The sequence below is a fragment of the Halomonas sp. KG2 genome (assembly GCA_030440445.1).
Classification (GTDB): Bacteria; Pseudomonadota; Gammaproteobacteria; order Pseudomonadales; family Halomonadaceae; genus Vreelandella.
In genome coordinates this window covers 1838314-2068999 of the sequence record CP098528.1, presented here as the reverse complement: position 1 = coordinate 2068999, position 230686 = coordinate 1838314, and the positions used below count along the sequence as shown (strand labels likewise).

Here is a 230686-nt window from a genome sequence, read left to right as displayed (position 1 = left end):
TTCGGCGCTGGGGTGGTCTCGTTGGTCATGGTGGTGTTGATAACCTCATGGTGGATGGCGGGCTAGGCAACCAATGCCTAAGCTATTAGGGTTTGCGCTTCGCGGTGCCAAGCAAAACCGCTATTATAACGTGACGCCGATGCACAGCGCCAAGGCGAACGCCTTTATTGAACAGGAATTTATCTATGATCGTATTACAGACCAACCACGGTGACATCACTATTGCGCTTAATCATGAAAAAGCGCCGAAAACTGCCGCTAACTTTGAGCAATATGTCCGCGAAGGTTTTTATGATGGCACTTTGTTCCACCGTGTTATTGATGGCTTTATGGTTCAGGGCGGTGGCTTCGATCAAGATTTTAATCAAAAGCCAACGCGCGAGCCGATCGAAAACGAAGCCGACAATGGATTACAAAACACGGTTGGCACACTGGCGATGGCACGCACCCAAGACCCTCACTCTGCCACAGCGCAGTTCTTTATCAACGTTGGTAACAATAGTTTCTTGAATCATAGTGGTAAAAGTCTTCAAGGCTGGGGCTACGCCGTGTTTGGCGAGGTTGTCGACGGCATGGACGTGGTAGACGCCATCCGCGGTGTCAGCACCACACGCCGTGGCATGCATGCCGATGTGCCCGCAGACGATGTCATCATTGAGCGCGCCTATGTAAAAGAAGCCGACTAATTACGGGAGTTCTATGCGCACTCTGCTGATAGCTGATATGCATCTAAGCAGTGATACCCCTGAAATCAATCAGGGGTTTTATCGTTACTTAGAGCACACCGCTACTGGGGCTGACGCCCTGTATATTCTAGGCGACCTGTTTGACGCCTGGATCGGAGATGATCTCCTTGACACACCGCATCCTCTTAGCGACATCGCCTGGGAAGTGATTAGACGGTTACGCAAATTAAGCAGTAACGGAACCGCGATTTATTTCCTGCACGGCAATCGCGACTTTCTGATTGGCGAGCGCTTCATCAGTGAGTGCCAAGCCTCTCTGCTACCCGAAAGCCAAACGGTGGAACTCCAAGGAGTGCCTGTCGTTATTCTCCATGGCGATAGTCTTTGCACTAAAGATGATGCTTACATGGCGTTCCGCCAACAGTCGAGAGATCCTCAGTGGCAAACGCAAATCCTGTCCTTACCCCTTGATCAGCGGTTGGAGCTTGCCAAGAGTCTGCGTATGCAGTCGGGCGATGCCAACGCGAGTAAAGCGGAAGCGATCATGGACGTGACACACGAAGAAGTGGTGGCGCTGATGGCGCGCTCTGGTGTCACCACCATGATTCATGGTCACACCCATCGGCCAAAGGTACATGACCTGACGGTTGAGGACGTTCCTGCAAAACGTTTTGTTCTCGGTGATTGGGATACTCACCATGGCTGGGACATCATCGTTGAACGCACGGCAGAGCATGACGCCATGCCTATTCTACGCCAATTTACCTTAGCCAACCCACCCTAATACTTAACGCTGCACATCAGCAAAAAAGTCATCAAAAAAAGCCGACCAAATCAATTTTGGCCGGCTTTTTTGGGTTGATAAAAACGCGTTAATTAACGCTCAATCTTCGCGTCACTACGCAGGTCGTCTACCAAGCCTTGAATGATAGACTGTGCGCGAAGTTGCTCAGCCATTTGCACTACAAAAGAGGTAAGCTGCTCGTCAACTTCGCCTACGGATACGCTGTCCAGCGCAATGATGGCAACGCCTTCCGGCAGCGACACAGAGCGGTAAACGCTATCACCCTCCTGCGGACGCGGCATACGAAATACCTGCTGCACTACCGCCTGGGGAAGCGCACTGTCAGACTGACGCGAAATATTGCTAGCCTCAAGCCAATCAATGTCGCTGGCCTCGCCCGCTTCCACCGCCTCAATCATACGAGCCGCCTCTTGCTCAAGCGCTTCTTGGCGTTGTTGAGCAACAACAGCGTTAGCGACTTCGTCACGCACATCGTCTAGCGTGAGTTGAGTCGTTTCGCGATGCTCCGCAACACGCAGCACAAGGCGACGGTCATCATCAAGCTCAATCACTTCGCTGTTATAGCCTTCTTCTAGCACATCAGCACTAAAGGCCTCCTCTAGCACCCCGGGCTCTGAAAGCACGCCTTCACCTTCACCGCGTGCTAACCAGTCAGTCTGGTTTAGCGTTAGACCGAGGTCATCCGCTACGCTTTGAAGATCATCGGCAGCAAAACTCTCATCAATTAAGCGCTGAACTTGCTGATTGAACTCATCACTGACTTCACGCAGAGCAACATCTTGCTGAAGCGCTTCACGCTGCTCTTCAAAGGCGGGTGCTACCAGCTCGGTTACCTGAAGGATATGAAATGCACCATCCATTTCCACCAGTTGAGATGTTTCACCTTCATCTAGCGCAAAAGCAGCTTCATCAAAGGCATCACCAAAGAAACCACGACTAATAACCCCCAAGTCGCCGCCTTCCTCAGCACTCGCCGTATCATCTGAATAACGTAGTGCCGTATCGGCGAAAGTTTCACCACTGTTCAAGGCTTCTAAAGCCTCATTAGCGTGTGCTTGCGCTTCTTGACGACTGCGCTCTTCGCCAAACGTCACCATAATATGAGAGACCCGCCGATCGGCATTGCGGTTCTGCTCACGCCACGCATCGCGCAAGCTCTGCTCGTCAACCTCAACGTTTTCCGCCATGGCTTGACGGTCAACTAGCACATACTCAACGCGCACCTGCTCAGGACGTTCGAAACGTGCCTGGTTTGCATCGAAATATTCCTGCATTTGCGCTTCAGTAACATCCGCCTCTACGCTTACATCATCGGCATCTAATAAAATATAGCGAAAGCTGCGCTGCTGACGCTGCAGCTCAGCTAAACGCTCCTGCTCGTTTTCCAAGCTAAAGTCGCTAAACGCAAGGCCTTGCTGCAAGTGCTGGCGCTTAATATCAGCACGCAGCTCTTCACGAAACGCCACTGGCGTGTATCCTGCACCAGCAAGACGGTTGCGGAATATTTCAGCCGAGAACCGACCATCTTGGTCATGAAACTCTGGCAAACCAACAATCATTTGATCTAGTTGGGCATCAGAAACAAACACTCCACCGTCTTCAGCATACCCCGTTAGCAGTTGCTGAGTTATTAGCTGGTCAAGAACGTCATTACGCAGCGCCCGCTCTTGCTCTGGTGGCACCTGTCCAGAACGAAGTGCACGCTGCACCTCAAGCTCAACCTGCTGACGCATGATTGGCTCGCCGTTAACGCTCGCCACTTGATTAGGGTCATCGCCAAAGACACTAAACAGCGACTCCACGCCAAAAAGTGCCATGGCAGCCACCATGACACCGATAATTATTTTGGCACCCCAGCTTCTGGAGCCATCTCGAATACTTTGCAGCATGCTAGCCTCAGATCATCACAGCTATCTATCGCCCTAACTATCGGGCCAGAAAAAAACATGGGCGCATCGCGAATGCGATGCGCCCATTAGCTTACAGCAAACGCGAGCCAATTAGTTGACGGCGTCTTTCAGCGCTTTACCGGCTTTGAAGCTGGGGACTTTTGCAGCGCTAATTTCAATCGGCTGGCCAGTCTGCGGGTTACGGCCAGTACGAGCAGCACGCTCTTTAATTGCGAAAGTACCAAAACCTACCAGTGAAACACTTTCGCCTTTTTTGAGGCTATCGGTGACAGACTCCACCATGGCATCCAATGCGCGGGTTGCCGCTGCTTTAGGAATATCAGCAGACGCGGCAATAGCTTCAATCAGCTCGGACTTATTCACACTTCACCCCTTAACTGTTTCAAAAAAATGGCTCTGAACGGCACTGCCACCGTTAGATACAACTTCAAAGCGTAGCTGTGTTTTATAGCAATGCCTTGAAACCCCTGTCAAGCGACAGTGCCGAGAAATGCCCGCAACTCAAGGTCTTGGGCAAAACTATTAAGTAATGTTAAAACTCAATGGAGCATTAACGCTTAATGGGTACTCGTTACGACGGTTGAATTAAAAGCCGGATCAGAACCTTTCAACGAGACGCTCTCGTCGATTGGATCGTTATGTAGCGCTACGGCCAGTACTTCATCTATCCACTGTACGGGGCGGATATCAAGTGCCCCTTTGATATTTTCTGGCACTTCCTTGAGGTCTCGGCGATTTTCCTCAGGAATTAAGACCGTCTTTATACCACCGCGACGGGCTGCCAGCAATTTCTCCTTTAACCCCCCAATGGGCATCACTTCGCCACGGAGGTTCACTTCTCCTGTCATGGCCACATCACAACGCACAGGGCGTTGAGTATAGGCAGAGACAATAGCGGTTACCATGGCGATGCCTGCACTTGGGCCATCTTTAGGCGTAGCGCCCTCCGGAACGTGAATGTGTAAGTCTTCATTCTCAAACCGTTGCGGATCAATACCATACTCTTTTGCACGCGCCTTAACGACCGTTTGTGCCGCACTCACCGACTCTTTCATAACATCGCCTAGCGAGCCGGTTTTGTTAATACGCCCTTTGCCGGGTGTCACAACCGATTCGATATTCAGTAATTCGCCGCCAACCGATGTCCACGCTAGTCCCGTCACGCGACCAACTTGGTCTTCCTGCTCTGCCAACCCATAGCTATAACGGCGCACGCCTGCATAGGCTTCAATATCTTCAGCTGCCAGGACTTGTTGAGCCTGCAGATGGCTACCCTGCTTACCACTGGTTGCTTGTTCGGCTTCTAAACGCTCGCGCAACACCTTACGGCACACTTTGGCAATCTGACGCTCCAGCTCTCGCACCCCAGCTTCACGGGTGTAATAGCGCACTAGCTCTAGCAAGGCATCATCATTGAGCGCCAACTCTTCCGTTTTGAGGCCATTCGCTTCCTGCTGCTTCGGCAACAAATAACGCCTAGCGATCGCTAACTTTTCATCTTCGGTGTAACCCGGCAAACGAATGATTTCCATACGATCCAGCAGCGGACCAGGAATATTCATCGAGTTAGCAGTACAGATAAATAGCGTTTCTGATAGATCGTAGTCCAACTCAAGGTAGTGATCACTAAAGCTATTGTTCTGCTCAGGATCAAGCACCTCTAGCAGCGCTGATGCAGGGTCACCGCGGTGATCCATACCGAGTTTATCGACTTCATCCAATAAAAACAGTGGGTTCTTAACGCCAGCCCGGCTCATCCGCTGCATTAACTTACCCGGCAACGAGCCAATGTAGGTGCGGCGATGACCGCGAATTTCAGACTCGTCTCGTACGCCACCTAACGCAAGGCGAACATATTTACGATTCGTGGCCCGTGCGATAGATTGGCCAAGAGAGGTTTTACCCACGCCTGGCGGGCCCACCAAGCATAATACAGGTCCTTTCATCTTGCGCACGCGCTTTTGTACCGCAAGATACTCAAGGATGCGTGCCTTAACTTCTTCTAAGCCGTAATGATCCTGATCCAGCACTTCCTGCGCTTTCACTAAGTCGTGCTTGACGCGGGTACGCTTCTTCCAGGGGACGGCTATTAGCCAGTCTAGGTAAGAGCGAACCACGGTAGCTTCGGCCGAGTTAGCAGCCATCATTTTCAGCTTACTAAGCTCCTGAGTCGCTTTTTCAGCCGCTTCTTTAGGCATTCCAGATGAAGCAATGGCTTGCTCGTATTTTTCGGCCTCGTTCGGCACATTATCCAGCTCACCCATCTCTTTCTGGATGGCCTTCATCTGCTCATTGAGGTAATACTCGCGCTGGGTCTTTTCCATCTGCTCTTTCACGCGCGAGCGGATGCGCTTCTCAACCTGCAGCAAATCAATTTCGGATTCTATCAGCGCCATTAAGTGCTCGATGCGATCACGCACGCGATCCATTTCGAGCAACTCTTGCTTGTCGCCTATTTTTAATGACAAATGCGCACAGATGGTATCGACCAAGCGGCTCGGATCCTCAATTCCAGAAAGCGAATTGAGCACCTCGTTAGGCACTTTTTTGGACAGTTTGACGTATTGCTCAAATTGGTTGAGCAGCACACGTACCAGTGCTTCTTGTTCACGACTGGTTAGCGGCTCGCTCTCGCGAGGCACTAAGTAAGCTTGGGTGTAGCCCGTCTCATGCTCTTCAATATCAATAACATCAGCGCGGAAATTACCCTCAATTAGCACTTTTACAGTGCCATCAGGCAATTTTAGCAGTTGCATGATATCGGCCACGGTGCCCATGGCATAAAGATCAGCGTTATCGGGCTCATCCTGGGAGGCCTCACGCTGAGCCACCAGCAGCACACGTTTGTCGGCCTCCATCGCCGCTTCCAACGCTTGGATGGACTTCTCACGACCAACAAAAAGTGGAATAACCATTTGCGGATATACAACCACATCCCGCAAAGGCAACAGGGGTAGACATTGTGTCTGATCGGCGTTCTGCTGCATCGCAGACGTTCCTCAAAATCGGATGAGTACTTGAAAGGGTACTTAGCCAAGTACCTCACAGTATGAAAAGCATGGCGCTAGGGCGCTGAGCAGCTAGGCAAACATTTCATGAATAACTTATGAATAACAAGGGGCCGCCTAGGCGACCCCTTGGTTTGGCGCAAGCGGTAAAAGCTAGGCCGTGGTGTGCACGTCGGGACTAGCCGTCGGTGCCATCAACACGAGCGTCTTCCTGCTGCGAATAGATCAGTAGTGGCTCACTTTCGCCTGCAATCACTGAACTATCAATCACCACTTTGCTAACACCTTCAAGCGAAGGAATCTCGTACATGGTGTCTAGCAGCACAGACTCAAGGATAGATCGCAAACCTCGCGCGCCAGTCTTACGCTCCATTGCCTTGGTAGCGACAGCACGCAGCGCTTCGTCTCTAAACTCGAGCGTCACATCTTCCATTTCAAAGAGCTTGGCGTACTGCTTAACCAACGAGTTTTTAGGCTCGGTTAAGATCTGTACCAACGCATCTTCGTTTAGCTCAGTGAGCGTCGCAATCACGGGCAGACGTCCAACAAACTCAGGAATTAAACCAAATTTCACTAAATCATCTGGTTCTACGTCGGCCAGTAACTCACCTACACCACGTGAAGACTCTTTGCTCTTCACGCTGGCATTGAAACCAATGCCACCTTTCTCAGCACGGTCACGGATAACTTTATCAAGACCCGCAAAAGCACCACCCACAATAAACAGCATGTTGGCCGTATTGACCTGAACAAACTCTTGCTGGGGATGTTTACGACCACCCTGCGGCGGCACGGATGCCGTTGTGCCTTCAATCAACTTGAGTAGTGCCTGCTGGACACCCTCGCCCGACACATCACGTGTGATGGAAGGGTTATCAGACTTTCGCGAAATCTTATCGATTTCATCGATATAAACAATGCCTCGCTCAGCCTTTTCGACGTCGTAATCACACTTCTGCAGAAGCTTTTGGATGATGTTTTCAACATCCTCACCCACATAACCCGCTTCTGTCAGCGTAGTGGCATCGGCAATGGTAAAAGGTACATTCAATAACCGCGCCATGGTTTCCGCCAACAGTGTTTTACCACTACCGGTAGGACCAATAAGCAGAATATTTGATTTACCTAGTTCTACATCGCCTTCGCGCACTTCCGTCTTAAGACGCTTGTAGTGGTTATAAACCGCTACAGATAGCACCATTTTGGCGCGATCTTGTCCGATGACATAGTCGTCTAACGTATGACGTATTTCGCGAGGCGTAGGTAAACGCTCTTCATCGCTCTCGGCATCGGCTTCGAGAACTTCTTCGCGAATGATGTCATTACATAAGTCGACACACTCATCGCAGATATATACGGACGGGCCTGCAATTAGCTTACGTACTTCGTTTTGATTCTTACCACAAAACGAGCAGTATAAAAGCTTGCCACCTTCGTCCTTGCCTTTGCCGTCGGCCATTCGCGTACCTCTATCACTGCGGCGGCTTACGCCGCCGGAAAAGCTCGTTAGAAAAGCAGAATCCTACCACGCTATCAGGATGTAGGCCGCTTATCCAGCACTGCGTCAATCAAGCCATATTCTTGGGCTTTAGTGGCGCTCATAAAGTTGTCACGGTCAGTATCCCGAGCAACAGTATCAAGTTCTTGACCAGTATGATGGGCTAAAATCTGGTTCAGTTTTTCACGAATACCTAAAATCTCACGGGTGTGGATCTCGATATCAGACGCTTGGCCTTGATAGCCACCCAGCGGCTGGTGAATCATCACACGGGAATTAGGCAAACAATAACGCTTACCTGCTGCGCCTGCTGTCAGCAACAGTGCACCCATGCTGGCCGCTTGACCAATACATACGGTCGACACATCAGGCTTGATAAACTGCATGGTGTCGTAGATAGACATACCTGCCGTAACAGACCCACCAGGCGAATTGATGTAAAGGTGAATATCTTTATCAGGGTTCTCTGACTCAAGAAACAGCAGCTGCGCCACTACTAAGTTCGCCATGTAATCTTCAACTGGTCCAACCAGGAAAATAACACGCTCTTTTAGCAGGCGTGAGTAGATGTCATAGGCTCTTTCCCCTTTGGCGCTCTGCTCAACCACCATGGGCACTAAACCGCCGGCGTTTTGAATATCAAACTCACTCATTCGTGATTCCTTGCGTCCGGTAAGGGAAAGCGCACCCACATGGGATGCGCCACGCGATGAAGTTAAGCGCTAGCTTGTTCGCTTTCTTCAACACCTTCATCTTGCTCGGCCTGTTGCTGAGCCGCTGCCAATGCCTGCTGGTATGACATTTCAACGTCTTTAACGTTCGTCTGCTCCAGCAGCTTATCAACAGCTTTCTCTTCCAGGATGGCAGACTTCACTTGGGTTTTGAGCTGCTCATTACCCATGTAGTATTCAACCACTTCGGAAGGATCCTGATACTGCTCTGCCAGCTCTTCAACCTTAGCTTTAATTGCATCATCATCAGCGTCTAACTCATTCGCCTTGATAACCTCGGCCAGCAGCAATCCTACCTGGACGCGGCCTTTCGCTTGCGCTTCGAAGAGTTCATTCGGCAGTTGGCTGACATCAAAGTCCTCGCCCAGACCGAACTGCTGTGCTGCCTGACGCTTCATGCCATCAGTTTCTTGCTGAACAAGCGCACTTGGCACAGGAATATCGTTCGCTTTTTTCAGCGCATCCAACACCTGCTGCTTAACACGGTTATCCACCGCTTGGGCCGCTTCGCGGGTCATGTTCTTTTTGATTTCAGCGCGGAATTTCTCTTCATCGCCATCGTCAACACCAAAGCGCGCAATAAACTCAGCGTCTACGGCCGGCAGCGTTTGGCTACTGACTTTATGAACGGTGACTTTAAAGGTGGCTTCCTGACCTGCAAGATGCTCTGCTTGGTAATCTTCAGGGAAGGTAACAGTGATGGTTTTCTCATCACCCGCCTTCGCACCGATCAACTGCTCTTCAAAGCCTGGGATGAAGCTGTTAGAGCCAATAACTAAAGCATGGCCCTCAGCACTTCCACCTTCAAACGGCTCGTCACCCAGGAAGCCCTGGAAGTCGATGGTAACTTGATCGCCATCAGCAGCAGCGGCGTCTACCTCTTCCCACGCAGCATTTTGCTTACGCAGTGTATCGATCATTTCGTCGACATCAGCATCGTTAACCGCCACTACCGGACGCTCAACTTCAGTGCCTTCGATAGACGCAAGCTCAACCTGCGGATAGATTTCCATAACCGCCACAAACTCTAGGTCTTTGCCAGCTTGGTTTACTTTTGGCTCAATCTGGGGAAAACCGGCAGGATTAAGGCCTTCTTCCGTGATGGCACGCACATAGCGCTCACGCATCACTTCACCTACCACTTCATTGCGCACGCTGTCGCCATAGCGCTGACGAACTACAGCCATCGGCACTCGGCCTTGGCGAAAACCATTCAGGCGAACGTTTTTCGCGGTGTCTACTAAGCGAGCGCTGACGGCCTCGTCGATTTCGGCGGCCGGCACCTGAATAGTGATACGGCGTTCGATCTGGGAGGTCGTCTCGACGGAAACTTGCATGAATTGTCCTCTAGCGGCTGGGCGTTATGTTGATTGCGTAAAATAAGTACAAGGGGGCAATTTTAAGAACCCTAGCGCATCGTGGCAAGCGCCATGCTCGCAAGATGGGGGCATAACCCGCAAATACAAGGGTAATCACTAGCAAAACGACCATTTTAGGTCGTTTTTTGACCACAATGCAGTCAAAATTATTTTTAAACGTTAGATGAAGCCTTGTAGCCTGACTATCACATCTAAAATAGTGGCCTTTAGTCGCGCTTTGCCCACCACAAAGAAACAGCATGAAATAGCAAACCACAGGTTGCTGCGTGGGAAATAAACACTTGCCAGCTAATCCAGTCAGTGAACAGACCATGCCACGCCCCCATTACCAGGGAACCCAATAGCAGCATAAATAGCAAGCGTTGACATAATGCTGGCAGCGCTTTTCGTGCGCCAACCGGCAGCATTTTCCACTGAACAGCAGCAGCACCCACCACAATGGCTAGCGCAATAAGTAACAATGTTTGGCGTGTTTCATGCCCTTCTACCATGTAACGAGGTATCGCGGCCAACATAACAATGCAAAGTCCGAGGGCAACGCTAATACGTTCTGGAGAAAAAGGGACTCGCTGCATGGTTAAGCAACCTTCAGTTGCTGAGACTCAATCCACTCTTCTACCCACGGAATAGCGGCGTCATCTGCCATAAAGGTTTCCATAGCATCCACTTCCAGCCGCTCACCTAAACGCGTTGCACCATGATCCTCTAGTAACGCATCGAGCGCCCTTCCCGCCCCACAGAACGTGTCTCCGTATGAGCTATCGCCCAACGCAATCAACCCATAGCGCAACGAGGTAAGCGAGGGACTTTTTTCCTGCAGCCCGCGCACAAAAGAAACAAAATTCCCTGGGTAATCTCCACTGCCCGTGGTTGATACACAAAACAGCGTAAGATCTTGGCTATTGGTCAAATCGTCAATCGTTGGCTGCTCAGAAATATCAACATTGTAGCCAGCCTGCTCAAATAACGGCTTTACTTGCTCTGCGACATCTAGCGCGCCACCGTACATTGTACCGACTAGAATCGTTAGCGTTGGCATGGCCTACTCCTCTGCAATAATGTCGCACTGTGCTTTGTTCAGTCGACAAATACCCGATGAATTTGGTCAAATATTAACACGACTCGCAAAAACGACACACGCCTTCTCATGAGGCACTATCAATCATTTAGTAGGAAATCTTATGCAGCAGCTCTTTGAGGCATGGATAACACCGATCATGGTCGGTGGCTTAATCGTGTTTATGTGCTTTATTATTTGGGACTTAGCTAAGAAATCCAACGCAGGGAAGTTTGGCACGATCATGCTTTTTGTCGTTCTGGGTGCTGGCATGCTGGGTTATGTCATTAAGGTAGTGATCACTTGGCTCATTGAAGGACGTGGACTTTAGTCCGAAAATTAAAAAGGAGCACCCGAAGGTACTCCTTTTCATTTGCTACCACTCTGCGCATCAGCTCAGCACAACTGTTCGACACACACCCTCCGACCAGTGCGTTTAAACTTCCGCCACCCGCAAGTTAGCTGCTTGTATAGCGCTCTACCTGCTGCTTTAGTTTTTGACCGGGACGAAAAGTAACAACGCGCCGTGCAGAAATGGGAATCTCTTCACCTGTCTTGGGGTTACGCCCCGGTCTTTCGCGCTTATCACGCAAATCGAAATTGCCGAAACCCGATAGTTTAACCTGCTCGTTTTCGCGCAAGCAGGCGCGGATCTCTTCAAAAAAAGCCTCAACCATGGCTTTTGCTTCTCGCTTCGACAGCGCGAGCTCAGTGTGTAAATGTTCTGCTAGCTCTGCTTTGGTCAACGCACCCATAAGGCCCCCCTCCATGTAGCAAACGCATTGCCAAGAACGTGATAAGCGTCGTGTCATGGCATTATTTAATTATTCACGTAACTATCCACCAAACCTGCCAACAAATCCTATCCACGTAGCTCAGCATCCAATTCTGCTCGCACTTGCGATACGATGGAATCTACCAACAGGTTGATTTCATCGTCATTTAGCGTGCGTGATCCGTGCTGCCACGTCAAGCCCAATGCAATACTCTTGCAACCATCAGCTACGCCTTTACCAGCATAGACATCAAATAGCTTAATGTCTTTTAAGTAATCGCCAGCTTGTGCTTTTGCACAATCAAGTAGCGCCTGGACAGGTATCTCTGCCTTAACAGTGAAAGCCAAGTCACGGCGAACTTCTGGATAACGTGACAGCGGCTCAAAGGCTGGGATGAGCCCCTCGCTCAGCGCATCTAAGCGAACCTCAAACATAACGGCATCTACTTTCAGCCCTAGCTTGGCTCGTACCTGAGGATGCAAGGTGCCAATCCAACCGGCAGGCTGACCATTATGCAACAGCTTCGCTGTTTGCCCAGGATGTAGCGAAGGATGCTCACCCGGCTCAAAACGCCAAGCATCAAGCGCGCCACCAAGCGCCAACAGGCTTTCTAAATCGCCTTTTAGATCGTAAAAATCGACTTGGGCTTTAGCCCCGCACCAACCTTCAGCTTCACGCCCTCCGCATACCAGCGCTCCCATCATCGGGACTTGCGAAAGGTTGTCCAAATGGCCATTAAACACCAAGCCGGTTTCAAACAGCCTGACACGGGTTTGCTGACGGTTCAGATTATGCTCAAGCGCACGCACTAAGCCTGGGAACAAACTAGCCCGCATCACCGACAGATCTGACGAGATAGGGTTCGCCAGCACAGGCGACACAGCGTCAGGCAACATCGTCGCTTGCAGGTCAGGTGCAACAAAGCTGTAAGTTATCGCCTCCTGAAAACCACGAGCTACCATTTGGTTGCGCAGCTGGGCTTGGGTTAGCACCGCCTCGTTAGCCGGACGCAGCGCCAAACGCGCCGCAGGGCGCCGAACAGGCAGGTTGTTATAACCATGGACCCTAGCAATCTCTTCAATGAGATCTTCTTCGATCGCCACGTCAAAACGCCAGCTTGGCGCTGTGACTGACCAGCCATCTGCCTGCTTATCAACCGCAAGCCCTAAACGCTGCAGAATGTCAGTTACATCTTCAACGGGCAGTCGCTTCGAAAGCGCGCTCTCTAAACGCGCCTCGCGCAATACAATGTTACGCGGTGCTGGCAGGTGTTCGCCGCTGGACGACTCAGTAACAGGGCCAGCCTGACCACCACATATCTCCATTAGAAGCTGTGTGGCACGCTCAATCGCCACACTGGCAAGCGCTGGATCAACGCCACGTTCAAAACGGTGTGATGCATCCGTATGAAGACCATAAGAACGCGCCTGCCCTGCAATAGCCAGCGGCGTAAAATAGGCAGCTTCCAAGAAAATCGTATCGGTCTTCTCACTTACCCCTGAGTTCTCGCCCCCCATAACGCCTGCCATTGCCAGAGGACCTTCATCATCAGCAATAACCAGTGTTTCAGGTCTTAGCGCTACTTCCTGACCGTCCAACAAGGTCAAACGCTCTTCTTTACGCGCCAAGCGAACGGTAATACCGCCGTGGAGGTTGTTGCGATCAAACGCATGCAACGGCTGGCCTAGCTCTAGCATCACATAGTTAGTCACATCAACGGCAGGGTCAATGGAACGAACACCGCTACGCCGGAGACGCTCCACCATCCATAGCGGGGTTTCGACGCTAATATCGACACCCCTAATAATGCGACCCACGTAGCGCGGGCACTGCTCCGGCGCCTCAATACGCACTGAAAAAGTATCGTCAATACTGGCTTCAATAGCCGCAATCTCAGGGCCACTCACCGGTAGACGATTGAGCACACCCACTTCTCGAGCCAGCCCCTTGATACTTAGGCAATCGCCGCGATTCGGCGTGAGATCAACTTCAATGGTCATGTCATCGAGCTGCATATACTCTCGAAAACTTAGACCTACCGGCGCAGAGGCGGGCAGCACAAAAATCCCAGGAGACGTCTCTTCTTCCAGGCCTAGTTCTGAGGCCGAGCAAATCATTCCGCGTGACTCAACACCACGCAATTTAGCTTTTTTGATTTTGAAGTCGCCCGGCAGAATGCCACCCACCTGAGCAAACGGAATTTTTTGACCAACATCGACATTGGCAGCGCCACAAACAACCTGCACAGGCTCACCGGTACCATCATTAACAGTACATACGTTGAGCTTATCAGCGTCTGGGTGCTTCTCTTTAGTCAGCACCTCTGCAACCACTACGCCACTAAACGCGGACGCAACGGCCTCGATAGCATCGACCTCAAGGCCTGCCATGGTAATTTGATCGGCAATTGCCTGTGTATCAAGCTGCGGAGCCACCCAGTCACGCAGCCACTGTTCTGAAAATTTCATATTGATTCCCGTCGTTGGCAGCGGTCTTAGGTAAATTGGCGAAGAAAACGCAGATCGTTCTCAAAGAACAAACGTAGATCATTGACACCGTAGCGCAGCATCGCTAGCCGCTCGGCGCCCATACCAAACGCAAACCCGGTGTAACGCTCAGCATCAATGCCTGAATGCCTGAACACCTCGGGATGCACCATTCCACAGCCCATAACCTCCAACCAGCCGCTATGCGAGCAGACACGACAACCATCACCGCTACACATCACGCACTGAATATCGACCTCTGCGGAGGGCTCAGTGAATGGAAAGTAAGAGGGACGGAAGCGGACTGAAAGATCATCGCGTTCAAAAAACGCCTGGAGAAAATCTTCAATAGTTCCCTTAAGATCTGCAAAGCTCACCCCCTCATCAACCAACAGACCTTCCACTTGGTGGAACATTGGAGTGTGGGTGAGATCTGAATCACTACGGTAGACACGACCAGGGCAAACAATACGGATCGGCGGCTCACTACTTTTCATGGTACGTACTTGAACTGGCGATGTATGAGTACGTAACAAGCGTGTAGCATCGAAATAGAAGGTATCTGCCATACCACGCGCAGGGTGATGAGCGGGTATATTTAGCGCTTCGAAATTATGGTAGTCATCTTCAATTTCTGGCCCTACCGCCACATCGTAGCCAATCCTGGTAAACAAGCCTTCAATACGTTCAAGCGTGCGAGTAACGGGATGCAGGCCGCCATTCTCTTGACCGCGGCCAGGCAGTGTCACGTCAATTTTTTCAGCTGCCAAGCGAGCATTAAGCGCTTCGCTTTCAAGCTGCTGACGCTTTGTATCAATTTCAGCTGCCAGGGTCTGTTTCGCCTGATTAATTTGCTCACCGGCGGCAGGACGCTCTTCTGCTGAAAGCTTTCCTAAGCCTTTCAACAAGGCCGTCACTTCGCCTTTTTTACCCAAGTAACGTACGCGCAACTCATCTAGAGCAGGGACACTTTGCGCCGCATGAATAGCATCGCGAGCCTCTGACACCAGAGTAGGAAGATGGTCCATCCGATTCACTCCGAATTAAGCGATTTCCATCTCTAAAGATGGCTGGCATGTTGAAGGTGACAAAAAAACAGGGGAAGAGCGGCTGCTCTTCCCCTGCATGGGTCACACTGAAATGACCTCTGACACGTCACACTGATTTAACTCAGTGTAATGTGACTTATTGGGCAGCCTTGGCTTTTTCCACGATAGCCGCAAATGCAGCTTTCTCGTGTACTGCCAGGTCGGCCAATACTTTGCGGTCAATTTCAATACCGGCTTTCTTCAGACCGCCAACAAAGCGGCTGTAAGACATGCCATTGATGCGCGCACCAGCGTTAATACGCTGAATCCACAGAGCGCGGAATTGACGCTTGCGGTTGCGGCGGTCACGGTAAGCATACTGACCGGCTTTGATAACAGCCTGCTTGGCTACGCGGAAAACACGCGAACGTGCTCCGTAGTAACCTTTAGCCTGCTTCAATACTTTTTTATGGCGACGACGGGCAACTACGCCACGCTTAACACGAGTCATAACACACTCCTGACTTTATGACTGAGGCTAAATGCACTCAGATAAGAAAATTCGACCTTACAGATTCGGCAGCATGCGCTGAATCAGCGCTTTGTCAGAAGCATGGATCTGCTTCATACCACGCAGCTGACGCTTACGCTTGGTCGACTTCTTGGTCAAGATGTGGCTACGGAAAGACTGCTTGTGCTTGAAGCCATTAGCAGTCTTTTTAAAGCGCTTAGCAGCGCCGCTGTTGCTTTTGATTTTCGGCATGAGAAAACTCCGCTCGATATTTTTTAGAAAACCCAGGGCCGATCAGCGCTTTCACGCTGACCCGTTAGCTTCGCCGTTGGATCACTTCTTCTTCGGGGCAATAATCATGATCATCTGGCGTCCTTCCATTTTCGGGAAAGACTCTACCGCTCCGATCTCTTCCAGGTCTGCCGCGATCCGTTCCATTAGCTTACGACCAATGTCCTGGTGCGCCATTTCACGACCACGGAAGCGCAATGTGACTTTGCCCTTATCACCACCTTCAAGAAAGCGCGTCAGGTTTTTAAGCTTGACCTGATAATCGCCTTCGTCGGTGCCAGGACGGAATTTGACTTCCTTGACCTGAATTTGCTTCTGCTTTTTCTTTTGAGCCGCTTTCTGCTTCTTCGTCTCAAAAACAAATTTGCCATAATCCATAATCTTACAAACGATTGGATCGGCATTCGAAATTTGCACGAGGTCTAAACCGGCAGCTTCTGCACGCTCAAGCGCTTCGGTGGTGGGCACAACACCCAACTGCTCACCTTCAGCATCGATCAAACGTACTTCTTCTTCGGTAATTCTCTCGTTCATTGGTGGGCGCTTGTCTTGTGGACGCCCGCGCTGATTGCTTCGCTTGATTGCTCCGTCTCCTTAGGCAATTGACGATGTCGCCAGGGCTGCTCGCTCTGCACTGCAACGCTCGATGAATTCATCGACTGTCATTGTGCCGAGGTTTTCGCCGCTGCGAGTTCGCACGGCCACTGAGTCAGCTTCGACTTCCTTATCTCCCACCACAAGGAGATAGGGAACTTTCTGTAACGTATGCTCACGGATTTTAAAGCCGATCTTCTCGTTCCTCAAGTCCGCTTTAACTCGTAAGCCATTTTTTTGCAGCCGTTGCTCCAACTCAAGCGCATAATCACGCTGCGAGTCGGTGATAGTCATGACAACCGCCTGTTGCGGCGCAAGCCATAATGGCATAGCGCCAGCATAATGTTCAATCAAGATGCCAATGAAGCGCTCCATGGAACCAACAATAGCACGATGCAGCATTACCGGCGACTTGCGTTGTCCCTCTTCGGTCACATACTGAGCCCCAAGACGCTCTGGCATCATAAAATCGACCTGCATGGTACCGACCTGCCATTCACGCCCCAAGCAATCTTTCATATGATACTCGATCTTGGGGCCGTAGAACGCGCCTTCGCCAGGAAGTTCCTGCCATTCAACGCCGCAGCTTTTTAATGCACTACGTAACGCATCCTCTGCCCGATCCCAAACTTCATCACTTCCAATACGTTTTTCTGGGCGAAGGGCAATTTTAATAGCAATATCTTCAAAACCAAAATCGCTATATACCTTGAGCGCTTGGCGATGAAAATTAGTCACTTCAGGCTCAACTTGAGCTTCTGTACAAAAAACATGACCATCATCTTGCGTAAATGCCCGTACACGCATAATGCCGTGCAATGCCCCCGAAGGCTCGTTACGGTGGCATCCGCCAAACTCACCAAAACGTACGGGCAATTCACGATAGCTTCGCAAGCCTGAATTAAACACCTGAACGTGTCCAGGGCAGTTCATCGGTTTGAGAGCATACTCACGCTTTTCGGACTCGGTAAAGAACATGCCGTCCGCATAGTTATCCCAGTGCCCTGACTTCTTCCATAGTGAAACGTCCATAATCTGAGGACAGCGTATTTCTTGATAACCACCCTCTTTGTAGACGCCTCGCATATATTGTTCGATCTGCTGCCATAGCGCCCAGCCGTTTGGATGCCAGAAGATCATCCCCGGCGCCTCTTCCTGCATGTGGAAGAGATCCAACCGACGCGCCAACTTACGGTGATCGCGCTTCTCTGCCTCTTCAAGACGCTTAACATAAGCTTTAAGCTGTTTTTTATCACCCCATGCAGTGCCATAGATACGCGTTAGCATGGTATTGGCTGCATCACCACGCCAATAGGCGCCTGCCAACTTGGTAAGCTTGAAGGCTTTTAAGTGGCGAGTATTCGGTACGTGGGGCCCGCGGCACATATCGGTGTATTCTTCGTGATGATAAAGCCGAATGGTCGCGTCATCGGGGATATCGCGAACAATTTCCTGCTTGTAGGGTTCATCACGATGCAAAAAGGTCAGCATTGCCTGGTCACGATCAACATACTCGCGCACCACATCGTACTCACGCTCGATCAGTGACTGCATACGCGCTTCAATAGCTTCCAGGTCTTCCGGTGTAACGGATTGACCAAACTCAATATCGTAGTAGAAACCATCTTCAATAACTGGCCCAATGGCCATTTTGGCCTCGGGGTACATCTGCTTAACCGCATGACCAATGAGGTGAGCGCAGGAGTGGCGAATAATTTCCAGTCCTTCAGCGTCACGAGCAGTAATTATCGCCACCGTTGCGTCTTTCTCAATCAGGTCAGCGGCATCTACCAGCACACCATCGATCTTGCCAGCGATGCAGGCCTTAGCCAAACCAGGGCCAATGGATTCTGCGAGCTGCATAATGGTTAGTGGTGCTTCAAACGTCTTTTGACTGCCGTCGGGCAGAGTAACAATAGGCATTCGTGTTCCTTGAGCGCAGTGGTGATCCATACCAAGGATCACATTTCGCTATCAATGGTCGAGAGTATTAGGTGCTTTTTGAGGGTTGCCCAGCCTACCAGAATTTACCCAGCCGTAAAATAAAACGGGAGGCATAAGCCTCCCGTTTCGTGCTTAAAGGGCATTAATCACTGGCACAATGGCCTACCCCTTTAACGTAAAGCGATGCGTGGCTTAGTTCCACTCATCCATTTCTACACGACGGTTTTGTGCACGGCCCGCATCGGTATCATTGCTAGCAACCGGGCGCTCTTCGCCGTAGCCAACAGAACGCATACGGTTAGCACCTACGCCACGTTGGGCAAGGTAAGCAGCAACGGATTCCGCACGGCGCTGCGACAGATTTTTATTGTACTGAGCAGCACCGCGAGAGTCAGTGTGGCCTTCAATGCTCACACGCACATCAGGATTATTGACCAGGCGCTCTGCAACACCATCCAGAACACCTCGTGCTTGGGCAGTTAGCTGTGCAGAATCAAACTCAAAGTTTACGTCCTGCAACACAACGCTGTCAGGGCAACCTAGTGAGTTAACTGCAACACCTGCAGGAGTATTGGGGCACTGATCGCGATAATCCGGCACGCCGTCGTTATCAGAATCGAGTGGGCAGCCATTTGCGTTAACAGCTACACCAGCAGGCGTTCCCGGGCACTGATCACGGAAATCTGGCACGCCGTCACCATCGGAGTCCAGCGGGCAGCCTTCAGCATCCACTGCAACACCTGCGGGCACTTCACCAAAGCTTGGGCACTGCGGTGCTACTGGCTCAGGCGTACGGTCTGCACATAGCAGGCCACCGATCGCTGCACCAGCAGTTGCGCCAATAGCGGTATTTTCATCTTCGTCAGAATTGCCGCTCGTTGCGTAAGCAATACTGCCGCCGATAACACTGCCGGCCAATCCGCAAACGAAGGGATGTTGATACCAATCGCGATCGCTACTTGCGCTGGTTTGGCCAGATGATTGTGATGCTGAGCTGGCACAGCCTGATAAACCCACTACCAGTGCAGAACCGATTAGCAAGCCAGTCGTTGATTTTTTCATGCAAGACTCCTTCTTGATCCAATGCTGACATGGTCAAAAGACCAAATCTATCCCAATGCTTCTAATTCGCGAGAGCATCCATTTTTCGCTGCTCAGTACCATGGCAATATTGTACTTTCACCATATGCCTGAACGTTTGCCTATGATTAACGTTTAATCACCAGAAGGCAACAATGCCGAGATATCAACTTCTTGCCAATACCGACATTTTCAGCATAGCAAAATTGACGCCATAAGCGTCAAAAAACATAGGTTATCGTATTTATAGACCCCTATGCTCGTTAAACAGGGTTAATGAAGACCCATAGATCCTTTGGACCTCCAGTCAATTACCTTTTTTGCTGCCTCAAGTACGGCTGGACGCATGTCGTCCTCAACAGCAATACGCTCTTTATCTTCTTGCATTCGCTCTCGTGGCGTCAATTGCTTACGTGCGGAGTGAGTTTTTAAATGCCGAGTACGATTGTACACCTCTGCAAACGCTTGAAAGTCTGGACGCTCTGTTAGGCTAGAATCAATAATCTCAAGCAACACTTTGCATCGCCAAGCCCCTTCTGTAATGTCGACTTGCTCTTGCACCAGCGCGCTAACGACAAAATCAAGATTTTCCAGGCTGTTTTGATGAGCACGACGCTCTTCGTCTAGCCGAAACGCTTCTCGACGCTTAACCTCTTGGCGAAGTTTATAGGCATAAAAACCAAGGGCTGCAACGACAATAATTGCAACGATGAATAACAACAACGCTCCTGTAGAACTCATAACGCTCCTTTCACAACGGAGAGGCAGAAAGTTTGACGATAATTGTACACCCTATTTCCCCAACGAGACCAATTTCACAATTTTTTCATCTTTGTTACAGCACAACAACAAATAGCCTCTATTGTTTTTGACGAAGCAAAACCTCTAGTTACCACCGTACGTCAAGGGAACCTGAGATGACCTTAAATCACCCACCTCATTAAAGCACTGATTTAAATAACATTTCCAGCACCAAACAGCCCACCCCATACTCAAGGTCAAAGCTACTGCTCCAGCGGTATGCAACAGAGCCAGCCATAGCGGAAGCCACAGCAACACATTAGCAATGCCAAGCGCGGCTTGAGCAAAATAAGCAATTACCACCAATCTGAGCGCTCGCCCAACAGGCGCAACCGTACGATATCGCCACAATAGTGCTAACAAGACAATGCCGAGCACAAGCGCTCCAATACGATGCATAACGTGAATTGCCGTACGTGCATCGGCATGCAACTGTCCGTGTAAATAATTAGGGCCGACAGTTTGTGTCAGATGAAAGCCTTCGCTTATGTCCATTTCTGGCCACCACTGCGTATTGCAGGTCGGGAACCCTTGGCAGGCAATACCTGCATAGTTGCTGGTTACCCAGCCACCTAAAGCAAGCTGCAAAACTAATACCAACACGCCTATTACCCAGAGCGCATTAGCATTCTTAAATGAAGAGGTATAACGTGCGGGAAAAGAAGCATGCTCGGCACAGGCGGGCGCAGGTCTTGTCAAGCTGAGCCGAATTCGCAAATGCACCCAAAAAAACAGCATCAGCACACTTAGCCCACCCAACAAATGCAAAGTAACCACTTGTGGCCAAAGCTTTAGCGTCACTGTAAAAGCGCCAAACGCGCCTTGAAGCAAAATAACAACGAGCAAAGCAATACTTACTTTCCATGGAAACTCTGAACGCTTGCGCAATGAAAAACCTAGCGCCACTACGCTTAGAACGATAAGCCCTAAAAAACTTGCTACATACCGATGAGCCATCTCTACCCAGGCTTTAAAAGGCACAAGAGGTACATCCGGATGTTGTAGAGCAGCATGCTCGGCATCGGGGACTAACAGCCGCCCATAACAACCTGGCCAATCCGGGCACCCCAAACCAGCGTCAACTAAGCGCGTCCATGCGCCCACAAGAATCACTAACGCTGTCAGCGCAGTACCGATCAAGGTTAAACGTTTCAGCCATTGTAAGCGCCGCTCAGTAGAATATGGCACGTTGCTTCCTTACGACCTGCGAGGTCGAGCATGCAGAGTAACGATATATTTTCGCTATAGCGGATTAACCTTAAACAAATGACGTATATCATCGAGAATATCAGCTGCGGGCACTGCATTATTAAATGACAACGCTGGCCTGCCGAAAGGATCCATTAGCCAGACGCTATTTTCTTCTCGCCATGCAGGTTCTGCCAGCCAAAGACTAACCTTTTCACCTGGAAGCGCTTGTGCACTCCCGCCTATTCGCAGTCGCTCTAACCGAGGGGCTTCTCGACCCAACGCTCGATGCAGACGCCACAATTCATCCATGCGCTCATCACAGAGAGAAGTACAGTCAAATACGAGTGTCCATGCATCATTTTTTTCGGGTTGAGTGCTCAGAGGCCAATCATCTAGTACTGGTACGCTGACATGCACTTGACCATGGGCAGTATCTTCACTAGGTATGCCTATTTGCCATGTCAACATCATCCACGCAGTAACAATAGGCGCCGCGAATGCTGCAAATATCAGCAACAATTTAACTCGCGGATAACGAACTGGCTGGCGTTGCTCCATGCTTTTCCCCTCAGCAACCTGTAAGGCTATCTTTTGTAAGACTATCTTTGCGCAGGCGACGTCCCCCCAACACCATGACCACTGTCGCAGCAAGCGCCAACCCCCACCATTGAAAAGCATAGCCAAGATGGCGACTAGGCGGCATCACGTTAGCTTCCCACCAGGGCGCAAACACCCCCTCCCCCTGGTCAGCATGTAGCCAGCCGGTGTAAGTGAAGGCCGGCAATGTTGATTCCCACGGGGCTAAACTGATCTGCTGCAGTCTTAGCCCTTCCTTGTTTTTGCCATATAGAGGTCCACCGGATCGTGCAACCTGCCACTCGCCTGAAACGGTTACGCTGCCCTCTGGAGTATCCGCTTGTGGCGCCGCCCTACTTGGCCCTGTCTCAATAAACCCTCGCTGAATAAGCCACAACTGATCAGCACTGTCTCGGAAAGGCGTTAACACAGCCACGCCCAGACGCCCGTCTACAATGCGGTTATCCAGATAAAGCGTGTGACTAGCAAGATACTCTCCTTGCAAATGCAGCTCAGACCCGTCTTCTGGCATAGCAGTAGGCGATTTGACCAAAGGCGCTGCCTCCCGAGCGGCTAACAAAACTCGCTTGTCAGCGGCACGCTCCCACTGCCATAGTCCTAGGAAGATACCTAGCGAAACTAATACGCCCCAAAACACACACCAGACGTATAGACGTTGCGACCCAAAAGAGGTTTTCGTCATGTGGTTAAAGCTGCTCATTGGCCTAGTTTTTATTGGAATAGTCGCTAGCTTAGCGGCTGGCGCAGGTTTTTTATTAAAGGATGACAGCAGCTCGCGACGGCTACTAGCATCCCTTAAATGGCGCATTGGGTTAACATGCCTACTCATGGCCTTGTTAGTGTTTGGCTTCTGGTCGGGAGATTTAGGCTAATTGATTAGAAAACGTATACAAAAATAAATAAGCCAACCCATACAACATCTACAAAGTGCCAATACCAACAAGATGCTTCAAAACCAAAATGATGATCTTGGGCAAAGTGCCCTTTATGTATACGTATCAACATACTGGTTAAAATTAACGTACCTATAATGACATGAACGCCGTGAAAGCCCGTTAGAATAAAGAAAGTAGCGCCGAAGATCCCTGCCTCAAGCGTAATACCATAATGGTTATACGCTTCATAATATTCGACGCCCTGAATCATAATAAAACAGCAGCCCAGCAATACAGTACCTGCCAGCCAGTTTCTGCACGTTTTACGCTCGCCTAATTTCAAAGCTTCATGTGCAACCGTCAAAGTAATGCTCGACGTTACCAAAATGAGCGTATTGACGAGCGGCAATTGCCATGGACTTAAGACACTATCCGGGCCAGCCACCGACGAATCAGGAGGGTTTAACAACGGCCACTGAGCGACGAAATCAGGCCAAAGTAACGCAGAAACACCTTTTGCTCCTTCACCACCTAACCAGGGTATAGCGAACGTTCTAACGTAAAATAAGGCGCCAAAAAATGCGGCAAAAAACATCACTTCCGAAAAAATAAACCAGCCCATCCCCCATCGAAACGAGCGATCCATTTGGGCATCGTACAATCCGCTCATTGACTCGTGAATAACATCTCTGAACCAAAACCCCATGACGGTAATTACACAAGCCATACCGATTAGCATGAACGGGGTACCCGTGTCGTACACAAGCTTAATTCCTGTACCCACCATCATAGCCCCGAGCGCCAGCGAGCCTAGAATAGGCCATCGACTCTTTGCAGGAACATAGTAGCCGCCACTCATATCGAATCCCCTATCGTTTTGTTGTCATTCTTCGAGATGTCTTTTACTAAGTGATGAACCGGATACAAGGTATACACCAGCGTTATCGTATTAATATCCTCAGGAAGATCACGCGCTAGCTGGAATATCAGAGGAATCGTCAAACGCTCATCCCCTTGAAGCTGCTGCTCTTGGAAACAGAAACAGCTTATTTTTCTTAAATGCGTCGTAGCACTTGAAGGAGAAACGCTAGGTACAGCCCGCCCCCAACTTTCGACATGACTGTTGTTGGTAAACGTAAAATCAACTTCAGCTGTTTGACCTGGGTGCACACGCATTTGGCGGTTTTCGACGCTCATTCGCCATGGTAACCCCGCGCTACCTCGGGTAATGAACTGCACGGTGATATAGCGGGACTGATCAACTTCTTCATGAATAATGGCTTTAGCCGTTGTATCCACTTTGCCATTAAGGCCCGTCACACTACAAAACACGTCATAAAGAGGAACCAGTGCGAATGCAAAGGCAAACATCCCAATTAGCGCCGCCACTGTACGAATGACTGTCCGTTTAACCCCAAGTGATTGCACCGTATCGTTGACTGCCATATAGCCCCCTAGACCATTCACTGATGGACAGCTAATTAGTCATGATGATGGGTACGGTTAAATACTGGCGGTGTTTCAAAGGTGTGTAACGGTGCCGGACTGGGGACGCTCCATTCTAGGTCTTCTGCGCCTTCCCAAGCTTTTGCTGGTGCTTTTTTACCTCCTCTCACACACATCACCACAACCAATACAAACATCAGCTGTGACGCTCCAAAAAAGAAGGCACCAATGCTGGAGAGCAAATTGAAATCCGCAAATTGTAATGCATAGTCGGGAATACGCCTTGGCATGCCCGCCAAGCCTGCGAAATGCATAGGGAAAAACGTTAGATTAACGCCAACAATAGAGCACCAGAAATGGCATTGAGCAAGTCGCTCGTTAGGATAGTGGCCTGTCCATTTGGGTAGCCAATAGTAGACGCCAGCCATAATGGCAAAAATAGCCCCCGGCACCAGCACATAATGGAAATGCGCCACGACAAAGTAGGTATCGTGATATTGGAAATCCGCAGGTGCAATAGCCAACATTAGTCCTGAGAAACCGCCTATGGTGAATAGCACGACGAAAGCCAAAGCAAACAGCATGGGCGGTTCAAAACTGATCGAGCCACGAAACAGCGTGGTCACCCAATTAAACACTTTCACGCCAGTGGGCACAGCGATCAGCATGGTCGAATACATGAAAAATAGCTCCGCTGTTAGCGGAAGGCCGACGATAAACATATGGTGTGCCCACACTAAAAATGACAACAGCGCGATAGCTGCCGTGGCATACACCATTGATGCGTATCCAAACAAAGGCTTACGCGCGAAGGTAGGAATAATGGCTGAGACAATACCAAAAGCCGGCAAAATCATGATGTAAACTTCAGGATGGCCAAAGAACCAAAATAAGTGCTGGAAAAGCACTGGATCACCGCCACCCGCGGCGTCAAAGAAACTGGTACCGAAGTTAATATCCATCAGCATCATGGTAATAACGCCCGCTAGTACAGGCATTACCGCAATCAATAGAAAAGCCGTAATTAACCATGTCCATACGAACAGCGGCATATCCATCATGCGCATTCCAGGTGCGCGCATATTCAGAATGGTCGCAATAATATTTATAGCCCCAAGAATCGAGCTAATGCCTGCAATGTGCAGGGCTAAAATAAAGAATGTTGTGGAGGCAGGTGCGTAAGTCGTCGATAATGGCGCATAAAATGTCCAGCCAAAATTGGGCCCGCCGCCCGGCATAAATAGTGTAGAAAGTAGCAATGTAAACGCCACCGGAAGCAGCCAGAAACTAAAGTTATTAAGCCTGGGCAGCGCCATATCCGGCGCACCAATCTGAAGCGGAATCATCCAATTGGCTAGACCAGTAAACGCTGGCATTACCGCAGCAAACACCATGATTAATCCATGCATGGTGGTCATTTGGTTGAAAAATTCCGGTTCTATAAGCTGTAAACCAGGTTGAAATAGCTCGGCTCTCACTACTAGGGCAAATATGCCTCCAACAAAAAACATAGTGAGAGAAAAAATCAGGTACAGAGAACCAATTTCTTTATGGTTGGTTGTCAGAACCCATCGCAGTATCCCTTTGGGCTGAGCCGCATGGTCGTGATGAGAATGACCGCCAGCCGCTGCAGTGGAGCTATGTTGCAGCGAGTGTTGAGGAGGTAGTTTGGGCGCCATGAGCATCTCCGCCTGATTTATTGTTAGTACCTTAAATTATTGTGCAATACGTTCGGCCACCACAGCTGGCTGCACCACATCACCTGTCTCATTGCCCCAAGCATTGCGGGTATAAGTAACAACAGCAGCTATTTCGACAGGATTTAACGTACTGCGGAATGCTGGCATAGCAGCGCCAGAAACACCGTTAATAACCCGATCCATATGCCAATCCAAATCACTAATTAATTGATTATTATTGGCTAGTGCAGGAAATGCGGGTGGCGCCCCCTGACCTTCGCTTTGGTGACAAGCAGAACAGATAGTCTGATAAACGGTCTCTCCCCGCGCCATCAAATCCTCCATCCCCCACTCTCGGTCAACCCCCATAGCCTCTTGCTCTGCGGCTTCTTTACGTTCTGCCAACCATACTTCGAACTCTTCTTCTTCCATCGCATGCACAACCACTGGCATAAACCCGTGGTTAACGCCGCAAAGCTCAGCACACTGACCACGATAGATGCCCGGTTCATTTATTTTCACCCAATTCTCATTGATGAACCCAGGAATCGTATCCTGCTTAACGGCTAGTTCAGGCACCCACCAAGAGTGAATAACGTCATCCGACGTCATTAAAAAGCGCACTTTACGATTGATCGGCAGTACCAATGGCTCATCTACGTCTAACAAATAGTGTTCATCTCTCGATTCTTCTCCACGAATTTGTTCAGTTGGTGTGCTCATATTTGATGTAAACGCAACATCTTCACCAAGGTACTCGTAGCGCCAGCGCCATTGTTGGCCAGTAATCATCACATCTAGATCAGCTTCTGAAGCGTCGTACATACTCTTCAACGTCGCCGTCGCGGGCACGGCCATTCCAATCAAAACCAGAATAGGAATAGCGGTCCAAAGAATTTCAACGGAGGTATGCTCATGAAAATTCGCCGCTTTTTCCCCTTTTGAGTGTCTGTATTTAAATAGTGAGTAAAACATCACCCCAAATACAATCACTCCAATTACCACGCATACCCAAAAAATCGCCATATGCAGCCCAAAAATATCTTGGCTGATATCGGTGACCCCAACAGGCATATTCCAGCCATTAGCATGAGCTTGAGTGATACTGAAGGCACTGGTAATGGTTAGCAGCCATTGCCACGATAGATGCATAGAAACCTCCGTTATTATTGTTGTTCTCGCCAACCTTTTTATTAGGTCAGGATTAACTGATTAACGTCAGTATAGAAAACATGTGGCATTCGTCACGAACAACTATCGTGAGGTGTATCAACGCTTCATCGCGACGCAATCACTGCAATCCCGACCAAAATCAAAACAAATACGAGCGTGATTACAATCCCCGTCACAATAAAGGCCGCGGGGTTACCGCTAGAAAAATCCTGTTGCCGCTTGAGGTCATTTTGTACGCCTAGCAGTGCTGACAGTACTGATTTAACGACTGACCACATTGAGCCTCTCCTCGTTATCCCGTATTGCGTCGCCTGAATTAACAACTCTTCTGCAGAGCTTTAGCTATAGTTGAAGATAGGAGAACTTGTGAAGAATGCCTCACAAATTGAAAAACTCGATAGGAACCTAATATGGACCATACAAACAAAAAGCAGCCCTCATCCATCAACGACACGAACCAAGATATCGTAGCTTGGTGGCAGCATTACTGCCTATTGAGCACCATGCCAATGGTACGTTGTCAGATTGCATGGCTTGAGAGCGTGACAGAAGCCATGCAGCTGGAGGCTGAGCTTTTCCAAGCTATCGCTGAAAGTAGCGAAAAACTGACGCTATGCCTGACTGATGACAAAGAAAACTGCAGCGCTAAAGAACTCACTGAGCATTACCAAGAAATGGTCAAAACGCTTACCGATGCTAACCTTGAGCGTTTTGCTAAGGTATCTCAGCTTTCCCATGAGTTTCGACGTAGCCTTTGGGAAGAAATCTAACAATTTGGGATTAAGCTTGCGGCTTGCTGTCGTGCCATTCACACTACGCACGCTTTGCTAAGAGCAGCTTTTGACTGGTGATGGAGCCTAATATGCCCAAATGTCGTGGATTTATTTCGTTGTTCTCGTTAATAACCGTGGTCTTAGTATCGTTGACTGGCTGCACAACTTACACTTGGCCGGATGGATCGCAAGAGACTGTGCTGGGTGTGCCCCCAGAAGAAGAAAACCGGCGTTATGAAGAGCAGCGCGCCGACGGAGTACGCTATCGCATACCAGGTAAAATACCTGAAGAGCAAACGGAATGACCTTCTTCGATCTGGCTTCTCTTTAAACGGTGTTATTAACGTTACCTTCGTTTTGTAGATGCCGTTGCCTGAGCGGTAATTGGATCTTCTGGCCAGGGGTGTTTAGGGTAGCGGCCACGCATCTCTTTACGCACCTCTGGATAGCCATTCAACCAAAAACTGCGTAAATCCTGAGTAACTTGAAGCGGCCTTTTTGCCGGTGAAAGCAGATGAATGACAACAGGCACATGTCCGTCCGCTACGGCGGGAGTATCCTGCCAGCCAAACGCTTCCTGTAACTTCAAAGCAAGCACTGGCGGCCTTCCTGTTAAGCAGGGCTCATAATCAATTGCTGCTCGATTACCGCTAGGAGCCATTATTGTCGATGGTGTTAAACGCTCAAAATGGGTTTGCGCATCCCAACTGAGCGTTGCTATTAAGTAGGTATGGAATGGCATTTTTTCTAGCTGACTGAAGCGCGTTATACCCGTCATGTAGGGTGCCAGCCATACGTCCAAACTGTCCAATAGCGCGCTCTCTGACCAGTCAGGCCATACGTTAGAATAAATACTCGTCACTAGCGCCATTCGGCCCTGTAACTGCTTAACCTTGCCATTAAAAAGCGCCGTAGGGCGTTGTTTTAATGCGCGCAGCAGTGCCTGCTGGACAGCCTCTCCAGACAACTCCGCTAAGGGCCGACGTGCCAACACAAGCTCACCATGGCGCTGAACAGCTTCACCAAGAAGCTTTCCTTGGGCATCTGACCAAGTAACACGCTCCTCCCACTGTTGAGTTGCCGGGTAAAGTTCAATAAGCGCTGTCTGCGTAATCGGTTCTGCTAGGTAAATTGTTGCCTCACTACTGGCACTCTCTACGCTAACAGCGACGATAAATGCTTCATTCGCTAGGGGGTGGCTAACGGAGAGCGTGGCGGTTTTGCCATTGGACAGCTTGAACCGACCTGGACTGATGAATTGACCAACGCGATCCGGGTAAGCCATCGCCAGCAGATAGCTAAGCGGCTCAAGCGGTAGCTTATCTGACATCTGAAGGCTAGCCATGTCCATAAGGCGCTTGGTTTCTCGTTGCCATTGAGGAAATCGCCAGGGCTGGCTAAGCCGCTGAGCCAGCGCATCTCTTAGCGAGCCACTGACACGCTCTCTACCCTCTAGCAGAGCTGCTAAAGCACAGGCGAGCGGTACTGCATTCAATGACGCTGCTTTTGACAGCATGACCGCTAAACGAGGTTCAAGCGGCCAACGCGCACTTTGCTTACCTAATGGTGTTAATAAACCCGCTGTATCAAGAACACCAAGCTGACGAAGCAAAGCCTGACTACTTTGCCATGCGCCGATAGGCGGTGGTGTCATCCAAACTAACTCTTCTGGCGAACGCGCTCCCCATGTGGCAACTTCCAGCGCTAGCCTTGATAAATCAGCTTGGGCTATCTCAGGTTCACCGTAAGCAACCAGTGGCTGCTCTTGAGACCACAAGCGATAACATACACCCGGCTGTTGCCGCCCTGCACGACCACGGCGTTGATCAGCGCTGGCACGATTGACTCGCCGGGTAGTCAGTCGAGTGAGCCCAGTTCGCGGCTGAAACAGCGGTACACGCTCCAAGCCAGCGTCAATAACCACATTAACGCCATCAACTGTCACGCTGGATTCCACAATGGCCGTCGCTACAATCACCCGCTGGCGAGTTTCGTGTAACTTCAATGCAGCTTGCTGCGCCTCAATAGGCATGCCGCCATGTAATGCGCGCACCTCAATATCAAAGGTGCTATTTTCCAGCATTTGCACTAGCCGAGTTATCTCTGCCACCCCAGGTAAAATCACCAGTACGTCGCGGCTATTGGGATTCGCCAAGGCTTCGGTTACCACTCGGTAAGCGGCAGTGTCTAACGCTTCATCACTGCTAAAAGGGCGATAATACGTTTCAATTGGGAATTCACGCCCCGTACTTTCAATCACGGATGTATCGCTGCCCAGTACGCTTTTTAACGCAGCAACATCTAACGTCGCAGACATCACCATCAGTCGTAAGTCATCGCGAATGCTTTGCTGAATATCCAGCGATAGCGCCAGCCCAAGATCTGCTTCTATGCTGCGCTCATGGAACTCATCGAAGATGATACCGGCGACGCCTTCGAGCAGAGGATCATCTTGCAACATACGCGTTAGGACGCCCTGGGTGACCACCTCCAAGCGTGTGTGCGGGCCCACTTTGCTGTCCCCTCGCATACGATAGCCAACTGTCTTACCGACAGGCTCATCAAGCTGCGCGGCCATAAAGCTTGCCGCTAAACGAGCAGCTACCCGTCGAGGCTCTAACAACACTATCTTTTGGCCCTGCGCCCATTGGCTGTTCAGCAAGGTCAGCGGAACGCGGGTTGTCTTACCCGCCCCCGGCTGGGCGACTAAGATTAGGCGGTTATGCTCATCGAGAGCCGTCTGAATCGGCTTGAGGTGCTGTTCAATAGGAAGCGTAGACATCGCCAATATGGGCATAGCAGCTAAACTGATGAGTCGTTTGATAAATGCGACGCTGAAATACCGCATCCTTTCAAAATAACATGCTCAAGGAAACGGCAAATAGACTCGAAATCCGTTTCGCTGAGCACTTCAGTCCCTAATATCCCCGTTACCTGCGCGCTGTATTCCGTGTAATGTTGGGTGGCCGACCAAATCAAGAATATAAGCCAGCGTGGATCAATATCATCCATTTTCCCTAGCTGAGACCACTGGTGAATAATTTCTGCACGGGAAGCTACCCACTCTTTCAACTCACCAGAGAGGTAATTACTCAAGAAAGGCGCACCAGCCAAAATCTCGGCGGCAAATAGCTTTGAACCTTCGGGGTAACGCTGACCCAGCATCATTTTGGTACGAATAAAATCGCTTAATACCTTAGCTGGATCACTTTCAGGTGTTATGTCTTCAAGTACCGCATTCCACCGGTTCATCATTCGATTAAGCAGCCGTACATAAAGCAGCTGCTTACTGCCCATGTAATAGAGAATATTCGCCTTAGGAAGACCTGCTATATCGGCGATTGCCTGAAGGCTGGCACCACGATAACCATGTTGAGAAAACACCTGCTCCGCAGCGCTCAGGATGGTCTGTTCAATGCGATCTCTGCTGGCATTTTCATGGTTAGCGGTATCCGCTGTCATTGATTAAGCTCCTTTAATAAGCGCTTTTGATAAGCACCAATGGTCAGCCCATGGGACTTATTACATTAAATTGGTTTATCGACGCTTTCCGTGTAAGTGCACAGACAGCGGCGCTAGCAACAAATTCTTGCAAGGTGCGCTTTTTTGTCTCAAGCTAAACGATATTGACCGATCGGTCAGAACAATCATAACGGAGTTTGGCATGGCTACGATTGAGTTCCTGCTCAACGGCACCCCCAAGCAGTGTCATGTACCCCCTGACACCAGCATTCTAACGCTGTTGCGTGATCATTTGGGCATCACTGGTACAAAAGAGGGCTGCGCATCGGGTGATTGTGGCGCTTGTACAGTCGCAATCAATAATCCAAGCGACACACAAAGCCGCTTTTTAAGCGTCAACGCGTGTATTACCCCGGCTCATCAACTTCACGGTCAGCACGTCATTACCGTCGAAGGGCTTGCGACTGAAGGCAACTTGCACCCAGCTCAACGCGCAATGATCGAGTGCCATGGCAGCCAGTGCGGATTTTGCACACCAGGAATTGTCATGTCTTTGTTTACACTGCATGCCAATCAGCAACAGCGCCCCTCGCCTCTTACACCAGAAACACTTGAAGCCACATTAGGTGGAAATTTATGCCGCTGCACGGGATACCGACCTATTCGTGACGCCGCATTGAGTATGCAAGATTTCTCTTGGGAAGCACCTCTGTGGTTCGATGCGTCTCAGCCAGCCAGTCACCCGCTTCATGTGCCGGAGTCAATCGCAAAGAGTGAACCACTGTTCGTACAGCCAACCACCTTGGCTGAGTTGGCCGACGCAAGATATCGCTATCCTGATGCACGCCTTGTAGCTGGCGCAACAGATCTATGGCTGGAAAGCACTCAGCGCCTTACCGCATTGAACCAGCTTATTGATATCACTCGCGTGGCTGAATTGCGCCAAATTGAAGAGGCGACATTCCAAGCTCAACCAGGTTGGTGGATAGGCGCTGGGGTAACATACACGCAGCTTGAGCCGTTATTAAACAGTCACTTTCCTGCGTTTGCACACCTCCTTCACAGGCTTGGCTCCCAACAAGTTCGTAACCGGGGAACGCTCGGCGGCAACATCGCCAACGCTTCGCCAATTGGAGATACGCCACCTGTACTACTGGCGCTCAATGCCTGGGTAGAACTTACCAGCCATGTCGGTACTCGCCAGCTGTTGCTAAATGATTTTTTTATCGACTATAAAAAAACAGCGCTGGCTGCTGATGAAGTCATCAGTCGTATTTTTATACCTCAACTGGCTGAATCAGCCACACTAAGGGTTTGGAAGCTTTCTAAACGACGCGAGGATGACATAACGGCGGTATTAGGTGCGTTTTGCTACCGTGTTAATCAGGGTGTGATGGAGGATGTTCGCATTGCCTTTGGCGGTATGGCTGCCACTCCCAAGCGAGCGAGTCAAACAGAAGCTGCGCTAGAGGGCCAGCCCGTTTCCAAAGCTAGCTTTCAAGCAGCCCAGCAAGCCCTTGCTGAAGAGTTTCAGCCAATGAGCGATGTACGGGGCAGCCAATACTACCGAGAACAAGCCGCACTCAACCTATTAGAACGCCTCTACTTATCGCTTTCGTCACCCAACCAGGAGGTGATGCTCCATGCGTACGCTCACTAAACTTGATGGCGACAGCAGCCGAGCTCGTCGAGAATTACATGACCATATCCAAGGGTCAGGCCCGCTTGCCCGCCATACTGTCGATAGCCACGGTCAGCGCCAAGCAGGCACCGCTAGCTTCCATGAAAGCGCTGAAAAACACGTTACCGGCAAGGCCGCCTACATTGATGACCTCCAAGCACCGGCAGATGCCCTGCATGTAGCTCTGGGACTTTCTCCTGTTGCACACGGCACCCTGACCGCGCTTGATCTCGAAGCAGTTAAACAAGCCCCTGGGGTTGTCGATGTCATCACTTTTCACGATGTGCCCGGTCATACGGATATCGGCCCTGTCTTTCCAGGCGACCCCATTTTTGTTGATCAAGAAATTAGTTACGCAGGCCAGTGTATTTTCGCCGTTGCCGCTACCTCGCTTCAGGCTGCTCGCCGAGCGGTAAGGCTGGCCAAGTTAAGTATTGATGAACAACCAGCGAGCCTCGACCCTGTTGCTGCTGCCGAACGCAATGATGTGGTTCGCCCTACACATATTCAGGAGCGGGGCGATTGGCAAGCGGAACTGCGCCAAGCCGAGCAAACGGTTGAGGGCGAGCTTTTCATCGGCGGACAGGAACATTTTTACCTGGAGGGACAAGCGTGCCTGGTTCTGCCCACTGAAGATGAAGGGGTCATTGTCCATACCTCTAACCAGCACCCTAGTGAGACCCAAAAACTTGTCGCTGAAGTACTGGGCATTCCCTTTCACGCTGTCACCGTTGAAGTACGCCGAATGGGCGGCGGTTTTGGAGGCAAAGAAACTCAAGCATCTCCTTGGGCTTGCATGGCAGCCATTATTGCCCGCAGAACCGGAAAAGCCACACGTATACGTCTACCACGAAGTGATGATATGCGCGCGACCGGTAAGCGGCACCCTTTTCATAATCGTTACCGACTAGCCATTAATCGGCAAGGCATCATCCAGGGGGGAGACATAACAGTTATTGGTGACTGCGGATACTCACCTGACCTTTCGGACGCCATCGTTGACCGGGCAATGTTCCATGCCGACAACGCTTACTCATTAGGCAATGCTCGCGTCACCGGTCATCGAGCTAAGACCCATACCGCTTCTAACACGGCTTTTCGGGGTTTCGGCGGCCCTCAGGGCATGATGATTATCGAAGCTGCAATGGATGACATCGCGCGCCAAGTCGGTGAAGACCCTCTCACCATACGCAAACGAAACTTCTATCGCGATGGGCGAGACGTCACCCACTACGGACAGCCAGTGGATCAAAAGCAGTTACTCCATACGCTGATTGATACATTGGAAAGCAGTAGTGATTACTGGGCGCGCCGTGCGGCTATTAAGGCATTTAATAGCAACAGCCCCATTATTAAAAAAGGGCTCGCGCTGACGCCAGTGAAGTTTGGCATCTCATTTACCGCCCAGCACCTCAATCAGGCCGGTGCGCTGCTGCATGTGTATACCGATGGCAGCATCATGATCAATCACGGCGGCACCGAAATGGGCCAAGGACTGCACACCAAGATTTGCCAAGTAGTGGCTCGCGAGCTTGGCTTGGACTTAGATAGCGTGCGGATTAGTGCAACTCGCACGGATAAAGTACCCAATACATCCCCTACGGCGGCTTCAAGCGGTGCCGACCTCAATGGCATGGCGGCGCGAGATGCCGCCAGTAAATTGCGCGAAAGGTTGTTCGACTTTGCCGCGATGCATTTTGAAGGTGGCTTAGACCGAGAAGGCATGCGCCTGGAAGATGGCATGCTGATTGCGGGGATTAATGAGAGCGAGCGTCGCATCCCTTGGGGGGAGCTTGTTCAAACGGCCTACCTCAATCGCATCTCGCTTTCAGAAAAAGGCTTTTATGCGACACCATTGATTCATTACAACCGTGCAACGGGCCAAGGCCGCCCTTTTTATTATTACGCGTTTGGAGCAGCTGTTGCCGAAGTAAGTGTTGACACACTGAGCGGCGAATATCTAGTCAACCGCGTTGACGTGCTGCATGACGTTGGTAATTCGCTAAACCCTGCCATTGATATCGGCCAAGTAGAAGGTGGCTTTATCCAGGGAATGGGCTGGCTAACCAGTGAAGAGCTTAAATGGAGCGATAAAGGCGTGCTGGTTAGCGACGGGCCTGCGACCTATAAAATACCCACGTTTGGTGATCTTCCCGCTATTTTTAACGTTGAACTATTGGAAGGCCACCCAAACTCCATGGCAAGCCTATATCGTTCTAAAGCCGTTGGTGAGCCACCGTTTATGCTTGGTATCTGTGTTTGGTCTGCACTACGTGATGCGCTTTCGAGCTTAACCAATTACCAGCAGTCTCCCCATCTCGACACTCCCGCAACCCCTGAGCGAGTGATGCTGGCTGCAAACGCAATTAGAGAAAAAGCGCTATGACACAGCCCCCAGCAGAAACTTGGCACGCGGCACTCGATCGCTTGCAGCGTAGCGGTGTTCCCCACGTATTGGCCACTCAGGTAACCAGCGCGGGTTCAACCCCTCGTGAGCCCGGTGCGCGCATGGTGATCACCCAAGAGGCGGTCTATGACACGCTAGGTGGAGGCACTTTCGAGTGGCAAACTATCCACGCTGCTCGAGACTTTTTACAGCAAGGCCGCGCAGGCTTTCACTTAGAGGCATTCTCGCTAGGTGGCCGCAGCGGCCAGTGCTGTGGCGGTTATGTCAATGTGCTGCTGGAAGTGTTTCCTGGTGCCGCTACCAATATCGCTTTATTTGGTGCTGGCCATGTCGGACGAGAGATCGTAAAGCTTAGCGAACCGCTACCCTGGCAAGTACACTGGTTTGATAGCCGAGCAGATGTATTTAACGAACGCGATCAGCAGCAATCCCGACTCAGTTGCCATACGCTGAGTAGTCCACAGGAGGGAACTTCAGCCCTGCCACCCTACTGTCATGCATTGGTATTAACCCACAACCATGATGAAGATTACGCCCTTATCACCGCTTTACTACAGCGCCACGACATCGCCTCGATAGGACTAATCGGCTCTGATAGCAAATGGGCAAGTTTCCGAGGACGACTGCAGCGCGAAGGCTACACCGCTGAAGAAATAGAGCGTGTACGCAGCCCCATTGGCTGTATTCATAACACTAAACTTAGCAACAAAACCCCCTATGCGATTGCTTTGACGGTGGTAACCGAACTGCTTTGGCTAACGGACAAGCCAGCCTCACTAGAAATGCGCGGCCTTGAGCCGAACGCAATACGTGCAATTGTTGACGATACGAAAACGACTCAGAGTTAATATGAATTCTTCAATCGATACGCTCATCCGCGCTGAAATTGTCAGCTTTGCACGCGATCCAGGTAATGATGACCTACCTCAGCCAGGTAGCCTAGAGCATTATGGCGACGGGCTACTGTGGCTAAAAGGCAGCCATATTCAGGCTGTCGGCCACTATGGTGATCTCGCTGATCAACTGCCAAGTGACGCCCATGTTATTGATTATCGCGGCAAGTTGATTATGCCCGGTTTTATCGATACTCACGTTCACTATGTTCAGCTAGACATCATGGCTTCCTACGGCCGACAGCTACTTGATTGGCTAAATGATTATACGTTTCCTGAAGAGTGCCGTTTTGCCAATCATGCGCATGCAGAAGCGCTATCGAACGCTTTTCTAGATGAAATGCTTCGCGCGGGAACGACAACAGCCCAAGTATTCGGCTCAAGCCATCCTGGCTCAGTGGATGCGTTCTTCACCGCCTGCCAAAAACGTCAGCTACGTATGCTGGTCGGCAAAGTATTAATGGATCGCAACGCACCTGACGCCCTAATGGATGGCGTATCAGGGATTGCAGACACTGAGCGTCTTATTCAAGACTGGCATGGCAATGGCCGACTAGGTTATAGCGTCACACCACGCTTTGCGCCCACCTCTACCAAAATGCAAATGGATGCTGCCGGCGCCCTCTTGCGTAATGACTCTAGCCTTTGGCTGCAAACTCACTTGGCTGAAAACAGTGGGGAATTAGACTGGGTAGCCGAATTATTTCCTGGTAGCCGCGACTACTTAGCCGTTTACGAAGAAGCGGGGTTAGTCGGCCCTCGCAGTACCTTCGCGCACGGCATTCATCTGGATAACGATATGCGTAAACGCTTGGCGGATCGAGGCGCCAATATTGCCTTTTGTCCAAGCTCCAATCTTTTCCTAGGCAGCGGATTATTTGACCGAGAAGCAGCTAAACAGACCGGCATGGCATTTACCTATGCTAGCGATATCGGCGCAGGCACCGATTTATCAGGATTTGGAACGCTTAAGGCAGCCTACCAAGTGGGCCAATTAGGGGGACAGCCTCTCACCGCATGGCAAGGTTTTTACGGTTTAACCCATGGCAATGCAAAAGCGCTTTCACTAGATACCCATATCGGCCAGCTTGCCCCTTCGTACGAGGCTGATTTTGTAGTCATTGATCCTCATGCGACATCACTGTTGAAGCGCCGTATCCAACACAGCAAAACACTCGGCGAGCGTTTATTTGCGCTGATGATGCTCGCTGATGATCGCGCTATCTATGAAACTTGGTCAAATGGACAGTGCCAACACCAACGGGATTAATTTCGTCATTCCCGCATGCCCTTAGCGGGAATCCATGTTGAGCTGGGGGTTCGGGCCGCTGCAGGTCAAGGTGGATTCCCGATAACCCCACTCGGGAATGACGGTGCGGTGGCTCGGGAATGGCGGTGCGGTGCACGTGTCGGGAGGTGACCGCTTTGTGATAGGGGGTAGAGGGTGCTTTTTTCTTCCGCACAAACAAAAAACCCAGCCGGTTGGCTGGGTTCTTTGTTCAATAAGTGCCTGACGATGACCTACTCTCGCATGGGGAGACCCCACACTACCATCGGCGCTAAGCGGTTTCACTTCTGAGTTCGGCATGGGATCAGGTGGTTCACGCGTGCTATGGTCGTCAGGCGTAACTTGTAATGCATATCATGCTGACGTGTTTTGTGGCGTCTCTCGTCTCCTGTCACCGACAGGAAGCGCGTATCCGGTTTTCATTATCACTGCGACCAGACCCCTTGGGTGTTATAGGGTCAAGCCTCACGGGCCATTAGTACACGTTAGCTCAACGCCTTGCAGCGCTTCCACACCGTGCCTATCAACCAGCTGGTCTCGCTGGGCCCTTCAGGAGGCTCTAGGCCTCAGGGATGTCTCATCTTGAAGGGGGCTTCCCGCTTAGATGCTTTCAGCGGTTATCCCGTCCGCACATAGCTACCCGGCAATGCCACTGGCGTGACAACCGGAACACCAGAGGTGCGTCCACTCCGGTCCTCTCGTACTAGGAGCAGCCCTTCTCAAACATCCAACGCCCACGGCAGATAGGGACCGAACTGTCTCACGACGTTCTAAACCCAGCTCGCGTACCACTTTAAATGGCGAACAGCCATACCCTTGGGACCGACTTCAGCCCCAGGATGTGATGAGCCGACATCGAGGTGCCAAACACCGCCGTCGATGTGAACTCTTGGGCGGTATCAGCCTGTTATCCCCGGAGTACCTTTTATCCGTTGAGCGATGGCCCTTCCATACAGAACCACCGGATCACTAGAACCTGCTTTCGCACCTGCTCGACGTGTCTGTCTCGCAGTCAAGCACCCTTATGCTCTTGCACTCACTGCACGATGTCCGACCGTGCTGAGGGTACCTTCGTGCTCCTCCGTTACTCTTTGGGAGGAGACCGCCCCAGTCAAACTACCCACCACACACTGTCCTCGATCCGGATAACGGACCTGAGTGAGAACGCCAATGATGCCAGGCTGGTATTTCAAGGTTGGCTCCCCTCGAACTGGCGTCCGAGATTCAAAGCCTCCCAGCTATCCTACACAGGCAACATCAGCGTCCAGTGTGAAGCTATAGTAAAGGTTCACGGGGTCTTTCCGTCTAGCCGCGGGTACACCGCATCTTCACGGCGATTTCAATTTCACTGAGTCTCGGGTGGAGACAGCGTGGCCATCATTACGCCATTCGTGCAGGTCGGAACTTACCCGACAAGGAATTTCGCTACCTTAGGACCGTTATAGTTACGGCCGCCGTTTACCGGGGCTTCAATCAAGAGCTTCGGACGAATCCTAACACCATCATTTAACCTTCCGGCACCGGGCAGGCGTCACACCCTATACGTCCGCTTGCGCGTTAGCAGAGTGCTGTGTTTTTACTAAACAGTTGCAGCCACCTGGTATCTTCGACCGGTTCGGGCTTAGAGAGCAAGTCTCGTCACCCTACGCCGGCGTGCCTTCTCCCGAAGTTACGGCACCATTTTGCCTAGTTCCTTCACCCGAGTTCTCTCAAGCGCCTTGGGATTCTCACCCTGACCACCTGTGTCGGTTTGGGGTACGGTCGCACATGATCTGAAGCTTAGAGGCTTTTCCTGGAAGCGTGGCATCAATGACTTCCTGACCGTAGTCAGTTCGTTTCGTGTCTCGGCCTTAAAGGGTCCCGGATTTACCTAAGACCCAAGCCTACTCACTTTCACCAGGACAACCAACGCCTGGCTCACCTAGCCTTCTCCGTCCCCCCATCGCAATCATGTCCGGTACAGGAATATTGACCTGTTTCCCATCGACTACGCCTTTCGGCCTCGCCTTAGGGGCCGACTCACTCTGCTCCGATTAGCGTCGAACAGAAACCCTTGGTCTTCCGGCGAGGGAGTTTTTCACTCCCTTTATCGTTACTCATGTCAGCATTCGCACTCGTGATACCTCCAGCAGACTTCTCAATCCACCTTCATTGGCTTACACGACGCTCCTCTACCGCTCACACATAGTGTGAACCCGTAGCTTCGGTACCTGGTTTAGCCCCGTTACATCTTCCGCGCAGGCCGACTCGACTAGTGAGCTATTACGCTTTCTTTAAAGGATGGCTGCTTCTAAGCCAACCTCCTAGCTGTCTGAGCCTTCCCACATCGTTTCCCACTTAACCAGGATTTCGGGACCTTAGCTGACGGTCTGGGTTGTTTCCCTTTTCACGACGGACGTTAGCACCCGCCGTGTGTCTCCCACGCTTGCACTCACCGGTATTCGGAGTTTGCCTCGGGTTGGTAAGTCGGGATGACCCCCTAGCCGAAACAGTGCTCTACCCCCGGCGGTGATACGTGAGGCGCTACCTAAATAGCTTTCGAGGAGAACCAGCTATCTCCGAGCTTGATTAGCCTTTCACTCCGATCCACAAGTCATCCAAATCTTTTTCAACAGATCCTGGTTCGGTCCTCCAATTGATGTTACTCAATCTTCAACCTGCTCATGGATAGATCGCTCGGTTTCGGGTCTATATCCAGCGACTGTGTCGCCCAGTTAAGACTCGGTTTCCCTACGGCTCCCCTAAACGGTTAACCTCGCCACTGAATATAAGTCGCTGACCCATTATACAAAAGGTACGCAGTCACAGAACAAGTCTGCTCCTACTGCTTGTACGCACACGGTTTCAGGATCTATTTCACTCCCCTCTCCGGGGTTCTTTTCGCCTTTCCCTCACGGTACTGGTTCACTATCGGTCAGCCAGGAGTATTTAGCCTTGGAGGATGGTCCCCCCGTCTTCAGTCAAGGTTTCTCGTGCCCCGACCTACTCGATTTCACATGATCAGATTTTCGACTACGGGGCTATCACCCACTATGGCCGCGCTTCCCAGCGCATTCGCCTAATCAGTCACATGCTTAAGGGCTGGTCCCCGTTCGCTCGCCGCTACTAGGGGAATCTCGGTTGATTTCTTTTCCTCAGGGTACTTAGATGTTTCAGTTCCCCTGGTTCGCCTCTTACGCCTATATATTCAGCGCAAGATACTCATCTTATGATGAGTGGGTTTCCCCATTCAGAAATGCCCGGGTCACAGGTTGTTTGCCACCTCGCCGAGCCTTATCGCAGGCTTCCACGTCTTTCATCGCCTCTGGCTGCCTAGGCATCCACCGTGTGCGCTTCATTGCTTGACCCTATAACCCGAAGGAGTCTGGTGTCTCGCAATGATAACGATTGCCGGATACGCTTGAGACGTATCACAAAACAATTACGTATAAACGCTTTAAAACGTTTATGTCAGCATGATATACATTGTTAAAGAGCGACTGTTCGATGAACAGTGATAAGGCAACGCAATCTTAGCGTTTGACTTATCAGTGGTCACAAAACATCAACAAACGGTTGGTAACGTACAACTTAATGGTGGAGCCAAGCGGGATCGAACCGCTGACCTCCTGCGTGCAAGGCAGGCGCTCTCCCAGCTGAGCTATGGCCCCATCGTATTACTTTTTCCGGGTAATTTTATACAGGACAAGGCATTTTATGGCGACGCATAGCCTGCTATGCGAGTCATAAAATAACGCCGTACTGGATAAAATTGGTGGGTCTGGGCAGACTTGAACTGCCGACCTCACCCTTATCAGGGGTGCGCTCTAACCAACTGAGCTACAGACCCGGGCATTCAACTATCATCGGGCACCATGAACCTGTTAGCCGACCTCACCCTGCTTTCCATTTAAGGTCAGGGGGTGCGTTCTAACCAACTAAGCCACAGACCCTTGTGACAGCTAAACTAGCTACCGTTTGCTCTATTATCTGATCAGGTAATTCATTGTGAGCGCTTACCGCGAGGGATGATGCATCGTTTAAGGAGGTGATCCAGCCGCAGGTTCCCCTACGGCTACCTTGTTACGACTTCACCCCAGTCATGAACCACACCGTGGTGATCGCTTTCCCGAAGGTTAAGCTAACCACTTCTGGTGCAGTCCACTCCCATGGTGTGACGGGCGGTGTGTACAAGGCCCGGGAACGTATTCACCGTGACATTCTGATTCACGATTACTAGCGATTCCGACTTCACGGAGTCGAGTTGCAGACTCCGATCCGGACTGAGACCGGCTTTTCGGGATTAGCTGACTCTCGCGAGCTCGCAACCCTTTGTACCGGCCATTGTAGCACGTGTGTAGCCCTACTCGTAAGGGCCATGATGACTTGACGTCGTCCCCACCTTCCTCCGGTTTGTCACCGGCAGTCTCCTTAGAGTTCCCGGCATTACCCGCTGGCAAATAAGGACAAGGGTTGCGCTCGTTACGGGACTTAACCCAACATTTCACAACACGAGCTGACGACAGCCATGCAGCACCTGTCTCTGCGTTCCCGAAGGCACCAAGTGATCTCTCACAAGTTCGCAGGATGTCAAGAGTAGGTAAGGTTCTTCGCGTTGCATCGAATTAAACCACATGCTCCACCGCTTGTGCGGGCCCCCGTCAATTCATTTGAGTTTTAACCTTGCGGCCGTACTCCCCAGGCGGTCGACTTATCGCGTTAACTTCGCCACAAAGTGCGCTAGGCACCCAACGGCTGGTCGACATCGTTTACGGCGTGGACTACCAGGGTATCTAATCCTGTTTGCTACCCACGCTTTCGCACCTCAGTGTCAGTGTCAGTCCAGAAGGCCGCCTTCGCCACTGGTATTCCTCCCGATCTCTACGCATTTCACCGCTACACCGGGAATTCTACCTTCCTCTCCTGCACTCTAGCTTGACAGTTCCGGATGCCGTTCCCAGGTTGAGCCCGGGGCTTTCACAACCGGCTTATCAAGCCACCTACGCGCGCTTTACGCCCAGTAATTCCGATTAACGCTTGCACCCTCCGTATTACCGCGGCTGCTGGCACGGAGTTAGCCGGTGCTTCTTCTGCGAGTGATGTCTTTCCTAATGGGTATTAACCACTAGGCGTTCTTCCTCGCTGAAAGTGCTTTACAACCCGAGGGCCTTCTTCACACACGCGGCATGGCTGGATCAGGCTTTCGCCCATTGTCCAATATTCCCCACTGCTGCCTCCCGTAGGAGTTCGGGCCGTGTCTCAGTCCCGATGTGGCTGATCATCCTCTCAGACCAGCTACGGATCGTTGCCTTGGTGAGCCATTACCTCACCAACTAGCTAATCCGACATAGGCTCATCCAATAGCGAGAGCCGAAGCCCCCTTTCTCCCGTAGGACGTATGCGGTATTAGCCTGGGTTTCCCCAGGTTATCCCCCACTATCGGGCAGATTCCTATGCATTACTCACCCGTCCGCCGCTCGTCAGCGGGTAGCAAGCTACCCCTGTTACCGCTCGACTTGCATGTGTTAGGCCTGCCGCCAGCGTTCAATCTGAGCCATGATCAAACTCTTCAGTTTAAAATCATTGTGATGCTTACTCGCCACCCAAAGGCAACAAAAGCGCATCAAACTTGGCTCAAGGTTCAAACGAATTCATTCAACTATTGTTTAAAAACTTACGTTTAAAAACTGTCGTTCTCATGACCGCTTGCCTTGATATTTGGTGATTTATCACCCTCATCGGCAAGCGCCCACATGAATTACCTGATCAAATTATTAAAGAGCTATCGAATGGCGCTGCCGTTCGATGTGGGGCGTATTCTACTCATTTCTATTTATTCGTCAACACTTTTTTATCTTGTTTGATAGCCACCTAGAAAGAAGACAGGCGACTACTTAAGAAGACAGTTTGTCTAGTAGGAACTTCACTACGGGTAGCTACCAATCCTATGCTGGCCGACGGTGAAATAGGGAGCGATTTACATAAGCCATTATCAACACAAGGTCGGCGGTTCTTTCATACCAACTCAAGACGTTGCAAAAGCTCTTGGCGACGTGGCTCATCAACAAAAGCTTCTTCAATTGCATTACGGTTCAGCATGCGAAAGACCTCAGCATCCCAGCCAAATGCTTCAGCACAGGCAACATGATTTGTCAGCAACCCACCGCCAAAATAAGCCGGGTCGTCTGAGCTAATTGTCACCTTGAGGTTTTCTTTCAATAACTGGGGAAGAGGGTGATCTCGAAGATCATCAACCACTTTCAAACTGACATTAGACAGCGGGCAAACCGTTAGTACGATTTGACGCTCTCTCAGCCGTTTAACCACTGCGTCACTTTCGAGGCAGCGAACCCCATGGTCAATTCGCTGAACATCGAGAAGATCCAGTGCTTCAGCAATATATTCAGCAGGCCCTTCTTCTCCTGCATGGGCAACACGCACCAAGCCAAGTTCTTTGGCTCGCGCAAACAGTGCCTGGAACTTTACCGGGGGATTATCACGCTCTGCGCTGTCTAAACCAATCGCATCTAAAAACTTCCAGTATGGAGCAGCGTTTTCGAGCACGCTGAGCGCTTCTTCAGCCGGACGATCACGCAAAAAAGCCATAATCATACCAACAGACAGATCAAGCGTTGCCTCTGCTTCTTCTTTCGCACGAAGCAATCCCGCCATCACAACCTCAAGAGGGATGCCACGCTGGAGATGGGCCTGAGGGTCAAAATGCATATCAATGTGCACGACCCCTTCCCCACGAGCACGCTGGAAATAATCCATCGCCAAGTCATAAAAATCCTGCTCTGTGCGCAGCACATTCATGCCTTGATAATAAAGATTTAGGAACCCCTGTAGGTCATCGAACTCGTAAGCTGCTTTTGCCTCTTTAACCGTCGCATATGGAAGCTCAATACCATTTCGCTTGGCAAGTTCAAACATTAACTCAGGCTCTAGCGAGCCTTCGATATGCAAATGAAGCTCTACCTTAGGCAGCTGAAGAAGAAATTCATGCATACGAAACTCCTGTCATTAGGGTAAATTATTTCCAACATTATCAAGAGTATCCGTATTTAACTTTCCCCCAGCAAGTCGCCAGTGATAGTTAACGCCAGGCAGCAACGACGGGCATTCTACTTGGTGAATAAAATAGATCGCTGTTCGACCAGTGAGCCAATGGTCAAGGGACTTAGCAATATGCATTGCGGTGAACGCATCCACACCGGCAAAGGGTTCGTCTAAAAGCACTACGGCTGGATCACGCAAGAAAATACGAGCCAATGCCACTCTTCGTGCCTGCCCTCCTGAGAGCTGCTGCCCCATTTCGCCGACTTGAGTCATAAGCTGATTTGGTTGCTGCTTTGCCCAATCTTTTAGGGCAACTTGAGAGAGAGCTTCCCACAGTTGATCATCGCTTGCCTCAGGGTTCGCGATACGCAGATTCGCCGCTAACGATCCATCAAAAAGATCAACCTGCTGCGTGAGCAAAGCAAAATGCTTGGCACGGCTTTCCACAGTAACGTTAGAAGGCGCACAGCTGGCAACGTAAACCTGCCCCTCTGAAGGCGATATTCTACCCATAATAAGGTTAGCCAACGTTGACTTGCCTGCCCCTGAGACACCTGTCACTACTGCTCGCTCTCCGGCAGGCAAGGTAAATGTAGTGTCAAACAGCACCGAATAGGCTGTATCGGGATAACGAAAAGAAACATTATTAAACGCCACTGGATGCCCGCGAGAAGCATCAGGCAAAGCCAACCACGGCGCCTCAGTCATTATGCTACTTAGCGCATTTAGTCGCCGAGCAGCGCCATAGCTAGCACCGACTTTTAGAAAGGCGTTAGGCAGCGTAGTGAATACTTCATTTATACCCAGCACAGCGATAACCGCCATAACCATGATAGGCCCCGCCACGTGGCCGGCCTCTACAATGAAGCTGCCCAGCCATAATACGCCCACCAACAATACGCCGGTCACCGCCAATACTAACGCGTTGCCAATGGCCGACTTATAAGCAAGCTGACGCTGATTACTTAGCGCTTGGTCTTCGTGTTGATTAATCCGTGTACGGTACCAAGGGTTGGTTTGGTAACTCATTAGCTCAGCCGACGCTTGTACTTGATCAAGCACTAGACGACGCAACTCTTCTTGGTCGTTAACTTGCTGGTGGCTGTTACTAAACCCCAACCACGCATAACCAAGCGTCACTACAAGCCATAGCACGCTCAATACAGCGGCTATCAAACCACCCAACACTGGCACCCAAATAGCGATAAAGCCAGATACCACAAGGATGCTCAACAGCCCAACTAACGGAGGGATAAGCAATCGTAGATACAGGTTGTCAAGCGTATCAATATCCGACGTTAAGCGACTTAGCCATTCACTCGCGCGGCGGCGCTTAAGCGTTGCTTCATCCAACCTTGTTAAATCGCCAAATACGCGGTAGCGCAAATCAGCGAGCAATGTCAGTACGGTATTGTGGTTATAAAGACGCTCCGCGTAACGCGCCACCGTTCGCAGCAGTGCAAAAAAACGAATACCGCCACCGGGAACATAAATATCTAAAGTAACGGGCAACCCAGCTGCCAACGCGATGCCAGCCAATGCACAGACGGTAATAAACCAACCCGAAAGCCCTAACAGTGCAAGACCTGCCAGAAGCGTCACCAACGCTAATAATGCCCCCATAAAAAAGCGCTGACGACGACGCAGCATGATGAGCAGCCACGGTTTCATATCGCGATAAAACTGCTTCATACCGTCGCCTCAATAAGCTGACCGGCTTTACAGGTAAAATGACGATTAGCAACGGCTACCAGCGCAGGGTGGTGCGTTGCAATAACTAGCGTACGGCCTTCCTTTGCCCAATCTAACAGTGCCTGAATGACAGCCTTCTCAGTAATAGAATCAAGACTAGCCGTTGGCTCATCTAACAAAACCAGTTGCGCCTCGCTAAGGTAGACACGCGCCAGCGTAAGACGCTGTGCTTGCCCCCCGGAGAGCCCGACACCACGCTCGCCTACCAGGCTTTCCAGACCATTTGCTAGCTGGGATAACAACTCACCGAGCCCTGCCCGTTGCAGTGCTCGCACCATTGACGCTTGATCAGCCTCAGGAGCGGCTAAGCGCAAGTTATCGGCAAGACTGCCCTGAATAATGCAAGGCGTTTGATCCAGCCACGCGACCTGACCACTGTGACGATAGCGGCACTCACCGCTGCTAGGCATCATAAAACCAGCCATTAAGGCTAGGATGGATGATTTGCCGCTACCTGATTCACCAGTGATAGCAACCACGTCACCGCATCGGATGGTGGCGTTCAGGTTAGACAAGACCGTGGCACGCCCCTCATATCCAACACCAGCCCCGCAAAACTCAATAACTGTATTCTCTGAATGAGGCACTGACGTGGCTGAAGGGACCAGATCTGGCTCGTTAAGTATTGCCACGATACTTTCAGCCGCCCCTAATGCTGCTGCGCGGTCATGATAGTGCTGGGATAGCGTTCGTAGAGGCTGAAAAAACTCGGGTGCCAGCAATAAAACGGCTAGCCCAGTGAAGAGAGTTAGAGAGGAAGATGGTCCATAGTCGATATAACCAAGCAGACCAAAACCGACATACATGGCCACAACCGCAATCGCCACGGATGCAAAAAACTCAAGTACCGCTGATGATAGGAACGCTAGACGCAGCGTGCGCATACTTAGTCGTCGGTAGTCATCGGTGGCATACCAAACATCTTTTTGTGCTGACTTGGTATGGCCAAACAGCTGGAGCGTCGTCATCCCTCTGACTCGATCTACAAAGTGGGCCGACAAACGCGACACAGCCATGAATTGATCACGATTCAAACGCTCAGCGCCCATACCTACCAACGCCATAAAAAGCGGGATAAGCGGTGCAGAAAGCAACAAAAAGATGGCCACAAGGTAGTCCAGCCATCCAACAATGCAAAGGATAAGTAACGGTAAGGCGACGACAATCCTCATCTGAGGATAAAAACGCGCGAAATAACCGTCCAACGCGTCAATATGCTCTACCGCCTGAGTCGCTATCGCCCCACTCTGTTGGCGAGTAAGCCAAACGGGCCCAAGCGTCGCCACCTTATTTAGCAATGCCTCTCGCGCATGCTGGCGAATACGAAGACTTGCCTCTGCACTACTGGCTTCTTGCATTGCTTGAAGCAGTGAGCGAAGTAGTACCACTGACATCAATCCCAGAAAAAAAACGGTCAGTGATGCCGGTGAGCGACCATGAATGACAAGCTGATCAATAGCCCATGCCAGCCCCACCACTAATAAAACCGTAAGTCCCCCTGCAAGCACGCCACATATCGCTGCTAGCGTGAGCTTTTTGCGTTCACGCCGAGCAAGCGATTTCAACCACGAGCGTGAAGTTAAGGGTATTATCTGACCGGATTGAGAGGTGGCCATAAGATTAGTGGCACTCCTCACTTGATGGTCGCGCCTTGCCAATGGGTACATTCAAGCCAAAGACAACCGCAAACACCTTTGTCCAAAATAGCGAAAGACGATACTACGAAGGCAAGCTGAATCCACGACAGCACGAGGGGGTCAAGCTCCATCACACTCTCCTAAGACTTGGATTAGTATCCCACTGCTGGGTCACACAAGCTTAGTTAAGCCTCACTGGTGCTGCACTTTAGCAATAAGCGCATGCGCTCTAGGCACGATGCAGCAACACAGCAACCAAGCCTGATATTCGAATGTGTTGTAATTTGACGTTGTAACAAACGTTATACACTACTAATCCTGCTGCCAAACTGTGTCGCATTGACGCAGTTAGGACATCACTACAAGGCTAACCATATAGCCAGTGTAAGCAATGAACATAGAGAACAGCACGCCACCCTCGATACGGTTTATACGCCGCGGGCGCCCCCGCCAAGAGAAAGCAAAGAACACCATCATGAGGGTCATAAAGGTCATGACGCTCCAATCACGAATTAGCACCTCGCGCCCCACTTCAATTGGCGTAATGACGCCGGCAAGACCTACCACAGCCAAGCTGTTAAATAGGTTAGAGCCTACGACATTACCCAGCACCATATCATGCTCTTTGCGCCGCAAAGCGCTGATAGAGGAAGCAAGTTCTGGTAAGGACGTTCCTATTGCTACAACGGTTAGCCCAATAATTAAGTCGCTCACCCCAAAGGCTACCGCTATTTCAACCGCCCCCCACACTAAGATGCGCGAGCTAGCAATCAACAACACCAGACCAACTAACGTCCACATAAGCGCCTTGCCACGAGACATGGGCTTACTATCCAGCGCTTCTGACACTTCACCCACTAGCGGGTCGTCTTGCTGCCCTCGTGAACGAACAATACTAACCCCAATAAAGAGCGCCAATGCGCCTAGCAGTAAGACGGCTTCCGCCCGAGAAATCCAACCGTCATAAAGCATATAACCCGTCAGAAGCATGACACCGATCAACAGCGGCATCTCCTTACGGATCACACCAGAATGCACTGCTAAAGGAGCGAGCAACGCGACAAAACCTAAAACAAGGCCAATATTAGCGATATTGGAACCATAGGCGTTACCTACCGCTAAGCCAGGATTTCCTTGCATGGCCGCCAACACTGACACCATCATTTCTGGTGCAGAGGTGCCAAAACCAATAACCAGCATGCCAATTAATAGAGGCGATAGTCCTAACCACCTAGAGGTAGCTGCAGCACCATCGATAAATTTCTCGGCGCTCCATACAAGAAGCACCAATCCCAAAACTACCGCCAAAAAAGGGAGCAACATTATTTCATTTCCTTAATTTCGTAATGTTAGGCACTATCATTAGGCACCATTGCCGAGGCATCCTTGTCTAACTAGTTAGTTAGGTCAAGTGCTGTTTTGGCAGAGCGAAGATAAATCTCGATTTGACAGTAGTATCTGCCCGCCGTACTAATTTGGATTCCTCAACGTATTGAGAATTAGCAGTTGCCTCATTTTCAGTTTATCAAACGACCTTCTTTGCGGGTGAACTCACCACAGGTCGACTGCCACCCTCCTGAAGCACGTGCCCAGCGTAGACGCCTACGCGCCTGTCATGAGTGTGACTGGGTGTCTGCACTCCCTCCACTCGGCTCTGGAGAGAAAGCATCCTGCCCACGCTGTTCACATGTACTGGTAAAGCGGCATCGCTATCCTGCTCAGAGAAGCATGGCGCTAGCGCTTTCATCCTTGATAGCGCTACTTGCAGCAGTGTCATTTCCGTTTGTTAGCTTTAGCATCAGCGGCATTGGTAATCGTATAGAGCTTTCACAGACTGCCACTACGCTCATCGCGTTTCATCAGCCTGTTGTCGCTATCGCTGTCATTATGACCATTGTTGTGCTGCCCGCTATTTATCTAATTGGCGTGATCTGGCTTCAGTTTGGTTTACTTCGCGGTCATCCAATGCCATTTAGTCATGATATCGCTCGTTCACTAGCGAGGCTTACCCCATGGATGATGGCGGATGTCTTCATCGTTGGGGCACTGGTGAGTTTGATAAAAATAGCGGGCATGGCACACGTTGAATTAGGCATCTCCTTCTGGGCGTTCAGCGCGTTTGCCGTCCTTTTACTGTTAACAACACAATCCATTGATTCAGATTGGATGTGGTTCTCTTTAGAGAAAGAACCTCTCGCGCCAGAAGGCACTCTCACAGGAACGACTGCGGCAAGCCAAGGGGTAACCGGCTGCCCAACTTGCGGCCTAATTAATCGCCTTAATGAGCATGGCAAGGGGCGCTGTCTGCGCTGCCAAGAAAAGCTCCACCCACGATTACCCCACAGCTTACAACGCACCTGGGCACTGCTTTTTGCAGCAGCGGTGATGTATATCCCTGCCAATGTATACCCTATTATGATCACTACCAGCTTAGGGCACTCATCACCCTCAACGATCATCGGTGGGGTTGTTCAACTGATCCAAATGGGCTCCTGGCCCGTGGCCGTGGTTATCTTTGTGGCGAGTGTTATTGTTCCCGTTGGTAAGCTGGTCGCACTGGTTTGGCTGTGTATGGTCATAAAGCATAGCAACGAGCTCAACGCACAAAGCCGAACTCGACTTTATCGGCTAACTGAATTTATAGGCCGATGGTCCATGGTTGATGTATTTGTAGTTGCCATATTAGTTGCTCTAATTCGCGCTGGGTCGTTAATGTCAATTACACCAGGGCCGGCTGCGCTCGCGTTTGCTGCCGTCGTTGTGCTCACAATGTTAGCAGCCATGACGTTTGATCCGCGCTTAATTTGGGACACTCCGCCCCCTCGCTCTACACGCCGTAACACGGCCACCAAGGAAACTGTTGATGGCTAATGATTCAACACCAAAGAAAGCCGATACCAACGACAGCAACGATTTACATCGTGCGAAGTCATCACCGCAAACACGGCTCTCTCCGATTTGGATCGTGCCAATCGTTGCTGTTGTGATTGGACTGTGGCTCGCCTACGACAACTACGCCAGCCGAGGCACGCTCGTTACACTAACGATGGACAGCGCGGAAGGTATCGAAGCGGGCAGCACGCTTATTCGCAGCCGCAATGTTGAAATAGGCAGAGTCCAAAACGTTCGCTTATCTGATGACCTTTCCCACGCCGTCATGACCGCCCGCATCCAACCAGAAGCGGAAGCGATGCTTAGGGAAGATAGCCGATTCTGGGTGGTAAAGCCGCGCATTGGCCGTGAGGGTATTAGCGGGCTGGGCACGGTATTGTCGGGTGCCTATATTCAGCTAGAGGCAGGTCAGTCTGATGAACCTGAGCGCGAGTTTACGGTAAGTGATACACCACCGGTTGCGCCAGCTGGGCAGGCTGGTTTGCAAATCAGCTTAGTCAGTCAACTGGGCAACTCACTACGTATAGGCGACCCTGTTTCTTATCAGGGCTATACCGTAGGACGAGTTGAAGACACTCGGTTTGACGCGGAATCTCGCACCATGCACCACCAAGTATTTATTGAAGAACCCTACGGCCAGTTGGTAACGGATAGCACTCGATTTTGGACATCGAGCGGTGTTGATTTCCAACTAGATGCCGATGGTGTACGTGTCAACGTGGAGTCTCTTGAAGCATTACTGGGAGGCGGCGTTACATTTGGTGTACCAGAAGACTTGCCCATGGGGCAACCCGTAGAGCCCAATGCACGCTTTAATCTCTATGCGGATGAAAATACTGCCCGGGAAGGAACCTTCAATCAGTATTTAGAGTACGTGCTATTGGTTGATGATACCGTTCGCGGGTTATCGAAAGGTGCGCCCGTCGAATTTCGCGGCGTAAGAATCGGCACTGTTGCATCGGTGCCCTGGAATTTTACTGCTCCACAGCCCGACTCACGTTCTCAGTTTGCCATCCCGGTGCTGATTCGAATCGAGCCTCAGCGCTTGGGCATTGAGAATGCCGACATTGATATAGAGCAGTGGGACTCGCGCTTTAAGCGCCTCTTCGGCTTAGGGCTGCGTGCATCACTCAAAAATGGCAGCCTATTAACGGGTGCACTTTTCGTTGATCTTAATTTTCAACGCGACTTGGCTGATGAATATGTCGCCGAAACGTTCTCAGAGCGAACCGTATTCCCTACCGTCGCTGGTGGCTTTGCACAGATCCAAGCGCAGGTAACCAGCCTGCTTGAGAAATTAAACGCGCTTGAAGTTGAGCCATTACTTGCAGGTTTAGACCGAAACTTACAAGCATCTGAAAGTATGCTCAACGAAATACGCCAAGTAAGCACCTCCATCAACCAGTTGCTGAATGACCCCGACACTCAGGCAATCGGCGGAAACGTAAATGCAACTCTTGAAGAGCTACGTAGCACCTTGCAAGGTGTATCGCCATCATCGCCAGCCTATCAAGATTTAACAACGGCTATTCAACGGCTGGATCGATTAATGCGCGACTTACAACCACTTACTCGCACATTAAATGAAAACCCAAGAGCGCTCTTATTCGACAACCTGGATACTCAAGATCCCGTGCCTCGCGCACCACGCTAAGAAGGAGCTTACTATGCGCTATAAGGCAATCCGCTATTTATCACTATTTGGCCTTTGCATACTGCTAAGTGCTTGTGCCAGCAGTGTCACACCGCCCTCTCGTTACATGCTACCAAGCGAAAATGCAGTAAGTTCGCCAAACCAGCCGATTGGCACACTGCAGGTGCGATCACCACGTTTAGCACATTATCTGGATGTAGACGGTATCGTCATGCAGCTTGATGACATCACCCTAAATGAAGCCCGCGAACACCAATGGGCTGAAAGTATTGGACGCCAATTAGAACGTGCATTGCGTGCTCAGCTATCCCAAGAGCTCACGTCCATCCAGGTCGTTCATGCTGATGGCAATGCACCTGAAGCGCTCACATTACTACTTGAAGTTGATCAATTTCAGGGGCGGCACGACGGGCGAGCGGTCACCAGTGGTCAATGGCAGTTACGCGGTGAAGATAACAACCTACTTGCGCTAAAAAGTTTTTCTGCAGAGACCGAGCTCCAGCAGGACGGCTACCCTGCTCTCGTTCGCTCGCTTGGCGAAAGCTGGGACAAGGTGGCCCTGCAAATCGCCAACGAGATCCGCAAAGGAAATTATTTTCAGATGTGACATCAGTAAGGCATCCAACCTCTAGGTTAAACGCTGAAATGAAGTATCCATGATATACTAAAGGAGTCATCTTTCAGCATTACCACGTCACCCCCGATTCAAGCCAATGTCTATTTCACCGTCTTGATCGGCAAAAAAATGACCATCGCGGCAGCGTGCTTTATCTGGCAAACTTCGCTGCCGCGAAGGTGTACCATCCTCGCTTTTTGAACATTACGCTCAGTAACGACGGCGCCAAGCGACGTCACTTACTAAGCGATTGCGGAGAACGCATGAGCTTTTCTGAACTTGGTCTGCACGACGATTTACTACGCGCGGTTACCGCGCAGGGCTATACGCAGCCTACCCCTATTCAACAAAAAGCTATCCCCGTTGTACTTGAAGGTCGCGACATGCTCGCCAGTGCACAAACTGGCACAGGCAAAACCGCCGGCTTTACGTTGCCCATGTTACAGCGGTTAGCGAATGGCAAACGTCCTGGCAAACGCCAAGTACGCGCGTTAGTGCTCACGCCTACGCGCGAGCTTGCTGCCCAGGTAGGCGAAAGCGTAACCGCTTACGGCAAGCACCTCTCTTTACGCTCGCATATTATTTTCGGCGGTGTTGGCCAACAGCCACAAGTGGATGCACTCAAAGCGGGACTTGATGTGCTGGTGGCCACGCCAGGTCGGCTACTAGATTTGCATCAACAAGGCCATGTCGATCTATCGGCCGTCGAAATCCTGGTGCTCGACGAAGCTGATCGTATGCTCGACATGGGATTCATCCATGATATCAAGCGTCTATTGCGTTTAGTGCCGAAACAGCGTCAAAACCTGCTGTTCTCTGCAACATTCTCCAACGACATACAGTTATTGGCGCAACAGCTGCTCAACAACCCAGCATTAATAGAAGTCGCACCTCGCAACACGACTGCTGAAAAAATTGAGCAAACCATTTATCGAGTAGATCGTGATAAAAAACGCGAGCTGCTGGCCCATTTAATTCAGCAGCATGGCTGGTTTCAGGTACTCGTTTTCACACGCACCAAACATGGCGCGAACCGCTTAGCAGAGCAGCTTTCTAAGCAGGACATACCCGCCATGGCCATCCATGGCAATAAGAGCCAAGGGGCTAGAACACGTGCACTAGGTGCTTTCAAAAGCGGTGATTTGCAGGTACTTGTCGCCACTGATATTGCCGCTCGCGGGCTAGATATCAACGAACTTCCTCATGTCGTTAATTTCGACTTACCCAATGTGGCAGAGGATTATGTTCACCGCATTGGACGCACCGGCCGTGCGGGCAGCGATGGCGAAGCAGTTTCGCTCGTATGTGTCGACGAACACGGCTTGCTGAGTGGGATTGAGCGTCTTATCAAGCAGAACCTGCCTAAACGTATCGAACCTGGTTTTGAACCTGACCCCAACGCCAAGCCCGAGCCGATTGAAAATGGTCGCCGTGGTCAGAAACAGCCTCGCGCCAAGCGCAAACCGGAAGGACAAGCAGCCAATACAGGCGGTGAACGTCGTCGTCGCGCCCGTCGCTAGCCCTTAGCTTAGGAATATGCGAAGGTTAGCGCTTCGCATATTCCGCTGGCACAGCTTAACTTATTCATGGAGTGATTATGGCGTCGTCTCAACTTATTAACGATTACCGCCAGTGGCTTACCTTCCAACGTCAGGAGCAACTAAGCCGTGAGCACCAAGGTATTTCACAGCGGCTAGAAGATGCCCGAGCATCGGCTGGGCAAGTGCTGCAGGCGTATCGCAGCATGGCTGAAAAAGCCTCTACAGAGGGCGCTTGTTATCGCACACTTTTCTTACGTGAACGTAATAATAACGAATCGCTTCCCTGTGAGGGGTGGTTATTTGTGCGACGGGTACTTAGCGAAGAGAGCAGCACGCGAGTACGGGTAACGCTACTTGAAACCTTTACACTGGAAGACGGTGTTATTACGCCGGGCGAGAAACCTGCACGTAAATTAACCCTCGAAATCTACGACAAGCTGAATATTGATAAGGGGATGCGTACCGAGGTGCGCGTAGACTGCTTAGACACGCAGCAAGACTATCATTTCATTACCCTGCTTGATGCGGTACGCGGCGACTTACGCCCCCACCTCAAGTAAATGTCAGCATGGCTTCTCGTCGCACATACACCTTTATTGTTCTGATGTTCGTAGTAGGGCTTAATTTACGCCCTGCTATGTCATCAGTTGCGCCGCTGCTTTCCCGACTGCAAGAAACTGCGGGGCTAAGCCCTGCATCAGCGGGCATTTTAACCACGTTACCCGTGCTTTTTTTAGGCTTGTCAGCCCCACTTGCTCCTCTACTGGCTAAACAGTTGGGCAGTGAACGGGCCCTGAGCAGTGCACTGCTTTTATTAACCTGCGGCTTAATCTTAAGAGGCATGCCAGTGCCTGGGGCACTTTTTATTGGCTCAGCAATGGCAGGCAGCGCGATTGGCCTTAGCGGCACCCTTCTACCAGCGCTTGTTAAACGCGAGCTGCCCCATAGCGCCGATCTTCTGACTGGTTTATACACCATGGCGTTATGTTTCGGCGGTGCTTTAGGCGCTGGTCTTAGTGTTCCGCTGATGCAATGGCTAGGCAGCTGGCAGTTGAGTCTAATGAGCTGGTCACTATTAGCATTAGTAGCCCTGGCACTCTGGGTGATCAACATGCCAACGGCTCAACACACCCCACTCAAGCCAAGAAACTCTTCTTCGCTCGCCCAATTAATGCGTAAGCCACTTACGTGGCATGTCATGCTGTTCATGGGCATTCAGTCTTCCATGGCTTACATTGTGTTTGGCTGGCTGCCCACCTTATTGGTCTACAGAGGCTATGATGAAGCTGCGGCCGGCTGGACAATGGCCATCTCAATCATGTGTCAGCTAGTTTCAGCGCTGGGCGCACCTTGGCTAGCCCGCTTAACTCACGATCAACGCCCTGCCTTACTGCTAGTCCTTTTTAGCACCGCACTAGGGCTTTGGATGTTGCTTATTGCGCCACTAGCCTGGAAGTGGCCCGGCGCGATACTTCTTGGTATTGGCCAAGGCGGCAGCTTCAGCTTAGCACTCAGCCTATTGGTGTTACGAACGGCTAACTCGCGTCTCGCGGGGCAGCTTTCTGGCTTAGTACAGGGTGGCGGCTATACGTTGGCAGCGATAGGCCCTTTTGGGGTTGGCCTGATGCTGCAAGCCGGAGCAGAGTTAGCCCACATAGCATGGCTGCTTATACTGCTAATTATTATTTGTTGCGGATTCGCCTTATTGGCTGGGCGTAACCGCCAATTAGACGATCATAGTGGTGAGTTGTTAGTACATCGCGGCTAGCAGTCGTACATGGCAATACCTGCCTCAGTTTGCAGAGCCTGTTTCAATAGCATACTGAGCCACGGACACTTATTAGACACAAGCACTTAGACACACTTACTTAGATGCTACGATTGAGAAACACCCCTTTAGATTCGCCCAATTCAGGAAACGGCTATGAGCATCACTTCCCCCCTGGCAAACGCCGCCCCCACTCAAGAACGTGTACTGGTCATCTATACTGGCGGCACCATTGGCATGCAGCCAAATGTAAAGGGACTAGCCCCAGGGGGGAATTTTCAAGATCGCATGGCAGACGCACTAAGCCAGCTTCCGATACTGCACCAACATGCCCTTCCCGCTTATGACGTGCTTAGTTATGCATCATTGATCGACTCAAGTGCAGCGACACCGCTGACTTGGCAACAGATTGCCAATGATATTGCTGCCCACTTAGCCAACTACCGTGGATTTGTCGTTATCCATGGCACGGATACCCTAAGCTGGACCGCGTCGAGTCTTGCCTACCAACTACAGGGGATTGACCGCCCGGTTGTGTTAACAGGCTCTATGCATCCTCTTGAAATGATTGATAGCGATGCGATCGGCAACCTTTACGGAGCATTAAGGTTTGCTGCAAACGTTGAGTTACAAGAGGTGGCGATCTACTTTTCAAATCGCCTTCTGAGGGGCTCACGAGCGATTAAACAGCACACGGAATCCTTAGATGCATTTATCTCACCAAGCTATCCCTGTATCGGTGAACGCGTTGGCGAAGACTTCATTTATTACCCAAGTAGAGGTTTAGGGTTTCAGCAACGCGGCGCGCCCCGCTTTGAGCTTTCAGACTATCAAGCCGTCTCCGATGGCGCCGTTATCAGACTAGCATTGTGGCCCGGCATATCACCTTGGCAACTGGAAGCCCTGCTTGGTGATTCACGCGTTAAGGGGGCTCTACTGCAGCTTTGGGGAGCAGGTAATATACCCAACGACCCTGCAATTATTGATGTCATTGCTAACGCCAGTGGCGAAGGAAAACTGCTGGCCGCGATTAGCCAGTGCCCCCAGGGCAGCATTCATATGGGCGAGTACGCAGCGGGCCATGGCCTAGCTGAAGCGGGCTTACTGTCTGGAGATAACATGACGCCGGAAGCCGCTTTCACCAAACTTGTTCACCTATTGGCTCAACCCCTTTCCATGGACATTCGACGCCAGCGATTTTTAACGCCACTTGTCGGCGAGCGCTAAACACCGCACGTCGATCAATTCGCACTGGCGTAGTCACTTATACACGCTATGTTTAAACATACGCTAACAACCAAAAGGAAAGCAGCGTATGGAACAGCCTGTACACTATTTTAGCGAGCTATTTGAACAACTCGGGCTACGCTCGGATGCAGAGTCCATCGAGCACTTTATTCAACGCCACTCCCCCCTTCCCAAAGAAATGCCGCTCGCAGAGGCTCCCTGCTGGAACGAAGGTCAAGCTGATTTTCTTCGTGAGGCCGTAGAAGATGATGCCGACTGGGCCGAAGTTGTCGACCACCTTGATGCCTCGATGCATAAACGAGCTTGATTGCTGTTGAACACCTCTTTGCGCGCCGCTCACTAACGGCGCCAATGTAGCCATTAACTGTTGAGGCGAGCTTCAACGCGCTCAAGAATTTGCCTACTCACTTTTCCCACTAATGGCTTTGCAGCACGGTTCACCGCTTTTTCCATCAATCGATTACGGATTTCATAACTCAGCGTAAGCGATACCTCTGTCCCCTCCGGCACTTCACGCAATTGATAACGACCTTGGTTTTTAACGCCTTCCAATGATTCCCATGCCAGCACATAAGGTGGTTTGATCTCGGTTACTGCCACATCAAATGACCAATCCATACCCACCGCATGGACATGCCAGCGATAACGGTTATCGCCTAAGGTATCAATTGATCTAATGAGATCAGAATAATCAGCAAAATCTTCAACTCGACTCAGCAGTTCAAATACTCTTTCAGGCTGAGCATTAATAATTTCGCTATGTTCTATGGTGGCCATGGATTCATCCCTTACGACTAGAAGGATTAGCTTAGCATGTTGACCCATGCGCATACCGAACAGAAAATGGTACCAATTGCCGCTACCACTGGCCAGACAAGCCCGCATTGCGTAAACTGCCGTCCTTCCGGACCGGACCCCGGAATCTCATTTAGCGCGACGCTAAAGCACTCAATAAATTCTCCGGCCAATGAGTAATTATTATGTCGTTACCCCCTACCTCTGGCGCAGACGCGTCATCTACCGTTGTGATTTATTCCGGCGGCATGGACTCCTATACCGTTCTTCACCGCGCAATAAAAGAAGGGCTCGAGGTTCATGCGCTCTCATTTGATTATGGCCAACGCCACGCCAAAGAACTGGACATAGCGAAAGCCGTTTGTAAGCAGCACAATATTCCCCATCAAGTCGTTGATATACGTGCTATTCACGGTTTAATTGATAACTCAGCGCTGACCAACCCAGATATATCAATGCCTGAAGGTGACTACGCTGCTGATAACCTCTCTACCACCGTTGTCCCTAATCGCAATATGATTCTGCTTTCGTTAGCTATTGCTAAAGCGGTTAATGTCGGGGCGGGGCGTGTCGATTACGGCGCCCACGGCGGTGATCATATTCTCTACCCTGACTGCCGCCCTGAATTTGTTAACGCAATGAATCAGGTCGCTGGCATCGCTAATTTTGAACCGGTAACGCTGCATGCACCTTATCTAGCATCGAGCAAAGCCGATATCTTGCGTGATGGTTTAGCAATGGGCTTGAACTACCGTGATACCTGGACCTGCTATGAAGGACGTGCGCTGGCTTGCGGCAAGTGTGGCAGCTGCCGTGAACGTCTGGCGGCGTTTGCAGCTAATGATGTTGCAGACCCACTGGCGTATGAATCGACTCCTGCACAGGTTATCGACTGATGTATCACGTCAAAGAAGCTTTTTATACTTTGCAGGGCGAAGGTGCTCAGGCAGGCCGTGCCAGCGTATTTTGCCGCTTTAGCGGCTGCAATTTGTGGTCTGGGCGTGAAATCGATCGCGCCAGCGCAAAATGCTCCTTTTGCGACACCGATTTTATCGGTACGGATGGCATTAACGGTGGGCGCTTTAACACACCACGTGAACTCGCTGATCACATTAAAGCCCTTTGGCCAGTTCATGCGGGAAGAGCAACGCCCTACGTGGTATTCACTGGTGGCGAGCCATTACTCCAACTTGATACCCCGCTGATCGCACTACTGCACAACGCTGGATTTGAACTGGCCGTTGAAACGAATGGAACGCTCATGCCACCAGCAGGAATTGACTGGCTATGTGTTAGCCCTAAGGGCACTAATCCACTGGTGGTGACCCGTGGTGATGAGTTAAAGCTGGTTTTCCCACAATCTGTGGCGCCACCCGATCAATTCGCCAACCTGGACTTCAACCACTTTTTTTTGCAGCCGATGGACCACGGCATAGCGCAGAAGAATCACGCAACGGTTCAGGCAACCACCGCCTATTGCATGGCTAATCCCCAGTGGCGTCTATCGCTTCAAACGCACAAAATTGCAGGATTTGAGTAATGGCGTTATTTGTAAATCGTCTCAGCCATATTGATGTTTCACTGTGGTGCCCTACAAAAGGGTTGGTAGGCTGTAGCTGGCAAGTAGATGCTCAGTTGGATGGGGAGCTAGGCGAAGATGGTATGCTTTTTGACTTCGGGGAAGTTAAGCCTTGGATCAAACGCACACTCGATAGTGGCCTAGACCATACGCTGCTCGTACCTATCAACGCGCCCGGCATTAAGGTTACTGACTGCGCTGAAGGTATCTGCATTAGAACAGCGACTCCTTACGAAATGGAAGTTCGCGGGCCATCCCAAGCGTTTACCTTGCTCCCCTGGGATACCATCACTGTTGAACGTGTCACCCACTATTTAAGCTCACAGCTAACAAAGCAAGAGCAACGGCCAGCCAATGTCCATAGTGTCACCCTAACGCTGAGCGACGAGCCTATAGACGGCGCTGCCTATGGCTACACTCACGGACTGAAACGGCATCTCGGCAACTGCCAGCGGATTGCCCATGGCCACCGCTCGCGCCTGTTTATCTGGCAGCATCAAGCACGTCAACCAGCGCTTGAGCAGCGCTGGGCAGCATGGCTGGATAATCGATATCTGCTTGAACAGGCCGATATTGAAAGCCAGATTGATGACAAGCTGACTTGCCGTTACCAGTCTGCGCAAGGCACATTTTCGATCACGCTGCCTCAACAACGCTGCTGTGTACTGCCCAAGCCGACAACCGTCGAGAATATTGCTTTATGGCTTGCCAAGAGTATTGCAGAGCACAGCGGCCATAAAACACTGGTTCAAGCCTTTGAGGGGATTGATAAAGGCGCGACGGCAGAAGCGTCGCCATGAGTAGTCACGTATTCGCAACAACAGACACCGCCGCCTGTCGAGCAGGCTGCGGTGCTTGCTGTATTGCACCGTCGATTACCTCTTCTATACCCGGCATGCCAAATGGCAAACCGGCGGGCGTTCGATGCGTACAGTTAAGTGATGACAATCTATGCAGGTTATTTGGCGATCCTAGCCGTCCTGCCGTGTGTGAGCGGTTCGACTATGATGCTGATGTGTGTGGCGAACACCGAGAAGAGGCGCTCGCCACACTTAACTGGATGGAATCAACAACGCGTTAGTTGCCAACTCAGGTTTCGTTTTCAACACTTACCGCGTGGGGCAACCGTCTATCAAGCAGGCTAACCCAACGAACAAGCACTGGCGCATCACTATGGCTCACTTCACTCAATAAGCGTCTAAATGCTTCTTTGGCCTGCAGGTCGTTTGGTGCAATACGCGTCAACCAAAGTTCGAGCGCTGCAAGCTCCTGATGGCGGTTTCCATGCTCCCGAGCCTGGTTGATGGCCATTTCAGCCAGCGCCTTCACTTCATTAGCAGGGTGCCCGAGCAAATCGCGCACTTTAGCTAACTGCGTTGCCAACTCAGGTAAAAAGAGCGTTGTGCGTTCTTTAGCAATGACCAGACACTGATCCAGATAATCTTCAGCCGCTTTTAACTCTCCAAGCTCAATACACGCATCTGAGTACCATAGGACCGGACGCTGATAGCGATCACGTCCATTCAGCTCTGCCATCTGGTCTAGACTGTCCCGCACCTGCGCCAAGCCCCCTTGGTCGCCCGCAAGCGCTCGCTGCCAGCCAAGAATCCCCTGAGCAGAAATTTGCCATAGTTGCAAATCGGGCGTACCCGTCATTGCAGCAGCACGCTCAGCGTGTCGTGCAGCTAGATGCACATGGCCAAGCTGCCGATAAAGCGCGGCGGAAAACATCAACGCCATGGCAAGCGTACCTGGATGGCCAATTTTTTCAGCTAGCCGAATGGCGGAAGAGATATGCCGCTCTGCGCGCTGGTAGTCACCCCGCAAGCAGAGCGTCCAGCCTTGGAAAGAAGCAGCGGTTACTTGCGGATGATCAGAGAATGGCAGCCATTCAATCATCATTTGCGCATTGAGCGGGTCAATTTCGTCCAGGTGGTCATGCGCTTGCTGAATACGACCAGCCCAGTATTCGCAATGCGCCCGCGCATAATCTGCCAGCCTTTGGTAGCGCGGATCTTCTAAACGCCCAGCAATGTCTGCCAGCGTTGAGGCAAGAGCAAATGCATCGGCGTGGGCATAGCGCTGACTTCGGCCAACCCATAAGCCCCACTTAACCAAAAATATTTGCTCAAGATCTTCGGGATCTTCCGTGGCGGCGCCACCCGACTGGCGAAGCAACTCCCTCGCTCGCACGAAGCTCTCATGCGCAGTGGGCGAACCATGTCCCTCTAAGGCGAAGGCCGCTTGACCACGCACGGTCAGTAGGCTCACTTCGCGCTCAACTTCATGATCGACATGACGCAGGCTAGCAAGTCCGAAGTCTGCCATGCGCAGTGCCGTACGGTTAGCGCTTACCTTGAGGGCTTCCCGCGCGGCCAGTTCAAAGTAACGAGCGCCCCTGGCGTAGTGGCCACTGCGGCGTAGGTGGGTTGCAAAATCACCCGGGTGGCGGCTAATCCATACAGGGAAGCGTTCTTCAATTAGCGTGACTACCTGTTGATGAAGCTTAACCCGCACATCCCTAGGGCACGAAAGATAAGCGGCTTCTTGCAGCAGTTGGTGGCTAAACTGATGCTCCAGCTCCCCCCCGTCTTTATCCACTGGCTCGATAATTTCCAGTTGGCGCATGTGCTCAATCGCTTGGCACAGTCGCGGCTTTTCCCAACCACTGCACTCTTGCAGAAAATCAAGACGGAAACGCTTGCCTAATACCGCCGCTATGTGGGCAATTTCCCGATCACCTTCCAACTGGTCAATTCGGCTAGCTAGCAGTCCTAATAGCCCTTTGGGCAGCTCATCAAACTGCACACTGCGACCTTCGCGGCGATCCATATCTAAACGCCGACAAATCTCTTGCATATACAGTGGCACCCCGTCGCAACGCTCAATGATTTGATTGCGTAGCCGCGGGCTTAAATGAATGCGATACCGGCGGGATAACTGAGAAAGCAAGCGAGACGACTGCTGCGCATCCAGCCTTCCAAGGGTAATTTGCTGATCCCAGTGCAATTTGACCGGCAGTGACTCTCGGCCATGGTGACTGGCGACCAGCATAAAGGCAGTATTGATCGGCAACCGAGCTTGTAGCCCTGCCAACACCTTGAATGAAGGTTCATCAAGCCATTGCAGATCATCAATCATTAGTACCAATGTCCGTGAACTGGCCAGATGATCGATTAAGCGGTGTAACAGCTTTACAACTAGCTCAATAGCCTCACCATTCTGAGTTAACTGGGCCACTTCTTGAACATCACGCACACCGAGCGCTTCTTCAAGCAATTGCTGACGACCATCCTCCAAAGGCTCTAAGGAGAGCGTTTCTTGCAGTTGACGAACAGCTTCACAGGTTGGCGTTGCTTCAACATACCAAGCGAGCAGAGTACGTGCGACACCGTAGGGCTCTAGCACCGATAGCCGCGTCGTTGGCTGCCAACAAATGGCAGCATCACGACTCAGTTCTAACTGGCGAAAGCCCACCATTAGCGCAGATTTACCCATCCCGGATGCACCACGTACTAGTACGCTCTGGCGCAAGCCAATGCCGGCCCTCGCCAACGCATCTCTTAGCGTGCGTAGGGATGTTTCTCGACCCACTAAACTGGGAGGTAGCGCATCTCTACCGCCCTCATTCACTCCCAGCACTAACGCTCTCAGGCGAACGCGGCCATCGCTAGCCACTAAGCGAGATACCAACCGCGGTTGCAAATCAAGTGCAGGCGGCATGTGCTGACTGGCTTCTTGGGAGATCACCAACTCGCTACCCTCAGCGGCACTCATTAACTCCAGTGATACTTGGGTCACTTGGCCAAGCGGGTCAGCTAGCTGACGTTCAGGTAGATAAACCACTCTTCCGCTATTAAGACCTGCGGCGAGCTCAAATTTTGGAGGATCACCGTCACCGACCCAGTGACGTTGGGACTCTAAAGGCAACGCCAGACGGCAGTGCTCATAAAGCGCAACCAGCTCTGCCAACTGATGAGCCGGACCATGGGTACCAAAGCAGGCCAAGCCAAGCCCACCTGTTGCGCCCGGCAACCAGAAGCCACCTAAGTGATGACACTGCTGTTCTAACCAGCGCAGTAGCTCTAATTGAAGCGCCAAACAGTTTCGGGTAGCCGCGCGATCTTGCCAATCACCTTGTAACTTAAGCCGGATAGCCATCACAGATAACTGGCGCAGCTCAATTTCATCTTCGCGAAGAGGCTTACTATCCGCGGCCAACACGCGCGAAAAAGCGCCTTGCGGGCTCAATACACGCGGATCATGGTGACCATCTGACCAATAATTAGCTAATTGTAGAAAGCTCGGTTCGGGCTGCTGTCCAGAAAGCGCTAACAACTGTAAATAGCTGTTGTACTGCTCATGGGCAGCCGCCATCTGGTTTTTCTCGGCCAACTGACGTACCAGACGTTCATGAAATGGACCGTAGCCAGAAAAGCGACTGACTAAACCTTCCAATAGATTGTCAGGTACATCGGCATGAGCATCTAGCACCTGTTCAGCGAAACGAATAACACGCTGACGCCACTCATTGCGCACCTGAACTAACCAGCGTTGAAATTCGCTGCAGTTGGCAAGCTGGAGTTCTTCTATCAAATCCCCCTGATAACACGACATCACCTCTTCGAGGTTCGCCAAATCTCGAGGGCCTTCCAACAATTGCTGTAATTCATGCAAGTCAACCCGCCAGTGGGCGGGCAACTGAAAAGCGATGGTCTGGCGAGATACGTTCAACACTTGCTCGGCATTGTCCCCCATCGACTGACGCAGACAGTGAAGCGCATGACGTAGGTTGGTTCTGCCCGATGACAGCCCCTGGTCTGGCCAAAGCAACTCTGCGAGGGAAGCTCGGTTGACCGGCTGTCGGTGCAGCAACAAATAAACGAGCAGCGCTTTTACCTTGTCATAACTGAAGTGCGTCAGCACATCTTCTCCTTGTGATAAAGAGAAATGGCCAAACAGGGTCAGTTGGTCTGTCTCACGAGCATCGCGCATGATACATATCCTACCTAGACTAGCGGTGGCTTAAGCAGGCACACCGCTATGAAAACGAAAAGCCGTATCTGGCGAAGTAATCAACTCCGCTTCACGCGCCACAAAAAAGGCGATTCTGTCATCTATTGATGCCGATGTTTGCTGTCTTGCAAGTAGCAAATAGTCTTCAAAGTGACGGCCTTCAGACTTCACTAACGTGCGATAGAACTTGGCAAGCTCTTCATCTAAATAAGGAATTAAGCGCGCAAAGCGCTCGCAGCTACGTGCTTCAATGAGCGCACCAATAATTAACACATCAATTAAACGGTCAGGATCATTGCTACGCACATGCTTGCGCAAGCCTTCGGCATAGCGTGACGCAGTAAGATGACGATACGCCACGCCTCGCTTCTCCATTAAGCCAACTACCTGCTCGAAATGCAGCAGTTCTTCTCGAGCTAGTTGCGACATCTTGCTTAATAGTAACGGCTGATCAACGTAACGATAGAGCAAGCTCATTGCCGTTGAAGCGGCTTTTTTCTCACACTGAGCATGGTCAATAAGAAGTATCTCTGGGTTATCCAGCGCCCATTGCAGCCAAGCATCAGGCGTTGAGCAAGCAAGAAACTGATGGAGACATTCTGGCAGTAAATCATCCGCTTGAAGCGCATGACCTACAGGTTGCAACCTATTTAATTGTATCGACATAACACCATTACCAAGCGCTTATCTCACTATTGTACAACATATAAACGCCCTGGGCGTTTGTTCCCTGCCATTACGCTCGCTGTTGAAAGAGCCGTAACAGCACTTTTTATATAGCACATATCTAATATAAAATTACGCTTATATTGAAGCTCCACACCACAATATCCGCGATTCAGCTGTCGTAGTGATAATAATACGACGAAATGATCAAACAGTATGGTAACGCGGCATCACAATAATCACACGCGCCCTCACCCTCAATTACGCCTGTTCGGTAAAAAACTTCCACCCGCTGGATTAATTAAGAAAAAAACGCGCTATTAAGAAACCCTACACCATCTCCTCAACATAAAGTACAAGGTCCTCAGGAGCTTGCCGCCTTAACATTGTCGACAGTTTCCCGTAGAATCCACCTCATCCACCAGACGCTGTTTGTCAAGCGTATGTCACGTGTCCGGGCACATACTCAATACCGTGTGGGTATGCGCTCGTCACCATTAAGAAGATGAGAGGGCCCCAACGTGCTTGAAGCTTACCGCCAACATGTCGAGGAACGCGCTGCAGAGGGCGTACCGCCCAAGCCCCTGAACGCCGAACAAGTCGCTGCCTTAATTGAGCTACTTAAAAATCCGCCGGCAGGTGAAGAAGAATTTATTCTTGACCTAATCACCAACCGAGTCCCCCCAGGCGTTGATGAAGCTGCTTATGTAAAAGCAGGTTTCTTAACCGCGATTGCTAAAGGTGAAGCCACCTCTCCGCTGATCGATAAGATCCATGCCGTCAAACTTCTCGGCACCATGCAAGGCGGTTATAACATCGTCTCCATGGTCGAACTATTAGACAACGAAGAACTTGCCCGTGAAGCTGGCGAACAGCTCAAGCATACCCTTCTCATGTTTGATGCGTTCCATGACGTTGAAGAGCGCGCCAAAAATGGCAATGCGGTTGCTAAAGACGTTATTCAGTCTTGGGCTGCTGCAGAGTGGTTCCTCTCCAAGCCTGCACTGGAAGAGAAAATCACCTTAACCGTCTTTAAGGTTCCTGGCGAAACCAATACTGACGATCTCTCTCCTGCGCCTGACGCATGGTCGCGCCCAGACATTCCGCTGCATGCCAATGCCATGCTCAAAAACGAGCGCGAAGGTATTGAACCCGAAGTGCAAGGCACGACTGGCCCGCTGAAACAAATTGAAGAAGTTAAAGCGAAAGGCTTCCCCGTTGCCTATGTGGGCGACGTCGTTGGTACTGGCTCTTCACGCAAGTCCGCCACTAACTCTGTACTCTGGTTCTTCGGCGACGACATTCCTTACGTGCCCAACAAGCGCGCTGGCGGCTTCTGTTTTGGTGCCAAGATCGCTCCGATCTTCTTCAATACTATGGAAGATTCTGGTGCACTGCCGGTTGAAATGGATGTTGCCAAACTGGAAATGGGTGACATCATTGATGTCTATCCATACGAAGGTAAAGTGTGCAAACACGGTACCGACGAAGTACTGACAACCTTCGAACTTAAAACCCAGCTGATTCTTGACGAAGTGCGCGCAGGTGGACGCATTCCGCTGATTATCGGTCGCGGGTTAACCGGTAAAGCGCGTGAATCGCTAGGCCTTGAGCCTTCTGATGTTTTCCGCCTACCAGACCAGCCGGTTGATACTGGTAAGGGCTTCACCCTTGCTCAAAAAATGGTCGGTAAAGCGTGTGGCATGGACGGCGTACGCCCCGGCATGTACTGCGAGCCCAAGATGACCACCGTTGGCTCTCAGGACACAACAGGGCCGATGACCCGTGACGAGCTGAAAGACTTAGCGTGTCTTGGCTTCCAGGCCGACTTGGTCATGCAGTCATTCTGTCACACTGCGGCCTATCCAAAGCCTGTCGATGTGGATACACACCACACGCTGCCTGACTTCATCATGAACCGTGGTGGCGTCTCTCTTCGCCCCGGCGACGGCATCATCCACAGCTGGCTGAACCGTATGCTGCTGCCCGACACGGTGGGTACTGGCGGTGACTCTCACACCCGCTTCCCGCTGGGTATTTCGTTCCCAGCAGGTTCTGGTCTGGTAGCGTTTGCTGCAGCGACTGGCGTCATGCCGCTGGACATGCCGGAATCCGTACTGGTGCGCTTTAAAGGTGAGCGCCAGCCGGGCGTGACACTGCGCGACCTGGTTCACGCTATTCCCCTCTACGCCATCAAGCAGGGACTGCTAACCGTTGAGAAATCCGGTAAGAAGAACGCTTTCTCTGGCCGTGTATTGGAAATTGAAGGTCTTGAAGACCTGACCGTCGAGCAAGCTTTCGAGCTTTCCGACGCTTCAGCAGAGCGCAGTGCAGCAGGCTGTACAATCACCCTGTCTGAAGAAAGCGTCACCGAGTACCTTAAATCCAACATCACACTGCTGAAGTGGATGATGGCGAATGGCTACGGTGACGAACGCACGATCAGCCGCCGCATCGAAGGTATGGAAGCATGGCTTGAGAACCCAAGCCTGATGCGTGCTGACAAAGATGCTGACTACGCCGAAGTCATCGAAATTGATTTGAGCGAAATTAAAGAACCCGTTCTTTGTGCGCCTAATGATCCAGATGATGCTCGTCTGCTATCAGATGTTGCTGGCGAAAAGATTGATGAAGTATTTATCGGTTCGTGCATGACCAACATTGGTCACTTCCGTGCAGCCGGTAAACTACTTGAAAAACAGCCTGCGGGTAGCCTGAAAACGCGCCTTTGGCTGGCGCCGCCGACCAAAATGGATCAGCACCAGCTTACCGAAGAAGGCTATTACGGCATTTATGGCCGTGCTGGCGCCCGCATGGAAATGCCGGGATGTTCACTGTGTATGGGTAACCAGGCACGCGTTGCAGCGAAAAGCACTGTTGTGTCTACGTCTACACGTAACTTCCCGAACCGCTTAGGTGATGGTGCAAATGTATACCTCGCCTCAGCGGAACTCGCAGCCGTCGCTGCCGTGGAAGGCCGCCTTCCAACCGTAGAAGAGTACCAGCGCTACATGAGTGAATTTGACGCACTCGCTGGAGAAATATATCGTTACATGAACTTCCACGAAATCGAGGAGTATCAAAAAATCGCCTCGAACGTGATTCCGGTTGCCCAAGAAGCTTGATGCTCTTGCAGTACCGAGAACTTATCGCCGATGCTCGCAACATCGCAAGAAGGATGACCATGTCTCCTTTTTGAGCCGATGACCGAACGCCCCAACCTGCTTGCAGGCTGGGGCGTTTTTTTATGGCCGTCTGACTTTCATCAATGGGTCTTCATGGGCTAATTTTGAAGACAATGCTTCATAGGAGCGTGTAATGACATATGCAACCCCTGTTGTCACACCAGATTTATGTGATGCGAATCCTGACGTAATAGTACTTGAACCGATGTTTGCTAATTATGGTGGCGTCGACAGTTTTTACGGCCCTATTCGTACCGTTAAGTGCTTTGAAGACAACTCAATGGTTAAGCAAGCTGTTGCCGAACCAGGTGATGGTGCAGTGCTAGTTGTGGATGCTGGCGGGTCACACCGCTGTGCCATGCTTGGTGATATGCTCGCCGAGCAAGCCGCTAAAAATGGCTGGGCTGGTGTGGTGATGTATGGCTGTGTACGGGACGTCGATATTCTTGTCACACTGCCACTTGGCGTTCAAGCGCTAGGTAACCACCCGCGCAAGAGCGAAAAGCGCGGCGAAGGACAACGCGATATACCCATTACCTTTGCAGGTGCCACGTTACACACTGGACAATGGCTTTACGCAGATAACAACGGCATTATTATCGCCGAAAAGCCGCTTGAGCTTTCCTAAGGCAAGGGCTTGCCAGGCGTGGTACTTAGTGCCACCCTGGTAATTCAACTCTGACAAAACTGTGACCATGCAGCCGCTTAACCAATTGGGCTACACCCTACTCCACACTCTGCGCGACCATCTTCGTCCTCTCATTGCCTATCACCTGCTCTTCACCCTGCTAGCCTCTGCTCTTGTAGTGCCATTGATTGCGTGGATCTCTCGGGCCTTATTAGCGCAACTCAACCGAACAGTAGTCACCAATGATGCGCTGATTACACTGCTATTTAGTCCACTGGGCTTAGTTGCGTTGCTCGTGGGTCTTGGTTTTGCATTCTTACTGATTTATTGGCAACAAGCAGGCATGCTGCTGGTGGCCGTCAGACCTAAAGACAACCACTACCGACTCGCCTTTGAAGCACTGTGGTTAAGCACACGCCGCTTACCAGCACTCGCGGGTCTGGTCATTCTTCAGGTAGGAGCCCACTTGCTGCTTCTAGCCCCCTTTATGATGGGCTTAACGTGGCTTTATGATGTGTGGTTAAGCGGTATAGATCCCTACTATTTACAACAAACCCGCCCAGCCTCGCTGTGGTATTTTATTGCTTGCGCACTGCCGTTACTGATTGTTTGGCTTGGGCTTGCGGCGTGGCTCTACCTGCGTTGGTTACTAGCGCTACCATTAGTAGCGTTGGACAACTGCTCCCCTTTCCCAGCACTTAAGCGTAGCGTGCACTTAACTCGCGGCTGGCATCGTTCGATTGGCGTGGCGGTCTTGACACTGCTGATCGTCATTATCAGTCTGCCGATTATCTCTACATGGCTATTTGATAGTGTCGTGACGCCTCTGTTATGGGGGCTACCCGAACATAATGCCGTGCTGATTCCAGCGATGTTGGCATATTTAACCAGCTACGTACTGATTACGTTAACCATTACATTTTTAGGTATTGCCACTAATGCCCTCCTATCAGCGTGCTTATACTTGCAGCTGGCTTTTCGAGAGACACGCCCTTCCCCTCGATCAGAACACGCCCACCCTGGTCGCCTTGCGTGGGCGATTGAACTAAGCGTACTACTACTGGCGGGGCTACAAGCATGGTGGATACTCAATAGCTTTGAAATACGCGATAACGTAGCGATCATCGCCCACCGAGGAAGCTCGATGGTAGCGCCGGAAAACACCCTAGCCGCGATAAGACAAGCGCTTGAGGACGGTGCCGATGCCGTAGAGCTGGATGTTCGCCTTAGCGCTGACAACCACGTGCTTCTTTACCATGACCGCAGCTTGGCCCGACTAACAGGTGATCGGCGAGAGTTTGACTCACTCACTAGGGCAGAGTTGAGCAGAGTTGATGTCGGCAGTTGGTTTGGCGATGCCTTCCAAAACGAGCGAATTGCGGGCTTGGATGATGCCTTGGCGCTAGTGCGAGGGCGCGCCAGCTTAATGATTGACATGAAACCCTCACCTGGCGATGAAGAGAGGCTTGCTCGCGCCGTGTTAGCAACCCTTGAAGCAGAAAGCGACATTCGTTATCGCTGCTGGGCAACTCAGCATAACGCGCTCAATGCGAACGCGAACTGCGGGTTTCCAAATGTATTCTTGGAAATGCGCATGGCGACCATGGCACCCAGCATGGTGACTTATTTAAAACAGCAAGCCCCTGAATTACGCATTACCTTACTCGCCCAACTGATCTTGGCTGGCACACTGGATCGACGCCAATTCGATGCTTTAGGCCTGCGTCATAACCGTATCACACCACAAGAAATTCGATTGGCAGCGCTTTATAACTACGAAATACACGCCTGGACAGTCAATGACCGAGCGCGCATGTCGGCACTGATTGATCTTGGGGTTGATGCGATAATCACTGACTATCCAGACCGTTTGAGCGAGCTAATAAAAGACCGCCGTGCGCTGAGCGACGGCGGTCTAATGCTGGTAAAACTGCGCAACTGGCTACGCCAATAGCTAAGGCCTCTTTATAAGCTTCAATCGCCCGGCGCAATGGTCGGGCGAAGCTGCAAAACAGTGCTGCGCGCAGACGGTATTATTCGATAGTTTCACCCGCCAGCATAAACCAGGTTTCAAGTACCGCATCTGGGTTTAAAGAGACAGAATCAATCCCCTGCTCCATTAACCACTTGGCCAAATCCGGGTGATCAGAAGGGCCTTGGCCACAAATACCAACATACTTGCCTTGCGCTTTGCAGGCTTTGATGGCCATTGCTAACAGCTTTTTCACCGCTGGATTTCGTTCATCAAACAGATGCGCAACGATACCCGAGTCCCGATCAAGGCCAAGCGTCAGCTGGGTCAAATCGTTAGAACCAATTGAGAAACCATCAAAGTACTCGAGGAACTCATCAGCCAGTAGTGCGTTAGCCGGCAACTCACACATCATGATAACTTTTAAGCCATCAGGATTAGCCTCACCGCCCCGCGGCAAGCCATTAGCCGCTAACAACTCTACGACCTCGCGCGCTTCATCGGTTGTGCGAACAAAGGGCACCATGATTTCAACGTTATCAAAGCCCATTTCTTCACGAACCCGCTTCAGCGCCCGGCACTCAAGCTCAAAACAGGGCCTAAAGGCATCCGAGATATAACGTGAGGCCCCTCTGAAGCCAAGCATTGGGTTCTCTTCACCGGGCTCATAAAGCTTGCCGCCAATCAGATTTTCGTACTCATTTGATTTAAAATCAGAGAGCCTTACGATCACCCGCTGAGGATGGAAAGCAGCGGCCAGAGTTGAGATGCCTTCGACCAGTTTATCAACATAGAAACTGACAGGATCATCGTAACCGGCAGTACGCAAATCGATGACCTGCTGAAGATCAGCGGGCAGCGTGTCGTAATCCAACAGTGCTTTGGGGTGGACACCGATCATACGGTTAATAATGAATTCCAGCCTAGCAAGGCCAACCCCAGCGTGGGGTAAGCCAGCAAAGCCAAATGCACGGTCCGGGTTACCCACATTCATCATGATCTTGAAGGGAATCTCCGGCATCGCATCGACACTTGAAACCTTACAGTCAAATGCCAGAAGCCCTTCATACACGTGGCCAGTGTCACCTTCGGCACAGGACACCGTGACATCAATGCCTTCTTTAAGCTGAGTGGTTGCATCTCCGCAACCGACCACCGCTGGTATACCCAGTTCTCGGGCAATGATGGCCGCGTGACAGGTTCGTCCACCACGATTAGTCACAATCGCTGATGCACGCTTCATGATCGGCTCCCAATCCGGGTCGGTCATGTCTGTCACCAGGATGTCACCCTCTTGAACCTTGTCCATTTCTTCTGGGCTAAGCACCGTTTTTACCGTGCCACGCCCAATCCGCTGACCAATCGCCCGGCCTGTAATCAGCGTGCGTCCTTTTTCACGCAGATGGAAGCGTTCTAACTTTCCCCCTTCCTGTTGTGAAACAACGGTTTCAGGACGCGCTTGCACGATGTAAAGCTGACCATCATCACCATCCAGTGCCCACTCGATATCCATCGGACGCTGGTAATGTTTTTCAATGGTCATGGCTTGCCGTGCAAGATCCATGATCTGCTCATCGTTAATACAGAACCGACCACGATCGTTAAGAGGCACTTCAACAGTTTCAACCGATTTACCAGCGCTGGCATCTTGCCCATAGATCATTTTGATCAGTTTAGAACCTAGCGTCCGGCGTAGTACTGCGGGACGGCCAGCCTCAAGCGTGGGCTTGTGCACATAAAACTCATCAGGATTGACAGCCCCCTGGACGACGGTTTCGCCAAGCCCCCAGGAAGCAGTGACAAACACTGCGTCGCGGTAACCAGACTCGGTATCCAGCGTAAACATAACCCCGGAAGCGCCTGTCTCAGAACGCACCATCTTCTGCACACCCGCAGACAGCGCGACATTTTCATGGGCGTAGCCGCGGTGAACGCGGTAAGAGATCGCGCGGTCATTAAATAGCGATGCAAACACTTCGTGCACCGCCTGTTTAATATTGTCAAAACCTTCAATATTAAGGAACGTTTCCTGCTGACCAGCAAAAGACGCGTCAGGCAGATCTTCTGCCGTTGCTGAGCTGCGTACAGCAACTTTCAAACTGGGATGCTTAGCCTGAAGCTGCTCATAGGCAGCGCGTAAAGCATGTTCAAATGCAGGGGGAAGTGGCGTATCAATAATCCACTGGCGAATAGTCTTGCCTGCCTCTGCCAGCGCCTTAACGTCATCGACATCAAGGCGAGCAAGGGTGGCGTTGATGCGGTCATTTAGTCCTTCGTGAGAGAGAAACTCACGATAGGCATGGGCCGTCGTGGCAAATCCACCCGGCACTGTCACGCCCACACCTGATAAGTTCGAGATCATTTCGCCAAGCGAAGCGTTTTTACCACCCACACGTTCGACGTCTGCCATACCTAGCTGATCGAACCATAGAATGTACTCTTCCACGCAACCCCCTCGCTTTTAGACTGCTTTGCGACCTGACAGGCCGACTCTAATTGACCATGTCACACTAGCATCGCCCCGCCGCATTCGCCATTGGTCTAATAGCGAACGGAGTGGAGGATTTTTACAACAAAGCGCAATAAAGGGCTTTTTATGTAGTCTTAATGAGGTGGTTTTTGTTAAATAAGCTTTAAAACGAGCTGCAAAGTGAATGGCTTGGCGACGATTGTGCTAACCCACGCGCCACTCCACAATAGCAACTTTCTTTATTGACGGACTTAGTGATGAAGCGAACAGCCTTTTTTATTTCTGATGGTACTGGCATTACGGCAGAAAGCCTTGGGCGTAGCCTGTTAGCTCAATTTAGTGATGTTGAAATCAATATGCTGACAAAGCCCTACATTGATACGCTTGAAAAGGCTCGCGCTTTAGCGGAAATAATCGACTCTACCGCCGTCCGTGACGGCCATCGGCCGATTATCATTGATACCATTGTCGATCAGGATATCCGTAACGTCATTCGACAGGCCTCAGGCTTCAAGGTGGATATCTTCTCTACCTTTTTAGAACCCCTAGAGCAAGAGTTAGAAACTCACTCCTCTTACAGCGTCGGCAGAACGCACTCGATTGGTAGCGATGATGTCTACATGGATCGCATTCATTCTGTCCATTTTGCGCTAGATAATGATGATGGCGCACGAACGCACCAATACGATAAAGCCGACATTATTCTGGTTGGCGTTTCACGTTGCGGAAAAACACCCACCTCGCTTTATCTAGCGCTTCAATTTGGTATTCGAGCCGCTAACTACCCATTGACCGAAGATGACTTGGATGAAGATGGCAGTTTAAAACTACCCAAAGCACTAGCCCCCCATAGACACAAGCTGTTTGGCCTGACAATTGATGCTCGCAGACTAGCAGCAATACGCAACGAGCGCCGTCCAAACAGCCGCTACAGTTCAATGGACCAGTGTTTGCAAGAAGTTGGGCAGGCTGAGTCGCTATATCGCTCGATGCACATCCCGTTTATCGATACGACACGCTTTTCAGTAGAAGAGATATCAACCCGAATGATTGCGGAGACAGGCCTAGCTAGGCGCTTCTCGCCCCGCTAGGCCAGAGCATTACATGCCCTTGGGAGCAAATATTCCAGGGGCATTACGCCAGTAGCCTTTGTAATCCATGCCAAAGCCAAACACGTAACGATCTGCAACCTCTAAGCTACAGTAATCGGCTTTTAAGCCAGGTACCGCTTTACGGTCATGCTGCTTATCCACCAGCACTGCCGTTGTAACGCTCGCCGCTTGGGCTTCCTCGCAGTAGGCAAGAATAGCGGCTAACGTAGAGCCTTCATCAAGAATGTCATCGACGATGACGACGTGGCGCCCTGCCATGGGAATTTCTGGAGAAACACGCCAAAAAAGTTCGCCACCACGCAACTCATTGCGATAGCGGGTCGCGTGCAAATAATCAACTTCAAGAGGGAAACCTAATCGGGTTAGCAGGTGCCCTGTTGTGATCAAGCCGCCATTCATAACGCAGTAAAAAACCGGTAACTTATCCCCTAGATCTTTGCTAATTTCCTCAGCCATTCGATCCAGTGCACGCTCAACTTGTTGTTGAGAAATCAAGCAGTCAGCGTTATCCATCAGCTCACGCATTGAGTCAAGCGACTCAAGCGCCTCTTTATCCAGTTTGGACATCGGGTTACTCCAAGAAGGGGTTAACTAGTCAGTGACTTAAAAACGAAAATAACTTAAGAAAAGATAGGATTAATTCGCTAACGCTTCTAATTTGGCATGGGTACGACGCCAGCGGCCAAGTGCCGTTAGCGCATCCACGTCTGGACGGGCTCGCCCATAGCGCAGCTTGATTGGTCGTTTACTGTGTAATCCCTGGCATGCTTCAACAACGTCTAACGCTGCAGAGCGGTCATTACAGACCAATAGCATGTCGCATCCTGCGGCAAGGGCAGCACTGGCGCGCTCCTTCGGGTCACCCGCTTCATGAGCACCCGCCATGCTTAAATCATCTGAAAAGATACAACCTTTAAACCCCAGGGACTCTCTTAACATTCCCAACCAACTAGGTGAGAAGCCAGCAGGACGTGAGTCAAACGCACTATAAATAACATGGGCAGGCATAACACCATCAAGCTGAGTAGCAAGCTGGCTAAACGGAACAAGATCGCGCTGTTTAATAAGCGCCAGCGGACGGTCATCCACAGGTAACGCCACATGGGAGTCAGCGGCAACGCCACCATGGCCAGGAAAATGCTTACCTACCGCCGCCATACCCGCTTCATGCAAACCGTTGATAAAACACTGACCCAGCGCAGCGACGTGTGCAGGGTCGGTGCTGAAGCTACGATCACCGATAACGCTAGAGATGCCACTTTCGACATCTAAAACAGGCGCAAAGCTGATATCCAGACCGCAAGCAGCCATTTCCATCCCCAGCAACCAACCCGCATCTTTTGCTAATGCAAGACCGGATGCCGAATCCTCAGCGAATTGATCACCGATGCGTGCCATGGCTGGCATGCGAGTAACGCCTTCTTTAATTCGCTGAACGCGACCGCCTTCTTGATCAATACCAAGTAACAGCTCGCCGCGAACACGACGAATATCACTGCAAAGCTTTCTAACCTGGTAAGCATTCTCGACATTTCTAGCGAATAAAATGACACCGCCCACAGCAGGGTCCATCAAAAGATGTTTTTCAGCTTTGGTTAATCGCGGCCCTTCAAGGTCAAGCATGACCGGGCCTAAAGATTGAGTCATTGTGATGGATCCAACAAAAGGGCCGTCAATTTTAGTTGATCAATCTCTCGTGTCAAAAAATCAATAATACGTTGCCTACGCTTAGCCATTATGAAGCCAAACGGGCGTGCCCGGCGGCGCATGCTCAAAAAGATACATCAGATCATCATTGCGCAACCGAATACACCCATGTGAAGCAGCCACGCCCATCGGTTGATCAGGTGGCGTGCCATGAAGATAGATAAAGCGACGCTGAGTGTCGACATCCCCGCCTCGATTCACTCCTCTCTCCAAACCACACAGCCACAAAATGCGCGTTAATATCCAATCACGATGAGGGAATTCCGCCGCAAGCGCCGACGTAAACACCTCCCCAGTCCATCGCCGCCCCCGAAAAACAGCATTATCAGCTAAACCGTCCCCTATCGATGCGCGGATATAATGCCATCCAAGAGGGGTTTGACCGCTGCCTTCCTGCTGTCCTACGCCTTTCTCACCGGTGGACACAGCGCACGTGTACTGCAGCGTGCGCCCTTGCCACCAGCATAGCTGCTGGTGTTTGATATTGATCTCTATCCAACCACCATTCTGCGGGGGTAGTTCAGCTAACGTGGGCGTTCGCATAATGTCCTTCAGCAGCAGGCGGTAGCGGAGCATTCATGGCGGCAACCACGACAGGGCGTAAACGTCTTACCAAATCCCTGACGGTTACTTGCTCATTATAGTCTTTCGCGGCAATGTCTCGCAGCGCATCTAAACCTGACAGCGTAAAAATCACGGTGCCCAGCATGAAATGTAGTCGCCAAAAACGCTCAGCATCAGGTAAATCTGGCGTTGCCTGGCGCACCAGCTCAGTAAAGCGGGTAAACACATCGCCGTACTGCTGCTGGATATAACGGCGTAAATGCCCTTGTGCCTGACTATACGCCAACCCTAGCAGACGCATAAACACCTTCAAACTATTGCGCTCAGCAGGCACTGCCAGCACCGTGCTTGCCATTGTTTCCAACAGCACTTCAAGCGGAATCACATCACCGTTGTACTGCGCTTCCAGTTCATCAAGCGCCGTGTGAAAACGTTGTGAGAAGGGGTCTAAATAGCGCGCAAATACCGCCTGGATAAGCGCCTTTTTAGAACCAAAGTGGTAATTGACAGCCGCCAAATTAACCCGCGCTTTACTGGTGATATTGCGTAGCGATGTTTCGGCAAAACCACGCTCGGCAAACAGCACCTCAGCGGTATCAAGGATACGTGTTACCGTATCAGATTGCGCCATAGCGCCCTCCAGAAAACGAGTGTTTAAAACATCGTTAAATACTATGCCATAACGCTATTTGGCTCAATCACTTATCTTTAGCTTTTTACCCAACGCTCAAATGCACCCTAGGCCCCTATTCAAACGCCTGCCATCAGACGCTATCGAGTTTGCCGTTGACATAGTTCCTTCGACTCGTCGCTCCTAGCTCCATTCCTGACACCATTCGCATAACGACTACCATTGTGAAACGCTCTAGCATGTACTGGACAGAGCAACATACTGTATACTTAACCACATACTGTTTAAGCCGACATGTAACCACTGTCTTATTTAATTTTTTGGAGTTTGTTATGTCGCGTCCTCTTACTGCTCGTCAACAGCATGTTTTTGATTTTATTGTTAAAACGATGTCTGAATTTGGCTATCCACCGACCCGCGCAGAAATTGCCAAAGCGCTAGGCTTTCGTTCTCCTAACGCTGCTGAAGAGCATTTACGAGCGCTTGAGCGCAAAGGTGCCATCCGCATTATCCGTAACACCTCGCGGGGAATTCGACTGCCTAATCAGGAACCACAGGATATCAGTGATGTCTCGGCAACAGCGCCTGCCGCCAACGTAGAACCACTACCAAATGGCTTACCAGTCATCGGAGAGGTGGCCGCAGGAAGCCCGATTCTAGCAGCGGAACACATTGATCGTTATTGCCCACTCCCCGCTGAATACTTTACCCCCAAAGCGGATTACCTTCTTCGGGTGCGAGGCTTGTCAATGAAGGATGTTGGCATACTGGAAGGCGACCTTCTTGCCGTGCATCGCACCGACCGGGTTCGTGATGGCCAGATTGTGGTGGCAAGGCTAGAAGATGAAGTCACTGTAAAACGCTTTAAACGACAGGGCCATACGGTGACACTGATTGCTGAAAACAGCGACTTTGCGCCCATAGAAATTGACCTACGCACGCAGCAGTTGGATATCGAAGGGGTGGGAGTTGGTGTCATACGTGGCGGTAACGGCCAAGCACTGGGATAATCGAGCTCGTATGAATACCGGTGAGGCAATCGTTAGATGCCTTACCGGCCTTACACGCTTACTGAGAATCTATATAGCGACGATCATTAAACGTCGCCACCCAACTCGGGTGATACACCAGCAAAATGCTGAGCAACATCCCTGTGATAAAAGCCTCGGAGGGCATTAACAGGGGTAAGAAGCGCGCATACTCTTGGGCTAAGTACACAGCTTCAGAGTCGGTACCCGCCACTATGATTAGCAAGACCGCTGACAACCCTCCTGCCAGCGTTGCCAGCGCTGCGCCAAAAAAGCCGCATGCGAATAAAAAGATCATCAAGTTATCCGGCAGGCGCCGGTCTACCCATCGCCATACCAGACCGGTAATGACCGCAGGTACAATGCCGGTTACCAATACATTAGCGCCTAGTAACACCCATTCGTTGCGGCCAATAGCTGACATCGCAACATTAATCAGCACATTGCTGATTAATGCGAGAGGCATTTTGAATACCAACGTCATTAAGACGGTGAAGACTAAGTGCAGGGTTAACCAATCGACTGCCTGAGCACGCAGTTGCCACATCAACACCACAGCGAGCGTCGCGGCTAACCACCGATGCTGAAGAGCCACATCGCCTATCAGTACTCGCCAGGGGCGCAGCCATATCATCCACGCAAGTACGCTTAACGATACCAACCACGTCAGCAACAATGCCCAGGGAGCTAAAACACTTTGCGCGAAAGACATGGATGCCCCTATCTACCCGTCAGCTAACGAGAAGCCAGCTGTAAACTTGAATTGACTAAAAACTCTGCGTATCTAAACAACATGCTTAGCTGAACACCACAGTCTTATTGCCATGGATTAATACTCGGTCTTCTAAATGCCATCGTAAACCACGCGCCAATACCGCTTTTTCGACATCGCGCCCAAAACGCACGAGATCCGTTGGCGTATGGCAATGACTTACTCGATGAATATCTTGTTCAATAATCGGCCCAGCATCCAGCTCTTCGGTGACATAGTGACAGGTAGCACCGATTAGCTTAACGCCACGCTGGTAAGCTTGATGATAGGGTTTAGCACCAGCAAAAGAGGGTAAGAAGCTATGGTGGATGTTAATCACCCGTCCCGCGTAACGCGAGCAGAGCGAAGGTGGCAAAATCTGCATGTAACGTGCCAGCACAACGCAGTCAGCCCGTGCACTATCAATCTGCGCTTGCACCTGCTCGAAAGCAACCTGCTTGTTATCAGGATCGACGGGCACATGATGGTAAGGAATGCCATACCACTCAGTGAGTGATCGCATATCCTCATGGTTTGAGATAACCCCGACAATATCGCAGTCAAGCTCCCCAGCCTGCCAACGATAAAGTAGATCAACCAGACAGTGAGACTCCCGCGACACCATCAACACCACACGCCTACGCTTTTGAGTATCGACGAGCGACCACTGCATATTGAAGGCTTTAGCCACCGGCTCAAACGCACTACGTAACGCCTCCGCCGACATACCCAACGAATCTGCCAAAATTTCGTATCGCATGAAGAATCGGCCGGTCTCAAGATCAGAATGCTGGCTTGCTTCAGTGATAGAACCACCTTGTTGAGCAATAAAGCTTGAGACACGCGCCACGATGCCCACTTGATCAGGGCAAGACACCACCAAACGGTAATAATGAGACATAAATAAACACTCTTGACATATTTTAACGGCACGTTCGACAAGCACCTACCAGCGGTAGGGAAGCGGTATATAGGCGAAATAGTGTACCTTATGCTTATCAAGGAAGCACCGCAGCCAAATGCCGCGATGATTGTTACCCGCCCCTGCCTTCCCGTATAGTTAAGGTCTTACTTTTTAGGCTTTTCATTACTGATGCATCCACCACGCGTTCAACTTCGTCCCCGCCGTCGCCCTCCCCTGCGCCTACTGCCGCTAGGTGGGTGTGGTGAAATTGGAATGAACCTTACGCTGTATGGATACGATGATGAGTGGATCGCCGTCGACTGCGGCATGATGATTCGCCAGGATCTACCCAATTCCCCGTTGCAGGTGCCCAATACAGATACATTAGCAGCGCTAAACATTACCCCAAAGGCGCTCTACATTACCCACGGCCATGAAGATCACATTGGTGCCGTGGCGTGGCTCTGGCCTAAATGGAACTGCCCCATTTTTGCAACGCCATTAGCGGCGGGGTTGCTGCGCCATAAGTTTGCAGAGCATCAGCTTAGTAGCGCCGCTATAAACGTTGTGGAACCGGGTGATGCAATGGAGCTCGGCCCCTTCACGCTACGTTACCTTCACGTTACCCATTCGATTCCTGAAAGCTGCTCAATCCTAATGCAGGCAGGCGATTACCGCGTGCTGCACACCGGGGACTGGAAGCTAGACCCTAACCCGTTAATTGGTTCGCCCATTAACGCTGCTCAATTTCGTGCGCTCGCGCCTATCGATCTCGTCATAGGCGACTCCACTAACGCCCCGATGCCCGGCCATTCGGGCAGTGAAGGAGATGTTGCTAAAGCACTCGCTCACACCTTAAAACAGTGCACAGGACGCGTGGTGGTATCTTGCTTTGCCAGCAACCTCGCCCGCGTATTAGCGATTGGGATTGCTGCCCAACAGTGCGGCCGACGCGTCAGTCTGATGGGCCGTTCAATGGAACGCATGGTGAGTGTCGCGAAGGGCCTAGGATATTTAGACGACTTTCCGCCGCTAGTACCTCCCCATGATTTAGGCTACCTGCCGCCAGAAGAGGTGGTGATTATTGCGACGGGCAGCCAAGGTGAACCACGTGCAGCACTGCAACGCTTAGCACAGCGGAGGCACCCGTTTGTGGATCTTGAGCCAGGCGATAGCATCATTTTTTCTGCCAAAGCCATACCAGGCAACGAGCGCCCTATTGAACAACTGAAAAAACGCCTAGCGCAGCTTGGGGTGTCAATTTTCGATGAAATGAACCACCCAGAATTACACGCGACTGGACATCCTGCCGAAGATGAGCTGAGAAAACTGTATCAATGGGTTCGGCCGAAAACATTGCTGCCGGTGCATGGAGAGGCGCGCCATCAGGCTGCCCATCAAGAAATTGCCACCAGTCTCGGCATTAACGCCCCGCTCGCACCGGTAAATGGCGACATGTTGATGTTCGACAATCTAGGATTACGCTGCGAAGCACGCTATCCCCAGCCGCCCTGCATCGTTAATCAGAATAGCGTCGTGCCTCATCCAGGGCTTGATACCGGCTCTCACTCATCGCGGCGCGGCAGCTTGTTCTTAGCGCTTCCCGTTACGGCTACCGACACTGGCTGGTGCCGTATTGGTCGTTTGATGCTGGATGCCAGCGGTACCAGCCCACTCGATGAAGATAGTTTCAGCGAATGGCTAGATGATCAGTTACTAGAAATAGCAGCAGAGACATTGGCCGATTTGCGTCAAGCACTGCAACCAAGGCTAATTCATTGGCTCGCCAATCACCTTCAGCACATGCCAGATGTACATTTACAAATAATGGCAACCGAAATGCCCTCTTCAGAAGCCATTAGCGATAGTTAAAGCCATTGGCGATATTGATGCTGTTGGGCAATATCGTCTACCAGCGCTCTGCAGCTTGCTGATCAGTATGCCGCTCTTTTACCCAGTAAGCCCCCTGGCGGGAGTGCTCTTTCTTCCAAAACGGCGCCTGGGTTTTTAAAAAGTCCATAATAAAGTCGCAGGCTTGGAAAGCATCGCGGCGATGAGCACTGGCCACCAGAACGCGCACAATAGGGTCTCCCGGCGTCAAATCACCAATGCGGTGAATAATCCGTACGGCCTGTAACGCCCAGCGCTGACCTGCCTGCTCACCAATCTGCGTTAATGTGCGCTCGGTCATCCCTGGGTAGTGCTCAAGAGTAAGCCCAATAACATCAGGGGACTCATTAAAGTCACGCACAAATCCCGTGAAGGTGACAATAGCGCCGATATCGGTGCGCTTGCGCAGCGCACTTTCATAGCCATCATCCATTTTAAACGCTGCCTCTTGAACCCTGACAGCAATATCCAATTCAGTCTCGGTAATATCAGCCATCTGATTACCCACCCGTCACTGGAGGAAAGAAGGCCACTTCATCCTCATCGGTAAGGCGCGCACTATCGTTGGCCATCACTTGATTGATAGCACACAACGTGCGCTGCTCTGACAACACATTAAAGCGTGCATCCATAGCGCTTAACGCCGCTTTCAACCCCGCCACATCTCGACTTGGCAGTTGATCAAGCCCAATGGCCAGATCACTCTCTTCAACCCGCTCACGCAGCTCCGCAAGAAACTTAACCCGCACGCAAGGGGATGCACATCGCTCGCCTAAGCGAACCTCCCCCGCAACGCCACCGCCAGTCACAATCGGTTCTGGCACACCTCGTTGATAATCGCCACGAACACCGCCCCGCTTACTTTCCAATTGAATGGCGTCAATGCGCATCTCTTTATCCACCGCTTTACACATATCGTAAAGCGTCAGACAAGCCACCGACACAGCGGTCAGAGCTTCCATCTCTACCCCGGTCTGTCCATTAAGGCGGCACAGCGCGGAAACATCAACACAACCATTAGCGTGATCAATAGCGAAATCTACAGAGACTTTCGAAAGCGCTAATGAATGGCACAACGGGATCAACTCATGCGTGCGCTTTGCCGCCTGAATACCCGCAATGCGCGCGGTCGCCAGCACATCGCCTTTGGGCAACTCGCCATCACTCAACAGCTGCAACGTTTTAGGCTGCATAACGATACGCCCAGACGCTACCGCCTCGCGGCGAGTCTCTCGCTTATCTCCGACATCGACCATGTTGGCTTCGCCGTGTTTATTGAGGTGAGTTAGCTGCATATCGTTACCTTTTTAATCAAGCCACGGTGTTATAAAAATACTGTTTGGGGAGCCGCTAATTTAGTTAGCCACAGCATTGGGTTGAGCATTCATCCACTCGATTACCCACTCAGTGATCGCTTCAATATTATTCAGGTCCAGCCGCTTAGCTGTTGGGCGAATTGATGGAGGCAGTGAGCCACTTGACGCTACCGCCTGTACCCAGTCGCCACTGACAATGGAAACATCGCCAACCCCTGCACGGTACAGGACTAGCTTAGGAATTGGCCACGCCTTGAAGCCTTCCACAATGACCAAATCTGGCGTCTGGGTAATCATCAGTGACAAGAGGTAGCCAAGATCCGGTTCTTCTTGGCCAGGTGTCTCTTGCATCATGGCAAAACGCTCTCGAGATGCAATCAACATAGGCGCAGCGCCAGCCTGACGAAGTTTATAGCTATCTTTTCCTGGCTGATCGACATCAAAGCTATGGTGGGCATGCTTTATCACCCCCACCCTGAGCCCCTTTTCGCGCAGGCGAGGCAAAAGCTGCGCTAACAGAGTTGTCTTACCAGTACCACTCCACGCGGCAATGCCGAGCACAGGAAATGGGCTATCAATTGCCTCTTCCATTTACAACTCCCAATAACCAACCGGTGGGTATGATTGAGTGGCTATTCGCCCTCTTTCTCAGCGGGTAACAGCCAGTTTAGCGCAATGCCAACTAGCGCGGCTAAGCTCACGCCCTGGAGAGTGAACTGACCACCTCCAAACTGCATTCCACCTATCCCAAATACTAAAATTAACGAAACCACCACGAGATTACGCGCCGCCGTTAATGACTGACCTGCACGCACCAGGGTATTCATACCAACCACTGCGATCGAACCAAACAGCAGCGTCATAATACCGCCCATTACAGGGCCTGGAATAGTTTGCAGTAACGCGCCCAGCTTGCCTACAAAGGCCAGTACAATCGCAATCACTGCGGCGATGATCATGTACATGGGGTTGAATGCCTTAGTCAGCGTCACTGCCCCCGTTACTTCTGAATAGGTTGTATTGGGAGGACCACCAAACAGCGCAGCTGCCATTGTCGCCAGCCCATCGCCTAACAAGGTGCGATGAAGACCTGGCTTCTCTAAATAGTTTTTGCGTGTCACTGAGCCTATCGCCACCATATCGCCGATATGTTCCACCGCAGGAGCAATCGCAACAGGAATCATGAACAAAATAGCCGCCCAATGGAAACTCGGCGCGGTAAAGTTTGGCAATGATAGCCAAGCAGCATCACGTACCGCAGTGAAATCGACAACGCCCATAACAAGCGCCAAGCCATACCCCACTGCAATACCCCCCATTATCGGCACCAAGCGAAGAATTCCACGCCCGAAAACAGCTAATATCAGCGTTACCAGCAAACTGGCCATGGAAAGGAAAATCGCTTGACCATAACCAATGTTATCGCTTGTCTCTCCTGTAGCCATACTGACAGCGACTGGCGCCAATGCTAAACCAATCACCATAATAACTGGTCCGACCACGACAGGCGGTAACAGCCTGTGTAGCCAAGCAGTGCCTTTAACACGTACTACTTGAGAAATGGCAACGTACACCACCCCTGCTGCCATTAAGCCCCCTAGCGTGGCTGACACGCCAAAGCTTGCTATCGAGCCTTGAATGGGAGCAATGAACGCAAATGATGACGCCAAGAATACCGGCACCGTCTGCTTGGTAATGCCATGGAACACCAGCGTACCAATACCCGCGGTAAATAGTGCGACACTGGGATCTAGCCCAGTCAGCAACGGAACCAATACCAGTGCACCAAAGGCCACGAATAGCATTTGTGCACCTGTCAGCAGCATTTTGGGCCAAGACTCATGACTTGCTGAATGTCTCATCTAAACGTTTCCAATCTTTTCGTTGTCGGTGGTTAGCCAAAAAAATGCCCCCAACGCGAAGCGTAAGGGGCATTGTTAGTCGGAGTGCTTAGCGCGTTCCGAAGATCTTATCGCCTGCATCTCCCAAACCAGGCACGATGTAACCGTGCTCATCTAGCCGATCATCAACGGATGCGGTGTAGATCTCAACATCTGGGTACGCGTCCTGAACACGCTTAATGCCCTCAGGGGCAGCTACCAGCACGATGACTTTCATATGCTCACAACCACGCTCACGCAACATGTCTAGCGTCGCAACCATTGAACCGCCGGTCGCCAGCATCGGGTCGATGACAAGCGCCATGCGCTCTTCAATATCATTGGCGAACTTGGCGAAATAAGGCACCGGTTGAAGAGTCTCTTCATCCCGATAAAGACCCACCACGCTGACGCGTGCGCTAGGAATCAGGTCAGTAACGCCCTCCAGCATGCCTAAGCCAGCGCGCAGAATTGGCACAACCGTTACTTTTTTCCCTTTCAGACGGCGCGTCGCAATAGGCTCGTTGTTCCAGCCTTGAATCTCATGATCCTCGAGCTCTAGCCCCTTTGTTGCTTCATAGGTCAGCAGCTTAGCCACTTCACCTGCTAGCTCCCGGAAGCTTTTGGTGCTCAAATCGGCTTCGCGCAGCAGTCCCAGCTTATGTTGAACAAGCGGATGATTAATGGCGTAAACACTCATGGGACTTCCTCGCTGCATGGGATTCAGGATGGCGACCTAGGTCGCATCGACAAGCTTACAAAATTGCGCGCCATTCTACCCGCAACTGACCAGTAGGTTAAGGGGTTTCCGGCAATTGCCACTCAATCGGCGAACGCCCATGCTCTGCTAAAAACTGATTGGCACGGGAAAAGTGGTGATTGCCAAAAAAACCTCGATGCGCTGAGAGTGGTGAAGGATGCGGTGACTCCAACACCAAGTGACGCGACTGATCAATCAGAACTTTCTTCTGGCGAGCATGACTGCCCCACAACAAGAAAACGCACGGTTCAGCATACCGACTGACAGTTTCAATCGCGCAGTCGGTGAAGTGTTCCCACCCCTTGCCACGATGAGAAGCGGCATTACCCTGCTCAACCGTTAATGCGGTGTTAAGCAGCAGCACACCCTGGGTTGCCCAAGACTCCAAAAAGCCGTGTTGCACGGGTGTAAACCCCACATCAGCAGCTAATTCTTTATAAATATTGACCAAAGAAGGAGGCACTTGGATACCCGGCTGCACCGAAAAGCACAACCCATGAGCTTGATTTGGGCCGTGATAGGGGTCTTGCCCTAGAATAACCACTTTCACAGCGGCTAAAGGTGTCAGCTCAAAAGCGCGAAACCAATGCGATGAGTGAGGGTAGATAACTTTTTTGGCTGATTTCTCTTGAGCCAAAAATGTTTTCAGGGCTGACATATAGTCAGCCTGAAATTCTTGTCCAAGCCATTGATTCCAATCGTCGGGTAGCGGGTTAGCCATATTACTTCTTCAGTTGATCCGCCAGCGGCTCAACATAAGCAATGCCCATATCCCAAGGGAACTGGATCCAACACTGCTGAGCCACTTCGGTAAGGTATTGGTCAACCAGAGGACGCCCTTCTGGTTTGGCATACATTGTCACGAAATGCGCCTTAGGCAGCATTTCACGAACAGCACGGGCAGTTTTACCGGTATCTACCAGATCATCAACCAACAGCCAACCATCACCATCATGGTCAACGCCCTTCATGATGTCTAAACCGCCTTGATCCATATGATCATAGCTTTTGATACAAACGGTATCGATCAAGCGAATATTGAGTTCACGGGCGATAAGCGCCGCAGGTATTAATCCACCACGGGTAATCGCGACGATACCTTTGAAATCTCGTTCAATTAGCTGATGACAAAGTTGACGCACATCGCGGTGCAGTTGATCCCAGGAAATGGTGAAGTGCTGATGATAGCGTTCGCTACTCATAAGTGGCGTTACTCGTCTTCGGTGAATGAACATACCGCGAATACGCTATAGCCAGCATCGCGAATTTTCTGGGAACCGCCCAGCTCAGGCAGATCAATAATAGTTGCGGTTTCCACCACGTGCCCACCAGAGCGTTGAATTAGATTCGCTGCTGCAAGCATAGTACCGCCAGTGGCAATCAAATCATCCATCAGCAGGATACGGTCATTTTTCTGGAAAGCATCGGCATGAAGTTCAACTTCAGAGTGGCCGTATTCAAGCGTGTAAGTCTCACTGATCGTCTTGAATGGCAGTTTGCCCTTCTTGCGAACGGGCACAAAGCTGCAGCCTAACTCGTAGGCCAAGGGCGCACCAATGATGAAGCCACGGGCATCAATCGCCGCGATGGCATCTAAGTTCATTTCCTGGTAGCGATGCACAAAGCTATCAATCAGCTTACGAAAGGCAGCACTATTTTGCAGGAGCGGTGTGATATCTCGAAAATTTACGCCCTGCTCTGGCCAGTCAGGAACCGTGCGAATAACGGACTTAATGTAGTCGCCGTAGATGCTCATCGCGTCTCTCATTGATTAAAGATAAAGCGGGTAATTAACCCAGGAAAAGAAATTTTGCTGCAAACAGTAGCGCCAGCGTTATGACGGCGGGGTTCAAATCGCTGAACCGTCCCGAAAGCGCTTTAATCGCAACATAGCTAATAAAACCAAGCGCAATTCCCTCAGCAATTGAGAACGTCAGCGGCATAGCCAGGGCAGCGATCAGTACAGGTGCAGCGTCGGTTGGGTCTTCCCAGTTTGCGTGGGCTAAGCTACCCGCCATCAAAACGGCCACGTAAAGCAGCGCCCCTGCTGTCGCATAGGCCGGAATAGAACCTGCTAACGGCGCAAAGAAAAGGCTAATTAAAAACAGCACACCGACCACAACCGCCGTTAACCCCGTACGACCACCGGAAGCGATACCCGCGGTTGATTCAATATAGCTAGTCGTTGTCGAAGTACCCAATGCAGCACCCGCCATAGACGCGGTACTGTCGGCCATCATAGCGCGACCAATGCGCGGCAGCTTGCCATTTTCATCCAGCAGTTTGCCGCGGTGAGCCACCCCTACCAAGGTGCCTGACGTATCAAACAGATCCACAAACAAGAAGGCAAAAATGACGCTTAGCATCGCCACATCCAACGCGCCCATTAGATCCATTGCCATAAAGGTAGGCGCAATCGAAGGCGGCATAGACATAATACCGCCATACTGGTTATGTCCGAACAGCGTCGCAAGGATCGTGATGCCCAAAATACCGATCATTACCGCACCGGTCACGCGTAGGTAGGAAAGCGCCGTAATAACGAAAAAGCCCAACAAGGCATAAAGTGCGGGTGGCTGGGACAAATCACCCAGCGCCACATAGGTGGCTGGATTAGCGACCACAATACCGGCATTTTTAAGTGCAATCATCGCTAGGAACAAGCCAATGCCCGCAGCAATCCCCAAACGTAATGAGAGTGGAATAGAATTAATGATCCACTCGCGAATCTTAAAAATACTTAGCAGGAAGAACGTTAGACCGGAGAAGAAGACAGCCCCCAATGCCGCCTCCCAGGTATAGCCCATTCCCAGTACCACACCGTAGGTAAAAAAAGCATTCAGCCCCATGCCTGGTGCTTGCGCGATCGGATAGTTTGCCCAAAGCCCCATAACAAAACAGCCGATGGCAGCAGCGACACAGGTAGCAACAAATACCGCGCCGTAATCCATCCCCGCTTCCGAGAGAATGCTCGGGTTGACGAAAATGATATAAGCCATCGTGAGGAACGTGGTGAACCCTGCGATCAACTCGGTCTTTACATTGGTCTTCTGCTCGGTGAGCTTGAAGTAATTGTCCAGAAGTTTCATGTCGTCTTTATCCTTCGCGCTTACGCTGAATGCGTCCCTTGATGCGAGAAAAGCCGCACATACTACCTAAAGGCTCCACGCGTTGCGAGTGCCCCTTGTGCCGCTAGCGTTAGTGGGAACTCCCCCACCTATCTATTATGAATAGCAAACTTCAGGCCATGAGCTAACCGATCGGTCAACGGTAAGACAAAAAACACGACTAAAGACGACTCGCCAACACCCTTTCAACTGTTTCAACAATCACCTGGGTTTGCGGATCAATCTCGATATTGACCTTGTCGCCTAGCAAGCGATCTTTTAAAACTGTACGCGCCAGCGTCTCTGGTATCAGATTGACGCTAAACTCCACCCCCGCACTATCGCTGGCGGGACGTACGTCACCGACCGTCAAGCTGATACCATCAACACCAATGTACCCTTTCTCGAATACAAATTTAGCGACTCTCTCAGGCAGTGAAAACCAAAGCCGACGATTGTTGGGTGCCTCTTCTATTGCCACCACATTGGCCATACAAATAATGTGGCCTGACATGGAGTGCCCACCAATTTCATCACCAAAACGCGCCGCGCGCTCTATGTTGACGCACTGACCTGGTGCAATTGCACCAAGATTTGTCAAACGCAACGTTTCACGCATCAGATCAAAACTGACATTGTCATCTTCTATCGCGGTTACCGTCAGACAAACACCATTATGGGCTACCGACGCACCAAGAGTGAGCCCTTCACGCAACGCCTCCGGCAATGCGACTACGTGGGTGCGAAACTCTTCCAGCTCTTTAACAGCGACGACCTCAGCCACGCCTTGCACAATGCCAGTAAACATATTGCTACGCCCTCTTTCTCAACGCATTAAAGTCAAAACAGATGCTAAAATTCTGTGCAAGCTTACTACTAATACCCAGCTCGTGTGCAGCCAGAAGCCTTGATACAAACGTTGAAACGGCTTTTTTTCTGATAACAAGCGCCGCACAAGCACTCACCAGAATCAATCACTAACAAAAATCATTGGCTCAGAAAATAAACCTAAATTATCGCATTAAAACATGAAATAGAACGGCGCTAATTGACAAGACACCCACCACTCTTTAGACTTTCGCCGCAAATGTAATGACGCCGATTTGTACCCAGATTGCGGGCGTCCACCAAGCCAATGGCTTGGTGAAGTGCAGCTAAAAGGGTGTGTCCAGCGTTGATGGCCACCCGCAAGGGTGGCCTTTTTTTATTTCCCGCCCTACGCTTGCTCCCTCGCACTCCGTCTTCGGCCTACCGTTAAGGCAGACGCTATGATTGAAATTAGCAACGTTAGTAAAACCTATGGCACTGGCAATAGTGCCGTTCATGCCCTAAAAGATGTCAATTTAACGATCCCCAAAGGCACCATTCACGGCGTTATTGGTCTTTCAGGCGCAGGCAAGTCGACCCTTATTCGCTGTGTCAACCTGCTTGAACGCCCAAGCACTGGCAGCGTATCAGTCGATGGCCAGGAAATGACCCGCCTTAGTCGCGGCGAGTTAAACCGTGCCCGACACCGCATTGGAATGATTTTCCAGCATTTCAACCTGCTAACAACGCGCACTGTATTTGATAATGTGGCACTTCCCCTTGAGTTAATGGGCGAAAGCCGCAGTGCTATAAAGGATCGCGTATTGCCACTGCTGGAGCTGGTGGGCTTGGCTGATAAAGCCAAACAATACCCAGCCCAGCTTTCTGGTGGTCAAAAGCAGCGTGTCGCCATCGCCCGCGCACTGGCCAGCAAACCCAACGTCTTACTGTGCGATGAAGCTACTTCCGCACTAGACCCCCAGACCACCAGCTCTATTCTTGAGCTGTTGAGAGAAATTAATCAGCAGCTCGGCATCACCATTTTGTTGATCACTCACGAAATGGAAGTTGTGAAATCTATTTGCCACCGAGTAAGCCTCATCTCCGATGGTGAGCTAGTAGAAGACGCCGAGGTCGGTGATTTCTTCACTGCGCCTATCACACAGTTGGGCAGGGAGTTCCTGAACGACTTTTTGCAGCTAAGCCCACCCAAAGAACTGATCGAGCGTTTAAGCGATACACCGAGCGAACATACTCATCCCGTCGTTCGGCTAACGTTTTCGGGTGATGCTGTTTCGACGCCACTTATTTCACGCTTAGCGCGGGAGTGCAGCGTTGATGTCAGCATCCTCCAGGCAAAAGTCGAGTCCATTCAAGACCGCACCCTAGGACTGATGATTGCAGAGCTGCTCGGCAGCCCCGCGCAAACTCAGGAAGCCATGGCTTATTTAGAAGCACATCAATTACAGGTAGAGGTACTTGGTCATGTCCAGCGCAATGTTTGATCTTATTTTACAAGCCACGCTGGATACGCTCTACATGGTGGCTGTTTCAGGCGTGATCGCCACCCTGCTCGGTCTACCACTTGGCGTCATGCTCTACGTGACTCGCCCTCGTCAGATATTAGCGATGCCAGCACTCAACCAAGTGCTAGGTATTGTTACCAATGTTGGCCGCTCAATTCCGTTCATCATTTTGATGGTGGCGATCATCCCGTTCACCCGCATGCTGGTCGGCACCTCTATTGGTATTAATGCCGCCTCAGTGCCGTTAACTATTGCGGCTATTCCATTTGTGGCTCGGCTAATCGAAGGCGCGCTTAACGAGATATCGCCGGGGCTTATTGAATCTGCTCAATCAATGGGCGCAACGCCTTGGCAGATCATTACCAAGGTACTGATCCCTGAGGCAAGAGGCGGGATTATCACGGGGCTGACGATTACGTTAGTGACGCTGGTCAGTTACTCTGCCATGGCGGGCGCCGTAGGTGGCGGTGGCCTGGGCGATTTAGGCATTCGCTATGGCTATAACCGCTTCAACCCCACCATTATGTTAATTACCGTCATTATACTGGTGGTGATGGTTCAAGGTTTCCAAAGCCTGGGCGACTATTTGGTGCGCAAGAGTGATCGCAAGTGACGATAGCCTGCACCTTTTATCGGCATAGTCGAATATAACCAAAACGCATTAGAATTTTATTTCTTATTGCCGCATAATCACATCCAACATTTACCGTGCCACAGGAGTGACACCATGCAAAAACTACTTATCGGCAGCCTGACTGCCTTAGCCCTTGCAGTTAACGTTGCCAACGCAGAAACACGCACCATCAAAATGGGCACTGTGGCAGGTCCGGAAACCGAAGTCATGGAAGTGGCGGCTCAAATTGCCAAAGAAGAGTACGACCTAAACGTCGAGATCATTGAGTTCACCGACTACGTCACGCCGAATGCTGCTCTCGCCGATGGCAGTTTAGACGCAAACGCTTATCAGCACGAACCGTACCTACAGGCGATGGTCAATGACCGTGGATATGATCTTGCCATTGCGGGCTACACCTTCGTTTACCCGATCGGCGCTTATTCTGAAAAGTACGACAGCATCGAAGCGCTGCCCGATGGCGCTCAAATCGCGCTGCCCAACGACCCATCTAATGAAGGGCGTGCACTCATTCTGATGCACAACCAGGGCCTAATCACACTTAATGATCCGAGCAACCTGGAAGCTACCCCCATCGACATCGCTGAAAACCCACGCAACTTCCGTTTCCGTGAAATTGAAGCAGCACAACTACCCCGTGTACTACCAGACGTCGACATGGCGTTCATTAACAATACGTTCGCCCAACCGGCTGGCTTGAGCCTGAGTGACGCGATAATCAAGGAAGGTCCCGAATCCCCCTACGTCAACTTGATTGCGGTGCGGGGCGGAGACGAAGATCGTGAAGAAATCCGTCAACTTGTTGACGCTTATCAGCGCGATGAGGTCATCGAAAAAGCAGAAGAACTGTTTAAGGGCGCAGCTGTACCCGGCTGGATCGAATAAACAGTACGGTTTTCTCTATCGATGTCATCAGGCCAGCCTTAGGGCTGGCCTGATGTGTTTAATCCTATAAGGAATTCGTATGCATAGTGTTGATTATGCGTTGCTTAATCGGCAGCTTGAAGCTCTGCTAGACACACGTGATTGGCTAACCAACAGCGCACAAACCTGTGCCTTTATTCAACATGCCCTGAACGACATCAACTGGGTGGGGTTCTATTTGCAGCGCCAGCCCAACCAGCTCAGCCTTGGCCCATTTCAGGGCAAACCTGCCTGCCACCCAATCCCCTTCAGCAAAGGCGTTTGCGGGGCCGCTGCCCGCCAACAAACTACCCAACGGGTTGATGACGTTCACGCTATTGCTGATCACATCGCCTGCGATGCTGACTCTCGCTCAGAGCTCGTTGCTCCCATTGTGATCGACGGCTATCTCTGGGGAGTGCTCGACCTAGACAGCCCTCAGCACGCACGCTTTAGTCAAGAAGATCAGGCGGGTATTGAGGCACTGGTGGCGACGTTTATTCGCCAGACTGACCTCCCTCGCTTTATCGACTAGCTTTATCGATTAGCCATAAAAAAACCCCATGCTAAGAAGCATGGGGTTTTTAAGTATTTGGTAGGACCAGGCGGATTTGAACCGCCGACCTCCACGATGTCAACGTGGCGCTCTAACCAACTGAGCTATGGTCCTATAAGTAACTAGCTGCACGTAACACGTAATATGGTAGGACCAGGCGGATTTGAACCGCCGACCTCCACGATGTCAACGTGGCGCTCTAACCAACTGAGCTATGGTCCTGCTGTGCAACGGATGCGTATTCTACGGTTTCATAGCTGAATTGCAAGTAGTTTTTAGCACTTTGAGGTGACGCAAATGAACTAACTCCCCTCAATTTTTATGTCTTATCGACACTTATCTACGGTTACCGCTAAGCTAAACGTAGATTAACCACTATTCACGGTTAAACCAGGAGGCAAATCTTGCTTGGGCCTTTGCTAGGATGCATCGCCATCTCATTGTTACTCGCCACACTGATTGCCCGCGTGCCTATGCGCTGGTGGTGGGTGCGCAGTTTTGAATTTCCTCGACTGCAAATTGCCGTACTGGCTTTAGTATGCGGCTTAACAAGCCTGTGGTTATTAGACCCAGGGCCGTGGCGGGTTACCGCGACACTTGTCTCACTCATCACGCTAGCGCTTCAACTGCGCTACATTTTGCCATGGACAGCGCTCTGGCCTGTGCAGGTAAAAGCCGCCCATAATGCCCCTAAAGACCAGATGATTACGCTGTTAATCGCCAATGTACTGACACCCAACCGTCAGTCAAAAGAATTACTGGCGATGATTACCCACCACCAGCCCGACATGATTCTCACGTTAGAATCCGACCAATGGTGGCAAGAACAACTGGACCCGGCATTAGAGGCGCAGTGGCCACATAGCGTTAAGATCCCCCTAGACAACCTTTATGGCATGCACCTCTATTCTCGCCTAGCACTGAAAGATACTGAGATTAAGTGGCTTATTCAGGATGACATACCTTCGATTCACACCCAGGTAGAGCTTAAAAGCGGCCAGCACATTCGCTTATTTGCCGTTCACCCAAGGCCTCCAGCCCCCAGTGAAAGCGAAAAATCTTTATGGCGTGACGCGGAACTGTTGTGGATTGGCAAAGAAATACATCAACACCCAAAGGCCACTATCGTTGCCGGCGACTTGAATGATGTTGCCTGGTCACGTACAACACGCCGTTTTTGTCGCATAGGAGGCATGCTGGACCCACGCCGTGGTCGCGGCTTGTACAGCACCTTTCACGCTAATTACCCCCTGTTGCGCTGGCCTCTCGACCACGCGTTTGTCAGCGAGCATTTCACCCTCGTCAACATGCAGCGACTTGGGGCGTTCGGATCTGACCACTTCCCTATATTGGCCACTTTTTGCTATCGGCCTTCGCGTCAAGATGAACACGAAACGCCCGATGCCAGTGCAGCAGAGCGCCAAGAGGCCAACGAAACCATTCAAAAGGGCAAAACGGAAAAGCAAGAAACCTAACCGCCCACCCCCTTAACATCTCAACAGAGGCTACTCAGGTATGCCTCCTTTCGTTAATACCGCAGGGTCTAGCAAACGTTCGAGCGTTGAGCGATCTAGATCGGTCTCTTCCTCCGCAACGTCAATGATTGGGCGCCCAGCCTGATAGGCTTTTTTAGCCACCGCCGCGGCGGCGTTATAGCCAATCACGCTATTAAGGGCCGTGACTAAAATAGGATTCCGTGCGAGCGGCCCCTGTAAATTATCGTCACGCACTTTGAATGTGGCGATAGCACGCTCACCCAGCAAGGTGGCCGTGTTACTCATCAAGGTAATCGATGTGAGAAGATTCGAAGCCACTAGCGGCAGCATCACGTTGAGCTGGAAATTACCACTCTGACCCGCCACCGTTACCGCGGCATCCAGGCCGATAACTTGCGCTGCCGCTTGGGCAGCCGACTCGGGAATCACAGGATTTACCTTACCCGGCATAATGGAGCTACCAGGCTGTAGTGCCTCAAGTTCAATCTCGCCCAGCCCCGCCAACGGCCCTGAATTCATCCAGCGCAAATCGTTAGCGATCTTCATAACCACACAGGCTAACCCTTTCAACTGCCCCGATAACTCCACGGCAGCATCCTGGGATGCCAAACTGGCAAAAAAGCTATCATTAGGCACAAAGGGTAGGCCCGTCTGCTGGCTTAAGTCGCTAGCCATTAGCTCGGCAAATCCCTCAGGCGCGTTAATACCGGTGCCTACCGCCGTACCGCCTTGCGCCAATCGACACAGCCTTGTCATGGCGCTATCAAAACGCTCGATGGCCTGCCCCACTTGGCTCGACCACGCGCCTAGTTCTTGATCCATACGCAGCGGCATGGCATCCATCAGATGAGTACGACCTGTTTTAACAACATGGGCCAGCTCACTCGCCCTACGATCAATCGTGGCCTGCAGCGTCACCAGTGCGGGACGCAGTGTTTCATTAACGGCTATCGCTGCCGACAGGTGGATGGCCGTTGGAATGACGTCGTTACTCGACTGCCCCATATTAACGTGATCATTTGGCGTTACTTCGACCCCTTCACGACTGGCAAGCGTCGCTAGCACTTCATTAACGTTCATATTGGTCGACGTACCAGAGCCTGTCTGGAAAACATCAATCGGAAAATGCGCATTATGCTTGCCACTCATCACTGCCTGAGCCGCCTTCTCAATCGCCTCTGCGCGGGGTTTATCTAACAACCCCAACTGACAGTTACTTCGCGCAGCAGCGAGCTTTATCCGCGCGACAGCGTGAATAAATGCCGTGGGCATGGGTGTATGCGAGACTGGGAAGTTGTTGATAGCCCGTTGGGTTTGAGCGCCATAAAGCGCATTTGCAGGTACATTGAGCTCACCCATGCTATCCCGTTCAATACGTGTATCCATCCTGGCACTCCTTTTAAAAAACGACTTAGCCAACGCCGCTCACATCACTAACGTCACGCTTGCCAACGATTATTTTAGTGATAACGGTTATCTATACGCTTAAGCCTAGCCCTACCGGCGCGTTAGGTAAATCCATGCGCATCATCGACTCACACAGCCACACTCACACGATCCTTAAATTCACTTCACCACAATGTTGCACTGCACAAAAAGCCCTGTTATGCTGCAACGCAAGATTACTAGATATCAGCTGCGGTGGATGCTTAACAAAACCGTTGCTGATCAACCAGCACTAACGGCACCGTCAATCAATGGGCCGATTAGTGGGCAATGGAGCAGGAGTGTTTACCATGCAAACATTTAACACCAACGAAATGACTCAGCAGTTCGACAACATGTTCATGGCACCTGTGCGTGCATACATGACGCTAAGCATCGATTACTCTGAAAAAATGCTTAACGCACAGTTTGATGCCAACAAATCTTACCTAGATACTGGCATCACCCAAATGCGTCAGCTGATGAGCGTGAAAGACGCCAACGGCCTGCGCAGCTACATGGAAGGCCAGCAGAAAGTGGCTAAAGAACTAGCTGAGCGTGTAAAAGGCGATGCAGATAAAGTCGTTGCTCTTCAGCAAGACTTCTTGCAGAAAGGCCAAAAACTGACAGAAGATAATGTTAAGCAAGCGCAAGCTGCTGCTAGCAAAATGAGCAAAACTGCTTAATCTGTTAGTTATTGACTTGCTGCCATTAAAACGCCCCTGCCAGTGATCTGGCAGGGGCGTTTTAGCAATTGCGCTTTACCAATTAAGGGCGGACTTGACGAAAGGAATAGTTAGTTTCCGTTTAGCGGATAACGATGCTTGATCAAGCGTTTCCAGTGCATGGCACAAATCCCCCAACTCCCTCGGCCCGCGGTGCATAATGTAGCGCCCTACGTCATCAGGCAACTGCATTCCACGTACGTTGGCACGAAGCTTTAACGCTGCCAGGCGTTCATTATCATCCAACGGATGCAGGTGAAACGTAACTCCCCAGGTTAGCCGTGATGCCAAGTCCGGCAATGCAACGTCTAATTGGCGTGGAGACGTATTGGCGGCAATCACTAAGGCTTTTCCCGCATCACGCAGCCGATTAAAGGCGTGAAACAGAGCCTCTTCCCAACGCTTACGCCCGATCACATATTCAAGATCATCAATGGCGACGAGATCCAGACGTTCGATATCCTCTAGCATCAGCGGTGGGAAATGACCAAGGTCTGCCAATGGAAGATAAAGTGCCCGCTTATCTGCATCCGAGGCGGCATGACACGCCGCCTGCAAAAGATGGCTACGGCCACTGCCCGGCGCGCCCCATAAATATAAGAACGGCTCAGCATCAGACTTAAGCTGCCGGCTCAGGTACTCCATTAATGAAGCGTTTGCTTGTGAGGCATAGTAATTATTAAATGTCGCGTCGTCTCGCAACCCTACCCCAAGCGGTAGCTGTGCCGGTAATCGGCTCATGGTGACTCCCTTTCGTCGTGACGACCCAGTCCATCATTGTAATGTTGCTGTTCTAGCGGACGTTGCTCGGCATCATAGAGAGCACTGCCTTTATAGCGATCTTTAATTTCCCTTAAAAGCACCATAATGACCGCTGCGGCAGGCAATGCTAAGAGTACGCCCGTCAGACCGAAAAGATGACCACCCGCCAGTACCGCAAAGATAACCGCAACAGGATGCAAACCTATCTTATCGCCTAACAGCTTAGGCTGAAGTATGACACTTTCTGCCGCCTGACCGATACCGAATACCGCGATCACGCCCAGCACAGCCCACCATGTATCAAATTGGAAAAGCGCCACGATAAGCGCCACCACTAATCCCACAATAAAGCCAAGGAACGGCACAATACTGACAAGCCCGGACACAGCGCCAATCAGCAGGCCGAAGTTCAGACCCATCAACGTTAGTCCCACCGCATATATAATGCCTAAACACAGCATGACCAGTAACTGCCCACGTAGAAACGCTGATAGAACTTCATCGCAGCGCTGAGCCAAGCGGGAAACATCGCTTGTCCATTGACGAGGAACCAAATCAGCAAGACTAGAAATCAGCCTGTTCCAATCAAGTAGTAAATAGAACGTTACGACAGGAATCAGGGCGACGTAGGTAACCCAGGAAACGAAAGCCATCCCAGAACGACCTATTTGACTTAACGCCTGAGCTGCATAGCTACCTGCATCACGCCAGTTTTTGATCAAAGTTTCTCTAACGTTCGTTAGCTCCGCGCCCAAATCGTAACCCGTCCACTCCTGAACTTGTGGCGCTAATATGTTCTCAATCCAGTTGAAGACACTCGGCAATGCCTCTCCCAGCTGTTTTGTCTGCTGCACAACCAGCGGGATTAAAATAAGCAGGCTTAAAATAAGGATCAGTAACAGGACAAAAAAGACGCTACTAACTGCCCAGGGCCGCTTCATGCCTAACCGCTGAAAATAATTAGCAAGCGGGTCAGCCAGATAGGCCAAAATCAAACCCGCAATAAATGGCATCAGTACCGCATCTAATAAGTAGAGGCAGCCCACTAACACCACCAAAAACACAACGCCCCACCATGAATGTCGCATGTTCTTTATATCCCTCCTGGAAAGATGGTTAGCGCCCTTAGCGTACTGAATAGTAACAAAAGTAGCGTATTGAACATCGGTTAACGCCGCACATCGATGCGACTTACGTCTCTGGGTGTTACAATCCGTTCCGTTATCGCCCCAGCACTGGCCATTTCGCCAGCACTACCCGTATTGCTATAGGCTTCACAGGATCTGTCATGACCGATACCTCCACTTCTCAGGCCACTCCCTCACTCAGCTATAAAGACGCAGGTGTCGATATTGATGCCGGCAACGCGCTAGTTGATCGCATCAAACACGTTGCCAAACGCACGACACGCCCTGAAGTCCTGGGTGGCCTTGGCGGGTTTGGCGCACTGTGTGAGCTTCCCGCTGGTTATAAACAGCCAGTCCTGGTCTCCGGCACGGATGGTGTCGGCACTAAGCTGCGTCTTGCCATGGACCTTGGTAAGCATGACACCATTGGCATTGACTTGGTCGCTATGTGTGTCAACGATTTGATTGTTGCCGGTGCTGAACCGCTGCTATTCCTTGACTACTATGCCACGGGTAAGCTGGATGTGGATATCGCTGCAGATGTCGTGACCGGCATTGGCGCTGGTTGCGAACTGGCTGGTTGCGCACTAGTCGGCGGCGAAACTGCCGAAATGCCTGGTATGTACGAGGGCAATGACTACGACTTGGCAGGCTTCTGCGTTGGCGTTGTTGAGAAGGCCGATATTTTAGACGGCAGCAAGGTAGCCGAAGGCGATGTACTGCTGGGATTGGCCTCTTCTGGCCCGCACTCCAATGGCTATTCATTGATTCGCAAAATTCTGGAAGTTAGCAACTCTTCACTCAATGATACTGTGGATGGACAGCCGCTTGGCGACGCATTAATGGCGCCGACGCGTATTTATGTAAAGTCGTTGCTGTCGATGATGCGCGGCACAGATATTCCCGTTCACGCGCTCTCCCATATTACGGGTGGTGGTTTACTGGAAAACATTCCCCGTGTTCTACCCGATACCCTCGCAGCCCACGTTGATCTTTCTACCTGGCAGCGCCCAGAAGTATTTAACTGGTTACAAGCCCAAGGCAATGTCAGTGAAACGGAAATGCACCGTGTACTGAACTGCGGCATCGGCATGGTGGTTGTAGTCCCCCAGGCTCAAGCTGAAGACGCTATAGCGCATCTGCAAGCTCAAGGCGAGACCGTCTATCGCATTGGTCAGATTATTCAGCGCCAGGAGGAAGCCGTCGTTTTGGAGAACCTTCGCGCATGAGCAGTACCGACTTCACTAGTGGCACGTTCAACGACACCATAAACGACATGGCGCCAGAACCAACAGCGGCGCGACGTATTGTGGTGCTAATTTCTGGCAGTGGCAGTAATTTACAGGCGCTGATTGACGCGCAAAGCCATGATCGGCTTGGCGGGGAAATCGTCGCTGTTATTTCCAATGAGCCGGATGCCTATGGCTTGAAGCGCGCCCTAGAAGCGGGTATTGAAGCCGTTGCGCTACCTCATCGCGAATATGACAGCCGCGATGCTTACGACGGAGCGCTAATCAAAGTCATCGAACGTCATGAGCCTGACTTGATTGTTTTAGCAGGCTTTATGCGCATTCTGACGCCCCGCTTTGTGCAGCGTTTTTTAGGCAAAATGCTCAATATCCACCCGTCACTACTGCCCGCCTATCAAGGGTTAAATACCCATGCTCGAGCGCTGGCAGACGGTGTCAAACAGCATGGCTGTAGCGTGCATTTTGTCACTGAAGAGCTAGATGGTGGGCCTGTTGTGCTGCAAGCAGAACTGAACGTTACAAATGAAGATACCGTTGAGACGCTTAAGGAGAAGGTGCACGCTCGTGAACACCTTATCTTCCCAATTGCCGTTCAGTGGTTTCTTCAAGGCCGCCTGCAATATAGCGCTGAAAACGCCACCATGGATGGCCATCCCCTGCCCCCCCATGGCATGCGGCTCTCCCACACAGATGCTGCAGAAGAGCTAGACGAAGAGTTTGACGAAAACACGTAAACGTCACTGCTCTGACCATAAAAAACGCCTTACCGCTATTAGCGCGTAAGGCGTTTTTCGTTTAGCTTGCGGATATTAGGTGCGAGGCAGCGTAACGCCTCGTTGCCCCATATATTTACCACCGCGATCTTTATAAGATGTTTCACACATCTCATCCGACTCAAGGAACAGCATCTGAGCTACCCCTTCATGGGCATAAATCTTGGCCGGCAGGTTGGTAGTATTTGAAAATTCAAGCGTCACATGCCCTTCCCACTCTGGCTCAAGCGGCGTTACGTTGACAATAATGCCACAGCGCGCGTAAGTGGATTTTCCAAGGCAAATCGTCAGCACACTGCGCGGAATACGAAAATACTCAACCGTGCGTGCTAATGCGAAGGAATTCGGCGGAATAATACACACATCCCCCTTAACATCGACAAAGCTTTTGTCATCAAACGCTTTGGGATCGACAATAGCCGAATGTATGTTGGTAAACACTTTAAATTCATCGGCACAGCGAACGTCGTAACCGTAGCTCGACGTGCCATAAGAAATAACGCGCTGATCATTCACATAGCGCACCTGCTCAGCTTCAAACGGTTCAATCATGGCATCGCTTTGTGCCATGCGACGAATCCACTTATCAGATTTAATACTCATTTGTTACGTCATCACTCGCTAAAAGAAATAGTGGGGCCGCCGCTATGGCTGGCATTTACCGATTGCGCCACTTGTTTGGCAATATCTGCAAACGTGCGACTCACTGAGCTATCGGGTTCGGAAATCACACTGGGACGACCAGAGTCAGCTAGCTCACGAATAGAGAGCGTTAACGGCAATCGCCCAAGGACAGTCGTATCATACTCTTCCGCGATACGTTCACCGCCACCGGCACCAAAAATAGCCGCTTCGTGGCCGCAATTTTCACAATGATAAAGACTCATGTTCTCTACCACGCCAAGCACTGGCACATTGACCTTACGGAACATCTCAATGCCTTTGCGGGCATCAAGGAGCGCAATATCCTGAGGCGTGGTGACAATCACGGCGCCTGAAACAGGCACTTTTTGCGCCAGCGTCAGCTGGATATCGCCGGTACCTGGCGGCATATCAATCAGCAGGAAATCCAGATTATCCCATTGGGTTTGTGTCAGCATTTGCTGAAACGCACCAACCACCATCGGGCCACGCCAGACCATCGCCTCACGGGTGTTAACCATAAAGGCCATCGACATCGCTTGAAGGCCGTGCGCTTCTAGCGGCAGAAACTTATTGTCCTCCGTCGCTTGAGGCCGGACGCCTTCTTTAACGCCCAACATCTGCGCTTGGCTAGGGCCGTAAATATCAGCATCCAGTACGCCAACACGATACCCCTGGGCAGAAAGCGCTAGTGCCAAGTTCACAGTAACGGTCGATTTTCCGACCCCGCCTTTCCCCGATGCCACTGCTACTATATGTTTTACACCGTCCATCAATGGCACTCCTGTCTATTGCGACTAATCTATCCGTGGTTTGAATGATACTCCTAGGCGGCCTATTTCTAAACCAACATACAAAAGCGGATGCAGGGGCTACCTACATCCGCTTCCTTACTAACAATCAGCACACACTACGCGTACCGATTAGTTACTGTTCTGCTGACCCTGGTCTGCAGAGCCAGCTTCTTCGGTTTGCTCAGAACCATTTGAATCAGCGCTGCCACTCTCTTCATCTGTCAAAGAAGGCACTTCATCATTCGCCGCATCGTTTACATGTAAGCGGCCCTCCAACGAAGAAAGCTCGTCACGCCAGTCACTAAGCTGGGTTTCCAGGCGTGCAAGCTGCTCTTCACGGGCTTCAATGTCACTTTCAACATTGGCTACTTCTTCACGACCAATATCCAGCGCGACCATGAGATCATCCATCTCACTGCGCACTTGGTCGAGGCTCTGTTGCTCTTCTTCACGCAGTTGGGTTAATGAATCAACCTCGCTTTGCAACTCATCCCGCTCACTGGTGAGCGAGTCACGCTCGCTTTGCAAATTATCCAATTCACTTTGAACGGCTGACACCTCTTCCTGAGTACCGGACAGCTGTTCGCTAGCTTCACTAATCTGGGTTTCTAAACCCGACAATTCCTCTTGAGCGGCACTAAGCTCATCAACGGCCTCCTGACGCTCTTGTTCAGCTTGCTGACGTGCCGCCTCCGCTTCTTGGCGGGCCTCTTCGGCACTTTGGCGAGCTTCTTCAACTTCCTGGCGAGCAGACTCAGCCTGGTCACGCGCGCTTACCACTTGATCACGTTCTTCTTTGAGTGCTTGCAGGTCGGCTTCAGCGCTCTCTACTTGCTCACTTAACGCATCGGCTTCTTGCTGAAGTGCATCACGCTCAGCTTCTAGTTCTTCAAGACGCGATTGCACCGCACTTGTATCACGCTGAGCAGACTCTAGATCGCTTTGTGCCTGAGCCTGCTGCTCTTCCAGCGCTGCCATTTCCTCACGCATGGCACTTAAATCGGTCTCAGCTTGCTCAACTTCTGCAATCCGCTGGCTAAGCTGGTTGTTATCTTGCTCGACGCTGGCTAACTGGCCCTCTAACGTTTCGACACGCTCTTGCCGTGTGCCCGAGTTAGATTGCGCCATAATTGCCCAAATAACAGCAATGGCGGCAATACCAGCAATACCTTTGACACGGTTATCCTTAAAAAGCGTTTTCATGTCTGGCTTACTCGCTGACGCTTGATTATCCGAGTGGTTTGCTTCTGGCATACTGCGTCCCTCTCTTCTTTTTTAGGCTACCGATATCAGCAGCGTTGATAGACATTTAGCACCTGACATTCTTTTACTAGCATACACATCTAGCAACATCTAGCCAGCGATCAACGTATATGACTAACGGCCCATACGATGACCCGCTTGTTGGTTAGCCTAGTGGTTACTTTCCTTAAAGCCTATCGCATCCGCAGCAGCAACCTCAAACCAAGAAAGCGTGGCATGTAATGACACAACACTGCCAATAATCAATAACGTAGGCGGTGTAATCTCACCTTGGTGAAATGCCTCAGGCAGCTGTCGCAAAGAACCAATATGCGTACATTGGTGCTGTGTTGTGCCCTGTTCAATCAGCGCCAAAGGGGTGCTGGGTGCGAGACCATGGTCTATCAATGCCTGGCAAATAGCCTCTAAGTTACTCAGCCCCATATAAAACACCAGGGTCTGGCCAGACCGGGCTAACGCTTGCCAATCAAGCGTGCTCTCTCCATGTTGTAAGTGGCCAGTGACTAAGCGAACCGACTGCGCATGATCTCGGTGTGTCAGAGGAATGCCCGCATAAGCTGCACAACCGGATGCCGCTGTAATACCCGGAATGACTTCTACCGCCACATTTTCAGCCATGAGCGTTTCTAATTCTTCTCCGCCTCGGCCAAAAATGAAGGGATCTCCCCCCTTGAGACGCACAACTTGCTTACCTTGCTTTGCCCAAGACACCAATGTTTGGTTAATCTCATTTTGAGGGACGCTGTGCAACGCCTTCGCCTTGCCAACGTAAAACCGCTCGGCCTTAGGCCCAATCAGGGCTAGCACTTCATCGCTAACGAGGCGGTCGTAGAGCACTACTTCTGCTATCTGAAGCCGCTTATACGCTTTCAACGTCAATAGCTCTGGATCCCCTGGGCCAGCACCGACCAAACTTACCAAACCACCGCCAACTTTTTGAGCGCTAGCCGAATGGCCTGTCTTTATAGTGGCTGCCTTTACTTCGCTCAAAGAAATACCCCGAGAATTAAAAATGATCCAATCTATTAAAAAGCAATAGGCCTTCCCGTGTCGCGCCAAAGTTTCTATGGTAGACACTTAACGCCACACTAAAATTCTTTTATGGAATAAATATAGATCAATTGATTTTAAAAAAAGCGAGCATTGTCAGTAATGGCTTACATATTAGTTACGTTTTTAGGGCTAACCTTTACGATTAACTTTTATTTGGCATATGCTTTGGAGCTTCACGCATGCTCGTGAATGATACAGCCCCAGTACCGCAAAGTACTGATAGCCTGATATCCCAGATACCTGGGGTTATTTTTCAATTCTATCGATCACACTGCGGCCGTATGCACTTCCCCTATCTGGAAGGCGGGGGCGAGGCGCTGGCACACATCGACCGACAACAATTAGCGCATGACGCTGGCCAACTTATTGAACACCTAACCGGTCACGATCACCCCAAAATAATGTCATCTATTGAGCGATCTGCACGCTGGATGCTACCGCTCACGACTCGCTTCCGCCTCCCCTTCCCTAAAGGAAAACCGCACTGGATTGCGGTAAGTGCTAACCCCTCCCCGGCATCCAATGGTGTTCGCTGGAGCGGCATCATGATGGATATTACTGATCAAGTCGCAGAAGAGCAGCGACTAAGAAAACTCTGCGACACCGACCCTTTAACGGGATTGCCTAACCGTCGCAAACTCATGGTGCACTTAACGCACCTAGCCTCATTAAGCACGCGGCATGGGACGCCTCTCTCTATCATGATGGTAGACATAGATCATTTTAAACAGCTCAATGATCGTTGGGGACACTTACAGGGCGATAGCGTACTGGAACAACTTGCCTTGCAAACGCAGCAACTCCTGCGCTGCGAAGATATGGTGGCAAGACTTGGCGGTGAAGAGTTTATGGTCGTGTTGCCGCTTACACCGCTGCAACAATGCCATAAACTCGCTGACCGTCTCCGACATGCCATCGCAAGCTATGATTTTGGAATCGGTGCCGGCCAAGTAACCGTGAGTATTGGTGTAGCGGAGTATCGGTGCGGTGAGCTTTTAGCCAACTTAATAGAACGCGCTGATCAAGCGTTATACAGCGCGAAAGAGGTTGGTCGCGACTGTGTATGCCTTCTACCCTAATAAGAGCAATTTTAAAAGGAGGCAACCCATGACAACGCTTGCTCAAACCACCTGTGAACCTTGCAGTAGCAACGCCATACCGCTCACTTATAGCGCATGCCAACCCCATCTAGCAGCACTTTCAGAGTGGCAGATTGTTGACCACGATGGCATCATGAAGCTGACGAGACAGTTTACGTTTCGCAACTTTGCCGATGCCCTGGCATTCACCCAGCGCGTTGGCGATATAGCAGAGCAGGCTGGGCACCATCCTGTCATTGTTACTGAGTGGGGTAAAACCACCGTGACATGGTGGTCTCATGCAATAAAGGGCCTGCATCTAAATGATTTCATTCTTGCCGCCAGAACCGACGAGGTAGCCGAATAAATGTTTGAGCAAATTGAGCGAGTCCCAGGAGATGCCATTCTCGGGCTGATCGAAGCTTTCAAAAAAGACACCAATCCCCAGAAAGTCGATTTAGGGGTTGGCGTATATCGCGATGCACAAGGCAATACGCCGGTCATGCGCGCTGTCAAGGAAGCAGAAGCTCGCCTGCTCAAGAATGAAAACACCAAGACCTATATTGGCTCTCACGGTGCCCCTGCTTACGGTGATGCTGTGCTGCCTATGGTATTAGGTGCAGATTCTTCCGTATTGAAAGCCAACCGCGCGAGCGCTACTCAGTCTCCTGGTGGAACAGGTGCACTACGCTTAGCCGCTGACTTTATTGCCCACCAGCTGCCTGGAAAAGGAATCTGGGTCAGCGATCCTACTTGGCCAAACCATCACGGCATTTTCACCGCTGCAGGTATCGAACTTCACAAATACCCCTACGTTGATGCTGACAACCGCCTTGATTTCGATGGTATGTTAGCCGCGCTGAAAAAGATTCCTGAAGGCGACGTTGTGGTGCTTCACGCCTGCTGCCACAACCCGACCGGCTTTGACCTGTCTAAAGATCAGTGGCATGAAGTAATGGCAGTGCTGAGCGAGCGCAAACTACTGCCATTGGTTGACTTTGCTTACCAAGGTTTCGGGGAAGGACTGGACGAAGATGCCTATGGTGTTCGTCTGCTGGCCGAAAACCTTGATGAAGTTATCATCACCAGTTCCTGCTCAAAGAACTTTGGCATTTACTGCGAACGCACTGGCTGCTTGATCCTGATTGCCAAAGACGCCGAGCAGATGGAGAACGTTCGCTCTCAGGCTGCCATTGTGGCCCGTGAGAACTACTCTAACCCTCCCGCCCACGGTGGCGCGATTGTTAGCGAAATTCTTCACGACGCTGAGCTGTCTGCAATGTGGCGTGAAGAGCTGACCGAAATGCGTGATCGCATCAATACGCTGCGTCGCGACTTCGTTGAAGCCCTTAAGCCTTACGGCCTTGCTGAAAAGTATGCATGCGTTGCAGAACAGCGTGGCATGTTCTCTTACACCGGTTTAACTCCGGAGCAAGTAGACCGCCTGCGTGACGAATTCGGTATTTACATGGTGCGTTCTGGCCGTGCCAACGTTGCAGGATTCTCACACGAGAATTTACCTTACCTTGCTAAGGCCATCGCTGCCGTTAACGAATAACGCCAAGTGAGTTGTTAACCTTAGTATCAACAGCTAAAACGCCCAGGCAAATTGCCTGGGCGTTTTTGTAGATGATTTGAAGATAAGCAACTGAACAGCCAAGCGATTGTTATGTACAATTACTCGCTTGCCGCCAGAGCCTGGGGCGCCCGTGCGGCGTCCGCTACAACGCAATGCTTGACCGATCAGTCAAATCTTCGGCACACTCAGCATAGCCTTGTATACAACACACCATAACTAAGAGGCCTAACATGGCGGCTGTCGGCACTCACTATCCGTGGTACAAAAAAGAAGACACCGACGCGTTCTTCGCGCTGTTTCAAAACAATATTGCCAACTTTGTCATTATCGCAATTACCATGCTGGGCATGGGGTTCCCCACATCCATTGTGTATGGTCAGGTGTTGCCTGGTGCCGCAGTGGCAGTCATGGCAGGCAATTTTTATTACGCATGGAGTGCCGCTAGGCTCGCAAGAAAAGAAAACCGCAGTGATGTCACCGCGCTCTCCTACGGCATCTCCACACCGGTCATGTTTGTGTTTCTATTCGGCGTATTGCTCCCCGCCAAGCAGTTAACCGGTGACGCGGAATTAGCCTGGAAAGTTGCCGTGGCCGCCTGCTTTATTAGTGGCGCAATAGAAGCCTTGATTAGCATCATTGGCCGCTGGGTGCAGTATCACCTCCCACGGGCCGCCATGTTGGGTGCTGTTGCTGGCGTCGCACTCACCTTTATTGCCGGTGAGATGCTATTTAAAACTCTGGAAATGCCTATCATTGGACTTCTGGTGCTCGGCATTATCATTGTTGGTCTTGTGGCACGCGTCAGCATGCCGTTTAAGCTACCGACATCACTGTTTGCCATTGTGGTCGGTACTGCGATGGCATATTTGATTGGCGATGCGGGCAGCGAACGCTTTAGCGATGCTTTTACACATTTAGGGTTCTACCCCCTGCTGCCTAATTTGGCCTGGTATGAAGGGCTGGGCTTGCTGTTTAGCGGCATGCTGGCCGTACTTACCGTTGTGCTGCCCATCACCCTCTATAACGCTATTGAAACCATGAATAACGTTGAGGCGATGGAAGCGGCTGGCGATAAATACGATGTGCGTGAGTGCCAGGCAGTTGATGGAGCAGGCACGATGATCGGCGCGCTATTTGGCGGCGTATTCCCGACAACTGTTTATATCGCAACGGTGGGCGCGAAGTGGATGGGCGCAGGGCGAGGCTACAGCATTCTAAACGGCGCCGTTTATGCCCTCGCCACCATGTTTGGCCTGATCGCTGCCTTAGCAGCCATTATCCCAGTCTCAGTAGTGGCTCCTATCCTGGTATTTGTCGGCATGTCGATGATAGCTACTGCGTTTCAAGCGAACGATACCCGCTATTATCCGGCCATTGCGCTGGCGATGCTGCCCTACTTTGCCAACTACGTGATGACACGCTTCAATCGGGGTGCTGGTGACGTCGTCAGCGATATTTCCAGTGCCATTGTTGTCATGGGACAAGGTGCGATGTTTATGGCCATCTTCCTAGGGGCCATGACAGTGTCGGTGATCGACCATCAGTTCCGCCGTGCAGCCGCATTTGCCGCCATTGCGGCTGGCTTCTCATTTGTAGGATTGATGCACGCCCCAAAACTGGCTTTTAACGCAGCGCCTGAATTTGTCATGGGTTACTTGGGCATGGCATTACTGTTTATGTACTTCTCATTCCAGGAAGCCCCCAAGAAGCACTAAACGGCATTACTTGCTGAATCCCGCCTGCCGATGCGGGCGGGATAAAATGCGCTTGAGCACTATCCAAGCAACCATACCTGCCAACACGTTACCCAATGCCGCGCCAGCGGCCAAGCCTGTCCATCCAAACAACTGCGCACCCAACCATAAACAAGGTAGATAGCAAATAAACAATCGTGCGCTTGAAAGCAGCATTGCTCTAAGTGGCCAGCCGAGAGCGTTACCTGCAGACACCACCAGCATACACACGCCCAACGCAGCATAACTTGGCAACAAAAAGCGAATTAGCAGCGCGAGCTCACTTTGCACCTCCTGGTTCCCGGCTAACACCATAGCCACCCAGGGTGAAGCCAGCGCCAGCAACAGCCCCAGGCTAAGCTGCCATATCAACGCGACATTCACGGCCAAGCGCATCAATTGCTGAATCTGTCCCCAGTCGCCCGCGCCATAGCAGCGCCCAAGCCATGGTGGTAGCGACATCGTCATCGCCAATATCACCATCAGCGAAACCGTTTCTAGGCGGCTGGCAAGCCCCCAAGCCGCCACCTGGGTATCTCCTAGGCTAGCAACAGCCGCAATCGCCAGCATCGCCGCCAGTGGCGGCATCAACTGACTAACCATCGCGGGAGCAGCAATACCGGTAAAAAGCCGCCACGAGCGCCTGGCTTCTTGCCATAGCGCGGTATTCGTCGTCCACTTTCGATGCTGTAGTTTCATACTGCTGAATAACAGCCCCACAAAAAATGCGATGGCGGTCGCCAAAGCGGCACCCGCTAGTCCCCACCCCTGCCAAGAACCAATGCCAAAAATAAATAGCGGATCCAATCCCAGGTTAATAAGGCTACTGAGCACCATCATCTTACCTGGCAGCCGTGTATCGCCGTGAGCACGAAACACGCTATAGATAAAATAGAGCAGCGCGCCTAGCCAAGCTGAAAATAGCTGTGGCCCCCAGTAAGCGCGTATATAAACCAGCGCGCTATCATCGGCACCTAGCAGCCTGAATATGGGTACTTGAAGAAACCAAAGCGCGATGACTAGTAGGCCGATGACGAGGCCACCGGCAATTAGCACAAGGCTGCTTAACCGCTTCGCTCGAACGTCTTCTCCAGCGCCTAAGGCGCGGGAAATGAGCGCCGCAATCGCGATCCCCATTCCCACTTGAATACCAATAATCAGGAATGACAAAGGAAAGGTAAACGACTGAGCGGCCAAGGGCGCTGTTCCCAAACGGGCAATAAAAGCACTATCTACAAGCTGGAAACCCAATAGCGCCAACACGCCAATGGCCATCGGCCACGTTTGACGCCATAAGGTTATCGCCAGCTCGCGTTGCTGCATAACGACCGCTGCCAAAGAGAAATCCTCAAAACAGAGTAGATAACGGTGAACGCTACCTAGTTAACAATACTGACAACCTACGAGATGTAAGTTGTTTCTGGTAACTCTCAACGCAAAGCGCCATCACCCAGGCAAGGGTGATGGCGCTTTCTGCTTGCACTCGTTTACTGACGAATGCCTTCAAACGTCACGTAAAGCTCCAGCTCGTGCATCGCTTCTGGGAAGTCACTCATATCAATACCGAAATCACCCAGCGTTAACATGGTGCTGCCTTCAAAACCTGCACGGTAATTGCCCCAGGGGTCATCACCTTCGCCCATCAAGGTAACAGGCATTTCAATTTCCTGTGTCTCACCATGAAGCGTTAACTCACCGGTTACGACGCCTTCATTTTCACCCGTTGATTCAAAACCTGTTGAAGTGAAAGTTGCCGTAGGAAATTCACCGGCATCAAGAAAATCGCTGCTCAAGAAGTGACGATCACGCTCTGCATGATTAGTGCTCAGGCTGCCTACCTGCACTTCCATTTCTACAGAAGAGGCTTCTAAATCCTCTGGGTCATAAGAAAATTGACCATCAAACTCTTCGAAAGTACCCAGAATATAGGAGAAGCCGAGGTGGCTTATTTTGAACTGAACAAAGGCGTGCTGACCTTCAGTATCAATTTGATATTCTGCTGCTTGCGCTTGGCTGAACGTCGCTAGCGAAGCGGCGGCAATTGCAGTAGCAAAAGCGGTTTTCTTTAACATCGTGGAAATCTCCTTTATTTTCCTAATAAACACTACGAGCAAACTATCAGCGCAGTGGACAAAAAATTCCATTATTGCTTGCGGCCATGAGCAGGATTAACCATCCGCACGAGTGTCGAGTGGCGATCCCACCAATGATGCTTCATAGCGGCTAGCGCGTGCCCTGCGGCCAGTACCATAAGCGCCAGGGCGCTGTACCAGTGAACATCGCCTGCCAGACTAGCTTGATCAGGAAGCCCGTGAAGCAGCGCTGGCACTTCAAACCAATCAAACACACTAATTCCGCGCCCATTGGCGGTAGAGATCAAATAGCCACTAACAAGCACTAACAATAACAAGACATACAACATTATGTGGCCAGCATGGGCAGCGAGACGTTCAAAGCGACTTCCCTCTGCATGAGGCGTTGGCTGAATCAAGCGCCATATTAAGCGAGCAAAGGTAGCAATTAACAACAAGATACCAATCGAGCGATGCACCCACGGCGCTTGGTTATACCATGTATCGTAGTAACCAAGATCAGTCATCCACCAGCCAAGAACAAACAACCCCACAATCGTTAGTGCACTTAGCCAGTGAAGAGCAATGCTAATGACTCCCCATCCACTCTGCGTGTTCCGCCACATCCTTGCTTTCCTCGTTCTAAACAGCAATTGGTCATGCCCGCTGTAAGCACACTTATACACAAAGCATACCGTCTTAATGATCAAAACACTGCTGAAAAAAGCAGAACACACCATTCGTAAAAAACGTTTGTTAAAAACATTGCTAAATGTCGTAGTTAGAAAAACGCCGTCAGCGAAGCAAGCAATAAAAAAACCGGCCACGAATGACCGGCTTATCAAAACGCTATTTGAATCGCTCAGCCAGCCGCCAACGCATCCAGCCCAGCGGCAAGATCGCGCTGAATGTCAGCCTGACTTTCCAGCCCCACCGCTACGCGAATCAACCCAGGGGCGATACCTGCGGCTTCTTTCTGCACATCGGAGAGACGTCCATGCGTTGTGGTGGCTGGATGGGTAATGGTGGTTTTAACATCCCCGAGGTTACCCGTTATGGACAGCATTTTGGTGGCGTCAATCACTTGCCAGGCCCCCGCCTGCCCTCCTTTCACTTCGAAACCTAACACGGCACCAAACCCTTGCTGCTGTTTTTTGGCAAGCGCATGCTGAGGGTGGGCTTCTAAGCCACTGTAGTACACTTTATTAACAGCCGGGTGTTGATCTAACCAGAGCGCCAAAGTCAGCGCATTTTCGCAATGCGCTTTCATGCGCAACGACAAGGTTTCAAGACCTTTGGTGAAAATCCACGCATTAAAGGGGCTCAGGCAAGGCCCGCAAGTACGTACCACACCAAACACTTCTTCCAACACGTCGTGTTTACCAACCACCGCGCCGCCAACAGCACGTCCCTGACCATCCAGATACTTCGTTGCTGAATGGATGACTAAGTCAGCGCCAAGTGCAATTGGCTGCTGAAGTGCCGGTGTTAAGAAGCAGTTATCAATCGCCAAAAGTGCACCACTACGCTTAGCAAGTTCGGCTAATGCTGGAATATCCGCAACTTCAGACAGTGGATTGGACGGTGTTTCCGCAAACAACAGCTTGGTATTTGGGCCGATGGCCTCTTCCCAGGCAGAAACGTTAGATAGCTCTACATAACGAGTCGTGATGCCAAATTTTCCCAGGTATTTGTCAAACAAACTCACGGTAGAACCAAACAGCGAGCGCGATGCAACGATTTCATCGCCGGCACTTAGCAGTGCCAACGCCGTCGATAAAATGGCCGACATACCCGAACTTGTTGCCACGCACCGCTCACCACCTTCAAGCGCCGCCAAACGGCGCTCGAACGTATGAACCGTCGGGTTAGTAAAGCGCGAATAGACGTTGCCCGGCTCCTGCCCCCCAAACTTGCGCGCGGCTTCAGCCGCGCTTTCGTAAACAAAGCTTGAAGTGGGAAAAATGGGCTCGGCATGCTCCTGCTCAAACGTACGGTGATGGCCCGCGCGAATGGCAAGGGTCTCTAGCGACCAATCATCCTGGTGACTATCATCATGCATGGCTGAGCACCTTTTTAAAACGTCAATAAAAGTTGTAATACGAGCGCTTAATACGCGGCATTAGTCATCAAGATCATCATCATCTTGGTTATGCATATCCACTAGCGCATGGTCGCCCGCACTTTGATCTTTAGCCGCGTCATTACGACTCGCTTCAAGCACCGCCAAGTAGGCATCATCAATATCACCAGTAACGTAGTTACCGTCGAAGACAGAGCAATCAAACTCATCCATCTCAGGATTAACCTCACGGCAAGCCGCTTTCAAATCTTCCAGGTCTTGATAGAAAATTCGATCCGCACCAATCAGCTGGCCAACCTCTTCTTCTGTGCGGCCATGCGCAATCAGTTCTTTTGCCGCTGGCATATCAATGCCATAGACATTGGGGTAGCGAACGGGCGGAGCAGCAGAAGCGAAATACACTTTACGAGCCCCTGCATCGCGAGCCATCTGAATAATTTGCTTACAGGTGGTTCCGCGCACAATAGAGTCATCCACCAGCAGCACATTTTTGCCTTTGAATTCGACATCAATGGCGTTCAATTTTTGACGCACCGATTTTCTACGCTGCGTTTGGCCCGGCATAATAAACGTACGGCCAATATAGCGGTTCTTCATAAACCCTTCGCGATAGGTCACACCCAAGTGCTGCGCCATTTCAAGGGCAGAGGTGCGCGACGTATCGGGAATTGGAATAACAACGTCAATATCGTGATCAGGCCACTCGTTGAGAATGCGATCACCAAGTTTGCGTCCCATCTGCATACGCGTGCCATACACGTAGGCACCATCAAGAATAGAGTCGGGGCGCGCCAGGTAGACATGCTCAAAAATACAGGAGCTCAACACAGGTCGATCAGCACACACCTGGGTGTGAACCTGTCCCTGCATGTCGACGAAAATCGCTTCACCTGGTGAAAGGTCACGCTCCAGCTCAAAGCCACCTACATCTAGGGCGACAGATTCCGAAGCAATCATGACCTCCTGGCCCTCGTCACTTTGGCGAGTACCAAACACCACGGGACGAATACCATGGGGATCCCGAAATGCCACCATGCCAAAACCGTTAATGATCGCGACCGCCGCGTAGCCGCCTTTGCAGCGCCGGTGCACTCTACGAACGGCATCAAAAATATCCTCGGCTTCCAGGTGCAGACCCTGCTTACCCAGCTCATGGGCAAATACGTTTAGCAACACTTCAGAATCAGAGCTGGTATTGATGTGACGAAGGTCAGTCGAGAAAAGTTCTTGCTTTAACTGCTCAGAGTTAGTCAGGTTACCGTTGTGAGCTAGCGCAATACCGTAGGGCGAGTTGACATAAAACGGCTGAGACTCCGCTTCACTGGAGGAACCCGCGGTTGGATAACGTACGTGACCAATGCCAAGGTTACCTTTTAGGCGAGCCATGTGGCGGGTATGGAACACATCTCGCACCAGCCCGTTGCTCTTGCGCAGTAGGAAGCGTCCCTCGCTCCAAGTCATCATGCCGGCAGCGTCCTGGCCCCGATGCTGAAGTACGGTCAGAGCATCGTAGATTCCCTGATTTACCGCCTGCTTGGCCAGAAGGCCCACTATACCGCACATTCAAGTTACCTCGCTTTAGTGCCATGGTTCACCGTAGCAAACCCGTACGTTCATCAAACGAATGTGAGCCACTGCCTATTTCTCGATCGCAAAAGCGGGCATTGGTAGACAGCGGCTAACTGTATTACTAACTAAACATCACGTCGCGTTGAGCCAACATTAAGCAGTGCACTCACTGGCCACCATTTTCAGATGTTGGCGTAAAAGGCTGTGGAACAAGCTCTTCCTGAGTGCGGAAATCTGGCAACGAAATATCGCGAAGCGAGTCAGGTGCTTGCGGTAGCTCCCGCTCCCATTGATCTAACTGGCTTACCGCCCAATCGCGCAGCTCAATAAACGTCGGCCGTAGCTCAGCTTCTTGCCAAGCCTGTAGCTCAGCTAAGGGCGTTAGTGTAATAAGGACGGTTGCCACCAATAAAATGACAGCGCCACGAGCAACCCCAAAGGCAGCACCCGCAAAGCGATTAAGCAACCCCATACCGACCCACTCTACCGCCGCATGAACAAGGCGGATCACAATCCCGCAAAGTAAAATGACCGCAAAAATCACTAAAATAAATGCCAACACTAAGCGCGCATCGAAACTGTCGATGAACCCGCTCATTAGATCTGCCACCGGCTCTGCCAAGACGCGCGCTACCAACAATGCGACTACCCAGGCGGCTAGGCCAAGAGCTTCCCTGACAAATCCGCGCATAAAGCCGGCCAGCATAGAAAGTGCCAACACCGCCAGAAAAAGCGCGTCTATCCAAGTAAGTGCCATAAGTTAATTTCTCACCCGCACTAACAGGCCCTGTACATTGGCACGCTGTTTAATAATCGCCATCGCAGACTCGCCGTCTTCAGACGTCTCATAAGGGCCAACATAAACAGAGGTAAGGTTATTATCACGCTCACGTAGGTAGGCGCTAAATCCCGCCTGAGTAAGCTGATCGCTTAGTCGCCTTGCGTTACCCGCATCACCAAAACTGCCCACTTGAACCGCCCACTCGCCTTGGGAAGAAGACGTTGGGCCAGCAGCATTCGATGATGTATTTGCATTATTACGGTTATTTGCAGCCATTAACTCAGCAATTGGATCATTTTCTCCAGCACTCTGAGCGTTAGAGCTACTGGCTTGACCGGTTTGTGGCTGCCTTGGATTGGCATCAATTGGCACACTAGTGGCCGCGCTATCTACAGAACGACCCTCACTTGAGGACGTGTTGATAGATGACGGCATTTGCGGAACCGGAACATCTTGCTGTGTTGCCTCAACAGGCCGTTCAATAACAAACGTAGGCTGAGGGCGCTCTTCACGGGGAGCAGGATCACTCATCAACCACGGCACGAAAATCGCCAGCAACGCGAGTAAAATGACAATACCACTGATGCGTTCCGTTTTACCGTATTTCATATCCCTCTCCATCAAGCTTAGCGAGCACAACGGTTAGGCCGATTAAGCTTGCGGCAGCGTTATTTCCAACAAGGCCGCAACTGTAAAAAACGAGCCGGTCACTAACACCCGGTCGGAGGGTGTCAACTGCTCAGCCATTATCTGCACTCCGGCCTCTGGGGAGTTAGCGCAACAATGCACACGCCCACCCAAAGATGTGATACGCCCCGCCAGTTCGTCAGCTGACCGACCACGCTCCCCTTCCAACGTCACGCATACCCAGTCAGTAATGCGGGGTAGCAAAGCGCTAATAACACCATCAGCGTCTTTATCATTTAGCATGCCGATCAACGCCCACTGCCGACCACCTTCAGGCACCGATGGGAGTCGCCTAGCGACATAGTCGGCTGCATGAGGATTATGCCCGACATCCAAGCACCATTGCCCGATCCACTGCATACGCCCTGGCACTTGCACCTCATGAAGCGCACGACGGCATGCGTCTTCATTGACCACTAATCCGCTAAGTATCAATGCTTGGAGGGCCGTTGCTGCATTATCAATCGGCAAACCGGGATCAGGAAGGTCTGTCAGAGAAATAACCTCTCCCTGGCAGCCCAGTCCACTCCAGTTCCACTCAGACGGACTATCAGCGGCAGAGTCATCATCAATTGAGTGGCTAAACGCCTCACCAAGACAGTAAACAGGAGCGGCAAGCGCATTGGCAGCCTCTGCTACACTGCTGGGAAGCAGTCGACTGCCCAATACAGCGGGTTTTGCAGCACGAAAGATGCCGGCTTTTTCCCGGCCAATTTGAGCAATATCAGACCCTAAAAAATTGGCATGATCCTGAGCAATGGTGGTGACAATAGCAACGTCTGCATCAATGATATTAACGGCATCCAATCGCCCACCCAGACCAACTTCGAGCAGCGCTAAGTCAAGGTTTTCCTGTGCTAGGCACCAGAGGGCGCACAGCGTTCCCGCCTCAAAATAGGTTAAGCTAATTTCAGGCGCTTGTAGCCTAGCGTCCTCTACGCGAGAGAAACCAGTCATTAGCCGCTGGTCGTCAGCATAGTCACCATTGATCGTCACGCGTTCGTTATAGCGCACTAGGTGGGGCGAAGTATAAGTACCTACCCGCAAACCGTGCGTGCGTGCGACGGCATCCATCATGGCAAGGGTCGACCCCTTGCCATTCGTACCCGCCACCGTAATCACCTGTGGTGCAATCGGTCGACTTAGCAACCCCATGCGCTTGGCAACTTCTGCTACACGCTCAAGCCCCATATCAATCCCTACAGGGTGCAGGGTTTCAAGGTAGTGCAGCCATTCGGCTAGAGACCCAGGAGTTAAAGCGTCAGAAGCTAAAGATTCAGGGGCTATAGACTTAGACATTGCGGGTCGGATCGTCGCTCTTAACGGTGCTGGCTTCGCTATGCGTTTCAGACGTATCAACGTCTGCTGCATCTACAGCATCGGCTATTGGCGCTTCATCAACCAACGGCTCGTCAATCGGTGCGTCGTCACTGACATCCCCCTCGGTAGGCAGCGCGATATTATGCGTCAGCTTACGCAGCACACCACCAACACGAGCACGCATATCATGACGATGCACGATCATATCAACGGTGCCGTGTTCCAGCAGAAATTCACTGCGCTGAAAACCTTCCGGCAGCGTTTCACGGACGGTTTGCTCAATAACGCGCGGGCCAGCAAAACCAATCAAGGCATTGGGCTCGGCGATATTTAGATCGCCCAGCATCGCTAACGACGCAGATACTCCACCAAACACTGGATCTGTCAGAACAGAAATGTAAGGCACACCCGACTGCTTAAGCTTTTCAAGCGCTGCCGAGGTTTTGGCCATCTGCATGAGTGAAAACAGTGCTTCTTGCATCCGTGCCCCACCAGAAGCAGCAAAGCAGATCAGTGGAAGTCGCTCTTCAAGGGCAATGGTTGCCGCGCGAACAAATTTCTCGCCCACGACCGCCCCCATTGAGCCACCCATGAAGGTAAATTCAAAAGCAACAGCCACAACTGGAAGCCCGTCTAGCTCGCCACGCATAGCGACCAGCGCATCTTTTTCACCGGTTTCTTTTTGGGCAGCCGTTAAGCGGTCTTTGTATTTTTTAGAGTCGCGAAATTTCAAGCGATCATTAGGCTCAATCTCAGCCGCGATCTCTTGGCGACCCTCTTTATCCAAAAACCAATCCAAACGTTTACGCGCGGTCAACCGTAAATGGTGGTCGCACTTGGGGCAGACGCTATGGTGCTTCTCAAGCTCAGGGAGATAGAGAACCGCTTCGCACTTGGGACATTTACGCCAGAGGCCATCGGGCACGCTGGCGCGACGGTCTTTACGCTGGATACGCCCCATGGAGGGCACAATCTTGTCTAACCAGCTCATATCAAAAAGTTTCCGTATACGTCTATGCTTAGCAACGCCAAGCTTGATGAGTGTCGTCAATCAATTCAGTGTAGACGATGAGGGAATGCGCTTAGGCATCCATCGCGTTGCGCATTTCGCCCAACACGCTTTTAAGCTGACCAGCAATGGTTTCAGGTGCGTCAACGCTTTCTGCAATGCGGTTTACTAGCGCACTGCCAACAATCACACCATCAGCGACTTTCGCCACTTCAGCGGCGGTCACACCATCGCGGATACCGAAGCCAACACATAATGGCAAATCGGTCATTTCGCGCAAGGGTGCGAGATGTTCTGCCACATCGTCAGCATTGAGTGTAGCAGCACCGGTAACGCCCTTAAGCGAAACATAATAGAGATAGCCCTCACCGTGGGCGCATATTGTAGCGGCACGAGCATTGGAAGTGGTAGGCGCAACCAAGAAAATCGCTGCTAAATCGCGGGCTTTTAACAGCGGGCCGAATTCATCAGCCTCTTCAGGCGGCATATCTACCACGAGCACGCCATCAACGCCAACGCTTGCCGCTTTATCAGCAAACGTTTCATAGCCGATCCGCTCTATCGGATTGAGATACCCCATCAGCACGATAGGCGTTTTAGCATCCACTTGGCGGAACTCAGCGACCATATCCAGAAGGTCAACCAAGCGAGTGCCCTGCTTAAGCGCGCGCTCACAGGCCTTTTGAATCACCGGGCCATCGGCCATTGGGTCTGAAAACGGCACGCCAAGCTCAATAATATCAGCCCCTGCCTCTACTAGGGCATGCATAAAGCCCACAGTGTACTGAGGCGCAGGGTCGCCGGCGGTAATATAAGGAATTAGGGCCTTACGACCCTGCTCTTTTAATTCGGAAAAACGCTGGTCAATACGGTTCATGCTAGCCCTTAAAACTCAATGCCATCGATGTTCGCAACGGTCATGATATCTTTATCACCACGACCAGAAAGGTTGACCACGATATGCTGGTCAGGGCGCATGGTCGGTGCCAGCACCTTCGCATGAGCAAGTGCATGAGCGGATTCCAATGCAGGCATAATCCCTTCCATGTGCGTCAGTTCACGAAACGCTTCCAGCACTTCTTTATCGTTTGCGGCTACGTAGTTAACTCGTCCAACATCTTTCCATAGCGCGTGTTCAGGCCCAACCCCTGGGTAGTCGAGGCCAGCAGAAATCGAGTGCGTGTCTGACACTTGTCCCGCTTCATCAGACATCAAGTACGTTCGGTTGCCATGCAAAACACCCCGCGGCGCATTCGTCGAAAGCGGCGCGGCATGTCGGCCTGTTTCGATACCATCGCCACCGGCTTCGACACCGTACATCGCCACCGCATCATCTTCGACGAAGGGATAAAATAGGCCCAAAGCGTTGGAACCACCGCCCACACAGGCAATCAGCGCATCTGGCAAACGCCCAATTTGCGCTAATGACTGTTGGCGCGCTTCACGCCCCACTACCGAGTTGAAATCACGCACCAACTGCGGATAAGGGTGCGGCCCCGCCACGGTGCCAATAATGTAGAAGGTGTTATCAACGTTGGTGACCCAGTCACGCAAGGCTTCATTCATTGCATCTTTAAGCGTACGAGTGCCTGATTCGACCGGAATTACACGTGCGCCCAACAGGCGCATACGATAAACGTTCAGCTTCTGGCGCTGAACGTCTGCCGCCCCCATATAAACGTCACATTCCAGGCCTAAGCGAGCTGCCACAGTCGCCGTAGCAACACCGTGCTGGCCCGCTCCGGTTTCAGCAATAACCCTGGGCTTGCCGGTTTTTTTGGCTAACAGCGCTTGGCCAATGGTGTTATTAACCTTATGAGCACCGGTGTGATTCAAGTCTTCACGCTTCAACCAAATTTGCGCGCCACCTAACGACTGTGACCAACGCTCTGCATGGTAAAGCGGCGATGGACGCCCCACATAATGGGCAAGGTCACGGTCAAACTCGGCCTGGAAATCGGGATCATCACGCAGACTCAAATAGGTCTGCTCTAACTCTTCCAGGGCAAAGCTCAGGGTTTCCGACACAAACCGGCCGCCGTAGGGGCCAAAATGACCACGGGCATCCGGCATTCGGGTCAGGTCGCTGAACTTGGTTTCAGTCGCTGAGACAGTCACAGGCATACCTCACAAGATCGCCAGAACAGGCAAACAATAAATGAACTAACAAAGAGGCGTAGTCACCCTGTTGGGTACGCTACGCAATGAGCTTAATGGGCGCTGGCTAACGCCACATTTTGAACAAAAGATGCCATTAACTCGGCATCTTTTATGCCATGAGATATTTCTATACCACCAGAGACATCAATAGCATAAGGCATTACTTGGTTAACCGCAGAAGCCACATTATCAGCCGTTAACCCACCAGCCAGGATAACAGGTTTTTCTAAGGTTGCGGGGATTCTAGACCAATCAAACGTCTCTCCCGTTCCCCCTGGGATACCAGGTCGATAGGCATCTAATAGCAGCGCCTGCGCGAGCGAGTAGTCAGCCGCCGCCTGGTGCAGGTCGATATCATCACGCATGCGCAGTGCTTTAATCCAAGGCCGTCCAAACTGCTGACAGAACGAGGCTGGCTCGTCACCATGAAACTGAATTAAATCCAAGTAAGGTAAGCACTGCTCAATCAATTCAGCGGGCTGATTAACAAACAATCCCACCCGCGTCACAAAGGCAGGTACTTCCACTGCCAACTCTTCCAGCACAGCAGGCGTTATGCTGCGGGCGCTCTTAGGCCACATCACGAAGCCAAGCGCATCTACACCAAGCGATGCTGCCAGCGCGACGTCCTCATGGCGAGTTAAGCCACAAAACTTAATCCGCGTACGACCAGAGCGCGCGTTCATAACGGGGTCTCCTGCTGTTCTGAAGGTGCTGGCTCTTGCTGGTTTAAGGGCGTCTGGCTCTTAAACGTCAACTTGCGCCTTGCAGCAATGCGCGGATTATCAGGTAACTGACGCTCCCCGGTCCACTCACCGGTAAATGCGAGCAGATTGGGGCCTAACGGCTCTTTGGGCAGATCGAATCGTTCGTCATAAAGTGAGTCTACGAAATGGAGGCCACAGGCTGGAGCAGTAACATCGCCTTTGCGGCGATTCTTCAGTGCCAGCAAGCGTTCAATATGCCCTTCATCCTGTGAACCGCGCCCTACGCTAACCAGTGCCCCCGCAATATTGCGAATCATGTGGTGCAAAAAAGCATTGCCCTGAATATCAATGACCACTATTGGTCCATGGCGTTTCACTTCTACAAAGTGCATTTGCCGCCAAGGCGTTTTGGACTGGCAACCCGCCGCTCGAAAGCTGCTGAAGTCATGCTCGCCTACCAGAGCCTGTGCAGCCCGATGCATGGCATCGGCATCTAGTGGATCTCGACACCAGGTTACGTTGTGGCGCTCTAACACCGGACGACTAAGTTGATTCAACAAAATATAACGATAGCGACGCCCTAGTGCGCCCAGGCGAGAGTGAAAGTCATCGGACACAGGTTTTACCCAGCGCACAGCGACATCTCTAGGAAGATTGGTATTGCTGCCAAAAATCCAGGCTTTTTCAGAACGCTGAACAGGCGGGTCAAAATGGAGGATCTGACGGGTGGCATGCACACCAGAATCGGTTCGACCACTGGCATGAATACGCACTGGCGCGCTGGCCACTTTCTCCAGCGCATCCTCCACCGCTTGCTGAACCGAAGCTGCATGCTTCAAACGCTGAAAGCCGCAAAAGCGCGTACCATCATATTCAATGCCCATCGCTAGGCGCCCCGTTAGGGGCTTTGTTTCGTCAAAATGGTAAAACAGCGTCATGAAGCCACGTCACATAGAAGATAGTTAGGGTGTGCCATTATCCCGACGTCGAGACTCAAATGCCACCTCTTCGACTTCCCAGCGTTCTTCGGCGCTCTTCCATCCATATTGGCTGCTCCCCATGCCTGGAGGCGAAGGTTTCTTCTGCCGTTCGGCCTCACCTATCGGTACTGGCTCACTGTTAGCTGATACTGTATCCGCCGCCGATGAATCCCGCGCTGGTGGCTCAGTAGTAGATGAAGGCATAGTAGGTGAAGACGTAGCAGGTGAAGGCGTGGTAGGTGAAGACGTAGCAGGTGAAGACGTAGCCGTTGGCATCGCATCAGCGTTATAAACCGAGGAAGTGGGCGGAACATCTTCCCACTGCCGTTCACGACGCCTACGCGACCATACTAGCGCTCCCAACAAAAGCGCTAACGCAGTACTAGCAAGCGGCCATTGATAGGCAGTAATGCGTTCAACAAGCGTGCCTGACGCACTCTGTGAATGGTTCAAGTTAGGTACCTCGTTAGCTGTATGACTGTTTGCCATCAACGCGGCACTCCCCGCCAGCACATCAGATATTTCTTGAGCTTGCTGAAGCTCGCGCAGAGAAGCGCTTAGTGCTTGGGTTAGCGACGCCACCTCTTGACGCAGCACAGCTAGCTCCTCATGCATTTCTTCGCGCTCGTCAAGCGCCGCTAGCAGCCTATCCTGGCCCTCCAACAGCTGTTCAGCGAGCACTTGTTCGATGGCGACAGTATCGGATGTTTGCGGGGATGAATTAGTGCCTTGGTCGACACTTTCCATGGCTGGCTCGCCCACCTGCTCCACGCTCAAATCACTAAGGCTTTCAGGTTTTTCTTGGGGTTCAACCTGACGGCCCACAGGCTGACGCATCGCTTGAATCGCCTGGGCAGCATTGCTGGACGTTCGCGACATAACCTGTTGACGGGTAGGGATATTGAGCGTCTGGCCTGCACGGAGCTCATCTACATTGCCAGTGGGAAATGCAGCGGGATTAGCGGCTAAGAGCGCCGTCATCATTTGTTGAATGGTTACATCGGCTGGCTTCACCCTTGCGGCAACGCTCCAAAGAGTATCACCACTGGCTACGTAGACAATATCGCGTGCGGCCGATGCCATAGAAACGGCTGCTCTGCTGGTCGCTTCGGCCAAGCCAATGGCGTCAACAGGGCTGCCTAACGCGTACTCGGGTGGATCAAACAACAGCGTTAAAGCGCGCGTTTGTCGCCCTTCTGGCGAAGAAATCGTTAACAGTAGATCCAACCATGGCTCATGAACTGCCTGGGAAGAGCGCAGCAAAAGTCGATGCCCGGCAGGCTGCTCCTGAACCTGAACACTGATACTTGCGGTAAGGGGTGTCCACTCCAACCCTAACGCTCTAAACGCCGATTCGTTTGCCAGGTCGACACGTAAATCACTCAGCGCGAAACGCTCACTTTCCTGAAGCGGCACAGTGGCCTCAAGCGGCGCATCTAATGGTGAGTTGACCGTTGCCTGACCCAACCCAAGCGCCACTGCTAGTGGACTAATAGCACTTAGCGAAAGTCCCAACATCCCTGTTAATTGTTTTCTCATAAAGGCCTCTGCTGCCTTTTATTTGGTTGCGGCCAAGCCACACTTTCTTACATTTACTTAGCAAAATCACACGCTGCCTCCTTTTTACCACACCCAGAGAATAAAAAAACGGGAAGCTGCGAACAGCTTCCCGTTTCTATCAACGCTTTTATTTAAGCGTGGCGAGCTCTACTGCTCGCGTAAGATCTTCAGCATACGCTTGAGCGGCTCGGCAGCACCCCATAACAACTGGTCACCAACACTGAAAGCTGACAAATATTCGCCGCCCATATTCAGCTTGCGAAGACGACCGACCGGTACTTGCAGCGTGCCAGTCGCAGCAGCGGGCGTTAGGCCAGCAACTGTAGCGTCTTTGTCGTTCGGGATCAGTTGAACCCACTCATTATGCTTGGCAATGCGATCTTCAATCTCGTCAAGCGGCACATCTTGCTTCAGCTTAATAGTGAACGCTTGGCTGTGAGAACGCATTGCACCAATGCGCACGCAAAGGCCATCGATGGGGATCGGGTTATTTTGCAAACCTAAGATCTTGTTAGTCTCAACGCTGCCCTTCCACTCTTCACGGCTTTGGCCGTTATCAAGCTTGGTATCAATCCATGGCAGCAAGCTACCCGCTAACGGCGCACCGAAATTATCCGTGGGGAAGTCACCACTGCGCATCGCAGCCGTCACTTTACGGTCGATATCCAGAATCTCGCTAGAGGTATCTTTAAGCTCTTCGCCTACGCTGTCGCGCAGTTGACCCATTTGGTTCAACAGCTCGCGCATGTGCTTGGCGCCTGAACCGGAAGCTGCTTGGTACGTCATGGAAGTCATCCACTCGACCATGTCTGCTTCGAACAAGCCACCCAAGCCCATCAGCATCAGGCTTACGGTGCAGTTGCCGCCAACAAAAGTTTTAGCACCCTTCGCCAACTGGTTATCGATCACCTTACGATTGACCGGATCCAGAATAATGGTCGCTTCGTCTTCCATACGCAGGGTGCTGGCCGCATCAATCCAGTAGCCTTTCCAACCCGCCTCACGCAAGTCTTTATAAACCGGCTTGGTATAGTCGCCACCTTGACAGGTAACCACCACGTCCAGTGCTTTTAACGCATCAATATCAAACGCATCTTTCAGTGGAGGCACGTCCACGCCGATATCGGGGCCAGGCTGACCAACTTGGGAGGTGGTGAAAAATACCGGTTCAATACCGTTAAAATCACCATCTTCCTGCATGCGCTGCATCAGCACTGAGCCAACCATGCCACGCCATCCCACGAAACCGACTTTCAACATGTGAAGTCCTCCAACTAAGAATGAGAGCGATATTATACACAAATATTAGACACAACGTCGGCCACCCCCTGGGTGGCCGACTGTTAATACCTTTCAGCGTCAATTAGTTAGCACGCTTTATACATAATTTAATTTTTTGCGAAGGCCGCCAATACAGCATCACCCATCTCATCGGTAGAGACACGGCGCGTTCCTTCAGAGGCAATGTCAGCAGTACGCAAGCCATTATCCAACACACTACCAACAGCGGCTTCAATGCGCTCAGCCATGGCGGTTTCATTCAATGAATAGCGCAACATCATCGCGACCGACAGCATCATTGCTAATGGGTTAGCAATATTCTGCCCAGCGATATCCGGCGCGCTACCGTGGCAAGGCTCGTACATACCCTGCCCACTCTCGTTTAGCGACGCTGAAGGCAACATGCCGATAGAGCCGGTAAGCATGGCAGCGGCATCGGAAAGAATATCGCCAAACATGTTGCCCGTCACTACCACATCAAACTGTTTCGGCGCGCGCACCAGCTGCATGGCGGCGTTATCCACGTACATATGGGAAAGCTCAACATCCGGGTACTCCGGTGCCAAACGCTCCATCACTTCACGCCACAGAATAGTGACTTCCAACACGTTGGCTTTATCTACCGAGCAGAGCTTTTTGCCGCGCTTCTGAGCCATTTCAAAGGCGACGCGACCAATACGCTCAATTTCGCTTTCAGAGTAGATATAGGTGTTAAAACCCACCCGCTCGCCGTTGCGCTCTTCAATGCCACGTGGCTGGCCGAAATAGATGCCACCGGTAAGCTCGCGGACAATCATAATATCCAGCCCAGCCACTAACTCCGGCTTCAAGCTAGAGGCGCTAGCCAACTGCGGATAAAGCATGGCCGGACGCAGGTTGCCGAACAAACCTAAGTTTTTCCGCAGACCTAACAGGCCTTTTTCAGGACGCTTGGAAAGGTCTTCGAGAGTGTCCCATTTGGGGCCACCAACAGCGCCCAGCAAAATAGCACTGGCTGCCTTGGCTTTTTCAAGAGTTTCAGCAGGCAGTGGCTCACCGTGAACATCGTAAGCAGAGCCACCGACAAGGCCTTCTTCGACGTCGATATCCAAACCAGCTTCCTGACAGGCCTTCAGCAAGCGAGCCGCCTGAGCCGCAATTTCAGGGCCAATACCATCACCCGGCAGCAGTAATACCTTATGAGTCATGCAATTTCCTTAGCATTTCAAACGTTAAAGGTGAATGAACACTTACGCAGGCTGACGGAACAACCAAGGACGCTGCTGGCGGTGTTTTTCTTCAAACGCGCGAATTGCGTCTTCGTCCTGCAGGGTAATACCAATATCGTCCAAGCCGTTCAGCAGGCAGTGCTTACGGAACGCATCCACCTCAAATTCGAGAATTTCGCCACTGGGCGTAATGACCCGCTGATTTTCTAAATCTACGTCTAATTGATAGCCTTCACTGCCTGCCACTTCCGTAAACAGGCGGTCAACAACATCTTCTTCCAAGGTAATCAGCAGAATGCCGTTTTTGAAAGCATTGTTGTAGAAAATATCGGCAAAGCTTGGCGCAATCACCGCTTTGAAACCAAAATCTTCCAGCGCCCACGGGGCGTGCTCGCGGGAACTACCACAGCCAAAGTTGCGACGCGCCAGCAATACTTCAGCACCTTGGTAACGCGGTTGGTTCAAGACAAAATCTGGGTTCAGAGGACGCTGCGAACAGTCTTGTCCTGGCTGGCCTTCATCCAGGTAGCGCAGTTCATCAAACAGGTTCACGCCAAAGCCTGTGCGCTTAATCGACTTCAAAAACTGCTTCGGAATAATCAGGTCGGTATCGACATTAGCACGGTCAAGCGGCGCGACGATTCCTTCTAAACGTTCAAACTTTTTCATGGCTTAGGCCTCCTGCGCGTGGCTAGTGTCGTTAGCGGGTAAGGTGCGTACATCAACAAAGTGACCAGCAATCGCTGCTGCCGCGGCCATCGCAGGGCTCACCAGATGCGTGCGACCGCCATACCCCTGACGACCTTCAAAATTGCGGTTAGACGTTGATGCACAGTGTTCACCAGCGCCCAACTTGTCGGCATTCATTGCCAAGCACATTGAGCAACCCGGTTCACGCCACTCAAAGCCTGCTTCAATAAAGATTTTATCCAAGCCTTCTGCTTCCGCCTGGCGTTTCACCAAACCAGAGCCCGGCACCACCATGGCAAGCTTAATAGAGCCAGCAACTTTATTGCCTTTCGCTACCTTGGCCGCTTCGCGTAAATCCTCAATACGCGAGTTAGTACAGGAGCCGATAAATACTTTGTCGAGCTTTATATCGGTAATTTTCTGGTTTGCCTGCAAGCCCATATACTCGAGGGCCCGCGCGTGGCTGCGCTGCACGGTGTCATCCAACGCGGCTTGGGGATCTGGCACTTGGCCGGAAATACCGGTGACCATTTCCGGGCTAGTCCCCCAACTGACCTGAGGTTCGATCTCGTCAGCTTGCAGTGTAACCACTTTATCGAACTGCGCGTCAGCATCGGAAACCAGGTTGCGCCAGTCAGCGACCGCTGCTTCCCACTGCTCTGCAGTGGGCGCAAAGGGACGCTCGGCCAGGTAATCAATCGTCGTGTCATCGACGGCAATCAAGCCCACACGGGCGCCAGCTTCAATGGCCATGTTGCATACGGTCATGCGGCCTTCCATAGAGAGCGACTCAATCGCACTACCGGCAAACTCAATGGCATAGCCCGTACCACCAGCGGTGCCAATCTTGCCAATAATCGCCAACACCACGTCTTTAGCGGTCACGCCCAGGCCAAGCTCGCCTTCCACGCGCACTTGCATGTTCTTCATTTTTTGCGCCAGCAAGCACTGGGTCGCCATAACGTGCTCAACTTCTGAGGTGCCAATACCATGGGCCAAGGCACCAAACGCACCGTGGGTAGCGGTGTGGGAGTCGCCGCACACCACGGTCATACCGGGCAACGTTGCGCCCTGCTCTGGGCCTACCACGTGCACGATACCCTGGCGCGGGTCGTTGATTTTGAACTCTTCAATGCCGTACTCAAGGCAGTTATCGTCCAAGGTTTGTACTTGGATTAACGATACGGGGTCTTTAATACCGCTATTGCCTTCAGCGCGCTCTTTTACCGTCGTAGGCACGTTGTGGTCCGGCGTTGCCAAGTTAGCATCTAAACGCCAAGGCTTACGATTAGCCAGGCGCAGGCCTTCAAACGCCTGGGGCGAGGTGACTTCGTGAAGCAACTGGCGGTCGATATAGATCAACGCCGTGCCGTCGTCACGCTGTTTCACCAAATGTTGATTCCAGAGTTTGTCGTAAAGCGTTTGACCTGACATGTTGCTCTCCTGGGCATTGCCCTGCTAGTTCGGTATGGCAGCCTCTACGTGCTGCTTATGTGGCTATACAGGCAGTGTCACGCGAGTCGCACATAAAAGCAATTCATGTTATTCATAGATTAGATTCCAAACTGGAATACTTATTCAGTAGCACCTATTAACTACCTAGTTAGAAATACCTGTTCAGGGAGTCGCAAGTGGATACTCAAAGCCTGCAAGCATTTCTGGCCGTTGCCGAAACCCAGAGCTTTTCCCGCGCGGCGGAACAGCTGTATTTAACGCAGCCTGCAGTAAGCAAACGCATCGCTACTCTGGAAGACCAACTTGGCACCCGGTTATTTGACCGCATCGGGCGGCGTATTGCGCTGACCGAAGCGGGCAATGTATTACTTCCCAAAGCACAGCACATACTGTTTACCGTGGAAGACAGCCGCCGAGCACTTGCCAATCTTTCTGGCCAAGTAGGCGGTAAGCTAATGCTAGCCACCAGTCACCACATCGGTCTACACCGACTGCCACCGCTGTTAAAGCAATACACTCATCGCCACCCGGAAGTGGCGCTAGACCTGCACTTTCTGGACTCAGAGCTAGCCTACCAAGGCGTGGTCGACGGCACGCTGGAGATGGCAATAGTCACTCTCGCCCCCCACCCCGTTGAACAGCTTCACGTGGTAGAGCTATGGCGCGACCGGCTGTGTTTTGTCTGCGCCACCGACCACCCATTGGCGCAGCGTACCCGCTACACTAGCAGCCCGCTCAGCTTGACTGAATTATGTGAATTCAATTGCGTGCTGCCAGGTGCCAAAACCTTTACCCGCACCTTGATTGGCCAACGTTTTGCCGAAGTGGGCCTACAGCTTCCCGTTAGCATGGCGACCAACTATTTAGAAACGCTGAAAATGATGTGCAGCGTGGGCCTTGGCTGGAGCCTGTTACCTGAAAACATGATCGATAGCGAACTCATCGAGCTCAATGTAGACACCGCCTCCATCCAGCGCCCGTTGGGCTATCTCGTCCACACCAGTCGTACGCTTTCCAATGCCGCTAAAAAAATGATTGAAGAACTGGAAAGTACCCGCCACGTCACTCTCAACTAGCCGCACGCACCAGTTTGCGGGAAAGCGCTACGCGAGCCTACCAGGCACCTGCGAAGCGATGCCTGGACAACTACAAAGCGCTACTCGTCTCAATAACATCTCTAATCACACTTCCCAGTTCTGCTATCGCGCTATTTCGTTCTTCAAATGATGCGTCCGTTTCGGTGATATAAAACGCCACGATGGTAGGCTCGCGCCCGGGCGGCCATATAACAGCGGTAATCGATCTTGAACCAAAACCACCGGCTCCCGTTCGATCTCCAATTACCCACTCATCAGGCATTTGTGACCTAAACAAGCCATCAGCCACTTCATTATTGACCAACCATTCACGCAGTTGGTTTTTCGACTGAGGCGATAGCGCGTTTCCCACTACCAGCTTCTCAAGGTTACTCACCATTGCATTGGGCGTGGAGGTATCACGCTCATCATGTGGAGCAGCCTCGTTTAACTCTGTCTCCCAACGGTCCAAACGCGTGACACTATCCCCCAACTCTCTCACAAACGCCGTCACGGCCTGTGGTCCACCAATCGCCTGTAAGATCAGGTTAGCCGCGGTGTTATCGCTGGTTGTCATCGTCGCCTCGCAGAGTTCAAATAGCGATATTTCCCGGTTATCCGCATACGCTTCGGTAACGGGTGAATAAGTAACAATGTCAGAAGCCGATACTTCCACTCGTCTTTCGAGTTGCTCACTTCCTTCATCCACACGCTGCAGCAGCACTGCACACGCTAAGGTTTTAAAGGTACTGGACATCGCGAACAGTTGGTCTGCGTTGTATTCCCAGCGCTGCTCAGTTTCCAGGTCATAGGCTGCAAAACCAACACGTGCATCCAACTGTCTCTCTATACGATCAACCTCTGTAAGCAAATTATCATCCTGAGCCATCAACACAGAAGGAACCGCTATTAAGCAAATCGATATAATCCAGCGCGAAACTCGTTGTTTGCAATCCACTGTCATCATCCTTTAAACATCATAAAATCTATCATGAGGGTAGAGGCATGCTGCCCGCCACAAACAACAGGGCCTGGAAGGCGCATTAATCGCGGGAGGTTGACGACGGGTCACTTATCAGCCTTCCATACAACGCGGAATCAGAGACAACACCGTTCACTTCCCATCGCTGCCGAAGCACCCCTTCTAGAGTAAAGCCAAGCTTCTCAAGCGCTTTCGCTGAAGCGTGATTATCTGGGTCAATTTCAGCTTCAATACGACGAAGCCCCAGTGCATTAAAGCCATACTGTATCAAGGCTTCACCCGCTTCATTAATATAGCCTTTGCCCCAATAGCGCTGGCCTAAGCCAAAGCCGACCTCAGCACGCTTAGACTCTTTGTCATAACTAAACAGCATGCACTTCCCCACCAGATCACTTGTTGACTTCAGATATATCCCAAGCACTAGTGACTCTTCACGCAGCATCGAACCGTTGCTGACATCAATAAAATCCAAAGCGTCCTGAATATCTGACCAAGGTGCCGTATTCCAATATTTCATCACTTCAGGAGAAGAAAATATGTCTAGCAGGCTTTCTGAATCATCGGTTGCTAATGGCTGCAGTGTCAGCCGTTCGGTTTCGATCACTGGGAAAAACAACCCTTCTGACATTCATAACTCCTTTTTTGCATGACGCCGCCAACCCGTGCAACTGCACAGCCCGCGCGACACAACGACATTCTATGTCTCGTGCAGCCTAAGCGATAACGCTTTTGCCAACTCTCCCGCCCAACTCACCGACACCAAAGGATGCCCAGAGGAAGAGCTGACCAGCACAATATCAATACTAGGCAGTGCCGGCATTTCATGGGCAGCACTGACTTCGACCAAATCACTCGGCAAGGAAGCCGTCGCCGCCGCCGTGATGGCCTTACCCTGCCGAACCAGCCCCATCAAAGCTCCTGCGTTGGCACTGAGCGCCTTAATGCGGTAAGCGCGGCGTGTTTTGTTCAGGCCATCCAGCGCAGCGCTGTGAAATTTGCAGTCGGCTTCATAGAGAGCCAAAGGCAACGTTGCGTGCTGCTGCCAGTCGAATTCCGGGTGCTGGATCCAGATTCCCCTATCAAGCATCAGCACATGGCCCTCATCACTGTTGGCCGCTCGCGTCAGGATAGCCAAGTCCAGTGCTCCCTCATCCAGCTGGTTTCTCAACGTGATGGTAGGTGCGCATATCAGCTGTAGTTGGACATTGGGGTGTTGGTCATGAAGGGTATCTACCAACAAAGGTAGCAGGCTCTGGGCGTAGTCATCTGGGCTGCCAATACGCAACGTCGGTAAAGCGGCACTCGATCTCAGTTGAACTAGCGCCTCATCATGCATTGCCAGCAATCTGCGAGCGTAGCTGACAAGACGTTTGCCCTCGTTGGTGAGCTCTAGATTGCGGCCTTCTTTAAAGAACAAGCTGCAGCCAACCTGCTCTTCCAGCCGCTTCATTTGCATACTAAGTGCGGCCTGGGTTCGGTGCACCTGACGCGCGGCACGGGTAAGGCTACCGGTATCAACCACGGCAATATAGGTGCGCAGGAGATCCATATCCATGTAACGGGGCCTCTATTCATCAGCCCCACTAATGGCTGATATCAGTACTATTCGTTTGTCGAACTTCGCGGAAAGCGAAACACTGTCCTCCGTGGCTTGGGTGTGAATCCCAGACCGGCCACCCTCGCGTTCAATTCACAGGAGACGACGATGATCTTGCACGACTACCTACCCTCCGGCAACGGCTACAAAGTGCGTCTATTACTGAATTTGCTGGATAGACCCTATGACTATCGCCATTACGATATCGTGCATGGAGAAACGCGAACCCCGGCATTCTTGCAGAAGAACCCCACCGGCAAGATTCCTGTACTCGAGCTCGACGACGGCCGCTTTCTCAGCGAATCGAACGCCATTCTCTACTATCTAGCCCAAGGGAGTAATTATTGGCCAGAAGATCGCTGGAACCAAGCCCAGGCCCTGCGCTGGATGAACTTTGAACAGTACAGCCACGAACCCAATATCGCCACACCGCGCTTCTGGCTAACTCACCTTGGCCTGAATGATGAACGCCAAGCTCAGCTAGCGGGTAAACAAGCATTGGGGCGCGAAGCGCTAGCGGTGATGGACGATCACTTAGCAAGACAGGAGTGGTTCGTAGCAGGCCGCTACACCATCGCGGATATTGCCCTGTTCGCCTATACCCATGTCGCGGAAGATGGCGGGTTCAGATTGGCGAACTACCCCAACGTTTGCCGATGGCTGAATCGGGTAGCGTCTCACCCGAACCACATTGCGATCATAGCGGAGTAAAAACGTTTCCATGCTGACAATTGCCAAGCTTAAAACTGTACCAGCTCAACTTCATTAAGCTTTCTCTTGGCTGACGCCGCCACGCTGTTAAAAATCGGGTTGTCGGTAATAGCGCGAACGCTTGATAAGCACCAAGTCAAATAACCAGGTTCCTAGCTATTTGAACAAGCAGCCTTCACTTCAGAAGGCTGCCATTCATGTAGCTGTTCAACATCCACAATTGCGTCAGCCCTACTATCAGGAGCATCCCTTGTCACCGCTTACATAGTAATCCGGTAGTATCGACCATAGTCTCCATCCTTAGTCGCGCTATGTACCACCTGCCAGCCCAGCTTTTCGGCGACTCTCTTACTGGCCACATTATTCTCTGCGATGAAAACCTGAACAGTCTCCCAATCAACCTCGGTGGCTAGCTTTTCCACGACCAGCTCACAGGCTTTGGCGGCAATCCCCTTCCCCCAAAACTCAGTTCTAATGAAATAACCAAAATCCGCAACACCGTTCATCTCTTTGATGCCACAAAATCCGATGAACTCATCGCTATTTACATCCGCGATAACAAAGCGAGATGGGGTGGCGAGCGCACTCTTAAACCATAAATCAGACTCGTCCTCTGTAAGAGCACGACGAGGCCCCAGAAACCTCATTACTGCAGGGTCTCTTAGCATAGATACAACTGCCAACCTATCGTGTGCATGAAGGTCTCTAAGCTTCACTAAACTCATCGTTAAAAATTCGCGCTAACATCGACAATTAAAAAACACAATTAATATCAAGCTCATCTTTATTCGCTCTACTAAGACAACCTCCTCGACAACTTGAGGCAAAAACTATAGAAAGAAAAAATGCCGCTACAGTCTCAACAAACCTTAGTAGCATACCCACTTCAACTGTTCTATCATCGCTTTTTGGGTCATGCTCTAATTTCTTTTAGGCCACAACAAAGCTCCAAATAAATATTTTCAAAGCCCTGCCAATACAGATAAAACGGTACCAAAAGCATTAGATAAACAGCACGCAAGTTATGACAACGCCCGCTCGACAACCTGGACATTGAATTCCTCTGATTCTTCGGGTGACTCAAAGTAGCCCGTTACCATCCTGAAAACCTCCTCGGTATCGAAGCTCGCCCGCTCAGGCTGCTCCCTTTGGCGCTGTTTCAGCTGCTTTAGACAAACCTCGTCTTCGACCATCACATAGTACAGTTCGTGGGGTATCCCCTGTGGCGAGTAGATATCCTTAAACCATGCCCTTTGCTTCCTCGTATTGCCGGGGAAATCTAGAACCACAGTGGTGCCTGCCAAAAGTATTTGCTCAACGTGTTCCCTAAGCAATGGTTTAAGGCGCGACGAGTAACTGATGTAGTCGTTGAAATCGTTGATTTCGCCAGGAAAAAGAGCAGATAACCAGTCATCCTCTGAAAGCAGCACGGCGCCGCGCTCACGCGCAATGCTGGCAGACAGCGTGCTTTTTCCAGCGCCCATCTTTCCACAGAAAAATATCAACGTTCCGTAAGAACTCATTTTCTACTCCTTTAATTACGCCTACTGCGTTTCTAATCCTTGCATCCATAACTGGCTTAATTGCTCAGCAGAAACGCCTAAAGTCGCTGGCTGAGACGCAAGTTGTGTTCCAAAAATTCTCTCGGCCACCTGCCTTCCAACGGTTTGAGCTGAGGATGTCTTAACGATTCGCTGCTGATAAAAACTTGTCAGAACGTTTTCCAACTCACCTTGCTCTCCCAAAAGCCTGACAAGATGCCACGCATCTTCCAGCGCCTGACACGCTCCCTGCCCTGATGTTGGCAAAGACGCATGGGCTGCATCTCCAATAATGACAACATTGTCTTGATACCAGTAAGGCAGGGGATCAAGATCATGAACAAAAATACGATTGAGCGATGCTGCATTATAGAATTTCAGCACGTTGCGTACCGGCTCAGGCCAGCAGCGAAAACGCTGATGCAGCTCATCATACCAAGCAGATAAGGGCCGTTGTTTATCAATATCGGCATTCCATGCGCCAGCCCAGAAACATAGTCCATTTTTAACAGGGACAATTCCAAAGCGCTCACCAAGACCACGAAAATCATGGATGGCGTTATCTAAAACCCCTTCATCCAACTGACTAATACCAATGATATTAATGAACCCCTGATAGCGGGGGTTCACTTTTTTTGCATATAACGTGTGGCGCACCACCGAATTCATTCTCCCATCGGCTCCTACTACCACGTCAAACTCTTGCTTTAATCTACCAATATCCTGCGCCGTCATTGGGCAGCCAAGGTGTATTTTCACCCCCAAATTATCCAACCTCTTGGCCAGTATGCTCATAAGATCACGGCGCAATATTGTTATACTGGGGAAACCACTCAGCAGATTCACTTCCTCAATATCAAGCTCACCCTGCCAAGCGCCAAATTGATCAAACTGACGCATTAAACGGGGAGTACCACCCAGACGTTTTAGCTCTTTTTCCACCCCCATCTGTTGCAGAACAAAAACTGCATTTGGCCATAAAGTCACGCCAGCACCAATGGACGAGACCTTACTGTCACGCTCATACACGCTCACTTGATAGCCTTGTTGTGTGGCGAGTATCGCCAGCGCGATGCCTGCAACCCCTGCTCCAACAATGGCGATACGATTGGTATTCTTCATCGGCCCTACCTAAATAATTAAATTCGGCAGAGATTGTCACAAAGCCACCCTGAAGGATAAACACGCTATTATTGCGTTATTAATCCCATTTTTTGAGATAATCTATGATTGAGAAAATCGAGCTTCAATGGTTACTTAGCTTTCAGGCGGTATATCAGCAACTGAGCTTTAAGCGTGCAGCGGAGCAGCTTCAATTGCCAACATCTAATGTCAGCCGCCATGTCGCGTTATTGGAACAACAACTTAGCTTGCGACTATTAGAGCGCACCACCCGCAAGATGATTCCAACCGCCGCAGGCAAGCAACTTTATCAGGCTATCACCCCGCTCACACGAGCAATGAATGACGCACTAGAAGAAGCCTCACTGCATGGTGACTCTCTATCCGGCCACCTTAAGATCATCATGCCTGACCTCCCCTTTCTGGCCGAAATCACCGCAAATTTTTGCCTCCAGCATCCTCAAATACAACTAAGCTGCGACACCCAATTAAACCCTTCAGAAGGCTTGTTAGAAGGGTTCGACCTGGTGTTACGCTTCGGTAGAGGGCCATTGGAGGATTCTGGCTGGGTCGCTAAAGAAATCCAGCGCTGGTCTAGTTGCGTAGTTGCCGCGCCGCAACTTCTTAAACAACACCGATTGCCTAGCTCACTGGATGAACTGAGCAAAGCGCCCTGCATTACCAGCCTGTCTGTCCTACAAGGCATGCCCTGGCGATTCAAGCATAACCAGACCATTCAGGTGCAATCCAGCTATAAGGTCAATAGTGGCTACATGGCTAGAGCTGCCGCGCTGAAAGGGCTTGGCTTTGCTATTTTACCCACTCATGCATGCCAAGCAGATATAGAAAATGGATCGCTTATTAAGATTGATCTTAACTGCCAGCCAGAGGATCTCGTCTTATACGCGATTTACTCGGGAAAAAAATACCCACGGGAGAAAGTGAGAGTATTTTTGGAACACCTGAGATTAGCAATTATGGATCTTGATTCAGGTGGAAATAAAGTCTCGTGATGACCTCCTCTATATCAGCTTCCCCCTGCTACTCAACGCCAGCCTGAAGACATATGTAGGTGGTGACGTAGACTGGGCTGCCATCACAAACGGCGCGCGGAACAGGCGTCCGGCGGCGAATTGATGGCATTACCGGCACTGCGACTACTCTTCAACCTCTTTCAGATTCTCTAATGGAACCCACCCTGATTCTTTGCTGGTAGACTTTTCACACCATAGCCATCCATTCAAAATTCTTGCGCCAGTTAGTCGCTCACCCGCCAGCACATTAAGCTCTCTAGCGGTGTAGTCATCAAGTGCACGCCCCTCTGAACCTTCCAATCGCTCAATAACTTGCCCAGGCACCCAACCTGGTTCCTGCCCGGGAGAACTGCAGAAAAACCAGTTATCCCACTCTTCAGTTCCCTCATACTCCTCGCCAACAACAAGAGGGTCACCTTTTCTGAAAGTGATGGGGTTAGGAAACTCACTTTCATGTGAACTAACAACGAGATATTTCTTGGTGCTCATATAGCTCTCTAATTCTGGTTAACACCCATTTCAGATATGCGAACTTGTGAGCATTACAATGGCCGCAGGCCGCGCATACCTTACCTTGCTATGACTCACTCACCCACTTTGAATAACTGGCACGCTCAATATCCACAACCTCGACGGTTAACGAGCAACGTGGAAGCTCAAGTGTTTGCAATTGCGCTAATACCGATCTTGAAAGCATTTCCTTTTGGGCAGGGGTTCTACCTGCCAGAATCTTTAGCACCACATGCACAAAATCAGACCTTGCCTTCCCCGTTATATAGCTTTGATAGGCAATTGACCTAACTTTTATATCACTACCATCTGCCTCAAATAGCGCTGACGTCATGGCACCTGCAAATACCAATGGTAATATCAACTCACCGTCCAACGATGCTGAATGCTCAATAATGCAATGTGGCATGAACTACTCCAAAATATAAACCGCAAGGAACTGCCGCCGCCATTACTGCGCTTGTCAGGGCAAAGGCTTTGAAAGGCGGAACGAAAAGTTTCCATAGCCCAACTCTCTATAGAAATCTAAAGCGTCCGCATTGAACTCCATTACCTCTAGCTTGATATCCTCAGCACCTTTCTCTTTTGCATAAGTTTCAGCAGCAGACATAAGTTCGCGGCCTAGCCCCCTTCCACGATGGCTTTCGGCCACTACTATTGTGGCTACGTGCCCACGGGGCCGAGAAGTCAGAAATGGGTATGGCGTTGAAGTTGATACCGACACAGCCACGACGCCTGTTAATACGCCATTGTCCTCCGTCACAAAAACCGCAGAGTCATCCATATTCATGAATCCCCGCCAATATGGCTCATCACGATTACTTCCATCTGGCTTCGCGAAGTCATGCGGCATATGCGAATAGTGAATGTCATTAATCTCATTAGAAAGCTGGCACATGGCTTTCAGATCAGCTTCCCTAGCTTCACGGACAGGCAATTTACGATCTCCTTGTGCTTCTATAATGAGTTTAGCGGCGCGAGGAACAAGCACCTCGTAACCATAGTCCGCGAACTGCTGTGTCTGGTTAAGTTTCGGCCGTCCAGACTTCAAACTCATCACCATTGACGATAATGGCTTGCGTATTACTAATTGGGCAAAGATCTATTTTGTCATCATAGCTAGTGATAATGCTTTCAACGACTTGCCTGAAAGGAGCGTTGGTATGGTGTGGTACTGGATAAAAATCAACCATATTTAATGATGAAAAAGAGTCTAAATTAGGTGCCACCGTGAAATCGTCCATGTCTTTCACATACTCGATGCTGCGCGACATAACAATAGAGCCAGCAGACTCTCCGATATACATTTTCCCTGAACTTATTTGCTCCTTTATGATTTTATCTGCACCAGTTCTTTTCAACTCTTGAAGTAAAAAGAAAGTATTTCCACCAGTGACATAGATATAGTCATTTTTTTGAAGCTTGCTGTTTACCTCTTCACTTGGAGCAGTTGAAATCTCAAGCTCATCAACAATTAGCCCACACTTCTCGAGTGCTTCTCTGCCTGCGGCCACATAAAAATTGACCTCTTCGACTAGACTTGCCGTAGGAATGAACGTAACCGTTTTTCCTACACATTTTGCGCTGGTAAATTTCACAAATAGATCTGCAACATCTACGAAAGATGAAGTTAAAAACATGTTTTTCATTCGACTTCCTTACTGTCTAAATGCTGTCATTATAGAGGCTTAACAGGCTGTAGAAAATCCATTTCCGAGCCCTATCTACCACCTTCCATGTTGGTTAGTTTTGGGTAAAGATCATTGCGATACTTCGGATGGAAAACCGATAAGTCTAACTTGTATTCGATCAGGTAATGTAGCGTGCGCTCAAACATACCTAGGTAGAGGTGTGGGCGGTTCGCAACTCCCGCCCACATTCCCTGGTTGAAGTGCCGGCGCTATTTACCTGCGGCGCACTAGAGGCTCGACGATTAGTTGCGGCGTGCCATCCGACGTCTTTTGTGGTGACCGACCTTCTTGATCAATGACGCCCCTAATACGACGGCGCATGTTGGAGAAGCTCGCAAATTGGACGGTATCGATCGGCTGGTCCAGCTGTATCGAAAGCCTATAGCTTTTTCCCACCTTCGATATCGCAACAATCCGGCCGCTAAAATTTTGCCCCAGGTACTGGCCACGAACCTCATCATGGATATTGAAGAGCGTTGGTTCGGCACCTGACAGCCGAGCATAAAGCGTGTTCCAGTCCCGCACCCCGTTTTGCTGGGCGATGAGCTCCAGCGATTGAGCGTGGCTAATCTGTGTTCCTTTGGCGACAAGCGCTTGACGCAGTGATTTTGCCTGCGCCTTGGCTTCCGCAAGTGTTTGAAGGGTCATGTTGGCTCTCCCTGTATTGCCAGCCCAAATCCGGAGCCGGTCGTATGCCGTTTCAGGCTGGAAATCACGATGACAATTGCAAGACTAGCCATGAGGCCATCGGCAATTGGGAACGCCAACCAAATCGCATCGGCGTCTTTGATGAGCGCGAGCGCAACAATCAGTGCCGGACTCAGTAAGAAAGGTTTGGTTAACGTCAGAATCGCTGCTCTCCCCGGCTGTCCCACCGCTTGAAAATAGAGCGCTAGTACTAGAAGCGGACCAACGACGAAGTAAAAATACATCATCGGACGCAGGATCGCCCCAACTTGAGCCACTACGACTGGGTCCCGGACAAAGCCCGCCCCAATATAGTGGCTGCTGCCGAGCAGAATGATCTCAACTGCAACGCAATAAAACAGTGCTGTGCCGAGTGCGAGTCGCAGTACAGCATCCGACCGAAGGAAGAGCCCCGCGCCGACATTGTTCCCGACGATACTCTGGGTTGCGAGCGCGATAGCCATCAAGGGTAGAAAGCTGAAACTGAAGATCCGAGTGACGATCCCGTAGGCCGCGATAATGTCGGCATAACCAGCCTCTGCTGTCAGCCGCAGGGTTGCGATCAGAGTCGCCGAGACAAGCGCGATACCGATGAAGCTGAGACTGAGAGGTGCCCCAAGGGCTAGTATAGGGCGCCAGTCTCCAGACCAGCGGTATCTGCCGAGCGATGAAAGCGGCAGTAATCCGTCTCCACGCAGGCGCAGGCCAATCAATAGCCCTAAGCCCAGGCCCTGGGCTAGCACCGTGCCCCACGCTGACCCGGCGACGCCGAGATCAAGAATAACGATCAGCACATAGTTCAGTGCAATATTAGCAAGCGTCACCCCAACCGACATTAGCGCAATGAACCCCGCCCGGCCCTCATTGCGCAATGCATCCGCATGCAGCCCAAGCAGGAACTGTAAGGGCGTCGCATAGATCATGATCGATAGATAAGTGTGGGCCAGCCCAGTGATGCCGTTCTGCCCATCCGTCAAGTAGCCAACGGCGGCACGCCCCCCTACCAGGAAGATTACGATCAGAGTGAGTGAGATACAGAGTGCCAACCCATGTGCTCGGGTGAAGACTGCCGCAGCCTGATCTCTTGCGTCCGCGCCCAGGTGACGGGCCAGAAGGCTGGACATACCACCGCTGACAAGAGTCGACAGGGCAACGGTGATCATAAAGGCCGGAAAGACGATGCTGACGGCAGCTAAGGCATTGGTGCCGACGAAGTGCCCTAAAAAAGTGGCATCGACAACATTCAGCAGCCCGTTCATTGTCATGACGAGCATCATTGGAAATGCATTAGCTAAGAAAGTTCGCCCTATGGGGGCAATCAAAAAACGATTGTCAGGTGAGTGTCGGAACGACATCATTCACTCCTCAAATGAGGCATTTCGTTCTTGATGGGGGCCTGCATTGCCCACCTACGAAATGCTTCGAGAGTGAGTATGTTCGTACCGTCGGGCTTCACCGTGACTTGCGTCTGCAGGCGGCAGGTGCCCGATACCTTTGGCCGCAGACTTTAGAACCTTACCAACGCATATGTCAATCAGGAAGGCACCAGCCTAGTCGTAACGGGATACCTAACTTTGGAGTGTTTATAGCCCTACCTCCTCGAGGGTTGAGGGGCACATAATAACGTCCGAAGTATCCGCCTGCCTTTGCTTGTTATGTGTTTTTCAACTTCTGATACGCGTAGAAGCAGATTGAATCACCCACAAAGTTGACCATGTTTAAATGGTACTCAGTATGGAATATTTTCATTCCTTCATTCTCACCATAAAACAGCGCCATTCCAATATATGCTTTTTCACTAGGAACGTAGAAGCGACTCACTATTTCATAGTGTTCAGCTATCAATTTTTGAACATCTTCATTACTAGGATCAGCAGCATCTACATAAGAAACCATCTTTTTATAAAGAACGTCCCAGTCAGAATGCACTTTAGCTCGGTCTACATGAGACCAGTTATTCGTTTCCGATAGACTCTTTGTTTGTTCTTCGCTCAATGCGACTCTACATTCTTCGCGAAATTTTTCACTTAACTCATTTATGTACATACTTTCCCTATTTTCAGTAAAGTAAAAACGGCCAATTCAGATTTTCACATAATACCCGCCATCATACGCTTGTCGAATGCATGGCCTTGATATTCATTGATCTTTCTCCCCCAGCTCAGCCTGCTTAGCTAAGCTAAAAAGATGCCTCTACGTCCGGCCACACTTGGCCAAAATATTCAAAACATCTACCTTCACTATGCACTAAATTGCCTTATCAAGCCTAAACAACAAAACCATCTATGTAGAGAAGCTTTATGATCATTCAATCCGAAAGCTTGGCCTTCATCACTCGCAAGCCATTGGAAACTTCGAAGTTCTATGAAGCTCATTTTGGCGCACGTCCAGTTTGCAACTGTGGTTGGTTTATCTACCGAGTCAGTACATCAAGACCTTCTCCATGACCGGTCCGAAAACCCAAAACCGGGTTTCGTCCGTACAAACGATCAGATTCATAGATGTTAAGCCTCTGCTATCAGATACGATCCGGCTCCAACCATTAAACCACCAGCCGTCACTTTAACTGCTCGCTCTGCTCTATGGTTAGTGCCAAATGACGCAACGGCCCCCGCGAAATATGCATAGCCTAATTTGACACCCCCAACGGCGACTACGGTTATCATCGCAATTGCTGCGATATCCCATGTCCGGATAATGGCCAAATCAACAAAAGTAGGGAATAAGCTCGCGTAGAAAAATATAGCTTTTACATCACCCAGAGTGAGAAGCAGACCAGAGAAAAAGCTTGCTGATAATTTCGCTGCTGATCGGCCGGAATGTTCCACTTGCAATGGCGCTTTCGATCTCATAAGACATATACCAAACCAGATCAAATACGCGCCTGCCAAATATCTCAGTATCAAGAAAAAACTACCCACGACTTCTGCCAGAGCAGTCATTCCTAAAACAGCTAGCAATACAAAGATAAGATCACCGACTACAATCCCCGCTGCAACGGCACAGCCGTTCGAGAATCCGGCAGAAGAAGAGCGAGCAACGACCAAGGCGACACTAGTGCTGGGAACTAGCGCTAAAGCTGACATCACTGTAAACAGAGCTAATATTTCGACTAAACTCATAGTAATTCCTGGGCTTAACGCTTGGCTCTGCGGCGTGCCAAAACGCAACATAGGTGCACCCGCAACAGCCGCTGGTTATGTGTTGGTCGCTCAATCTGGCAGCCCCTCAAACTTTGGCACCTCCCCCAACTCTCCATCCCAAGTAGCTTTGCTAGATAAAAAGATGTGTGCAGTTGGCAACATAGTGATTTCAGTGTCCAAACACCCAGCAGGAACGACGAGCAAACCCGCGACCTGAGTATTCGGTAATGCTGAACCACACAACTTACAAAAACTCTTGTTATGACGAGAGCCTGGAAGCGCAAAGGAAGTCACAGCATCAGTACCTGACTCCCAGATCAATTTAGCTGAACTTGAGAATAGATTTGCCGCATGAGCCGAGCCTGTATCTTTTTGACAGTGCTGACAATGACACAGGTAAAAGCTGTCAAACTCGCCTTCTACCTTAAATCTCACGGTGCCACACAGACAAGAACCAACATGATCAGTCATCAGAATCCCCTTCCCAAAGGAATTGCTGAATCTTCTCTTTGACTACCAAGCAGATCATTTGAAAGCAAAGCTACAAGACTCTCCAGATCTTCAGATTTAGCTGAACGATACTTTAAATCCATTGAAAGTTCCTTTTTACTGCTGACTGATAATGCCTCAAGCTGCGGCGCGAAGCCTCCGGCAGCCTTGACTTTTCATGTGTGGCTATTGATTATTTTACCCATCGAAAAGCACGCTTTAATTCGGCAACACCATTCGTTTCATACCAACGACCATGAGCAATGATTACCTTATCAGGACTCCATTCCAGAATTTTATCAATCGCCTTTTTTAATTGTTTATGGTGCCCTATATATGCCATTCGCAAATCAATTGGAAGCTTGCCGTCAGGATCCAAATTACCGGCAAGCCACATGAACATCCTTATAATCAGTGATTTTTCCATTTGAGCCTCAAAGTTCTCGATTAAATCAGCAAGGATAAGCGTATTAGAGCTTTTATGGTAAAAGACGACCTCTTCTAAAATCCTGCTCCCTTTAACGATCAACTGCTCTACATCCTCTCGCCATTCGTTTTCTGGCTCATCTGAAAGATCCTTATCAAATTCCCAACCAGCTTTTCGCGCAGCGTCCCGAGAATCAGGAGATGCCCAGGATATTGCGTTTGGATATAGTGCTTTCCATTCACCAATCCACCAGTAGTGAATTCTGTTGGGAGACACGAGATGTTTAACTTCTCCTAGCTTTTCAATTTCTTCTTTCAAGTGCTGAGTAAGCTCGACCGGAGAATGTATAAATAATGCCTCAGAAGATAACCGAACAATCGTCATCCTAGTAGGAAAGCTTACCCCTTTAAACTTTATGAGTGGGCCATCCACAATCCAAATATCTTTGGCAACAGGTTTGAGAACCTGTATAGGCTTATATGTTTCCATTGCCTTACTCCTGCATCTTTAGCTGCTCCAACCAAGATAAGTAACGCCTTGCTCCTTACTTTCCTTGACCGCTTTTACTTTGAAGGTAACGGTGCGAACGCCTGCATAGGCTGCGTCGGCGGCATTCTCCGCATCAATTGTTGTCAACGCCACCGATAATGTCAGGTCGGTCGCTGTTCTGCTCAGCAGCGAGGCCTTGGTCAGAGATACCATTTTCTACTTCCCCAAAGACTAGTCCACAATGCGACGAAAGGTCTGCTTCCGCCATGAATTAGCGATAGCTTTTAAAGCAGATTATTAACTACAATGAGCGTAACGTAAAAATCGAAAAATTTATATTTTTCCAAAAAATAATTAAGTGCTAGTAGACCTGAGGCTTTAGATTTTGAAAAATGTCGCTGGAATTTTGTGTTTTCTTTTTTGCACGCCTGTGTTTGCGCAGAGTAGTTTTCATTTGCCAGGCGAGGCTAAAGTAGAGGGTGGAAGCTTTTACGTCGGCACAGTTTTCGGCGACCAAGATTATGCTGGCAATGCCAATCTTTCTACCCCGTCATTTTTGATAATGAAAACGGAAGTACCGTACCAGCTCTATCAGGAAGTGCAGTCCTGGGCATTCCAGCATGGTTATTCATTGGGCGACGCCTGTGATGGCGCCACAATTGACGGCTGTCGGTCAGACAACCAGAGTAGCGGCCAGCACCCTGCCGTTAATGTCACCTGGTGGGATACCATTTTGTTTGCCAATGCCCTAAGCGAATACCAAGGGCTGACTCCCTACTACCTAGACACCGAGGGGGCGCCGCTTAAAGCCATACCGGAAATCGATGATAGCTCCGACATAAGAAGGGAGCCTAAAGCATCGGGGTACCGTTTACCTGATATGGTTGCATGGCATGTCGCAGCTAGAGGTGGCCATGAAGGTATTGCAGACGGTTCCTATGGCTACCCTCATTCAGGCAGTCCACAACCAGAAGCAGTCGCCAACTTCCCCTCTGAAGATGGCACCGTATCGGGTACGTTGCCCGTAGGCTCTAAGCTTCCCAATACATTGGATCTTTACGATATGAGCGGTAACGCAGCGGAATGGATTGATGAAAGAAACCATTACGCTAAGGGAATCCCCATGTATTATTTTTGTGGCGGCAGTTATCAACAAGCCGTCACTAACGTGCTATCAAGTTGTGATGTACATTCTCCGGGGTTTGGAATGCCCGATATCGGTTTCCGGTTAATAAGAGCGGTCGATGAGTAAGCACCTATTCTTCCTGCTGGTTTACTTTTTTAGCACTAATGCCATGGCGTTTTCTCAGCTTGAGTTAACCGATGGCGTAAACCGTATTGATCTCAACAGAAACGGTATGGAGGATTATGTCATTGCCTCGATATATGACAGAAACATGTCATATAGTAATAATTCGCTGACCTTCTTCATTCGCTTGCCTAACGGCGAGCTCAGCATTATACCAGCAGCCAATCGAGATACATTCACTTGGCTAGATCATCGTATTTTCTCCGGCGCCATAACGATTCGGGACAACCGCCTTTTCGAGTCCGATAATAGCGTTTTTCTAGTGGTCGCCAAAAAGCATACTGAGAATAGGGATTTGTTTGGGCCTGGGCCTTTTACGTTCGAGGTTTACGGTATCCAACAATTCAGCCAACACCCCGGTGCCCCACTTTATGAGTGGTCACTATTGAAGACTTTTGAGTCGACTGGGCAACATGAGTCTTCCGAGCAGGCTTTCCTGGAAATCGACGCAGAGGCGCTGAAGCGGGGCAATAACTGAGCGCCCTAATCATTCCCTGAGTAACGGTTAGACAACGCTTAGTATTACTTGGTTGATGCTTACGTGTTCATGTAAGCATCAATGATGCCCGTCAAACAGTGTCTTCTTCTACTTCTTGTATGCTGGATTTTTTCGCCTCGCCTGAACTAGCCCAAGGTACACACTAAACCGAGAAAATCACATAATAGCTTTCGAGCAGCATGTTAGGCGATTTTTCGTGCTTTAATTGCGTACAACAATGGAACCTGTTGTCCCTTATATAACATTTGATACCCTAAATCTGGCACCAACTCTAAACCATCAAAGCAATTATAAGGGCTATAGGGATGTTCAGAGAAAGACTCTATAGCTAACCCTGCACCAATTAAAGCGCTTATAACCTCACTCATTGAATGGGACCAAGTTACCACAGTCGATTTAGTGCCATCGCAGTTTTCGGTATAAGTACCTTCCTCTTCAACATCTGGGGCATTGCTAGAGAAGTACGAGTAACCTGACAACAAGTCGTTAAAAGCATGAAACTCAATCAGATGGAGTTCGCCACCAGCCTTTAATGACTTAGCGATTATTTTTGCCCAATCCGCTAAATTGGATAGCCAGCACAGAACTCCGTATGAAGTAAATACGATATCGAATTTCTGTGTATTTTCACGACCAAATTGAATAACATCACTTTCAATAAAATTTGCTTTTACGCCTAAAGACTGCTTCAGTAAGTTTGCCTGTTCGATTGCATCAGCAGACAAATCTACACCCGTGACTTCTGCACCTAAACGAGCCCAAGACAGGGTATCTTGACCAAAATGGCACTGTAGATGTAATAAAGATTTTCCCTCTACATTTCCAACCTGTTTTAGCTCTACTGGGTTTAACGAGCATTTACCATTTTTGAATGACTCAACATCGTAGAATGACGATTCAACGTGTACTTTGGTTCTTTTGTCCCATGCCTCTTTATTTATGCTCAAATAATCCATTTTATGCCTATACAGTATATTTTTTCGCCTAACGAGACGGGAGAAAAACAGATTTCGAACCGTCTCCATCGCCTATCATCCTAATTTAATTACTCAGCGAGTTATCTGCCTGAATCATTCTAACATTGGCATTCAGCCATTAACTGCTCGCTCTACCTCAGAGAAGCTGCTGCAAACTATTATTTTATCAGCCTGAGCTTTCGAAAACGCATAAAATCGTACCAGATTGTCTCGGTCGTACTTTTGGTTCCAAGACATCAGTTCAATAAGATTTGCAAACGTTTCGTTTTTTTCGCGGCTGCGTGAAAGCTTGTAGCCCAAATAGCGCCGCAGTATCCTCCATTGCCTCAGCAACACTGGCGTATTGAGGACAATTATCTTATCGGCGCCTTCAAAGGACTTCTCTAGCCATTTATAGTAAACCCCTTCAATTATCCAGGTGTCATTCGACAGGATGGACTCTAAGTTTCTTTGCCGTACCTCGTCGCCAGACCTGATGTAATCCGTATGGTTTCGATCCCAAAATATGTCATCTAAATCGTGTTGAGGCAGGCCATATTTCTCTGAAAGCTTCCTAGCAATATATGACTTTCCGCTTCCCGGGCCACCAATTATGTGCAGTTTTTGATATTTCATAGCATGACGCCGCGTTAAGTAGTGAGAAACGCTGCCATTCTACCAAAATCGCTGAGGTGTAAACATTAAAGTCAAAATGTCGAACGTTGCGAATCTGTCTTAAATGCTTTTTATATACGTTTCACCGCGACAACAGAATAGATGTGCCAATGCTTCATTCTACCCAATGCAGTTTTAGCTTTTTCGTCACGTTCATAGAATCTGACTATTTCAAACTCAGTGAACAACCTCTTTGTCTCAGATTCGGATAAAGAGGTAATTGGACTACGATAATTTTTAGCCCAACTGTCGTTGACACCCATAAAGTCGCCTGCAAATACCCCACCGACTTCAATTGATGACTTAATATTTCTCCAAGTCGTTTCAAATTGATCTGGGTCTGCGAAGAACAAGCTTGAATTAGCGACAACTACGCCAGACTTAGGATAGTCGAAGGACTCAAACGAAGACTCTGAAATTTTGACTAATGAGCTTGCCCCAAACCTATCTCTACAAATAGCAACTGAGTCAAAATTAATGTCAAAGCCATGCACTTGAAAACCCTGCTGCTCTAAATACTGAATATCACTCCCTGTGCCACAGCCACAATCAGTGGCTACTTTAAGATTTGATTCATTGAACCGAACAGCAAACTCGGTGCGTTTTAAATGTGGGCGAGATAGTGCCTTTCCGTAGTAATGACGCCAGATTTCAGCATTTTTATCCATATTTCTCTGACTTTCCATACAAAAATATATAAAACGCCTTGCTGTGTTGCGCAGCGGTGAGAGAAGAAAAAGTACAAAGGAGAGTATGCCGCTGAGTCGCATATGACCATTTGTTATTTATTTCATTTCTCTCCTGGCTTTTTCTTTTTATCTATCAAAACATCCTGTTGCCATTTACTAGGTTTCTTGTCAGTTCGATGTATACACCCTACCCAGCAGCAAGGTCTTTTTTTTCCTTCTAGAAGCTCTTCAGTAGCTCGAGCTATCCGTTTTACTCTAGTTTTCTCTTGTTTGGCGTCTTCAACCCAACAAATAAATTCATTACGGCCAATTGCCGATAAGGCTTCCCAAGTATTAATGAGGCCTTTTTCAGTTAATGCTACGGCCAAATCAACGGGTAATTCATGCACTAGACCTCCGGAAAGTTTTGGCTTCATATTCAATCACCTAATTTCTGGTTTTGCGGGCCAACGCTCGAAATACATCACGCGTGCTTTCGATCCCCATTTCGACCATACCAACAGTATCGCCAACAAGCATTATCAGAACCAATGCTTCCTCGATACTCCTGGCAACTGGGCAGGTATATGCTTTCAGCATGGAGAGAGTTTTAGTCCATTCATCTCGATAAAAGCTTGCGGTTTCACCTTCATACATCCCTCCTCCTTCGGCTACGGGAGAAGCTAACGCCATTTTAAGGCGCGACGAAATGCTTTCCAAAATGTAAGCGAAGCGAACCTGATAAGCATTGAGAAATCGTTCACAAACACTTTATTATGTGCCGGCGTACGCAAACACATGGTTACGGTGCAACTCCCCCTCTAGGTTGAAATTGAGCTCACCAACGATGTTAAAACCTAATTTATCATAAAACCCAATTGCGTCATGATTATTAACCCAAGTGGATAACCAAAAAGGGAGCCCATGAGCACTTTCTATTTCTCTTAGGAGTTGGCGACCAACACCTTTGCCATGAAAATGTTGTGATACATATAGCGTTACAATTTCATAGCCTGAAACATCTTCAAGCTCTGAATTCAAATCAGCAACAATAAAACCAATAAGGTGCGAATCCTCTTCAAAAACTCTAACATCAATACATTCTCTTTTGAGTAACTTAGCAAAATATTCCTCATTGAAAGTAGACAAGGCATATTTTGATATTTGAGAACGAACACCTTTCACCGCATATGTGTGCAACCAAACTTGAAGTGACAACGCTGCTAGATCTAAACAATCACGTTTCAATGCTTTCCTAATCATTGACGAACTCCTTTAGGCACATGGCAGTTCACTATGACGCATGCGCGTTATCATCAAGTTCTCGTTTCATTAGCTGCGCACTATCACCATAACTTTTACACACCGCTTGCTCTAATGATGTAAAACCTTGTTTTTGCCAAAATTGCATTGAGTTCTGAACAGAAACTAACCGAATTTCTCTGTAGCCTGAGACGATAGCAATATTCACTAAATGCGCCATCATTGTTGAGCCAATACCTTTGCCAAACGAATTACTCGACACAGCTAAATCGTGGAGGAACAAAATTGATCCTTCTGTCCCTTTCGGTAGCTTGTTGAACAATTTCGGTGGCGTCTTACTATTCCAAGAATGCGCTAACGCATACCCTACTAGTTGTTTATTATCTCTATAAATAAAACAACTGCTTGGCGACCTCAGCCACTTATCCTGCAACACCTCTAGGCTCTCTGGTTCAACCAAATGGTAGACTTCTGCTTGCAGTTTCAATATCTCAGGCCAAGTTGTTTCCACGATAGATTCTATTGACATACTCTGACCTAAAATACTTTGGGCATAACAGCGTGTTCTAGCTCATTAGTCCAAGGATATGCACTTGATGGCTTCTCTCAGGTATAGCTTAGAGCTACCGCAGCCCTTTCGGCTAGATAAAAAAGGCACGCTACCGCCCCGGTACAACTGGGCTGCGTTAACACGCTCCGCTGGCGACCGTCTGTGTTTTTTTGTCTGATATTAAGTTAAGCAAACTATCTATTTTTAACATTACTCAGTTTTCTTCGGCATGGCAAAGTCCTTTCGCGGGTGCCTCATTCACTCGTTCCTCGCGATATTCGTTACCGCGCGCTACAAGTTGCTTTGATTGGTTATAACGGCGCGGCTGGTGTTGGCGGCATTATCATCGCGCGCTGAAGCGCCCTCCCACAATAATTCGAGGCCTATGGGCAGCAGCACGCACAGCACTACATGAATGCACTTATTGTTACGTTTATGCGAAGTTTCCTGCGCCTTCTGCTAGCCAATTGTTGAAAAGCCGATTAGCCTGCTAACTCAACCAGCAAGGGATTGAGATGCAAGAGACAACGATGCGGCAGCGGGTGGCGGGTGTTTTGATTCTGCTTGGGCTGTTCGCTCAAATTATTGGCTTTATCGGCGTGATACCGATGGCGCAGGCGGTGAGCTATGTGCTGTGGGTGGCGGTGGCGCTGCTGTGGCGGGATATTCCGCGTCGTTCGCGCATTCAGGCGGGGATATTGATTACCCTTGGAGTGCTGATGCTGATAGTGGCACGGGTGATGTATGGCGCCAATGTAAATTGGCCTGCCATGCTTCAGGGCAATGTGTTTGTGGCCACGATGCTGGTGGGCGTTAGCTTTATTTCGTTGATTGGCACCCAGGGTAATAAGCGCCCACCGGGCAAACGGGTGACTGGTGCCGATGGCGTGCTGCGCACGTGGCTGGGGGTGCACTTTCTCGGCACTATTCTGAATCTTTCGACGATTTTTATGGTGGGCGACCGCTTAGCCAGGCGCTCTCCGTTAACCATGCCCCAGCTGTTGGCCTTAAATCGTGGGCTTTCAAGTGCGGCATTGTGGTCGCCCTTCTTTGCCTCTATGGCGGTGGTGATTGCCTTGGCGCCCGACGTTCAGTACGGCCAGATTGCGCTGATTGGATTTCCGTTGGCGATGCTATCGGGGCTATTAACCACCTTAGAGTTGAGGCGTCGGTTTGATTTAACCGAGGTCGACGGCTTTTCACTTTCGCCACGCAGCCTGTTAATGCCGGCGAGCATGGCAGCACTGGTGATGCTGTTTCATTTTTGGCTGACGCCGTCGCTCACTATTGTCAGTATTATTACCTTTTTACTGCCAGTGGTAGCGGTGCTGAGCAACCTACGGGAAGGCACACGCTTTACCCTGCGGCGCATTCGCCAACACACCACCACACGGCTACCCGCCATGCGCGGGGAAATCTCGCTGTTTTTAGCGGCGGGCTTATTAACGCTGGGGCTTTCTACCCTGGTAGCGGCCGCAGCAGGTGACGAGTGGACGCTATTTGCTACCTTTGGCATGTGGCAAGCCATGGTGAGCTTTGCGGCGATTACGCTGAGTGCGCTGGCGGGATTACACCCGATCATTGGCGTTTCCGTGCTGGCATCTATTTTGAATTTAGCAAGCGGTGAGCAAACGCTGTTTGCCTTTGTTGCACTGAGCGCTTGGGCGGTAGGTACCAGTGTTGGGCCGTTATCTGGCATTAACCTTTCGCTGCAGGGGCGCTACGGGGTTAGCGGCTACCGCATGATGAAAAATAATTTACTGTATGCGGCGATGATGAGCCTGCTCTCGCTGGGTGCGATCGCAGGCCTGAGCATCTGGGTCAATTAAGTGATGAGTGCGCTAGCCTCTTAGGTTTCGACGATTTTACTGGGAAAGCGGTAGAAATAGCGGTGGCCACACTGGTGGCATGGTTCCAGGCGCGAGACGCTTTCTAGCATCACCTGGGCATCGCAGTGTACGCACGCCATCAGGCCCGGCGCGGCGACTTCACCTTCGCAGTAGTCGGCACGAGCAGCTTCTAAGTCATCTTCGAAGCGTTCGCGTTCCACCACGCTGCGGTCGGCGATTGAAAGCAGCGATTCCGCCACCCGCCGTGAAAGGCTGTCGATATCAATGCCCAACCAGCTAGCCACCTGCTTACCAGTATCCGCCATGTAGTAGCGCATATCTTTCAGGTCACGCTCTACCCAGGCACGCAGCAGTGCTAGCTCGTCTTTGGTGTACTCTTCCAGCTCCGCTTCAAAGGCAACGGCGTCGTCCAAATCCTTTTGTAGATTATCCCAGGTAAGATCGTTGGCCCCGTCCTGCATGCGTTCTAGCAGGCGCTCGTAGCCTTCGCGCAAACGGTGATCGTTATGTTGTTCCATGGTACCTCTCCTTTTGTCGACCCAAGGTGCGGCCTATCATCGGCTAACCGTTCAAGGATACACCTGCATAGGATACAATCGACGTTACTTATCTGACAGCCGTCATCCATTATTCACTTTGCGCCCTTTTTGGGCGAATTACCCCAAGGCATTGAAAACACCGATGGACGCACATTACAGCCCCCGTGAGATTGAACGTGACGCTCAGCAGTACTGGGATAAACACCAGTGCTTCAAAGCAGTAGAAGACGCTAACCGCGAAAAGTTCTACTGCCTATCCATGTTCCCCTACCCCAGCGGCAAGCTGCATATGGGTCACGTGCGTAACTATACTATCGGCGACGTTGTGTCCCGTTTCCAGCGCATGCAGGGTAAAAATGTCATGCAGCCCATGGGCTGGGATGCGTTCGGTATGCCTGCGGAAAATGCCGCGATTCAAAACCAGGTGCCGCCCGCGAAGTGGACCTATCAAAACATTGATTACATGCGTAACCAGTTGAAGGCACTTGGCTTTGCCTACGACTGGAGCCGCGAATTCGCTACCTGCGATACCAGCTATTACCGCTGGGAGCAGTGGTTCTTTACCAAGCTGGTCGAAAAAGGCTTGGTCTATAAGAAAATGTCCACGGTGAACTGGGACCCGGTTGACCAAACGGTACTGGCTAACGAGCAGGTGATTGACGGCTGCGGCTGGCGTTCTGGTGCACCGGTAGAGCGTAAAGAGATCCCGCTGTGGTTCTTGAAAATTACCGACTACGCCGATGAGCTGCTGGCAGATCTTGATAATGTCGAGTGGCCCGAAGAGGTCAAAACCATGCAGCGCAACTGGATTGGTAAATCCCGCGGCGTTGAGATGACCTTTGATATTCAGGCGGCAGATGGTAGCGCCTGCGAGCCGCTGGCGGTTTATACCACCCGCCCGGATACGCTGCTGGGTGTCACCTACGTGGCCGTCGCCGCTGGTCACCCGCTGGCTAAGCAGGCTGCCGCGCAAAACAGCGAACTGGCAGCATTTTGTGACGAGTGCGCCAAAGGTGGCACGTCGGAAGCCGAAATGGCCACCAAAGAAAAGCTGGGCATGCTCACCGGGCACAAAGCGATTCACCCGCTCACCGGCGATGAAGTGCCGGTGTTTGTGGCCAACTTCGTCTTAATGGAATTTGGCACCGGTGCGGTGATGGCGGTACCTGCCCACGACCAGCGCGACTGGGAATTTGCCACCAAGTACGGCGTAGAACTCAAGCCTGTGGTGGCCGATGCCAACGGCAACCAGCCGGATATTTCCGAAGGTGCTTATATTGAGCACGGCACGCTGATTAACTCCGGCGAATTCGATGGCCTGGAATTCCAGGCGGCGTTTGATGCGATTGCCGCGAAGCTTACTGAGCTTGGCCGTGGTGAAGTAAAAACCAATTACCGTCTGCGTGACTGGGGTATTGCTCGCCAGCGTTATTGGGGTGCGCCAATTCCTGTGAAATACGGCCCGGAAGGCCAAACCGTGCCGCTCTCCGATGATGAACTGCCGGTAGCACTGCCCATGGAAGTCACCGTGGATGCTTCCGGTTCACCGCTGAAGAAGATGCCCGAGTTTTCTGAACTAGGCGATGGTTGGGTGCGCGAAACCGATACCTTCGATACCTTTATGGAATCGTCCTGGTACTTCGCCCGCTTCTGCTGCGCGGATAACCACGAAGCCATGCTGGACGAGCGCGCCAATTACTGGCTGCCCGTTGACCTGTATATCGGCGGTATCGAACACGCGATTCTGCATCTGCTCTACGCCCGCTTCTTCCATAAACTGCTGCGCGATTTCGGCATGTTGGATTCCGATGAGCCGTTCCAGCAACTGCTCACCCAAGGCATGGTCATCGCGGAAACCTTCTACCGCTTTAAAGATAATGGTGGTAAGGAGTGGTTCAACCCCGCCGACGCAGAAGTCAAACGCGATGAGAAAGGTCGTCCGTTAAGTGCTGTTCTGATCAGCGACGGCCTGCCGGTAGAGATGGGCGGCATCGAGAAGATGTCAAAATCGAAAAACAACGGTGTTGATCCTCAGTCGATGATCGACAAGTTTGGTGCTGATACCGTCCGTCTGTTTATGATGTTTGCCGCACCGCCCGAGCAGTCGCTGGAGTGGTCGGATTCAGGCGTTGAAGGTGCGCACCGCTTCTTGAAACGGATTTGGCGTCAGGTGACCGAGCACCTTGCTGCTGGCACACCGGGCGAATTGACGGTTGATGCGTTAAACAACGACCAAAAAGCGCTGCGTCGTAAGACCCACGAGACAATCAAGAAAGCCAGTGATGACATTGGCCGCCGCACCACCTTTAATACCGCCATTGCCGCAGTCATGGAACTCTCTAACGCAGTGGCCAAGTTCGACGACACGTCCGAGCTCGGCTTAGCGGTCAGCCGCGAAGCGCTTGAGGCATGTGTGCTGCTGCTGGCGCCCATTACACCGCACTTGTGCCACACGCTGTGGCAACAATTAGGCTATGACCAGCCCGCCATTGAAGCCCAGTGGCCGAAGGTGGATGAAGCCGCGCTCACTCGCGACAGTATCGAACTCGTCGTGCAAGTGAACGGAAAGCTGCGCGCGCGCCTAGAAGCCCCGGCCAGCGCAGATAAAGCCGCCATCGAGCAACTGGCGATGGAGAACGAAAACGTCCAGCGCCATCTGGAAGGTAAAACGGTTCGTAAAGTCATCGTTGTACCCGGCAAGCTGGTTAACATTGTGGTGAGTGGATGAAACCATCCCAACACGTTACACGCCGTCGTTTCCTCGCTACCAGCATCGCCGCCTCAGCGGCGGTGTTGCTCAGCGGCTGCGGGTTTCGCTTGCGCGGTTCAGATTCGATGCCGCGCCTGCCTGCTCTGTCACTAGAGGGCGACGACAAAAGCGCCTTGGCCCAACAGCTACGCATCCGGTTACTACAGCAAAGCAGCGAGGTTTCTGATGGCGCTCCCTGGCGGGTCACGCTGGGCTCACCGACGCTTCGCCAACGCCGTATTGGCAGCGAAGGGCGTGCCAGCCAAGAACATGAGCTAACGCTAAGCACGTCTCTCTCCGTACAGCAGCGAGAGGACAATGCTTATGTGCTTAATAATGCAACGATAACGACCGATACACGCATTCGGGTCAGCGATGATGATCTACTCAATCGCGAAACCCTCTTTCAAGAAGCGGAACAAACGCTAACGCGGCAACTGGCTGAGCGCATTGTCGAAAGACTGGCGAACCTTGAGGCCATTCAGTGAAGGTATTTTCGGATCAGCTTCCCGCGGCCTTAGCAAAAAAATTGCCTAAGGTGGTGATTGTTGCCGGTGATGAGCCACTGCAACATCGTGACGCCTGTGATGCCGTGCGCTCAGCCGCGCGGCAAGCGGGTGTTGAAGAGCGGGAAGTGCTTGATGTAGAGCCTAACTTTGCCTGGGGTCGGCTGCTGGAAACCGCCAGCAACCTCTCTTTATTTGCCTCTAATAAGCTTCTGGAACTTAGGCTGGGGACGCACAAACTCGGCCAAGATGGCAATAAAGCACTGGCACAGTATGCTGAATTGATGGATGGCAGTGACGACTTGTTGCTAATCAGCATGGGCAAGTTAGACGCCAAGCAACAAAAAAGCGCTTGGTTTAAAGCACTCGATAAACACGGTTTATTTGTACCTGTATGGCCCGTCGATGCTTCGCGCTTAGGCTACTGGCTGCGGGATCGCGCATCGCTGCATGGTTTGCAAATTGACCTAGAAGCGGCTCGCTTATTGGGTGAGCGTACCGAAGGTAATCTGTTGGCCGCTGACCAAGAGCTGCAAAAACTGGCGCTGATTCATCCACCTAACACTCGCCTTAATGTTGAAAGCATCGCCCAAGGCGTGGAAGACAGCACTCGCTTTGATGTGTTTAACCTTGCGGATGCCTGTTTAAAAGGAGAGCCAAGCCGTACCTCGCGTATCGTTAATGGGCTGCGCAGTGAAGGGGTTGAAGCCCCCATCGTGCTTTGGGCACTCAGTCGCGAGCTACGCACCCTGCTTTCGCTGCACCAGCATTTGGATCAGGGACAAAGCTTTGAGCACGCGTGTAAAACCCAGAAACCAATGATTTTTGATAAACGCCGCCCCGCTTATCAAAAAGCGATCAGTCGCCTATCAATGAAACGTTTACACAAACTCCTGCTGATGGCCCAACGGTTAGATCTTGCTGTAAAAGGAGCTTCTGCGGTGCCCTTATGGCCAGGTCTTCATGACCTAGCCATGACCATGGCGGGTGCTAAGGGGCTGTTAGCTGAATCCCCTTGGACCTACCGCATTAGTGCAAATAATTAGTACTTTTCGTTTTCGCCTTAAATCCACTACGGTTTATTTCTATACTATTGATTCAAGTTATAAATCACCTTGCTCCCCGATACGTCTAAGGATGAAGACAATGAAAAAAGTGCGCGCTTACCTCTCAAGCTTACTGATCGCTGCGTTAGTCATTACCAGCCTACCTGTTGCCGCTGCGCCCACAGCCCCGCAGAGTATGGACGCTGCCGCGACAGAATTAGTCTCTACGCAATCTGTTTTAGCCGGCGACCGCGCAGGTGCTGACCGCGAGCGTATCAATGAAATTCTCGCCCGTGCAGATGTGCAAGAAGAGCTGCTCAAGCAGGGTGTCGATGTAGATGACGTTGAAGCCCGCGTTGCCGCACTAAGCGATGCAGAAGCACAGCAAATGGCCGAACAACTCGAACAGCTGCCTGCCGGCGCCGGCGTGATCGGCGCCCTGTTTGCGGTATTTGTTATCCTACTGGTGACTGACATTCTCGGCCTGACCGATGTTTATCCGTTCACTCGCTGATTTGACAACCATGATGAAACACCTCTTAAACGCCCGCTTTGCGGGCGTTTTACTGCTTGCCCTACTGCTGTCCACTCTGCTTAGCGGCTGCGCCAGAAGCCCAGTGCTGCTAGAAAGCACTAAGGCTAGCCTAGCACCGCAAACTGAGCTGACCGAAGTACCGTTTTACGCCCAGACGGCGTATCAGTGTGGCCCAGCAACGCTGGCAATGGTGCTCAATCACCAGGGGGTAGATGCAGGGCTTGAGCAGTTAATCCCACAGGTATTTCTGCCTGGGCGAGAGGGTAGCGTCCAACCTGAAATGCTAGCCACTGTGCGCCGTTATAAGCAGTTGGCGATTCCCGTTCGTGGCACCATGGATGCATTGCTTGGCCACCTGGAGGCAGGTGACCCTGTAGTGGTGATGCAAAACCTCGCCTTGCCAGCTTTCCCGATGTGGCACTACGCAGTAGCCATTGGTTTTGATTTAGCTAATGAAACGCTGATTTTACGTAGTGGCGAAATCGAACGGCATACGATGTCGTTTAGCCGCTTTGATGCTACCTGGGCACGCAGTGAGCGCTGGGGATTTGTGGTTAGTGAACCTGGCAGCCTGCCCGAAGGCGTCACCGCCCGCAATGCGCTGGAGGCCATTAGCGCTTACGAGGAGCAGCATGGGCCTGTAGCAACACTTTCCAGCTGGCAAGTCTTTGCAGAACGCTTCCCTGCTCATCCGCTGGGTCAATTTGCACTCGGCAATGCGCTATACGCCGATCAACAACCTCAAGCAGCGCTGGAAGCCTTCGAATCAGCCACACAGCTTGACCCTGCCATGGGCGCTGCATGGCTCAATGTCGCCATACTCAGGCTTCAGCAAGAAAATAGCGAAGGTGCGCGCGAAGCACTCACTCAGGCTGCCGCCTTAGACGGTGACTGGCAGCCACGCGCTCAGCAACTGCTGGATGGTTTGTGAGGTGTAAGCATGGGGGGCATAGCCCCCATGCTTAAAATATTTTAAAACACTCGGTTTAAGCCATTCTGCGCCGCCACTCGGTACGCTTCTGCCATCGTTGGATAATTGAAAGTGGTATTAACGAAGTACTTCACGGTATTCGCCTCACCTTCCTGCTGCATAATCGCCTGGCCGATGTGTAGAATTTCCGACGCTTGGTCACCAAAGCAATGGATACCCAGAATCTCCAGCGTGTCTTGGTGGAACAAAATCTTCAGCATGCCCACTGTATCGCCGGTGATTTGCGCACGCGCAGTATCTTTAAAGAAGGCCTTACCTACTTCATAGGGCACTTTAGCTTCCGTCAGCTCACGCTCGTTGGGGCCGAAAGAGCTAATTTCGGGAATCGTGTAGATCCCAGTGGGTACATCGCTAACGAAGCGATACTCTTTTTCCAGTAGCTCGTTACACGAGTTTAATCCCTGGTCGTAGGCAGCACTGGCGAGACTCGGCCAACCAATCACATCGCCGGCAGCGTAAATATGCGCAATCGCGGTGCGGTAGTGCTCATCAACGCTAAGCTGGCCTCGGCCGTTTGCCTCTAAGCCAATGTTCTCAAGTCCAAGGCTATCGGTATTACCGGTACGGCCATTCGCCCAAAGAAACGCATCGGCGCGGATTTTCTTGCCCGACTTCAGGTTTACGGTTACGCCCGCGTCGTCACCTTCGACACTTTTATAGTCTTCGTTATGGCGGATCAGCACACCGTGTTTACGCAGATGGTAGGAAAGCGCATCACTGATCTCATCATCCAAAAATGACAGCAGGCTATCGCGGTTGTTGATCAAATCAACCTTAACGCCAAGACCCGAAAAGATAGAGGCGTACTCACAACCGATAACACCTGCCCCAAAGATCACCAGTGTCCGCGGGGTATGGGAAAGGCTGAGGATCGTATCAGAGCAGTAAATGCGCGGATGACGAAAGTTAATATCCGCCGGACGATAAGGCCGAGAGCCGGTAGAAATAACAATTTTCTTGGCTACCAGCTCTTCCACACCTTCCTGCCGGTCTCGCACCACCACGGTATGCTCATCTTTAAAACGCGCTACACCATGAAACAGATCAATGCGGTTGCGCGCGTAAAACGTTGTGCGCATTTCGACCTGTTTATCGATGGTGCCACGCGAGCGCTCCATCACTTTAGGAAAAGAAAACCAGCGGGGTTCACCGATATCGCGGAACATACGGTTGGTATTGAACGCCATGATCTGTTTGACCTGATGGCGCAGCGCTTTTGAAGGGATCGTTCCCCAGTGGGTGCAGTTACCCCCCACCTGGGCCTGCTTTTCAATAATCGCCACTCGCTTGCCATGCTTTGCGGCGTTAATAGCAGCGCTTTCCCCAGCGGGACCAGTACCTATCACCACAACATCGTAATTGTGAACGGCCATACGACTTGGATCTCCTTATTCCTGACTTAAAAGCGCTCTCAACAATGGCATTTACATAAACGCTCGCGGTAAGCGAGCGTCTGAGCAGCCAATGGCTAGATTAACGACGTGTTGCGTCATAACCTAGGTCAGCTCCACGGCTTTCATCACTACGCCGACGTACGCTTCCACGCTTGCGGTTTTCTTCTTCGCAAACCTCATCTTTGCCGCCGCAGATGTCACAGCCTTCTTTTAGGCCTAACTGATTTAATCCACCACAGGAACCCGCAATAGGTTTGCGGCCCATTAAGACGCCAACGGCCATTGCCGTCATTACCAGCGCCATAAAACCAAATACCAGTAGCCAGATTGTCATGTTCACCTCCCAGCATTGCATTAACTGCTCACCTGCCGACAACGGTCATGTCGTTAAGTGCCGTAGAATTTTAATACCTATTGTACCTCAGCCACTTCAAAATGATCAGGCAACTCATCGTTTTTCAACCATTCACATACAAACGGGGCTGACCAAAAGGCCAGCCCCGCTCATGCCCGAAGGCAACTTACACAATCACATTGTTAACCGCCGAAGTCATCCAGCAGGATGTTTTCCGGCTCCACGCCCATATCGAGCAATAGCTTGATAACAGACGCGTTCATCATGGGCGGCCCACACATGTAGTACTCACAATCTTCCGGAGCTGGGTGGTCCTTCAGATAGTTTTCGTACAATACATTGTGGATGAAGCCTGTCGGCCCTTCCCAATTATCTTCTGGCTGAGGATCAGAAAGCGCCAAGTGCCACTCAAAGTTCGGGAACTCTTCGGCTAGCTGATCATACTCTTCGTTGTAGAAGGTCTCACGCCAAGAGCGCGCACCGTACCAGAAAGTAATTTTACGATCTGACTTCAAGCGTTTGAGCTGATCGAAAATGTGGCTACGCATTGGCGCCATACCCGCACCACCACCGACAAAGATCATTTCCGCATCTGTGTCTTTGGCAAAGAACTCGCCAAACGGCCCCATAACGGTCACTTTGTCGCCCGGCTTCAAATTGAAGACGTAGGTCGACATAAGGCCCGGCGGGTGGCTTGTGCCCGGAGGCGGCGTCGCGATACGAATATTGAACTTGAGGAGGCCTTTCTCATCCGGGTAGTTAGCCATGGAGTAAGCGCGGATAACTTCCTCGTTATTCTTATGGGAAATTTTGAACATATCAAATTTTTCCCAATCGCCACGATACTCTTCTTCGATGTCAAAATCGGCGAACTTAATATCGTAAGGCGGCGCTACCAGCTGTACATAACCACCGGCGCGGAAGGCAACTTCCTCGCCTTCGGGCAGCTTCAGGTTCAACTCTTTAATGAAGGTCGCGACGTTGGGGTTCGCGGTAACTTCACACTCCCACTTCTTAACGCCGAAGACTTCTTCAGGCACTTCTACTTTCATGTCCTGCTTCACAGGAACCTGACAAGACAGACGCCAGCCTTCTTTCTTTTCACGCATAGTGAAATGAGATTCTTCCGTCGGCAAAATGGAGCCGCCGCCCTCTTCTACTCGGCACTTACACTGAGCGCAAGAACCGCCGCCACCACAGGCAGAGGAAAGAAAGATTCCGTTTGCAGCTAGGGTGTTAAGAAGCTTACCACCAGCCTGAGTCTGCAGGGTGTGCTCGGGGTCGCCGTTGACTTCAATCGTCACGTCCCCGCTACTCACTAGCTTGCTGCGCGCTGCCAGAATGATCGCCGTTAAGCTAATAACGATGACCGTGAACATGACAACACCGAGCAAGATGACAGATGTATCAACCATGTCGGTTTCCTATTGCTGAAGGTTTCTGTACCTCGGCAGCCTGAGCTGCCGAGAAAACCGGCTCCGATTAAAGCTGAATGCCTGAGAAGGACATAAAGCCCAACGACATTAAGCCAACGGTAATAAACGTGATGCCAAGACCCTGAAGACCGCCAGGCACGTCGCTATACTTCAGCTTTTCCCGGATACCAGCCAACGCTGTAATTGCAAGCGCCCAGCCAACACCAGAACCGAAACCGTAGATTACGGATTCACCGAAGTTGTAGTTACGCTCAACCATGAACAGTACGCCACCTAGGATGGCGCAGTTAACGGTAATCAGCGGCAGGAATACGCCCAGCGCGTTGTATAGCGCAGGAACATATTTATCGAGGAACATTTCCAGAATCTGAACCAGTGCGGCAATAACGCCGATGTAGCTCAGCAGACCCAGGAATGAAAGATCGATGTTTTCAGCACCGCTTATGCCAGTCCAAGACAAAGCGCCTTCAGCCAGCAGTAGGTTGAACACTAGATTATTGACCGGAACCGAGATTGTCAGTACGACAATAACGGCAATCCCGAGGCCAAATGCAGCGGAAACCTTCTTAGATACCGCCAGGAATGTACACATCCCCAAGAAGAAGGCCAGTGCCAAGTTCTCAACAAAAACCGAAGCAACGAAAAGGCTTAGATAGTGTTCCATGTTACACGGCCTCCTTCGGCTTGGTGTTGTGCTTCATTTTGAACTCGTTCTCTTCTACCTGCTCAGGATTGACTGAACGTAAAACCCAGATCAGCAAACCGATAATAAAGAAGGCAGAAGGCGGCAGGAGCAATAGACCATTGGGCACATACCAACCACCATTTTGCACTGTTGGCAGAATGGTAAAGCCAAACAGACTGCCAGCACCCAGTAACTCACGGAAGAAGCCAACGACCATTAAGATAAAGCCGTAGCCCAAGCCGTTACCGATACCGTCAAGGAACGACATGCCCGGCGTATTGGACATCGCAAAACCTTCCGCACGGCCCATTACGATACAGTTGGTGATGATCAGACCCACAAATACTGACAGCTGCTTAGACATTTCATAAGCGTAAGCTTTAAGGATCTGGTCAACCACGATAACCAGCGACGCAATAATGGTCATTTGAACAATGATACGGATCGAAGACGGAATATGGTTCCGGATCAACGATACGAACAGGTTCGAAAAGGCCGTCACAAAAATAACCGCTAGCGCCATTACCAGCGATACGCTCATGCTGGTGGTAACCGCTAGAGCAGAACAGATCCCCAAAATTTGTAGCGCAATGGGGTTGTTCTTAAAAATCGGCGCCGTTAAAACACTTTTTGCATTTACATCCGCCATGATCAGGCCCCCTCAACGTCGTCGAAGTCGGTATCGGTGTCTTCGGCATCTTCTGGTTCAGTACCACTACGGAAGTTAGCCAAATACGGAGCGAAAGCCTCTTCGCTGAACCAGAACTGCAGCATGTTGGTCACGCCGTTACTGGTTAGCGTTGCACCAGAAAGCGCATCAACCTCGTGCTCGTTGCTTGCGCCGCCTTTGGTCAGGTGGATTTCCGGTGAGAGGTCGCCCTCTTCGTCGTAAATCTTCTTACCTTCCCATTGAGCTTGCCAACGCGGATTATTTACCTCAGCACCAAGACCGGGCGTTTCGCTATGGTCGTAGTAGGTGATACTGACGATAGTGTTACCGTCGCCTTCAACCGCGAGGAAGCCCATCATGCGGCCCCATAGTCCTTGCCCACGAATGGGCAGAACAATCTGCTCGGGGTTTTCAGCATCACCGACAAGATAAACCGTCGCAAAGTTCTCAACACGAGACAGACCTGCAATGTCGCGATCACCGGAAAGCGTACGACCCGTTGCAGGATCACGAGATGCTTCGAAGCCATCGAAGGTAGCTGGGTCGAATTGATCGGTGTACTCACCGGTATCCAGCTCAACGACACGTGCCGTGATTTGCGTGCGGAACGCTTCCTCAACATCCATACCCGGCTCATAGAGGCGCGCTACGTTAAGAATGTTGGTTTTACGATCCAATTCCTGGTTGAGCTGCTGCATGGGTCGCAACGCAACGGCAGCCGTCGAAACGATTACCGAGCACACGATACACAGCGAAAACGCTACGGTTAGGATCTTTTTGATGGAGTTGTTACCTTGTGCCATTAGGCATTCTCCTCGGCCGCTACGCCAGTCCGCTTGAGACGGCGTTTAATATTGGCCTGGACGAACATGTGGTCAATCAGCGGCGCAAATAAGTTAGCGAACAGAATGGCCAGCATGATGCCCTCAGGAAAGGCGGGGTTTACCACACGGATCAGAACGGTCATCACACCGATCAACGCACCAAACACCAAGCGCCCCTGGTTAGTCATGGAAGCAGACACCGGGTCCGTTGCCATAAACACCATGCCGAAAGCGAAGCCACCAATCACCAAATGCCAGTACCAGGGCATTGCGAACATGGGGTTGCTATCAGAACCAATCAGATTAAACAGCGTACTGGTGACGACCATGCCCAGAAGAACACCCAGCATGATTCGCCATGATGCAATACGCGTCCACAACAGTACTGCCGCACCAATGAAGATCGCCAGTGTCGAGACCTCACCCACTGAGCCAGGGATAAAGCCAAGGAAAGCATCCCACCAGCTCATGGTATCAGTCAGTGCTGTCATACCGTCTTGGAACGCCATGGAGAGCGCAGTTGCACCCGTATAGCCATCAGCGGCTACCCATACGGCATCCCCTGAGATTTGCGCTGGGTAGGCAAAGTAAAGAAACGCACGGCCAGTAAGCGCGGGGTTCAAGAAGTTTTTACCCGTGCCGCCGAAGATCTCTTTACCGATTACCACACCAAAGGTGATACCCAGAGCAACCTGCCAAAGCGGAATAGTCGCCGGCAGAATCAGCGCAAACAGTACCGAGGTGACGAAGAAACCTTCGTTAACCTCATGACCACGTTTGATTGCGAACAGTACTTCCCAAAAACCACCCACCGCAAAGGTGACAAGATAGATAGGCAGGAAGTAGGTCGCACCAAGGACAAAGTTAGCCCATAAGCTGCTGGGATCATGTCCACCCGCCAGGGTCATCATGATCGCTTCACGCCAACCGTTCATTGAGGCATAGCCTGCATCAATGGCGGTGTTGGCCTGCCAGCCTGCGTTCCACATACCGAAGAACATCGCCGGGAAAGTACACAGCCAAACGGTGATCATGATGCGCTTTAGATCGATACCGTCACGCACGTGGGCGGTGGTTTTAGCAACGCTGGGGGGCGAGTAGAAAATAGTATCTACCGCTTCGTAGAGCGGGTAGAACTTTTCGTACTTACCACCTTTATGGAAGTGCGGCTCGAGATTATCGAGTGTTTGTCGAATACCCATCATCAGGCCTCTTTCTCGATCATGGTGAGATTGTCACGCAGGATAGGGCCGTACTCGTATTTGCCTGGGCAAACATAGGTACACAGTGCCAAATCCTCTTCGTCTAACTCAAGACACCCAAGTTGCATGGCAACTTCAATGTCACCCACGATCAGCGTGCGTAGCAGCTGTGTTGGCATAACATCCAGAGGCATAATGGCTTCATATGCACCGATCGGCACCATGGCACGTTCAGAGCCATTGGTTGACGTGGTTGGTGCATAATTGCTTAGGCCTTTAATCTTAGAAATGTAAATGCCCATGATTGAGTGCCGATTAGCACCCATAGACATCCATCCCAAGAAGGTGCGCTTGTTACCTTCCTCGAGCAAGCTTACTTGGTTATGGAAACGTCCCAAGTAAGTCAGACTCCCTTCAGCGGAAGCACCAGAGAACACAGAACCTGAAATAACACGGGTGTCATCGGGTTTGATGACCTCACCTGCTAACAACTCCTCCGTACTGGCACCAATACGGGTGCGCAATAAGCGAGGATTTTCAGCACGCGGGCCGCCGACAGCAATGATACGGCTTGTATCAAGCTTGCCTTCTACAAACAGCTTGCCAAACGCAATCACATCCTGATAACCGATGTGCCACACTTTTTTGTGCAGGGCTACCGGTGAAAGATAATGAATATGCGTTCCTACCAAACCTGCCGGATGCGGGCCAGCAAAGCTCTCAGTCTTTACGCCGCTGACATTACCACCAGGAATGGAAGCATTAGCACCCGTACACAGAAAAACGTTGCCCTCGGTCAGGCGGGTTAGCACCTTGAGGCCGTCTTCAAATGCCTGGGAGTTTTCGTTAATCACTACCGCAGGGTCAGCGCTGAGTGGATGAGTATCCACAGCAGTAACAAAAATATCGGTAGGTGTGCTGTCGATAGCTGGCGTGCGAGAGAAAGGCCGGGTGCGCAAAGCAGTCCAAAGCCCTGACTCAACCAGTTGATCAACAACAGATTGACGTTCAAGCTGCCCTAAAGCGTCACGATCATGAGAAGCAAATGTCATCGCTTCTTCATTTTCATCGACTTTAATAACGACAGACAGCAGACGTCTCTTTTCGCCACGGTTAATAGCCACGACTTCACCGCTGGCGGGCGCTGTAAAGCGTACACCATCAATTTTCTTATCGGTGAAGAGTAATTGGCCCAGTTTGACCTTATTCCCTTCCTGAACTTCCATCGTCGGCTTCATGCCAACGTAGTCGGTGCCCAGGATTGCCACGTGGCGCACAGGCCGCGCATCTTCAATACGCTGCTCGGGCGCTCCCGTGATGGGGAGATCCAGGCCTTTTTTGACTTCGATCATAGTCTCGCCCAGTTGATGGATCGGATATACGAAGGTAAGGGGTTCGAATGCTTATTTCTGTTCAGTAAATTTTTATTGTCTGTTCAGATTGTTACCAGTCAGGCTCAAGCACGCTTGAACCACCCCGAAAAATCCATCGTATTATAAAGATAAGCGCGGCCAATGACCACATCCCTGACAGCCTCCTAAAGTGCTATAGACGCTTGAGCTGATCTCGCTTTCAACACAAAAAAAGCCACCCGGAGGTGGCTTTTGGTACAACTTAGCGGCTAAAAGCGCATTAACTGCTGCTTAAACGCCATTAATGCTCAAACGGCTTAATGCGGCAGCTTCAAAAACTTCACATTAGACATATGCTGAAGAATACGAATAACTTGGCAGCTATAGCCAAATTCATTGTCATACCACACATAAACGACGGCGTGGTTACCGTTTGCGATGGTGGCTTTAGCATCGACAATACCCGCATGACGATTGCCAACAAAGTCAGACGATACAACTTCTGCTGAATCAACGAAGTCAATCTGCTTCTGGTAGGAAGAATCAATCGATACGCGACGCAGGTAATCGTTCAACGCCTCTGCATCGGTGCCCTTTTCCAAGGTTAAATTCAAAATAGCCATAGAAACATTAGGCGTAGGCACGCGAATGGCGTTACCTGTGAGCTTACCTTCAAGTTCAGGTAGCGCTTTTGCGACTGCTTTTGCTGCACCTGTTTCGGTCAATACCATATTCAGCGCCGCACTACGGCCACGACGGTCGCCTTTGTGGTAATTATCGATCAGGTTTTGGTCGTTGGTGTAGGCGTGCACGGTCTCTACGTGCCCTGTCACTACGCCATACTCATCATTTAGCGCTTTTAGCACTGGCACAATGGCGTTGGTAGTACAGGACGCAGCCGACACGATACGGTCATTATCGCCAATTGTTTCATGGTTAATGCCGAATACGATATTTTTGATATCGCCTTTGCCTGGGGCCGTTAACAATGCTTTCTTAGCACCCTTACACTCAAGATGCTGACCCAAGCCAGCCTCGTCGCGCCAGATACCGGTGTTATCAACAATCACAGCGTTGTCGATACCGTAGGCGGTGTAATCAATTTCACTCGGTGAATCGGCGTAAATAACCTGAATCACATTACCATTGACGATAAGTGTACGCGCTTCAACATCGACGGTAATCGTGCCATCGAAAGGCCCATGTACCGAATCACGACGCAGCAGACTGGCACGCTTTTCGAGGTCTTTTGCCACATCACCGCGGCCACGCACAACAATGGCCCGCAAGCGCAACAGATTACCGCCGCCCGCTTTTTCAACCATTACTCGCGCCAGCAAACGACCAATACGACCAAAGCCGTAAAGCACGACGTCTTGAGGCTCGCCTTTACTGCCATTCGGCTGAAAGCCATCAATAATTTCAGCAAGCTCTTTACGCAGGAAAGCATCAAGATCACTACCACCCTGGCGCTTAAAGTTAACGGCCAGCTTACCAACGTCAACATGAGCAGGCCCGAGGTTCATCTCGCTCATCGCTTTTACGATGGGGAACGTATCTTCAACAGATAGCTCAGTGCCTTCAATTTTGCGTACAAAGCGGTGATCTTTGAGGATGCGAATAACTGACCGCTTAATCAGGGAGCGACCGAACATAGTGGCGACAACATTGTTTTGGCGATACAGCTGGCCCACCAGTGGAATCATTTGCTCAGCCAGAGCTTCGTTGCTTTGCCATTCCTGAAAAACGTTTTCGAGAGCTTGCTGACTCACGTGCGGCCTCATTGGGTAGTGAAAAGAAATTTCTTAGAACATTATCCTGGGCTTACCAACATGCCGCAATGAATGGATAGTCGCACAACATGTAGGGGTATTACAGAAAAAGCGGATTGACTACAAACCACAATAGTGTATCGAAACCACAAGACTGACTTAACTACTCGTGGTTGCTTTGCGCAGGCCTCTGCCTGAAAGTACTGATCGTGTATGATCCAGATTCCGTTTCAGCGCAAAACGATACCGTGACTATGTCCTCTTTTTCTCTGCTCGAACCACCCCAGCCCAAAGGGATTCGCGACACGCTCTACCTAACAGCGCCGCCGGGCAGTGCAACTGCCCTAGCGCTGGCTCAGGTCGCGTTAAGCGCACCATTATTGGTTATTACGCCGAATACTGCCAGCGCACAGCGCCTGGAACAGGATCTGGCATTCTATAGCAATGTTCCCGTCCTGCCCTTTCCAGATTGGGAAACGCTGCCTTATGACAGCTTCTCCCCGCATCAGGATATTATCTCGTCACGCCTACGCACGCTGCGCTTATTGCAGGATGGCGTACGCGGTATTGTGCTGGTGCCAATCAATACGCTGATGCAGCGTCTGCCTCCCGTATCATACATTGCCGGGCGCGTGATGACGCTTAAAGCGGGCGCTAAGCTAAATCGGGAAACATTTCGCGAATCGCTATCGCGGGCAGGTTATCGTGCCGTAGAAACGGTCTACGAGCCTGGCGAATACGCCATGCGCGGCGCGATCATCGACCTTTTCGCCATGGGCATGGATGAGCCAATTCGTATCGATTTGTTTGATGACGAAATCGATACGCTACGCCATTTCGACCCTGGCAATCAGCGCTCTACCAATAAAGTCGATGTGATTGAGCTACTCCCAGCTCATGAGTACTCGCTAAGTCGCAGCGCCATTGCTTGTTTCCGAGAACAGTTTGAAACGCTTTTTGATGTTGATCCGCGCCAGTGCCCTCTCTATAACGATGCACTGAAAGCCATCCCCTCCCCGGGTTTGGAACAATATTTGCCACTGTTCTTCGACGAAACTGCTTCTTTATTTGAGCACGTTACCGATGACACCCGTGTGGCACTGTTGCCAGGTGTATTCGAAGCAGCTGAGCAGCACTGGCAGTCTATTGAATCACGCTACGATAATTTGGGTGTTGATCCGACACGCCCCCTTTTACCACCTCTTCGCGCCTTCATTCCCGTTAATGATGTTTTTTCGGCGATCAAAGCTCGCCCGCGAATCGAACTAACCGAAGACAACACGCAACGCCATGCCCTGGCGCCGAAAGCCCAAGCACTCCCCTCGCTGGCAATTAACGCTCGTGCCAAGCAACCCCTTAACGAACTGGCTACCTTTCTGGATGCGCAGCAAGCTACGCGGGTACTGTTTGTTGCCGAGTCGCGGGGACGCAGAGAAGCATTAGAAGAAGTATTGGCGCCGCTTAATTTAAAACTGCCCCATATTGACAGCTTTCAAGACTTTTTAAGCAGCACTGACCGCATTGCCATTACTGAAAGTTTGGTAGGCAGCGGCTTGTGGCTTAGCGAACCGAATGTCGCAGTGATCAGCGAGACAGAGCTCTTTGGCGATGTCGTACGCCAGAGCCGGCGGCGAGAAAAAGCGACCGACGACAACGAATTGGCCGTGCGCCATCTATCTGAGTTACGAGAAGGCGCACCGGTTGTTCACCAAGCACATGGCGTCGGCCGCTACCTGGGGCTGGAAACCCTTGAAGCTGGCGGGCAAGCTAACGAATTCCTGGCGCTTTCATATGCCGATGGTGCCAAGCTCTATGTCCCGGTCGACAGCCTGCATCTTATTTCTCGCTATAGCGGCGCTGATGACGAACTCGCTCCGCTGCACCGGTTAGGCTCAGATCAGTGGGAAAAGGCACGTCGTAAAGCGGCTGAAAAAATCCGCGACACTGCCGCTGAGCTACTCGATATCTACGCCCGGAGGGAGGCTCAGGAAGGCTTCATTTATGATACGCCAGGTGATGAATACGTTCGTTTCTCTGCCAGCTTCCCATTTGAAGAAACCCCTGACCAGCAGGCCGCCATTGAAGCAGTTATAAGCGACATGATCTCTCCTCAGCCAATGGATCGCGTCGTTTGTGGCGATGTAGGCTTTGGTAAAACCGAAGTCGCCATGCGCGCTGCATTCCTGGCCGTTCAAACCGGTCGCCAAGTCGTGGTGCTTGTGCCCACCACACTGTTAGCTCGCCAGCACTTTGAAAACTTTCGCGACCGCTTTGCCGACACCGCCGTGAATATTAGCCTTATTTCGCGCTTCACAGGCGGCAAGGAAATGACGCAAACCTTGGAAAGCATCAAAAATGGCCAAACTGACATCGTAATCGGCACCCATAAACTGCTGTCTAAAAGCGTTGAGCTACCCAAAATGGGGCTTTTAATTATCGACGAAGAGCACCGCTTTGGGGTCGCACAGAAAGAGAAACTCAAAACGCTGCGCGCCGAAATCGACATTCTGACGCTAACGGCAACACCGATTCCGCGCACCTTGAATATGGCCATGAGCGGTATCCGAGATCTTTCGATTATTGCCACTCCACCCGCGCGCCGCTTATCGGTCAAAACCTTTGTGCAACAGCGAGACAGCAGCGTCATTAAAGAGGCGCTGCTGCGTGAAATATTACGCGGCGGACAAGTCTACTTTTTGCACAATGAAGTAAAAACGATTGAAAATGCTGCCGAACAGATCCGCGAACTGGTGCCAGAGGCCCGGGTTGCTGTTGCTCACGGCCAATTACCCGAGCGCAGCCTTGAGCGAGTCATGTCAGACTTCTATCATCGTCGCTTCAATGTGCTAGTGTGCTCTACCATTATCGAAACGGGCATTGACGTGCCCAGCGCCAATACGATCCTGATTGAGCGCGCCGATAAGTTTGGCCTAGCCCAGCTACACCAACTGCGTGGCCGCGTTGGACGCAGCCACCACCAAGCATATGCTTACCTACTAACGCCGCCCCCCAAGGCAATGACACGAGATGCCGTGAAACGCCTGGAAGCGATTAGCGCCTCCGATGATCTCGGCGCTGGTTTCACCTTAGCAAGTCATGACATGGAGATACGTGGCGCAGGCGAGCTCCTAGGCGACGAGCAGAGCGGCCAAATGGAAACCATCGGCTACACGCTTTACATGGAAATGCTGGATCGCGCGGTCAAGGCTATCCGTGCGGGCAAAACGCCTAACATTGACGCCCCCTTCAACACCGGTGTCGAGATTAGCCTCAACCTGCCAGCATTGATTCCAGACGACTATATTCACGACGTACAACAGCGCCTGGTGATGTATAAGCGTATCGCCAACACCCAGAGCGACGCTGAACTTAAGGAGCTACAAGTCGAGCTTATTGATCGCTTTGGACTCCTTCCTCAGCCCTTGAAGAACCTGATACGCCAGACTAGGCTTCGCCACCGCGCTGAACAACTAGGTGTCGCGCGCATTGAAGCCGGTGAAAACCGTGGACGAGTACTTTTCAACGGCTCGACCCAGGTCGATCCGTTAACACTTGTGACACTCATTCAAAAATCGCCACAGCACTACCGACTGGATGGCTCAGACACTTTACGATTTGAATTCCCAATGGAAACTACCGAACAGCGTTTTGATAAAGTCGAAGCTCTGCTGACAACACTCAATCAAAAAGTAGCGGCGGCGTGAACCTTGGGGCAAACTTGTATGAAAGCCCTACACACGGCCCTCTAACTGCCGCCCATGACAATGCTAGTTTGCAGCAATGTGGCGCATAAATTAACTAGGAACCACCATGAACATTCGTAAGCTATATAACGCCTGGGGCCCAACGAGCTTAGCTGTCTTACTTACAGCAAGCCTCTCTACCCCTATTTATGCACAGTCTTCAGCCGATACGGCTGAAGGCTCAGCCCCTGCTACAGAAGAGGCGCTTACCAGCGCTGACCAGCTCGATGAGCAAAGAGAACTACCCCGCGGCCATTTTCGCCTTCCTGAAGAAGGTGACATTATTGGAGAACACTACACCGTCGTCGTAGAAGATCCTGAAGACACACTCATCGATATCGCGCGACGCCATAACATTGGCTACGAAGAGATTCGTATGGCTAATCCAGGCGTCAGTATGTGGGTACCTGGGGAAGGCACAGAAATCGTTATACCTGCGCGCTATATTTTACCGCCTGCACCCCGCGAAGGCGTGGTCGTAAATTTGTCTGAACTGCGGCTCTATTATTATCCGGCTGACAACCCTGGCATTGTTGAAACCTACCCTGTCAGTGTTGGCCGTGAAGAATTTGCCACACCGGTCGGCATTACCCGCACGACCGTAAAGGTAAAAGATCCTGCCTGGGCGCCGCCAGCCTCTATGCGTCGTGAAGCAGCTGCACGTGGCGAGCCAGCCCCTTCTATTGTGCCTGCTGGCCCCAACAACCCACTGGGTCGTCACGCTATATTGCTGGCGATGCCTAGCTACCTGATTCATGGCACCAACCGCCCTGAAGGGGTGGGCATGCGGGTCAGCCGCGGCTGCATCCGCATGTTCCCCGAAGATATCAAATCGCTCTACGAGCGCATGCCTACCGGCACTCAAGTCAACTTGATGGATGCACCGTTTAAAGCAGGCTGGGCAGCGGACGGCACACTGTTTGTACAGTCTTACCCTCAGCTTGAAGAAAACGTTGGTGATTTTGAGCCACTGCTTAATGCCATCGAACGAGTAAGCGAACTTGCTGAAGACCAAGCAGAAATTGACTATGCCCAGGTAAAACTAGCAGTAGAAAATCCGGATGGTCGCCTTATAGCCCTTTATGGTCCCCAAGCACCAGCGCCAGCCCCGACTGAAGAAGAGCCCGTGGAGCTTGATGGGTTATTCGAAGAAATTGAGCTCACAACAGCGACACAAGCCGAGGAAGAGGCATAACCTGAGTCAAAATAAAAAAACCCCGCCGAGGCGGGGTTTTTTTACATCTACAGCAACCCTAAGCTTTAACACTTAGAGCCCAGGCAGAATTACTTCTGCATGGAACGCTGGAACATGCGGTTCATTTCTTCACGGTTCTGCTGAGACATCTGCAGAGCAGCTTGCGCATCGCGCTGAGCTTGGTTAGCAGTGTTCATTGCTTGTGAAGCCATGCTGCGTGCTTCTGCGGCATCAGCCTGTGCAGATTCAGCAGTCATGCGAACTTCTTCCAGGGCGCTGGTAGAAGCACAGCCAGCCAGGATTGCCAGTGAAGCGGCAGCGGCAGTCATCTTCAGAGCAGTCTTCAGAGTCATAATGTTCTCCTTGAGTCTTCCTTGGGTACAACGTTAAGGGTATGACAAATTTAAGGCTAAAGCGTTAGCTCAATTTTGTCTACCTGCGGTGCAGGTTCTTTACAGCGACTTGTACCATGGCATTACGCCAATATACGCAAGTCAAACGCTGTTTTATAATAGACCACAGCGGTTGTCTATAGCCACGTATTTAAAACCTTTAACTTCCTTCAGCAGCATAGCCTATCGGATCACTACGCGAGTGCCAACACCTACCAGCGACGCAACGCGCTCAATTTGCTCGTTGGTGACAGCAACACAACCCTGAGTCCAATGGAACCGGCCATGAATATCTGGATCACCCTCACCAATACCATGTATGCCAATGGCACCGCCTAATGCCGTATTCTGCGGTGGTGAGCCGTGGCGCTGATAGTGATCAAAATAAGCATCGTAATCCGCTTGGGAGTAAATGCCTTTTTCGAGCGCCATCCTAGCATGAGGTGGCGTAGGATAATCGATACCAATAAAGATATGCCACTGACTTTCGTAATTAAATCGATTAATTCGAAACTCGCCAAGCGGTGTCACGTTATCACCGCGAACCCGCTGGGTTTTCGCCCCACCTCGCCCTAGGGATATGGGCGCGTAGTGCTCAACCAACGCATTACCACGGTAGACACTCAACGTGGCGTCTTGATCATCAATTAACACCCATAGTTCATTGCTGTGACGCGGGATACTCGCACGCGAAAGCAACGTCTCAACCAGATCTGTGGGCTCATAATTATTTAAGGTACCGGAAGTCGCTGCACTGGCCACAGCAGGCCAGCCCAGCGCCAACGCTAAAAAACGGCGACGGTTTACAGGCATCATTATCGTTCTCTATATAGGCCAGCATCACCAGCCAACAAAGCATTTATGGCGGTTGTTATACCTTATTCTCACACCAAATGTCAGTGCTTTCAAAAAAGCCAAATAACAAGCTAGCGCGCCAATATGGCAACCGCGCCATTATTAAACGGTAGCTAAATCACTTCAAATGCCTACCTAGATATCTTCGAATTCTTGCATACTCGCTACTAACTTACGCGCTTCAGCATGATGTCCTTCCGCCAAAGCGTTAAAAAAAGTTTCCTCTGGCTCTATTTTTGCCCGTGATGCGCGGTGCTCATAGAGGTCCTGTAGCTTGCGATGCGACTCAACCGCTACACGAGTTAGTTCATCAATTGAGTCTGCTATCGTTTGTTGCGCAAGCGCCTCAAGCACTGGAGGCTGAGGAAAGTCATTAGGATCATCAAACCATATTTCCAACACTTCTTTATGATTAAAGCCATCACTAAAAAGCGCTTCTAGCCCAGTCTTCATCCGGAGCTCGCTGTCGGCTAAATACGTTAACGCCATGGCAAGACGTTGATGGTCACTTGAATCGGCTGCGACACGATACTGACGCGCCATGCGCCCATGATAATCCGCGGCCCATTCAACGAAGTCTTTGACTTGGTTATAGCGCATCTATATCTCCTCGTTGCGATTCACTCTCTCTAGGCAATACGTTTGTCGTTATAATTACCACTCTTGGCTAGTTTCACGTAACGCAGCAATATCGCGTTTTGCAGCATGAAGGTTAGCTAACAGTTGGTCAGCAACACTCACCTGACTGCCGACAGCGATCATTGAGGGGTTCTGCACTGCGCGTTTACTTGCCCCCTCGTCACTGTGCAGTTTCTCAACTTGCCCCACCAGCCAGTGTAACCAGCTATCCGGCTGGTGCAGCATATCTCTTAAGCGCTGCAGCTCAGCAACGGCAGGGCCCTTCTCATTAAGGAGCACTTGCCAGCCATGCTCGTTAAGACGCGCATGCTCGGTCACTTCTTTGAGCAGCGAGTTTAATGCCAGCTCAAAGAGCGCCAAAGCGCTCTCTTCAATCGCCATTTGGCGAGCCTGAGCATGTTCGTCATTACCTGTTGGAAGACCAACCAAAAGCTCAGCTTGATAAAGCAATTGGTTGGTACGAGAACGTGGGCTCACTTGCGCTTATCCTCCACGTGCCATTTACCCGCCTCAAACGTCGCTTTCCAGCCGGTTGCTTTGCCTTCTTCATCGGTCATCACGTACTGCTCTTTATTTTTCCGTGAGTAGCGAATTTGTGCAGGACGGCCATCCGGGTCTTCGCTGGGCGCCTTTAAGATAAAGTGATACTTTTCCGGTAGTTCGTCGGCGTGGGCTTTTAGCTCTTTGACCAACGGCGGACGAGTTTCACGGTTTTTAGGGAACTTGCTGGCCGCTAAGAACAAGCCGCTGGCACCATCACGCAGCACGTAGTGATCTTCTACCTTTTGGCAGGCCAATTCCGGCATGGGAATGGGGTCCATTTTGGGCGGTGCCACTTCACCACTGCGAAGCAACTTGCGGGTGTTTTTACACTCACTGTTGGTGCAGCCGAAATATTTGCCAAATCGACCTGACTTAAGCTGCATCTCAGAACCACACTTATCGCATTCGATAATGGGGCCGTCGTACCCTTTGATTTTGAACTTACCTGCTTCCACCTCATAACCATCACAATCAGGGCTATTGCCGCAAATATGCAGTTTGCGCCCCTCATCGATGAGATAATTATCCATGGCGGTTCCGCACTTCTGGCAACGGCGCTTGGCACGGAGTGCGTTGGTTTCTGCTTCTTCGCCTGCATCTTCGGCAACAGCTTCTTCACCAGGAATTAAATCAATGGTGGTTTTACAGCGCTCTTTGGGCGGCAAGTTATAACCACTGCAACCCAAGAACACACCGGTGGAAGCCGTCCGGATTTGCATTTTGCGACCGCAACTTGGGCAGTCAATATCCGTAGGAACCGGCTGATTAGGGCGCATTCCTTCGTCGCTTTCGGCCTTGCTAAGCTCCTGGCTGAATTCGCCATAGAAAGCATCTAGCAAGGCTTGCCAGTTACGCTCACCTTCCGCAACTTCATCCAGGCTATCTTCCATTCGAGCCGTGAACGAATAATCCATCAAATCTGGGAAAGACTCTTTTAATCGCTCGGTGACAATATCACCCAATTTTTCAGCATAAAAACGGCGACTTTCTAGCTTCACGTAACCACGATCCTGAATCGTGGAAATGATGGCAGCATAGGTAGAAGGACGGCCAATGCCCTGCTTCTCGAGCTCTTTTACTAAGCTGGCTTCCGTATAACGCGGGGCCGGTTTAGTAAAGTGCTGCTGGGGATCAAGCTTCTCAAGCGCCATCGCCGTGCCCTTCGGCAAATCAGGCAGGCTTTGGTCTTCATTTTTACCCGATGGCTTCATCACCCGCGTGTAACCATCAAACTTGAGCACTCGTCCTTTGGCACGCAAGTCGTAGCCATCAACCTCAACACTCAGCGTACTGGAAAGGTACTCAGCAGGCGTCATCTGACAGGCCACAAATTGACGCCAAATCAGCTCATAGAGACGCTCTGCGTCGCGCTCCATTCCAGAGAGATCACTTGCCTTGCGCTCAACGCTAGAGGGCCTGATCGCCTCGTGGGCTTCTTGGGCGCTCTCCTTGCTGCTGTAACGGTTAGCAGAGTCTGGTAAATAGCGTGCTCCGTACTCATCACCAATAAACGAGCGAACACTCTCTACCGCATCCTTTGAAAGATTGGTGGAATCGGTACGCATGTAGGTAATGTAGCCGGCCTCGTAGAGGCGCTGAGCCATGGTCATGGTTTTCTTAACAGAGAACCCCAACCGGCCACTGGCAGCCTGCTGCAGTGTTGAGGTAATAAACGGCGCAGTTGGCTTGGAGCTCGTCGGTTTGTCTTCACGGGAGGTAATCGCAAGCTTGGCTTTGCGCAGCTGCTCAATACGCGCAAGCGTGTCCTTTTCGGAGGTAGGACGGAAGGGCTTACCATCCTGACGCACCAACGCAAATCTAACCAGCTCGCCATCCGGGGAAGCGAGATCTGCATGGACATCCCAAAACTCTTCAGGAATAAACGCACGAATTTCTCGTTCACGCTCAACGATCAAGCGAACCGCGACAGATTGAACACGACCTGCTGATAAGCCCCTGGCAATCTTGGCCCACAACAACGGAGAAAGCATAAAACCAACAACGCGGTCCAAGAAGCGGCGCGCTTGCTGCGCTTCCACCCGGGGAATATTTAGCGTCCCTGGCGACTTAAACGCATCCTGAATGGCATTTTTGGTTATTTCATTAAATACAACGCGCTTATAGCGAGTGTTATCACCACCAATTGTCTCGCGCAAATGCCAGGCAATTGCTTCCCCTTCGCGGTCCAAATCCGTTGCGAGATAAACAGCATCCGCTTTTTCAGCCAGCTTCTTTAATTCAGCGACGACTTTTTCTTTACCCGGGAGCACCTCATAGCGAGCTTCCCAGCCGTTATCCGGGTCGATGCCCATCCGCCGAATTAACTGATCATGAGCCTTACGTTTTTTGTACTCTGCTTTCTCTTCCGCCGACATCTTGCGTGTTGCCGCAGCCTGGCGAGCGCGCTCCTTCGGGTCGGAGGCTGCCTTACCTGAGCCGCTGGTCGGCAGGTCACGGATGTGACCCACGCTCGACTTTACGATGAAATCGTTGCCGAGATACTTATTGATCGTCTTCGCTTTCGCAGGCGACTCGACGATGACCAGTGACTTGCCCATAGTGCTCCACTTTCCTAATGCTCAGGCGCTATCGCCCATGCTCTGAATACGTTGTCGCCTGTTGTTACCACTTGACGACCATGAGAAAAATGCGCCTACCCTACCCCAGCCCTGCAACAAGCGCCAGTAACAACCGACGCATAAGTAACAAACTAATGCTGAAGCGCAAGGTGTCTATCCGTACTATTTTTCATAATGAAGTAGCTAGACACTAGACTGCCAATACGCAGACGGCAACCCAAAATACGGAAACAAAAAAACGCCCCTGTATCAAAACAGGGGCGTAGACAAACGTTACAACACTTAGCGCTTGCGCGGTGGTTTCCTACGCGACGCCGCTCTTGGCTGAGGCTTGCTTGCTTCTTTAGCTGCATCTGTTGCTACATTATTAGTAGCAGGCACCGTTTCGGTAGAGGCGCGTTGGGTAGCATCCTTTTCCGCCGATACTTTCTCTGTCAACACGCTTTCAGCTTCTGTCACCACGCTGTCAGTTGGAGAGCTTGCCGCGGTTTGCGTATCAATAGCCGCCTTCTGGTCACCTGCTTGCTTAGTGTCAGTAGCGGGTACGCTCACAGCTTTTGGTTGAGTAGCTTTTGGTTGAGTAGCTTTTGGTTGAGCGGCTTTCGGCGGCCTCGCTTGATCAAACAGCGTCTTCACCTGTTCAAAACGCTCTGCTGCGTGCTCGGATAATTCACCGCTCGCGGCGAACACATGTTCAAGGTGCTCAATATGACCGTCGATATCACTGCTGCTTTGCCCTTTTAATAGCTCGGGCAATGACGATAGCGCTCGCTCACGATCTAATTTCAAGATAAAGAACTGGTCACGCACCAAACGCTTAAATTCACTCAGCGTTGAACTAGGCTCTAGCTCAGCACGAGAAGCACGTAACCGCTTGAAATTACGCTCATCTGTCGCTGGCGCTCCGCCTAATACATAGATAACCGAACGCATGACTGCTTCGTGAGCGCCACCCTGGGCAATTTTATTGCGCAGCTCATTTTTGCGGTTTTCAACAAAACGTTGATGCTCTGGCTCGGCTCCAGGACGACGACGATGCACATGCGCATCGCCACGCAAACCTACCGCTGCTTGCAATAGAGGCTGTCCATAAATATCCATAAACAGTCTTTCTGTCGTGCTATCGCGCAAATCTCGCACTGCATTGAGATTAGCGACAATTTGATCGGAGCACATCGTTTCTAATGCTTTGAAAACATTATCTTGGCCTACTTGCTGACGATTACTGCGTACTGATTCAGCCATCACCGGCAGCGGAACTGTCAGCGGATTACGATCAGATAGAAGCTTGTAGCCTAACCGGATAGGATGCATACGACGAATCCAGCGTGCCGCTTCGGGTGTCATCATGGCCTGTACCCAAGGTTGAACGTACAACCGATAGAAACCAAGGTTGATCTCTGAAATACGTGCAACCGTTGCAAACCGACGGTCATCCTCAGGAATATGCTTTACATCCTGATCCAGCTCTTCAAAGTTACGCGATGTGAACTCAAGCAAATAATCACGCTCAAGTAACTCCGCATCATCTCGCTCGCTGACATGCGAGACCGTTGTCTCATACAGCCCTGGCGGCATAACATCGATATAGTCCATGTTGGCCGTGAACTCAGTATGCTCTTTGCGCGACACGCTACCGGAAACAAAAATCCCTAAGTGCCCAGTTGTGTCGTGCATGCAGTACACGATCGTCTGTTCGTTGGCGATGATATCTTCTTCGCCTTCGTATAAATCACGTACCCAACCCAGCGCCTGAGGCGGCGGAGTGATGTCATCGCCACGCGAGCAGAATACGACAACAGGTGAGCGCACATTGCGAAGATCAATACGGCGGCCATCGCGAGTCACCAGTTGGGCCGTCGAGAGACGATTACCAACAAATAGGTTATCGACAATATATTGGATCTCTTGGCCACCTAAGACAACGTGACCGCCCCACCAGCGCTCGAACTCTAAATAGCGCTTGGATTCGGTATCAATGTTGTCATACAGATGGTACTGCTTTTTCCAGTAGGTGTTGGCTGGATTGAGACGCTCGAAGTTCTGCACTAGCCAAGCACCATCAAACAAGCCGTTACCAATGTCGCTAGTTAAAGCAGTAATCCAGCTTCCACCGGTCATACCACCGGTATAGCGCATAGGCGCTTTACCGTGCTCCCCAGCCCAGTAAGAAAGCGGCGCACCGGCAATAAGAATCGGACCGAACACATCCGGCTCAAGTGCCGCAGCCATCATTATTTGCCAACCCGCCTGACAGTTACCTACCACCATTGGTTTTTCAGCTGTTTCTGGGTGCAGAGCGATAACATGACGCAAAAACGCAATTTCCGCTTCTACCACATCCTCAACGGTTTGACCCGGTTCAGGAAAAGGCAAAAAACCAATAAAGTAGCAAGGGTGACCAGCCTTTAGAGCAACCCCAAGCTCGCTATCGGGTTTGAACCCGCCAATACCAGGGCCATGACCTGCCCTGGGGTCCACAACCACAAACGGTCGTTTCTCAGGGTCAATCTGAATATGGCTGGGGGGAAGAACTCTCAGCAGCTCATAATTGGTTGGATGGGGAAGTGTGCGTCCATCAATGAGCACCTCTGTATCAAATCCAAGCACGTTCGGCTTGGTTTGCTCCATATGCTCAAGATATTGATTTCCGCGTTCGCGCATAACATCCCAATACAGGACGCTACGCTCAATACTGTCGCGCCAATAGCCCGCTGCAGCCCGTCCGAATCCGAACGGATCTACCATGCTAGCAAAGGCCTCGCCGACCGGTAATGGAGCCATTTGATCAGACGCTCCTGGCCACAGGCTTTTCAGCGCGCTGCCAGGCAACAAAGGATGAGCGAGAAAGTTCATAAATTCTCCCATTGGGTTGATGCAAAGCATCCGTCCCGAAGCGTTGATGCTGCAATGCAATATAGTTTAGGCCACTCGCTGCATAACGTCGATGCTTACCTTTGCAAATTCATCATTGTTGTCATAAAGACGCCGCACATCATCGGTGGTAGCATTTCCAGCGTAATGCTGAGACTTTTTGTTTTGTGGCACTTTCTATCTTCGGAGGGTGTATACCTAGAGGTTGCTATGTCATCCCTTACACTACTCAACCGTTTGACCTTCCGACAATTACAGGTATTCCAGGCCGTTCACCGCCAGCGCTCCTACTCGCGCGCAGCCGAGCAGCTAGGGCTTACGCAACCTGCGGTTAGCGCACAAATTCGTCAGTTAGAACTCGCTCTTGGTCAGCCACTGTTTAAATATGCCGGTAAAACCCTTCACGTGCTACCTGCAGCGGATACGCTAGCGCTCTCGACACGTGAGATTTTCGGACAGCTCTCTAGACTGCAAATGAATCTCTCGGAGATTAATGGCAGCATTAGCGGTGAGTTGAACATCGCGGCAGTCTCCTCAGCCCAATATGTGGTGCCTTATTTACTAGCACGGTTTCGAGCACGCTATCCCGACGTACGCATTCGTCTAAAGGTATGCAACCGCAGTCAGGCGTTGGAAAGACTGGCAGAACAAAAAGATGATGTCGTGATTATGGCCATGGTGCCTGAAGACGACGACTTGGTAGTCATGCCCATTCTTGAAAATGAACTCATCGCTCTCGTATGGCCAGACCACCCACTACTTCACATGGAAGCACCCACATTAGCCGACTTTGCGCGCCATTATGTATTGATGCGTGAGCCAGGTTCTGGGGTACGTATCGCATTTGAGCAACTGGCTGTTGACCAAGAAGTCGGCCTTCCACACCGCATTGAATTAGGCACTAATGAAGCCATTAAACAAGGCGTTATGGCCCATTTAGGCGTTGCTGTCTTGCCACGCTTGGCGGTTCAACTTGAACTAGAGCAGGGGCTGCTATCAGCGCTCCCCCTACCCAACTTCCCCATTCGGCGCTCATGGTGCACGGTGTATCGTCGCGATCATTTTCCGACGCCAGTCGCTGATCTTTTTTTACGCTTTACACGGGAGCACCTACCAGATTTTCGTCGGCATTTCCAAGCTCCCTCTAGCCCACTGCCTAGCCACGGCGTTTCCTGCCTACCTTTACTGTCAATTTAGTGGGCTGTCGATTGGCTGGACTGTCTGTTTGGCGGTTCGATGAAGGGGGCTTAGTGTCTTGTTAACCAACAGATATGTTACATTAGCCTACTACCTACGTATCATTCAGAATCTTCAGGGTTTGGCATGTATTCGCGCAGGCGATCCAACTGTCAACGCCATGGCATTTAAACGCCATCGCCACAGCATATGGTTAGACGCCACGACGTTTGGGCATTGCCTGCCGCACAGTAGAGAGGCTCTTTCCTATGAGCAATAACCCCACAACGCGCGTCCCTAGCGGCGAAAAATTCCGCAATGAACATGGCATGTCGGTCATTAAAGACGGCATGAAACAGCGTAAAACGTCGTCAGATGAGGCGTCTCCCAGTCTTGACCGTAAACCTAAATGGTTGCGCGCACAGATCCCTGGGGGCGAACGCTTCGAAGCCGTCAAAAAGAATGTCTCTACGCACCGCCTTAGCACTGTTTGTGCAGAGTCGCACTGCCCTAACATGGGCGAATGCTGGAGCAATGGCACCGCCACCATTATGTTAATGGGGTCTGTATGCACACGCGCCTGCCGATTCTGTGCCGTGGACACAGGCAATCCGAAAGGCTGGCTGGATCTAGATGAGCCGGAAAACACGGCAAAATCAGTCGAGTTGATGGGGCTGCGCTACATCGTATTGACCTCCGTTGACCGAGACGATCTGGACGACGGTGGCGCTACGCACTATGCCAACTGTATTAAGGCTATCAAATCCCGCACGCCGGAAGTGGTTGTCGAAGCTTTAACACCCGACTTTGACGCTGATAAAGCCGCCATTGAGCGGGTGGTCGATTCGGGCTTGGAAGTGTTTGCACAGAACGTAGAGACTGTTGAGCGACTAACCAGCAAAGTACGCGACCCACGTGCAGGCTATCGCAAAACGCTGAATGTCTTAGCGCATGCCAAACAGTATCGGCCAGACATAATTACCAAAACAAGCTTGATGCTTGGATTAGGTGAGACAGACGAAGAGATTCTTAAAACCTTTGATGACCTGAGAGAGATTGGCGTTGATATCGTGACGCTTGGACAATATTTGCGCCCAACCAAAAACCATCTAGCCGTAGAGCGCTGGGTTACCCCAGAAGAGTTTGATCGCTATCGCGTGCTTGGCCTTGAAAAAGGCTTTAGGGAAGTGCCGTCTGGGCCGCTGGTTCGCTCTAGTTATCGCGCTGACCGTGTTTTTGAGAAAAACAATCTTGGTCTCGCGTCGCCTGCCGCGGTTCCTGGCCATGAGCCTGACGCTAACCGTATTCCTGCGTTTAACGTCGGATAAACCGCCTAGGCTAGCTGCCTTTCATAGACTATTTTCACCAACTATTTGCACTAACTATGTTCACTAACTATCTGCACGCAATTGGCACAACTAACTCAGCTCCAACAGTGCCTTGCGTGCAGATAGCTCATGATTGGATAAACGACACATCCACCAACTGACGATCCAACCGCTGAGCCAATGCAGACGCTAGTTGACCACCCACCTGTTGAGCAGCAGGCAGCGCCACTAAATCAGCCAATCGCGTTACTTGCATACCTGCATAGCCACAGGGATTGATGCGCCCGAAGGGGGATAAGTCACCGTCTACGTTTAGCGCAACCCCGTGATAGCTTGCACCCCGCCGAATTCGTAACCCTAGCGAGGCTATTTTCGCCTCACCCTGCTGCGTATCCACATAGACGCCTGGCGCATCTGGCTTCGCCCAGGCAGAAACGCCATAAAGCGCAAGTACGTCAATCACTGAATTTTCTAGCGCAGTCACTAGCTCACGAACACCAATTTTGCCACGCCGAACGTCCAGCAATGGATATAAGACAATTTGGCCTGGGCCATGGTAGGTCACCTGCCCCCCACGATCCGTTTTCACGACAGGGATATCACCTGGCATTAATACATGCTCTGGCTTTCCCGCCTGGCCCTGAGTAAAAACGGGGTCGTGCTCGACTAGCCAGAATTGATCAGGCGTTGTCTCGTCCCGCGTATCGGTGAGTTCGCGCATCGCGCTCCACACCGGCAAGTAGGCACGATGGCCAAGCTGATGCAGCTCAATAGGTTGACTAGCCAAGGTCATACCACCATGTGTACGCGACCTGTCGCCTTCAGATCATCGAACAGCTGGCGTAATTGCTGTTCGCCAGTGGCCACAATAGTGACACGCACAGATTGAAAACGGCCGTTACGGCTGTCGACGACTTGCAGCGACGTCTCATCAAAATCTGGGGAATGTTTAACAATCACTTGGCACACGCAGGCCGGAAAATCTTCAGCAGCATCGCCAACCACTTTCAATGAGTAATCACAGGGAAAAGTGATTTTAGGTGGCTCGTTTACTTCAGGCTGACGTAAATCTCTTAGCCCATTTTTCGCGCCTTTTTTCATAGCTCGCCTTTACACGGGAATATATAGATACTTCTGTTCAGGGTACGAGTGCAGTACAGCCTTATAAGATTAGTAGCTTAAGCGCAAAAGACTAAAAATTCTGCGCTTAAGCTCGCGACTACTAATCGGTAAAGTTGCTAATCAAACCACTGAAGAAACGCCTTACCTGGTCAAATAGACGCTTAAACAAGCCACCCTCTTCAACATTTTCTAGCGCCACTAGCTGACGCTCACCGACCATTTCCTCACCTAAATATACTTCTAACGTACCGACATCATCACCCACGGCAATCGGCGCTTGAAGATCGCTATCCAGGTTCAAGCGAGCACGCAACTCTTCATTACGGTTGCGCGGAAGTGTCATAAACACTTCATCATCAACGCCTACACGCAGTTCATTATTATCACCACCCCATACCCGTGGCGTTGCAAGCACTGCACCACGCTCATAGAGCTTCATCGTTTCATAGAAGCGGAAGCCGTAGCTGAGTAGCTTTTGCGTTTCCTGCGCTCTTGCCTCTTCTGAATTAGTGCCCATCACGACTGAAATTAGGCGCATGCCATCACGCTCGGCCGAAGAGACAAGACAATAGCCTGCCTCCGTTGTCCAACCGGTTTTCAAACCATCGACACTCGGGTCGCGCCATAGCAAGCGGTTACGATTTGGCTGGTCGATGCCACCAAACGCGAAGTTGCGTTGAGAATAAATAGTATAGTGCTCAGGGTAATCGTTAATAATATGCTGTGACAACAACGCCATATCATGGGCGGTGGAGTAGTGATTATCGCCAGGAAGACCTGTAGGATTTTGGAAATTAGTATTGTGCATTCCTAAACGCGTAGCATGCTGATTCATCAAATCGGCAAATGGCGTTTCGCCACCCGCTAGATGCTCTGCCATCGCCACGCTAGCATCATTACCCGATACAATAATAATGCCATGCAGCAGATTATCGACCGAGACTTGATCGCCTACCTCGATGAACATCTTAGAGCCACCGGTACGCCAAGCTTTCTCACTGATATTAACCATATCAGTCAAGCTAATGGTGCCGCGATCTAACTCACGCTCGACCAAATAAGCGGTCATAAGCTTGGTCAGGCTAGCGGGTGGTAAGCGTTCATCAGAATTATGCTCAGCAAGAATACGACCGCTGTTGGCATCCATCAGAATCCATGAGCTCGCCGCCAGCTGAGGAGCGGAGGGAATAATCGTTTGCGGCTGAGGTATCACCTGAGCCACGACCGGTGAAGACACCACGGCAAAAACCGCAAACAAACAAAGCCCAGCGGTACGGCGAATAGACATCAATACATTCATCTCTTACTTCTCACAACAAAGAAAAAACGTCAACGAAGCACGTTATTTTAGCTAATAAATGGGGGTGAGCTATCTCACGATAAACACTTGTGGGAAGCCCGCCCGACGGAGTTCTTCACGTGCTTGGGTTTCCTGATTAGGGCTCACTGGCCCAACTTGCACACGATGCACATCTGCATCACTCATCACCCGTACGTTATGCGGGAGCTCACCAACCAAACGTTGCTGCAACTGCTGGGCGCCTTCTTCACTGCCCAGTGCTGCAATTTGTAGATAAATAGCGTCATCCGCTGCCATTGGTCGCTGAACAGCAACATCTGGAATAGGTCGTGCATTCGCAGTAGAAGATGTTGAAGGCTCCTCACCACCTGGACGGCTACTCCTACCTTGCTGAGCCAGCCATTGTTCAGGCTCGATAGCCTCAACCCGGACGGCGCCAGTGCCATTATCTAAAAAGCCTAGTCGTGCAGCCGCTGCATAGGAAAGATCTATTTCACGGTCGCTATGAAAAGGCCCCCTATCATTGACGCGCACGATTACAGATTGGCCGCTGTCTAAACTGGTGACACGGGCAAATGTTGGCAGTGGCAACGAACGGTGAGCCGCAGACATTTTATACATGTCATAAATCTCTCCGTTTGATGTGGCATAGCCATGAAACTTTTCACCGTACCAAGAGGCCGTCCCTTGCTTCACGTAGCCCGCCGCATCCGGCAGCACATGATAGGTTTCCCCCCACACTTCATAAGTGGAGCGATTACCGGAACGCGATGGCGGCTCTATGCGCGGCTCAGCGTTTGGCACCTTGCTTACATCCGGCGGCTCTAACGGATAGGCGTCGCCCGTCATTGCATAGCGCTCCCCGGACGACGATGCACCGCCACTACTCGCTCCACTGCTGAGCGCCCCACTCGCACTTTCAGCAGGCTTACTAGCAGGCTGATTAGCGCTATTTTGTTGAGCTTCATGGCTGGCACAGCCGCTAACCAGCGCCATGATGATCACCGCACCACCTATGCCACGAGCCTCAGACAGCACTGTTCTCATAGTTAACCCTCAACCTGCCGCGCAATCGCCTCTGACAGTTCTGTCACTGCCATTGCATAGAGATGGCTGTGGTTATAGCGGGTAATAACGTAAAAGTTATATTCCCCCAAGCGATATTGGATACTATCATCAGCAAGCTCGAGCCTTAAAGGCACCACAAGCAACTCTGGATCAAGCGCACTCTGCGGTTCAATGCCAGCTTCAATCGCTTCAGATACAGTCACATCCGGCTTACTGGTTTGATTAATAGAAAGCATTTCAGGTGCTGAATCAGGGCCATCGGCCTCATGATAAATTGCCCCTTCACGCTGCCAACCATGTACCGCAAAGTAGTTCGCCACGCTGCCAATGGCATCGACCGGATTCTCCCATAAATCTCGTTTACCATCACCGTCAAAATCGACGGCATAGGCCTGATAACTCGTGGGAATAAACTGGGGATACCCCATTGCGCCCGCATACGAACCATACAGCTCGTCAACCTCAACGCCTTGCTCATGAGCGATTTTCAAAAAAGCCGCCAGTTCGCCCCGGAAAAAGCTACCACGGACAGGATGGTTGAAGGCTAATGTTGCCAATGAGTCTAATACAAGGTGGCGCCCTTTATGCTTACCGTAATAGGTTTCAACACCAATAATGGCAGCAATGATCTCTGGTGGGACACCATACACGTCCTCAGCCCGAGCAAACGCATCCTCATACTCACTGATGAACTCGGCCCCCTCCTCAATACGTTGCTGAGTTAAGAATATATCTCGATACTCATACCAACGTAAGCGACGCTCAGCCGCACCTTCCATCGCGTCCAAAACAGATTGGCTAAAGCTGGCTTGATTCAGAGCATCTGTTAGCCATTGCCGAGGAATTCCTTGTTCTGCTAACTCGTCAACTAGCTGTTGAGTACCTTCGTGCTGCTGCGGGTCAAAAGGCGACGCATCGTCAGCCCATGCAGCCGTGTAAGCACACGCCAATAACATAGCTGCCATGCAGCCGCCTGCTTTATTTCGGGCCCATTTCATTAACTAACCACTCCTGTGAAAAAGCACCGCTACTTATCTATTCGATACTAGCGCGGCAACAACCGCCGATGGGCATGTATTGACATGAGAATACCGAACCCTGCCAGCAAGGTCACGCTGGAAGTCCCGCCATAGCTCACTAGCGGCAGCGGTACGCCAACAACGGGCAAAATACCACTCACCATGCCGACATTGACAAACACATATATAAAAAACGTCAGGATAATGCTGCCTGCAAAAAGTCGCCCAAAGGTGTCCTGAGCAGAGGTTGCCAGCCAAAGGCCTCGCCCCACAATCATGACATACAGGGATAGCAGCACTAGCATTCCCACCAGACCAAACTCTTCACCCAGCACGGCAATAATAAAATCCGTATGGCGCTCAGGCAGGAATTCTAATTGAGACTGGGTACCCTCAAGCCAGCCCTTCCCCCACAAACCACCACTGCCTATCGCTGTTGTTGATTGAATAATATTCCAACCCGCCCCCAAGGGGTCGCTATCCGGATCCAGGAACGTTAAAACCCGTTGACGCTGATAGTTGTGCATATTCATCCATAGAACAGGAAGCCCTGCTGCTATTAAGGCACCAACCAAACCAATTAGGCGCCAGGATAAACCTGCCAAGAGCACGACAATCACCGCCGCGCTAGCCACTAAAAGCGACGTCCCAAGATCCGGCTGTATAGCCGTAAGTACCACCGGCAAGCCGATGATCACCGCACAAACAAAAATATGCTTGAAACGTGGCGGTAATTGGCAGCGATTCAGATAGGCAGCCACCATCAGTGGCACCGCTAGCTTCATCATTTCAGATGGCTGAAATCGAATAACGCCCGGTATCTCAAGCCACCGCTTTGCCCCCATCCCCACATCACCCGCTATTTCCACTGCCAACAACATAGCTAAGCCCAGACCGTAGGCAAAGGGAGCCCAGCGCAGAAACGTGGAAGGCGATAATTGCGCAATAACCACCATAACAGCGATGGCAACACCAAAACGTATCGCTTGCGCAATCACGGTATCAATACGCTGCCCGGAAGCGCTATAAAGCACTAACAGCCCCCCTCCCATCAGCAACAGCAGCAAACCTAACAGCCACGGGTCAAGGTGAATCCGCTCCCAGATGCTTTTGCGCCGAGCAATACCGCTATCGGGTGGGCGTACTGGATAACGGCGTAGTGGGCGAGAGAGGGTTTGCCATGACCTCATTAGTTGCCCTCCACGTTGGCAGTATCTTCTTCCAGTACTTCTTTAACTTCTTCAGCGTCTGGCGCATCGTCTCTTAATATCCATGCATCGGTCATCGCACGCGCCAAATGAGCGGCATGCGTACTCCCGCCTCCAGCATTTTCAACAATAACTGAGACCGCAATTTGTGGGTTATCGATTGGCGCAAACGCCATAAAAAGAGCGTGATCACGTAAGCGCTCTTCAAGTTCTGCGGCGTTGTAACGCTGATCTTGTCCAAGTGAGAACACCTGGGCGGTGCCTGATTTCCCCCCCATACGGTACTCTAGCCCCACCCCTGTGCGGCGTGCCGTGCCTTCTCTCCCACTAATTACTTTTTCCATGCCGCTGAAAACACGGTCCCACCAGCTGTCATTATCCAACTGAATATCGGGCAGCGTATCCGGCAAATCCAGCGCTAAGGGCTCGTCACCTATTGCTAACGCAAGACGCGGCTTTATCCAATGACCGCGATTAGCCAATGTAGCCGTTGCACTCGCCAGTTGTAACGGAGTTACTTGCCAGTAACCCTGCCCGATTCCCACAGAGAGTGTTTCACCGGGATACCAAGGCTGATTAAAACGTGCCCGCTTCCAGTCACGAGACGGCATCAGGCCGGTGCTTTCGCCTTGCACGTCATGAGCAACACGTTGGCCAAAGCCAAAATTGGTCATTTGTTCATGCAGATTATCGATACCCAGATCATGGGCTAGGGTGTAATAATAAGTATTGTTTGAAACGGCAATAGACCGCTCCAGATCTACTCGGCCATGCCCCCAGCGCAGCCAGTTACGATAGCGACGAGAGTCGTTGGGCAACTGATAAAAACCAGGATCATTAATCGTGCTATCAGGTGTGATAACACCCTCGACTAGTCCCGCAAGCGCCAAAAAAGGTTTAATGGTTGAACCTGGCGGATAATGGCCACGAATTGCTCGATTAAACAGCGGGAGGTCGATATTTTCCTGCAAGCCGCGATAAGAGGCGACATCAATTCCTGTCACAAACTGATTACTATCAAAGCCAGGCGTCGATACCATGGCGAGGATTTCACCCGTCCCAGGAACGATCGCGACGATAGATCCACGCCTGCCATCTAACAGCTCGTAAGCCAGCATTTGCATTGACTTATCAAGCGTTAAAGTAAGGTTTTCCCCAGGTACCGGATCAGTACGACCAAGCTCTCTAAGTACACGCCCACGTGCATTCGTTTCAACTTTACGCAGCCCCGCCTGCCCGTGCAGTTCCGTCTCGTAAAAACGCTCAATCCCCGTTTTACCAATAAAGTGTGTTCCCGCATATCGCCCAGTATCTAGGGTTTGCAGCTCTTCTGCGTTGATGCGCCCTACGTAGCCCAGCGAATGGGCCATCATTTCGGCATCAGGATAGTAACGGAGTAGTTGCGCCTCTACTTCGACCCCTGGTAGACGATGCCGATTCACCGCTAGCCGTGCTATTTGGTCTTCACTCAAATCACTCATTAAAAGCGCAGGCTGAAACGGGCGCTGGCGTTGCCGGGAACGGACATTGAACGCTTCAATATCATCTTCGGGCAAGTCTAGAAGCTCAACTAACAGCGCCAACGTTTCATCTAAATCATCAACGCGTTCGCGCACCAATGTGAGGTTATAGGTAGGGCGATTTTCGGCGAGGAGGACGCCATTGCGGTCATAAATCAACCCCCGATTGGGGGGCAGAGGCTCGACACGGACACGGTTTTTTTCGGAGCGAGTACTGTATAAATCGTGCTGAACGATCTGCAAGTATGCTAATCGTCCAGTCAGCAATCCCGTCAAAACAACCACCACTAAGACGGCAAGTAGCGCCCTGACACGAAAAATACGCAATTCTTGCTCAGGGTTTTTAAGCGTGTCATGGCGCTTAGGCATGGGTAACGATGACTCTCAAATCAGACAAAAAACAATTATCGATGATAGGGATGACCTACTAGCAGTGTCCACGCCCGGTAAAGTTGCTCAGCCAGCATGATGCGTACCAGTGGGTGTGGCAACGTGAGAGGCGATAAAGACCACGCTTTATCAGCCATTGCTGAAAGGGATGGCTCTAAGCCATCAGGTCCTCCCACCAACAACACAATATCTTTGCCCAACATGCGCCAAGCGTCGGCTTCGTCAGCAAGTTGCTCGGTACTCCAGGTTTTACCCTTAACCTCAAGTGCCACGATATACTCGTCGCCACGAAGCTTGTCACGTATACGCTGAGCCTCTTGCGCACGCGCTTTAGCTATATCAGCATTTTTGCCACGCTGACCCAGTGGAATTTCTTCAATTTCAAGCGAGAAGTCTCGAGGCAGCCGTTTGCGGTAGGTCTCAATGCCCTCCTCAACCCACGCAGGCATTTTGGTGCCCACCGCTAACAGCCGGATCTTCATGACATCGTGGCTCGCTCTTCAAACCGTTTGAGCGACTCACTAATAGCCCCAGCGTCATTGGGTAGGTCTGCCCATAAGCGCTCAAGATCATAGAGGGCTCTGGCTTCAGGCAACATAATATGGACAATCACATCGCCTAAATCGACCAATACCCAGTCAGCATTATCGCCACCTTCAACACCTCGGGGCGCAAGACCCGACGCTTTGGCCTTTTCCACAACATTTTGCGCTAAGGCAGCCACGTGGCGAGTGGAGGTACCACTAGCGATCAGCATCAAATCAGTAACTTCAGTCAGTTTGGAAACATCTAACTGCGTAATATCTCGTGCTTTAAGTTCTTCTAGGGCATCAACCGCTAGATTTTTAAGTGTATCGATGTGCATGGCTCCTAAAGGCAACCCCTTGTTGTCGCAAGCTCAGCAAAAGCAAGCTCAGTGATAGTCAGTCAATAAGCCGGCCATTGTAACGGCTTCTTTCCTGACTGCCAGCGCTATTCATCAGAATGATACAAACCGTGCCGCAGAATGGCTTCTTCGACGGCCTCAGGCAGTAGATAACGAACGCTTTTGCCCTTTTCTAAACGCTCTCTAATATAAGTAGCTGAAATCGCCATCATGGAGGGCAAGGCCAGCGTCAGAACACGACCATGAGGGCTTTGCATCAGTTCATCTACACTATCGACTTCACGATTACTCACCAGTTCCCTTAATTCCTCAGGCCATGGTGCGTTATAGCCAGGTCGAGCGATCACAACGAGATGTGCTAAAGAGAATATCTGATTAGCTTTGTGCCATTTGGCTAACCGCAGAAAAGCATCGAACCCAATGATCATCACTAGACACGCGCTATCGCCATACGCTTGCCGCAATTCAGCAAGCGTATCCACGCTATAAGAAGGCCCTTCGCGGCGTAGCTCTCGATCATCAGCCATCACACCTGGTGTGTCGCTAATGCCTAGCTTTAACAACTCAAAACGCTGTTCTGGTGACACCTGAGGCGTATCACGCAGAGGCGGCTGAGGAGCGGGAATCATGTGTAAACGATCAAGCTCCAGGGCTTCACGAACCTCAACGGCGCTTCGCAAATGCCCCAGATGTACAGGATCAAATGTGCCCCCCAGCATGCCTATTCGCATGGGTGTTAAACTCATTGCCTGATTTGCCCATCACCAAAGACTACATATTTTTGCGTTGTAAGCCCTTCTAATCCAACCGGCCCTCGCGCATGCAGCTTATCGGTTGAGATACCAATTTCTGCACCCAGTCCATACTCAAAGCCATCAGCGAAGCGCGTAGAGGCATTGACGATGACTGAGCTTGAGTCAACCTCAGCCATGAAACGTCTCGCGAGACTGATGTCTTGAGTCACAATGGCATCAGTATGATGGGAGCCATAGTGCTCGATATGCTGAATCGCCTCATCCATTCCATCGACAACTTTAATCGCTAAAATCGGCGCAAGGTACTCAGCACCCCAGTCCTCTTCGGTGGCCAACGCCGCCTGGGGCAGCAATGCTCGTGTACGCTCGCAACCACGTAGCTCTACATGATGCTCGGCGTAGGCACGAGCCAACTCTGGCAGCACGATGTCAGCAATCGGCGCATCCACCAGCAGCGTCTCCATCGTATTGCAGGTGCCATAGCGATGCGTTTTGGCGTTTACCGCGATGGCCAGCGCTTTAGCGGGATCGGCCGTAGTGTCGATGTAAACGTGACAAACCCCATCGAGGTGTTTAATGACCGGCACCGTTGCTTCGCGGGAAATGCGCTCGATTAGAGACTTTCCACCTCTTGGAATTATGACGTCGACGTACTCGGGCATGCTGATCATCGCACCTACTGCAGCGCGATCGGTGGTGGCAACAACCTGTACGGATTCAGCTGGCAAGCCAACATCGGCTAGCCCCTCCTGAATACAACTGCTAATCGCCGCATTTGACGCACTGGCTTCAGAACCGCCGCGTAGCAAGCAAGCATTACCCGATTTTAAGCACAGGCTTGCTGCCTCAAGGGTAACGTTCGGGCGAGATTCATAAATAATGCCAATAACGCCTAGCGGCACGCGCATTTTGCCAACTTGAATGCCGCTTGGGCGATAGCGCATATCGTCAATTTCGCCAACGGGATCTGGCAGTGCAGCCACTTGGTGCAAGCCTTCGACCATGGCATCAATTCGCGCATCATTAAGCGCCAGACGATCAAGCAATGCAGCGTCTAGGCCGGTTTCTTTGCCACGCTGCAAATCAAGCGCATTAGCTTCTAGTATTAATTGTCTAGAGGCTGTCAGGCGCGATGCCATTGCCTCAAGCGCACGATTTTTCAATCCCGTATCAGCACGACGTAGCTCTCGAGCAGCTGCCCTAGCGCCTTGACCGAGCACCTGGATATAAGCGGGCACATTCCCCGCAGCTAATTGCTGTAGGGCTATGTTTTGGCGTGCGTTTGAACCGCTCATACTTTCTCCCTGTCTTATTGCGTATGCAAGGCAAGTTGCATTCTATGGTAGTGGTACTAGGTGTTTGGCAGTATGTTACGCCATTAGGGCGTTATACTGACGCTGTTAATGAATACATATTGACGCCCACGCCTAGTCAAAGTGCTCCATGGGCAATCTTGAATTAAAGGTGAATAGTAAGCCACCATGCAAAACAAGTACAAAATACGCCTGCTAAGAGCCAACCTGTTCGCAGCGGCGTTAGCATTAGCGTCCTGGACATATATGGCGCAGCCAGCGGCCGCGCTAGTACTTTGGTTGTCTGTAGGCTGGCTTTTTGTTACTGCGCTATTGCTCGACTTTAGCCATCGTCGTTCTAAAGGCCTACCTTGGCAAGTACTCACGGGGGCGCTACTACTGGGACTTATTGCCGTGGCTCCAGAGCGCCATAGCTTTTTAATATGGGCTTGGGCGGCAATGTTTATGCTGCCTCAGAAACGCTGGGTGGCCGTGTTCAATACGTGCGCCGCGTTGATTAGCTGGTCATTAATCGCCCCTCTTCTTAGCTTACCCGAAGCGCTGCTACTGTTGGCGGCATTGATCACGCTAGGCGTGCTGTCCAGTGCAAAAGCGTGCCAGTTAATCGATATTAACGGCTCCATTCGCAAACGCCTTCGGCTAATCCCCGGGTTAAATCTATGGCCTAGCGGGCAGCTGCTGAGAGACCTCAGCCGCGAACAAACCCGTTCTGAACGTGAAGCCATCTATGCAGAGTTATTAATTATCCAAGTAAAACGCCATCAGCTTTGGTCGTCGGCGCAAAAATTATGCAGCCTCATATACAGCTTCGAACACGTTTATCGCTTAAATAATCAGACACTTGCCGCCTTGATGTTGTCGCATAGCCCAAAGGAAGCCGCCCAACGCCGCAAGCTTCTCTGTGCAGGCCTCCCAGAAACACAGCACTCCCATCACTTACCACTAATGGATATAGAGCTATCGGGTCTATCCGTCGAGGCGCTAGTTCAGCTCCCGCCTCAACAACGGGAAGGTAACGATGATTGACCAACTGCGACACAGACACCTGATAACGTTTGCCTACACCGCGAGTGTAATCCTAGTAGCAGGATACACATTCTGGCTTTATAGCATGGGCAATTATCACGACCTTTTAGTGCCAATGTTTGTGACACTACTGCTACTTACTGCGTTGTTAATGCACCACAGCCAAGCGTTAAACCCTGTTGTTCCCCGCGCTATTTTGCTGGGTAGCAGTTATGTCATTACCCTGGCCACCTTCTACAATCATCCTAGCATCTCGACAATTTGGATCGGACTGCCCACGGCCGCGGCATTTTTTTTACTACCGCTATCGAGCGCGTTCTTACTAACGGTATTTTCCAGCCCCCTGTGGTGGCTACTAACCCGTCACAGCGATGCATCCTCAGAGACAGTTATTGCTTATATCGCTCTCATTCTGCTGATGGCCTTACCACCATGGGAGCACGCACGTCAGAGAGCATTGTTGAGGGCGACAGACCCAAACGACAATGATTGCAATGCTTACCATATTGATACGCTAAAAGAGCGGCTTCACAACGAGTTTCTGCGCGCAGCAATGCTCAACAAGCGCTTGGCAGTCTTAGTGATGCATTTACCCCAGCTTGATATGGCGGAAGAGCAATTTGGTTCACGCGCAAAAACGGCGTTGCTTGGCGCGCTCTGTAACGAGGTCAATAGCCGTTGCCGCGACCACGATCTGTTAGGTCGGGCAGGCAACGCCACGTTCTGGTTAGTACTGCCCGACACAAGTGAGAGCGGTGCTATGTTGGTGCGCGAACGGCTTCAACGCGCACTATCACAACGTGTTTTAGTAGAAACGGGGCAGTTAGAAACCCGCATTGCTGTTTGCCTACCATGCCGAAATGAGAGCTTTGAACGCTATATAAATCGCCTGGAAGCTCGTGCAAACGCATTATCTATAGCCTGATGCGGATTAAATGGAGCAGTATTTTTCATGGCTGATACGCTTTTTGCCCTGTCACTCTCGCCAGCCATGTTACTCCTGATGGTTGCACTGATTTCGCTGCTTGAATCCCTTGCGCTGGTTGGCTTATTGGTCCCTGGTGTTGTATTAATTACCGCCGCTTCGTCCGTGGCGGGACATGAAGCCATTGCCCTGCCATGGCTAATCGGTGCTGCGTTAATAGGCGCAATGTTGGGGGATAGCATTAGCTACCTGCTTGGCTATCACCATCGTGAACAGGTCACTAACCGCTGGCCTTTATCCATGCACCCAGAATGGCTTGAACGCGGCGTACGTTTTTTTAACCGTTATGGTATCCATTCCGTATTTATCGGTCGGTTTGTAGGCCCAGTCCGCCCCATTATTCCGCTTATTGCAGGTATGCTGCGGATGCCAAAGCGCACTTTTTTGTGGGCCAATATCACCTCCGCAGCCCTATGGGCCCCCGCTTATGTGTTGCCTGGCTACTTACTAGGAAGAACCTGGCAACAGCACCTCAACCTCCCCCCAAATATAGAAACGGCAATCATTACATTAAGCGCAAGTATCGTCGTGCTTGCAGTGATTTTTTCCTGGGGAAGAGCCCAAGTTGGACGCCACGGTTTCATCTACTTGGCAACAGCACGTCTTATTCGCCGCATCCCCTTTATGCGTCGGTCGTGGCTCTCAATGAGCCTTAATGATGAAGTGCCGCTAGCCTCGTTACTGCTGTTTTTGATCACGTTGGCAAGTGTCTCCGCCTGGACTCTGCTAGTCATCCATCATCAAGACCCGCTGGCGATAGACCTACAAGCACAGCGACTGTTTAGCTGGTTAACCAATGAACCACTTCAGTTAATCAGCGTAGCCTTAGCTAAAACAGGCGATGCACTCGGGGTTAGCGCACTACTTTTGCCTTTGGCCGTTTGGCTGATCCACCATAAACGCATCGATGCTCTCTGCCATTGGGTCTTTGCCATCGGTGGCGTTGCGCTGCTCAACACAATAGGAAAAATGGTTTTTGAGCGTGCTCGACCAGCAACGCCGGAGTACTTAATTGGCTCATTTTCATATCCAAGTGCACACACCTCCACGACGGTTGTTGTTGTAGGGCTAGCAGCGGCTTTCATTGCGGCAGAATTGCACCGCAAACAACGCATTTGGGTTTATTGGCTGGCCATTATCTTAGCAACACCCATGGCGTTATCGCGCTTGATATTAGGCGTTCATTGGCTAAGTGATCTCATCGGCGGCGCCCTCTTGGGCTTGCTGGTATGCGCCCTCATTCGGCTGAATTGGCAGCGACGCGTTAGGGCTCCTTTACCTCATTGCCCATGGGGCAGGCTAATGGCATCCACCATCGCGTTGGTAGTCCTGCGGATTATCCTGATACCACCTGTCTAGCCATTCGGTGCTATCCCAGGGCCAGCCAGATCCCCACGCCTATCATTAATGTCCCGGCAATGCGATTAAGCAACCTTACATTGCCACTTTTGCCCAGCACGTTACGCAGCGTTTTGCCCCCTGTTGCGTAGACCAGCATGCTGGCAAACTCGATCACTAAAATAACCGCAATCAGCAGCGTTAGCTGAGGCGCAAGTGGCCGACTGCCATCTAAAAACGGCGGCAACAGCACCATGAAAAAGGCCCAGCCTTTAGGGTTGGCCACTGCCGTGACTAATCCCTGAGTGGCCAGTTGCACTCGCCCTGCAGCAGGTCCAGCATTAAGCTCGGCAGGAATAGCCATACGCCCTCTAGAGCGCCACATCATAATGCCCAAATAAGCTAAGTAAGCGCCGCCTACCCACTTAAACGCAATGAACAGCTCTGGCTGTCGTAGCATTAACGCGGCTACACCAGCACCTGCAGCGGCGGCCACAATACCAACACCCACTAACTCGCCTATCATCATCCACAGCGTTCGCTTCACTCCCTGGGTCATGCCCAGCACCATGGCCAGCGTCATACACATCCCCGGCGTTAGTGAAACGAACAAAAAAGTGGGTACAAACACTGACAGCGTCGCCCATGACATCATCATTACTCTTCCGTGTTGTTTACGTCGTTATCGGTATCATTCGACGTGGTTTCATGACCCTCTCCCCAGCGCGGTACAAGACGGTGGGCAATACCTAGCTGATTGAGTATCCGGGCGACCACAAAGTCGATCAAATCTTCTATCCGTTCTGGGCGATGATAAAAGCCGGGGGCCGCGGGCAAAATTACGACGCCCAGGCGGCTTAGCGCCAGCATGTGCTCAAGGTGAATGGGCGAAAATGGACTTTCACGCGGCACCATGACTAGTGTCCGCCGCTCTTTGATGGCAACGTCAGCGGCACGCTCAATTAAGTTGTTGCTCGCGCCTGTTGCGACGGCAGACAACGTACCGGTAGAGCAGGGACAAATTACCATCGCAGAGGGAGCACCGGACCCCGATGCCACGGGCGCCATCCAGTCTTCACGCCCAAAACAGCGGATTTGACCGGGCTTGGCACCACTCTGCTCAGTAAGCGCCTCGACTAAGCGCTTTGGCTGAGCGGGTAACGACACATCAGTCTCAGTGGCAATAACCATGTGTGCCGCCTTGGAGATCATTACCCACACTTCATGCCCTGAGGCCACCAATGCATCGATCAAGCACAGGCCATATTGCGCCCCCGAAGCTCCTGTCAGCGCCACCGTCACCGGAGGTTTAAAGTCTGTCACTCAGTTTGCTCCTTGGCAGACAGCGCACTCAATAGACGCTGGTGAACGCCCTCGAAACCGCCATTGGACATAACAACGATACGGTCAAGTGGTGACGCGTGAGTAACAACCGCCTTAACAAGTGCATCGATATCGCTATATAGCTCGGCGCGCTCGCCTTGTTCAGCCACTAACGCCTCCATCGACCAGTCAAGCCCTGCTGGTTGAAACCAGAACACTGCATCCGCATCGGCAACGCTCTCGTTTAGTCGAGCACGTAGAGCGCCTAAACGCATGGTGTTGGAACGTGGCTCAATCACCGCGAGTAGTCGCCCTTTGGTGGTGGCTGCGCGCAACCCTTTTAACGTCGCTGCAATCGCTGTTGGATGGTGGGCAAAGTCATCAATGACTTGCACGCCATCCACTTCACCGATGATTTCCTGACGCCGACGGGGCGTTTTAAAACGCGCGAGAGCAGCACAAGCGCGAGCGAGATTCACACCGCAACGGCTCGCTGCAGCAAGTGCCGCGAGTGCATTGCGCGCGTTGTGCTCACCGGTTAACGCCCACTCGACCACGCCATCCTCTTCGCTGTTTGCCCCGATGTGGAGTACCTGAAAGCGACTACCATCCTCACGTTCCAAACGCAGTTGCCACTCGCTGCTCTCTAACGTGCCAAAATGCTCGACCGACGACCACGCTCCCATTTCCAGAACACGCTCCAGCGCTGGCTGTTGATCAGCAACCAGCAAGCAACCTTGGCTCGGCACAGTTCGCACCAAATGGTGAAACTGGCGTTCAATCGCCGCAAGGTCAGGGAATATATCGGCATGGTCAAACTCCAAGTTGTTCATCACCGCAATCTGGGGACGGTAGTGAACAAACTTAGAGCGCTTGTCAAAGAACGCCGTATCGTACTCGTCAGCCTCGACAATAAAGGGACTGTCGTGATGGCCTAAGCGTGCCGACACGCCAAAATTACGCGGCACGCCGCCAATCAAAAATCCAGGCGTTAAGCCAGCGCTTTCCAATAGCCATGCCAAAAGGCTGGCAGTGGTGGTCTTACCGTGAGTACCTGCAACGGCAATGACTTGCCTCCCAGGCAGTACATGTTCAGCCAACCACTGAGCGCCAGAAGTATAGGGCAAACCGCTATTTAGCAGCGCCTCGACTTCTGGGTTACCCCGCGATAGCGCATTTCCTACAATGACAAGTGAAGGCTGATCAGCAAGGTTTTCGGCGCGATACCCTTCCATCAAGGTGATCCCTGCCTCTTCCAACTGGGTACTCATGGGAGGATACACATTCGTATCTGAGCCGCTCACCTGATGCCCTAACTCCCGCGCCAGCAAAGCCAGGCTCCCCATAAAAGTGCCGCAGATACCCATAATATGCAGACGCATAGGTGAAGCGCTCCTTACTTAACCAGTTAACTAAGCTGCTGAGACTAGCATGCAACGTTAACTGGCTCATCTAGTTCAAGGCAGGTCTTGGCTTTAAAACTAGCGCCTAAGCACGTTCAGAAGTGACAAAACGCCCAGTTTGATGCAGGATGCGGCTACCTTTTTGCTCATGATCTTTTAGATACGATCATTCATACACATCCTAGCGCTGACTAATTTCAGTGTTGCCGAGGGAGCTTACAATGCGTGTTTTAATTCGCTATTTCTTCAGAGGTGTTCGCCTTATTCTAGCCCCCGTCATGTTGATCTCAGAGAAGCTTTCAACCCCAAAAGCGGTAGAGCGTACCGAGGAAGAGCAAGCTAAAGTCGATGCCGCCTGTGAGCACCTAGCCCTCTATCAGTTCCGGACATGCCCTTTCTGTATCAAAGTACGCAAAGAGATCGCACGCCTGGGACTTAATATCGAACTGCGCGATGCTCAACTAGATCCTGCCCATAAAAAAGCCCTGCAAGAAGGCGGCGGCAAGGTCAAAGTTCCCTGCTTAAAAATTAATCATGAAGACGGCCGGGAAGAGTGGCTCTACGAGTCAGATGCCATTAACCGCTGGCTACATCAACATTTCGCTTAAAACACATTTTTGCAGATGCCGCTATTGAACAGAAACGCCTAAATAGCGGCTCACACTCCCTCCACCTTCGTCTAACCTCCCCTCCTTGCAAGGCCGTACCCAGCCCAGTCATTCAGCAGATGAATGATACCTCTCATTATTTCGATTGTATGACGCGCCCCACACTCTCTATGTTTATAGCGAACAGAATATTGTTAGAACAGCTTACAAGCTGACCGTGTCTGTTTTGCTGGTTTTCAAATGCAGTTGGTGTTTAAAAACACTTAGTTCTTAAACACACTCGTTATGGCCAGCAAAGTGAACAATAAACAATACAAAGGGAAACATTATGACGTTTAAGAAAACGCTACTGGCTTCTGTTATTGGTGCCGTGGTTGCAGGCACGACGATGCTGCCCATGACCGCGAGCGCAGAAACCCTGCGCATTGGTTACTCTGCCGATCCTGAAACCCTCGATATCCACGAGCAGTTATCTGGCGGCATGTTGCGCCTTTCACACTTAGCGTTTGACCCGTTGGTACGTTGGACAAAAGATTTCGAGTTTGAGCCGCGCCTGGCAACCGAATGGGAACAGGTAGACGAAACCACGACACGCATGACGCTGCGTGAAGGCGTCAAGTTTCACTCAGGTAACGATTTCACCGCCAAAGACGTGGTATGGACCATTGAGCGCCTGAAAGAGAGCCCCGATTATCGCGCTATTTTTGAGCCCGTCGCTGGTGCCGAAGCAGTTGACGATTACACTGTCGAAATTACCACCACTGAGCCCTACCCACTACTGCTCAACCTTGCGACTTACATTTTCCCCATGGATAGCGAGTTCTACACGGGAGAAACGGAAAGCGGCAATGAAAAAGCAGAAATCGTAAAAGCGGGCAACTCATTTGCATCGCGCAATGCATCGGGCACAGGCCCATTTATTATCACTGAACGCCGCCAAGGTGTTCGCGTTGATTTTGAACGCTTCGAGGATTACTGGGATACCGAAAGCGAAGGCAACGTTTCTAAAATTGTCCTGACACCTATTGCTGAAAATGCCTCACGCGTGGCGGCACTACTGTCAGGCGGCGTTGACTTTATCGATGCCGTACCGCCCAACGATCTGGACCGTGTTCGCGAAGCCGGTAACGCCAACCTGGTAGAAGTGGATGGTACGCGCATCATTGGCTTCCAAATGAACGAAGAGCGTGTTGAAGCCTTCCAGGATGCACGTGTGCGTCAAGCCGTTGACCTGGCGATTAACCAAGAGGGTATTGCCGACCGCTTGATGCGCGGTTTCGCTACGCCAGCAAGCCAGTTCTCTCCCGCAGGCTATTCAGGCCACAACCCTGACTTAGTGCCTCGTTATGACGTTGAACGTGCCAAAGAGCTGATGGCAGAAGCGGGCTACGAGGAAGGGTTCAGCGTTGATATGATCGCGCCCAATAACCGCTATGTGAACGATGCCCAGATCGCTCAAGCAGTGGCAAACATGCTGGCACAAATTAACATTAACGTTAATCTGCGCACCATGCCCCTCGCTCAATACTGGCCTGAGTATGATGACCGCGCTTCCGATATGGCGATGATTGGCTGGCACGCTGACACCGAAGACACCGCCAACTTCTTCCAGTACCTCTCTTTCTGTATTGATGAAGAGACTGGCGCCGGCCAGTACAACTACGGCAGCTACTGCAACGAAGAAATCGACGCACTTGTGACTGCGGCAGATAGCGAAACCGATCTCGAAAAACGCAATGAAATGCTGCGTGAAGCCGAAGCCATGCTTTATGAAGACGTGGGCTACATCACGCTGCATTGGCAGAACCTTGCCTATGGTGCAGCTAACGGCGTTGATATCGAGCCAGTTGTTAACGCCCTAGACTTCCCCTATCTAGGTGATCTGGTAATTAGTCGCTAATTACCACGCTTACTTTTACACGTGCAAGGATGCTTCGTTCCCCAACGCTTTGGGGAACGAAGCGTTGTATGTGGTTAATAGCCTCATCATAGGCTTCGCCCTAACTTGCAATTAACTCTCTATTAAACCTATGACATAGGTGGCGTACGCCATGATTGCTTTTTTAATCAAGCGCCTGATGCACGCGATATTGGTGATGTTTGTCATCAGTGTACTGGCCTTCGCCATCCAGGATAACCTGGGTGACCCTGTACAACAGATGGTCGGTCAGTCGGTTCCCGAAAGCGAACGTGAAGCCATTCGCGAGCGCTTGGGCTTAAATGATCCGTTTTTAGTTCAGTATGTACGCTTTGCGAAAAACGCCGTTCAAGGCGATTTTGGCGACTCTTATTTTTATCGTGAACCTGCGCTGGAGGTTATCGCCCGGCATTTGCCTGCAACGCTCGAACTGGTGTTCGCCGCCACGCTGATTATTGTGCTTTTCTCAGTACCGATTGGCGTTTATAGCGCGATAAAACCTCGCTCACCTATATCACGTTTTTTTATGGGGGCTTCGATCATCGGCATTTCGATACCGGTGTTTTTGACCGCCATCTTATTGATTCAGATTTTTTCGATTGGCATCACTATCACGCCGTTTCCTGAAAGTACCAGTTGGGGAGCTTGGCTAAATGGCCTGCTATCGACAGAAGGCAATATGCCATCGTTTGGCCGCGGCTATGACTTAGTACATGTGGTAGGCCACTGGGACACTAACTTGGCCACGTGGAGTGGTTTACAGCACCTAGCATTGCCCGCTATTTCACTCGCCTCAATTATGTTGCCGCTGTTTATCCGCCTGATTCGTGCGGAAATGATGGAAGTGCTGCAGTCAGAGTACGTGAAGTACGCCCGAGCCAAAGGCATTTCAATGCGACGCGTTTACTTTGTGCACGCGCTTAAAAACACCATGCTGCCGGTTATCACCGTTGGTGGCGTACAAATCGGCACCATGGTGGCTTACACCATTTTGACCGAAACCGTTTTCCAATGGCCGGGCATGGGACTGATGTTCCTTGATGCTATTAACCGAGCCGATATTCCGCTGATTGTTACCTACCTGATGATTGTCGGCGTCATTTTCGTGGTGACGAATACCATTGTGGATTTGATCTACGGCTTCGTTAACCCCACCGTAAAACTGACAGGTAAGCCCGCATGACAACGCCCACAACAACGACTGCACCCAGCCGCTGGGAACGCCTGCGCGACTCCTATTTATGGTACAGCTTCAAACGCGACCGCACGGCTCAACTGTGCCTCGCAGTCTTTATTTGCTTAGTGATCGCAGCGTTTTCAGCCCCATTGCTAGCCCCTACCGATCCTTATGATCTGGCTCAAATCGACATTATGTCGTCCGAGCTGCCTCCCTTTTGGATTGAGGGTACCGATGAGCGTTACAGCTTAGGCACCGACGCTCAAGGGCGCGATTTATGGTCGATTATTCTCTACGGAACCCGCGTATCGCTACTAATTGGCTTTGGCGCGGTCATACTTCAAGCACTGCTCGGCGTAACGTTCGGCCTAATGGCAGGCTATCTAGGCGGCCGCGTCGACGCGTTGTTAATGCGCTTGGCCGATATCCAGCTGTCATTTTCTACCCTGATGGTCGCGATCGTCGTGGGCGCTCTAGTGAAAGCCACTATGGGCAGCGCGTTCTACAGCCAATATGCCGTGCTCATGCTTATTTTGATTATTGGGTTAGCCGAGTGGCCGCAGTACGCACGTACGGTGCGCGCCTCAGTGCTAGCTGAGAAAAACAAAGAGTACGTCGATGCTGCACGCGTCATGGGGCTACGTAGCAAACGCATTATGTTCCGCCATGTGCTGCCTAATACCATGTCGCCGATTTTTGTTATCTCAACGGTGCAGATTGCCAACGCGATTATTTCAGAGGCTGCGCTGTCATTTTTAGGCTTGGGAATGCCAGAAACCCACCCATCGCTTGGGTCACTCATCAAATCGGGCTTTGATTATATCCAATCGGGGTCTTGGTGGATCACTCTGATTCCTGGAGCAGTACTCATTGTGCTGGTGCTGTCTATCAATCTATTGGGCGATTGGCTACGTGATGTCATGAACCCACGACTCTATAAAGGCTGAGGACACCATGGCACTACTTGAAGTCTCTCAACTCGATGTACGTTTTGCCCTTCGCCAAGGTGAAGTGCGTGCTCTACGCGATGTCAACTTTACCCTGGAGCGCGGCGAGCGCTTAGGTATCGTAGGCGAATCTGGCGCGGGTAAATCCGTGGCCGCCTTCTCGCTACTTAACCTAATCGCCAAACCTGGCTTTATAGCGGGTGGCAGCATAACGTTCGAAGGTCAGACGCTTAACACCATGTCTGAGCGCGGCCTGCGCAAAATACGCGGTAACCGCATCTCGATGATCTTTCAAGATCCGATGATGACGCTGAACCCCGTGCTCTCGATTGGTGAGCAGATGGTCGAGTGTTTAAAAGCCCATCGACGTATCTCCACCAAAGAAGCCCGCGCGATTGCCCTGGATAAGCTGCAGCAGGTACAAATCCCCTCGCCAGAAACACGCTTGGATCAGTACCCTCATGAGCTTTCCGGCGGTATGCGTCAGCGTATTATTATCGCCATCGCCCTACTGCTCGACCCCGATATTATCATTGCCGATGAACCGACTACCGCCCTGGACGTGACCATCCAAGCGGAAATCATGGCGCTGTTGCTTGAGCTATGCGAACAGCACAACGTGGGTCTGATTCTCATCACCCACGACCTGGGGGTAGTGAGTCAGGTCACCCAACGCATGCTGGTTATGTACGCCGGTCGCGTTATTGAGCAAGGCCTCACACGGGAAATCATCAACGATCCTCAGCACCCCTATACCCAAGGGCTGATCAACGCGTTACCGCAAATGGCGACCCCAGGCGAAAAGCTCAACCAGATCCGTGGCAGCATGCCGTCACTCTCTAACTTACCTAGCGGCTGCGCGTTTCATCCTCGCTGCGACTTCATCAATAGAGCAGATGGTCAACCACGGCCTGCCTGCACCCAGCAAGTGCCTGAATTTGTCGAATCCGGCAATTGCCGTGTCGCCTGCCATATGGTGGCTGAAATGCTTGAAGATCGTCGCCTGAAGGAGGAAACGTCATGAGTGCTCAGGTAGAAGCGCGCAACGCTGCGCCCACGCAAAATGAAGAGAGCAGCGAATCGTTGCTACAAATTCGTGGCCTTAAGAAGCGCTTTTCATTATCAGGGGATTTTTTGGAACAGCTGCGCTTTAAAGGCGGCAAGCTGGTGCGTCACCAAGAGCATGTACATGCGATTAATGGCGTTAACCTTGATATCAAACGCGGTGAAGCGCTGTGCGTGGTCGGTGAATCTGGCTGCGGTAAGTCCACCGTGGCACGCACGGTAATGGGCTTACTCACCCCCACAGAGGGTGAAATCCGCTATGACGGGCAGCGTATTGATAATTTGAGCTCTCGCCAGCTATTGCCTTATCGCAAGCGCATGCAGATGATTTTCCAAAATCCTTATGCCTCGCTTAACCCACGGATGACGATTCAGCAAACGCTGGAAGAACCGCTGCGTTTGCACCACCCAGACTGGAACCGTGAGAAGATACTCGATAAGGTCCAAGAGGTGATGGGGTCGGTGGGAATAGACCCCGACTGGGGCAAGCGTTTTGGCCATGAATTTTCCGGCGGTCAGCGCCAGCGTATCGCCATAGCACGCGCCCTAGCCGTTGATCCTGAGTTTATTGTTGCCGACGAGCCCATTTCGGCACTGGATGTCTCCATTCAGGCGCAAGTGCTCAACCTGCTGATGGAGGCACAACAAGCGCGCAACCTGACCTATCTATTTATCACTCACGATTTGGCGGTTGTGGAGCACTTTGGTACCCGCGTAGCGGTGATGTATTTAGGCACTGTGTGTGAAGTGGCCACAACGGCAACGCTATTTGCGAAACCGCGCCATCCCTATACACAGGCGCTGCTATCCGCTATTCCACGCCTAAAAGATGACCGCCCCCAGCATATTCGTCTTACCGGAGAAGTGCCTACGCCGGTCAACTTACCGAGCGGCTGCGTATTCCATGGCCGTTGCCCCTATGCCAACGCCCGCTGCCATCAGGAAATCCCTACCCTGCAAACGCAGGATGACGGCACTCGCGTTGCGTGCCACGCTGTTGAAGAAGGTCGCCTATGACGCCAGTTTTAACGACAGCATCACGTTTGGCAGCACGACGAGGTAAGACATGGAAATTCGCTGGCTAGAAGACTTTATCGCCCTGGCCAGAACGCGACACTTCTCTCGCGCAGCGGATGAACAGCACGTCACACAGCCCACTTTTTCCCGACGCATTAAGTTGCTAGAGGAAGAGATGGGCGTGACACTGGTCAATCGGCAAACGTTGCCACTTTCGCTAACCCCCGCGGGAGAGGAGTTCCTGACGCTGTGCGAACAGGTAACTGATCGTGTGCGCTTAACCCGTGACCGCGTGCGAGAAATCAGCGCCGGACAGCAGCGCCGTATCATGGTGGCTGCTCCACAGAGCCTACTCCCGCAGTTTTTGCCAGAATGGCTGGCTGCTACGGGTTGGCAAGAGCGCATACAGCCCTATTTGCGAGCAACCGGGTGGGCGGCGAGCGACTATTTTCAAGCGCTTGGTCGAGCAGAGTGCGATCTGGCTATCTGCTATTGGCCAATCGGGCGTTGCGATTTAGATATCGATACCAGTGCCTGCACGTATCGGATCATTGGCCACGAGCGTTTGATTCCTGTCACAGGCCTAGATGCGAATGGCACCCCTTGCGCGTTGCTACCCGGCTCGCGCCAGCAACCCGCGCCTTGTCTGGCCTATCCAAAGCGCGGCTTATTGGGCTCAGCGGTAAAGGCGCATCTCGCCCGCTTACCGCAAAGCACCTACCTCACGGCGCAAAGTGAAAACCTTTATGCGGCGGGTATTAAAGAGTTGGTGCTTCTCGGCTACGGCATGAGCTGGTTGCCCGAACGCAACATAGCTGCTGAGCTATCCAACGGCACATTAATCAGAGCCGGCGATAGCCGCTGGGATGTCCCGATGGAGCTACGACTATATCGGCACCAAAACCAACATCACGCAGAGCTGGATAGCCTGTGGAGTGAGCTTGCTCCACCACGCAGTTAAGTCCGAAGTTAAAGCAATAGCCCGACTTGATACCATCATCAGGTTTATGGCCGAGCCGTCATTGAAAAAAGGACACTACTTGAATGTCAGCTTCTTTGTTTAACCTGCAGCGCGAACACTTAGCGCATTTACAGCAAGCTTATGCAGACCTGTTAACCAATCACAGTCTCGATAGCTTAGCCATCTATAGCGGCCACGCCAGCGCACACTTTGGCGACGACCAAACGCCAACCTTCCAAACTTACGGCCATTTTATGCACTGGGTAGGCATGGCCGATATTCAGCACAGTTGGCTGGTGATTCAACCCGGCAAGCGCCCGCAGCTGTATTTGTATGCGCCGGCAGATTTCTGGCATTTGCCTACTCGCCTGCCTGAAGAGCCATGGGTAACTGAGTTTGATATTCATCTGTGTAGCGAAAAGACCACACCAACGTTAGTGGGTCGCGCGGCAGTAATCGGCGATATTGAGGCCACCACACGTCAAGCATTAGACGCGCAGTATCAGCCTGAACCGCTGGTTAGAGCCCTAGATGAACTGCGCATGTTTAAGACTGCTTATGAAATAGCCTGCTTAAGCGAAGCCAACCGGCTTGCCATAGCAGGACATCAAGCCACGCAGGCTGCATTTATTGGCGCATCAGCTGAGTTAGATATTCAACTGGCCTACCTGGCTGCCAGCAGGCAGCGGGAGTCTGATGTCCCCTATCAGAACATTATTGGGCTAAATGATCATGCGGGCGTATTACACTACCAACACTATGACCTGAATAGTCCTACGCAACGACATAGCCTATTGGTTGACGCTGGTCGTCGTTTTCGCGGTTACTGCGCTGATATTACACGCACCTATGCAGGCCCTGACGCGCCAGACATCTATCGTGATTTAATTGACGGTATTCACCAGGTAAAAGACACGTTGGTGGAAAGCGTTGCTCCAGGCGTCGAGTTCATTGCGCTACATGAGCAAATGCATCGTTTGCTGGCAGATATCCTTATTGCCAATGACCTTTTTCAGGGCAGCGCAGAACAGGCAATTGATGAGGGAATCACGCGAGCTTTTTGCCCACACGGTTTAGGGCATTCGTTAGGGCTGCAGGTTCATGATGTGGCAGGGCTTCGCCATCCAGATGGAACGCCCTCGCCCGCTCCTGAACATCACCCAGCGCTACGTTTAACTCGTACGCTGCGCCCCGGCATGGTAGTAACGATAGAGCCTGGGTTCTACTATATCCCTATGCTGCTGGAACCATTGCGCGACAAAGCACTACCGATTAACTGGAGAGTCGTTGACTCGTTAGCCAACTGTGGCGGCATTCGTATTGAAGATAACGTCGTTGTCACAGAGAGCGGCTTCAAAAACTTGACCCCCTAATCAACAAAACGCCCGGCTCAAGGATTAACTCCCCAGGCCGGGCGACTATCAGATCGCGGGCAAAATCACCCTGCGCACTTCTCGTTAGAAGCGGTAGGTAACGCCACCACCGATAGTAACGGGTTCCATGTTTACTTTACCGACCTTGTTACCACCTGCATTGATGTCGGCATTCACGTCTGCATAGCTAACATAACCATTTAACATGACGTTATCGGTAACCGCTAAATCAACCCCTGCCTGACCGATCGCGCCATAGCTTTCATCAACGCTTAAGCCAGTGGGCTCGCCTGAGAAGCGAGTATAGTTCAGGCCAACGCCTACATAAGGCTGAACCTTAGAGTCTAAACCGCCCATCGGATAGTAGTTAACCAACAGATTAATCGGCAGGCGGTCTACGCTGCCTGCGCTGCCACCAGGACTGGTATTGAGGTCGTGTTCAAACTTCTCGGAGCTGTTCAGTTCAGCGCCAAGCTTATCGGTGAACAGGTAACCCGCGCCAAACGTAAATCCTCGCGCGCTTTGTACGTTTAGGTCTGCCGCGCCAACATTGCCATTTCCAGAACCCGTATCCGTTTGGGCGACACCACCACGTACGAAAACGTCACCTGCTTCGTAAGCGAGTGCTGCTTGGCTGGCGATCAATGCGCTAGCGGTAAGAACAGCAGCAGATACTAATTTTAATTTACTCATCAGGGTAATCCTCTTACATCTTACTCGGGATTGGTGCCGGTAACTCCAGCTACCTATACAATATATACCAATCGAACAGCGTTTCCAAACTTGTTGTGTTATTTTAATATAAGTTTTACATATCGAGCACTGTCGGCGAACAGCATCGGTTATAAAAATCAAGCACAAAGGACAAACATAAAAAAAGTCCCCCGAAGGGGACCCAGGTGGAGCACGCCAGCTCACTCAGTGTATCGCTTACCAATCTCTGTCGGGGCGATGTAGCAAAGAAGGAAGAGACACCCATTTAACGCAGGAACTCTGTTCATTTGCTTCTTACCTAATACATAGCGAGCCGCGTGCCAATTTAAATTTTATCAATCAAAAACAATAGCTTATTAAAAATAAATACTTAAAACTTATCGTAATGCATTGTTATCAATGCCAAAGCGCACCATCTATGAGCATGGCAGGCTGGTTTTGCCTCATAACGAATCGCCCTATGGTAAATTCTATTTAGCGTTGTCTAGTGCAGTGCTTCGAGTGTGATCGGTTGATCTCATCTTCAGCACATGCCGCTAAGTCTCTTAACACCTGACGCTGCTGCTCATTTAAACGTCGTGGCACGGAGTCAATGAGACAAAACGTGCCTACCTTGAAGCCATTCGTCGTTGTCATCGGTACACCCGCATAGAAACGTATCCCTCGATGCGCCTTTACCAGCACATAGTCTTTAAAACGGCTGTCTTGGCTGGCATCTTCAATCTCAAAAATTCCTTCTTCCTGAATGGTATGGGCACAAAACGACTCTGTGCGACACGTTTGGGTAAGTGCGATCCCTTGTCGGGATTTAAACCATTGGCGATCTTCATCGACTAACGTTACCAGCGCAGCCTCCACACCAAAAAACTGGATCGCCAGTCGAGCAATTCTATCGAAACGCTCTTCAGGAGGGGTATCCAAAAGCGCCAGTTGGCGCAATGCCCGTAGCCTTGCTTGCTCACCCTTTACCATGGCGACACCCTCTTCTTAGGTAATGGATAGCGTCATTCATGCAGCAATGCTGCTTAGATCGTTTTGATTAGTAAAATGTATGCATTAATTCAGCTTTTGTCGTCGGTTACACTATTTTTACATTTACGCTTCATGAATTATAAAAACTATCTTTTTATTATCAATTAGTTAAAAACCGTTATTATTAAATCAAAAAAGGCCATCATAAGATGGCCTTTGGTCATTGCCCGCAACGGCGCTAGGGCGTGACGATTATTTTCACCTGCGCTTTATCACTCAACAGCGCTTCGAATCCCTCTTCAACAATATCTGCTAGCGGGATGCGTTGGGTTACCATATCTTCAGCGCGGAAGTAGCCTCGCTGCATGAGTGCCATTACCGCCGGATAAACATGGCGATAGGCAATAATGCCCTTCATGGTACGCTCTTTAATGACCAGATCGTTGGGATGGAAACTGGCCTCCCCTTCCCAAATACTGACCACGATCACTTCTCCGCCTTCGTGGGTACAGTGCAAGGACTGATTCAGTACGGCGGGAATGCCGGTCACTTCGAACGCTACGTCAACACCACCGTTGCTCAACATTTGTAGCTTAGCCACTGCATCTTCTTGCTGCGGATCGACCACGATAGCGCCAAGCGCTTCGGCCTTCGCTTTACGTGAAGGTGCTACCTCGACGGCGTAAATTTGCGCGGCGCCTGCCGCTTTTAGTGCCTCGATGGTCATTAAGCCAATCGGGCCCGCGCCAAATACTGCTGCGCTATCACCTGCCTTCAAGCTACTTTGACGAACGGCATGCAAAGCAACCGCCGCTGGCTCTACCAGTGCCCCTTGCTCGAAGCTGAGGTCATCCGGCAGCTTATGCACCATGTGCTCCCCCATCACGGTGAACTCCGAGAAGCCGCCGCCGCCACCCGAAAGGCCATGGAAACCCAATAGTGGCGTGAGGTTGTAGCGCTCCATCTGATAAGCACCGTTCTGGTTAGGTGAAAGGATCGGCTCTATGGCAACGCGATCGCCCACTTTCACCCGGGTTACTTTGTCGCCCACCTCAACCACTTCACCAGCGAATTCGTGCCCCATGATAATCGGTGCTTGCTCACCGCTAATGGGGTGAGGCTTATCGACCGGAATAAAAATCGGCCCAGCGGCGTATTCATGCAAATCGCTACCACAAATACCACACGCCGCCACCTTAACTTTTACCTCATGAGGGTCGTTAATCGTCGGTATCGGCATTTGCTCAACACGCAGATCTTTCGCTGCATACCAAACCGCTGCCTGCATAGTGCTCTTTTCGTCGTTGCTGTAGGTCACAGAGAGAATCCCCCATCTACTGCAATTGCTTGTCCAGTTACGTGTTCAGCGCAAGCCAGATAGACCACCAGTTGCCCCATATCCTCGGGCGTTTGCGCTTCGCCCTGAGGCAGTAAGGTTTTTTGATGTCTCTCCCAGGAGGCCTGCTCAGTTTCCCCCTCTTCACGCCACCTCCCAGCGAGACCATCTTCTCCCCGCCACATACCAGTGCCGACGACCCCAGGGCATAGCGCATTCACTGTCACGCCATCGGATGCGACTTCCTTAGCGACAGCATTGGTAAAGCCAATGACCGCAAACTTAGAAGCGGAATAATGGGAAAGATTAGGAAACCCAACCTTGCCAGCGATGGAAGAGACGTTGACTATCCGCCCATATCGGCGTGGCCGCATGACTTCTAACTCAGCCTGTGTACACAGAAATGTACCTTTAGCATTGACCGCCATAACACGATCCCACTCCTGCGCAGACAGCTCCTCAACCGAATGAATGCTGATAATTCCTGCGTTATTGACAGCAATATCTAGTTGCCCGAAATATTCTTGCACCGCCTGTATCAGCATATGCACCGATTCGGAGGACGAAACATCGACCTGTAGCGCAATACTACGGCGGCCAAGCGCTTCGACCTTAGCAGCCGTTTCTTCTGCAATTTCAATATCCAAGTCAGCGACGGCCACATCCGCACCAGCTTTTGCCAGTGCCATCGCAATACCCTGGCCTATGCCACGCCCTCCGCCAGTGACTAATGCCGTCTTTCCATTCAATTGCATGAGCGTCTCTCCTCTTTAATTAATTGAACCGAGCCGGTATACCGACTCGCATAAACGCTCAGCCCAAGTGATGAACTGGCTGCAGGCCATAGACAGGGGTATCTAGCCCTTCCATGCGTGCTTTTAACTGCAGCGCTAAATAACGTGAGTAGTGCCGCGACTGGTGTAGGTTACCGCCATGGAACCACAGTGCCTCTTGTTGAGTGGGCTTCCACATATTGCGCAGCTCTCCTTCCCATGGGCCCGGGTCTTTGGTGGTGTCGGAACCTAGCCCCCAGCACTTGCCGACTTTATCGGCCACTTCTTGAGAAATAAGCCGCGCCGCCCAGCCATTCATCGAGCCATAGCCGGTGGCATAAACAATCAAGTCAGCATCAAGCTCGCTGCCATCGGTCAGCGTGATGGAGTGTGAGTTAATACGCTCAATGCCCACACCACTGCGTAGCTTGATGTCGCCACTGGCCACCAAATCACAGGCTCCCACATCGATGTAATAGCCCGAACCGCGGCGCAAATATTTCAAAAACAGCCCGGATTCATCGTCACCGAAATCAAGCATAAAGCCTACGCTCTCAAGCTTTTGGTAAAACTCGGCGTCACGCTTTTTAATCGCTTCAAAAGCGGGGCGCTGAAAATCCGGTAATACTTTGTACGGAATCGAGGCAAACACTAGATCGGCTTTTTCATGGGTTAACCCATTCGCCACAGCCTCTTCCGAATAAAGCGGCCCCAGCACCTCCTCCATCAACGAATCCGACTTCACAATATGGGTCGATGAACGCTGCAGCATGGTGACATCGGCATCGTGCTCCCATAGCGCGGCGGCAATGTCATGGGCCGAGTTATTAGAGCCCACAATGACGCACTTCTTACCTTTATAGGCATCCGGCCCCGGGTGCTGGCTAGAGTGCTGCTGTTCGCCTGCAAAGTTTTCTGCCCCCGGGAATGTCGGCACATTGGGCATCCCAGACATACCGGTAGCCATTACCAACTGCTTGGGCCGTAGCGTGATCTCTTCGCCGTTGCGCTTAACCTTAACCACCCACTCACCTGCGGCTTCGTCGTAGCTAGCATTCTGGCACTCGGTGGAACTCCAATAATTGAGCTCCATCACTTTTGTGTACATTTCCAGCCAATCACCCACTTTGTCTTTCGGGGCGAATACCGGCCAGTTATCTGGGAAAGGGATATAGGGAAGGTGGTCGTACCACACTGGATCGTGCAAGCAGAGCGACTTATAGCGCTTACGCCAGGAGTCTCCCGCGCGCTCGTTGCGCTCAATGATGATCGTCGGCACACCCAGTTGCCTGAGCCGTGCGCCTAAACCAATACCCCCCTGGCCACCGCCAATAATCACGCAGTAAGGCTGCTGAGTGTAGCCCAGCTCCGCTTCTTCACGCTCCCGTGACTCCAACCACGTTTCACGCTGCTTATTGGCACCGTGCTCAGCCCCTTTGGGACGATGGTGATTGCACTGCTCAGGGTAGTCGTTCAGTGCTTGCATGGTGGTTAACAACGTCCAGCACTTGTCTTCTTTTAGGCGCAAATAGCCTTTACCACGGGCAACCGCCGTATTGAAAGTAAACCACACATCGTAGATGCCGCCGTTTTCAGTGGCCTCGCCGTCTAACTGCCAGTCTGTGGGCTGTGCGTTGTTGAGCGTGGCATTGAGCATGGCCTGAATTTCATCTTTGCCTTCGCAGGTTTTTAAATTCCAGGTAAACGTAAGAAAGTCACGCCAGTAGCACTCGTCTCCAAACAGCGACAGTACTCGCTCAATATCCTGGGTTTGAAGGGCAGTATCGAAATCGTGCAGCCACGCTTGAACAGTCTCCGTGGGGGTTTGCTGGACTTGTGCCGTTATCTTTGACATAGCGGGTACTCCATGTGCATTTGTTATTGTTGAGTTAACTGTGATGCACCCAATACATAGCAGCCGCCGTGCCAAACCAACCATATAAAAAATAAGCAACTGAAAAATATATAATTTATCCACATACAGACAAATAGATAAGGCAGCGAAAGTGCCGTACACCTGTCACGCTGTTTACAGCTAAACGTTACAGGTGTAACGCACGACTAACGGCGTAAGCAGACCACGTTGACTCTGGGGGTAAAGCGCATAGGCTGAAAGAACAATAACGATAGCGCCCAACGAGTAACGCCATGCTGCACTCCACGCTTGCACCTACACGGCTTCAATCTGAACAACGTCGACATATCGAGCATATTTTTCAGCTCGGTGAAGGACTCGATACCCCCAGCTTGCCTGCGCAAGCCACCATTCGTCGTTCCTGGCTGCGCTGCCTGAACGAGTATCAACTAGACCCCACTCATCCACGCCCAGCACGGGTCGTGCCGCAGCAAACATTGATTGAGCACCGCGAGTCTGTTGATGAGTTACTGCATGTCGCCCGCGCCGGGGTCGATCAGCTTTATGGGCAAATAGCGCAGCTTGGCTACGTACTACTCGTTACCGATCACCGCGGCATTACCGTTGAGTTTCGCGGTGATCCGAACCAGGACCAGCAATTACGCAAAGCAGGCCTCTACCTGGGGGCAGACTGGGATGAACGCTTTGCTGGCACCTGTGCTGTTGGCACCTGTTTGCATGATCGTCAAGCCATCATCTGCCACCGCCAAGAACACTTCGATGCATCCCATATCTCGCTGACCTGCACCGCTGCTCCTATTGCTGACCCTCAGGGTAATGTGATGGCTGTGTTAGACATTTCCGCGCTGCAGTCGCCTACCCAGCACGAAAGCCAAAATTTCAGCCTATCGTTGGTAACACTTTATGCGCGCATGATTGAGGATGCCTATTTTCTGCAGCGCTACCGCGACTGCCTGATGGTGCGTCTAGATACTTCCCGGGAATTTGTCCACGTCAACGGGCGTGGCTTAATCGCCATTGAAGAGAATGGACAGGTCATCGCTGCCAACGCCGTAGGCCGCGAGCTAATCGCCGAACACCAGCATCGCTGGCCCCCTTGGTCGGCAAATCACACCCCTATGCTGGGTGAGCTATTCGAGTGTGAGATCGCCGATATACTCAGTATTAATAGCGGTACTGATGATCAATTGCGTGCCTTCCGCGCTCGCGCCAGCAACACCATCCACTTTATAAGTCTGCTAGAACCCCGCCGCCCCCGCATGGCGCAACGGGCAACACCGCTTTCTTCTGAGCTGCCGGCCCCCTTAGCCCGGCTGGGTGCCGACGACCCTGCGATGCGCAAAGTGCAAAAACTAGCCGACCGCTTGCGCAATGAAGCTAACGTGAACGTACTGATTAGCGGCGAAACCGGCACCGGCAAAGAGGTCGTTGCACGGGCGCTGCACGAAAGCGGCAACCGCGCCAAACAACCATTTATTGCCGTCAACTGTGCAGCCATTCCCGAGTCACTGATTGAAAGCGAACTGTTTGGTTACGAACCAGGCGCCTTCACCGGCGGCCGCTCAAAAGGGATGCGCGGGCTTATTCCACAGGCCCATGGAGGCACGCTGTTTTTAGACGAAATCGGTGATATGCCATTAGCGCTGCAGACCCGACTGTTGCGCGTGCTGGCCGAACGGGAAGTGATGCCGCTGGGGGCTAACACGCCAGTTAAAATCGATATTCGCGTTATTACAGCCACCCATCGCCATATCGAAGAAATGATCCAGCAAGGGGAATTCCGCGAAGACCTCTATTACCGGCTAAACGGTGCTCAGCTTCGACTGCCCGCGCTACGCGAACGCGCCGATAAACTGTTTGTTATTCGCCGCGTATTTGAAGACGTCGCCGCCGAACGCGCCACGCAAATATCGCCGCGCCTGCGCGCGGATGCCATCAGTGCGCTACTCGCGTACTCATGGCCCGGCAATATTCGTCAGCTCAAAAATGCCCTCGCCTTTGCCCTCGCCACCTCAGAAAGTGACGAAATAACCGTTCACGACCTGCCAGAGCAGTGCCTTAGTCAACGTATTACTCACCACGCGGCGGCCCAACTGGCAACGAACACCAATGACCCCCTTTCTGGTTCGCTTATCCACCTACTCAAGCAACATCACTGGAATATCAGCGCAGTTGCCCGTGAGCTAGGCGTTTCGCGTCCCACGGTATACCGGCAAATGCAGCGCCAGGGGATTGTGCCCCCCAACTGGCAGGGCTGAAAGCCAATCGCGCTATCGACGAGTTGGCCTTGGGGTTTACCCTCACGTACACTTGTTTGAATCTATTTTTAAACAACGCGTTTCGACAAGCCGAGGCTCCCCCATGGCGTTTGATTCAACCTCTTCTTATATTGCCACTGATGCTCTCAAGCAGGCAGTCAATGCTGCTGTTGTGCTGCAGCGTCCACTACTCATCAAAGGTGAACCCGGTACCGGTAAAACGCTGCTGGCCGAGGAGCTCGCCGAATCCCTGGGCACCAAGCTGATCACCTGGCATATCAAGTCCAGCACCAAAGCTGCTCAGGGGCTTTATGAGTATGATGCCGTCAGCCGCCTACGCGATTCCCAGTTGGGCGTTGAAGGGGTGGAAAATGTCGGTAACTACATCAAACCCGGCAAGCTGTGGGAAGCTTTCACCGCGGGCGAGCGCGTGGTGCTGCTGATTGATGAAATCGACAAAGCGGATATCGAGTTTCCCAACGACCTGCTGCAAGAGCTGGATCGTATGGAGTTTCATGTTTATGAAACCGGTGAAACCATTCGCGCCGAACAACGCCCAATTATCGTGATCACTTCGAATAATGAAAAAGAGCTGCCCGATGCTTTCCTACGTCGCTGCTTTTTCCATTACATCGAGTTCCCCGACCGCGAAACTATGCAGGCGATTGTGGATGTTCACTTCCCGGATATCGCCCCCAGGCTGGTCGGCGAAGCCTTGGAAGTGTTTTTCGATCTGCGCAACGCCCCTGGGCTCAAGAAAAAACCCTCTACCTCAGAGCTGGTGGATTGGCTCAAGCTGCTAATGGCCGACGAACTGGCTCAGGAAGCGCTCTATCACCGCGACCCGGCCAAAGCCCTACCACCGATGGCGGGCGCGCTGGTTAAAAACGAGCAGGATACTCACCTGCTAGAACGCCTGGCATTTATGATGCGTCGCCAAAAGAGTACGGGGCGCTAAGCCATGTTTATTGGTCTGTTTGATGCCCTCAAACGTGCTGGTGTGCCCGTTTCTCTGCGCGAATTGCTCGACCTGCACGCGGTGGTCGAACGTGGCGTCGTGTTTGCCGATATGGGCGCGTTTTATCAAGTGGCGCGTACGGTCATGGTCAAAGATGAGCGCTACTTTGACCGCTTTGATCGCGCCTTTGCCGCCTGGTTTAAAGGCCTTGAAGATATGGACTCGGCAATTGAGGCGCTCATTCCCGATGAGTGGCTGCGACGCGAATTTGAAAAACAGCTCAGCGACGAAGAGAAAGCCAAAATTGAGTCACTAGGTGGTCTTGAAGAACTAATTGAGACCTTTAAAAAGCGCCTGGAAGAGCAAAAAGAGCGCCACGCGGGCGGCAACAAGTGGATTGGCACAGGTGGCACCAGCCCTTTTGGAGCGTATGGCTACAACCCCGAAGGCATACGTATTGGCCAGGATGGCTCGCGCCACCGTCGCGCGACCAAGGTTTGGGATGAGCGGCGTTTTCGCGATTACGATGACTCGCTTGAGCTGGGCACCCGCAATATCAAAATGGCCTTACGGCGGCTACGCAAGTTCGCCCGTCAAGGAGCGCTGGACGAGTTTGATGTGGACAGCACCATCCGCGAAACTGCACGGGATGCGGGGCTACTCAATATCCAAATGCGCCCCGAACGCCATAATGCGGTGAAGGTGCTGCTGTTTTTGGACGTCGGCGGGTCGATGGATGATCATATTCGCGTCTGCGAAGAGTTGTTCTCAGCGGCACGCTCCGAATTCAAACACTTGGAACATTACTACTTCCACAACTGCCTCTACGAAGGGGTTTGGCGTAATAATATGCGTCGGAGGAACGAGCGCATCCCAACCATGGATGTGTTGCACACCTACGGGGCAGACTATCAGGTAGTGATTGTCGGTGATGCCGCCATGTCGCCTTACGAAGTCACTCATTCGGGCGGCAGCGTGGAACACTTCAATGATGAACCCGGAGGCGTGTGGCTAAAACGCTTGGCTGATACGTTTCCACGCTTGGCGTGGTTAAACCCTATGCCACCCCGTGCCTGGGAGTACACCTACTCGACCCAGTTAATTCGTGACGTAATCGATGACCGCATGTATCCCATGAACATGGAAGGCCTGGAGACAGCGATGCGCGAGTTAGCTAAGTAGTAATTCATCGCAAGGAACGGCATTACCATTGCATCTGAAATGGTAATCAAAAAAGCGGCGCGTTCGATGGAACGCGCCGCTTTTGCACACCTAATCGACTAGCTCATCTCACTAAGCCATGCGTGACAGCACATCATGGTTGGTCAATTTACGGTGCAAAATTGCCATCACCACATGCCCCACACTCAGCGCCAGCAGTGCCCAACCAAGTTCGCCATGCAGCAAACCGCCAAGCTCTGTCATCCAGGCAATTTTTTCACCATCAAAACCGGGCATTAGGTTGACCCCAAATACATCCAGCGCACGACCTGAACCATACTGACGAATCAGCGCAATCGTGGGCACCGCAATCATCAAACCATACAGTGCCAAGTGCCCCAATTTTGCCATTACACTAACTGACGCCGGGCGACGCGAAGCGTTGATTAACGCCCAGACGCCTCGCACGACCACAAGCGCCAAGAGCGCAACGCCCACTTGGCTATGAGTCCCCCATAAAAAAGACTCAAGCGGAGTGTCTTCGAAAAACACCCGCGCTGCAGCACTGCTGAATTGCCATACAAATAGTAGTGCCATCCCCCAGTGAAGCAGGCGGCTGACTATCCCATAGCGTTTATTAGTATCCATCATTGCTAGCGCCATACGCTTTTCCCTTTAAGTAAAGATAAAACATGCCGCTATTTTACCCAGGAAAACAGCCAACATCATGACACCAGCGTGCAAGTTTGTTGCATAAAATGGAACGCTGCGTTGTTTTTAGCCTACAGCGTGGTCGGAAAGTTGTTTAAGCCTGACAAAAAAGCCTCTTTGGCCTCAGTAAATGCAGCGGGATCATGCTTAAATCGGCGCAGTATTAGCGCTTCATCAAGGCTCAAAGTGGGCGTCAGGTCAGTACTCTGCTTAACAGGATGGCGAGCGCCTAAACCAATGCGTTGCCCCTGTGCACCATCAAACCAGCGCTTAAACCCGCACTGCTGATAGAACGCTTCTTGGGTGGCATCACTTACCTCAACGCGCAGCGGGGCTTTGAGGCTTAACTCACTGATTAAACGCGCTTTAGCACCATCAACAAACTCACAAGCGTGGGTTACCGTCATCCCCTCGCCAGCCTCATCCAACACCAGCAATGCTAGCGCCAAGGGTTTACCATCGCCATCGACACCCGCCAACAGACGGGCTGCCTCTTGGTCAAACAGTACGTTTTTCGTTCCGGTAAAAACCACCAGCGGCGTTAACCCAGCTTGCTGACCGTATACCTTGGCACACAAGGTTGCCAAACACGCATTACGCGGGGCGCTCTGACTAATATGAACTACCTTCATTACGCTCTCTCATGAGAATTTAAAATCACATCAACAACGGGAAAAGCTTAAAAGTTGGCCAGCCTAGAGCAAAGCTTTCGCCAGCACCACCCTCTGCCCCAAAGGAACTACACGCTAGTGGCAGAGTCGCACCCATCGCGACTCGCCTATTTGTCGCTAAGGAGAGCCAATGCCACAGTATATCGACGATCCCACGTTACCCAAACCGAGTTTCCCTGGTAGTCACATGGTTATCGATGACCATTATGTGTTTATTTCAGGGCTAACGGTTACGGATCTTTCTAACGGCAAAGCCACTCGCGGAGATGTCAAAGAAGAAACACGCCTCGTCATGCGCGAACTTGAACGCATGCTAAAACAAGAGGGAGGCAGCCTGGCGGATATTGTTAGAGTCGACATTCATCTTGCTGACTTAAGGCAGATCAATGCATTAGACAGTATCTACGCGGAGTTTTTTGAACCGGGCCGCTACCCAGCGCGCACTTGCACCGAGTCACCACATATTTGCGGGGGCAGCACCGTCGAGATTACTCTGATGGCAAAGCGCCCACCGCAAGAATAAACACTCTGCATTCTGGGCGCTTAATGCGCCCTTACCATCGCCAACACCGCATCAATATCCAAGTGCGCTTCCAGCGTATCAGCCAGTCGCTCCAGCGCTTGCTCGCGGTGGGCGCGATAATCGACGGGTACCGCACTTTCTAGCCCTAACGTAGTCAGCAACGCTTGGCAGGCTTCAGGATGGTCAAACAACCCATGCAAGTAAGTGCCCATCACTTGGCCATCGATACTGATAGCGCCATCCACGTGGCTACCTAAATCAAACAACGGCCGATTGAGTGCAGCTCCGTTGCTCACACCATTGTGAATTTCGTAGCCCGTCACTGCCGCTTCTTGCCCGACCATGACGCCGCTGACATTGCGTAACTGCTTGCCCGCAACCATTCGCGTGGATACCTGCAGCAGCCCCAAGCCGGCTACCTTCCCGGGCGCGCCTTCCAATCCGTCTGGGTCATCTATCCACTCACCCAGCATTTGAAAACCACCACAAATCCCCAGCACCTTGCCACCGTAGCGCAAATGGCGAGCAATCGCGTCTCTCCAGCCCTGGCGTGTTAGCCAGGCTAAATCACTGGCGGTGCTTTTGCTCCCCGGCAGTATCATTACATCAGCAGGTGGAATCGGTTGATCTGGCCCTACAAAGGTAAGCGATACCTGAGGGTGTAAGCGCAGTGGATCAAAATCCGTATGATTGCTGATACGCGGCAGCGCGGGAACAACCACCTTAAGGGTGTGGCTGGCTTTCTCAGCGTGAACCCGACCAATGCTATCTTCAGCATCCAGCAGTAGGCCCTGCAAGTAAGGCAAGGTGCCCAGAACAGGCTTGTCAGTATAGGCCTCTAACCACTCAAGCCCTGGTTCTAAAAGGCCAATATCGCCCCGGAAACGGTTAATAATAAAGCCTTTCGTGCGCGCCTGCTCGCTGTCGCTTAGTAGCGCCAGCGTTCCTACTAGCTGAGCGAACACACCGCCGCGGTCAATATCGCCTACTAACAAAACCGGACAGTCGGCAGCTTCGGCAAAGCCCATATTAGCGATATCGCCTTTACGCAGATTGATTTCCGCCGGACTGCCCGCGCCTTCGGCAATGATCACATCAAAGCGGCTTTCCAAGGCCTGCCATGCCGCCATGACGCTCTCTTTCGCCGTGCGCTTAAACGCGTGGTAATCCAGTGCATCCATATGGCCATGCACTTTACCGCGTAAAATCACTTGGGCTCCGCGATCCGTCTCCGGCTTTAATAGCACCGGATTCATATCACTATGGGGAACCACACCTGCCGCCTGCGCCTGTAACGCAGTGGAGCGTCCAATCTCACCGCCATCACTGGTCACGGCGCTATTCAGTGCCATGTTCTGGGGTTTAAATGGCGCGACTGAAATACCACGGCGCTTCAACACGCGACAAAGCCCAGCAACCACCGTGCTTTTGCCCGCATCCGAGGTAGTTCCCTGAATCATTAATGTGGTCATGCCCGTCGGCCCTTGCTGAAAGTAGCCGAACTGTAGCCGCCGAACAGATAGTTAGCAACGGACAAGAGCTCTCAACAACGTGCATAGCCCATGGCATTTCGGTATCAACCGCCAGCAGACAAGCCTGCTAGTTTCCGCTAGGGTAGCGCCTCACGCTGCCAAACGAATTCGTATTACATGCAAGAGTTACTCAATAAGATTGCCGCCGAACTGGCCCTTGAAACCGAGCGCGGAAATGTCGCTGACTATATTCCCCAGCTTGCCCATGTGAACCCCAGCCAATTCGCTATCAGTTTGGCTACGGTAGACGGCCAGCGCTTCTCTGCGGGCTGCGCCACCACACCGTTCTCAATCCAGAGCATTTCCAAAGTATTTACGCTAACCATTGCGCTGGGAAAATGGGGCGATGGATTGTGGTCACGGGTGGGGCGTGAGCCTTCTGGCGACCCGTTTAACTCTATCGTGCAGCTTGAGCATGAAAGCGGTAAACCGCGCAATCCGTTTATTAATGCTGGGGCGATTGCGGTTGTTGATGCCATCATGATGGGTCACGAGCCTAAAGAGACACTGGCGGAAATTCTTAGCTTTGTGCGCTATATCGCCGACGATAACAGTATCTGTTTTGACCATCAGGTAGCGGCTTCCGAAATGCAGCACAAAGACCGCAATGCTTCTCTGGCGCATTTTATGAAAGCCTTTGGCCACCTACGCCATGATGTCGATAAGGTACTAGGCACCTATTTTCACCAGTGCGCTATCGCCATGAGCTGCGAACAGCTGGCTCACGCCGGACTGTTTTTGGCATCGGACGGTGTCAACCGGCCAAGTGATTTACGCGTGGTATCGCCCCAACGAGCGCGACGGATTAATTCATTGATGATGATGTGCGGCCACTACGATGCGTCGGGGGAGTTTGCCTTCCGCGTTGGCCTGCCCGGAAAAAGTGGCGTTGGCGGTGGAATTTTGGCTATTGCACCTGGGCGCGGTTCGCTTGCCGTATGGTCACCGGGGTTGGATAAATACGGCAATAGCCTGCTGGGCACTCGTGCCCTGGAAATGTTTGCCCAAGAAACCGGCTGGTCGGTATTTGGACACTAAGTCAGGGCTAATGCGGCTCAAGCTGAGGAGAATGCTGCGCCGCTTCCCAAGCCTGGACCTGTTGTTTGGTTTCAACCCCCCAACGATAGCCGCCTAGCGCACCACTTTGTTGAATCACTCGATGGCAAGGAATCAACAGTGCAATAGGGTTAGCACCCACCGCATTGCCGACGGCTCGAGATGATTTCGGCATGCCAAGTGCCTGGGCAATTTGCGAGTAGCTCGCCAACTGCCCTTCAGGAATAGTGAGCAGCGCGCGCCATACCGCAATCTGGAAATTAGTACCGCTCACGTGGAGCGATAGCGTGGCAGGTGTCGCTTTTGTGGTCGTTTCTGCAGACGTTGTAAACAGTGCCTCTACCGCATAACGGGTGGCATCAGGGCGATGGCATAGCGTGCTGCGTGGCCACTGCTTTACGAGTTCTGCCAGCAACGCTTCCTGGCTGGTAGACGCCACAAAGGCCATGCGACAAATTCCTCTCGGCGTTATCGCCACTAATATTTCGCCAAAAGGTGTGGGGTGCACACCATAGCCAATCTCAACCCCCTCCCCTTGGCGCTTAAACTCACCCGGCGTGACCGCTTCTAGCTGCACAAAGTGGTCATAAAGCCGCGAGCCACCGCTTAGTCCTAGCGCATGCACGGTGTTGGTAAGACTTTCCGATGATGCGATCAGTTGTTTGCCCCGCTCCAAGGTCAACGCCTGTAAAAAGCGCTTAGGGCTGATACCCACATAACGACAAAACAGCCGCTGGAAATGGTAAGCACTCAAATGCACCTGAGCCGCCACCGTTTCCAAACTTGGCTGGCTAGCGGCATTGGCCACCATGTAGGACATCGCTTTTTCGATACGGGCATAGTCATTCATAAAGACGTTCTCACCGGAGCTAAACGAGGAAAAGCACAGGGCTCTCTGAACATAGAACAAGCTTAACCAGACCGTGTCATCCGGCCTACCCGAATCTTGCGCAATATCGTGGCATCTCAATTTTGTTCAATACTCTTTTCTCGCGCTCTTGCAAGCTCTTGATTCTGTTTAGGAGGACAACAATGAGCGTTTCACTACTGTTACCGATGTCAGCATTTGCCCTTGCCGCGTCTATTTCCCCAGGTCCAGTCAACCTTGTTTGCCTGAGTAGCGGCACCCACTACCCTATTGCCAAAGGGCTTATTTTTGTCACGGGGGCGACCCTGGGGTTTCTAGTGCTTTTCCTGGCGATTGGCGCGGGGCTCTACTCACTGCTAAACGTAGTGCCACTACTAGAGGAAATACTACGCTGGGCGGGGCTACTCTTCTTACTTTACTTAAGCTACCAGCTTTGCCAACATGATGGCGCTGTTCGTGGCCAGAGTACAGATAAGCCACCGGGCTTTATGACTGGCGCGATGATGCAGTGGTTGAACCCTAAGGCGTGGCTGGCGTCTGCCGCCGGCATTGGGGCTTACACTAGCAGTAATGACCCCTACCAGTTATGGCTGTTCGCTGCTCTCTACCTACCCATTTGTTGGTTGTCATTGGCCAGCTGGGTTTATGCAGGTGCTTTTCTTAGACGTTATATTCACCGTCCGTTCATTCTGCTTACCATTAACCGCACGCTGGCTGCTGGCCTAGCTGCCAGCGCTATTTTCCTGCTGTTTGAGTAGCGGATAGCGATACTGGTTGGGTGTTGCCGCCACTAACCGCTTAAATGTTCTCTGGAAGTGGGGTTGGTCGTTAAAGCCAGCTAATAAAGCCGCATTAACGATCGACTCCCCCTGCCTAAGCGCCCGCTGGCCAAGCTGAACACGGCGATTAATCAGATAAGCATGGGGAGTAAGCCCATAGTGCTGCTTAAACGCACGGATAAGATGGCCAGCGCTATAGCCGGTTAACTGACATAGCGTTTCCAATGACACATCAAATGCCGCATTCACGTCACAATAGGCAGCCGCAGCCTGCAAACCATCCGGCGGCTGCGGTCTTGAGACGGTTGTCTCGTGTGCTAATGCCAGCATCAATGCGGTAAGAAACCCAGTAACTGACGCGTGCTTCATAGAGAGAGTGCATTGCTTATCCAATAAACAAGCCGCCATTTCACAATAGTGAGCATACAGCGCTGGCTGTGAGACCACCGCCGTATCGATATCACTCCAGACCGGGGAACCAAGCGTGCCTATTTGATAGCGTAAATCCGCTAGCCATTGTGCATCCACATAGAGCATCAAATATGCCCAAGGTTCGTTCTCGATGGGGTTGCAGGCATGCACCCAATCGGGGTTCATCATAACCAAGTCACCGGCACTAATGGGGTAAGTCGATTCCCGATAGAAAAACGTACTGCTGCCTGACGTAATAGCCCCTACCGACCAGTGAACATGGCTATGAGGGGCGTAGCACACTTGTCTCGCATCACTGATTTTACGCAGTTCGACATAAGGCAGACGTGAGTCGCGCCAAAAAACAGGCGGCGACCCAGCACGCGGAGACACAGCCTGTAGAGACTTAGCATGTAAAGACTCAGCACTTGGAGACTTATAACTCATCTTCTGCTCGCATCATCAAAAATAGCGAATTGCCTGATAACTTGACCTACGCTAGACAATAGCACAGCACGCGCACAGTATGGGCCGCCAGACAAGCTCTATATAAGCAAGATTGCGTAGGAATTCGCAATGCCATAAACGTCAGGAGGACACCATGGCCAATCGAATGAATAACCCAGATCATCGTGATGCGATCATCCTTTTCGCCCGAATGGGCTACGCTTCTCGCGGCATCGTTTATGTATTAGTGGGAGGCCTAGCCACCCTGGCAGCCTTTGGACAAGGCGGCCAAACGGAAGGCAGCCGCGGTGCTCTAGAAAGAGTGCTAACGGCCCCCTTTGGTAAAATCATGCTAGGTCTTATTGCTGTCGGTTTGGTCGGCTACGCTCTGTGGCGCACGATCCAAGCTGTCAAAGACACCGACCATCATGGTAATGGTGCTAAAGGCTTAACTATTCGCGCGGGTTTATTAGCGAGTGCCATTACGCATATTCTTCTGGCATTTTTTGCCGCAACGCTCATCTTCCAATTTGCAGGCTCTTCTGGGGATTCCAGAGGCGGCTCGCAAGGCGTAGCAGATTGGCTGATGCAGCAGCCATTCGGGCGATGGTTAGTTGGCGGGGTTGGTTTAATTTTGATGGGGGTTGGTATTGCCCATGCAATCAAAGGCTACAAAGCAAAATTCGATAAACACTTTGCGATGCCACCACAAACTCAACAATGGGCCTACCCCATCTGTCGATTCGGCTTAGTGATTCGCGGTCTCGTCTTCGTGATCGTGGGCAGCTTTTTTATCATCGCAGCCTACCAAATTAACCCTAATCAAGCAGGTGGTATGGGGGAAGTATTCAGCACGCTGCGCAGCCAACCTTTCGGTCAGTGGTTGCTTGCCTTTGTCGCACTTGGGCTCTTTGCGTTTGGTCTCTACAGCCTTTTAGCGGCCGTCTATCGTCGCATTAATACTGAAATGTAGAGACATAAGATGCTTTCAACAACACGGACTAAACAGTGGTTTGAGCGTATTAATAGCTCGAAAAACATGCTGTGGCTACTCGGCACCCTGTCTTTTTTAGAAACCATTATTTTGCCAATTCCCATAGAGCTGGTGTTAATCCCGCTCATGGCGATTAACAAGCAGCGTATTTGGGCAATCGCCATCGCGACAACTCTCGGCTGCCTGATAGCTTCGATTGTGGGCTACGCCGTTGGCATGGTGCTTTATCAATCCATAGGTACGTGGTTTATCGAATTTATGGGTATTGAACAAAGCTATCAATCTTTCCAAACCTTCTTTGAGCAGTATGGTTTTGCCGCAATTTTAGCCATAGGCATACTGCCGATCCCGTTTCAGGTGGCGATGATTACCGCCGGGCTTTCCGGCTATCCGATTATGTTATTTGTGCTGGCTGCCCTGATAGCCCGTGGGCTTCGCTATTTCGGCCTTGCTTGGCTGGTACACCGCTTTGGCAACCGCGTAGAACTTATGTGGAAGCGTCACGCGCTTAAAACCAGCCTAGCGCTAGGCATGGTGGTTCTGGTGGTGGTCGTCGGATTGCAGTCGCTAGCTGGGTTAGTAATATCGCGTTAATCGCTAAACCGAAGGCCTTCTTCATCTCTCAACTGCCCGACTAGGCCTTATTGCTATTATCCAGTGGTAATGTGCCGTACTCTTTCACCGGCTGAATAGCAAAGTTGCTGCGAATATCGCTCACTCCTGGTAAGCGCAGCAACGTCCCCGTTAAAAACGCCTCGTAAGCTGCCAAGCTAGGCACTACCACCTGTAGCAGAAAATCCGATTCACCAGACACCAAATGCGCAGTGACTACTTCCGGCAGTTTAACCACTGCTTCTCGGAAAGCATTGGCTTGCTCTTCGTGATGTCGCTCTACCTTAATGCCCACAAACACCGTTAACTCCAGCCCGACGCTTCGACGATCAAGCTCCGCGTGGTAGCCACGAATAATGCCGCTTGCTTCCAAGCGTCGCACCCGGCGTAAACAGGGGGACGGCGACAAATTTACTTTCTCAGCGAGCTCAACATTGGTTAAGCGAGCATCCCCCTGCAGCAACGCAAGAATGCGTCGGTCGGTAGCATCCAACTGACCATTTGGCATAAGCAAACACTTCCCCACTCTTAGTTGGCACAAAATACCAATAATTGATGTTTCATGAGCGTAAATGGCAAGAAATCACTCATCACTTTAACGGTACCATGCCCTTTGTGAAGTCACTACGTGCAATCTTGAGGGAGCGGCCATGGAAATCGGTCTTTTTATTAGCGCATTAGCCATTGTTTACCTGATTCCGGGCTCGGATATGCTGTTGGTGCTGCATACCAGTAGTACGCTGGGCCGCGGGCATGGGCTAGCCACCGCGCTAGGGTTAGCCATCGCCCGAGGACTGCATGTGGCGTTAGCCGGTTTGGGCCTGGCCGCCCTATTTGTCGCCGCTCCGTGGCTTTTTGATGCTGTTCGTTATCTCGGTGCTGCCTACTTGATTTGGGTGGGTGTACAGCTGATTCGTAGCAAACGGAGCACTGATACTAACCAGCCGCAAGCATCGCTCACCGGTAGCTATTACTTAGCCTGGAGACGGGGTCTGTTAACGAACCTGCTGAACCCAAAATCGCTGCTGTTTTGTTCGGTGTTATTACCCCAGTTCGTCCACACCCAACAGGGTGACGTTGCGCTCCAGTTTACGCTATTGGGGGCTGTGCTAGTGGGCGTCGGGCTTCTCTACGATGCGCTATATGCCTGCTTGGGAGCGCAGATGCAACGCTGGTTTGAAAGTCATCAAACAAGGCAAACACTACAACGTTGGGTATTTGGAACGCTAATTATTGGCTTTGCCCTGAAGTTAGCCTCTTAAATTTAAGCAGCAAAAAGCCTACCTAGGCTGCGTTGATAGTTTAAATACCATAATCTCGCTCGACTTTGGCAATGCGCGTCTTAAAATGCCGGTACCACTGCTGATGGCCTAGACGCTGGGCTTCCAGATGCTCAGCGTGGGCCTTCCACGCTTTGATTGAGGCCAAATCAGCCCAGTATGACACCGTCACCCCAACTTCATTTCGGGCAGACTCTACCCCCAAGAATCCCGGCTGCTGTGCTGCAAGTTCAACCATTCTGGCCGCCATTGCGTCATAGCCGTTATCGATCTCGGTGCGTTGCGAGGTAAAAATAACCGCGTAGTAAGGCGGCTCGGGGGTGTTAGCAATAGTAGGTATAAAATCGCTATTTTGATACGTGCTGGGTGGGGCATCAGTCATTTACACATACCTATTACAAAGAGCTATTATAAAGCGCTATTATAAAGCGCTATTACAAAGAGCTATTTTAAAGAACTATTGCACATAATAACCACTGACTCGCCACTCACCATTTTCAAGATGAGGTGTTACGGTCTCTACTCCTCTCGCCTTAT

Annotated in this window: 219 protein-coding genes, 4 tRNA genes and 3 rRNA genes (2 of these 226 running past the window's edge); 75 read left to right on the top strand and 151 right to left on the bottom strand. The window is 51.2% G+C overall.

The window, feature by feature from the left end:
• Positions 1-29 carry the beginning of a glutamine--tRNA ligase/YqeY domain fusion protein gene (locus tag NDQ72_09645; protein WKD30181.1) on the bottom strand. It extends 1651 nt beyond the left edge of the window, so only the first 29 of its 1680 coding nucleotides appear in the window; it begins with the start codon at positions 27-29; its stop codon lies beyond the left edge, outside the window.
• 156 nt (positions 30-185) lie between these two features.
• Here NDQ72_09645 and NDQ72_09640 point away from each other — a divergent pair, with 156 nt between their 5' ends.
• Together NDQ72_09640 and NDQ72_09635 are read left to right on the top strand one after the other, a co-directional pair.
• Entirely contained in the window at positions 186-686 is a 501-nt protein-coding gene (locus NDQ72_09640; protein WKD30180.1) for a peptidylprolyl isomerase, read from the top strand.
• Between the two features lie 13 nt (positions 687-699).
• Positions 700-1470 carry a UDP-2,3-diacylglucosamine diphosphatase gene (locus NDQ72_09635; GenBank protein ID WKD30179.1) on the top strand — a complete coding sequence of 257 codons (771 nt, stop codon included), beginning with the start codon at positions 700-702 and terminating at the stop codon, positions 1468-1470.
• 92 nt (positions 1471-1562) lie between these two features.
• Here NDQ72_09635 and NDQ72_09630 read toward each other — a convergent pair whose 3' ends face one another.
• The 8 genes from NDQ72_09630 to NDQ72_09595 all read right to left on the bottom strand — a co-directional run bounded on the left by NDQ72_09630 (position 1563) and on the right by NDQ72_09595 (position 11056).
• On the bottom strand, positions 1563-3380 hold the full coding sequence (locus NDQ72_09630; protein WKD30178.1) for a SurA N-terminal domain-containing protein: 1818 nt from the start codon (positions 3378-3380) through the stop codon (positions 1563-1565).
• A gap of 111 nt (positions 3381-3491) precedes the next feature.
• Positions 3492-3764: an HU family DNA-binding protein gene (locus NDQ72_09625; GenBank protein WKD30177.1), complete on the bottom strand. Its 273-nt coding sequence runs from the start codon at positions 3762-3764 to the stop codon at positions 3492-3494.
• Between the two features lie 194 nt (positions 3765-3958).
• On the bottom strand, positions 3959-6388 hold the full coding sequence (lon, locus tag NDQ72_09620; protein ID WKD30176.1) for an endopeptidase La: 2430 nt from the start codon (positions 6386-6388) through the stop codon (positions 3959-3961).
• Positions 6389-6587: 199 nt separating this feature from the next.
• A complete protein-coding gene (clpX, locus tag NDQ72_09615; protein ID WKD30175.1) occupies positions 6588-7868 on the bottom strand; it encodes an ATP-dependent Clp protease ATP-binding subunit ClpX in 1281 nt (426 codons plus the stop codon).
• Positions 7869-7942: 74 nt separating this feature from the next.
• Entirely contained in the window at positions 7943-8560 is a 618-nt protein-coding gene (clpP, locus tag NDQ72_09610) for an ATP-dependent Clp endopeptidase proteolytic subunit ClpP (protein ID WKD30174.1), read from the bottom strand.
• A 62-nt stretch (positions 8561-8622) separates the two neighbouring features.
• Positions 8623-9975 carry a trigger factor gene (gene tig, locus NDQ72_09605; GenBank protein WKD30173.1) on the bottom strand — a complete coding sequence of 451 codons (1353 nt, stop codon included), beginning with the start codon at positions 9973-9975 and terminating at the stop codon, positions 8623-8625.
• 248 nt (positions 9976-10223) lie between these two features.
• Positions 10224-10592, bottom strand: a complete 369-nt coding sequence (locus NDQ72_09600; GenBank protein WKD30172.1) for a hypothetical protein — start codon at positions 10590-10592, stop codon at positions 10224-10226.
• 2 nt (positions 10593-10594) lie between these two features.
• Positions 10595-11056 carry a flavodoxin domain-containing protein gene (locus tag NDQ72_09595; GenBank protein ID WKD30171.1) on the bottom strand — a complete coding sequence of 154 codons (462 nt, stop codon included), beginning with the start codon at positions 11054-11056 and terminating at the stop codon, positions 10595-10597.
• 142 nt (positions 11057-11198) lie between these two features.
• Between NDQ72_09595 and NDQ72_09590 the strand changes: the two genes are divergently transcribed.
• Entirely contained in the window at positions 11199-11405 is a 207-nt protein-coding gene (locus tag NDQ72_09590; GenBank protein WKD30170.1) for a DUF2788 domain-containing protein, read from the top strand.
• Positions 11406-11532: 127 nt separating this feature from the next.
• Here the strand turns inward: NDQ72_09590 and NDQ72_09585 are convergent, their stop codons facing one another.
• From NDQ72_09585 to NDQ72_09530, 12 genes are all read right to left on the bottom strand, one after another.
• Positions 11533-11829 carry an integration host factor subunit alpha gene (locus NDQ72_09585; protein WKD30169.1) on the bottom strand — a complete coding sequence of 99 codons (297 nt, stop codon included), beginning with the start codon at positions 11827-11829 and terminating at the stop codon, positions 11533-11535.
• Positions 11830-11936: 107 nt separating this feature from the next.
• Positions 11937-14318, bottom strand: a complete 2382-nt coding sequence (gene pheT, locus NDQ72_09580) for a phenylalanine--tRNA ligase subunit beta (protein WKD30168.1) — start codon at positions 14316-14318, stop codon at positions 11937-11939.
• A gap of 26 nt (positions 14319-14344) precedes the next feature.
• Positions 14345-15364: a phenylalanine--tRNA ligase subunit alpha gene (gene pheS / locus NDQ72_09575; GenBank protein WKD30167.1), complete on the bottom strand. Its 1020-nt coding sequence runs from the start codon at positions 15362-15364 to the stop codon at positions 14345-14347.
• 157 nt (positions 15365-15521) lie between these two features.
• Positions 15522-15875 (bottom strand): 50S ribosomal protein L20, encoded by a 354-nt coding sequence (rplT, locus tag NDQ72_09570; GenBank protein WKD30166.1) that lies wholly within the window; start codon positions 15873-15875, stop codon positions 15522-15524.
• A 57-nt stretch (positions 15876-15932) separates the two neighbouring features.
• Positions 15933-16127, bottom strand: a complete 195-nt coding sequence (rpmI, locus tag NDQ72_09565) for a 50S ribosomal protein L35 (GenBank protein ID WKD30165.1) — start codon at positions 16125-16127, stop codon at positions 15933-15935.
• A gap of 81 nt (positions 16128-16208) precedes the next feature.
• Positions 16209-16700 (bottom strand): translation initiation factor IF-3, encoded by a 492-nt coding sequence (gene infC, locus NDQ72_09560; protein WKD30164.1) that lies wholly within the window; start codon positions 16698-16700, stop codon positions 16209-16211.
• Positions 16701-16760: 60 nt separating this feature from the next.
• Complete coding sequence (gene thrS / locus NDQ72_09555; GenBank protein WKD30163.1) at positions 16761-18683, bottom strand: threonine--tRNA ligase; 1923 nt, start codon at positions 18681-18683, stop codon at positions 16761-16763.
• Positions 18684-18896: 213 nt separating this feature from the next.
• A complete protein-coding gene (locus NDQ72_09550; protein WKD30162.1) occupies positions 18897-19766 on the bottom strand; it encodes an OmpA family protein in 870 nt (289 codons plus the stop codon).
• Between the two features lie 291 nt (positions 19767-20057).
• A complete protein-coding gene (locus tag NDQ72_09545; protein WKD30161.1) occupies positions 20058-20525 on the bottom strand; it encodes a DUF2489 domain-containing protein in 468 nt (155 codons plus the stop codon).
• Between the two features lie 144 nt (positions 20526-20669).
• Positions 20670-21773 (bottom strand): COX15/CtaA family protein, encoded by a 1104-nt coding sequence (locus tag NDQ72_09540; GenBank protein WKD30160.1) that lies wholly within the window; start codon positions 21771-21773, stop codon positions 20670-20672.
• 54 nt (positions 21774-21827) lie between these two features.
• Positions 21828-22334, bottom strand: coding sequence for a hypothetical protein (locus NDQ72_09535; protein ID WKD30159.1), 507 nt, complete (start codon positions 22332-22334; stop codon positions 21828-21830).
• Between the two features lie 10 nt (positions 22335-22344).
• Positions 22345-23055 carry an SURF1 family protein gene (locus NDQ72_09530; protein WKD30158.1) on the bottom strand — a complete coding sequence of 237 codons (711 nt, stop codon included), beginning with the start codon at positions 23053-23055 and terminating at the stop codon, positions 22345-22347.
• Between NDQ72_09530 and NDQ72_09525 the strand changes: the two genes are divergently transcribed.
• A complete protein-coding gene (locus NDQ72_09525; GenBank protein ID WKD30157.1) occupies positions 23054-23245 on the top strand; it encodes a DUF2909 domain-containing protein in 192 nt (63 codons plus the stop codon). The genes NDQ72_09530 and NDQ72_09525 overlap by 2 nt on opposite strands.
• 4 nt (positions 23246-23249) lie before the next feature.
• Here the strand turns inward: NDQ72_09525 and NDQ72_09520 are convergent, their stop codons facing one another.
• The 5 genes from NDQ72_09520 to NDQ72_09500 form a co-directional block, all read right to left on the bottom strand.
• The gene (locus tag NDQ72_09520; protein ID WKD30156.1) at positions 23250-24107 is read right to left on the bottom strand and encodes a cytochrome c oxidase subunit 3; all 858 of its coding nucleotides are present in this window, start codon (positions 24105-24107) and stop codon (positions 23250-23252) included.
• Entirely contained in the window at positions 24104-24694 is a 591-nt protein-coding gene (locus tag NDQ72_09515; GenBank protein ID WKD30155.1) for a cytochrome c oxidase assembly protein, read from the bottom strand. Before NDQ72_09515 ends, NDQ72_09520 begins: the two co-directional genes overlap by 4 nt.
• Before the next feature lie 35 nt (positions 24695-24729).
• On the bottom strand, positions 24730-26373 hold the full coding sequence (gene ctaD, locus NDQ72_09510; protein WKD30154.1) for a cytochrome c oxidase subunit I: 1644 nt from the start codon (positions 26371-26373) through the stop codon (positions 24730-24732).
• Positions 26374-26409: 36 nt separating this feature from the next.
• Positions 26410-27525: a cytochrome c oxidase subunit II gene (coxB, locus tag NDQ72_09505; GenBank protein ID WKD30153.1), complete on the bottom strand. Its 1116-nt coding sequence runs from the start codon at positions 27523-27525 to the stop codon at positions 26410-26412.
• Between the two features lie 125 nt (positions 27526-27650).
• The gene (locus NDQ72_09500) at positions 27651-27824 is read right to left on the bottom strand and encodes a DUF2970 domain-containing protein (protein ID WKD30152.1); all 174 of its coding nucleotides are present in this window, start codon (positions 27822-27824) and stop codon (positions 27651-27653) included.
• Positions 27825-27956: 132 nt separating this feature from the next.
• Between NDQ72_09500 and NDQ72_09495 the strand changes: the two genes are divergently transcribed.
• Entirely contained in the window at positions 27957-28316 is a 360-nt protein-coding gene (locus tag NDQ72_09495) for a hypothetical protein (GenBank protein WKD30151.1), read from the top strand.
• A gap of 92 nt (positions 28317-28408) precedes the next feature.
• A complete protein-coding gene (locus NDQ72_09490) occupies positions 28409-28624 on the top strand; it encodes a hypothetical protein (protein WKD30150.1) in 216 nt (71 codons plus the stop codon).
• Between the two features lie 41 nt (positions 28625-28665).
• On the opposite strand, the gene hrpB is transcribed toward NDQ72_09490, so the two are convergent.
• Together hrpB and NDQ72_09480 are read right to left on the bottom strand one after the other, a co-directional pair.
• Positions 28666-31101 (bottom strand): ATP-dependent helicase HrpB, encoded by a 2436-nt coding sequence (hrpB, locus tag NDQ72_09485; protein ID WKD30149.1) that lies wholly within the window; start codon positions 31099-31101, stop codon positions 28666-28668.
• A gap of 20 nt (positions 31102-31121) precedes the next feature.
• Positions 31122-31781, bottom strand: a complete 660-nt coding sequence (locus NDQ72_09480; GenBank protein ID WKD30148.1) for a TetR family transcriptional regulator C-terminal domain-containing protein — start codon at positions 31779-31781, stop codon at positions 31122-31124.
• 202 nt (positions 31782-31983) lie between these two features.
• On the opposite strand from NDQ72_09480, the gene xdhA reads away from it, so the two are divergent.
• Genes xdhA through guaD form a run of 4 tightly spaced genes read left to right on the top strand, consistent with a single transcriptional unit; the run spans position 31984 to position 38032 of the window.
• Complete coding sequence (xdhA, locus tag NDQ72_09475; GenBank protein WKD30147.1) at positions 31984-33441, top strand: xanthine dehydrogenase small subunit; 1458 nt, start codon at positions 31984-31986, stop codon at positions 33439-33441.
• Positions 33425-35848 (top strand): xanthine dehydrogenase molybdopterin binding subunit, encoded by a 2424-nt coding sequence (gene xdhB / locus NDQ72_09470; protein ID WKD30146.1) that lies wholly within the window; start codon positions 33425-33427, stop codon positions 35846-35848. The genes xdhA and xdhB overlap by 17 nt, the downstream gene beginning before the upstream one ends.
• Positions 35845-36717: a xanthine dehydrogenase accessory protein XdhC gene (xdhC, locus tag NDQ72_09465; GenBank protein WKD30145.1), complete on the top strand. Its 873-nt coding sequence runs from the start codon at positions 35845-35847 to the stop codon at positions 36715-36717. Before xdhB ends, xdhC begins: the two co-directional genes overlap by 4 nt.
• 1 nt (position 36718) lies before the next feature.
• Entirely contained in the window at positions 36719-38032 is a 1314-nt protein-coding gene (gene guaD / locus NDQ72_09460; GenBank protein ID WKD30144.1) for a guanine deaminase, read from the top strand.
• Positions 38033-38270: 238 nt separating this feature from the next.
• Here the strand turns inward: guaD and rrf are convergent.
• From rrf to NDQ72_09415, 9 genes are all read right to left on the bottom strand, one after another.
• Positions 38271-38386: ribosomal RNA gene (rrf, locus tag NDQ72_09455) — 5S ribosomal RNA — on the bottom strand.
• Between the two features lie 118 nt (positions 38387-38504).
• Positions 38505-41397, bottom strand: a 23S ribosomal RNA gene (locus NDQ72_09450).
• A 227-nt stretch (positions 41398-41624) separates the two neighbouring features.
• Positions 41625-41700 (bottom strand) — tRNA-Ala (locus NDQ72_09445).
• A gap of 102 nt (positions 41701-41802) precedes the next feature.
• Positions 41803-41879: transfer RNA gene (locus NDQ72_09440), tRNA-Ile, on the bottom strand.
• 191 nt (positions 41880-42070) lie between these two features.
• Positions 42071-43605, bottom strand: a 16S ribosomal RNA gene (locus NDQ72_09435).
• Together the 16S, 23S and 5S rRNA genes with 2 tRNA genes alongside form the textbook arrangement of a ribosomal RNA operon.
• A gap of 439 nt (positions 43606-44044) precedes the next feature.
• On the bottom strand, positions 44045-45037 hold the full coding sequence (locus NDQ72_09430) for an adenosine deaminase (protein ID WKD30143.1): 993 nt from the start codon (positions 45035-45037) through the stop codon (positions 44045-44047).
• A 15-nt stretch (positions 45038-45052) separates the two neighbouring features.
• Positions 45053-46780, bottom strand: a complete 1728-nt coding sequence (cydC, locus tag NDQ72_09425; protein ID WKD30142.1) for a thiol reductant ABC exporter subunit CydC — start codon at positions 46778-46780, stop codon at positions 45053-45055.
• Positions 46777-48456, bottom strand: a complete 1680-nt coding sequence (gene cydD, locus NDQ72_09420; protein ID WKD30141.1) for a thiol reductant ABC exporter subunit CydD — start codon at positions 48454-48456, stop codon at positions 46777-46779. The genes cydC and cydD overlap by 4 nt, the downstream gene beginning before the upstream one ends.
• A gap of 369 nt (positions 48457-48825) precedes the next feature.
• Positions 48826-49800, bottom strand: coding sequence for a calcium/sodium antiporter (locus NDQ72_09415; protein WKD30140.1), 975 nt, complete (start codon positions 49798-49800; stop codon positions 48826-48828).
• Between the two features lie 222 nt (positions 49801-50022).
• Between NDQ72_09415 and NDQ72_09410 the strand changes: the two genes are divergently transcribed.
• The 8 genes from NDQ72_09410 (at position 50023) to NDQ72_09375 (ending at position 58503) form a co-directional block, all read left to right on the top strand.
• Positions 50023-51348: a paraquat-inducible protein A gene (locus NDQ72_09410; GenBank protein WKD30139.1), complete on the top strand. Its 1326-nt coding sequence runs from the start codon at positions 50023-50025 to the stop codon at positions 51346-51348.
• Positions 51341-53023: an intermembrane transport protein PqiB gene (pqiB, locus tag NDQ72_09405; GenBank protein ID WKD30138.1), complete on the top strand. Its 1683-nt coding sequence runs from the start codon at positions 51341-51343 to the stop codon at positions 53021-53023. Before NDQ72_09410 ends, pqiB begins: the two co-directional genes overlap by 8 nt.
• Positions 53024-53036: 13 nt before the next feature.
• Positions 53037-53630, top strand: a complete 594-nt coding sequence (locus tag NDQ72_09400) for an ABC-type transport auxiliary lipoprotein family protein (protein WKD30137.1) — start codon at positions 53037-53039, stop codon at positions 53628-53630.
• Positions 53631-53902: 272 nt separating this feature from the next.
• Positions 53903-55159, top strand: a complete 1257-nt coding sequence (locus NDQ72_09395; protein ID WKD30136.1) for a DEAD/DEAH box helicase — start codon at positions 53903-53905, stop codon at positions 55157-55159.
• Between the two features lie 77 nt (positions 55160-55236).
• Complete coding sequence (locus NDQ72_09390; GenBank protein WKD30135.1) at positions 55237-55740, top strand: hypothetical protein; 504 nt, start codon at positions 55237-55239, stop codon at positions 55738-55740.
• Between the two features lie 8 nt (positions 55741-55748).
• Positions 55749-56948 carry an MFS transporter gene (locus NDQ72_09385; GenBank protein ID WKD30134.1) on the top strand — a complete coding sequence of 400 codons (1200 nt, stop codon included), beginning with the start codon at positions 55749-55751 and terminating at the stop codon, positions 56946-56948.
• Positions 56949-57104: 156 nt separating this feature from the next.
• Complete coding sequence (locus tag NDQ72_09380; protein ID WKD30133.1) at positions 57105-58175, top strand: asparaginase; 1071 nt, start codon at positions 57105-57107, stop codon at positions 58173-58175.
• An 88-nt stretch (positions 58176-58263) separates the two neighbouring features.
• A complete protein-coding gene (locus tag NDQ72_09375; protein ID WKD30132.1) occupies positions 58264-58503 on the top strand; it encodes a DUF2789 domain-containing protein in 240 nt (79 codons plus the stop codon).
• A 53-nt stretch (positions 58504-58556) separates the two neighbouring features.
• On the opposite strand, the gene NDQ72_09370 is transcribed toward NDQ72_09375, so the two are convergent.
• Positions 58557-58973: an SRPBCC family protein gene (locus NDQ72_09370; GenBank protein ID WKD30131.1), complete on the bottom strand. Its 417-nt coding sequence runs from the start codon at positions 58971-58973 to the stop codon at positions 58557-58559.
• Positions 58974-59176: 203 nt separating this feature from the next.
• Between NDQ72_09370 and queC the strand changes: the two genes are divergently transcribed.
• From queC to NDQ72_09350, 4 genes are read left to right on the top strand one after another with little or no spacing between them, the layout of a single operon-like run.
• A complete protein-coding gene (gene queC, locus NDQ72_09365) occupies positions 59177-59887 on the top strand; it encodes a 7-cyano-7-deazaguanine synthase QueC (GenBank protein ID WKD30130.1) in 711 nt (236 codons plus the stop codon).
• Positions 59887-60531: a 7-carboxy-7-deazaguanine synthase gene (gene queE, locus NDQ72_09360; protein ID WKD30129.1), complete on the top strand. Its 645-nt coding sequence runs from the start codon at positions 59887-59889 to the stop codon at positions 60529-60531. Before queC ends, queE begins: the two co-directional genes overlap by 1 nt.
• On the top strand, positions 60531-61370 hold the full coding sequence (locus NDQ72_09355; GenBank protein WKD30128.1) for a 6-carboxytetrahydropterin synthase: 840 nt from the start codon (positions 60531-60533) through the stop codon (positions 61368-61370). Before queE ends, NDQ72_09355 begins: the two co-directional genes overlap by 1 nt.
• Positions 61367-61651, top strand: a complete 285-nt coding sequence (locus tag NDQ72_09350) for a YkgJ family cysteine cluster protein (protein ID WKD30127.1) — start codon at positions 61367-61369, stop codon at positions 61649-61651. The genes NDQ72_09355 and NDQ72_09350 overlap by 4 nt, the downstream gene beginning before the upstream one ends.
• Positions 61652-61659: 8 nt before the next feature.
• Here NDQ72_09350 and NDQ72_09345 read toward each other — a convergent pair whose 3' ends face one another.
• Both NDQ72_09345 and NDQ72_09340 read right to left on the bottom strand, forming a co-directional pair.
• Positions 61660-65565 carry an AAA family ATPase gene (locus tag NDQ72_09345; GenBank protein ID WKD30126.1) on the bottom strand — a complete coding sequence of 1302 codons (3906 nt, stop codon included), beginning with the start codon at positions 65563-65565 and terminating at the stop codon, positions 61660-61662.
• A 30-nt stretch (positions 65566-65595) separates the two neighbouring features.
• A complete protein-coding gene (locus NDQ72_09340; protein ID WKD30125.1) occupies positions 65596-66252 on the bottom strand; it encodes a tRNA-(ms[2]io[6]A)-hydroxylase in 657 nt (218 codons plus the stop codon).
• Between the two features lie 521 nt (positions 66253-66773).
• Between NDQ72_09340 and acnB the strand changes: the two genes are divergently transcribed.
• The 3 genes from acnB (at position 66774) to NDQ72_09325 (ending at position 72019) form a co-directional block, all read left to right on the top strand.
• Positions 66774-69377 carry a bifunctional aconitate hydratase 2/2-methylisocitrate dehydratase gene (acnB, locus tag NDQ72_09335; GenBank protein WKD30124.1) on the top strand — a complete coding sequence of 868 codons (2604 nt, stop codon included), beginning with the start codon at positions 66774-66776 and terminating at the stop codon, positions 69375-69377.
• A gap of 193 nt (positions 69378-69570) precedes the next feature.
• Positions 69571-70065: a ribonuclease E activity regulator RraA gene (rraA, locus tag NDQ72_09330; protein WKD30123.1), complete on the top strand. Its 495-nt coding sequence runs from the start codon at positions 69571-69573 to the stop codon at positions 70063-70065.
• Between the two features lie 67 nt (positions 70066-70132).
• Positions 70133-72019 (top strand): glycerophosphoryl diester phosphodiesterase membrane domain-containing protein, encoded by a 1887-nt coding sequence (locus NDQ72_09325; GenBank protein WKD30122.1) that lies wholly within the window; start codon positions 70133-70135, stop codon positions 72017-72019.
• Positions 72020-72098: 79 nt separating this feature from the next.
• Here the strand turns inward: NDQ72_09325 and ppsA are convergent, their stop codons facing one another.
• On the bottom strand, positions 72099-74483 hold the full coding sequence (gene ppsA / locus NDQ72_09320) for a phosphoenolpyruvate synthase (protein WKD30121.1): 2385 nt from the start codon (positions 74481-74483) through the stop codon (positions 72099-72101).
• 281 nt (positions 74484-74764) lie between these two features.
• On the opposite strand from ppsA, the gene NDQ72_09315 reads away from it, so the two are divergent.
• Positions 74765-75598 carry a kinase/pyrophosphorylase gene (locus tag NDQ72_09315; GenBank protein ID WKD30120.1) on the top strand — a complete coding sequence of 278 codons (834 nt, stop codon included), beginning with the start codon at positions 74765-74767 and terminating at the stop codon, positions 75596-75598.
• Positions 75599-75607: 9 nt separating this feature from the next.
• Here NDQ72_09315 and NDQ72_09310 read toward each other — a convergent pair whose 3' ends face one another.
• From NDQ72_09310 to NDQ72_09295, 4 genes are all read right to left on the bottom strand, one after another.
• Complete coding sequence (locus NDQ72_09310) at positions 75608-76186, bottom strand: hypoxanthine-guanine phosphoribosyltransferase (GenBank protein ID WKD30119.1); 579 nt, start codon at positions 76184-76186, stop codon at positions 75608-75610.
• Positions 76187-76255: 69 nt separating this feature from the next.
• Positions 76256-77266 (bottom strand): beta-N-acetylhexosaminidase, encoded by a 1011-nt coding sequence (nagZ, locus tag NDQ72_09305; GenBank protein ID WKD30118.1) that lies wholly within the window; start codon positions 77264-77266, stop codon positions 76256-76258.
• Between the two features lie 81 nt (positions 77267-77347).
• Positions 77348-77869: a L,D-transpeptidase gene (locus tag NDQ72_09300; protein ID WKD30117.1), complete on the bottom strand. Its 522-nt coding sequence runs from the start codon at positions 77867-77869 to the stop codon at positions 77348-77350.
• Complete coding sequence (locus NDQ72_09295) at positions 77847-78521, bottom strand: TetR/AcrR family transcriptional regulator (protein WKD30116.1); 675 nt, start codon at positions 78519-78521, stop codon at positions 77847-77849. Before NDQ72_09295 ends, NDQ72_09300 begins: the two co-directional genes overlap by 23 nt.
• Before the next feature lie 332 nt (positions 78522-78853).
• Here NDQ72_09295 and lexA point away from each other — a divergent pair, with 332 nt between their 5' ends.
• Entirely contained in the window at positions 78854-79531 is a 678-nt protein-coding gene (lexA, locus tag NDQ72_09290) for a transcriptional repressor LexA (GenBank protein WKD30115.1), read from the top strand.
• Positions 79532-79589: 58 nt separating this feature from the next.
• On the opposite strand, the gene NDQ72_09285 is transcribed toward lexA, so the two are convergent.
• The gene (locus tag NDQ72_09285; GenBank protein WKD30114.1) at positions 79590-80261 is read right to left on the bottom strand and encodes an energy-coupling factor ABC transporter permease; all 672 of its coding nucleotides are present in this window, start codon (positions 80259-80261) and stop codon (positions 79590-79592) included.
• Between the two features lie 85 nt (positions 80262-80346).
• Positions 80347-81201: a formyltetrahydrofolate deformylase gene (gene purU / locus NDQ72_09280; protein WKD30113.1), complete on the bottom strand. Its 855-nt coding sequence runs from the start codon at positions 81199-81201 to the stop codon at positions 80347-80349.
• A 276-nt stretch (positions 81202-81477) separates the two neighbouring features.
• Between purU and NDQ72_09275 the strand changes: the two genes are divergently transcribed.
• Positions 81478-83076, top strand: a complete 1599-nt coding sequence (locus NDQ72_09275) for a ribonuclease J (GenBank protein ID WKD30112.1) — start codon at positions 81478-81480, stop codon at positions 83074-83076.
• Positions 83077-83113: 37 nt separating this feature from the next.
• On the opposite strand, the gene moaE is transcribed toward NDQ72_09275, so the two are convergent.
• The 10 genes from moaE to NDQ72_09225 all read right to left on the bottom strand — a co-directional run bounded on the left by moaE (position 83114) and on the right by NDQ72_09225 (position 90965).
• Positions 83114-83590 (bottom strand): molybdopterin synthase catalytic subunit MoaE, encoded by a 477-nt coding sequence (gene moaE, locus NDQ72_09270; GenBank protein ID WKD30111.1) that lies wholly within the window; start codon positions 83588-83590, stop codon positions 83114-83116.
• A 4-nt stretch (positions 83591-83594) separates the two neighbouring features.
• A complete protein-coding gene (gene moaC, locus NDQ72_09265; protein ID WKD30110.1) occupies positions 83595-84389 on the bottom strand; it encodes a cyclic pyranopterin monophosphate synthase MoaC in 795 nt (264 codons plus the stop codon).
• Between the two features lie 60 nt (positions 84390-84449).
• A complete protein-coding gene (mobB, locus tag NDQ72_09260) occupies positions 84450-85001 on the bottom strand; it encodes a molybdopterin-guanine dinucleotide biosynthesis protein B (GenBank protein ID WKD30109.1) in 552 nt (183 codons plus the stop codon).
• A 41-nt stretch (positions 85002-85042) separates the two neighbouring features.
• A complete protein-coding gene (locus tag NDQ72_09255; protein WKD30108.1) occupies positions 85043-86272 on the bottom strand; it encodes a uracil-xanthine permease family protein in 1230 nt (409 codons plus the stop codon).
• Positions 86273-86360: 88 nt separating this feature from the next.
• Positions 86361-86990: a uracil phosphoribosyltransferase gene (gene upp, locus NDQ72_09250; protein WKD30107.1), complete on the bottom strand. Its 630-nt coding sequence runs from the start codon at positions 86988-86990 to the stop codon at positions 86361-86363.
• A gap of 97 nt (positions 86991-87087) precedes the next feature.
• The gene (gene ung, locus NDQ72_09245) at positions 87088-87771 is read right to left on the bottom strand and encodes a uracil-DNA glycosylase (protein ID WKD30106.1); all 684 of its coding nucleotides are present in this window, start codon (positions 87769-87771) and stop codon (positions 87088-87090) included.
• A gap of 1 nt (position 87772) precedes the next feature.
• Entirely contained in the window at positions 87773-88252 is a 480-nt protein-coding gene (gene gpt, locus NDQ72_09240; protein WKD30105.1) for a xanthine phosphoribosyltransferase, read from the bottom strand.
• Positions 88253-88260: 8 nt separating this feature from the next.
• Positions 88261-88806 carry an adenine phosphoribosyltransferase gene (locus tag NDQ72_09235; protein ID WKD30104.1) on the bottom strand — a complete coding sequence of 182 codons (546 nt, stop codon included), beginning with the start codon at positions 88804-88806 and terminating at the stop codon, positions 88261-88263.
• A 34-nt stretch (positions 88807-88840) separates the two neighbouring features.
• A complete protein-coding gene (locus tag NDQ72_09230; GenBank protein ID WKD30103.1) occupies positions 88841-90139 on the bottom strand; it encodes an NCS2 family permease in 1299 nt (432 codons plus the stop codon).
• A 199-nt stretch (positions 90140-90338) separates the two neighbouring features.
• Complete coding sequence (locus NDQ72_09225) at positions 90339-90965, bottom strand: riboflavin synthase subunit alpha (GenBank protein ID WKD30102.1); 627 nt, start codon at positions 90963-90965, stop codon at positions 90339-90341.
• 460 nt (positions 90966-91425) lie between these two features.
• Here NDQ72_09225 and NDQ72_09220 point away from each other — a divergent pair, with 460 nt between their 5' ends.
• From NDQ72_09220 to NDQ72_09205, 4 genes are all read left to right on the top strand, one after another.
• Positions 91426-92469 carry a methionine ABC transporter ATP-binding protein gene (locus tag NDQ72_09220; GenBank protein ID WKD30101.1) on the top strand — a complete coding sequence of 348 codons (1044 nt, stop codon included), beginning with the start codon at positions 91426-91428 and terminating at the stop codon, positions 92467-92469.
• Positions 92450-93103 (top strand): ABC transporter permease, encoded by a 654-nt coding sequence (locus NDQ72_09215; GenBank protein ID WKD30100.1) that lies wholly within the window; start codon positions 92450-92452, stop codon positions 93101-93103. Before NDQ72_09220 ends, NDQ72_09215 begins: the two co-directional genes overlap by 20 nt.
• A gap of 114 nt (positions 93104-93217) precedes the next feature.
• Complete coding sequence (locus NDQ72_09210) at positions 93218-94009, top strand: MetQ/NlpA family ABC transporter substrate-binding protein (protein ID WKD30099.1); 792 nt, start codon at positions 93218-93220, stop codon at positions 94007-94009.
• 79 nt (positions 94010-94088) lie between these two features.
• The gene (locus NDQ72_09205) at positions 94089-94562 is read left to right on the top strand and encodes a GAF domain-containing protein (GenBank protein ID WKD30098.1); all 474 of its coding nucleotides are present in this window, start codon (positions 94089-94091) and stop codon (positions 94560-94562) included.
• A gap of 58 nt (positions 94563-94620) precedes the next feature.
• On the opposite strand, the gene NDQ72_09200 is transcribed toward NDQ72_09205, so the two are convergent.
• Together NDQ72_09200 and NDQ72_09195 are read right to left on the bottom strand one after the other, a co-directional pair.
• A tRNA-Val gene (locus NDQ72_09200) sits at positions 94621-94697 on the bottom strand.
• 31 nt (positions 94698-94728) lie between these two features.
• A tRNA-Val gene (locus tag NDQ72_09195) sits at positions 94729-94805 on the bottom strand.
• 182 nt (positions 94806-94987) lie between these two features.
• Here NDQ72_09195 and NDQ72_09190 point away from each other — a divergent pair.
• Complete coding sequence (locus tag NDQ72_09190; protein ID WKD30097.1) at positions 94988-96058, top strand: endonuclease/exonuclease/phosphatase family protein; 1071 nt, start codon at positions 94988-94990, stop codon at positions 96056-96058.
• Between the two features lie 30 nt (positions 96059-96088).
• Here NDQ72_09190 and NDQ72_09185 read toward each other — a convergent pair whose 3' ends face one another.
• On the bottom strand, positions 96089-97465 hold the full coding sequence (locus NDQ72_09185) for a class II fumarate hydratase (protein WKD30096.1): 1377 nt from the start codon (positions 97463-97465) through the stop codon (positions 96089-96091).
• 350 nt (positions 97466-97815) lie between these two features.
• On the opposite strand from NDQ72_09185, the gene NDQ72_09180 reads away from it, so the two are divergent.
• Entirely contained in the window at positions 97816-98190 is a 375-nt protein-coding gene (locus NDQ72_09180; protein ID WKD30095.1) for a phasin family protein, read from the top strand.
• A gap of 75 nt (positions 98191-98265) precedes the next feature.
• Here NDQ72_09180 and hda read toward each other — a convergent pair whose 3' ends face one another.
• Together hda and NDQ72_09170 are read right to left on the bottom strand one after the other, a co-directional pair.
• Positions 98266-98970, bottom strand: coding sequence for a DnaA regulatory inactivator Hda (gene hda, locus NDQ72_09175; protein WKD30094.1), 705 nt, complete (start codon positions 98968-98970; stop codon positions 98266-98268).
• Positions 98967-100079: an AI-2E family transporter gene (locus tag NDQ72_09170; GenBank protein WKD30093.1), complete on the bottom strand. Its 1113-nt coding sequence runs from the start codon at positions 100077-100079 to the stop codon at positions 98967-98969. Before NDQ72_09170 ends, hda begins: the two co-directional genes overlap by 4 nt.
• A gap of 200 nt (positions 100080-100279) precedes the next feature.
• Here NDQ72_09170 and purM point away from each other — a divergent pair, with 200 nt between their 5' ends.
• Complete coding sequence (purM, locus tag NDQ72_09165) at positions 100280-101347, top strand: phosphoribosylformylglycinamidine cyclo-ligase (GenBank protein ID WKD30092.1); 1068 nt, start codon at positions 100280-100282, stop codon at positions 101345-101347.
• Entirely contained in the window at positions 101344-102102 is a 759-nt protein-coding gene (gene purN / locus NDQ72_09160) for a phosphoribosylglycinamide formyltransferase (protein WKD30091.1), read from the top strand. The genes purM and purN overlap by 4 nt, the downstream gene beginning before the upstream one ends.
• A gap of 75 nt (positions 102103-102177) precedes the next feature.
• On the opposite strand, the gene dcd is transcribed toward purN, so the two are convergent.
• From dcd to cobA, 4 genes are all read right to left on the bottom strand, one after another.
• On the bottom strand, positions 102178-102744 hold the full coding sequence (dcd, locus tag NDQ72_09155) for a dCTP deaminase (protein ID WKD30090.1): 567 nt from the start codon (positions 102742-102744) through the stop codon (positions 102178-102180).
• An 11-nt stretch (positions 102745-102755) separates the two neighbouring features.
• Positions 102756-103556, bottom strand: a complete 801-nt coding sequence (apbC, locus tag NDQ72_09150) for an iron-sulfur cluster carrier protein ApbC (protein WKD30089.1) — start codon at positions 103554-103556, stop codon at positions 102756-102758.
• Positions 103557-103706: 150 nt separating this feature from the next.
• Positions 103707-104831 (bottom strand): kinesin, encoded by a 1125-nt coding sequence (locus NDQ72_09145; GenBank protein ID WKD30088.1) that lies wholly within the window; start codon positions 104829-104831, stop codon positions 103707-103709.
• A 159-nt stretch (positions 104832-104990) separates the two neighbouring features.
• Positions 104991-105761 carry a uroporphyrinogen-III C-methyltransferase gene (cobA, locus tag NDQ72_09140; GenBank protein ID WKD30371.1) on the bottom strand — a complete coding sequence of 257 codons (771 nt, stop codon included), beginning with the start codon at positions 105759-105761 and terminating at the stop codon, positions 104991-104993.
• A gap of 311 nt (positions 105762-106072) precedes the next feature.
• Between cobA and NDQ72_09135 the strand changes: the two genes are divergently transcribed.
• The 4 genes from NDQ72_09135 to NDQ72_09120 all read left to right on the top strand — a co-directional run bounded on the left by NDQ72_09135 (position 106073) and on the right by NDQ72_09120 (position 110266).
• Positions 106073-106972, top strand: a complete 900-nt coding sequence (locus NDQ72_09135; GenBank protein ID WKD30087.1) for a diguanylate cyclase — start codon at positions 106073-106075, stop codon at positions 106970-106972.
• 28 nt (positions 106973-107000) lie between these two features.
• The gene (locus tag NDQ72_09130) at positions 107001-107339 is read left to right on the top strand and encodes a 4a-hydroxytetrahydrobiopterin dehydratase (GenBank protein WKD30086.1); all 339 of its coding nucleotides are present in this window, start codon (positions 107001-107003) and stop codon (positions 107337-107339) included.
• Complete coding sequence (locus tag NDQ72_09125; protein ID WKD30085.1) at positions 107340-108530, top strand: aspartate/tyrosine/aromatic aminotransferase; 1191 nt, start codon at positions 107340-107342, stop codon at positions 108528-108530.
• Positions 108531-108781: 251 nt separating this feature from the next.
• The gene (locus tag NDQ72_09120) at positions 108782-110266 is read left to right on the top strand and encodes an NCS2 family permease (GenBank protein ID WKD30084.1); all 1485 of its coding nucleotides are present in this window, start codon (positions 108782-108784) and stop codon (positions 110264-110266) included.
• A 6-nt stretch (positions 110267-110272) separates the two neighbouring features.
• On the opposite strand, the gene NDQ72_09115 is transcribed toward NDQ72_09120, so the two are convergent.
• From NDQ72_09115 to leuC, 18 genes are all read right to left on the bottom strand, one after another.
• On the bottom strand, positions 110273-111607 hold the full coding sequence (locus NDQ72_09115) for an MATE family efflux transporter (protein WKD30370.1): 1335 nt from the start codon (positions 111605-111607) through the stop codon (positions 110273-110275).
• Positions 111608-111771: 164 nt separating this feature from the next.
• On the bottom strand, positions 111772-112356 hold the full coding sequence (locus NDQ72_09110) for a YceI family protein (protein WKD30083.1): 585 nt from the start codon (positions 112354-112356) through the stop codon (positions 111772-111774).
• Between the two features lie 71 nt (positions 112357-112427).
• The gene (locus NDQ72_09105; protein WKD30082.1) at positions 112428-112982 is read right to left on the bottom strand and encodes a cytochrome b; all 555 of its coding nucleotides are present in this window, start codon (positions 112980-112982) and stop codon (positions 112428-112430) included.
• A 236-nt stretch (positions 112983-113218) separates the two neighbouring features.
• The gene (locus NDQ72_09100) at positions 113219-114418 is read right to left on the bottom strand and encodes an O-succinylhomoserine sulfhydrylase (protein WKD30081.1); all 1200 of its coding nucleotides are present in this window, start codon (positions 114416-114418) and stop codon (positions 113219-113221) included.
• Between the two features lie 60 nt (positions 114419-114478).
• Positions 114479-116002, bottom strand: coding sequence for an amidophosphoribosyltransferase (gene purF / locus NDQ72_09095; protein ID WKD30080.1), 1524 nt, complete (start codon positions 116000-116002; stop codon positions 114479-114481).
• 172 nt (positions 116003-116174) lie between these two features.
• Entirely contained in the window at positions 116175-116765 is a 591-nt protein-coding gene (locus NDQ72_09090; protein ID WKD30079.1) for a CvpA family protein, read from the bottom strand.
• A 3-nt stretch (positions 116766-116768) separates the two neighbouring features.
• Positions 116769-117398: an SPOR domain-containing protein gene (locus tag NDQ72_09085; protein WKD30078.1), complete on the bottom strand. Its 630-nt coding sequence runs from the start codon at positions 117396-117398 to the stop codon at positions 116769-116771.
• A 42-nt stretch (positions 117399-117440) separates the two neighbouring features.
• The gene (folC, locus tag NDQ72_09080) at positions 117441-118775 is read right to left on the bottom strand and encodes a bifunctional tetrahydrofolate synthase/dihydrofolate synthase (protein ID WKD30077.1); all 1335 of its coding nucleotides are present in this window, start codon (positions 118773-118775) and stop codon (positions 117441-117443) included.
• A complete protein-coding gene (gene accD / locus NDQ72_09075; GenBank protein ID WKD30076.1) occupies positions 118768-119787 on the bottom strand; it encodes an acetyl-CoA carboxylase, carboxyltransferase subunit beta in 1020 nt (339 codons plus the stop codon). Before accD ends, folC begins: the two co-directional genes overlap by 8 nt.
• Before the next feature lie 91 nt (positions 119788-119878).
• The gene (gene trpA, locus NDQ72_09070; GenBank protein ID WKD30075.1) at positions 119879-120682 is read right to left on the bottom strand and encodes a tryptophan synthase subunit alpha; all 804 of its coding nucleotides are present in this window, start codon (positions 120680-120682) and stop codon (positions 119879-119881) included.
• Between the two features lie 8 nt (positions 120683-120690).
• Positions 120691-121929 carry a tryptophan synthase subunit beta gene (trpB, locus tag NDQ72_09065; GenBank protein ID WKD30074.1) on the bottom strand — a complete coding sequence of 413 codons (1239 nt, stop codon included), beginning with the start codon at positions 121927-121929 and terminating at the stop codon, positions 120691-120693.
• An 86-nt stretch (positions 121930-122015) separates the two neighbouring features.
• Positions 122016-122651 carry a phosphoribosylanthranilate isomerase gene (locus NDQ72_09060; protein ID WKD30073.1) on the bottom strand — a complete coding sequence of 212 codons (636 nt, stop codon included), beginning with the start codon at positions 122649-122651 and terminating at the stop codon, positions 122016-122018.
• Positions 122648-123610 (bottom strand): tRNA pseudouridine(38-40) synthase TruA, encoded by a 963-nt coding sequence (gene truA / locus NDQ72_09055; GenBank protein ID WKD30072.1) that lies wholly within the window; start codon positions 123608-123610, stop codon positions 122648-122650. Before truA ends, NDQ72_09060 begins: the two co-directional genes overlap by 4 nt.
• A 24-nt stretch (positions 123611-123634) precedes the next feature.
• The gene (locus tag NDQ72_09050) at positions 123635-125191 is read right to left on the bottom strand and encodes a LysM peptidoglycan-binding domain-containing protein (GenBank protein ID WKD30071.1); all 1557 of its coding nucleotides are present in this window, start codon (positions 125189-125191) and stop codon (positions 123635-123637) included.
• A gap of 168 nt (positions 125192-125359) precedes the next feature.
• Positions 125360-126472, bottom strand: coding sequence for an aspartate-semialdehyde dehydrogenase (asd, locus tag NDQ72_09045; GenBank protein WKD30070.1), 1113 nt, complete (start codon positions 126470-126472; stop codon positions 125360-125362).
• Positions 126473-126600: 128 nt separating this feature from the next.
• The gene (gene leuB / locus NDQ72_09040; GenBank protein ID WKD30069.1) at positions 126601-127680 is read right to left on the bottom strand and encodes a 3-isopropylmalate dehydrogenase; all 1080 of its coding nucleotides are present in this window, start codon (positions 127678-127680) and stop codon (positions 126601-126603) included.
• Between the two features lie 42 nt (positions 127681-127722).
• The gene (leuD, locus tag NDQ72_09035; GenBank protein ID WKD30068.1) at positions 127723-128370 is read right to left on the bottom strand and encodes a 3-isopropylmalate dehydratase small subunit; all 648 of its coding nucleotides are present in this window, start codon (positions 128368-128370) and stop codon (positions 127723-127725) included.
• A gap of 3 nt (positions 128371-128373) precedes the next feature.
• Entirely contained in the window at positions 128374-129825 is a 1452-nt protein-coding gene (gene leuC / locus NDQ72_09030; protein ID WKD30067.1) for a 3-isopropylmalate dehydratase large subunit, read from the bottom strand.
• A gap of 197 nt (positions 129826-130022) precedes the next feature.
• Here leuC and NDQ72_09025 point away from each other — a divergent pair, with 197 nt between their 5' ends.
• Positions 130023-130922, top strand: a complete 900-nt coding sequence (locus NDQ72_09025; protein ID WKD30066.1) for a LysR family transcriptional regulator — start codon at positions 130023-130025, stop codon at positions 130920-130922.
• 70 nt (positions 130923-130992) lie between these two features.
• Here the strand turns inward: NDQ72_09025 and bla are convergent, their stop codons facing one another.
• From bla to NDQ72_09010, 3 genes are all read right to left on the bottom strand, one after another.
• The gene (bla, locus tag NDQ72_09020) at positions 130993-131886 is read right to left on the bottom strand and encodes a class A beta-lactamase (protein WKD30369.1); all 894 of its coding nucleotides are present in this window, start codon (positions 131884-131886) and stop codon (positions 130993-130995) included.
• Between the two features lie 79 nt (positions 131887-131965).
• Positions 131966-132532, bottom strand: a complete 567-nt coding sequence (locus NDQ72_09015; protein ID WKD30065.1) for a GNAT family N-acetyltransferase — start codon at positions 132530-132532, stop codon at positions 131966-131968.
• Positions 132533-132601: 69 nt separating this feature from the next.
• Entirely contained in the window at positions 132602-133459 is an 858-nt protein-coding gene (locus tag NDQ72_09010; GenBank protein WKD30064.1) for a LysR substrate-binding domain-containing protein, read from the bottom strand.
• 150 nt (positions 133460-133609) lie between these two features.
• Between NDQ72_09010 and NDQ72_09005 the strand changes: the two genes are divergently transcribed.
• Positions 133610-134212: a glutathione S-transferase family protein gene (locus tag NDQ72_09005; protein WKD30063.1), complete on the top strand. Its 603-nt coding sequence runs from the start codon at positions 133610-133612 to the stop codon at positions 134210-134212.
• 260 nt (positions 134213-134472) lie between these two features.
• On the opposite strand, the gene NDQ72_09000 is transcribed toward NDQ72_09005, so the two are convergent.
• The 3 genes from NDQ72_09000 to NDQ72_08990 form a co-directional block, all read right to left on the bottom strand.
• On the bottom strand, positions 134473-134937 hold the full coding sequence (locus tag NDQ72_09000; protein ID WKD30062.1) for a GNAT family N-acetyltransferase: 465 nt from the start codon (positions 134935-134937) through the stop codon (positions 134473-134475).
• 297 nt (positions 134938-135234) lie between these two features.
• A complete protein-coding gene (locus NDQ72_08995) occupies positions 135235-135735 on the bottom strand; it encodes an ATP-binding protein (GenBank protein ID WKD30061.1) in 501 nt (166 codons plus the stop codon).
• Positions 135736-135756: 21 nt separating this feature from the next.
• Positions 135757-136875: an FAD-dependent monooxygenase gene (locus tag NDQ72_08990; GenBank protein ID WKD30060.1), complete on the bottom strand. Its 1119-nt coding sequence runs from the start codon at positions 136873-136875 to the stop codon at positions 135757-135759.
• Between the two features lie 104 nt (positions 136876-136979).
• Between NDQ72_08990 and NDQ72_08985 the strand changes: the two genes are divergently transcribed.
• Positions 136980-137888 (top strand): LysR family transcriptional regulator, encoded by a 909-nt coding sequence (locus NDQ72_08985; protein ID WKD30059.1) that lies wholly within the window; start codon positions 136980-136982, stop codon positions 137886-137888.
• A 144-nt stretch (positions 137889-138032) separates the two neighbouring features.
• Here NDQ72_08985 and NDQ72_08980 read toward each other — a convergent pair whose 3' ends face one another.
• From NDQ72_08980 to NDQ72_08930, 11 genes are all read right to left on the bottom strand, one after another.
• Complete coding sequence (locus tag NDQ72_08980; GenBank protein WKD30058.1) at positions 138033-138398, bottom strand: SH3 domain-containing protein; 366 nt, start codon at positions 138396-138398, stop codon at positions 138033-138035.
• An 88-nt stretch (positions 138399-138486) separates the two neighbouring features.
• Positions 138487-138828 (bottom strand): 5-carboxymethyl-2-hydroxymuconate Delta-isomerase, encoded by a 342-nt coding sequence (locus tag NDQ72_08975; protein ID WKD30057.1) that lies wholly within the window; start codon positions 138826-138828, stop codon positions 138487-138489.
• Between the two features lie 54 nt (positions 138829-138882).
• The gene (locus tag NDQ72_08970; GenBank protein WKD30056.1) at positions 138883-139470 is read right to left on the bottom strand and encodes a GNAT family N-acetyltransferase; all 588 of its coding nucleotides are present in this window, start codon (positions 139468-139470) and stop codon (positions 138883-138885) included.
• Positions 139445-140068, bottom strand: a complete 624-nt coding sequence (locus tag NDQ72_08965) for a Type 1 glutamine amidotransferase-like domain-containing protein (GenBank protein WKD30055.1) — start codon at positions 140066-140068, stop codon at positions 139445-139447. The genes NDQ72_08970 and NDQ72_08965 overlap by 26 nt, the downstream gene beginning before the upstream one ends.
• A gap of 255 nt (positions 140069-140323) precedes the next feature.
• On the bottom strand, positions 140324-140758 hold the full coding sequence (locus tag NDQ72_08960; protein ID WKD30054.1) for a glyoxalase superfamily protein: 435 nt from the start codon (positions 140756-140758) through the stop codon (positions 140324-140326).
• Entirely contained in the window at positions 140755-142152 is a 1398-nt protein-coding gene (locus NDQ72_08955; protein WKD30053.1) for an MATE family efflux transporter, read from the bottom strand. Before NDQ72_08955 ends, NDQ72_08960 begins: the two co-directional genes overlap by 4 nt.
• 298 nt (positions 142153-142450) lie before the next feature.
• Positions 142451-142792, bottom strand: coding sequence for a TipAS antibiotic-recognition domain-containing protein (locus NDQ72_08950; protein WKD30052.1), 342 nt, complete (start codon positions 142790-142792; stop codon positions 142451-142453).
• A gap of 509 nt (positions 142793-143301) precedes the next feature.
• Positions 143302-143919 carry a LysE family translocator gene (locus tag NDQ72_08945; GenBank protein ID WKD30051.1) on the bottom strand — a complete coding sequence of 206 codons (618 nt, stop codon included), beginning with the start codon at positions 143917-143919 and terminating at the stop codon, positions 143302-143304.
• A 90-nt stretch (positions 143920-144009) separates the two neighbouring features.
• The gene (locus NDQ72_08940) at positions 144010-144411 is read right to left on the bottom strand and encodes a GFA family protein (protein ID WKD30050.1); all 402 of its coding nucleotides are present in this window, start codon (positions 144409-144411) and stop codon (positions 144010-144012) included.
• 211 nt (positions 144412-144622) lie between these two features.
• Complete coding sequence (locus NDQ72_08935) at positions 144623-145345, bottom strand: DUF4336 domain-containing protein (GenBank protein ID WKD30049.1); 723 nt, start codon at positions 145343-145345, stop codon at positions 144623-144625.
• 18 nt (positions 145346-145363) lie between these two features.
• Complete coding sequence (locus NDQ72_08930) at positions 145364-145558, bottom strand: hypothetical protein (GenBank protein ID WKD30048.1); 195 nt, start codon at positions 145556-145558, stop codon at positions 145364-145366.
• Positions 145559-145799: 241 nt separating this feature from the next.
• On the opposite strand from NDQ72_08930, the gene NDQ72_08925 reads away from it, so the two are divergent.
• Positions 145800-146597 (top strand): formylglycine-generating enzyme family protein, encoded by a 798-nt coding sequence (locus NDQ72_08925; protein WKD30047.1) that lies wholly within the window; start codon positions 145800-145802, stop codon positions 146595-146597.
• Positions 146590-147132 (top strand): hypothetical protein, encoded by a 543-nt coding sequence (locus tag NDQ72_08920; protein ID WKD30046.1) that lies wholly within the window; start codon positions 146590-146592, stop codon positions 147130-147132. The genes NDQ72_08925 and NDQ72_08920 overlap by 8 nt, the downstream gene beginning before the upstream one ends.
• 203 nt (positions 147133-147335) lie before the next feature.
• Here NDQ72_08920 and NDQ72_08915 read toward each other — a convergent pair whose 3' ends face one another.
• The 7 genes from NDQ72_08915 to NDQ72_08885 all read right to left on the bottom strand — a co-directional run bounded on the left by NDQ72_08915 (position 147336) and on the right by NDQ72_08885 (position 151226).
• Positions 147336-148109 carry a class I SAM-dependent methyltransferase gene (locus tag NDQ72_08915; protein WKD30045.1) on the bottom strand — a complete coding sequence of 258 codons (774 nt, stop codon included), beginning with the start codon at positions 148107-148109 and terminating at the stop codon, positions 147336-147338.
• A gap of 132 nt (positions 148110-148241) precedes the next feature.
• Complete coding sequence (locus tag NDQ72_08910) at positions 148242-148745, bottom strand: hypothetical protein (protein WKD30044.1); 504 nt, start codon at positions 148743-148745, stop codon at positions 148242-148244.
• A gap of 110 nt (positions 148746-148855) precedes the next feature.
• Positions 148856-149452, bottom strand: a complete 597-nt coding sequence (locus tag NDQ72_08905) for a class I SAM-dependent methyltransferase (protein ID WKD30043.1) — start codon at positions 149450-149452, stop codon at positions 148856-148858.
• Positions 149453-149574: 122 nt separating this feature from the next.
• Complete coding sequence (locus NDQ72_08900; protein ID WKD30042.1) at positions 149575-149889, bottom strand: YdeI/OmpD-associated family protein; 315 nt, start codon at positions 149887-149889, stop codon at positions 149575-149577.
• 10 nt (positions 149890-149899) lie between these two features.
• The gene (locus tag NDQ72_08895; protein WKD30041.1) at positions 149900-150109 is read right to left on the bottom strand and encodes a 3-methyl-2-oxobutanoate hydroxymethyltransferase; all 210 of its coding nucleotides are present in this window, start codon (positions 150107-150109) and stop codon (positions 149900-149902) included.
• 117 nt (positions 150110-150226) lie between these two features.
• Positions 150227-150715, bottom strand: coding sequence for a GNAT family N-acetyltransferase (locus tag NDQ72_08890; protein WKD30040.1), 489 nt, complete (start codon positions 150713-150715; stop codon positions 150227-150229).
• A 31-nt stretch (positions 150716-150746) separates the two neighbouring features.
• A complete protein-coding gene (locus NDQ72_08885) occupies positions 150747-151226 on the bottom strand; it encodes a GNAT family N-acetyltransferase (protein WKD30039.1) in 480 nt (159 codons plus the stop codon).
• A gap of 554 nt (positions 151227-151780) precedes the next feature.
• On the opposite strand from NDQ72_08885, the gene NDQ72_08880 reads away from it, so the two are divergent.
• Entirely contained in the window at positions 151781-153094 is a 1314-nt protein-coding gene (locus tag NDQ72_08880) for a hypothetical protein (protein ID WKD30038.1), read from the top strand.
• Positions 153095-153114: 20 nt separating this feature from the next.
• On the opposite strand, the gene NDQ72_08875 is transcribed toward NDQ72_08880, so the two are convergent.
• Positions 153115-153633 carry a zinc ribbon-containing protein gene (locus tag NDQ72_08875; protein WKD30037.1) on the bottom strand — a complete coding sequence of 173 codons (519 nt, stop codon included), beginning with the start codon at positions 153631-153633 and terminating at the stop codon, positions 153115-153117.
• Positions 153634-153796: 163 nt separating this feature from the next.
• Between NDQ72_08875 and leuS the strand changes: the two genes are divergently transcribed.
• The 5 genes from leuS to NDQ72_08850 all read left to right on the top strand — a co-directional run bounded on the left by leuS (position 153797) and on the right by NDQ72_08850 (position 159421).
• Positions 153797-156382 carry a leucine--tRNA ligase gene (gene leuS / locus NDQ72_08870; protein ID WKD30036.1) on the top strand — a complete coding sequence of 862 codons (2586 nt, stop codon included), beginning with the start codon at positions 153797-153799 and terminating at the stop codon, positions 156380-156382.
• Positions 156379-156891 carry a twin-arginine translocation signal domain-containing protein gene (locus NDQ72_08865; GenBank protein ID WKD30035.1) on the top strand — a complete coding sequence of 171 codons (513 nt, stop codon included), beginning with the start codon at positions 156379-156381 and terminating at the stop codon, positions 156889-156891. Before leuS ends, NDQ72_08865 begins: the two co-directional genes overlap by 4 nt.
• Entirely contained in the window at positions 156888-157955 is a 1068-nt protein-coding gene (gene holA / locus NDQ72_08860; protein ID WKD30034.1) for a DNA polymerase III subunit delta, read from the top strand. Before NDQ72_08865 ends, holA begins: the two co-directional genes overlap by 4 nt.
• 100 nt (positions 157956-158055) lie before the next feature.
• Positions 158056-158469: a PA2779 family protein gene (locus NDQ72_08855; GenBank protein WKD30033.1), complete on the top strand. Its 414-nt coding sequence runs from the start codon at positions 158056-158058 to the stop codon at positions 158467-158469.
• 13 nt (positions 158470-158482) lie between these two features.
• Positions 158483-159421 carry a PA2778 family cysteine peptidase gene (locus NDQ72_08850; GenBank protein WKD30368.1) on the top strand — a complete coding sequence of 313 codons (939 nt, stop codon included), beginning with the start codon at positions 158483-158485 and terminating at the stop codon, positions 159419-159421.
• 41 nt (positions 159422-159462) lie between these two features.
• Here NDQ72_08850 and sthA read toward each other — a convergent pair whose 3' ends face one another.
• From sthA to NDQ72_08805, 9 genes are all read right to left on the bottom strand, one after another.
• Complete coding sequence (gene sthA, locus NDQ72_08845) at positions 159463-160854, bottom strand: Si-specific NAD(P)(+) transhydrogenase (protein WKD30032.1); 1392 nt, start codon at positions 160852-160854, stop codon at positions 159463-159465.
• Between the two features lie 100 nt (positions 160855-160954).
• The gene (gene nqrM, locus NDQ72_08840) at positions 160955-161209 is read right to left on the bottom strand and encodes a (Na+)-NQR maturation NqrM (protein WKD30031.1); all 255 of its coding nucleotides are present in this window, start codon (positions 161207-161209) and stop codon (positions 160955-160957) included.
• Between the two features lie 203 nt (positions 161210-161412).
• The gene (gene nqrF / locus NDQ72_08835) at positions 161413-162645 is read right to left on the bottom strand and encodes an NADH:ubiquinone reductase (Na(+)-transporting) subunit F (GenBank protein WKD30030.1); all 1233 of its coding nucleotides are present in this window, start codon (positions 162643-162645) and stop codon (positions 161413-161415) included.
• A 67-nt stretch (positions 162646-162712) separates the two neighbouring features.
• Positions 162713-163330, bottom strand: coding sequence for an NADH:ubiquinone reductase (Na(+)-transporting) subunit E (gene nqrE, locus NDQ72_08830; protein WKD30029.1), 618 nt, complete (start codon positions 163328-163330; stop codon positions 162713-162715).
• Position 163331: 1 nt separating this feature from the next.
• A complete protein-coding gene (locus NDQ72_08825; GenBank protein ID WKD30028.1) occupies positions 163332-164000 on the bottom strand; it encodes an NADH:ubiquinone reductase (Na(+)-transporting) subunit D in 669 nt (222 codons plus the stop codon).
• A 2-nt stretch (positions 164001-164002) separates the two neighbouring features.
• Positions 164003-164824 (bottom strand): Na(+)-translocating NADH-quinone reductase subunit C, encoded by an 822-nt coding sequence (locus NDQ72_08820; protein WKD30027.1) that lies wholly within the window; start codon positions 164822-164824, stop codon positions 164003-164005.
• Positions 164824-166050 (bottom strand): NADH:ubiquinone reductase (Na(+)-transporting) subunit B, encoded by a 1227-nt coding sequence (locus NDQ72_08815; protein ID WKD30026.1) that lies wholly within the window; start codon positions 166048-166050, stop codon positions 164824-164826. The genes NDQ72_08820 and NDQ72_08815 overlap by 1 nt, the downstream gene beginning before the upstream one ends.
• Entirely contained in the window at positions 166050-167399 is a 1350-nt protein-coding gene (locus NDQ72_08810) for a Na(+)-translocating NADH-quinone reductase subunit A (protein ID WKD30025.1), read from the bottom strand. The genes NDQ72_08815 and NDQ72_08810 overlap by 1 nt, the downstream gene beginning before the upstream one ends.
• A 317-nt stretch (positions 167400-167716) precedes the next feature.
• Positions 167717-169171 (bottom strand): glyceraldehyde-3-phosphate dehydrogenase, encoded by a 1455-nt coding sequence (locus NDQ72_08805; protein WKD30024.1) that lies wholly within the window; start codon positions 169169-169171, stop codon positions 167717-167719.
• Between the two features lie 254 nt (positions 169172-169425).
• On the opposite strand from NDQ72_08805, the gene mfd reads away from it, so the two are divergent.
• Both mfd and NDQ72_08795 read left to right on the top strand, forming a co-directional pair.
• Complete coding sequence (mfd, locus tag NDQ72_08800) at positions 169426-172875, top strand: transcription-repair coupling factor (protein WKD30023.1); 3450 nt, start codon at positions 169426-169428, stop codon at positions 172873-172875.
• A 106-nt stretch (positions 172876-172981) separates the two neighbouring features.
• Positions 172982-174109 carry a L,D-transpeptidase family protein gene (locus NDQ72_08795; protein ID WKD30022.1) on the top strand — a complete coding sequence of 376 codons (1128 nt, stop codon included), beginning with the start codon at positions 172982-172984 and terminating at the stop codon, positions 174107-174109.
• A gap of 89 nt (positions 174110-174198) precedes the next feature.
• Here the strand turns inward: NDQ72_08795 and NDQ72_08790 are convergent, their stop codons facing one another.
• The 6 genes from NDQ72_08790 to NDQ72_08765 form a co-directional block, all read right to left on the bottom strand.
• Complete coding sequence (locus tag NDQ72_08790; GenBank protein WKD30021.1) at positions 174199-174462, bottom strand: Lpp/OprI family alanine-zipper lipoprotein; 264 nt, start codon at positions 174460-174462, stop codon at positions 174199-174201.
• Positions 174463-174684: 222 nt separating this feature from the next.
• Positions 174685-175317 (bottom strand): L,D-transpeptidase, encoded by a 633-nt coding sequence (locus NDQ72_08785; GenBank protein ID WKD30020.1) that lies wholly within the window; start codon positions 175315-175317, stop codon positions 174685-174687.
• A 174-nt stretch (positions 175318-175491) separates the two neighbouring features.
• Positions 175492-175956 (bottom strand): 2-hydroxyacyl-CoA dehydratase, encoded by a 465-nt coding sequence (locus NDQ72_08780; GenBank protein ID WKD30019.1) that lies wholly within the window; start codon positions 175954-175956, stop codon positions 175492-175494.
• Positions 175957-176010: 54 nt separating this feature from the next.
• Positions 176011-176472 carry a hypothetical protein gene (locus NDQ72_08775; GenBank protein WKD30018.1) on the bottom strand — a complete coding sequence of 154 codons (462 nt, stop codon included), beginning with the start codon at positions 176470-176472 and terminating at the stop codon, positions 176011-176013.
• On the bottom strand, positions 176469-179096 hold the full coding sequence (gene topA / locus NDQ72_08770; GenBank protein ID WKD30017.1) for a type I DNA topoisomerase: 2628 nt from the start codon (positions 179094-179096) through the stop codon (positions 176469-176471). Before topA ends, NDQ72_08775 begins: the two co-directional genes overlap by 4 nt.
• Before the next feature lie 303 nt (positions 179097-179399).
• Entirely contained in the window at positions 179400-181973 is a 2574-nt protein-coding gene (locus tag NDQ72_08765; protein ID WKD30016.1) for a DUF3141 domain-containing protein, read from the bottom strand.
• A 228-nt stretch (positions 181974-182201) separates the two neighbouring features.
• On the opposite strand from NDQ72_08765, the gene NDQ72_08760 reads away from it, so the two are divergent.
• Together NDQ72_08760 and lipA are read left to right on the top strand one after the other, a co-directional pair.
• Positions 182202-183188 carry a LysR family transcriptional regulator gene (locus NDQ72_08760; GenBank protein WKD30015.1) on the top strand — a complete coding sequence of 329 codons (987 nt, stop codon included), beginning with the start codon at positions 182202-182204 and terminating at the stop codon, positions 183186-183188.
• A gap of 248 nt (positions 183189-183436) precedes the next feature.
• Positions 183437-184495: a lipoyl synthase gene (gene lipA, locus NDQ72_08755; GenBank protein ID WKD30014.1), complete on the top strand. Its 1059-nt coding sequence runs from the start codon at positions 183437-183439 to the stop codon at positions 184493-184495.
• A gap of 127 nt (positions 184496-184622) precedes the next feature.
• Here the strand turns inward: lipA and lipB are convergent, their stop codons facing one another.
• From lipB to NDQ72_08700, 11 genes are all read right to left on the bottom strand, one after another.
• Positions 184623-185288, bottom strand: a complete 666-nt coding sequence (gene lipB / locus NDQ72_08750; protein ID WKD30013.1) for a lipoyl(octanoyl) transferase LipB — start codon at positions 185286-185288, stop codon at positions 184623-184625.
• Positions 185285-185596 carry a DUF493 domain-containing protein gene (locus NDQ72_08745; GenBank protein WKD30012.1) on the bottom strand — a complete coding sequence of 104 codons (312 nt, stop codon included), beginning with the start codon at positions 185594-185596 and terminating at the stop codon, positions 185285-185287. The genes lipB and NDQ72_08745 overlap by 4 nt, the downstream gene beginning before the upstream one ends.
• A gap of 121 nt (positions 185597-185717) precedes the next feature.
• Positions 185718-186917: a D-alanyl-D-alanine carboxypeptidase gene (locus NDQ72_08740; protein WKD30011.1), complete on the bottom strand. Its 1200-nt coding sequence runs from the start codon at positions 186915-186917 to the stop codon at positions 185718-185720.
• Between the two features lie 69 nt (positions 186918-186986).
• Entirely contained in the window at positions 186987-187964 is a 978-nt protein-coding gene (locus tag NDQ72_08735) for a septal ring lytic transglycosylase RlpA family protein (GenBank protein WKD30010.1), read from the bottom strand.
• Between the two features lie 2 nt (positions 187965-187966).
• Positions 187967-188983 (bottom strand): lytic murein transglycosylase B, encoded by a 1017-nt coding sequence (gene mltB, locus NDQ72_08730; GenBank protein WKD30009.1) that lies wholly within the window; start codon positions 188981-188983, stop codon positions 187967-187969.
• 47 nt (positions 188984-189030) lie between these two features.
• On the bottom strand, positions 189031-190194 hold the full coding sequence (gene rodA, locus NDQ72_08725; GenBank protein ID WKD30008.1) for a rod shape-determining protein RodA: 1164 nt from the start codon (positions 190192-190194) through the stop codon (positions 189031-189033).
• On the bottom strand, positions 190194-192101 hold the full coding sequence (mrdA, locus tag NDQ72_08720; protein WKD30007.1) for a penicillin-binding protein 2: 1908 nt from the start codon (positions 192099-192101) through the stop codon (positions 190194-190196). Before mrdA ends, rodA begins: the two co-directional genes overlap by 1 nt.
• Positions 192102-192136: 35 nt before the next feature.
• On the bottom strand, positions 192137-192604 hold the full coding sequence (rlmH, locus tag NDQ72_08715) for a 23S rRNA (pseudouridine(1915)-N(3))-methyltransferase RlmH (protein WKD30006.1): 468 nt from the start codon (positions 192602-192604) through the stop codon (positions 192137-192139).
• Positions 192601-192987 carry a ribosome silencing factor gene (gene rsfS / locus NDQ72_08710; protein ID WKD30005.1) on the bottom strand — a complete coding sequence of 129 codons (387 nt, stop codon included), beginning with the start codon at positions 192985-192987 and terminating at the stop codon, positions 192601-192603. Before rsfS ends, rlmH begins: the two co-directional genes overlap by 4 nt.
• A gap of 107 nt (positions 192988-193094) precedes the next feature.
• On the bottom strand, positions 193095-193754 hold the full coding sequence (gene nadD / locus NDQ72_08705) for a nicotinate-nucleotide adenylyltransferase (protein WKD30004.1): 660 nt from the start codon (positions 193752-193754) through the stop codon (positions 193095-193097).
• Positions 193751-195058 carry a glutamate-5-semialdehyde dehydrogenase gene (locus NDQ72_08700; GenBank protein WKD30003.1) on the bottom strand — a complete coding sequence of 436 codons (1308 nt, stop codon included), beginning with the start codon at positions 195056-195058 and terminating at the stop codon, positions 193751-193753. The genes nadD and NDQ72_08700 overlap by 4 nt, the downstream gene beginning before the upstream one ends.
• 186 nt (positions 195059-195244) lie before the next feature.
• On the opposite strand from NDQ72_08700, the gene NDQ72_08695 reads away from it, so the two are divergent.
• Genes NDQ72_08695 through NDQ72_08685 form a run of 3 tightly spaced genes read left to right on the top strand, consistent with a single transcriptional unit; the run spans position 195245 to position 198446 of the window.
• Positions 195245-196102, top strand: coding sequence for a hypothetical protein (locus NDQ72_08695; GenBank protein ID WKD30002.1), 858 nt, complete (start codon positions 195245-195247; stop codon positions 196100-196102).
• Positions 196095-197027 carry a diguanylate cyclase gene (locus NDQ72_08690; protein WKD30001.1) on the top strand — a complete coding sequence of 311 codons (933 nt, stop codon included), beginning with the start codon at positions 196095-196097 and terminating at the stop codon, positions 197025-197027. Before NDQ72_08695 ends, NDQ72_08690 begins: the two co-directional genes overlap by 8 nt.
• A 27-nt stretch (positions 197028-197054) precedes the next feature.
• On the top strand, positions 197055-198446 hold the full coding sequence (locus NDQ72_08685; protein WKD30000.1) for a bifunctional DedA family/phosphatase PAP2 family protein: 1392 nt from the start codon (positions 197055-197057) through the stop codon (positions 198444-198446).
• Positions 198447-198456: 10 nt separating this feature from the next.
• Here the strand turns inward: NDQ72_08685 and NDQ72_08680 are convergent, their stop codons facing one another.
• From NDQ72_08680 to mpl, 3 genes are read right to left on the bottom strand one after another with little or no spacing between them, the layout of a single operon-like run.
• The gene (locus NDQ72_08680; protein ID WKD30367.1) at positions 198457-199080 is read right to left on the bottom strand and encodes a LysE family translocator; all 624 of its coding nucleotides are present in this window, start codon (positions 199078-199080) and stop codon (positions 198457-198459) included.
• A 2-nt stretch (positions 199081-199082) separates the two neighbouring features.
• Positions 199083-199748 (bottom strand): UbiX family flavin prenyltransferase, encoded by a 666-nt coding sequence (locus NDQ72_08675; GenBank protein ID WKD29999.1) that lies wholly within the window; start codon positions 199746-199748, stop codon positions 199083-199085.
• A complete protein-coding gene (gene mpl / locus NDQ72_08670; GenBank protein WKD29998.1) occupies positions 199745-201130 on the bottom strand; it encodes a UDP-N-acetylmuramate:L-alanyl-gamma-D-glutamyl-meso-diaminopimelate ligase in 1386 nt (461 codons plus the stop codon). The genes NDQ72_08675 and mpl overlap by 4 nt, the downstream gene beginning before the upstream one ends.
• Positions 201131-201372: 242 nt before the next feature.
• Here mpl and NDQ72_08665 point away from each other — a divergent pair, with 242 nt between their 5' ends.
• The 8 genes from NDQ72_08665 (at position 201373) to pepQ (ending at position 210217) form a co-directional block, all read left to right on the top strand.
• Positions 201373-201759 carry a glutaredoxin gene (locus NDQ72_08665; GenBank protein ID WKD29997.1) on the top strand — a complete coding sequence of 129 codons (387 nt, stop codon included), beginning with the start codon at positions 201373-201375 and terminating at the stop codon, positions 201757-201759.
• Between the two features lie 328 nt (positions 201760-202087).
• On the top strand, positions 202088-203659 hold the full coding sequence (locus NDQ72_08660; protein WKD29996.1) for an ABC transporter substrate-binding protein: 1572 nt from the start codon (positions 202088-202090) through the stop codon (positions 203657-203659).
• Between the two features lie 151 nt (positions 203660-203810).
• Positions 203811-204860, top strand: a complete 1050-nt coding sequence (locus NDQ72_08655; GenBank protein ID WKD29995.1) for an ABC transporter permease — start codon at positions 203811-203813, stop codon at positions 204858-204860.
• On the top strand, positions 204857-205801 hold the full coding sequence (locus NDQ72_08650) for an ABC transporter permease (protein ID WKD29994.1): 945 nt from the start codon (positions 204857-204859) through the stop codon (positions 205799-205801). The genes NDQ72_08655 and NDQ72_08650 overlap by 4 nt, the downstream gene beginning before the upstream one ends.
• Positions 205802-205808: 7 nt before the next feature.
• Complete coding sequence (locus tag NDQ72_08645) at positions 205809-206825, top strand: ABC transporter ATP-binding protein (protein WKD29993.1); 1017 nt, start codon at positions 205809-205811, stop codon at positions 206823-206825.
• The gene (locus NDQ72_08640) at positions 206822-207883 is read left to right on the top strand and encodes an ATP-binding cassette domain-containing protein (GenBank protein WKD29992.1); all 1062 of its coding nucleotides are present in this window, start codon (positions 206822-206824) and stop codon (positions 207881-207883) included. The genes NDQ72_08645 and NDQ72_08640 overlap by 4 nt, the downstream gene beginning before the upstream one ends.
• A gap of 49 nt (positions 207884-207932) precedes the next feature.
• Positions 207933-208844 carry a LysR family transcriptional regulator gene (locus tag NDQ72_08635; protein ID WKD29991.1) on the top strand — a complete coding sequence of 304 codons (912 nt, stop codon included), beginning with the start codon at positions 207933-207935 and terminating at the stop codon, positions 208842-208844.
• An 83-nt stretch (positions 208845-208927) separates the two neighbouring features.
• Positions 208928-210217, top strand: coding sequence for a Xaa-Pro dipeptidase (pepQ, locus tag NDQ72_08630; GenBank protein WKD29990.1), 1290 nt, complete (start codon positions 208928-208930; stop codon positions 210215-210217).
• Positions 210218-210301: 84 nt separating this feature from the next.
• Here the strand turns inward: pepQ and NDQ72_08625 are convergent, their stop codons facing one another.
• From NDQ72_08625 to NDQ72_08605, 5 genes are all read right to left on the bottom strand, one after another.
• Complete coding sequence (locus tag NDQ72_08625; GenBank protein ID WKD29989.1) at positions 210302-210910, bottom strand: outer membrane beta-barrel protein; 609 nt, start codon at positions 210908-210910, stop codon at positions 210302-210304.
• 495 nt (positions 210911-211405) lie between these two features.
• A complete protein-coding gene (locus tag NDQ72_08620) occupies positions 211406-211903 on the bottom strand; it encodes a GAF domain-containing protein (protein WKD29988.1) in 498 nt (165 codons plus the stop codon).
• Between the two features lie 238 nt (positions 211904-212141).
• Complete coding sequence (locus tag NDQ72_08615) at positions 212142-213191, bottom strand: 2,3-butanediol dehydrogenase (GenBank protein ID WKD30366.1); 1050 nt, start codon at positions 213189-213191, stop codon at positions 212142-212144.
• A 26-nt stretch (positions 213192-213217) separates the two neighbouring features.
• Positions 213218-213994: an SDR family oxidoreductase gene (locus NDQ72_08610; GenBank protein WKD29987.1), complete on the bottom strand. Its 777-nt coding sequence runs from the start codon at positions 213992-213994 to the stop codon at positions 213218-213220.
• A 58-nt stretch (positions 213995-214052) separates the two neighbouring features.
• The gene (locus NDQ72_08605; GenBank protein ID WKD29986.1) at positions 214053-215867 is read right to left on the bottom strand and encodes an NAD(P)/FAD-dependent oxidoreductase; all 1815 of its coding nucleotides are present in this window, start codon (positions 215865-215867) and stop codon (positions 214053-214055) included.
• Positions 215868-216160: 293 nt separating this feature from the next.
• Here NDQ72_08605 and NDQ72_08600 point away from each other — a divergent pair, with 293 nt between their 5' ends.
• From NDQ72_08600 to NDQ72_08590, 3 genes are all read left to right on the top strand, one after another.
• Positions 216161-218146, top strand: a complete 1986-nt coding sequence (locus NDQ72_08600; protein ID WKD29985.1) for a sigma-54-dependent Fis family transcriptional regulator — start codon at positions 216161-216163, stop codon at positions 218144-218146.
• Positions 218147-218249: 103 nt separating this feature from the next.
• Positions 218250-219104: a MoxR family ATPase gene (locus NDQ72_08595; protein WKD29984.1), complete on the top strand. Its 855-nt coding sequence runs from the start codon at positions 218250-218252 to the stop codon at positions 219102-219104.
• A gap of 3 nt (positions 219105-219107) precedes the next feature.
• A complete protein-coding gene (locus NDQ72_08590; protein ID WKD29983.1) occupies positions 219108-220286 on the top strand; it encodes a VWA domain-containing protein in 1179 nt (392 codons plus the stop codon).
• Between the two features lie 111 nt (positions 220287-220397).
• On the opposite strand, the gene NDQ72_08585 is transcribed toward NDQ72_08590, so the two are convergent.
• Together NDQ72_08585 and NDQ72_08580 are read right to left on the bottom strand one after the other, a co-directional pair.
• Entirely contained in the window at positions 220398-220928 is a 531-nt protein-coding gene (locus tag NDQ72_08585; GenBank protein WKD29982.1) for a cytochrome b, read from the bottom strand.
• 119 nt (positions 220929-221047) lie between these two features.
• A complete protein-coding gene (locus NDQ72_08580) occupies positions 221048-221608 on the bottom strand; it encodes a hypothetical protein (protein ID WKD29981.1) in 561 nt (186 codons plus the stop codon).
• Between the two features lie 169 nt (positions 221609-221777).
• Here NDQ72_08580 and NDQ72_08575 point away from each other — a divergent pair, with 169 nt between their 5' ends.
• Positions 221778-222170, top strand: a complete 393-nt coding sequence (locus NDQ72_08575) for a RidA family protein (protein ID WKD29980.1) — start codon at positions 221778-221780, stop codon at positions 222168-222170.
• Positions 222171-222190: 20 nt separating this feature from the next.
• Here NDQ72_08575 and NDQ72_08570 read toward each other — a convergent pair whose 3' ends face one another.
• Entirely contained in the window at positions 222191-223642 is a 1452-nt protein-coding gene (locus tag NDQ72_08570) for a cobyric acid synthase (GenBank protein WKD29979.1), read from the bottom strand.
• A 177-nt stretch (positions 223643-223819) separates the two neighbouring features.
• Here NDQ72_08570 and NDQ72_08565 point away from each other — a divergent pair, with 177 nt between their 5' ends.
• Positions 223820-224740, top strand: coding sequence for a glutaminase (locus tag NDQ72_08565; protein WKD29978.1), 921 nt, complete (start codon positions 223820-223822; stop codon positions 224738-224740).
• 7 nt (positions 224741-224747) lie between these two features.
• On the opposite strand, the gene NDQ72_08560 is transcribed toward NDQ72_08565, so the two are convergent.
• Positions 224748-225608: a methylated-DNA--[protein]-cysteine S-methyltransferase gene (locus NDQ72_08560; GenBank protein ID WKD29977.1), complete on the bottom strand. Its 861-nt coding sequence runs from the start codon at positions 225606-225608 to the stop codon at positions 224748-224750.
• A 182-nt stretch (positions 225609-225790) separates the two neighbouring features.
• Between NDQ72_08560 and NDQ72_08555 the strand changes: the two genes are divergently transcribed.
• Entirely contained in the window at positions 225791-226384 is a 594-nt protein-coding gene (locus tag NDQ72_08555; GenBank protein ID WKD29976.1) for a LysE family translocator, read from the top strand.
• Here the strand turns inward: NDQ72_08555 and NDQ72_08550 are convergent.
• Positions 226349-227263 carry an AraC family transcriptional regulator gene (locus NDQ72_08550; protein ID WKD29975.1) on the bottom strand — a complete coding sequence of 305 codons (915 nt, stop codon included), beginning with the start codon at positions 227261-227263 and terminating at the stop codon, positions 226349-226351. The genes NDQ72_08555 and NDQ72_08550 overlap by 36 nt on opposite strands.
• A gap of 154 nt (positions 227264-227417) precedes the next feature.
• On the opposite strand from NDQ72_08550, the gene NDQ72_08545 reads away from it, so the two are divergent.
• Positions 227418-228236 (top strand): DUF1206 domain-containing protein, encoded by an 819-nt coding sequence (locus NDQ72_08545; GenBank protein WKD29974.1) that lies wholly within the window; start codon positions 227418-227420, stop codon positions 228234-228236.
• Positions 228237-228245: 9 nt separating this feature from the next.
• Positions 228246-228851 carry a VTT domain-containing protein gene (locus NDQ72_08540; protein WKD29973.1) on the top strand — a complete coding sequence of 202 codons (606 nt, stop codon included), beginning with the start codon at positions 228246-228248 and terminating at the stop codon, positions 228849-228851.
• 40 nt (positions 228852-228891) lie between these two features.
• On the opposite strand, the gene NDQ72_08535 is transcribed toward NDQ72_08540, so the two are convergent.
• Complete coding sequence (locus tag NDQ72_08535; protein WKD29972.1) at positions 228892-229377, bottom strand: Lrp/AsnC family transcriptional regulator; 486 nt, start codon at positions 229375-229377, stop codon at positions 228892-228894.
• A gap of 142 nt (positions 229378-229519) precedes the next feature.
• On the opposite strand from NDQ72_08535, the gene NDQ72_08530 reads away from it, so the two are divergent.
• Positions 229520-230131, top strand: coding sequence for a LysE family translocator (locus NDQ72_08530; GenBank protein ID WKD29971.1), 612 nt, complete (start codon positions 229520-229522; stop codon positions 230129-230131).
• Positions 230132-230171: 40 nt separating this feature from the next.
• Here NDQ72_08530 and NDQ72_08525 read toward each other — a convergent pair whose 3' ends face one another.
• Both NDQ72_08525 and NDQ72_08520 read right to left on the bottom strand, forming a co-directional pair.
• Entirely contained in the window at positions 230172-230489 is a 318-nt protein-coding gene (locus NDQ72_08525) for an antibiotic biosynthesis monooxygenase (protein WKD30365.1), read from the bottom strand.
• 117 nt (positions 230490-230606) lie between these two features.
• On the bottom strand, positions 230607-230686 hold the 3' portion of the coding sequence (locus NDQ72_08520) for a DUF4019 domain-containing protein (protein WKD29970.1). The gene runs 328 nt beyond the window's last position; only the last 80 of its 408 coding nucleotides appear in the window; its start codon lies off the right edge, out of view; the stop codon is at positions 230607-230609.

Bases quoted from the DNA above. Each gene is read 5' to 3' on its own strand.
- NDQ72_09585 (WKD30169.1), bottom strand. From the start codon at position 11,829: ATGGGTGCGTTGACCAAAGCAGAGCTAGCAGAACATTTACACACTGAG.
- leuC (WKD30067.1), bottom strand. From the start codon at position 129,825: ATGTCAGGTCAAACGCTTTACGACAAACTCTGGAATCAACATTTGGTG.
- NDQ72_08765 (WKD30016.1), bottom strand. From the start codon at position 181,973: ATGAACTTTCTCGCTCATCCTTTGTTGCCTGGCAGCGCGCTGAAAAGC.
- lexA (WKD30115.1), top strand. From the start codon at position 78,854: ATGTCGCGTCCTCTTACTGCTCGTCAACAGCATGTTTTTGATTTTATT.
- NDQ72_08900 (WKD30042.1), bottom strand. From the start codon at position 149,889: ATGAAGCCAAAACTTTCCGGAGGTCTAGTGCATGAATTACCCGTTGAT.
- NDQ72_08890 (WKD30040.1), bottom strand. From the start codon at position 150,715: ATGATTAGGAAAGCATTGAAACGTGATTGTTTAGATCTAGCAGCGTTG.
- mrdA (WKD30007.1), bottom strand. From the start codon at position 192,101: ATGCCTAAGCGCCATGACACGCTTAAAAACCCTGAGCAAGAATTGCGT.
- NDQ72_09105 (WKD30082.1), bottom strand. From the start codon at position 112,982: ATGTGGCGGAACACGCAGAGTGGATGGGGAGTCATTAGCATTGCTCTT.
- xdhC (WKD30145.1), top strand. From the start codon at position 35,845: ATGACACAGCCCCCAGCAGAAACTTGGCACGCGGCACTCGATCGCTTG.
- nagZ (WKD30118.1), bottom strand. From the start codon at position 77,266: ATGACTCAATCTTTAGGCCCGGTCATGCTTGACCTTGAAGGGCCGCGA.
- NDQ72_09350 (WKD30127.1), top strand. From the start codon at position 61,367: ATGAGTAGTCACGTATTCGCAACAACAGACACCGCCGCCTGTCGAGCA.
- NDQ72_08920 (WKD30046.1), top strand. From the start codon at position 146,590: ATGAGTAAGCACCTATTCTTCCTGCTGGTTTACTTTTTTAGCACTAAT.
- NDQ72_08555 (WKD29976.1), top strand. From the start codon at position 225,791: ATGAGCGTTTCACTACTGTTACCGATGTCAGCATTTGCCCTTGCCGCG.
- NDQ72_09635 (WKD30179.1), top strand. From the start codon at position 700: ATGCGCACTCTGCTGATAGCTGATATGCATCTAAGCAGTGATACCCCT.
- guaD (WKD30144.1), top strand. From the start codon at position 36,719: ATGAATTCTTCAATCGATACGCTCATCCGCGCTGAAATTGTCAGCTTT.
- purF (WKD30080.1), bottom strand. From the start codon at position 116,002: ATGTGCGGTATAGTGGGCCTTCTGGCCAAGCAGGCGGTAAATCAGGGA.
- lon (WKD30176.1), bottom strand. From the start codon at position 6,388: ATGCAGCAGAACGCCGATCAGACACAATGTCTACCCCTGTTGCCTTTG.
- NDQ72_08760 (WKD30015.1), top strand. From the start codon at position 182,202: ATGTCATCCCTTACACTACTCAACCGTTTGACCTTCCGACAATTACAG.
- mobB (WKD30109.1), bottom strand. From the start codon at position 85,001: ATGGAAGAGGCAATTGATAGCCCATTTCCTGTGCTCGGCATTGCCGCG.
- dcd (WKD30090.1), bottom strand. From the start codon at position 102,744: ATGAGTATTAAATCTGATAAGTGGATTCGTCGCATGGCACAAAGCGAT.
- NDQ72_09285 (WKD30114.1), bottom strand. From the start codon at position 80,261: ATGTCTTTCGCGCAAAGTGTTTTAGCTCCCTGGGCATTGTTGCTGACG.
- NDQ72_08590 (WKD29983.1), top strand. From the start codon at position 219,108: ATGTTTATTGGTCTGTTTGATGCCCTCAAACGTGCTGGTGTGCCCGTT.
- NDQ72_09060 (WKD30073.1), bottom strand. From the start codon at position 122,651: ATGAACGCGCGCTCTGGTCGTACGCGGATTAAGTTTTGTGGCTTAACT.
- NDQ72_09430 (WKD30143.1), bottom strand. From the start codon at position 45,037: ATGCATGAATTTCTTCTTCAGCTGCCTAAGGTAGAGCTTCATTTGCAT.
- NDQ72_08895 (WKD30041.1), bottom strand. From the start codon at position 150,109: ATGTATGAAGGTGAAACCGCAAGCTTTTATCGAGATGAATGGACTAAA.
- NDQ72_09345 (WKD30126.1), bottom strand. From the start codon at position 65,565: ATGCGCGATGCTCGTGAGACAGACCAACTGACCCTGTTTGGCCATTTC.
- asd (WKD30070.1), bottom strand. From the start codon at position 126,472: ATGTTGAAAGTCGGTTTCGTGGGATGGCGTGGCATGGTTGGCTCAGTG.
- mfd (WKD30023.1), top strand. From the start codon at position 169,426: ATGTCCTCTTTTTCTCTGCTCGAACCACCCCAGCCCAAAGGGATTCGC.
- NDQ72_08995 (WKD30061.1), bottom strand. From the start codon at position 135,735: ATGAGTTCTTACGGAACGTTGATATTTTTCTGTGGAAAGATGGGCGCT.
- NDQ72_08595 (WKD29984.1), top strand. From the start codon at position 218,250: ATGGCGTTTGATTCAACCTCTTCTTATATTGCCACTGATGCTCTCAAG.
- NDQ72_09275 (WKD30112.1), top strand. From the start codon at position 81,478: ATGAACCTTACGCTGTATGGATACGATGATGAGTGGATCGCCGTCGAC.
- nqrM (WKD30031.1), bottom strand. From the start codon at position 161,209: ATGACAATCTGGCTACTGGTATTTGGTTTTATGGCGCTGGTAATGACG.
- gpt (WKD30105.1), bottom strand. From the start codon at position 88,252: ATGAGTAGCGAACGCTATCATCAGCACTTCACCATTTCCTGGGATCAA.
- NDQ72_08565 (WKD29978.1), top strand. From the start codon at position 223,820: ATGCAAGAGTTACTCAATAAGATTGCCGCCGAACTGGCCCTTGAAACC.
- NDQ72_08605 (WKD29986.1), bottom strand. From the start codon at position 215,867: ATGTCAAAGATAACGGCACAAGTCCAGCAAACCCCCACGGAGACTGTT.
- nqrF (WKD30030.1), bottom strand. From the start codon at position 162,645: ATGGTTGATACATCTGTCATCTTGCTCGGTGTTGTCATGTTCACGGTC.
- infC (WKD30164.1), bottom strand. From the start codon at position 16,700: ATGAACGAGAGAATTACCGAAGAAGAAGTACGTTTGATCGATGCTGAA.
- ctaD (WKD30154.1), bottom strand. From the start codon at position 26,373: ATGGCGCCCAAACTACCTCCTCAACACTCGCTGCAACATAGCTCCACT.
- moaE (WKD30111.1), bottom strand. From the start codon at position 83,590: ATGGCTGATATTACCGAGACTGAATTGGATATTGCTGTCAGGGTTCAA.
- rraA (WKD30123.1), top strand. From the start codon at position 69,571: ATGACATATGCAACCCCTGTTGTCACACCAGATTTATGTGATGCGAAT.
- NDQ72_09630 (WKD30178.1), bottom strand. From the start codon at position 3,380: ATGCTGCAAAGTATTCGAGATGGCTCCAGAAGCTGGGGTGCCAAAATA.
- topA (WKD30017.1), bottom strand. From the start codon at position 179,096: ATGGGCAAGTCACTGGTCATCGTCGAGTCGCCTGCGAAAGCGAAGACG.
- NDQ72_09050 (WKD30071.1), bottom strand. From the start codon at position 125,191: ATGAGAAAACAATTAACAGGGATGTTGGGACTTTCGCTAAGTGCTATT.
- NDQ72_09015 (WKD30065.1), bottom strand. From the start codon at position 132,532: ATGTCAGAAGGGTTGTTTTTCCCAGTGATCGAAACCGAACGGCTGACA.
- mltB (WKD30009.1), bottom strand. From the start codon at position 188,983: ATGAAATGGGCCCGAAATAAAGCAGGCGGCTGCATGGCAGCTATGTTA.
- NDQ72_08825 (WKD30028.1), bottom strand. From the start codon at position 164,000: ATGGCGGATGTAAATGCAAAAAGTGTTTTAACGGCGCCGATTTTTAAG.
- NDQ72_08790 (WKD30021.1), bottom strand. From the start codon at position 174,462: ATGACTCTGAAGACTGCTCTGAAGATGACTGCCGCTGCCGCTTCACTG.
- NDQ72_08955 (WKD30053.1), bottom strand. From the start codon at position 142,152: ATGTCGTTCCGACACTCACCTGACAATCGTTTTTTGATTGCCCCCATA.
- NDQ72_08650 (WKD29994.1), top strand. From the start codon at position 204,857: ATGACAACGCCCACAACAACGACTGCACCCAGCCGCTGGGAACGCCTG.
- NDQ72_09130 (WKD30086.1), top strand. From the start codon at position 107,001: ATGACAACGCTTGCTCAAACCACCTGTGAACCTTGCAGTAGCAACGCC.
- hrpB (WKD30149.1), bottom strand. From the start codon at position 31,101: ATGTCTACGCTTCCTATTGAACAGCACCTCAAGCCGATTCAGACGGCT.
- NDQ72_08795 (WKD30022.1), top strand. From the start codon at position 172,982: ATGAACATTCGTAAGCTATATAACGCCTGGGGCCCAACGAGCTTAGCT.
- NDQ72_08700 (WKD30003.1), bottom strand. From the start codon at position 195,058: ATGAGCGGTTCAAACGCACGCCAAAACATAGCCCTACAGCAATTAGCT.
- NDQ72_09515 (WKD30155.1), bottom strand. From the start codon at position 24,694: ATGGCAGTCAACGATACGGTGCAATCACTTGGGGTTAAACGGACAGTC.
- moaC (WKD30110.1), bottom strand. From the start codon at position 84,389: ATGCAGCTAACTCACCTCAATAAACACGGCGAAGCCAACATGGTCGAT.
- NDQ72_09500 (WKD30152.1), bottom strand. From the start codon at position 27,824: ATGTGGTCAGTCGTTAAATCAGTACTGTCAGCACTGCTAGGCGTACAA.
- NDQ72_08645 (WKD29993.1), top strand. From the start codon at position 205,809: ATGGCACTACTTGAAGTCTCTCAACTCGATGTACGTTTTGCCCTTCGC.
- NDQ72_08655 (WKD29995.1), top strand. From the start codon at position 203,811: ATGATTGCTTTTTTAATCAAGCGCCTGATGCACGCGATATTGGTGATG.
- NDQ72_08810 (WKD30025.1), bottom strand. From the start codon at position 167,399: ATGATCGAAGTCAAAAAAGGCCTGGATCTCCCCATCACGGGAGCGCCC.
- NDQ72_08580 (WKD29981.1), bottom strand. From the start codon at position 221,608: ATGAAGGTAGTTCATATTAGTCAGAGCGCCCCGCGTAATGCGTGTTTG.
- NDQ72_09145 (WKD30088.1), bottom strand. From the start codon at position 104,831: ATGCCAGAAGCAAACCACTCGGATAATCAAGCGTCAGCGAGTAAGCCA.
- NDQ72_09235 (WKD30104.1), bottom strand. From the start codon at position 88,806: ATGAGCATCTACGGCGACTACATTAAGTCCGTTATTCGCACGGTTCCT.
- NDQ72_08540 (WKD29973.1), top strand. From the start codon at position 228,246: ATGCTTTCAACAACACGGACTAAACAGTGGTTTGAGCGTATTAATAGC.
- NDQ72_09340 (WKD30125.1), bottom strand. From the start codon at position 66,252: ATGTCGATACAATTAAATAGGTTGCAACCTGTAGGTCATGCGCTTCAA.
- NDQ72_08740 (WKD30011.1), bottom strand. From the start codon at position 186,917: ATGAATGTATTGATGTCTATTCGCCGTACCGCTGGGCTTTGTTTGTTT.
- NDQ72_08575 (WKD29980.1), top strand. From the start codon at position 221,778: ATGCCACAGTATATCGACGATCCCACGTTACCCAAACCGAGTTTCCCT.
- NDQ72_09090 (WKD30079.1), bottom strand. From the start codon at position 116,765: ATGGCACTTACTTGGATAGACGCGCTTTTTCTGGCGGTGTTGGCACTT.
- apbC (WKD30089.1), bottom strand. From the start codon at position 103,556: ATGGACGGTGTAAAACATATAGTAGCAGTGGCATCGGGGAAAGGCGGG.
- NDQ72_08915 (WKD30045.1), bottom strand. From the start codon at position 148,109: ATGGATTATTTGAGCATAAATAAAGAGGCATGGGACAAAAGAACCAAA.
- thrS (WKD30163.1), bottom strand. From the start codon at position 18,683: ATGCCTATTGTTACTCTGCCCGACGGCAGTCAAAAGACGTTTGAAGCA.
- ung (WKD30106.1), bottom strand. From the start codon at position 87,771: ATGGCTAACCCGCTACCCGACGATTGGAATCAATGGCTTGGACAAGAA.
- lipA (WKD30014.1), top strand. From the start codon at position 183,437: ATGAGCAATAACCCCACAACGCGCGTCCCTAGCGGCGAAAAATTCCGC.
- coxB (WKD30153.1), bottom strand. From the start codon at position 27,525: ATGCATCTATCGTGGCAATGGCTGCTAACCATTACCAGTGCCTTCAGT.
- NDQ72_08745 (WKD30012.1), bottom strand. From the start codon at position 185,596: ATGAAAAAAGGCGCGAAAAATGGGCTAAGAGATTTACGTCAGCCTGAA.
- NDQ72_09135 (WKD30087.1), top strand. From the start codon at position 106,073: ATGCTCGTGAATGATACAGCCCCAGTACCGCAAAGTACTGATAGCCTG.
- NDQ72_09480 (WKD30148.1), bottom strand. From the start codon at position 31,781: ATGACAGCGGATACCGCTAACCATGAAAATGCCAGCAGAGATCGCATT.
- purM (WKD30092.1), top strand. From the start codon at position 100,280: ATGACCGATACCTCCACTTCTCAGGCCACTCCCTCACTCAGCTATAAA.
- NDQ72_09395 (WKD30136.1), top strand. From the start codon at position 53,903: ATGAGCTTTTCTGAACTTGGTCTGCACGACGATTTACTACGCGCGGTT.
- NDQ72_08535 (WKD29972.1), bottom strand. From the start codon at position 229,377: ATGCCAAATGGTCAGTTGGATGCTACCGACCGACGCATTCTTGCGTTG.
- NDQ72_08935 (WKD30049.1), bottom strand. From the start codon at position 145,345: ATGGAAACATATAAGCCTATACAGGTTCTCAAACCTGTTGCCAAAGAT.
- purN (WKD30091.1), top strand. From the start codon at position 101,344: ATGAGCAGTACCGACTTCACTAGTGGCACGTTCAACGACACCATAAAC.
- cydC (WKD30142.1), bottom strand. From the start codon at position 46,780: ATGAAGCAGTTTTATCGCGATATGAAACCGTGGCTGCTCATCATGCTG.
- NDQ72_09415 (WKD30140.1), bottom strand. From the start codon at position 49,800: ATGTTGCTCCCTTTTTTGGCGGTAGTTTTGGGATTGGTGCTTCTTGTA.
- nadD (WKD30004.1), bottom strand. From the start codon at position 193,754: ATGAGTTTAACACCCATGCGAATAGGCATGCTGGGGGGCACATTTGAT.
- purU (WKD30113.1), bottom strand. From the start codon at position 81,201: ATGTCTCATTATTACCGTTTGGTGGTGTCTTGCCCTGATCAAGTGGGC.
- cydD (WKD30141.1), bottom strand. From the start codon at position 48,456: ATGGCCACCTCTCAATCCGGTCAGATAATACCCTTAACTTCACGCTCG.
- rsfS (WKD30005.1), bottom strand. From the start codon at position 192,987: ATGCACATCGATACACTTAAAAATCTAGCGGTTGATGCCCTAGAAGAA.
- NDQ72_08695 (WKD30002.1), top strand. From the start codon at position 195,245: ATGCAAAACAAGTACAAAATACGCCTGCTAAGAGCCAACCTGTTCGCA.
- NDQ72_08665 (WKD29997.1), top strand. From the start codon at position 201,373: ATGCGTGTTTTAATTCGCTATTTCTTCAGAGGTGTTCGCCTTATTCTA.
- NDQ72_09380 (WKD30133.1), top strand. From the start codon at position 57,105: ATGAGCATCACTTCCCCCCTGGCAAACGCCGCCCCCACTCAAGAACGT.
- accD (WKD30076.1), bottom strand. From the start codon at position 119,787: ATGAGCTGGTTAGACAAGATTGTGCCCTCCATGGGGCGTATCCAGCGT.
- NDQ72_08550 (WKD29975.1), bottom strand. From the start codon at position 227,263: ATGAGTTATAAGTCTCCAAGTGCTGAGTCTTTACATGCTAAGTCTCTA.
- lipB (WKD30013.1), bottom strand. From the start codon at position 185,288: ATGACCTTGGCTAGTCAACCTATTGAGCTGCATCAGCTTGGCCATCGT.
- clpX (WKD30175.1), bottom strand. From the start codon at position 7,868: ATGGCCGACGGCAAAGGCAAGGACGAAGGTGGCAAGCTTTTATACTGC.
- NDQ72_09600 (WKD30172.1), bottom strand. From the start codon at position 10,592: ATGCAGCGAGTCCCTTTTTCTCCAGAACGTATTAGCGTTGCCCTCGGA.
- rlmH (WKD30006.1), bottom strand. From the start codon at position 192,604: ATGAAGATCCGGCTGTTAGCGGTGGGCACCAAAATGCCTGCGTGGGTT.
- NDQ72_09295 (WKD30116.1), bottom strand. From the start codon at position 78,521: ATGGCGCAATCTGATACGGTAACACGTATCCTTGATACCGCTGAGGTG.
- NDQ72_09595 (WKD30171.1), bottom strand. From the start codon at position 11,056: ATGCCAACGCTAACGATTCTAGTCGGTACAATGTACGGTGGCGCGCTA.
- NDQ72_08960 (WKD30054.1), bottom strand. From the start codon at position 140,758: ATGACCCTTCAAACACTTGCGGAAGCCAAGGCGCAGGCAAAATCACTG.
- NDQ72_09115 (WKD30370.1), bottom strand. From the start codon at position 111,607: ATGCAGCAACGCGAGCTGGCGATAACCTTATGGCGTCAAACGTGGCCG.
- xdhB (WKD30146.1), top strand. From the start codon at position 33,425: ATGCGTACGCTCACTAAACTTGATGGCGACAGCAGCCGAGCTCGTCGA.
- NDQ72_08990 (WKD30060.1), bottom strand. From the start codon at position 136,875: ATGAAGAATACCAATCGTATCGCCATTGTTGGAGCAGGGGTTGCAGGC.
- rplT (WKD30166.1), bottom strand. From the start codon at position 15,875: ATGACTCGTGTTAAGCGTGGCGTAGTTGCCCGTCGTCGCCATAAAAAA.
- NDQ72_09010 (WKD30064.1), bottom strand. From the start codon at position 133,459: ATGGATATGGATCTCCTGCGCACCTATATTGCCGTGGTTGATACCGGT.
- NDQ72_08615 (WKD30366.1), bottom strand. From the start codon at position 213,191: ATGCAGGCAGCGGTTTGGTATGCAGCGAAAGATCTGCGTGTTGAGCAA.
- NDQ72_09385 (WKD30134.1), top strand. From the start codon at position 55,749: ATGGCTTCTCGTCGCACATACACCTTTATTGTTCTGATGTTCGTAGTA.
- NDQ72_08530 (WKD29971.1), top strand. From the start codon at position 229,520: ATGGAAATCGGTCTTTTTATTAGCGCATTAGCCATTGTTTACCTGATT.
- nqrE (WKD30029.1), bottom strand. From the start codon at position 163,330: ATGGAACACTATCTAAGCCTTTTCGTTGCTTCGGTTTTTGTTGAGAAC.
- NDQ72_08545 (WKD29974.1), top strand. From the start codon at position 227,418: ATGGCCAATCGAATGAATAACCCAGATCATCGTGATGCGATCATCCTT.
- NDQ72_09535 (WKD30159.1), bottom strand. From the start codon at position 22,334: ATGGAGCAACGCCAGCCAGTTCGTTATCCGCGAGTTAAATTGTTGCTG.
- hda (WKD30094.1), bottom strand. From the start codon at position 98,970: ATGAGCCGATTACCGGCACAGCTACCGCTTGGGGTAGGGTTGCGAGAC.
- NDQ72_09355 (WKD30128.1), top strand. From the start codon at position 60,531: ATGGCGTTATTTGTAAATCGTCTCAGCCATATTGATGTTTCACTGTGG.
- NDQ72_08785 (WKD30020.1), bottom strand. From the start codon at position 175,317: ATGATGCCTGTAAACCGTCGCCGTTTTTTAGCGTTGGCGCTGGGCTGG.
- NDQ72_09545 (WKD30161.1), bottom strand. From the start codon at position 20,525: ATGAGTTCTACAGGAGCGTTGTTGTTATTCATCGTTGCAATTATTGTC.
- NDQ72_08930 (WKD30048.1), bottom strand. From the start codon at position 145,558: ATGGTATCTCTGACCAAGGCCTCGCTGCTGAGCAGAACAGCGACCGAC.
- NDQ72_09370 (WKD30131.1), bottom strand. From the start codon at position 58,973: ATGGCCACCATAGAACATAGCGAAATTATTAATGCTCAGCCTGAAAGA.
- NDQ72_08965 (WKD30055.1), bottom strand. From the start codon at position 140,068: ATGAAAAACATGTTTTTAACTTCATCTTTCGTAGATGTTGCAGATCTA.
- NDQ72_09520 (WKD30156.1), bottom strand. From the start codon at position 24,107: ATGAGTGGCGGCTACTATGTTCCTGCAAAGAGTCGATGGCCTATTCTA.
- NDQ72_08975 (WKD30057.1), bottom strand. From the start codon at position 138,828: ATGCCACATTGCATTATTGAGCATTCAGCATCGTTGGACGGTGAGTTG.
- NDQ72_09310 (WKD30119.1), bottom strand. From the start codon at position 76,186: ATGTCCAAACTGGATAAAGAGGCGCTTGAGTCGCTTGACTCAATGCGT.
- pheT (WKD30168.1), bottom strand. From the start codon at position 14,318: ATGAAATTTTCAGAACAGTGGCTGCGTGACTGGGTGGCTCCGCAGCTT.
- NDQ72_09210 (WKD30099.1), top strand. From the start codon at position 93,218: ATGCAAAAACTACTTATCGGCAGCCTGACTGCCTTAGCCCTTGCAGTT.
- NDQ72_09390 (WKD30135.1), top strand. From the start codon at position 55,237: ATGGCGTCGTCTCAACTTATTAACGATTACCGCCAGTGGCTTACCTTC.
- NDQ72_08980 (WKD30058.1), bottom strand. From the start codon at position 138,398: ATGAGCACCAAGAAATATCTCGTTGTTAGTTCACATGAAAGTGAGTTT.
- NDQ72_08560 (WKD29977.1), bottom strand. From the start codon at position 225,608: ATGAATGACTATGCCCGTATCGAAAAAGCGATGTCCTACATGGTGGCC.
- NDQ72_08910 (WKD30044.1), bottom strand. From the start codon at position 148,745: ATGAAATATCAAAAACTGCACATAATTGGTGGCCCGGGAAGCGGAAAG.
- pepQ (WKD29990.1), top strand. From the start codon at position 208,928: ATGTCAGCTTCTTTGTTTAACCTGCAGCGCGAACACTTAGCGCATTTA.
- NDQ72_08735 (WKD30010.1), bottom strand. From the start codon at position 187,964: ATGAGAACAGTGCTGTCTGAGGCTCGTGGCATAGGTGGTGCGGTGATC.
- NDQ72_09255 (WKD30108.1), bottom strand. From the start codon at position 86,272: ATGAGACATTCAGCAAGTCATGAGTCTTGGCCCAAAATGCTGCTGACA.
- NDQ72_08610 (WKD29987.1), bottom strand. From the start codon at position 213,994: ATGCAATTGAATGGAAAGACGGCATTAGTCACTGGCGGAGGGCGTGGC.
- NDQ72_09325 (WKD30122.1), top strand. From the start codon at position 70,133: ATGCAGCCGCTTAACCAATTGGGCTACACCCTACTCCACACTCTGCGC.
- pheS (WKD30167.1), bottom strand. From the start codon at position 15,364: ATGGACCATCTTCCTACTCTGGTGTCAGAGGCTCGCGATGCTATTCAT.
- NDQ72_09525 (WKD30157.1), top strand. From the start codon at position 23,054: ATGTGGTTAAAGCTGCTCATTGGCCTAGTTTTTATTGGAATAGTCGCT.
- NDQ72_09185 (WKD30096.1), bottom strand. From the start codon at position 97,465: ATGGATACACGTATTGAACGGGATAGCATGGGTGAGCTCAATGTACCT.
- NDQ72_09110 (WKD30083.1), bottom strand. From the start codon at position 112,356: ATGTTAAAGAAAACCGCTTTTGCTACTGCAATTGCCGCCGCTTCGCTA.
- NDQ72_09300 (WKD30117.1), bottom strand. From the start codon at position 77,869: ATGCGAACGCCCACGTTAGCTGAACTACCCCCGCAGAATGGTGGTTGG.
- leuB (WKD30069.1), bottom strand. From the start codon at position 127,680: ATGACTCATAAGGTATTACTGCTGCCGGGTGATGGTATTGGCCCTGAA.
- mpl (WKD29998.1), bottom strand. From the start codon at position 201,130: ATGCGTCTGCATATTATGGGTATCTGCGGCACTTTTATGGGGAGCCTG.
- NDQ72_08585 (WKD29982.1), bottom strand. From the start codon at position 220,928: ATGGCGCTAGCAATGATGGATACTAATAAACGCTATGGGATAGTCAGC.
- NDQ72_09005 (WKD30063.1), top strand. From the start codon at position 133,610: ATGATCTTGCACGACTACCTACCCTCCGGCAACGGCTACAAAGTGCGT.
- NDQ72_09375 (WKD30132.1), top strand. From the start codon at position 58,264: ATGGAACAGCCTGTACACTATTTTAGCGAGCTATTTGAACAACTCGGG.
- NDQ72_09640 (WKD30180.1), top strand. From the start codon at position 186: ATGATCGTATTACAGACCAACCACGGTGACATCACTATTGCGCTTAAT.
- rodA (WKD30008.1), bottom strand. From the start codon at position 190,194: ATGAGGTCATGGCAAACCCTCTCTCGCCCACTACGCCGTTATCCAGTA.
- NDQ72_08865 (WKD30035.1), top strand. From the start codon at position 156,379: ATGAAACCATCCCAACACGTTACACGCCGTCGTTTCCTCGCTACCAGC.
- NDQ72_09225 (WKD30102.1), bottom strand. From the start codon at position 90,965: ATGTTTACTGGCATTGTGCAAGGCGTGGCTGAGGTCGTCGCTGTTAAA.
- trpA (WKD30075.1), bottom strand. From the start codon at position 120,682: ATGAACCGTATTGACCAGCGTTTTTCCGAATTAAAAGAGCAGGGTCGT.
- NDQ72_08940 (WKD30050.1), bottom strand. From the start codon at position 144,411: ATGACTGATCATGTTGGTTCTTGTCTGTGTGGCACCGTGAGATTTAAG.
- NDQ72_09590 (WKD30170.1), top strand. From the start codon at position 11,199: ATGCAGCAGCTCTTTGAGGCATGGATAACACCGATCATGGTCGGTGGC.
- NDQ72_08815 (WKD30026.1), bottom strand. From the start codon at position 166,050: ATGATGGGTATTCGACAAACACTCGATAATCTCGAGCCGCACTTCCAT.
- sthA (WKD30032.1), bottom strand. From the start codon at position 160,854: ATGGCCGTTCACAATTACGATGTTGTGGTGATAGGTACTGGTCCCGCT.
- folC (WKD30077.1), bottom strand. From the start codon at position 118,775: ATGTCTAAGTCTATAGCCCCTGAATCTTTAGCTTCTGACGCTTTAACT.
- NDQ72_08640 (WKD29992.1), top strand. From the start codon at position 206,822: ATGAGTGCTCAGGTAGAAGCGCGCAACGCTGCGCCCACGCAAAATGAA.
- tig (WKD30173.1), bottom strand. From the start codon at position 9,975: ATGCAAGTTTCCGTCGAGACGACCTCCCAGATCGAACGCCGTATCACT.
- rpmI (WKD30165.1), bottom strand. From the start codon at position 16,127: ATGCCGAAAATCAAAAGCAACAGCGGCGCTGCTAAGCGCTTTAAAAAG.
- NDQ72_09125 (WKD30085.1), top strand. From the start codon at position 107,340: ATGTTTGAGCAAATTGAGCGAGTCCCAGGAGATGCCATTCTCGGGCTG.
- NDQ72_09220 (WKD30101.1), top strand. From the start codon at position 91,426: ATGATTGAAATTAGCAACGTTAGTAAAACCTATGGCACTGGCAATAGT.
- NDQ72_09170 (WKD30093.1), bottom strand. From the start codon at position 100,079: ATGCGACATTCATGGTGGGGCGTTGTGTTTTTGGTGGTGTTAGTGGGC.
- NDQ72_09315 (WKD30120.1), top strand. From the start codon at position 74,765: ATGAAGCGAACAGCCTTTTTTATTTCTGATGGTACTGGCATTACGGCA.
- NDQ72_08855 (WKD30033.1), top strand. From the start codon at position 158,056: ATGAAAAAAGTGCGCGCTTACCTCTCAAGCTTACTGATCGCTGCGTTA.
- NDQ72_09400 (WKD30137.1), top strand. From the start codon at position 53,037: ATGCGCTATAAGGCAATCCGCTATTTATCACTATTTGGCCTTTGCATA.
- clpP (WKD30174.1), bottom strand. From the start codon at position 8,560: ATGAGTGAGTTTGATATTCAAAACGCCGGCGGTTTAGTGCCCATGGTG.
- pqiB (WKD30138.1), top strand. From the start codon at position 51,341: ATGGCTAATGATTCAACACCAAAGAAAGCCGATACCAACGACAGCAAC.
- NDQ72_08875 (WKD30037.1), bottom strand. From the start codon at position 153,633: ATGGAACAACATAACGATCACCGTTTGCGCGAAGGCTACGAGCGCCTG.
- NDQ72_08620 (WKD29988.1), bottom strand. From the start codon at position 211,903: ATGGTAAAGGGTGAGCAAGCAAGGCTACGGGCATTGCGCCAACTGGCG.
- NDQ72_08985 (WKD30059.1), top strand. From the start codon at position 136,980: ATGATTGAGAAAATCGAGCTTCAATGGTTACTTAGCTTTCAGGCGGTA.
- NDQ72_09530 (WKD30158.1), bottom strand. From the start codon at position 23,055: ATGACGAAAACCTCTTTTGGGTCGCAACGTCTATACGTCTGGTGTGTG.
- NDQ72_08945 (WKD30051.1), bottom strand. From the start codon at position 143,919: ATGAGTTTAGTCGAAATATTAGCTCTGTTTACAGTGATGTCAGCTTTA.
- leuS (WKD30036.1), top strand. From the start codon at position 153,797: ATGGACGCACATTACAGCCCCCGTGAGATTGAACGTGACGCTCAGCAG.
- NDQ72_09490 (WKD30150.1), top strand. From the start codon at position 28,409: ATGCCCAAATGTCGTGGATTTATTTCGTTGTTCTCGTTAATAACCGTG.
- NDQ72_08880 (WKD30038.1), top strand. From the start codon at position 151,781: ATGCAAGAGACAACGATGCGGCAGCGGGTGGCGGGTGTTTTGATTCTG.
- queC (WKD30130.1), top strand. From the start codon at position 59,177: ATGTCGTTACCCCCTACCTCTGGCGCAGACGCGTCATCTACCGTTGTG.
- NDQ72_09495 (WKD30151.1), top strand. From the start codon at position 27,957: ATGGACCATACAAACAAAAAGCAGCCCTCATCCATCAACGACACGAAC.
- NDQ72_09215 (WKD30100.1), top strand. From the start codon at position 92,450: ATGTCCAGCGCAATGTTTGATCTTATTTTACAAGCCACGCTGGATACG.
- upp (WKD30107.1), bottom strand. From the start codon at position 86,990: ATGAGTGTTTACGCCATTAATCATCCGCTTGTTCAACATAAGCTGGGA.
- NDQ72_09100 (WKD30081.1), bottom strand. From the start codon at position 114,418: ATGCATGATGATAGTCACCAGGATGATTGGTCGCTAGAGACCCTTGCC.
- truA (WKD30072.1), bottom strand. From the start codon at position 123,610: ATGACGCTGTTTTACCATTTTGACGAAACAAAGCCCCTAACGGGGCGC.
- NDQ72_08680 (WKD30367.1), bottom strand. From the start codon at position 199,080: ATGATGTCATGGGCGACGCTGTCAGTGTTTGTACCCACTTTTTTGTTC.
- bla (WKD30369.1), bottom strand. From the start codon at position 131,886: ATGACAGTGGATTGCAAACAACGAGTTTCGCGCTGGATTATATCGATT.
- NDQ72_09205 (WKD30098.1), top strand. From the start codon at position 94,089: ATGCATAGTGTTGATTATGCGTTGCTTAATCGGCAGCTTGAAGCTCTG.
- NDQ72_09000 (WKD30062.1), bottom strand. From the start codon at position 134,937: ATGAGTTTAGTGAAGCTTAGAGACCTTCATGCACACGATAGGTTGGCA.
- queE (WKD30129.1), top strand. From the start codon at position 59,887: ATGTATCACGTCAAAGAAGCTTTTTATACTTTGCAGGGCGAAGGTGCT.
- NDQ72_09180 (WKD30095.1), top strand. From the start codon at position 97,816: ATGCAAACATTTAACACCAACGAAATGACTCAGCAGTTCGACAACATG.
- NDQ72_09085 (WKD30078.1), bottom strand. From the start codon at position 117,398: ATGAAATACGGTAAAACGGAACGCATCAGTGGTATTGTCATTTTACTC.
- NDQ72_08690 (WKD30001.1), top strand. From the start codon at position 196,095: ATGATTGACCAACTGCGACACAGACACCTGATAACGTTTGCCTACACC.
- NDQ72_09550 (WKD30162.1), bottom strand. From the start codon at position 19,766: ATGAAAAAATCAACGACTGGCTTGCTAATCGGTTCTGCACTGGTAGTG.
- NDQ72_08820 (WKD30027.1), bottom strand. From the start codon at position 164,824: ATGGCACAAGGTAACAACTCCATCAAAAAGATCCTAACCGTAGCGTTT.
- xdhA (WKD30147.1), top strand. From the start codon at position 31,984: ATGGCTACGATTGAGTTCCTGCTCAACGGCACCCCCAAGCAGTGTCAT.
- NDQ72_08570 (WKD29979.1), bottom strand. From the start codon at position 223,642: ATGACCACATTAATGATTCAGGGAACTACCTCGGATGCGGGCAAAAGC.
- NDQ72_08905 (WKD30043.1), bottom strand. From the start codon at position 149,452: ATGGATAAAAATGCTGAAATCTGGCGTCATTACTACGGAAAGGCACTA.
- trpB (WKD30074.1), bottom strand. From the start codon at position 121,929: ATGCCTGTGACTGTCTCAGCGACTGAAACCAAGTTCAGCGACCTGACC.
- NDQ72_08685 (WKD30000.1), top strand. From the start codon at position 197,055: ATGGCTGATACGCTTTTTGCCCTGTCACTCTCGCCAGCCATGTTACTC.
- NDQ72_08635 (WKD29991.1), top strand. From the start codon at position 207,933: ATGGAAATTCGCTGGCTAGAAGACTTTATCGCCCTGGCCAGAACGCGA.
- NDQ72_08600 (WKD29985.1), top strand. From the start codon at position 216,161: ATGCTGCACTCCACGCTTGCACCTACACGGCTTCAATCTGAACAACGT.
- NDQ72_09120 (WKD30084.1), top strand. From the start codon at position 108,782: ATGGCGGCTGTCGGCACTCACTATCCGTGGTACAAAAAAGAAGACACC.
- NDQ72_09230 (WKD30103.1), bottom strand. From the start codon at position 90,139: ATGAAACTTCTGGACAATTACTTCAAGCTCACCGAGCAGAAGACCAAT.
- NDQ72_08625 (WKD29989.1), bottom strand. From the start codon at position 210,910: ATGAGTAAATTAAAATTAGTATCTGCTGCTGTTCTTACCGCTAGCGCA.
- NDQ72_08660 (WKD29996.1), top strand. From the start codon at position 202,088: ATGACGTTTAAGAAAACGCTACTGGCTTCTGTTATTGGTGCCGTGGTT.
- NDQ72_08780 (WKD30019.1), bottom strand. From the start codon at position 175,956: ATGCGCTATAACCAAGTCAAAGACTTCGTTGAATGGGCCGCGGATTAT.
- leuD (WKD30068.1), bottom strand. From the start codon at position 128,370: ATGAAAAAGTTTGAACGTTTAGAAGGAATCGTCGCGCCGCTTGACCGT.
- NDQ72_08850 (WKD30368.1), top strand. From the start codon at position 158,483: ATGAAACACCTCTTAAACGCCCGCTTTGCGGGCGTTTTACTGCTTGCC.